We start from the raw sequence: 195159 nt of genomic DNA on the forward strand, positions 1-195159 counted from the left end.
CGGAGATGTGGGGCTCGAGAGCGGCGTAGTCGTACGGCAGATCGGGCAGCGTGTAAACGGTCATGACGTTGATCTTGCAACCTCGAGTGCACTCGAGGTCCAGGGCCCTGTGCGGGATGTCACGCCGGTGTGCCCGGCGCGGGTCGCCTAGTCTCGTTGCGTGTCCGGAAGCCCCCACGCCCACGATCCGCATGCGCCGCTGCCGGTCGAGATCCCCGTCACCGATTCCCTCGCCGACGAGTCCCTGGACCTCAAGACGCAGATCGTGCGCTTCGTGCTCACCGGTGGCCTGTCGGCGGTCGTCGACTTCGGGCTGTACCTGCTGCTGCTCGCCGTCGGGCTGCCGCTCAACCTCGCCAAGGCCATCAGTTTCATCGCCGGCACCACCACCGCGTACCTGATCAACCGGCGCTGGACGTTCAAGGCCGAGCCGAGCCGGGCTCGGTTCGTCGCCGTGGTCGTCCTGTACGCGCTCACGTTCGCCGTGCAGGTCGGACTCAACGGACTGATGGCCCACGTCTTCCCGGACGAGTGGTGGCGCATTCCGCTGGCCTTCGTAATCGCGCAGGGCACCGCGACAGTGATCAACTTCGTCGTCCAGCGTGCTGTGATCTTCAAGATTCGATAGCTGTCTGGACAGCTGTCTGTAGAGTCTTCCGATCCGGAGTGGAACCGGTTACATTTCCTGGTACCGACCACCCCGGAGGAGTCAGATCGTGCGCTACGGCATCAGCCTGTTCACCAGTGACCGAGGCATCACTCCCGCGACCGCCGCACAGGCCGTCGAAAAGTGCGGGTTCGACGCGTTCTACGTGCCCGAACACACCCACATTCCGGTCAACCGGGCGTCGAACCATCCCGGCACCGGCACCGACGCGCTGCCCGACGACCGCTACATGCGCACCCTCGACCCGTGGGTCGCGCTCGGCACCGCGGCGTCGGTGACGTCCCGGATCCGGCTGGGCACATCGGTCGCGCTGCCGCTCGAACACGACCCCATCACGCTCGCCAAGACCATCGCGTCGCTCGACCACCTGTCCGGCGGCCGCGTCACGTTCGGGGTCGGCTACGGCTGGAACGCCGAGGAACTCGCCGACCACGGCGTCGACCCCAAGAAGCGCCGCACCGCGCTGCGCGAGTACCTCGAGGCGATGCAGGCGCTGTGGACGCAGGAGGAAGCGTCCTACGACGGTCAGTTCGTGAAGTTCGGTCCCAGCTGGGCGTGGCCCAAGCCGGTCCAGCAACCCCGCCCGCCGGTCCTCGTCGGTGCGGGCGCGTCGGAGAAGACGTTCGGGTGGATCGCGCGCTCGGCGGACGGCTGGATCACCACCCCGATCGAGCAGGACATCGAGGACAACGTCACGTTGCTGCGCAAGATCTGGGCGGACGCCGGCCGCACCGGGCAGCCGGAGATCATCGTCCTGGCCGGCAAACCCGACGCCGACAAGCTCGCCCGCTGGCAGGACCTCGGCGTCAGCGAGGCACTGTTCGGCATGCCCGACGCCGACGAGGAACAGGTGCTCGCCTACCTGCAGCGCCTGGCGTCCAAACTGGGCATCGGCGGCTGATCAGCGCGGCGGACCTTCCGTCAGCACCATCGAGCCCGACCGCTGCGCGCCGGTGGCGTCGATCCACCCGACGTCGACGACGTCACCGGGGTGCAGCGCGATCATCCGGACCGTGAGGTCGGACGCCGTCCGGATCGGGACGCCGCCGAACTGCACGATCACGTCGCCGCGCGCCAGGCCCAGCCCGTCGGCGGGGGAGCGGTAACTCACCTGCACGATCTGCGCGCCGGCCGGAGTCCCCGTCTGTGGTTCGACGTGGTCGCGCACGCTCACGCCGAGCTGCGGGGTGGGGCCGATGTGCACCGAATCGGACGGGCGTCCCGCGAGGATCTGGTCGACCACCTCCAGCGCCGAGTCGATGGGGATCGCGTACGACTTCGGTGCGGGGGCCGACGGCTCGTCCCGCTGGACGGCGTTGCCCGCGCTGCTCACGCCGATCACCTCGCCGAACGCGTCGACCAATGGCCCACCGGAGTCGCCGGGCCGGACGTCGGCGTTCACCTCGATGAGCCCGGCCAGCTCGTTGCGGGAGCCGTCGACGGAGTTACGGGTGAGCACCGTGACCCCGAGCCGGGTGACCGCCCCCGGCGCCGATTGCGGGACACCACCGCCCTCTGCGTTTCCGATCGCGGTCACCGGATCGCCGACACCGGCGGTCCGCGACGACCCGAGCGCGGCGGGTGGTAGCGCCGCGCCGCCGGGCAGGCGCAGAACCGCCAGGTCGCGGGAGCTGTCGTAGCCGAGGACCTCGACCGGGTAGGGGGTGCCGTCGCGCATGCTCTCGGCCGTGATGTCCGTCCCGCCATCGATCACGTGGTGGTTGGTGAGCACGATGGCGGCAGGTCCCGCCGGACGCAGCACGATCCCGGTGCCCGCCGTCGTGCCCAGTCCCGTCCGCGTCGTGACGGTGACGATCGTCGGGACGACGCGCTCGGCGATCTGCTGCGGGGCGAGGGGGACGGGCGGCGGTGGGGGCGGTGGCGCGAGGGCCGTCGTCGCCTGCGCCTGCTTCGGGACGTCGAGTGTGCCGTGTTCGAGAGGAATTGCCAGGAGTGCGAGGCCCACTGCGGCGAGCACTGCGATCGCAGCGCTGACGCGGCGCACCCCGAAGGCACTCATCGGCTCACTCGTGGCCCTCCCGGTAGACGGGCAGCAGACCCGCGTCGCGAGCCTGCTGAAGGGTCGGCGCCGCCAGGTCCTTGTCCGACAGCGTCCACTGCAGTGAGCTGCCGTCGCGGCCGACGACCGGCCAATCGATACCGATGCCCGGATCCAGCGGGCTCACCTCGTGCTCGCGGTCCGGGGCGTAGCCCGTGGAGCACAGGTAGATCACCGTCGAATCGTCCGCGAGGGACAGGAACCCGTGGCCCAGCCCCTCGGAGATGAAGACGGCGCGGCGGTCGACGTCGTCGAGCAGCACCGAATCCCACTGTCCGAACGTCGGCGAGCCCACCCGCAGGTCGACGACGACGTCGAGGATCGCGCCCCGCACACACGTGACGTACTTGGCCTGGCCGGGCGGGACGTCGGCGAAGTGGATGCCGCGCAACACGCCGGCCGCCGACACCGAACAGTTGGCCTGAGCCAGATCGAGGGTGCGACCGACGTTCGCGGAGAAGCCGGGCTCCTTGAACCATTCGAGGAACACCCCGCGGTGATCGCCGAACTGTCGGGGCGTGATCTCCCACGCCCCCGGAACCTTCAACTCCCGATAATCCATGGTCACCATTCTCGGCCGCGGTCGAGCAACCCCAGCAGGTACGTGCCGTAACCGGACTTGACCAGCGGTTCGGCGCGCTCGCGCAGTTCGTCGTCGGAGATGAATCCGCGCCGCCACGCGACCTCTTCGGGCACACCGATCTTGAGGCCCTGCCGCTGCTCGATGGTCCGCACGTAGTTCGACGCGTCGAGCAGGGAGTCGAACGTGCCGGTGTCGAGCCAGGCCGTGCCGCGCGGGAGCACCTCCACCTGCAGCCGTCCGGCCTCGAGATACGTGCGATTGACGTCGGTGATCTCGTACTCGCCGCGCGCCGAGGGCGTCAACTCCCGCGCGATCGTGACGACGTCGTTGTCGTAGAAGTACAGCCCCGGCACGGCGTAGTTCGACCGCGGCACCGCCGGCTTCTCCTCCAACGAGACTGCGGCGCCGGTGTCGTCGAACTCGATGACGCCGTACGCGCCCGGATCGGACACCCAGTACCCGAACACCGCGCCGCCCTTGACGTCGTGGAAGCGGGTGAGCGTGGTGCCCAGGCCGGGACCGTAGAAGATGTTGTCGCCCAGGACGAGGGCCACCGAGTCGTCGCGGATGTGGTCGGCACCCAGCACGAACGCCTGCGCCAGACCGTTCGGCTCGCGCTGCACCTGGTAGCTCAGCGAGATGCCGAACCGGGAGCCGTCGCCCAGCAGATTGCGGAACTGTCCGGCGTCCTGCGGGGTGGTGATGATCAGGATGTCGCGGATTCCGGCAAGCATGAGCGTCGAGAGCGGGTAGTAGATCATCGGCTTGTCGTAGACGGGCACCAGCTGCTTGCTCACGCCCAGCGTGATCGGGTGCAGCCGGCTGCCGGTACCGCCAGCCAGAATGATTCCGCGCATGTAGAGCAGTGTTTCACGGGCGACGGTGGGAGATCGCGGGAGTGGCGAGGCCGGTCGGCTACGACGCGATTGTCGGGGTGCGTCGCTCCTCCGCGCGCGGGCCCGCCGCTCGTTGTGCCAAGCGGAGTCGGACATGTCCCGTTAGCGTCGAAAACGACCGATGAAGAAGGTCTGCCTACCGCAGACCCCACGTCTGAAGGGGCCCTACGCATGCAGGAATCGACGTACGGTCCCGCGCGCCAGAAGACTGGCGGCGCCACCGAACCGGGCGTTGACGTGGACCAGCGGACGCTACGCAAGGCGATCGCCGGCTCGGCTATGGGCAACGCGACCGAGTGGTTCGACTACGGCGTCTACGCCACGACGGCCACCTACCTGACCCAGAACTTCTTCCCGGGGCACCTCGGCTCGATCGGCACGATGCTCGGCTTCGCGGTCTCGTTCGTGCTCCGTCCGCTGGGCGGCATGATCTGGGGTCCGCTGGGCGACCGGCTCGGCCGCAAGGCTGTGCTGGCGACGACGATCCTGCTGATGTCCGGCGCGACCGCGTTGATCGCGGCGATCCCGTCGTACGCGTCGATCGGCATCGCGGCACCGATCCTGTTGATCCTGCTACGCGTGGTCCAGGGCTTTTCCACCGGCGGCGAGTACGGCGGCGCGGCCACGTTCATGGCCGAGTACGCGCCCGACGACAAGCGCGGCCGGTACGGCAGCTTCCTGGAGTTCGGCACCCTCGGCGGGTTCGCCGCCGGCACCGCCGTGGTGATGCTGTGCGAGCTGATGATCTCCGACGACGACATGGCGTCGTGGGGCTGGCGGATCCCGTTCCTGATCGCGCTGCCGCTCGGGTTGGTCGGCTGGTTCCTGCGCAGCAAGCTCGACGAGTCGCCGGTGTTCGACGAGGTGGACGCGCAGGGCGACAGCCAGAACTCGATCCTGGGTGGCCTCGCCGATCTGCTGAAGAACTACTGGCGCCCGATCCTGGTGCTGACCGGCATGGTCGTCGCCCTGAACGTGGTGAACTACACGCTGCTCACGTACCAGCCCACCTACCTGGAGTCGACGCTCGGCCTGAGCACGCAGTCGACGACGGTGATCATCCTGATCGGCGAACTGGTCATGATGGCGTGCATACCTTTCTTCGGGCGCTGGTCGGACACGCTCGGCCGCAAGCCCATGTGGTGGGGCTCGCTGATCGGCTTGCTGATCGCTGCCGTGCCGATGTACTGGCTGATGGCGCAGGGATTCGGGTGGGCACTGCTCGCGTTCGCGGTGCTCGGGCTGCTCTACCTGCCACAGCTGGCGACCATCTCCGCGACGTTCCCGGCCATGTTCCCCACCCAGGTCCGCTACGCCGGCTTCGCGATCGGCTACAACGTCTCGACGGCCGTCTTCGGCGGCACCGCCCCACTCGTCAACGACGCGGTCATCCACTCGACGGGCTGGAGCCTGTTCCCCGCGATCTACATGATGGGCGCGTGCGTCATCGGCCTCGTCTCGGTGGCCTTCCTCCGCGAGACCGCGGGTGTCTCCCTCCGCGGCACGTCGATCCCGGGCGAGGAGGAGCAGACGCCGGAACCGGTGCGGGCATGAGCGGTCCGCGACCGTCGGTAGTCTCCCCGGTATGAGGCTGCTCGTCACCGGTGGCGCCGGGTTCATCGGTGCCAATTTCGTCCACCAGACCGTCGCGGAACGGCCCGACGTCCGGGTCACGGTCCTCGACGCGCTGACGTACGCCGGCAACCGGGCCTCGCTCGACGCGGTCGCCGATCGGATCGACTTCGTGCACGGCGACATCGCCGACGCCGACACCGTCAACCGCCTGGTGGCCGATTCCGACGCCGTCGTGCATTTCGCGGCCGAGTCGCACAACGACAACTCGCTGGCCGACCCCTGGCCGTTCGTGCGGACCAACGTCGTGGGCACGTTCACGCTGCTGCAGGCCGTGCGGGACCACGACGTCCGCTACCACCACATCTCGACCGACGAGGTGTACGGCGACCTCGAGCTGGGCGATCCGGGGCGCTTCACCGAAGCCACCGCCTACAACCCGTCCAGTCCCTACTCGTCGACGAAGGCGTCGAGCGACATGCTGGTGCGGGCCTGGACGCGATCGTTCGGGATCCGGGCGACGCTGTCGAACTGCTCCAACAACTACGGCCCCTTCCAGCACGTGGAGAAGTTCATTCCGCGGCAGATCACGAACCTGCTCGACGGCGTCCGCCCCAAGCTCTACGGGCAGGGCCGCAATGTGCGCGACTGGATCCACGTCGACGACCACAACCGCGCCGTGTGGACCGTCCTCGAGAAGGGTCGGATCGGGGAGACGTACCTGATCGGTGCGGACGGCGAGGTCGACAACCGCACCGTCATCGCGATGCTGCTCGAGATCTTCGGGCGATCCGCCGACGACTTCGACTTCGTCCCGGACCGGCCCGGCCACGACCTGCGGTACGCGATCGATTCGACGCGGCTGCGCACCGAGCTGGGGTGGGAGCCGCGCTACCGGGACTTCCGCAGCGGTCTCGAGGCGACCGTGCAGTGGTACCGCGAGCACCCCGAGTGGTGGCGTCCGGCGAAGGCCGCGACCGAGGCCGGATACGCGCGCACCGGGCAGTAGCCGCAGCCTGCGCGAAGCCGTCGATCCGGCCACGGCGACGGACGTCACGCGGTAGCGTCACCAGCATTCGCGTCGGGATCTGTCGCTCAGGGGACGAACCGGAGGGGGCGCTCGTATGGGGGCCGGACCGAAGAACACTGCCGCACCGAACAGCACTGCCGCACCGAACAGCACTGCCGCACCGAACAGCACTGCCCGCCGGCGTCGTGCGTGCCGGGCACTCGTGGTCGCATCCGCGCTCGGGGCGGTGGCCCTGGGCTCCGCCGGCACCGCCGCCGCCGACCCGGTCGCGGGCGCGCCGGCCTGCGCGCCGTTCCGGGTGGAGGGACTGCTGGCCAACGCCACGGCCACCGTCGCGCCGGGCCTCGAACTTCCCGTGCCGTGCCAGGATGCGGTCGGCGTCGGCTACGTCGGACCCGCCGAGATCCAGGCCGGCGCCATCGGTTCGGCTGTCGCCGCCGGACTCGGCAGCCTGGGCCTGCTCGCCGCGAGCAGCATCGACTGGAACAACATCGGCCCCGACAACACCGGCTCCTTCAACCTCGGGTGGGCCAACACCGGGTCCAACAACGTCGGATCGGCGAACACCGGCTCCGGCAACGTCGGGTCCGCGAACACCGGCTCCGGCAACGTGGGGTCGGCGAACACCGGCTCGGGCAACCTCGGGTCCGCGAACACGGGGTCGTTCACCTACGGCTCCCTCAAGACCGGCATCGGGTCGATCGCCGCGGGTTCGCTCGGGATCGGCACGCTGAGCTGACATCGGGGCGCAGGGACCCGCGCGCGGTAACCCCCTAAGCTGGGGGTGCCCGGCGTACCTGCGGCGGCGGCCTCGCAGGGTGCGTGGGTTTATCGAGGAGATTGTCGAATGCTGTTGTCCGTCGTGGTGCCGTGCCACAACGAAGAGAGTGTTCTCGAGGAGCTCGTCCGGCAGGTTCTCGACACCCTCGAGGACGCGGACGTCGAGGCGGAACTCGTTCTCGTGGACGACGGCAGCCGGGACGACACCGTCCGGCTCATGCGCGAGATCAACGCGCGCGATCCCCGTTGCCGTTTCATCAGCTTCAGCCGCAATTTCGGCAAGGAAGCGGCGATGCTGGCCGGGCTCCGATACGCACGCGGCGACGCCGTCGTGATCATGGACGCCGATCTGCAGCATCCCCCGCATCTGCTGCTCGACATGCTGCGCCTGCACGGCGAGGGGTACGACCAGGTGATCGCCCGGCGCACCCGGGAAGGGGACGCGCTCGGCCGCACCCTGGTGTCGCGGCTGTACTACCGGCTCGTCAACTCGCTGGTCGACGTGAACATGGAGGACGGCGCCGGCGACTTCCGCTTGCTGAGCCGCCGCGCGGTCGACGCTCTGCTGCAGATGCGCGAGTACAACCGGTTCTCCAAGGGCATGTTCTCGTGGATCGGATTCCCCACTGCGACCGTGGACTACCACAACGTCGCACGTCAGGGCGGTGGCGAGAGCAAGTGGAGCTTCCGGAGACTGCTCAACTACGGCATCGACGGCATCATGTCGTTCAACAATGCGCCGCTGCGGCTCGCGGTCTACCTGGGCGCGGTCGTCACGGCGGTCTCGTTCGTGTACGTCGTCGCACTGGTCATCGCGGCCCTGGTGCACGGTGTCACCGCGCCCGGCTACGTCACGCTGATCGCCGCGATCACCGGTATGGGTGGTCTGCAACTGCTGTTCCTCGGCATCATCGGCGAGTACGTGGGGCGGATCTACTACGAGACCAAGCGGCGACCGCACTTCCTGGTCGCCGAGACCGAGCCGGGCGGCCGTGAGGTGGAGTCGCAGTGATGCGGCACATCCTGCGGTTCGGGGTGGTCGGGGTCGTCAACACCGGCGTCTACTACGCGCTGTATCTCGTGTTCAACACGGTGATGCCGTACCTGGCCGCGCACCTGCTCGCGATTGCGATCTCGATGGTCGGCTCGTTCTTCCTGAACTGCTACTGGACGTTCAGGACGCGGCCGACGTGGCGCAAGTTCGCGCTGTTCCCGCTGACCAACGCCACCAACTACATCGTGACGACGGTCGGCATGGTGCTGCTCGTGACGTTCCTCGGCGTGGACGACCGGATCGCCCCGCTCATCGCTGCGGTCGCGGCCATCCCGGTCACCTTCCTGCTGTCGCGCCGCATCCTCACGCATCAGCCGGCGTCGACGGTGACGGTGGTCGAGACAGCCGACGGTCCCGGCGCGAACTCGGCCGGAAGCCCGACCGAGCGCCACTGACGCGGTCCCCGACGATTCCGGAACCCGCTCGTCACTGACTTATGCTCGCCCGGATGTCTGTGAGGGGTACGAACCAGTGACGGCAGTGACGACGCAGAGGAGCACGGTGGACGGCGGGCGGGCGACGGGCCTTCGGCGGCTGAACGACCGCTTACCGGACTGGGCCGTCGCGATCGGGGTCGGACTCGTCACCGCGGTGGTCGCCTCCATCGCCCAGTGGCGGGGCAGCTTCTTCTTCTACGTCGGCGACCAGCACGAGCAGTTCGCGCCCATGTGGCACATGTTCGGCGAGAGCCTGCGCGACCGCCAGTGGCCGACGATGGACCCGTCCGGCTGGATGGGCGGCAACTACGCCGCCGAGGGGCTGGACGGTATCTGGAACCCGCTCAACTGGGCGAACTTCCTCCTCGTGTCGCGGTTCGACAACCTGTCTCTGGCCGCGTTCGTGGTGATGATCGAGATCCTCGCGATCCTGGCGGCCGGTGTCTTCCTGCTCGCACGCGAGTACGGCGCGCGTCGCAGCGCAGCGATCATGGTGGCCGTCGCCGTCCCGGTCTCCGGTTTCACCCTGTGGTACGAAGCGTCGGGGTGGCCGGCCGGGCTGATGGCGTTCACCTGGATCACGCACTTCTGGTGGGCGACCCGCCGCTTCTCGCGGGGCGGCACCAATCCGCTGGTGCCCTTCCTGTTCGGGTTCCTCGCGATGACCACCGGAAACCCGTACGCGACGCTGGGCGCGATCGTCGTGCTCGCCGCCGTCGGCATCGAACTGCTGCTCGCCCGGGGTTACGGGCGCCTGGTGCAGGTCGCGGTGATGGGCGCGTGTGTGGGTGCGACGGCGCTGCTGGTGTTCCTGCCGCTGCTCGGCAGTAGCGACGTCACGACCCGGGACTCCCTGGCGGCCATCGCGAACGACACCTTCCTGGTGCCGGACCTCGGTGACATCGCCGCGAGCAGTTCGCCCACCTACCTGCCCTCGATGTCGACGTGGGCCGGTGGCCGTCTCGAGGCCAACCCGACCACGTATTTCGTGTGGTTCGCGCTGCCCCTGCTGCCGTGGATCCGGTGGCGGGAGCTGCGGGCCCGCACGGTGGGCGCGGTCAGTGTCTTCGTCGTCGGCGGCTTCTATCTGGTGGCGACGCTCGCGCCGTCGAACGTGTGGTTGTTCCGCTGGCCGGTGCGGTTGGTCGAGTACCTCTATCTCGCGGGCGCGGTACTGCTGGCCCTCGGGCTCTCGTCGGGCCTGGCCCGTGACCACGTGCGACGCCGGGCCGTCACGACCGCGGTGATCGTCGCCGCGGGCGCGTACCTGTCCTGGGCCGTGCGTCCGGACGAAACCCCGACCCATCTGCTCGGACTGGCCGTCACGGCCCTGCTGGTCACGGCGCTGCTGGTCGCGTTCCGGCGGGCCGGCGCCGCAGCGGCGGCGTCCGTGGCCGTCGTCGGTACCGCCGCAGTCCTGTTCCTGCAGTCGAGTCTGCTGCCCGCACCGGCCCCGAAACCGGACCAGCCGCCGGCACCGGCGACGGCGGCGCCGGCCTTCCATCTCCCGCGGGTCACCGCGGGCACGTCCGGTTATCGCGGCACCGTGCTGCAACTGGCCGCGCTGGACCGCACCGGACCGGAGGACGCCCGCAACGGCGAGATCCTGTTCGGCAATCTGCCGCGCGCCGCGGGTGTCGAGGCGATCGCCAGCTACACCGGCATGGGGTTCGCCGAGTTCGCCGAAGAACTGTGCATGGACTATCGGGGCGCCACCTGCGCCGCGGCCTACGACCGGCTCTGGCAGTCGGCCGACGATCGGACGCCCGCCCCGTTGATCGACGTCATGGGCGTCTCGACTCTGGTGTTGCAGCGGGCGCTGCTTCCCGAGGTCGCGGCCGGTGACCCTCCGCCCGGCTGGCACGTCGCCTACGACACCCCGGTCCGGGTCGTGTGGGTCCGCGACGTCGTTCTGCCGGAGGCCGGGCGGGTCACGTGGGCGTCCCCGGGGGTCGAGGTGACCGCGGAGTCCTCGGCTCCGGCCCGCGCGGAGATCCGATTCTCCGCCGACGAGCCGGGACACATCGTGTTCGCGCGGCTGGCGTGGCCGGGGTACACCGCGGCCGTGGACGGCCGAAGTGTCGATCCGTCCGACGGCCCTGCCGGGTTGCTCGCGGTGGACGTGCCGGCGGGGGAGCACACCCTGGTCGTCGAGTACCGGTCGCCGGGACTGAGGTTCGGCGTCGCCGCAGCTCTGGGCGCGTTCGCCGTCGTGCTGGTGCAGACAATTCTCTGGTACGTACGTCCCCGGCGGCGGTCCGCGAGTCCGGAGCCGTCGGACGCCGCTTGATACCCTCGAGCGACGGAACGGCCGGGTCCGGACCGGAACAGTCGTGGGAATGTACATGTAGGAGCGGGATGAGCGAGTCGGCGTCGGTGGTACCTGTGGACGGGAGCACGGCAGCTGTTCGCAGCGCCCTCCACGAGCATCCGGCGTCGGGTCGACTGGTGGTGCAGCGAGGCGTCTTCACAGGACCGACGCCCCGGGTGAAGGACGAGCTCTACGCCTCCATCACGTCGGGGTCGGCGCATCGGGAGCGTTTCGAGCTGCGGCTGGACAAGGGTGCGGTCGTCGACACCGACACCTACTTCGGGCGTTTCGCGGCCAGCTACTACCAGCGATGGACCACGGTCACCGAGGTCGAGGTGTCGTTCGCGTACGACGCCGCCGGTGTCTCGCTGGCGTTGCTGCGGGGATCCGACTCGGGCGGCAACACCCGGACCATCGCGACCGTCGAGGTGGACGGGGCGGGAACGGCGCGTCTGTCCGCGAAGCTCGACATGTTCCTCGACGGTGGCTCGCTGTGGCTCGAATTCCGGGCGGTGGACGGTCCGCTGGGCGTCCGCGAGTGTGAGTGGACCGTGCCGGCGCCCGCCGTCATCCGGCCCGCCGCGATCGCCATCTGCACGTTCAATCGTGCGCAGGATTGCGCGGACACGGTTGCCGCCATCGCCGGCGACGAGCAGATGTGCGCCGGGATCGACGCCGTCTACGTCGTCGATCAGGGCACCGACCACGTGTCCGAGCGTGAGTCGTTCGCCGCCACGGCGGACAAGCTGGGCGACAAGCTCGTCTATCTCCGACAGCCCAATCTCGGTGGGGCGGGCGGCTTCACCCGCGGCATGTACGAGGTGACGGCCGTCAACGAACACGCCAACGTCATCCTGATGGACGACGACATCCTGTGCGAGCCGGAGACGGTGCTGCGGATGAATGCGTTCGCGAACGTGACGACGGAGCCGACCCTCGTCGGTGCCCAGATGCTCTACCTGATGAATCCGCAGAACCTGCACGTGAGCGCCGAGGAAGCGGATCTGGGGAAGCTGCGTGCCGGCCGCTGGGCCGCGAATTCGCTGCACGACGCCAACCTGATCAAGAAGCGTCAGGAGAAGCGCGTCGACGCCGGGTACAACGCGTGGTGGTCCTGCCTGATCCCCGCCGAGGTGGTCTCGCGCATCGGACTGCCGATTCCGATGTTCTTCCAGTGGGACGACATCGAGTACGGAATCCGCGCCCGCGCAGCAGGTTTCGTCACCGTGACCCTCCCGAACGCCGGTGTGTGGCATGCGGACTTCCACTGGAAGGATCGGGACGACTGGGCCAAGTACTTCAGTGTGCGCAACTCGCTCATCGTCGCGGCCCTGCACAGCGACTTCGACACGAAGTCCTTGAGCGTGACCCTCGGCCGGGAGATCAGCCAGTACCTGGTGTCGATGCAGTACGGCCTGGCGCACACCACGTTGCGCGGTATCGAGGACTTCCTCGCCGGCCCTGACGTGCTCCAGGACGGCGGGCAGGCGGTCCTCGGTGCGATCCGCAAGGAACGCGCCCGGTTCCCGGAGACGGTGAAGCACCCCGCGAACGACGTCCCCGGTATCCGGTCGTCGGATCTGGTGACCCGGGTGGCGGGCCCCGAACCCGATTCGGCCCGTGAGGACCTGGTGCTCGCGAAGCGCGTCGCGATGCAGTGGCTGGGGCGCACCCAGCACGGCATCGCGAACATCCCCGCCGCCGACGCGCACTGGTGGCACGTCTCGCTCTTCGACCACGCGGTCGTGACCGATGCTTCGCAGTCGGGGGTGCGTGTCCGTCGCCGCGACAAGGACCTCGCGAAGGAGATCACCGCCCGGATGGCGGCGCTGCTCAAGCAGTTCCGGGAGCAGGGTGCGACCGTCCAGCAGCGTTACCGCGACGCGTTGCCCGAACTGACCGCCCGGGAGAACTGGGCTCGGCTCTACGGAAAGTAGTTCGCCGCAGTCCTATTCGCGGATGCGGACCACGACCTGTTCGTGGTCCGCGGTGTAGGCGAGGTAGTCGAACGGGACGCCGGTGCGCTCGACGAACTCCGTCCACGCCCGGTGTTCGTGGTTCTGCCAGCCCGGGTAGTTGAAGTACTCGTCGAAGACGAGGACCGAACCGGGCACCAGCCGGTCCTCGAGGAGGTCGAGCACCGCCCGGGTCGACGAGTACAGGTCGGCGTCGAGGTGGGCGAACGCGACCGGCCCGGGATGCTCGTCGAGGAAACCGGGCAGGGTGTCCTCGAACAGTCCCGACACCAGTCGTGCGCCCGGCACCGTCGGCTGGGACTCCTGTGCGAACTCGCCGGCCGGGAAGCCGGTGCGCCACGCCTCGGGCAGGCCGGTCCACACGTCGAAGCCCCACACGTCGTGCCCCGTGGCGCGTAGGGACTCGCTGACGATCCGCAGCGTGGTGCCGCTCGCGACGCCGAACTCGAGCGCCAGGCCGTCGACCTTGACCAGCTCCAGCGCGTACCGGAGCGTGTCGTGCGGGTGCCAGAACACCGGTGCCGTCGGCATGTGGTCGAGCACGAACTGCGCGCTCTCCGCTGTCGCCCGGATGTCGAGAGCGTGCGTGATGTCGCGGCGGGCGCGCTGTTCCAGGACGTCGAGTCGTTCGCTGATCGCCGCTACCTGGCCGCGGGTCTGCGCGAGCTCGTCGAGGACCCGCCGGGTCTCCGCGTTGTGTGCGGTGAGCTCCGCGAGTATCTGGTCGTGTCTGTTCTCGTGCTCGATCCGCGCCTGGCGGTCGGACTCCCGCACCACCTCGGCGACCGCCCGCTGCATCTTGAGCCTGGCCGACTTCCGGAACCGATCGAACATGCGTGGGAACCCCTCTCGCGTGCGTACGTCGAGTTCGCACTCATGCTGCCAGGGTCGGACGGACCTTGCCGGGATGAATCTCGGGGTGAGTCGGGTCGCCGGCGGGTCAGGGGCGCTGGAACCGCTCCCGCCGGCCCAGCCCACGCAGGCGCATCCACTCGACGAAGCCCTTGGGGTCGCGCCGGTTCACCAGGAAGTACCAGCCGAATCGCGCGTACTCCTGGGGCAGCAGCCGGCGCATGCCCGGCTGGGACATGAGGTAGCCGCGGTTGCGGTACGTGAAGAAGCGTTTGGTCTCGTTGTCGGGGTACTGCGTGTGCATCCGGCCGCCGAGGATCGGCTTGAACTCGTCGGCGCCGTCGGGATGCACGTAGGCGGTCTGCAGGCACGTGCCGAACGGCAGCCCCGACCGGACCAGGCGGCGGTGCACCTCGACCTCGTCGCCGCGCACGAACAGGCGCAGGTCCGGGACACCGACGGTGTCGATCGCGGCGGCCGAGAACAGCGCGCCGTTGAACAGCGACGCGATGCCGGGCAGCAGATCGTCGTCGCCGAGTTCGGAACGCAGCCGCTTCCACTCGACGCCGCGGCGGAGCGGAAACGCCAGCCGGTCCGGGGCGTCGATGTCGCACACGACGGGGGAGACCTCCGCCAGGCCGTGCCGCTGCGCGCACGCGAACAGCGTCGCCAGGACGTCGGGGCCCTCGGGGCGACCGTCGTCGTCGGCGAGCCACACCCAGTCCGCACCCAGCGACAGCGCGTACAGGATGCCGAGCGCGAAACCGCCCGCCCCGCCGAGGTTGTGCTTGGAACCCAGGTACGTGGTGGGGACGTCGGCGCTCTCGACCAGTTCGCGGACGTCGGCCTCGTCGGCGTTGTCGACGACGACCAGGTGATCGAGGGGGCGCGTCTGCCCGGCCAGCACCTTCAGGGACTGGGCGAGCAGCTCGCGGCGCTTGTGCGTGACGACGACGCCGATGATGTTTTCGCTGTTCGTGTCACCGATCGTCTCGGTCACGACGCCCGCTCCTCGTCCTCTTCTCGCTTCATGTCCGCGATCACCTGGCGGACGTGGTCGGCGGCGTCGTCGCCCTCGTAGGCGCGGACGACGTCCTCGATCTCGCCGTGCTGGCGCACCTGGCCGTGGTCGATCCACATCGCGCTGTCGCACAACTGCGCCAGGAACTCGTTGGAGTGGCTGGCGAAGACGAGGATGCCGGAGCGTTCCACCAGCTTCTGCAGCCGGATCCGGGCCTTCTTCATGAACTCGGCGTCGACGGCGCCGATGCCCTCGTCGAGCAGCAGGATCTCGGGGTCGATGCTGGTGACCACGCCCATCGCGACGCGCACGCGCATACCCGTCGAGTAGGTGCGCAGCGGCATGCTGAGGTACTCGCCGAGTTCGGTGAAATCGGCGATCTCGTCCATCTTCGCGAGCATCTGCTTACGGGTCTGCCCCAGGAACAGGCCGCGGATGATGATGTTCTCGTAGCCGGAGATCTCCGGGTCCATGCCGACGCCGAGGTCGAACACCGGCGCGACGCGGCCGCGGACGCGGGCGCTGCCACGGGTGGGTTCGTAGATGCCGGACAGCAGCCGCAGCAGCGTCGACTTGCCGGCGCCGTTGTGGCCGACCAGTCCGACGCGGTCGCCCTCCTTGAGTGAGAGGGTGATGTCCTTGAGCGCCTCGACGACGATGACGTCGGAGTCGTTGCGGCCGATGGATCCGCCCGCCTTGCCGAGGAAAGCCTTCTTCAGCGAGCGCGACTTGGCGTCGAAGATCGGGAAGTCTACGCACGCATTCCGCGTCTCGATGCTCACGTTGCCGGTCATGTCAATTACTCCTCGGACCCCTAGACCCAGTAGGCCACGCGGGCCCGGTACTTGCGCAGCGCGAACAGCGCGATCGCCCAGCCGACGGCGGTGATGGCCAGCACGATGTACCAGTGGTAGGCCTGCTGGTCCTTCCCGAGCATGGGCGCGCGGACGATCTCGAGGAAGTGGAACAACGGGTTGAGCTCGGCGATCTTCGCGCGGTCGGCGACCTGCCCGCCCTGGGCCTTGAGGGCCTCGGTGGACCAGAAGATCGGGGTGAGCACGAACAGCAGCAGCGTCAGGCTGCCGAGGATCGGTGCGATGTCGCGGTAGCGGGTGGCGAAGATGCCGAACACGATCGACACCCACAGCGCATTGAGCACCAGCAATCCGAGAGCCGGGATCGCGGCCAGATCGGGCCAGGTCAGGTTCCGCCACACCCCGAACGCGACCAGCATGATCACGTAGATCAGCAGGTTGTGGGCGAAGAACAGGATCTGCCGCCACACCAGTCGGTAGACGTGCACACTCAGCGCCGACGGCAGCTGCTTGATCAGGCCCTCGTTGGCGATGAACACCTCGGAGCCCTCGAGGATCGACGCGCTGATCATGGCCCACACGATCAGGCCGACGGTGACGTACGGCAGGAACTCCTTGATCGACATCCCCAGCAGCGCCGAGTACAGGATGCCCATCGCGGTGGCCTGTACGCCGGTGGCGATCGTGATCCAGAACGGACCGATCACCGACCGGCGGTACCGCTGCTTGATGTCCTGCCAGCCCAGGTTCAGCCACAACTCGCGCTGCGCGAAGCCGTCCCGGAGGTCCTTGAACGCACGACGGAACGTCTGCGAATCGGACACGACGACGTCGGCGTCGGCGTCGGACGCCGGTTCGTGATCCAAGGCTGCTGCTGACACGAGTTCCGAGCCTACCGCTCGCGTCGGAAGAACCCGCGTGACCGTCGGGTCGGGTTACAGGTACTGACCGGTCCCTCCGGGAGCGGGACCGTCGTCCGGGACCTGCATCCGGTGCTGCGGACCCATGCTCATGCCGGGCGGTAGCGCACCCTGCCGCATCTGCTCGAGCTGTGCGCGCGCCGCCATCTGCTGCGCGAACAGGGCCGTCTGGATGCCGTGGAACAGCCCCTCGAGCCAGCCGACGAGCTGTGCCTGCGCGATCCGCAGCTCCGCATCGGTGGGCACCGAGTCGTCGGTGAACGGCAGCGTGAGCCGCTCGAGTTCCTCCCGCAACTCGGGTGCCAGACCCTGCTCGAGTTCCCGCACGGACGACTTGTGGATCTCCCGCAGCCGGGTGCGGCTGGCGTCGTCGAGAGGCGCCGCCCGCACCTCCTCGAGCAGTTGCTTGATCATGGTGCCGATTCGCATCACCTTCGCCGGCTGTTCCACCATGTCGGTGAGCGAGTCGCCGTCCGCTCCCTCGGGGGCGGCCGTCTGGGCGCTCCCGTCCTGGGTGGGCCCGGCAACGGGCACGGGGTGGCCGTCGGGGCCGATGACGAGCACACGTTCGTTCTCCGGTTGCGTCATGGCTCCATCTTGTACGGTTCCGTAGCGGATTGGCGAGGGCGGGTTGGTGGTGTCGAAAGTGTCGTGTGCTAGCACGCATTCCGAAAAGTCGGATCTGAATCACAGGGTGTTGACATCGGGTCCTAGAGTGTCGGGCATGGCTTTCGACGTTGCCCGGGTACGGGGACTGATCCCGTCGTTGGGCGACGGATGGGTCCACCTCGATCCACAGGCCGGCATGCAGATCCCCGACGCGGTGTCGCGCACCGTGTCGACGGCCTTCCGCGCATCCGCGTCGTCGGCCGGTGGGAGGCACGTGTCGTCCCGGCGCAGCGCGGCGATCGTCGCCGCCGCACGCGAGGCCGTCGCCGATCTGGTCGGCGGTGATCCCGCCGGTGTCGTGCTCGGGGCCGATCGGGCGGTGCTGCTGGCGTGGCTCGCGGAGTCGCTCAGTTCACGGTTGGGGCTGGGCACCGGACTGGTGCTGTCCCGGCTGGACGAGGAAGCCAACGTCGCCCCGTGGCTGCGGATCGCGAGCCGCTACGGCGCGCAGGTCCGTTGGGCCGAGGTGGAGATCGAGACGTGTGAGCTGCCGAGCTGGCAGTTCGCGGAACTGATCCAGCCGACGACCCGGCTGATGGCGCTCACCGCCGCATCGCCGATCGTCGGTTCGGCGCCCGCGGTCCGTGTCGCGGCCGACCGGATCCACGAGGTGGGGGGCCTGCTGGTGGTCGACGCCGTCGGCGCCGCGCCGTACGCGCACCTCGACATCAACGAACTGGGCGCCGACGTCATCGCGGTGAGCGCGCCGTCGTGGGGTGGCCCGCAGGTCGGTGCGCTGGTGTTCCGCGATCCGACGCTGCTCGACCGCATCCCGGCGGTCTCGCTCAACCCGTACGCCCGCGGCGCCGAGCGAATGGAGGTCGGCGGTCACCAGTTTGCGCTGCTGGCCGGGCTGACCACGTCGATCGACTTCCTCGCCGGGCTCGAGGAGACCGCGACCGGCAGCCGTCGGCAGCGCCTCGAGACGTCGATCAGTTCGCTGCAGGCCTACCACGACCAACTGTTCGACTATCTGTTGCGCTCGCTCGACGCGCTGCCGCAGGTGACCGTGATCGGCCGGTCGCCGCTCCGGGTGCCGACGCTGAGCTTCACCGTCGCCGGTGTACCCGCCGACAAGGTGGCGGCGCACCTCGCCGACAACCGGATCGCGACCGTGAGCGGTCCCCAGAACGGCGGCCGGCTGCTCGACGCGCTGGGCGTCAACGACGAGGGCGGCGCGATCACCGTAGGCCTCGCGCCGTACACCACCCGTTACGAGATCAACCAGCTCGTCAAGCACCTGTCGGCGCTGGGCTGAGCCGCCCCGTCAGTCCTCGCCGACGGTGAGGACCACCTTCCCGACGGTGTCGGGGGAATCGAGCAGCTCGTGCGCCGTCGGCGCCTCGGTGATCGGCAGTTCCGCCGACACCACGGGCACGACGATGCCGTCGCCCACCAGCGGCCACAGCTTGTCGCGCACCGCGGCGATCACGGCGGCCTTGCTCGACGGCCCGGTCTCCGGACGTCCCCGCAGGCCCGTCGCGAGCACGCGGGCACGCTTGCCGAGCAGCTTGCCGATGTCCAGTTCGCCCTTGCGGCCGCCCTGCATGCCGATGATCACCAGCTGGCCGTCGGGCGCGAGCGCGTCGATGTTGCGATCCAGGTACGACGCCCCCATGTTGTCGAGGATGATGTCGGCGCCGCGCCCACGGGTGGCTTCGCGCAGCACCTCGACGAAGTCGGCCTCGCGGTAGTTGATCAGGATTTCGGCGCCCAGTTCGGCGCAGCGCTCGAGCTTGTCGGCGGATCCGGCGGTGACGGCGACGCGAGCACCGAGCGCCTTACCGACCTGGATGGCGTGGGTGCCGATGCCCCCGCCGCCGCCGTGGACCAGCAGCACCTGGCCGGCGTGCAGACCGCACTCCATCACCAGGTTCGACCACACGGTGCACGCCACCTCCGGCAGCGACGCCGCGGCCCGCAGGTCCAGCCCCTCCGGCACGGGCAGCAGTTGAGTGGCGGGAACCGTGACCTTCTCGGCGTAACCGCCGCCGGCGAGGAGCGCGGCGACGCGGTCGCCCACCTTCCAGCCGTGCACGTCGGGGCCGATCTCGGCGATCACCCCCGAACACTCGAGGCCGATGATGTCGCTCGCGCCGGGCGGCGGCGGATAGAAGCCCTGTCGTTGCAGCAGATCGGCGCGGTTGACTGCGGTGGCGGCCACGTCGAGGAGGACCTCGCCGCGGCCGGGCGTCGGATCGGGAACCTCGGACCAGGACATCACGTCGGGTCCGCCGGGCTCGGAAACTGTGATCGCGTACATGTCCCCGACGCTAGTCCGGTCGCGCCGTCCCCACCGCGCGAGTGTTCCCCGCTCCGGCACGGCGCCCGACATGCGGTTCGATTCCGAACGGACAAACCGTGGTGGGCAAGGCAACTCGTCGTCCTGCCGCCCCGGCGCCCGAGGACCGAACCGGTCTCCTCTTTTCGTCCGAAAAGTGTTGTCCACGAACAGGAAGAATGCGCGCGTGTCGGGAATGTCGTTGGCGGAACAGGATCCGGAGAATGGGGTCGACCGGTTTGACAAACCTCACGAAACTCGCGCGAGTGTGCTGCACACTGTCGAACGACCGATAGCACTACGATGCATTCGTGACAGCAGATGCTCGAGTAACCACGGGTGCCGGGGTGGCGTGGCTCGGTGCCGAGGAAATGCGCGCGTGGCGCGGTTTCATCGACGGCAGTCAACAACTGATGGCGGTGCTGAACCGGGAGTTACAGTCCGCGCACGACATGTCGCTCGCCGAGTACCGGATCCTCGTGATGCTGTCGGAGTCGACGGACGGCGCGCTGCGCATGAGCGACCTCGCCGACGGTGTGCTGTCGTCGCGCAGCCGACTCACCCACCAGATCCGCCGGATGGAGACCGAGGGCATGGTCGAGCGCAGCCAATGCGTCGAGGACGGGCGCGGTGTGCTCGCGGTCATAACCGACGAGGGAAGGCGTCGTCTCTCCGAGGCTGCGCCGACGCATCTGGCCGGTGTCCGCCACTACCTGATCAACCTGCTCGACAAGCAGGAGATGCGGGTCCTGGCGAACGTCTTCGACAAGGTCGACAACGCCATCGGCGACCGCGCCGTCGGCTGAGCGGTTTCACGCGCCACCGTCCGTGCGGTTAGGATCCCCCACGGAAGCGTGGCAGAGCGGCCGAATGCACTCGCCTTGAAAGCGAGCGTGGCGTCAAACCCACCGGGGGTTCAAATCCCTCCGCTTCCGCCACTGGCCCCTCATCTGCACCGCAGGTGAGGGGCCTTCTTGTGGTGTGGAGAAGCGCTAGCCGGCGCATCCGATGCACGTGCGGGCGCCGGGCAGGGCGTCCAGCCGCGCCTCGCCGATCAGGTTTCCGCAGCGGGCGCAGACCCCGTAGGTGCCGTCCTCGATCCGTTGCACGGCCGCGTCGAGTTCCTCGAGTTCGCGGCGTGCGTCGGCGAGCAGGGCGGCCACCTGGGCGCGCTCGAACGCGATGGTCGAGCCTTCGGGGTCGTGTTCGTCGTCGTCGGTCGTGAATTCGGAACCCTCGACGATCGCGGTGAAGCGTGCCGAAAGGGACTCGATGCGTCGTTCGGTGTCGGCTCGTTCGGCGGCGATCCGGGCGCCGTGATCCGGAGCGGACATCGGTGAACCTCCAGCACGAGGACTGACAGGGAAGAAGAAGAGCGGACCGATGCGCTCGGTCGCCTCACGGCGAAAGGCGCAACGCGGCTCCAGCCGAACGGAACTCCGCGAAGGCAGATAATTGAGCCCGGGGGACACGGAGCGCATCGATCCGAACAGGTCAACGCCGTCCCCTGTGGGGGTATTCCAAACGTTCGGAGTGATGTAGGCCACCCGTCGGCCGTTGCCCGGCGGCGGCTCGGATCCGTACGTACCGTGGGTGTCCACCGATACCCAGGGGGAGGGCGGAGGAACGATGGGTCGAGCAGCAACGACGGTCGCGGGGGTCGTCCTCGCGCTGTCGATGTCCGGGCCGGCGGTCGTGGCACAGGCCGCGCCCGTCGAACAGACGCCGCCGGTGGCCGAGGCGGCCGCGCGCGTCGACCACGTGGTGAGGATCGACGACCGGCGCACCGCACTGTTCGTGTTCTCGCCGGCGATGGACAAGATCGTGCAGGTGCAGATCCTGCATCCGGACGGGAACGCCGAGCGGCCGTCGCTGTACCTGCTGGACGGCGTCAGCGCCGGATCCGAGTCCGACTACACCGAGAGCACCTGGACGCAGAAGACGGACGTCGTCGACTTCTTCGCCGACAAGAACGTCAACGTAGTGCTCCCGGTCGGTGGCACGGCGAGCTATTACACCGACTGGGAGAGAAACGATCCGGTGCTGGGCACGAATCGGTGGGAGACGTTTCTGACGAAGGAACTCCCGCCGATCGTCGACGGACGCTTCCACGGCAACGGGACCAACGCGATCGCGGGACTGTCGATGGGCGCACAGGGCGCGATGACGCTCGCCACCCGGAACCCCGATCTCTATCGCGGCGTCGCCGCGCTGAGCGGCTGCATGGACACCGGCCGCGTCGAATCGCAGGCGGCGGTGCGGGGCACCGTCGCGTCGAAGGGCGGCGACGCCGACAACATGTGGGGTCCGTCCGGCGACCCAGCGTGGCCCGCCCACGATCCGACGGTGAATGCGGAAACACTGCGCGGCAAGGACATCTTCGTCTCGACGGGCAACGGACTCGCGGGTCCGTACGAGCTGGGCGCGCCCGACGCCGTCGAGAAGGTCGTGGTGGGTGGACCGCTGGAGGCGGCCTCCAACTCGTGTACCCAACTGTTCGAGGCGCGCCTCTTGCAGCTCGGTATTCCGGCCACGTTCCTGTTCCGCCCGTACGGAACCCATTCGTGGCCGTACTGGCAGGACGACCTACACGAGGCCTGGCCGACTCTCTCGCGCGCGCTCGGCGCGTGAGCTCGTCGTCAACGAGGAGCGCGCACGTGTCGACAGAGCCGGGCGTATCGGTCTTCGCCGATTCGAAACGCTCGGTTGATCGTTCACCGTGACCTCGCCGGAACACTCCAATGCGTTCACTTCCTCACGCTCCAATGGCGGCGGGCGTTCGCCCTGTCACCACGGATCGTCGGGCACGTTCCTGCCCGTGAAAGGAAGTCCCATGGCTACCGTCACCTTCGATGGAATCACCCGCCGCTATCCCGGCGCCGACCGTCCCGCGGTCGACGCGCTCGACCTCGACCTCGACGACGGCGAATTCCTGGTTCTCGTAGGGCCTTCCGGCTGCGGAAAGACCACATCTCTACGCATGCTGGCAGGGCTCGAAGATGTCGACGACGGGCGGCTGCTCATCGGTGACCGGGACGTCACGGAGGTGGACGCGAAGGATCGGGACATCGCGATGGTGTTCCAGAACTACGCGCTCTATCCGCACATGACGGTCGCCGACAACATGGCGTTCGCCCTGAAGATCGCCGGAGTCTCCAAGGAAGAGCGCCACCGCCGGGTCGTCGAGGCAGCGAAAATGCTCGATCTCGAGCCGTACCTCGAGCGAAAGCCGAGGGCGCTCTCCGGCGGTCAGCGTCAGCGTGTCGCGATGGGCCGCGCTATCGTGCGGAGTCCGCTGGTCTTCCTGATGGACGAGCCGCTGTCGAACCTCGACGCGAAGCTGCGGGTCCAGACCCGCAACCAGATCGCGCAACTCACCCGTCGGCTCGGAGTCACCACGCTGTACGTCACCCACGACCAAGTCGAGGCGATGACGATGGGCGACCGGGTAGCCGTGCTCGACGGTGGCATCCTGCAGCAGGTGGACTCGCCCAGAAACCTGTACCAGCGGCCGGCGAACCGATTCGTCGCCGGGTTTATCGGCTCGCCGGCGATGAGCCTGCTGGACTTGCCGTTGACCGACGGCGGCGCGGACCTGGGCAGTGCGACGGTGCCGATTGCCCGCAGCGTCCTCGGCAGGACGGCGGCGCAGACGGTGACGGTGGGCGTGCGGCCCGAGGGTCTGCGCCTGTGCACCGACGGTGCCGGCGTGGAGATGGTCGTGGACGTCGTCGAAGAACTCGGCGCCGACGCCTTCGTCTACGGGCACGTCCAGGTCGATGACACGCGACACGACTTGACGGTGCGGACGGAGGGTGATCGCTCGGTGCCGATCGGTTCGACGGTTCGCGTCCTCCCGGAGCCCGACGCGCTGCACGTGTTCGACCATGACAGCGGGATGCGGCTGAGCGCGTGATCGCGGGAGTGGGGGACGGGACGTCCCCCACTCCCGTGCGGTCTACCGGGCAGTGACGAGTTCGTGTAGGTGTGCTGCTGTCCGGCCTGCCAGCGTGGGCCACACCGTGTGCCCCGAATCTGTCGGCAGCGGAACCATGTTGGGGACACCGAGAGTGACCACCCCCGATGCCTTCGCCGATGCCAGGCCCGGGAGCGAGTCCTCGATCGCGATCACACGCTCGTGTGTCACGCCGGCCCAGGTGCGCTGCAGCGTCTCGACGGCCAGCAGATACGGTTCGGGATGCGGTTTGCCCGACGTGACCATGTCGCCTGTGACCAGGAACTCGAACGTATCGGTTGGGAGCATGCGGGCGATCTCCGCTGCGAGTGGCCTCTCGCTCATCGTGACCATGGCGCATGGAATTCCCGCGGAGCGGACGTCGGCGAGCAACTCCCGCGCTCCGGGACGCCACGGCACCTCGGTGCGGACCTGCTTGATCACGGAATCGAGAAGGGTGTCGATGATCTCGCGGATCTCCAGCCGAACACCCGCCGCTTGGAGTGCGGCGGCGGAGTGCGGTAAAGCGCTGCCCACCAGTGCGGTCGCTTGCTCGGGACTCCATGGAACACCGTGTTGGGAAAGAAGTTCGGTCTCCGCCCGGAACCAATAGGGTTCGGTGTCCACAAGGGTCCCGTCCATGTCCCACAGCACCGCCTGCACGGCGGTGTCGAACTCGATCACTGTTTCTCCTCGTTCGTCTCGTTTGAATCGCGGTCTTCACCGTCGTCGGGGGAGACGACGGTGATCGACACCCCCCGTGCACGGAGGGCATCGACCAGTCCCTGTGGTGCAGCGGAATCGGTCACGACGTCGTCGATCGCGGACCAATCCGACACCAGGTGCAACGACGTTCCGTTCAGCTTGCTCGAGTCCATCAGAAGCACCCGCCGGCGTGCCGACCGGAGCATTTCCGCCTTTACCGCGACGATCGACTCCTCCTGATGGTAGGTGCCGTCGGCGTCCGCGCTCGATGTCGAGAAGAAGGCGGCGTCCACACGCAGTCCCCGAATTGCGGCCACCGCGGCGATGCCGAGGAACGACTCGTGTCCGGTGTCGTAGGTGCCGCCGATTGCGGTCAGCGAGGCTCGGCCGTCGGCGGCGATGCGGGAGAGCGAGGGCAGGTAGTTCGTTGCTACGTGTAGATCCTCGATTCCGAGCAGGTAATCGAGCATCGTTGCCGCCGTTGTGGAATCGTCGAGCAGTAGAGACTGCCCGGGTTCCACGAAGCCCGCCGCGGCCGCGGCGATGGCACGCTTCTGCGGTACCGCGACCAGGCGGCGAAGTGTTGCCGGGATCTCGTACGTGCTGGTCCGTTGGACGCTCACCCCGCCGCGGAACTTCCGGACTACACCCCGCCGCTGCAGCTCGTCGAGGTCCCGATGGATGGTCATGAGTGACACCTCGAAGTGAGCCGCGAGACGCTGGGCTGACGCATCCGGCTGTGCCAGTAAACATTCGAGGATCAACTCCAGTCGCTCCTGTCGGGACTCGCTGATCGATCGGGTCATGGTGTCACTCGCTTCCGTTCGGACTCGTCTCCGTTCCCTACATATCAACGTGAGTGTGATTAACGAGTTGTGAACTCGACGAGAAGCTTTGCCTGACTACGGTCGAACCCCGCCTGACACGGCATCGCGGGCCGACGTCCCGGTATCATCAAAAAGCCTGCACAGTAACAGTATTGATCGGATTTCAGCGGGTATACGGACGCCATGCAGTCGGTCGAGCGGCCTTTGACCTTCGCCGGATCGAGTGCCAATATCGGCCCTGGCCGAGCTCGGAGATAACAGCCGGGTGATATCCAGGAAAGGTCCGTGGCCGTGTCCCTGACAGTCCAGCGCCCCGCCCCGCCGGCGCCCGCGCCGCCGCCATCGACCCCGTCGCCGGAACGATCCGTGATATCGTCCCGACGCCGTAGCCGACGGCGCCGTCGCGAGCATCTGTTGTTCGCGATGTTCGCGTTTCCCAATCTCGCGCTCATCGCAGTGTTCGCCTACTGGCCCGTGATCGGCAACGCCTACCTGAGCCTGACCAGGTGGGACATGATCGCTCCGAGTCCGACCTTCGTCGGATTGGAAAACTACACGACGCTGTTCACCGATCCGTCGTTCCTGCGGGTGCTTCGGATCACCGGGGTGTGGGTGGTCTCGGTGGTGGGCGTGAGTCTCGCCGGCGGTCTGGCGTTGGCATTGCTGTTCGCAACGAAAGTGCCGGGAAGGAAGGCTGTTTCAGCGCTGGTTTTCTCACCGCACATTCTGTCCGGCGCCGCCGTCGCCGCAGTGTGGCTGTTCGTCTTCGACCCCAACTACGGACTCTCGCGGGTCGCCTTCTCGTTGTTCGGGATGGACTCGCCGCACTGGACGACATCGAGCAGCTGGGCGCTGCCGGCGCTCATCATCGTCGCGGTGTGGAAGGGTGTCGGTTTCGTCGCGATCGTCTATCTGGCGGCGCTGCAATCTCTCCCGGGCGACGTTCTGGAAGCGGCGCGGCTCGACGGGGCAGGAAGGTGGAAGACTTTTCGCCACATAATCTTCCCGTTGCTCTCACCCACCACCTTCTTCCTCACGGTCACGCAGATCATCGGCGCGTTCCAGTCTTTCGACCTGATCGCCATGATGACCGGTGGAGGCCCGGCGGAGGCGACGACGACACTCAGTTGGTTCATCTACTCGCAGGGCTTCATGCAGTTCAAGGCCGGTACCGCCGCGGCCGGCGCCATGATCATGTTCGTGCTGCTGCTGGTCGTCACGGTCGTCCAGATGCGCTACGTCGAGAAGAAGGTGCACTACTAATGTCCACCTCGACCCTGTCCGAACGTGATCGGTTTGCGCGTAGGGCCACGGCCCGGCGGATCGCGAAACTGCCGGCAGTACTGGCGATCCTCGTCGTCGGCCTACTGTTCCTGATCCCCTTCTTCTGGATGTTCAGCTCAGCGTTCAAGCCGGAGGACGAGATCTACCGATGGCCATTGCAGTGGATCCCCACCGAACTGGTCCTGGACCACTTCAGGCGAGCCTGGGATGCCGTCCCCTTCGGGCAGTTCTTCGCCAACTCGATGATCGTGACGGCCGTCGGCGCCCTACTCAAGGTAATCCTCGCGGTCTTCAGCGCCTACGCGTTCGCGTTCCTGCGCTTTCCCTTCAAGAAGGTGATCTTCCTGGCGGTGCTCGGTGCGCTGATGGTGCCCGGACACGTCACGCTACTGATCAACTACATCACCATCGGCAACCTCGGGCTGATCAATACGTATGCGGGTATCTTCCTACCCGGTCTGGCCAGTGCCTTCGGCACCTTTTTGCTGCGCCAGCACTTCCTGGCGCTTCCGAAGGAGGTGCTCGAAGCCGCGGAGCTGGACGGTTGCGGACATCTCCGGCGGCTCACCCACTTCGTCCTGCCGATGGCGAAACCTGCGGTCGTCACGGTCGCGCTCATCGCCGTGATCGACGAATGGAACGACTTCATCTGGCCGCTGTTGGTCACCAACTCGGTGCAGATGCGCACCCTCCCCATCGGCTTGATGTTCCTCAAGGAGACCGAGGGCGTCGACCAATGGGGCCCGATCATGGCGGGCACCGTGCTGGTGGTGCTGCCGATGCTCCTGCTGTTCCTGTTCGCCCAGCGCTACATCACCGCCGGCCTTGCCGGCGCCACCGTCAAGAACTGAATCCCTTACCCCCTAAGTCCCTGATCCGAGGAGATCCCTCATGTCCGTGTTCTCACGCGCGGGTGCGCCCACCACATCGTTGAGCCGCCGCCGTTTCCTCGCCCTGGCCGGGATGACGGCCGCGGCTGTACCGATCCTGTCGGCCTGCGGGTCGCCCAGTGGTGCGTCCGCCGGCGGCTTCTCCCAGCCTGACGTGGCGCCACCGGCACCGTTCAAAGGTCGCACCAATGTAGTGGTGTGGAGTCCCTGGTCGGGAACCAACCACGAGGCCTTCACCGGCCTGGTCACCCGTTTCAACGAGTCCCAGTCCGACGTCTACGCCGAGGTTCAGCAGTTCAAGGGCTATGACGGTGTGACGGAGAAGCTTTCGGCTGGTTTGCAGGCCAGGCAGATTCCGGAGATCGCGGTCTTCTCCGATGTCTCGTGGAACAAGTTCTTCCTCTCGGATATGGTCGAGCCCCTCGACGGGTACTTCACAGGCGACTGGAATGCCGACACCTATCACCAGCGGCTCTTCGCGGAGGGTGTGGTGCGTGGTTCGTCGTACTGGGTGCCGTTCGGGCGTTCGACACCGCTGTTCTACTACAACAAGCAGATCTTCGCGGATGCCGGGCTGCCGGATCGTGCTCCGCAGACGTGGGACGAGTTCCGGGAGTGGGGCCACAAGGTCTCGGGTCGGAATTACCGGGGCAACAAGGTGGCTATGCGCGCCTACACCGGCGCCGACGATTGGTACTTCCAAGGTTTGTTGTGGAACTACGGCGGTTCGATGTCGCAGGGGCTCGACGTGACGTTGGATGCCCCAGCCGCGATCGCGGCAGCGGAGTTCGACCGTGCGCTGATCAATGACGACAAGGTGGGCTATCTCGCGCAGGATTTCGTCACCGACTTCAGCAACGGTCTGGTCGCCACCATCACCAACTCGACCGGCGTGCTGACCGGGCTGACGAAGGGTGCCGACTTCGAAGTCGGGGCAGGATTTCTGCCGACCGCGAAGGACGTCGGCGTGCCCACCGGCGGTGCGGGGCTGTCCATCCTCAAGAACGCCGATCCCGAGCGAAAAGCCGCCGCAGCGAAGCTCATCGAGTTCTTGGCGCAGGACGTCCAAGCGGGTGACTGGGCCGTCGACACCGGATACCTGCCCGCAACACCCGGCGCGACCGCGTCGCCGGCGGTTACCAAGCGGATTGCCGAGAACCCCAGCTATGGCTTGGCAGTGCAACAACTCGACATCGCCCGTCAGCCGGACGCGGTGCGGCGCTATGTGTCTTCGACTATCACCGAGGTTCGCGGCGCCATGCAGAAGCTCTACACCGAGAACGCCGACCCGGCCACCGCGCTCGGGGCTGCGGCGAAGGTGATCCGCAAGGACACGGATGCCATTCGGGCCCAGTACGAGGAGAAGGTGGCCTGATGCCCGTACTGCACCTCCCGTATGCCCTTGTCGGACATCGCGGCGCGATGGCCGAATCGCCGGAGAACACATTGGCCTCGTTCCGGCTCGCTGAGAAGATCGGCGTCCACGAACTCGAGTTCGACATCCGACTATCGGCTGACGGCATCGCGATCGTCCTGCACGACGCCACACTCGACCGGACCGCGTCCGAGGAGAGCGGGCGCGGGCTCGGGCCCGTCGCCGAGCTGCCGTACGAGCGCATCGCTGCCGTCGATGTCGGTGTGGGGGAGAAGGTTCCCACGTTCGAGGAAGTGCTCGACGCGACCACCGTCACGCTGCAAGTGGAGATCAAGGCCGTCGACGCGGTTCCCGAGGTGGCGCGGATTGTTGCCAGCCGCCCCTACGATGCCCGCCGGATCCGATTCACGAGCTTCCTACCCGACGCGCTGCTCCGGTTGCGGCAACTGGCCCCCGACGTTCCGCGGGGGCTGATCACAGTCGGCTATCCCGATGCGGAGCGGCATACCGGGGGGATCGAAGAGGTTCTCGTCGAGACCGCCGCGTCCGCCCTCTACAGCGGCTGGGACGGACTCACCCGCGACGTGGTCCGCGGCTTGCAGGACACCGGCTACGAAGTGGGGGCGTGGCCGGTCCGCGGCGTCGACGACGTGCGGATCGGGCTCGCTTGGGGCCTGGTGAGCGGGACCGTCGACGATCCGCGGGCGGCGAGGGAGTGGTTGGCGGAGGCGAGGCAGGTGGTGTGACGACGCTCCGTTCCGGGGAGGAATCGGCGGCAGGGTCGACTGACACCTGCCAGCTGCTGCTGGTTCAGATCGACTGTGGGGTCGAGCGCCGCATCGAACGCTCGACCCACGGCCGGTGGCACCGAGCTCAGGCGCCGAGTGATCCGCTGAAGAAGTCGAGAGCGCCGAACAGATCGGAGAAGGCGCCGAAGAACTCGGACAGGTAGCTCAGGTCCATGGGAGAAAAACCTTTCGGTCGTAACGGGTTACGCGGTTGCGCACTGCCATGCTGCACACCCCGGCTGTGGGCCGGCTTGAATCCGTCTGGCAGTTCTCTGGCAAACCCGTGCCGCGCCGAGTGATGTCAGTTCGGGGCCGCGATCGCGATGCGTCCTGGTGCGGGCGGCGCGACGGGGGAGTGGGCTTCGAGGTACGAGGTGAGGGCTTCGAGATCGTTTCCGGCGGAGGCGGGTTCGGTTCCGCCACGCAGAGCGGTGAACCCGTCGCCGCCGTCGGCCAGGAACTTGTTGACCGCAACCCGGTAGCGGCCGTCCGGGACGACGGTGGTGCCGTCGACCCGCAGATCGGCGATGCGGGCGCCGACGGGCGCAGCGCGGTCGATGCGGTACGTCAACGACGCCGACGGCGCCAGGATCAGCTCCAGCGTCGAGCCGTCCGGTCTCGTCTGGAACTGTTGCTCCAGAACTTCTTTCAGCTGCGCGCCGGTGAGGGTGCGCACCTCGAGCGAGTTCACGAACGGCTGCACCTGGTAGGCGTCGCCGAACGTCACCGTCCCGTCGGCGCCGCGGAGCAGGTCGGTCCGCACGCCGCCGGGATTGGTGAGAGCGATCTGCGCGCCGCGGCCGCGCGCGGCCGCGAGTTGGGCGTCGGCGATGAGGTCGCCGAGCGGGCTCTCGCCGCCCGGTCCCGGCTCGCGGGTGATGTCGGCGGTGATCGCGCCGACGGGTCGCTGCGCCACCTCCGCCGACTGCACGCCGGCACGGGCCACCAGGTCGGCGACAGCGGGATCGGGCGGGATGTCCCGCGTGACTATCTGATTGAAAGCCTGGGTGCTCGGCCGGTCGACCTCGCCGGTGGCCCGGTCGAGCGTCATGTCGACCACCGAGACGATCCGGCCGTGGGAGGCCGCCTGCATCACCGGCCGTGGGTCGCCCGCCGGGTCGTCGACGCTGCAGTTGTACTGGGCGTGGCTGTCGGCGGTGAAGATCGCGTCCACCAGCGGCGTCGCGCGGGTCGCGATGGTGCGGACCGGGCCGTCGGCGAGGTCGCACGAGTTGGGCCCGCCGACCGTCGGCTCGTCCCCGCGGTGCAGCAGCACGACGACCGCGTGGACGCCGAGGAAGTCCAGTGTCGCGGCGGTCCGGTCGATGGTGGCGAGTTCGTCGCCGAACTCGAGTCCTGCGACACCGTCGACCGCCACCTTCGCCGGGGTGTCGGAGGGCATCACCCCGATCACGCCGACCGGGACGCCGTCGACGTAGTCCACCGTGAACGGGAGCGTCGCGGGGGTGCCGTCGGCGAGAGCCATGTTCGCCGCGAGAATGGGGAACTTCGCGCCCGCGAACTCGGGTTCGAACTGGCAGCCGTCGACGGTGTGGCAGCCGCCGGTCTGCATCCGCCGGAACTCGCCGAAGCCCTCGTCGAGTTCGTGGGTGCCGACCGAGGCGGCGTCCACGCCCATCGTGTTGAGCAGGTTGACGGCCGGTTCATCGTGAAACAGTGCGGATTCGATGGGGGAGGACCCCCAGTTGTCGCCCACCGAGTAGAGCAGCGAGTTCGGCGCCTGCCCGCGCAGCTGCCGAATGTACGCGGCGAGGTACGCGGCCCCGCCGGCGTCGACCGGTGGGCCGTCGGGACGCAGGATCTGTGCCCGCGCCCCCTGCGGCGGTTGCAGGCTGCCGTGCAGGTCGTTGATCGCCAGCAGGCGGACGGGCACCTTGTCGACGTCCGGCGGGCGCGCCTGCGCGGTGTGGATGCCGACGGTCAGCGACGTGCCGAGCGCGGCGGCGAGAACGATCGCGGGGCCGCGTCGGCGGCGTCCGGACAAATCGCTTCCTGGTCGGCACACCGGGACGAGTTTGCCAACGAATCGGTGGTGGCGGACCCGTCGACCGATAACGGTTGGATTACACCGTGGGCGACCCGGCCGGGATCCCGGCCAGTTCCTGCGCCGCCGGCGACGTCGCGAACGCGAGGAACGCGTCGTTCTCGTGGGGATCGCCGATCGTGATCCGCACCCCGTCGACGCCGTACGGGCGGATCAGCACGCCGGCCTCGGCGCTCGCCTCGCCGTACGCGGCGGAGCGGTCGGCCAACGGCAGCCAGACGAAGTTGGCCTGCGACTCCGGGACGTCGTAGCCGGCGGCCCGGAGCGCGTCGCGGACCCGGTCGCGCTCGGCGACGACGTCGTGCGTGCGGCGGAGCAGTTCGTCCCGCGCTCCCAGGCACGCGATCGCAGCGGACTGCGCCACCGCGTTGACGCTGAAGGTGATGTGGACCTTGGCCAGCGCGGCGATGATGGCCGGATCGGCAACCGCGTACCCGACGCGCAGCGCGGCCAGGCCGTACGCCTTGGAGAAGGTGCGCAGCACCACGACGTTGCGGCGGGTGCGGGCCAGGTCGATGCCGTCGACGCCGGACCGGTTGTACTCGAAGTACGCCTCGTCGAGCGCTACGACGACGCGGGCCGGGACGGCGTCGAGGAAGCGCTCGAGCTCCTCGCGGCCCAGCGCGGTGCCGGTGGGATTGTTGGGGTTGCACACGAAGATCAGACGGGTGCGGTCGGTGATCGCGGCCAGCATCGCATCCAGGTCGTGGCCGTGCTCGGGGGTGAGCGGCACCGGGACCGAGACCGCGCCGGCGACCTTGGTCACGACGGGGTACGCCTCGAACGAGCGCCACGCGTAGACGACCTCGTCGCCCTCGTTGCACGTCGCCTGGACCAGTTCCTGGCACAGCGCCACCGAGCCGCAGCCGGTCGCGATGTTCTCGGCCGGTACCCCGAGCGACTCGGACAGCGCGCGGATCAGCGCGGCCGACGTGTTGTCGGGGTAGCGGTTCGCGACGGACGCGGCGTCCGCGATGGCCTGCGCCACGCCGGGCAGCGGACCCTGGGTGGTCTCGTTGCTGGCCAGCTTGATGGCCCCGGGATAGCTGCGGCCCGGCACGTAGGTCGGGATGGATTCGAGGTCTGCGCGGGTCACGGGGGTCACGATGCGATTATGCGCCCCGCGATCGCGTGCACTGCCGCCGTGGTCGTGCCAAGGTTGATTCATGCCGGGGATCTTCCGGGACGACGCCCCCTTGCGCTCCGACGTCGACGCCCCCGTGGAGTCGGAGGAACGCGTGCCGCTCACCGCCGTCGAGCCGGATCGACCGGCCCGCGGCGGCATCGTGCTCCTGCACGAATCCCGAGACTTCGCTCCCGCGCTGCTCGATCTGATGCGCGCGCTCGCCGCGGAGGGCTGGGTGGTGGCGGCCCCGCACCTGTTCCACCACGAACCCGCGCACAGCGACAGCGAGGTGTTCGGCGAAACCCTGTTCGCGGCCTTCGACGCCACCTTCGACTGGCTGGTCGGACGCGGCATCTACCCGGACTGTGTGGGCGTCCTGGGCTTCGACGACGCTGGCACCGCCGCGTTGCTCGTCGCGACGAACCGCCCGGTCGGGGCCGCGGTCAGTGTGTCGGCGCACGGCATCGTGGCACCGCTCACCGACGACACCCCCGCGCTCGTCGACGCGGCGCCGGCGCTCCGGGCGCCCTGGCTGGGCCTGTACGGCGAGGACGATCCGCGAACCCCGCCCGAGCATGTCGAGCGACTGCGGGATGCCGTGGCGAGGTCGGACGCGCCCACCAACATCGTCAGCTACGTCGGACTCGCGCACCGCGCGGACGAGCCGCCCGTCCCGGAGCCGTCGGCGGACGACGACGATCCGCTCGTGGTCGCGATCCTCGACGCCCAACGCCGGATCTTCGACTGGTTCGACAGCAACCTGAGATAGGAGATGACGCTGACCAGGCGTTTTGCGTTTGCTGGCGAACTCTGTGTAATGTTTCGCCCGGCGGATCGGAAACGAGCCGGCCCCCAAGGAGGCGTGCCAGAGCGGCCGAATGGGACTCACTGCTAATGAGTTGTCCCCCTTAAAGGGGACCGGAGGTTCAAATCCTCTCGCCTCCGCCACACTGGTCCTTTCGCGGGTCCAGTACAACTGAAGATAGAACATGCGCCCGTAGCTCAACGGATAGAGCACTTGACTACGGATCAAGAGGTTAGGGGTTCGAATCCCTTCGGGCGCACATCAGAAAGACCCCCACCTGCAGTGATGCAGGGGGGGTCTTTCTCGTTCCCAGGAAGAGGGCATTTGCCGCCGTTTGGTGATGTGGGCGGGCTCACGCCTCGCCGTCGACGGTGCCCTCGAACCGATGTGCCGTGTAGGCGTCGGCTGCGGCGACTGCGCCACTGTTGATCCATCGAGGTCGCTCGCTCGCGCCTTCACGACCCGCCGACATCGCCTGCCAGAGGTCGCGTGCCAGTCGCTGGATCTCGTCCACTCCGACGTCGTTGCGTTCGACGACGTCGAAGGCGACGATTCGCATTGCCATGCCGTCGTCACCCCTGTCCGACGAGTTCGGCTGGAGAGTCGAGGAGCAGGGCCATCTGTCGGTATCCGTACGCGGTGTCTGCGCCCGGCTCGACGATGGCGATGTCGATACGACTTCCGTTGCGGCCGTCGACCCTCATGACTCGGCACGGCTGGCCGGGCTCGGGGCCGGTGACGTCCAACCCGTCGTCCGAGTCGATCTGGCGTTGCATCGCGCTGACCGCGTTCCAGTCGAAACGGATGCGCGCGACAGGGCCGAGTCTCGGGGTGAGAGCGACGACGAGGTCATGGAGTTCGATGCTCAGGTTCTGGGTGCGCGGCCACCACACCGCTTCCACCTCACCCAGGCTTCCGGTGCTGAACAGCAGCCTGGTGATGCGGGTCGGGGCAGAGAAGGGCTGGCCTCCGTCCCCCGGCGGAGATTCCAGGCGAAGGTCGAAATGGGCAGGAGTTTGCGTCATTCGAGACGCTCCTTAGCGTGGCCGCGAATCGGCCTTGATTTCCAAAAGCGGCCCGCACGGGAGTGCCGATGCGTGGATAGCTGCGATGACTCGACCGTACACGTCACGAGTCTGCTGAACGCCCGGGCTCGCGACCGGGCTGTTTCGTGCGCCCCGCTTCCTCGAGCCACCGCGCCGGGACGTGTGACGCGTAGGCTGAAGGTATCGACGTGCTAGGTCGCCGGCGGTTCTCGTACGGCAGTGCATCGGTCGGACAAGGATCGGTTTCGTCCTCCGATGAAGGAGCGGCAGGAGTCATGACACGACAACCGGATCTGGTCAACGGCCTTCTTTACGAGGTCGAGACCGCGGACGGCCTGCAGCCGTTCCCCGTCCCGACTCGTACTCCACGACTGGTCCTGCGTGGGCAGAAGTCGGGGTCCGGCCAGATCGCCGGTGCGTGGTGGCCGTGGACTTCGAACCTCACCGCTCAATTGCACGACCTGATCTCGGTGCTGGCACCGCGAACGGGGCCGATCGAGCGGATCGCATTCGATTGGGACATGCTCAGCATCAACCAACGTCGAATCGACAACACCGATGGGATCCGGTTCACCGAACCGCTGCCGGGGCAGCCCGCCGGGGTCATGTGCCTGATCGGCACGGATAGGCGCGGCACCCTCCTGGTGGTGATTCCACCGACGACCCAGCCGCAACGCGCTTACGACGACATGCGATCGATAGTCGACGACGGCTACCGGGTGGCATAGACACTCGGCGTCGAGGCGACCGGCTGATCAGGCGCACGCCGAGAGTTGTTCGTCTGCAGGTAGATTCATGCACCCTGCTCGGTCGGCGGCGGCGGGGTCTTACGCTGTTGCTCGGCGCGTGCGGTGTCGGCCCGGTGGATCTGGTCGAGTTCGTTTCGGGCGGCGCGCCCCCGTCGGGAGGACCGCCGGGCTCCGGCCAGAAGTAGCGCGAGGCCGGCCACGCCGACCGCGCCGACGACGACGCCGAAGAGGAAGAGCGTCCCGGTCGATCCGGTCACGTGGTAGCCCAGGATGGAGAAGTCATCCGTTATCGCGTGCTCACTACCGCCGTTGGTCAGGACTCCCGCGACCGCGATCACGATGGCTGCGATGAGGAGAATCAATCCGATGATCACAAGCATGTCGACTCCAGTCGGAAGTGGGTGTTCAGGGGCGTGGGACGTATACCCGTTCCTGGACCTCTTCACACCAATGCCGTGCCGTACGGTCGGACGATCCTGACGTTCCTCCGGATCCGACAGCCTCCTGAGTCATGCGCGAAGCGCGACAACACGATTGCGAGGTATTTCGTCGTTCCCATGTCTCTCTCGGGGGAGGACACTCGGAGAATGAGGCTCGGAATCCACTCCCCGCCGAATCACAGCAGGGGTGTCTGTTGCACTGCTGCGGTCCGCGTCGACGGCCGCGGCCGATGAACCCCGGGGACCGGGCCTGGGATCTCGGGTATGCGGCAGGTTGGCGGTTGGTGCGCGCCCTGCCGGAGCGGTCGGCGAGGCGACTGTTCGACTTCGCGGCTGATCGCGCGGCCCGGGGCGGCGGCCCGGACCAGCTTCGTCGCAATCTGGCCCGGGTGCTGTCCACGACGCCTGCGCAGGTGCCGGACGATCTCGTGCGGGCAAGCCTGCGTTCCTACGCCCGCTACTGGTGCGAAGCCTTCCGGCTCCCGACGATGGATCCGGTGCGGCTGGTCGAGGAGATCGAGTCGTCGGCCACGGGGCTCGGCAACATTCACGAGGCGGTCGAGCGCGGCAGGGGTGCGGTTCTGGCTCTGCATCACAGCGGAAACTGGGACATGGCCGGTGTATGGATCGCGCGACGCGTGGGTCCGCCGGTCGTCGTCGCCGAGCGCCTCCGGCCCGAATCGCTGTACCGCCGGTTCGTGCGATTCCGGGAGGGGCTCGGATTCGAGATCATCCCCCTCACCGGCTCCGCGCAACCACCGTTCGAACAACTGACCACGCATCTACGCCGCGGGCGGATCGTCGGGCTCCTCGCCGAACGCGACGTGACCGGCACGGGCGTGCCCGTCACGTTCTTCGGCGAACCGACTCGCATGCCGGCCGGGCCGGCGCGGCTGGCGCTCGACACCGGTGCGCCCCTGCTACCGGTCAACTGTTGGTTCACACCCGACGGCTGGGGGTTCCATGTCGGGCCGCCGATCGACACCAGCGGTGGACTGCAGCCGACGACTCAGGCGATGACCAGCCGGTTCGCGGCGGGGATCGCCGCACACCCGGCCGACTGGCACATGCTGCAACGGGTGTGGACCGCCGACATCCGGGTCGATCGGTAGCACGCGGTATGCACTGTGCGTCCACGTATTTCGTCGACGGCTACTCCGACTCCAACCACCGGTGCAGCGCGCTGCGTGACTGCGCGATCTTGTCGTCCCACGCTGCGCACTGCTCGCACTGTGGATAGGCGAGACCGTCCGGCCCTACCCCGGGCTCCCGGTCGGCCCGGGCGATCCGCATGCCCGCCGGGCAGTCCAGGAAGTTGTGGTACACCCGCGCCGCCCCTCGTCGAGTCGAGAAATACGGCAGGAACTTCCTCACACTTCTTCACCCCGGGATGCCGATCGAAATCCGATATGCCCTGACGATGCCGTCGGAGGTCCCCATTCGGATAGGGGACAACGCCCCGTCGCTCCAGGGGCTTTCGTCCTGGACGAACCCGAATGGAAACGCCGGACGCCCCCACCTGCGGTGTGCGGGTGAGGGCGTCCACGGGTGACGGAGGGTCTACGAGCCGAACGGCAACTCCAGCGAGCCGAAGGAGAAGCCGGACGAGCCGGCGGACGAGCCCGTCGATCGGCGCCACGGCCCGCGGATCGCGACGGTGATGCCGGGGCTCTGGATGTTGGCGTACAGCGTCTGGCCGTCGTGGCTGAACGCCGGACCGCAGAACTCGCTGTCGTTCAACTCGTTCCGGGCGACGGAGAACGGCTCGCCGCTCTCGGTCACGCCGATCAGGTGGCTGATGCCGTCGCCGTCCTCGGCGAGGATGAGACCACCGTGCGGCGAGACGGTGATGTTGTCGGGGCCGTCGTAGTTACCGGTGTCGACGGACGGGTCGGGGTTGACCCCGAACAGCGTCTTCAGTTCGACGGTCTGGGTGGCCGGGTCGTAGAACCACACCTGTCCGTCGTGCTCGGCGACGCTGCCGTCGCTGGTGCGGGCGAAGCTGGCGACGAAGTACGCGCCGCCGTCGCCCCACCACTGCCCCTCGAGCTTGCGGCTGCGGGTGACCTGGTCGTTGGTGAACTGCTTGCGCACCGAGGTGGTCTTGGCGTCGCGGTCGGGGACGTCGACCCACTGCACGGTGTACTTGACCCCCGGCGTCGCGGCCTGGGCGAGGTCGGGCACGTGGGTGCCGTCCTGGAAGCACTTCATCGCCTGCAGGCTGCCGGCGGTGTCCCCGCCCGGCGACTGTGCGAGCGCGTGGAACGCGCCCGGTCCGCCGACGAAGCCCTGCGGCGGCGTCCACCGGAAGAACAGGCCGTTGGGGCTGCCCGCGTCCTCGGTGAGGTAGACCGCGCTCGACGACGGGTCGACGGCCACCGCCTCGTGCGCGAACCGGCCGAGGAACTTCAGCGGGATCGGGCTCTTGCCGACGTTCGCAGCCTGGCTCGCCGGATCGACCTCGAAGACGTAGCCGTGGGCCTTGGTGAAACCGTTCGACCCGGCACGGGCCTCGGTCTCCTCGCACGTGAGCCAGGTGCCCCACGGGGTGATGCCGCCCGCGCAGTTGTTCACGGTGCCCGCGACACTGACGTACTGGGCCTGACGCGCGCCGCTGCGGTCGAGCGTCGTCGTGGTGGTGCCGCCGCGGGCGCCCGGGTCGTAGGTGAGGCCGTCGACGGCCGGGACACCGAACGGCTCGCTGCCACCCACCTCGTGGTTGGTGACGATCGTGGTGCCGTTGCCGGCCGCGAACACGCCGTTGGCGTCGGGATCGCTGGGGAACGGGACGCCGCCGTCGAGCAGCGTCTCACCCGAGCGGGAGACGATCGTGTACGAGAAACCCTTGGGCAGGGCGAGGATTCCGGCGGGATCGGCGACGAGCGGGCCGTAGCCGATCGCGGCACCGGGGGCGGCGCCCGCGACGGCGGGGCGGAACAGGGTGCCCACACTGCCGGCGAGCGTCACCCCGATTCCGGCGAGGGCGGTGCGCTCGAGAAACGTGCGGCGGTTGAGCGGTGACATGGGCACGATGCGGCCTCCCTGTTGATGATCAAGGTCGGGAGGAAGGTAGGACGGCAACCGCAACGACAGAATGCGGCCGGATGGCCGGCCGGTGAACCGGGCCGGAACTTCCGCGTACCGGCGCCGGATCGTAAGCCGCGCGTGTGATTGCGGGCCGCGCAAACGAAAGTCCCCCACCGGATTCGCCGGTGGAGGACTTCCCGTTGCGGAGGACCGCGGTGTACGCGCGGCCGCGCTTCGGGTCAGCTGAAGGAAGCCAGCGTTCCCAGCACACCGAGGATCGTGGCGACCGCGGTGAGTGCGCCGGCGATGCCGCTCACGACCGGCTTGACCTCGGCGACGGACGTGGCGAACTCGGAAGAACTCATGACTGCTTCCCATCCATTTGTTTGTTTGATTGCGCAGATCGCGCGCTCGCAAGTTACCCCAAGGTAAGGCCGGGGTGTGCACCCTCCCCGGAATTCACCCGTGGATTCAACCGGCCCGGTCGGCCGGGTCAGTGACTCCAGCTCGAGGGCAGGATTGCCGCGACGGCGCCGAGGGCGAGGCCGGTGAAGACGACGAGCCAGAAGATCGCGAAGAGGGACCGGCCGAGGGCGAAGGCGATGGCGCCGGGAATCAGCGACAGCAGCACGAATGTCACCGCCACCGCCAGCCGCGACGCGGCCGTGTGCGCATGCGCCCGACCGCGGTGCGGTCCGTTCGGAGAAGCACTCATGATCTCGCCCCGCTCGGAACACCCCTATCGACTGACCCTACGCCGGATTTCGTCGGCTCAGCCGTCGGGCGTTTCAGGTCTCGCGAATATTCGGCAGGTGGGGGAGCAGGTCGTCCGCGTGGATCGGCAGTTCCCGCACGCGTGTCCCGGTCGCGTTGCAGACGGCGTTGACCACGGCGGCAGCGCTGCCGACATTTCCGATCTCGCCGGCGCCGCGGGAACCCATCGGGGTGGCGCGCTCGTCGACGTCGTCGAGCCAGATCGCGTCGATGTCCCGGACGTCCGCGTTCGTGGGGAAGTGATATGTCGCGAGATCCTGCGTGACGACGTGCCCGAACCGCCCGTCGCGGACGCTCTCCTCGAACAGCGCCATCGAGATCCCGAACGTCATGCCGCCGAGTAGCTGCGAGCGGACGGTGCGCGGGTTGACGACCCGGCCGATGGAGAACACCCCGAGCATGCGGGGAACGGTGATCTCGCCGGTGTGGATGTCGACCCGAGCTTCGACGAAATGCGCTCCGTAGGAATTGATTCGATAGTCGTCGTGGGGTTCGGTGTCCGCTTCCGCGGTCACTTCGGCTCCTGGGAGGGGATCGTCGCCGAACTTGGCGCGGAACTCGCGTGCGGCCGTCAGGATCGCCCCACCCCACGACGACGTCCCGGACGATCCTCCCGCGACGGTTCCGTACGGCAACGCGGTGTCGCCGATCTCGAGTGCGATGCGTTCGGGGTCGCAACCCAGGGCGTCGGCGGCGATGAGCGTGAGCGTGGTCCACGTGCCGGTGCCGATGTCCACGGCGCCGATCTGCACGCCCAGCCGACCGTCCTCGCGCAGTCGGATCGTGGCCTTCGAACCCGGATTGATCATGTGTGGGTAGGTGGCGCTCGCCACGCCGAATCCGACGAGCGTGTTCCCCTCGCGCCGACTCCCGGCCGGCCGCGGCCGCGTCTCCCACCCGAATCGGTGGGCGCCCTCCCGCAGGCAGTCGACCAGTCGGCGCGACCCCCACGGTTTGCCGCTTTCGGGGTCGACGGGCGGATCGTTGCGGACCCGCAGCTCGATCGGATCGATCCCACAGGCGTCGGCGAGCTCGTCCATCGCGACCTCACCCGCATACATTCCGGGGGCCTCGCCCGGGGCGCGCATCCAGTACGGCACCGGGACGTCGAGTGCCACGGCTCGGTGCGAGGTGCGCCGATGCGGCGCCGTGTACATCGACCGCGACGGGACCGCCGTCTGCTCGACGAACTCCTTGGTGTGCGAACTCTGCGAGTACGCATCGTGCACCAGCGCGGTGATGCCGCCGTCGCGGTTCGCGGCGATCCGGATGTGCGACGCCGTCGGTGGGCGATAGCCGACGAAGACGAACATCTGCTGCCGCGTCACCGGGAACTTCACCGCTCGGCCGGGCAGTGTCATCGCGGCCAGGGCGGCGAGCACGTCGTGCGCGTGCGGGGCGCCCTTGGAGCCGAATCCGCCACCCACGTGCGGCGCGATCACCCGGATCTGTTCCGGGGACAACCCGAGTATCGGCCCGAGTGTGTCCGCGACGCCGTGCGGCCCCTGGGTGGAGTCGTACAGCGTCAGTTCCTGTGCGTCCTCGGCCCACAGCGCGACGGTGGTGTGCGGCTCCATCGGATTGTTGTGCTCTTCCGGGGTGGTGTACCAGCCGTCGACGATCACCCCGTCGGCGCGGGCGCGGGCGAACGCAGTGTCGGGATCACCTTCCTCCGTGGAGGTCTCGTAGCCGCCGTTGGCGGATTCGGGGAGGTACATGCCCGCTGCGTCCGTACGAAACGTTGTGTCGTGAGCCCGGACGTCGTACTCGACGCGCACGAGCGTCTGCGCGTGACGCGCCTGCTCCGGGGTCTCGGCGATCACGGCACCGATCGGTTGCCCGCGGAACGCCACCTCGAGGCCCTGCAGCAGGCGGTACTCACCGTCCGAGGTGTCCTCCAGGCGCGGCGCATTCCACGGTGTGAGCACCGCCAGCACGCCGTCGGATCGTTCGGCCGCGGTGCTGTCGATGTCCACGATGGAACCGCGTGCAATCGTCGAGGTGATCGGGTACAGGAACGCCGGGGCGGCGACCGAGTGCTCGTACGCGTACGGCGCCGTTCCGGTTACCTTGGCGGGGCCGTCGATGCGCGCGAGGGATGTGCCGATGGCATTCACTGTGTCGCCTCCCCGGCAAGCTCCCGCAGCACGGCAACGGTGGCGCGTTGCAGCAGTGGGACCTTGAATCGGTTGCCGTCCAGGGGATGTGCCGACGCCAGTTCGGCGTCGACCGCATCGGCGAACGCGTCGACGTCCGCGGTGCGCCCCCGCAATGCCGCCTCGGCGCGCGTGGCCCGCCACGGCTTGTGCGCCACGCCGCCGAAGGCGATGCGGACACGGGTGACGACTCCGGCGTCGAGTCCCAGTTCCGCGGCGACGGAGACCAGCGCAAACGCGTACGACGCGCGCTCGCGCACCTTCCGATACGTCGACACCGCACCGGGCGCCGGCGCCGGCAGTTCGACCGCGAGGATCATCTCGTCGGGTTCCAGCACGGTGTCGATGTCGGGGTCGCGTCCCGGAAGCCGGTGGAAGTCTGTCACCGGGATGCGGCGCTGACCATCGGGCCCCAGCGCCAGCACCTGGGCGTCGAGCATTGCGAGCGCCACCGCCATGTCCGACGGGTGGGTCGCGACGCAAGCGTCCGAGGCGCCCAGAATGGCGTGATGCCGGGTGAATCCGCCGACCGCCGAACACCCGGTGCCGGGCTGCCGCTTGTTGCACGGCGTCGACACGTCCTGGAAGTAGACGCAGCGCGTGCGTTGGAGCAGGTTTCCGCCCGTCGTGGCCAGATTGCGCAACTGTGGTGACGCGCCGGCGACAAGTGCGCGCGACAACGCCGGATACCGTTCGCGGACAACGTGGTGGGCGGCCAGATCGCTGTTGCGCACGTTGGTCCCGATCCGGAGTCCGCCGTCGTCGGTCGGCTCGACGGAATCGAGTGGAATACGCGAAATGTCCACGACGAGTTGGGGGGTGGCGATGCCGAGCTTGAGGTGATCGACCAGGTTGGTTCCGCCGGCCAGCAACTTCGCGCCCGGGTTCTCGTGCAGCAGCGCCACCGCCGCGGGCGCGTCGGCGGGTCGCTCGTAGCGGAACGGGATCACGTGTCCGCAGCCTGCTCGTGGGCGACCTGTCGGACCGCGGCGACGATGTTGGGGTAGGCGCCGCACCGGCACAGGTTGCCGCTCATCCGTTCGCGGATCTCGTCGTCGGTCAACTCCGGTGCGGAGGTGAGGTCCTCGGTCACGTGACTGGGTGCCCCGTCCGCGGCTTCGGTGAGCATCCCCACCGCCGAGCACACCTGGCCGGGCGTGCAGTAGCCGCATTGGAACGCGTCCTGATCGATGAACGCCTGCTGGACAGCGTGGAGGCCGGAGTCCGACAGTCCGGACACCGTGACGATGTCGGCGCCGTCCTGCGCCACGGCGAGCGACAGGCACGTGGTCACCCGTCGGCCGTCCAGCAGCACCGTGCAGGACCCGCATTGGCCGTGGTCGCAGCCCTTCTTGGGCGAGAAGACGCCGAGGCGGTCACGGAGTGCGTCGAGCAGCGTCGTGCGGGTATCGACGGTGCAGGTCCGTTCGGCGCCGTCCACACAGAGGGTCACACGCATCTCCATGCCCAGGGACTACCCCCGGATCGGCGGGCGGAAACACCCACCGTGCGGAACCGGGGCGCCACTCCCGGTTCCGCCTTCGCCGTGGTCAGGCCGCGGTGCCCGCGGAGGGCATCAGCCGCGCCAGGACGTCGGCGAGGGTGATCAGCCCGATCAACCGTCCGGCGTCGTCTCGCACGATCGCGATGTGGCTGCGGGTGTTCCGCATCGTCGCGAGCGCCTCGTAGACCGGTGTCGCAGCCTGGACGGTGAGCACGTCGCGCATCAGATCGCGGGCCCGGGTCTCGGGCGCCGCGCCCAGGCTGTCGCGGACGTGCAGGACGCCCACGACGTCGGTGCCGCTGCGGACCAGCAGGCGCAGGTGCCCACTGGCATCGGCGGTCTCGCGGATCCGTTCGACGGGCGCATCCGCGTCGACACTGCTCGGCCGGTCGTTGGGGCGGACGATGTCGCCGACGGTGAGCGACTCGAGTTCCAGCGCGCTGGTGAGATGCCCGTGGTAGCGCTCGTCGAGCGTGCCGACGGTCGCCGAGTGCTCGACGAGGTGCCGCAGGGCCTCGGGATCCTGGCCCGACGCCACCTGGTCCACCGGCTGCACGCCGACCTTGACCAGGCACCAGTTCGCGGCCCGGTTCAGGATCACGATCAACGGCCGTGTGAGCCACATGAATCCGCGCATCGGGATCGCGAGCAGGGTGGCCGACTTCTCCGGGTGGGCGATCGCCCACGACTTCGGCGCCATCTCGCCGACCACCAGGTGCAGGAACGTCACGATGAGCAACGCGAGCACGAAACCGGCGACATCGGCCAGCCACAGCGGGGCGCCCCAGTCCGCGAACGCCGGCGTGAGCCAATGGTGCACAGCCGGTTTCGTCACCGCGCCGAGCGCGAGGGTGCACACGGTGATGCCGAGCTGCGAGCCGGCGAGGAGCACCGACAGCTCGGACGCGCTGCGCAACGCGGCGCGGGCCGAACGGCTGTTCGGGGCGGCGTCCTCGAGACGGTGCCGGCGGGCGGCGATGAGTGCGAACTCCACCGCGACGAAGAACGCGCTCGCGGCGATCAGCAGGACCGTGACGGCCAGGACGATCCACGGGTTACTCATCGACGGCGTCCCTCCGGTCGGTGTGGACGGTCGCGAACAGCGCCGACGGCACGTGCTTGTCGACGGCCCGGACCTCGATGTCCAGATACGTCGGTGGCGGCGGTTCGTCGGCGACGAGGTCGGCCGGATCGGCGGGCAGCTGGACGGTCACGGTGTCGCCCACCCGCGGGAGCCCGCCGAACTCGGCGATCACGAGGCCCGCGAACGTCTCGTAGTCGTCGTCCTCGGGCAGGTGCTCGTCGAGCACGCGGGCGACCTCGTCGACGTGCACGCCGCCGGGGATCAGCCAGCCGCCGTCGACGGCCTGCACCTCGGTGTCCTCGTGGGCGGGGTCGTGCTCGTCGGCGATCTCGCCGACGAGTTCCTCCGCCATGTCCTCGACGGTGACGACGCCGGCGAACCCGCCGTACTCGTCGATCACCAGCGCCATCTCGTCCTTCGCGGCCGTCAGCTGCGCCAGGACGTCGGGCAGCGGCAGCGTCGTCGGGACGATCACCGCCGCTCGGGCATGGTCGCCGGCCGTGCCGACGGGGTCGGCGCCGAGCAGGTCGTGGAGGTGGACGACGCCCTGCAGGTCGTCGCTGGTGGCGCCGACGACCGGGTAGCGGGTGTGCCCGGCGCCCATGCGGGCCACGACATCGGCGATCGGTTCGTCCGCGCGGACCACGTCGACCCGCGCCCGCGGGATCATCGCGTGCTCGGCGGTGCGAGTGGGGAAGTCGAGGATGCGGTCGAGCAGCGTCGACAGCTCGCGCGGCAGCTCGCCGGCGTCGCGGGACTCGGCGACGATGTGCTCGAGGTCGCGAGGGGTCGCCGAGTGTTCGACGTCGTGCACGGGCTCGATCTTGAGCGCACGCAGCAACAGGTTCGACGACTGGTCGAAGAGCCAGATCAGCCAGCCGAACAGCTTGAGGTAGAGCGTCGTGGACAACGCGAGGCGTCGGGCGACGGGTTCGGGTCGGGCGATGGCGAGGTTCTTCGGGAACAGCTCGCCGAAGACCATCTGCACGACGGTGGAGAACAGCACCGCGAGGATCGCGCCGACGGCGATGCCGACGCCGGTGGGGATCCCGATCCCGCCCATCAGTTCGCCGAGCCCGCGGCCGATGAGCGGTTCGGCGACGTAGCCGACGAGCAGACCGGTGACGGTGATGCCGAGTTGGGCGCCGGACAGCATGAACGAGGTGCGGCGGGTGACGCCGAGGGCGCGGGCCGCGGCGCCGTCGCCGGATTGGGCGCGCGCCTTCAGGCGGGACCGGTCGACCGCCATGTAGGCGAATTCCTGCGCCACGAAGTAGCCGGTCAGCGCGGTGATCGCCAGGACGACGGCGACACCGGCGACGATTCCGAGCAGGGTCAGCACGTGGACACCTCCACAGTGGTGGTGTCAGTGATGATCACACGTCGGACGACGGGTCTTCGAGGTTTGCGGGGCCTGCGTTTCATAGCCTTCTTTCTCTGTCGGTGGACATGTCCTACGAAAATAGGACGAATCACCCATGGGGATGGTTCCCGAGGTCTGCGATCCGATGCGACGACGCCTAGCCTCGGACCGAGATCCGGACGCCCGGGTCGTGCCGTGTGAGGAGAATCCGTGACGACGACGCCGACGCCCATCGCGCTGGGGCCCGAGCCCGACGACCTGCTCGTGGACGCCGTCGTCCGCGGCGGCGGACGCGTCGTCGACGTGACAGACGCCGAGGCACTCGTGTGGGCCGGCGACGACACGACGCGCTTCCCGGCGGAGCTGCCCGACTCGATCCGCTGGGTGCAGCTGCACTCGGCCGGCGTGGAGCACTGGTTCGATGCCGGGGTGATCCAGCGGCACCCCGACCTGGTGTGGACGTCGGCGGCCGGCGCGTTCTCCGCGACCGTCGCCGAGCACGCGTTCACGCTGCTGTTGGCGGGGGTGCGGGCGCTGCCCGAGCACCTGGCCGCCACCACATGGCGGCAGCGGGAGTTCTTCGACAAGGTCGGCACGCTGCGCGGCGCCCGCGTCGCGATCATCGGGGCCGGCGGCATCGGGCGCGCGATGATCCCGATGCTCACCGCGGTGGGGGCGACGGTGATCGCGGTCAACCGTTCCGGCCGGCCGGTGCCCGGCGCCGACGAGGTCGTGACCGCCGACCGGGTCGACGAGGTGTTCGGACGCGTCGACCACGTCGTCGTCGCGGCTCCGGCCACCGCCGACACCCGGCACCTCGTCGGGGCTCCGCAGCTCGCGAAGCTGGGGCCCCGGTCGTGGGTGATCAACGTGGCGCGGGGTCCGCTGGTCGACACCGACGCGGTCGTGGACGCTTTGCGGGACGGTCGGATCGGCGGCGTGGGACTCGACGTGACCGACCCGGAACCCTTGCCCGACGGCCATCCGCTGTGGACGCTGCCCAACGCGATCATCACCCCGCACGACTCGAATCCGCCGTCGGTCCGGTCGGGCGCGTTCGCCGATCACGTCGCGGAAAACGTGCGACGCTTCGTCGGCGGCGACGAGTTGGCGGCGCAGATCGACCCGGCGGCCGGCTACTGACCCGTCTCATCGCGAATTTTCTAGTCGAAATATCTCGTTCAACGGTCATCCGCGGGATGCGACCGGCGCCGTCGATCTAGCTTCGGCCGCATGACGCAGACATCCAGCCAGACCTTGCCCCTGCACGGGAAGAGTGCACTGATCATCGGTGGTGCAGGGGGCATCGGCGGCGCCGGCGCCCGGGCACTGCTCGCCGACGGGGCATCGGTCACGATCATGAGCCGGGACGAGGCGCGCATCGCGGCGTTCGCGTCCGAACTCGCGGCGGTGGCGCCGGCCGGTGCATCCGTCCGGCACATCGCCGGAGACTCGTTGGTCGAGGACGACGTGGCCGCGGCCGTCGCGCACGCGAGTGGGGACATCGGCTTGGACATCTGCGTCAGCACCGTCGGTCGCGGCAGCACGACGCCGTTGTTGCTGGGCGACGCGGAGAGCTTCACGAACGAACTGCGGATCAACGTCACCAGCGCGTTCGTCGCGATCAAGGCGTGCGTCCCTGCAATGGCCGCGGCCGGCGGCGGGTCCATGGTGTTCACGTCGTCGGTGATCGCCGCCCAGAGCTTCCCGTACATGAGTGGCTACTGCGCCGGCAAGGCTGGTCTCGAAGCGCTCGTCCGCACGGCCGCAGACGAATTCGGGCACCTCGGGATTCGTGTCAACTGCATCAGGCCGGGGTTGGTGAACTCGCCCGACAACCCCAAGGTGGCCGCGAGCTTCGAGGGTGACAGGCCCGCCGCCTTCCTGGAACAGACGCCGCTCGGCCGCCTCGGGGTCCCGGCCGACATCGCCGGAGCTATCCGTTTCCTCGCCGGCCCGGAGTCGTCTTGGGCCACCGGCACTTTCGTCACCGTCGACGGCGGCGCCCACCTGCGCCGGGCCCCCGACGTGCAGCAGCGGCTGCGTCAGGAGCTCGGCGACGACGTGGTCGACACGATCCTCGCCGGACGAATCCCCGGACGGGACAGCTAGGCAACGGCTTTCGCTTCAAGGTGCGGTCACCGGCAGTACCGTGCCCTGGGCGACGGCGCACAAGCGGGGGCTGCCGTCGTCCGCGATCATCTCGAGGCTGCACGTGCACACTGCGCGGCGGCGCCCGGCATGGGTGACCCGCGCGGTGGCGCGCAGCATGCGGCCCTGCGCCGGGCGCACGTACTCGACCGTCATCCCTCCCGTGAGTACACCCGGCCCGAGGGCCGTCCCGGCCGCGTAGGTGAGCGCGTTGTCGGCGGCATAGGCGAGCACCCCGCCGTGCAGGAAACCGTTCTGCTGCAGCAGGTCCGGTCGGGCATCGACCTCGAGCACGGCGCCGTACTCGTCGAACGAGACCAGTCGGGCACCGAGCAGCACGCTGAACGGTTGTGACGCCAGGTGGGCGCGGGCCTCGTCGAGACCGAGCCGAGGGGCGGTCACGATCGCACCGCCTGCAGCGGCGACCAGTGGTCGAGCAGCGCGCTGAAGGTCTCGCACGCGGAATCGGAGAGTCCGTACGGCGCTTCCAGGTGCACGCTCAGCGGGAACCCGAGGTCGCCGACGCCGTCGAGGATCCGACGGTAGAGGTCCACGAGGTCGGTGCGGCGTCGCTGCGGTGACCTCGCGGCGAGGCGCGCGACGAATGCCTGCTCCGGTGCCACGTCGGCGTTGCCGTCGTCGTGGAGCAGCCAGTCGATGAGGCGAACCCGCGTCTCGACGCCGGGGACGAAGCCGAACGACAACAAAATCTCCGGGCGGTGTTCGGAGCGGGCGGCGAAGGCGCGGAGGAATCCGACGATCCGGTCGGAGTAGAGCATTTGGGTGAGCGCGAACGTCGCGCCGTGCGCGCACTTGGTCTCGAACCGATCGAGTTCGCCGCGGCGTGTGGGCATAAGCACCACACCGCGGTGCGCGACTTGGCCCCGGAAGCGGGTGAGCGCCTCCTGTGGTGTGGGCCCCGGCGTGTCGGCGACCGGGGACCCGTGCGGTTTGCCGACGAAGACGACACCGTCCATCCCGGCACCGACGAGTTTGCGGACCCGGTCGGCCAGCGCCGATTCGGTCTCGAAGACGGTGACCTGGGTGCACAGACCCGACACGGGCGCGAGCGCCGGCCGGAGCGCGGTCCAGACGTCCAGAATGTCCATTCGCGGGGTCAGCGGCACCGGGCGCGCCCCGTCCTCGGGGATGATGCCGGGAACCAGCACATGCCCGAGACGCTCGAGTAGTCCGTGCTCGTGACAACGTTCGGCCACGGCCCGTGCCGCCTCGACCGCCGACGCGGTCCGCTCCGGCGGGGCCAGTTCCAGGGCCACCGTGCGCAGGGCGCTCAAGTGCGTTCGGCCGTCGCGAGCCAGGCCGGCACGAGCAGCCGGCCACGGTCGTCGACCTGCATGTCCGCAGCGGCCGCGGCGACCGGGGAACCGGGCTGCGTCGTCATCTCGTCCTGAGTGAAGGCCGTGGTGTAGGTGGTCGGTTCGATGCGCTGCACCGTCCATCCCGCCGCGGTGAGAGTGTCCCGGAGATTGTCCTCGGTGATGCGGTACGGCCCGGGAAAGCCGTCCGGCACCCGGTCCGAGAAACAGACCACGTGCAGGCGGGCCTGCGGGCGGCACGCCCCGAACAACGACGCCGCGTAGCGGTGGCGCTGGTCCTCGGGGAAGCAGTGGTAGAGCGCGCTGTCGATGACCGACACGAATCGGTCGGCATAGTCGGACAGATCCGTCGCGTCGGCCACCTCGAACTCGACTCCACGCTCCATACCGCGCTGTCGGGCGCGTTCGCGGGCGATGTCGATCGCGGCGGGTGCGGCGTCCAGTCCCCACACCCGGTAGCCGCGCGAGGCGAGGAAGAGCGCGTTCTCGCCCGGTCCGCAACCGATGTCGAGCACCTCGCGGGCGAACTGGCCGCTCGACTCGAGCGCCCGCACCGCCGGTTGGGCCTCGCCGATGTCCCACGGCACCCGATCGAACGTGAATCCGGGAGCGGTCGGCTCGGCGTCGGCATTGACGGCGGCGAAGTCCCCGCGATAGAGCGCGTCGAAATCTCCGACCTTCGGCGGGGGAGTCGATTGGGGAACATCGGCATTCATGAAATGCTCCTTCCTGCTCTGGTCTCTCCCGATCGGGTCGGCGCAGAGCTTGCGCAGAGGCGGGCGAGTTGCCGGGCAGCGTGTCCGGATACCCGTCCGGCGGCGGCGCACGGGCGGACAGTCCGTTACCGATGGTACCGAGAAAGCCGACGATGCCTCCGCCGATTACTCGACGGAGGCATCGATTTCGCCTCGGCGGCCTACTTCTTCGCGGCCGGGGCAGGCAACTCCAGGCCGCGCTCGGTGAGGACGGTGCGCAGACGGTCCGGCCGGTCGGTGATGATTCCGTCCACCCCGAGGTCCATCAGCACGTGCATGGTCTCGGGGTCGTTGACGGTCCACGGGACGACATCGATGCCACGGGCATGTGCTGCTTCGACCATCTCCTTTGTCACGTACAGGGTGAAGCCGGGATCGGAGACTTTGCCGCCCTGCGGGTTTCCCTGCACGGGGGAGTATGCGGACGCCCCGAACGTGGCGATCGCCGCGATCGCATCGCCGCCGAAGTCGTCGATGTCGAGTCCGCCCAGCCAGGGCGAGGCGCCGTCCTTGCCGACCTGCAGGAAGTCACCGTTGGTGAGCGCGACGGTGGGTACCGACGGCTCGAGATCGCGGGTGAGCATCAATGCGCCCCAGTCGAAACTCTGGATCGTCACCCGATCGAGCATGCCGGCGTCGCGGATCGTGTCCAGGACGGTACGGACGAACTTCTCGCGGGGAGCGGTCTCGGACGGTGCGCCGGCCTCCACTTTGGTCTCGATGTTCATCTTCACGTCCGGAGCGTTGTACGACTCGACGAGGTCGAACACCGCGGCCAGCGTCTGGATCTTCGCGCCGGGGACGGTCTGCTGCTCGAGGTGGTCAGCCAGTTGCAGTGAACCGCAGTCCATGGTCTGGATCTGGGCGAGCGTGAGGTCCTTGATGAACTTGCCGACATACGGGAACTCGGGGTCGCCGGTCGTGACGGGCGCGGTGTCCTGGCACTTCTTGTTCGAGATCTTGCGGTCGTGGGTCACGACGGCGATCCCGTCCTCGGTGATCTGGGTATCGAGTTCGAGTGTGGTGACGCCCATTTCGAGCGCGTTGGCGAACGCTTCGAGGCTGCTCTCGGTGAACAGGCCCAGACCTCCGCGGTGAGCCTGGACGTCGAAGACTGCATCAGTCTGTGAACCGGTGCTGCCCAGCGAGCCGCTCCAATCGAGGCTGCCGGTGGCGGACGCGGTGGCCGGGGTCAACGCGGCGAGGGGCAGGGCGGTGAGGGAAGTGACGGCGATAGTGGACAGTGCCCGACGGATATTCATGCCGCGAAAACTATGCGCAGGCCGTGGCCGCCCGATGGTCGGAAGGTAAACGAAAGGTAATGATCTGAGCTATTTCGATCGCGCCACATCGTCTCTCGGTGCCCGTCCCGGGGTAGCGCACACGCCACCCCGAGACGGTCCTGTGGGCTACAGAGATTCGCGGCTGCACGCCGTGAAGTGGAGGCATGACAACTGCACCGCCCGTTCCGACATCGGTAACCGACCGTGACCGTTGCGTGCGCAGGCGCGGAGTCGGCTGGTTCCTCGCCCTCGCCTTCGGGGCGTCCTGGATTCCGTGGGCGATCGTCTGGGCGGCCGGATACTCCCTCGACGACCCGATCGTCCAACTGCTCACCGCGGCATTCGTGCCCGCGCTCGCCGCGATCGTCACGCGCCGCTGGATCACCCGTGAAGGGTTCGCGGACGCGGGGCTGAGGCCACGTCTGTCCGCTGCCTGGACCTCCTACGTGATCGCCGCGCTGCTGCCGATCGGGATCCTCGCGACCGCGTCGGCGTTGGCGGCGGCCACTGGGGTGTGGGACGTCGCCGCGTGGCAGTTCGGGCGGGACGATCTGCTGTTCGTGGGGTTCGCGCTGGTGGTGCCGGTGGTGGCTGCGCCGATCTTCTGGGGCGAAGAGTTCGGTTGGACCGCCTACCTGCGTGACCGGTTGGTGCCGGGCCGGCCGGTCGCGACGACGTTCGCGACCGGCCTGATCTGGGGGGTATGGCACTGGCCGCTGCCCTGGGTGGGGTACTTCGGGTCCGGCGGCACTGCGAGCGACGCCGTCGTCGCGATGCTGTTGTGGCTGCCGCTGTCGGTGCTCCTGGAATTCGTGATCGGTTGGCTGTGGAGCCGGAGCCGATCGGTGTGGCCGCCCGCGATCCTGCACGGCGGCAGCAACCTGGTGGTGGCCGTCGGCCTCGAGCGTTTCGTGGGCTCGGGTGGTCACGCGAGTGCCGCTACCCTCCTGATGTGCGCTGCGTACGTACCGGTCGTTCTCTGCATCGTGGCAGCGTCGATCATGCGTGAGCGTCGGAAGGCGGGGGTGGAGCAGTGACGGACAGTGTCGGGGCGGCCCTGCGCACCGGCCCGCGCTACCTCGGTACCCGGTGGCCGTGGCGGTCGCTCGCGTGCCTCGTCGTCGCGGGCATCCTCTCGTGCGCCACTGTGATCGGCATCGTCCCGGTTCTGCTGATGGGGCTCACGCGGCGACTGCGCACGGCGTTGTGGGAGCCGATGCTGCGAGCGCACTGCGCGCGGCTGCGGTTGATCGACCCGTCGGTCGCGGAACGTGCGGACGCGGAGGTGCGGACCTCCGCCGACGAGCAGCGGGTGCCGACCGTGCGGCACGTGGCCTATGTGCTGGCGGCGGCGGTCTCCGGCGGTGTCGCCGCTCTCCTGGCGGTGTTCGCCGTCGTGATCGTCGGGGTGCTCCTCGCGGCACCTCTCGTCGTGCGGGACGACCGCTTCGACCTCGGCGCATGGACCGTCGAAACCGTCTCGGGTGCTTGGGGACTGGCGTTGTGCGGCGTGGTGGTTCTCGCCCTCCTGGCGGTGGTCGCCGGTGGTTGGGCGGCTGCGGAGGCGCAACTGGCCCGACTGCTGCTCGGGTTCGATGCCGACCCGTGGCGTCTCGAGGCCGCCCGACTGGAGACGACGCGATCGGCGCTGCTCGACGCGGAGGGATCCGAGCGGGCGTTGCTCGAATCGGAACTGCACGACCGGGTCCAGCACCGGTTGGTCGCGCTGTCGATGAGCCTCGGGTTGGCGGAGGCCGCCGACGCGGACGGGCCCGCCGGCCGGCTCGCCGCCGACGCGCATCGTCAGGTGGACGAGACGCTCGCCGAACTGCGCGCCGTACTGCTCGGGTACTCCCCGCGGGCGCTGATCGAGCGGGGGCTCGCTCCCGCGCTCGCGGATCTGGTCGCGGACGTCCCGCTGGACGTCGACGTCCGACTCGACGGGCTGTCCGATCGGCGGCTGCCCGCGCCCGTCGAGCACATGTCGTACGTGCTGGTGTCCGAGGCCCTGACGAACGCGGTTCGGCACGCTCGGGCGCGGCACGTCACGGTCCGCGGAGGCCGCGTCGGCGGCACGTGGGTGTTGACCGTCGCCGACGACGGCGTCGGGGGCGCACAGCTCGCGGCCGGGCGCGGTCTCGACAGGCTGAGTGGTCGCGTCGGCGCCGTCGATGGAACCCTCGCCGTGACAAGCCCCGTCGGGGGACCGACGACGATCCGGATGGAGTGCCCGGTGTGACATCGACGGAACGGCCGCTGCGGATCGTGCTCGCCGAGGACAGCCCGCTGCTCAGAGCGGGCGTGGAGAGCGTGCTCGCCTCCGCCGGACACGACGTGTGCGCCGCCGTGGGGGACGCCCCGACGCTCCTGCACGCGTGGGAGGCGTACCGGCCGGACCTCGTCGTCACCGATGTCCGGATGCCGCCGACCAACACGGACGACGGGTTGCGGGCGGCCGCCGCGATCCGGAAGCGGGAGCCCGCACTGCCCATCGTCGTGCTGTCCCAGTACGTCTCGGTGGCGTATCTGGACGAGCTTCTCGACGACGACGCGGAGGGCGGTGTCGGGTACCTCCTCAAGGAGCGTGTCGGTCACGTCCGCCAGTTCCTCGACGCGGTGGCCCGGGTGGCGCGCGGCGAGGCGATCATCGATCCGGACGTCGTGCGGGCACTCGTGAAGGCGACCAGGAGTCGGGGTCCACTCGCGGCACTCACCCCGCGCGAGCGGGAGGTGCTCGCGCTGGTCGCCGAGGGGCACACCAACACCGGCATCGCGCAGCGGCTGACGGTGTCCGAGGCGGCGGTGCGCAAGCACATCGGATCCATCTTCTCCAAACTGCCGTTGGAGGACGGCGATCGGCGAGTGCAGGCCACGCTCGTCTACCTGCGCTCGCTCGGATGACCGCCGACGGTCGCCCGCAGCCCGCGTCAGCCCGACATCCCCATCCGCCACGACGGATACTTCGGCACCCAGCCGAGGTTGCGCGCCTTGACGTTCGACGCGCCGCGGCCCGCCCCCGGGCTCAGCCCGGTCGGGGTCTGTCCGCCCACCCAGCGGCAGAACACCGGCAGCCACTGGTCCGGACCGGCCGGTTCGTCGTCGACGACGTTGACGATGCCTGCGGGCCAGCCGAGTGCGGCGACGGTGGGAGCGACGGTGTCGGCGATGTGCAGGAAGCTCTCGATTCCGTTGCCGCTGAACACCCCGTCCCGGGCGGCACGGCCGAAATCGCCGTCCGGGGAGTACCACGTGCCGGGGCCGTACAGCTTGCCGTAGCGCAGGATCACGTGGTCCGGGATCTCCCTGGCCGTGTGCTCCATCGCGACCACGCCCTCGATGGTGCGCGCGCTGGGTCCGGTGGCCTCGCGCAGCGGCACCGTCTCGTCGGCCAGGCCGTCGCCGTCGGCGTAGAGCCACGCGATGCTCTGGGTGATCAGGCGTTGCACGCCGTATCGGCGCATCGCGTCGACGAGGTTGCGGGTGCCGACGATGCGCAGTTCGGCGTTGGCCTCGAGGTCGACGGCGGAGAGGTCGGTGAGCTGATGGATCACCGCGTCGGGGCGCGCCTCGGCGATCGCGTGCTCCACCGACGCGAGGTCGAAGGCGTCCATCCGGACGACGGTGGCACCGGCGTCGTGCAGTTCGGGACGGGAGTCCGGATTGCGCGAGGTGCCGATCACGGCGTGGCCCTGCGCGATCAGTTCCCGGGTCAGTGGCAGTCCGACGACGCCCCCGGCGCCGGCGACGAGGATCCTCATGTCGACGAGCCTAGGAAACTCGCGGCGTCCACACCGGTTTCGCGGCCGATTCGAGACCGACCGATCACGCGGCCCGCAGTGCCGCCTGCACCCGATCCGCCGCTTCCGTCGGGTCCTCGTGTTCCCAGATCCGCACCACCGTCCAGCCCGCGTCCGCGAGCCGGGTGTCGGTGTCGCGATCGCGAACGACGTTGGCGGCCAACTTGTCCGCCCACCATTGCGCGTTGTTCTTCGGGGAGGTGGCGTGCTGTGGGCAACTGTGCCAGAAGCAACCGTCGACGTAGACCGCGACGCGGCGGCGGGGGAACACCAGGTCGGCGCGCCGTCGCAACCCGCGTAGCGGCGCCCGATCGACGAAGAACCGGGCCCCGCGGCGGTGCAGTTCGCGGCGCAGTGCCACCTCCGGCGCGGTGTCGCGGCGGCGTTGCGCCCGCATCCGGGCGCTGGTCAGGGGATCGGTCGAGGGCATCGACACCATCCTCGCACCGCGATCAGGCAACCGCTTCGGGGTAGCCGCCCATCCGGTCGAGGTGGCTCTCGACGTCGTCGAGGAAACCGGGCACGAACCGCAGGCTGCCGGTGCGGGCGCGCTTGAGGAACCCGGCCGTCGCGCGCGCGGACAGCAGCTGCGAGTGCTCGAGGAAACCGCTGAGGTCCTCGTACGGTTCCTGCACCGGCCAGTGCGACTCGTGCACCCGGAACGCCTGCCGGTTGCGGCCCCACGCCGCGCTGGGCCACGCGTCGCCCGGCTTCAGCGGGGTCTCGTGGTCCGGGCTGTACGCGATGCGGTCGACGAGGCGTCCGCCCACCCACTCGGCCATCCGCACGCTCACCGCGTTGCCGACCAGGCGCCAGCGGTGCCCGTTGCGGATGCCCTTCAGTTCGGTGGCCGGGGCCGTCCAGTCGGGGTCGAAGCCCTGCAGGCGTTCGGCGTCGATCAGGCCGGGCGTCACGATCTCACCCGACGGCAGCCGTACCGCCGGGGGAGAGGCGATTCCCACCGTCGACCCGCCCTTGAGCGTGGGCACCGCGTTGACGGCCCAGCCGAGCCCGCGGATGCCCTCGGTCCAGTAGAAGCCGCACGGGAACTGCGACGGGTCGCCCTCGTCGGGCAGGCCCGCATCCTGCCCGAACAGCACCTCGCGGGGGTCGTCGGTCCGCGAGGCCAACATCAGCACCCGCTGGCGGCGCTGCGGCAGCCCGAACGCCCGGGCATCCACCACCCGGTACGCCCACGTGTAGCCGAGGTCCTCGAGCGCGTCGGTGATGTGCCGCATCGCGGCACCGCGGGAGAGGTTGAGCATGAACGGGACGTTCTCGATCAGCAGCCAGCGCGGCCCTTTCTTGCGCTTGACCAGACGGAACACCTCGTCGACCAGGCCGGAGCGGGCGCCGGTGATGCCGGCCGTCCTGCCGGCCTGGGACAGGTCCTGGCACGGGAAACCCGCGGCGACCAATTCCGTGCGCTGCGGCAGCGAGCGCAGCCGGGTGACGTCACCGTGCAACTCGACGTCCGCGAACCGGGTACGCAGAACCTGCTGGGCGCCCGGGTCGATCTCGCACAGCAGCTCGGTCTCCCAGCCGTGGCTGCGCAGCCCCAACTCCACCCCGCCGATGCCGGCGAACAGCCCCACCATGTTCCCCGTCGACGTCACGGCACCCTTCCTCACGCACAGATACAGGAGCACGTTACTCGAGTCCTCCGAGGTGGCTGCGTCACGCCGCCTGCCCGCTCGGTTCGGTGTCGCCGCTGCGCATTTGCCTGACTATAGTCAGGCAAATGCGAGACTTACCGAAGGACTCTGCGGCACTGCGCTCGTTCAACATGAACATCACCGAGCAGTTGGGTGTGCTGCACGATCGCTACCTGGATCTCCCCCGCCCGTACTCGCAGGCGCGAATCCTGTGGGAGGTGGGCCACGACACCGTCCGGGTGCGCGATCTGCGTGCGCGTTTCGACCTCGATTCCGGTTACGCCAGTCGCCTCCTCTCGGCTCTCGCCGACGACGGGGTACTGCGCATCGAGCCCGATCCGCACGACGGGCGCGGACGGGTGGTCACGCTCACCGCCGGCGGCCGGAGGGAATACGACGCCCTCGAGAAGGCGTCGCAGGACCGAGCCGAGCGGATCATCGGGGCACTGCCGGACCGTCAGCGCGCCGAACTGCTGGCCGCGATGGGCACCGTGACGCGCCTGCTCGACGCCGCTGCCGTCGAGATCGCAGTCGCCGATCCCGACTCGGAGGCGGTCCGCTTCTGCTTCGGCCGCTACTTCGACGAACTGGACGAGCGGCTCGACCTGGGTTTCGACCCGGCCGCGAGTACGCCCGCCGACGGCGACGAACTGCGCGCCCCCAACGGCGCCGTCCTGATCGCAGACCTACGTGGGGCACCGATCGGTTGTGGCGCCGTCAAACTGCACGACGGTGTCGCGGAGATCAAACGCATGTGGGTGTCCCCGGACGCGCGCGGTCTCGGCCTCTCGCGCCGACTGCTCGGCAACCTCGAGGCCCGCGCCGCCGATCACGGCGCACGCCTGGTCCGTCTCGACACCAATGCCGCACTCACGCAGGCCGTCACGCTGTACGAGCGCTCCGGCTACCGGCGTATTCCGCCGTACAACGACAATGCCTACGCCACCCACTGGTTCGAGAAGGACCTCCTGCCCGCGCCCGCGCCCGAGTAGGTCCGTGCGCCCGCGGCCGACTGATCGCTCACCTCGGACGCACGGATCACCGTCAGGTCTCCGACGACGCCTTCTCCGGTTCGGTCGGCAACGAGCCCTCACCCAGCGCCGGCTTGAGTAGATTGCCGGCATCCATCGCACCCTCGCCGCCCGCTCCGGCGCCGACGATGGTGTGCAGCTCGTCGATGAACAGCACCAGTTCGTCCGAGTGCGCCTTGACCTCGTCGAGAATCTTCGTCAACCGCTCCTCGAATTCACCGCGGTACTTGGTGCCCGCGACGAGCGAGCCGACGTCGAGCGCCACGACGCGTCGGTCGGTGAGCGTCGACGGCACGTCGCCGTTGACGATGCGCTGCGCGAGACCTTCCACGATCGCGGTCTTGCCGACACCGGGATCGCCGATGAGGACCGGATTGTTCTTACGGCGGCGGGACAGGATCTCGATGGTCTGCTCCACCTCCTTGGCGCGCCCCACCACGGGGTCGACGTTGCCGGCGCGGGCCTCGGCGGTGAGGTCGCGGCCGTACTCGTCGAGCGTCGGCGTGGAACTCGGCGGCGCCGACGACTTCTCGCCTTCGATGGTGGCGCCGAGCAGCGCCTTGCCGGCGGGGCTCTCGGAGTTCGCGGCGATGCCGATCAGGATGTGCTCGGGGCCGATGTAGCTGCTGCCGGATTCGCTGGCCTGCTGCTGCGCCGTCCGGAGTGCGAGCTTGGCCGCCGGACTGAGGCTGGGTGCACCGGGTGTCGTCTTCGGCGTGCCGTGCTTGTCCAGGTGCGCGGCCATCTTCGACGCCAACTCGTCCGGGTCCAGATTGATGCTGCTGAGCACGCCACGCGTCGGATCGTTCTGCGCCGCCGCGTACAGCAGATGCTCGGGGGTGATCTCACTGTTCCCCCATTCGCTCGCCGCGTCGCGCGCGGTGGCGATGAGGCGCCGGGCGTCGTCGTTGAGCAACCGCCCGAGATCGACGCGCTGCACCGGGGGCTGGGACGACAGTCCCGATCCGAAGAACCTCGCGAAAATGTCGTCGAAGGGACTGTCCATGCGTCCCCAACCTTCGGTCATGTCCTATCCTCCAAATCTCTGCACACAGCTATCTGGTTCGGACTCGTCCGCACTCTCGGTGGACTCACCCTCAACCTTGCGGCCACCGTGAGGGAATGTAAAGAGTCTTCGTACCCCGTCGCCGGCGCCGGCCGTCGACGACGACCGAAAGGGTTTGCGCCGCATGGCGACAATCAGCACGCCACCCGAACGGGCGTCCAGGGTTCGGAATCCGAGACTGTTGCGTGATGCCCAGGCCGGTGCGTTGGTCGAGGCGTTCGTCGTCATCGGGATCCTCACGATCCTCGTCACACGCGCCTACCTGCACGCGACGGGGTACCCCCAGATCGGTGGTTCCACGCTGCACATCGCGCACGCGCTGTGGGGCGGCCTCGGCATGGTCGTCGCGCTCGTGGTGGTCTTCTCGTTCCTGGGCGCGCTGCCGCGGATGGTCGCGGTGGTGGCCGGCGGCATCGGTTTCGGGCTGTTCCTCGACGAGGTCGGCAAATTCGTCACCCAGACCAACGACTACTTCTTCCAGCCCTCCGTCGCGATCATGTACGTCGTCGTCGTGGCGCTGCTGTTGGTCAACCGCTGGATCCACGACAACCGCACGCAGTCCGCCGCGGAAGACCTCGTCAATGCCGCCGGCACCGCGGCGGACGGCCTGATCCACGGCCTCACCCCGGAGCGTCTCGCGCGGGCGCGGCGGCAGTTGCGGCGGGCTGCGGCGGCGGGCGTCGACCCGGGCGCGATCGCGGGCGTCGAGGACCTGCTGTCGCGGTGCGCGCCGCGCCGCAACGGGCGGCTCGGCGCCACCGGAACGTGGCTGCGCGTGCACCTCTCCCGAGTGTCCGACGGCCCGCGCGCGGTGTGGGTCGCGGCGGTCGCTCTCGCCCTGTTCTCCACGGCCGGCGTGGTCAATGCGATCGTCACGCTCGCCGAGGATCTCGAGGGCGGTACCGGCACCGACATCACCACGATCGGTCAGATGTGCGGGTCGACCGTCGCGTTCGTGCTGTGCTGGGTCGCGATCGCCCGACTGCGCGGCGGCCGGATCTGGCCGGTGCGGATGCTCCGGATCGCGGCGCTCGTGACGATCCTGCTGACGGAGATCTTCAACTTCGTCGCCGAGGAGTTCGGCGCGCTCATCAACGTCGCGGTGGGCCTGAGCGCGCTGGTGGTGTTCTCGCGCCGCATCTCGGTCCTCGAACGCGAACAGGTCGAATTGTCCGAATGACGACGCGGGCGAACCAATCTCACCCGCCGTCCCCGCCTGGACGGCCGTCGTCGCCTAACGTAGAAGCCGTGAGCAATCCGAGTCCTGCGTCGCACTGGCCTGCCGTTCTGACGTGGCGTGCCCACTCCGCGCCCCGCATGGAGTCCGTGCGCGTGCAGATGAGCGGGAACCGGATCAAGGCCACGGGCCGCATCGTCGGTGGCGCGTGCCCCGAACATCCCGCGTTCAGCGCGTCCTACGACCTGGTGACCGACGAGAACGGGGTCACCCGCCGACTGTCGCTGCACACGGCCCTCGCCGCGGGGGAGCGGCACATGTCGATCAGCCGCGACGAGGAGGGCGTCTGGATGGTCGAGACCGGCACCACGCACCTGCGGTCCGGATTCGCCGGAGCCAAGGACGTCGACGTCGTGCTGAGCCCGTTCTTCAACACCCTTCCCATCCGCCGCTTCGGCCTGCAGCACGAGTCCGAGGACATCCAGGTCCCCGTCGTGTACGTCAATCTGCCCGACCTCGCGGTGCAGGAGGCCTCGCTCACCTACAGCAGCGGCGCCGACGGCATCCATGTGCTCTCGCCGGTGTCGTCGTCGTCCATCAAGGTCGACGCGGACGGTTTCGTGCTCGACTACCCGGGACTGGCCGAACGGATCTGACGGGTCACCCCGCCGCGGCACAGTCGCTTTCCGTCGGAATCACACACGGGTTCCCCGGTTCACACATGTGTTCGCTGCCGAGAGCGTGTGTGAACCCTGCAAAGGGGGTGTGATCCGCCTGACGGGCGAGAGGTCAGCCCACCGCGAGCGCGCAGGCCAGGGCCGCGGACTCCGCGGGGTGCGACCCGTGCCCGCCGGCCGTGGTCGGCAGCCCGATCACCTGGATGCCGATCGGATCGCCCTCCACCCCCGGTGCCGGTACCGAGATGGCCGGAATGCCGAGCGCGTTGAACGGGATGCACATGCGCAGCAACGGGGTTCGGGCCACCGCCGGATCCGCCGAGAGCGCCTGCTCCTGGGAGACCGCACGCAGAGGGGTGGTCGCGGTGACCAGTGCGTCCAGCCCCAGCTCGCCGCGAAGCCGGGAAAGCGCTTGGCGGCGAAGGCGTTCGATGGTGCGGGCGGCGTGCAGGTACTCGACGGCGGGGCGATCCTTCTGTGCGTCAAGCAGCGCGGCGGTGGCCGGTTGATACCGCTCGGGTGCGTGCTCGAACCACTGCCGGTGCGTCTCGTACGCCTCCGAACCCGTGATGATCGGGTACGCCGCGAGGAACTGCTCGGTCTCGGGCAGTTCGACGTCCAGTACCTCGGCGCCCGCGTCCACCAGCGCCCGGCAGGCGGCGTCGACGGCGGCCGCGATCGCCGGATCCGCCACGTCCCAGTTGGCGCCCCGCAGTCGGCCCACCCGCAAACCGGCGACCGGGGTACGCACGTGCGCGATGCCGGGCAGTGCACCCCACGCGAGCGAGACGTCCAGCACGTCGGCGGCCAGCAGACCGATGTGGTCGAACGTCGTCGACAGCGGGAACGCCCCCGACGTGGGGAGCGCGTCGAAGCTCGGCTTCATCCCGACGACGCCGCACAGCGACGCGGGAGTTCTTGTGCTGCAGCCGGTGTCGGTGCCGATCGCGACCGGGACGACGCCCTTGGCGACCAGTGCCGCCGACCCCGACGACGAGCCGCCCGGGACGAGGTTCGGGTCGTGCGGGTGCGCGGCCGGACCGGAAGCGTTGATCGCGCCCGTCGGGCCGTACGCGAACTCGTGCAGGTGCGTCTTGGCGACGACGATCGCGCCCGCTTCCCGCAGGCGCGCGACGATCCGGGCGTCGTTCGCGGCCGGCGGGGCGCCGGCGAGTACCGCGCTACCGCAGCGCGTGGGCATCCCGGCGACGTCGATGTTGTCCTTCACGGCCACCGCGATGCCGTGCAGCGGGCCGATCCAGTCGCCGGCGGCGATCGCCTCGTCCGCCCGCGCGGCGGCGGCGAGCGCGGCGTCGTCGTTGCGGGCCGCGACAAGGTTCTCCCACGGCGTGCCGAGCAGCCCGTCGAGGGCGTCGAGCGTCGCGCGGACGTGTTCGGTGGCGGACATCTCGTTCTTGGCGAGAAACTGGGCGACGCCCCGCAACGTCGGCATGCTCACGGCCGCAACACCCCGCCGCGGCGTCCGGCGTCGCGCAGTCGCTCGCGCCAGTTCTCGGAGCCGGGGTCGATGCCGGTGATCGTCCAGCGTTCGCGGTCCTCGTAGCGGCGACGGGCCTCGAAGCCGGGCTCGACGAGCCCGGCCAGGGTGCCGTGATCGGCCAGTTCGGTGCGCGCCCGGGCGAGGACGTCCAGCGTCTCGTCCAGCGCGGTCAGCAACGCGTCCCGGTTGCCCTCGCACATCGCCCGCACCAGGGCCGGCGCGCTGCCGGCCACGCGGGTGCCATCGCGGAACGACCCGGCGGCCAGTCCCAGCGCCAGATCGCCCCCGGCCGCGCCGGACAGCGCGAGCGCCTCGGCCAGCACGTGCGGCAGGTGCGAGATCCGCGCGGCCGCGGCGTCGTGCTCGACGGACCCGGCGGGCACCACCACCGACCCGCAGTCCAGCGCCAGCCGCACCACCTGCGACCACACCTGCGGGTCCACCCCGTCGTCGGCGCTCACCACCCACACCGCGTCGCGGAACAGTTCGGCGTCGCCGGCCTCCCATCCGGACTCGCTGGTTCCGGCCATCGGATGCCCGCCGACGAACCGGTCCTGCAGACCGTGCCGGGCGACCGCCGTGGCCACCTCGGCCTTGACGCTGACGACGTCGGTGACCGGACAGTCTGGGGCGTGCTCGGCGATGGCCGCGAGCGTCGCGTCGACGGCCGGCATCGGCACCGCGACCACGATCAGGGCGCGCGCGGCCCGGGCTCGGCGCAGCACCGCAGTCAGGTCGGTGTCGGCGTCGAACCCGTCGGCGCGTGCGGCGCCGACGGTGGGTGCGGACCGGTTCCAGCCCCAGCCGTCGCGGCCGGCGGCGACGGCCGCGCGGAGCAGCGATCCCCCGATCAAACCCAGGCCGAGAATGCAGACGGGCGGTGCGGAGACGGCATCAGACACCACATCAGGTTGGCACATTCGTCGCTGGACTTCTGTTACCGGCACCGCGCGGGCTACCGTTGCGCGCATGGGTGCACAGCGCGCGAACAACAACAGCGCCTCCGCAGGCTCGATGGAGGATCTGGACGGCTTCGGTATCGCCGTCGTCCGTGAGGAAGGCCGGTGGAAGTGCACCCCTTTGACGGGCGATGCGCTCACCAGTCTGCGGGTCGCGGAGAAGGAACTGCTCGAGCTTCGCAGCTCCGGTGCCGTGTTCGGTCTGCTCGACGTCGACGAGGAGTTCTTCGTCATCGTCCGGCCCGCGCCCGCGGGCACTCGGCTGCTCATCTCCGACGCGACGGCGGCCATCGACTACGACGTCGCGGCTGATGTCCTCGATGCCCTCAACGTCGAGATCCCGGACATCGACCCGGACGAGCTCGACGACGTCGAGCCGTGGGAGGAGGGCGACCTCGGCCTGCTCTCCGACCTGGGCCTGCCCGACGCGGTGCTCGGTGTGATTCTCGCCGAGACCGACCTGTACCCGGACGAGCAGTTGACGATGATCGCGCAGCGCTGCGGTTTCGAGTCGGAGTTGTCGGCGGCGCTCGACAAGCTCCCCCGCTGACCGCCCGGCGTCCGGCGTGACCCTGCAAGACGACGAGCGGATGATCCGCGCCGCCCTGTCCGCGGCGGCCGCGGCCTCGGATGTCGACGTGCCGGTGGGCGCCGTGGTGTTCGACGCGGACGGAGTCGAACTCGCGCGTGCCGCGAACGCGCGGGAAGCCACGGGCGACCCGACGGCGCACGCCGAGATCCTGGCCCTGCGCGCGGCGGCCCGCGTGCACGGCGACGGCTGGCGTCTCGAGGGCGCGACCCTGGCGGTGACGTTGGAGCCGTGCACCATGTGCGCGGGTGCGCTGGTGCTCGCCCGCGTGGAGCGGGTGGTGTTCGGGGCATGGGAACCCAAGACCGGCGCGGTCGGTTCGCTGTGGGACGTAGTGCGCGACCGCCGGCTCACCCATCGCCCCCAGGTGCGCGGCGGGGTGCTCGAGGGCGAGTGTGCGGGCATTCTCGAAAGTTTCTTTCAGGGCCAGCGTTGATGTCCTGACCAGGTGTAATGGCTGTTTTTCGGCGTTCGGCGGACGAAGTTCCCCGGCACGATTGCGCAGATCGTGGTGTCGTGGAGGTAGGTGCTCGTGTGGCACCGGGACCGCATGGTCATTCACAGATTCACGGAGGTGACTCGTGGGAATCGGAGACAAGGCCCAGAACAAGGCTCAGGACCTCGGTGGCAAGGCCAAGGAGGCTGCCGGCAAGGCAACCGACGACGAGGATCTGAAGAACGAAGGCAAGGGCGATCAGGTGCAGTCCGCCGTCAAGGACGCGGGCGAAAAGGTCAAGGACGCCGCCTCGACGGTCAAGGACAAACTCACCGGAAAGTAGCGCTGACCAGCCGATTTCTTGCTGAACGCTGACTCCGGTACAGTTCTCGGCGGTGGCGTGTCCGAGCGGCCGAAGGTGCAGCACTCGAAATGCTGTGTACGGTAACCCCGTACCGAGGGTTCAAATCCCTCCGCCACCGCCAAAGAGCCTCCCATCTGCTTGCAGATGGGAGGCTTCTTTTGTTTGCGGTCGTCTGTCGACCCGTCACCTGGCCGGTGGGCACATTTTGGGCACACTTCGTGGTGAGAACTGTGCATCCAGAACCATCGCTACGGCGTCCAAGTCGCCGTCGAACAGGTTCGCATAGGTATCCAGGGTGACCTGGGGACGGATACCGACCGTGTACGCCGACTCTTGGTCCGACCAACTGCATGGTCCACGCCGAGCTGCACGGCATTGTCGTGGACAACTCAGCCGTCTCCGTAGGAATTCCACGTCCCGTACCCGTAGCGCGACCGCCTCACCCCATCGGATGCCCGTGTAGGCGTGCGTTAGAACCAGTGGCCGGTGCGGGCCGGACTCATCGGCCACCCGTGCGGCGTCCTCGGCAGACAGATAGACGTGTCGTTCGGATGTCTTGCGAGGCAGATTCTCGACGCCGCGCGCAGGATTACTTGCCAGCCGACGCGACTTCACAGCGTCATCGAGGATGCCAGCCAGAACGCCGTACGCCCTGATGACGGTCGTTTGCCCGCTGCCGTCGTGCTGCATCTGCGCGATCCATCGCTCGACCTGGGCCGTCTCGATGTCCTGGAGTCGCGCTCGACCCCATTGAGGATCGACGTGGATCCCCCAGGCAGATTCCAGGGTGCGGTAGTTGGAGGGCGCCACATCCGCCTTCTTACGATCGAGCCATACCGGAGCAAGCTCGGCCACCGTGATCCGGCCGAGGGACGGTTGGATGTAAGAGCCCGTCATCTTCTCTACCTCGACCGTGGAGGCGAACGCCTCAGCGTCCCGCTTCGTTTTGAAGCCGCGCTTCTTGGTCTGTTTGCGGTCCGGAGTGCGGTACCGGACCTGGTACCTCATTCCGGATGCCGTTGAGTACCGCTCAATCGTCGCCATGACTCCGGTCCATGCTCGAGTGGTCGAGGAGCTTCATCTCCTGGTGCTCTTGGACCATCATGCGACAGCCGGCCGATCGTCAGTTCGCTGCCTCGCCTGGGCATCCACCCAGTCGTACACGTCCTGCCAGTCGTAGAGGACACGACTGCCTATCTTCCTGAATTGTGGCCCGGTGCCGCGGTATCGCAGTTGTGCAAGAGAGCTGGGGGCAGTGCGAAGGAAGTCCGCAACTTCGTTGGGAGTAGCCAGAGCCGGGCGGGATTGGGGCATGCTGCTGATCCTCTGTCGGGCGACGCATCGGTGCGCCGCGTTGATGGAGAGAACCTTGGCAGGGATCGAGGCCAGTTATTTTTGGTAATTGGTAATCATGGTTTGAACAGGGATTTTGTTCCAGAAGCAGGAACGATCAGGCCTTTGCTATTGCTGCTCCCACCCCACTCGAGGTCCCCCTTCGCCATCGAGGCCCACAGCGCCGAGATATATGCGTTGAGCGGCACTCCTACGTCCAGCAACGAGGCTCCTAAATGGTGGCGCTCGCGGAGGTCGGCCTGGGAACATCTGACGGGCAGGGCCGCAAGGCGCAGGCACGCATGGACTTTCACGAGAACGGAAACATCCTATGAGCAGCGACGACTTTGATTTCTTCAAGAAGATTCTCCGCGACAACCCTGCGATGATGAGGACCGCCTATGACGCCATGAACGACCCAGCGTTTCAGCAGACGCTCCGTGACGCGACCGCCCCGTCGACGCAGAAGATCCTCAACCAAACGGCGACGCATGCCGATACGACCTGGATCGCGAAGATTACCGAGGATCTGCGGAAGCTGACCTCCCCAGCTGCACAGGTGGCCATCCAGGCAATTGCCAGCCAGAACCCGGCCACAATCACGAAGCTCCTCGACAACGCCAAGGTCTTCTCGAACCCCGCCCTACAGAAGGTGATCCGGGACCAGCAGCGCGGTTGGTTCGATCAGATCAGAGTGGCGACGTCGCCGGTGTCTGCCAAAGAAGATGATCTCGCCCCTATCGCAGAACTCTTCGAGGATCAGTACGGGTTCGTCCCAGACCTGCCGACTGACGAGGGCCTGGTGCAGATCGATGAGCGGATTGAGTCAGGTGAACTGCCGGTCGATGACGTCGAACAGTTCGGCCGAGAGTTCTACAAGGGCGAGAAAGCAGCTAGAGCCCTCGCTGCTGCGATCGAGCGACTCGTCAAGGAGAAGCTCCTCACCCGCAATCAGGCCAGAAGGGCGATCTACGGTGCGACGCTCGTCGCTGTGACGGGGCTGCTCTTCGTGGTCGCGACCACCGCTCCGGAGGTTGTGGGTGAGGTTCTCGCTTGGACAGGGGTTGCCGGTGGCCATACGGCAGGCGATTTCGCGGCGAAGATGTTCGACAAGAAGTTCCCGCCGGAGGCCGCGGAGGGAGAGGACGCGCTACCCGACGGAGCGAAGGAGAGCACTGACGACGATCCTGAAGCGTCCTGACCGCGACCGATCAGTATCCATCTGTCTCAAACTCGTAGAACGGATCCACGTGGACCCCTTGAACCCTGACCCGCTCGGACTGCAGAAGATGCCCCTCAACAGCATCGGCGCGATGGTCCAGAAGCACCAGCTCAGTCCGTTCGCAACCAAGGCGATCGCCCCGTCGTACATGTCCTTGGTCGGGGCAACCGCCGACGGGTCCTCCCGCGTTCAGGACATCCTGAAGCTGCAGAACAGCGCCACCCCGCCGCTGGTGAAGTCCATGACAACACTGGGCGGATCCTCGGCGATCGCAGACACGATGAAAAGCCTCGGCAGTTCGGGAGCGATCTCGGAGACGATGAAATCGCTGGGTGGAACCCCGACTTTGTCGGAGGCGATGAAATCGCTCAGCGTGGCCAACCCGTCTCAGCTGGCCAGCGTGACCGACCTTCTCTCCAAAACGGGAAGAGCGCCATCGGTGAGGAGTCTGCTCGCAGAGACCACGAGCCAGAACGGTGCCGGGATCGCCTCGATGCTGGCCGGCACGAAGGCACTCTCGAACAGCCGACTGAGCGAGCTGATCCACGGCAGCCAGCGAGACCTTTTCAGGCAGTACGGCATTAGGACAGCGCACGAGGTGAAGCCCCGTCCTGCGTTCCGGCCGCTTTCGGACTTGCTCGAACGCGAGTACGGCCTTGATGTCGAGCTGCCCACCGACGAGGGGCTGGACCGCCTTGACGAGCAGATCGAGTCTGGTGAGCTGCCGTTGGACCAGCTCGAGGAGTTCGACGCAGCCCTGTCGGAGAATCCGGCCTGGGACGAAGCCGTCGACAAGGTCGCAGAACAGATTGCGAAGAAGCGATTCTGGACCCGGCGGCGGGCCCGGAACACGGTGGTTGGGATCGTGTTCATCGCGGTGACCGGGTCCGTTCTCGTGATCTCGATGATGGCACCCGCGTTCCTTGCCCAGTTCCTCGCGGCGACCGGCTTTGCGGGAGGTGGACCTATTGCGGAGTTCGCGGGAGGGCAGTTCGACAAGCGATGGCCTCCGGGCAGCGATTCCGACGAGACCTCCGCTGATGTGAGCAGCGCCGAACCAAGCTAAGGCGCTTCCGCACTGACTTCTCCATACGCTCGGTGCAGAAGACGGAACTGAAGATTGATTGAGAGGTGGGGGCTGATGACTCGACATGCCGATTGGGTACAGGCGGCTGACACGGGCCGGCGTCAGATGCGCGGTGGCCGACAGACGCATCTTTTGGTGGTCGCGATTCGCCGGGACCTCAGCAAGATGGGGCTCCTGGGTCGCCGCGGTGAGCGTGGTCAGAAGGTTCCCCGCGGATCCGTTTCGACGAAGCTGAGGAGACGAACAGATTCCACTCGGATACCAACGGCCATATCGCCGCCATCGGGTTCACGAAGTACAGATCCGGAAGTAGACCAACCACGACCGCCCCTGCAGACACTCGGTGGGACGTGCGATACTACCTGGTCAAAACGCTGAAAGGCTCCCACACCCGATACTGAGCCCACTCGCTTCCGTGCGCGGCACGATCGACGAACACGTCCCCAACTGCGACCGGGACGGATAGATGTGTCGGTAGCGGTCGACTTCCGTGCCCACGGCGTCGCCGTCGCCGATGATCCCGCGGTCCGAACCAGGTGAGTGGAGGCCGGCTCGCCCTACCGGCCCACAGGCCGGCGTCTATGGACCGGTAGACGGCTGCGACGCCAAGTGTGCATGGGCCGGAGGCGGAAGTGGCGGCGATGACGACCTGCCGGTCCACAAACGAACCCCGCAACAACATCGGAGTGGCTAGAGACCGCCGGCCCGAACCCTCATCGGCAGCTTGTCTGCTCGGTAGGCGTCGTCGGTGGGTATGGCGAGATCGAGGCGCACCGAGACTTCCTGCGGAGGGTCTACCTCGAGGCGCGCCCTCGGCTCGAAATCTTCTTGCCGGCGTTCGAACACATATTCGATTATGGTCTATTCTGTCTGTACGGCACCAGGGGGGGTGAGGGAAGCGCCGCCCTGGTGCCAGTCCCTTCTGGCCGGCCGGAAGAGGGCCTCCGATAGCTCTGTGACCTCGATCTTTCCGTAGCATTGATCGGAGTTCATGGTGAAAGGTGCAGAATGCAGATCGGCGGTCGTGTTCGCATACGCCTTGGTGGGGCATCGGTTTTCACCATCGTCGAGGTGGGTGAGGATGACCGCTTCTTGATCGAGGCGGTCGAGGAGGCTCCCGGTCGGTATCCCTTCTCGATGAAGTCTGAGGACCTGGTTCCCGCGGAGTAGCCGATCGCTTCGGTCCGCCTTATGAGGCATTGGCCAGGCCTCAGGAGCTACACTGAATCATGTACGAGAAAAGTGATTCAAGAAGTGGGGGTGAAGGTCATGAGTACAACCGTCGAGCGGATAGAGCAGGCGATGCTCACTGCCGGACTCAGTGGGCGCGCGCTGGCTGAGAAGGCAGGCATTTCACAGCCCACCTTCTCGCGCATCATCTCGGGCTTGCGGGAGGCGAAGGCGAACGAGTTGGTGGCGATCGCGGCTGCGACCGGCTGCACCCTTGCCCAGCTGACCGGGACTTCTACTGTCGCTGACCGTGTTCAGTGTGCGGCCCGATCCACCAATGGCGCGGACATGGACAAGATGCGCCAGCAGCTGCTGCACTTCCTCGAGCTGGACGCATACCTTGAGGACCAGGGCATCGGGCTGACTGCGTGAGCGCTGAGGCAGAGGCACGATACGCAGCCGCTGAGTTCCGTCAGACACACCACCTCGGTACGCAGCCGCTGGGCGATCTCGTGGCCCTCATCGAGCAAACGACCGGAAACGATGTCGCGATTCTCGATGTCGGGGCAGACGAACACGGCTTCACCATGCGGGACCAGGCGCGAGGTGCGGTGTTCATTGCGGTTGCCCGCACAAAGAACCCCATGCGGCAGCGGAGCTCCCTGGCCCACGAATTGGCGCATGTGGTGTTCGAGGATTGGGCCGATGACCCACATACGAGTGCCGACGAGCGCCCTCATCACGAAGTCCGTGCGGACGCGTTCGCACGGCACCTTCTCGTCCCCGTGGAGGGGGTGAAGGAGGTTATCGGCGAGCATCCGGCCTCGCTGGAGGAGTTGTCGCGGATCGTCCAGCTGTTCGAGGTGTCCCCGCCGATCGCAGCGATTGCGATGGAGCAGGCCGGGTGCATCGACGCTGGGGTGAAATCCGACTGGATGTCGATGAATACGGCTCACTTGGCCGCCCGTTACGGATGGGGCGATCAGTACGAGGCTTTGAGGGCTCAATCCGATAGACGTCGTGCCCCGCAGAAGCTGCTGAAGAAGGCGATCGACGGGTACATGGAGCACCTCGTCTCGGCAGAAACCCTCGCCACGCTTCGCGGCGTCGATGTCGATGAAGTTGTTCGCGGCCTCAGCGAAGAGGGAATCACTCCACGCGCCTGCGAGGTGGAATGGGCCGCGGCAGATGATCTTCCCGCCGTAGAGGTCGATTTCAGTGATTGGGAAGACGACGCCGAGGACGAGGACTTGGGCGAGTGACGCCGCGGCCGATCATCGACGCTGGCCCGGCACTGAACTTCTTCTCCATCAACAAGGAGCGACTGCTTCTTTCGGTGACGGGGCCGATCAGCACCCCCGAGACAGTCCATGCGGAGATCCTCGGGAAGTCGAAAAGCGATCAGCGGTTCGAGGCTGCTGAGAAGGTCTTGAAGAAGGTCCCGGCGAGACTCCTTGAGGTTCTTCCCGATGATCCGACCCCGGAACTCATCTCCGCTCTGGAGCGCATCAGCCAGCAGCCGTGGGGCCAGCGCCTCGCCACCGCCAAGGATCTCGGCGAAACGATGGTGATCGCTCACGCGGTCGTCAAAGCCGAAGAAGGGCATCCGGTCATCGTGATCATCGATGACGGCGGTGGTGCCCAGTTGGCGATGAACGAGATCAGACGACTCGATCGCCTGCGGAGCCCAGACAAGCCGCTCGGGTCGATCAGGTTGGTGAACACCCCGACGATCCTGGAGAGGGCTGCGGGGGGCATCCACCTCTCCGACAAGATTGCGATGCGGGAGACATACGAAAGGCTCAGAGCTCACGACGACGGGCTGATTCCGATCGAACAGACACGGCTGCTGTCGAATGACCTTTGGAATTGATACCTGGACCCTGGTCCCCGGACGTTCGCCCTCTAGTCGTGGACGGACCGACCCGGTCTGCCAGCCAGATCGGGCCCCCTCGCGATGCCTCAGAGGTCCTCGTCCAGGCCGTCCTTCAGCGACCCGGAGAACCACTTGGCCTCCTCCTGAAGGTCACGCTGAGCTTCCGGGGTACCCATCGTTCGCTCAACCGCGGCCCAAAAATGTTGGATCTCTTCGTCCTTCTCATCGCTCGATCCCATGACTCGAGTATCGCCCCTGACCTTCCGTAAAGTCACTGTCGTCGGCTGATCAACCAGGAGGAATGCACGTTGCGCAGAAGGTCGTAGTCCAACTCATCGATGACCTCGACGGGGATCCGATCGACATCGGCGGCGAGACGGTCAACTTCGCGGTGAACGGCGTCGAGTACAGCATCGACCTCAACGACAAGAACGCCACCGAGTTCCACCGGAAGATGGACTACTACATCAAGTACGCCACTCGAGTCGGCGGACGGAAAACGGCCCGGCCGGCTAGGCGGACTTCGAATGGTGCCAGCACTCAGCAGATCCGAGAGTGGGCCAACGCGAACGGGTACACGGTCTCCGCTCGTGGACAGATCGCTGCGGACATCATGGAGGCCTACGCGGCTGCGAACTGACAACGGCAGCGCTGTCGGCCATCCGTGCAGGTGGCGTGATTTCTGCCGGCAGATAGGCTCCCCGACGAAGTTCGTACAGCTCGGGGCCCGCAACCCCTACCTCGACTAATCGGGCTAGCTGAGCAAGTCGGGATAGCTCAGTTAGGCAGGCTGTTTCTCCCCGTAACGCAATCCTTGCTGCTGGCGACAAGCATGTTCAGGCGCGGGCAAAAGGGGGAGACATGTCGACATACAGGACAGCTGAGGGGTCCATCCAGATTGAGGATGACGCGGTGATTCTCACATTCGAGGGCGCTAAGAAGCTGAACAATCCACGCAGGCTTCCTTTCTCGGCGATGATCGCGGCCACGTTGGTGGAGCCTGTGGACGGCAAGCCTGGATACGTGCGGTTCATGATGCAGGAATCGGAATGGGGGCCGTCGGCTAGCTGGGATCCCAAGTACGATCCGAACGTCGTGCTCCTCGAACCAGGTGAGACGTTCGCTAGCGCACAGGAATACATCAGCGTGCTTCGGGAGCGAAAGGCCGGTGGCCGGGCAAGATTCCATCCTGATGTGCGTATCAAGCACGTGCCGAGTCCGCCGATTGCGCCGGCATCCCCTCCGACACACAAGCCGGTCGAGGCGGTATCTCGCCAGCCAACGCGAGCGTGGGATGAGCTACCGCTCGTGAAGGTCCCCCTACTCGTCTTCTCAGTGTTCATGCTGGGTTTCTCCGGCTTCCAGCTCTTCGGTTTGATCAGGGATATAGGCGGTGATGAAACACCAAGCAACAAATACGCATTCGATGCGGTCTACGTCCCAACCGAGATGGGTAACGCGACGCCCGAGGCGCGGTTCATTGACGACGCGGTCAGTATGGGCTTCGAACATAGCGCCGGAGCTTCCGGTTTCCCCAAGCTGGGACGATCGATCTGCAGCGACATACGGACTGGTCATCTGAGTGACAAGGAAGCATCCGAGATCGTCGCCGACGAGATCGGTACCAGCCTGGCAAAGGCGCACTGGCTGGTCCTCAGCGCCAGGTACAACTTCTGTCGCTAGGGCTACAACAACAAGTACGCCCAGGACGCCGCACGTCAGACCAGCTTCAGTTCTGGTCGGGTATCGCCCTGGCCAAGGAGAAGTCGCAGCCTGGGCAGCGTGATCCGGAGCTCAGCGGCGAGCTCCTTGAAGGAAAGCCCGTTCTGCTCCGCCATCTCGAAGGCTGATCGGAGCAGGGCCGGTATCTCACCCGGGTACCCCTGGACTGATTCGCGGATGAACAGGCCGGACGACCGGAGGTTGGCGAGGCGCTGGTGGGCCCGTCGGTATGTGGCGTCCGATACCGCGCCGACTTCCTTGCATCGACGTAGGAGAGAGTCCACGGAGACGCCCCATTGAGTGCTCAGTTCGCCCAGCTTCTTGAAGTCCAGGCGTGGCGGCAGCAGCGGCGTGATCTCAGCTTGGGGAGTGAGGAACTCGGCGGCGAACTGGTCGGCCTCTCGTTCCTGCTGGGTATCTCCCGGTACGCAGTCGCTGTGCAGCAGGAGGTGTCCTAGCTCGTGCGCGGCAGTAAACCGATGCCGGTATACGTCAGCTTCTGCGCGGTCGGGCGTGAGTACGACGATGGGTCGCGGCAACTTGGATGTGGAGAAGGCGTCGACCGTCGCCGTCGCCGATCCCGCGAACTGCACCAGGGTGACGATGATTCCGTGCTGCTCCATCGTGCGGACCACTCGAGGGATCCGGCCCGTGCCCAGTCCCCAGTGACGTCGCAGAGCCTGAGCTGCCCCAACCGGATCGGTGGGGAAGTCGGTCTGCTGAACCTCTCCGGCTGAGAAGCCAGGGAGGTCGACTGCCGGGAATCTGACCCGCTTCTCCAGCGCGTATGTCAGCTCCCAGACCTGCTCAGTGAAGGAAATCGCCCTGTCCCTCTGACTCACTGGGGTACGTCGCAGACTGCGGAAGTGCGCGTCGGCGGCATCGAGACGTGCGTATGGCCGGCCAGCCGCGAGGAAGGCGACCGGGACGTCGAGGACACGAGCGAGAGCGTCGATGTTGTCCGGCCGCGGGTTCGCCGTGCCTGCCTCCCACTGGCCGACCGCGACGGCAGACACGCCGATCTCGTCCGCGACTGCCTTCTTCGTCATCCCAGCGAGACGGCGTGCCTGCGACAGCCGCGCCGAATCAAATGCGCCCCCGCTTAGTTCATCTCCTGCCAGATCGGTATCCGGCAAGAGATGAAGCTGCCCCGACTCGCGCTTGCTCAACTGTCCTCGCTACCCGTGATCTGCTGGTTGAAATCCTGCTGGTCCTCTGAGGAGACGTGCTCCTGCGGTTCACGCATCGACAGGCCGAATCCGGCGTCCTGCTCGGCGTCCGAGTCGAAGCGGTCGACGGGCTTGTCCTCGCGGCCGACCACCTTCAGCGTCGGGGTGACCGGGACGGCGTTCTTCAGTGAGTGTGGACCCCTGGCCCACACCAGCTCGCCGGTCTCGGCGTTTGACAGTTCCGCGTCGCCCCATCCGAAATCGAATAGGCCATCCGGGGAGGCTGACACCCAGAGTGTCACCGTTCGGCCGCTGGCTTCAGACATCTGCTGGCTGAAGTGCTCGGAGTCAGCGAAGTGCTGCGCCAGTTCCTCTTCGGTCATCGCCGCGTGCTCGAGGGTCATCTGAGGCTCAACCGCGGTTGGGGTGAGGGTCATCAGGTGTTCCTGCAAGCGTGAGGGCTTCCGCAGTCGAGCGTCAGCCACGGGGACCTTGCCGTCACCCGGCACACGCCACCAGTACAGCGCGACGCCGGTCTGGTCGATGATGGGAAGTTCGTACTCGGCGTGATGGCCATCCGGCTTAGCCGTGGAGATGCCCGGCGTACCGCGAAGCCGCCTGAGGAGTCCCGAGTTCAGGTGGCCTCGCGCAGACGTCCCGTAGGGCCTTCGATCGGGGAGTCCATGTTCAGCGTGTACGCGCAGAGCTGCCTCCTGCGCTTCGTGCACCGTCTCAATCACCGCGTTCTGCACGACGCCGGCAAGGTCGCCGAACCGCTCGACTGCGTAATCGGAAAGCTCGGAACTGTCCAAGATGCATCCCCCGTAGACTCAGTTGATCGACTCCATTAGTCGATTCCGCTTTACTTTAGCACACGATTCGGTCACCCTGGCGAAACTTCGGGGAGCGGCTCGGCGTGCAGCTCGGTGACCTCAGCTTTTGTCCGCGTCCCAACCTAGGATCCCGGTATGACAGCCCCGCGTCCGTGCGTTCGTTGCCGTGAGACCTCCGACTGGGGCCTCGAGCTGTGCCGAATCTGCTACAAGGCCACGAGGGCTGAGCGGAAGGCCAGCCTCCCAGCTCGTCTGGCCGCGACCGAGAAGTCGCTCAAGGCCCTCGGTGTTCGTCGGCCGCAGCCCCAGGCTCAGGAGGAGGAGCGGAAGGAGAAGAAACGGAAGCTCACCCCTCGCGTGCGGAGCGCGAAGTCCGTCGCATGGAGGTCCGGGCAGTTGACTCGTGCCGTTCTTGCAGGGCTGGGCGAACCGGGTTCCCGTGCGTCGATCCGGGAGATGCGAGAGCGGGTTCCTCGAATCGTGGACCAGTATGAGTCAGGCCTGTCTTCGTCGAACATCGCGACGTTGCGCAAGGAGTTGGCCGGCCAAGGTTTCGTAGGGAGCGATGCCCTCATGAAGTTCGGTCAGAATGTCGTCAGCGACGTCTCCCGGGCGAGGCAGGCGTCCTTCCGTGGCGTCACTGGTGGAGGGCTCCCCGGCACTCGTCGCTAAAGCGGTTCGCGGAGGGTTCATTCCGACGCCCCTCCGTCGACGAGGGGCGCCTATCGAGGTCTGCCTGGATCGGGAACTTATCGAGTCGAGACCAGCGGACGCTCAAAATCGCGATCGGCTCTCCGCTCGTGAACAGGGGATGAAAGGTACTCGGCGAGCTTGTCGGCCACGTGCTCGAAATCTCGCTGCGCCCCGGAAAGAACCCGCTGTCCAGACGATTTCCACGTCGTTGAGCACTCGGGCCCCGGCTCAGAGCGCGGTCATCGTGCTTTACATGCTGGCGGTCGTGGGGCCTGGGCGACCGCCAGCATGTCAGTGAGCGAATCTAGCTCCCGCTACTGCCAAACCCTGGCGTCGGAGTCGGCGTGGGTTCCGGCGTCGGAGTGGAGACGGGATTCGGGGTGAGGCGCACGACTCTGCTCGCGGAGTTCGTGCTGCTGCCTTCGAGGTAAGAGACGGTAACTGCGCCATCTTGATTCGCCGCGACACCGGTCGGCCAAACGAGCCCGCTGAACGGGAGAACGGTCTGCGTTCCATCAGCGCTCAATCGAACCACTCGCACAGCTGTCTCCGTGACGCCAGCCACGACGGGATTGCCATCCGCACCGATAGCGACACCATGCGGGAATATCCCTGCGAGGGGAATCTCGGTCTTCGACCCGTCGCGCGCCACCTTTGCGACGCTGCTGTTGCCGTCTCCGTACCGTGCTTCACCGACGAAGATGTTGCCTGCATTATCCAGCGCGATGCCCCGCGGCTGGACGAACCCGTTTACCCACTGGGAGGCGCTGCCACCCGGTATGTCGGCCCGCACCACCTGTCCGTCTTCGTTGCCGGTGCCGCAATCGAGCACAGCGATCTCAGTTCCCTTTGCGGTCACGTCGCAGGGGTTGCGCATGCCGTAGAGGATCGAGAAGGTGTTGCCCTCCGGTGTTATCTGAAGTACCGAACCAGATGCGACGGTGCCGCCCGCAAGATAGCTACCGAACGTGAGGAAGGTGTTTCCTTCGCTGTCTATCGCAAGGCTTCCAGCCGAGCTGCGCTGTCCCGTGATGGGTACGCTCGTTTGCTGTCCTTCCTTGCTGATCTTCACCACTCGGGTGCCGCCCCCGGACGGTGACGACACCAGGATGGCTGTGTTTCCGTAATCGTCTACGGCCACATCGTTCGCCCACTCGCCACCTCGCAGGGCCAGTACGGTGGACTGCGTGTAGGTCGTTGCCGGCGGATCCACGGCGTATGCCGGTGCCGCGGCACCGAGTACGACCGCGGTTGCTGCAGCGGTGGATAGCAGAAGCTTGGTTAGGCCGTGTGAGGCCATGAAGCCCTCCCCTTGAGTTTGTGCGCCACGAGTTGAGGGCTCTGTGCCCTGCATCTTGGTCGGTGAAGTATTCCCCCGGTTCGGCGCAGATTCTAGACGTTGAGGACTTGGTTCGATCGCGAGTTGGCCAAGCAACAGCAGTTCGGTCGGAACACCGTCGATCAGGGCCGCTCGGAGCTTGTCCCATTGCCGATTGTTGGGTTGTGTCTGAAACACCCAAATCTGTCGTAGCGGTAGGTCAGAATGCCGTGGTGACAGATTTCCTCAACGACCCTGCGGCGCCTACAGATCCCGATGAGCAGAAGGCTGGACACGACTTGGGTTGAAGTTGCCTTTCTGGATTGTCCTCGGGATCTGGATCGGAAATCTGCTGTACATAGGAACGCGGTGGCCAACTGCATCCTGCAGGTAGCCGCGATCTGGATTCCGATCTTCGTGCTCAAGCGCCAACTAGGGCTCGACCTGATGAGGCCGACCGCTGCGATCGGATTTGCTCGCAACATGGGCAGTGGTCTGATTCAGAAGTTCAGTGGCGACAGGTTCCCACCTTTCGATCCTTGGGCCACCCTGGGACGCAAGAAGCCCGGCTGCGACATCACCACGGATGCTGATCGGAACATGTCGGCGAAGAAGATGCTTGAGGACGACCGAGTGAACTTGCAGATGGGTGACGACCCTAAGACCGGCAAGAGGAAGAAGGCGTCGGACTTCCTTCGAGAAGGGGCTGATCGAGCGAGGATCGGAAGCATGGACGGCGGTCCGATGGCACCACTCTTGGCAGGTACAGCGGTCGTAGCTGGCGGTGCCGCTGCGGTCACCGATGGACTCATCAATATGAAGCAGGCCACCGCGGATTCGTTCAAGAACTTCGGGCTCCGGGACCTCATGACCCTCGGTCCGAGCGGCCGCAAACCCGTCGACCGGAATCTGCTCAAGCAGCAGTCCGAGATGATGAAGGAGCTGATGCTCGCGGACCCGAACACCTCCGTGGCGGATATGTACTCGGCCGGTGTCCCACTGGAGGTCATCAAGGATCTTCGGTTCACCAATGCCGATGGGGCGTTCATGGGTCACCCGTCCGACATCGTCGCTGATCGAATGAACAGGATGTGGGAGAACATCCAGACATCTCAGCCGGCATGGGTGTCTATCCGTCTCCGAGCGCGAACGGCGTTGCGGCGACCCCGCTTCAGGGTGCGAACATCGATCAGTTCATCAGGGAGAGCATGGCCGCGGCCGAGCGTGAGTTCGCACAGATGGCGGACTCGCCGCCTCTCGAACGGGACGCTTCGTTGGCAATGAACCTCGATCCGAGTCAACTTGGAGGGTCGATCGATGTCTCGTCGATCATGCAGGACTTCGATCCGACTCGGTTGAACGTGAGCGGCTTCTACGGCGAAGTCATTCAGCGCTCCACCGAGCTTCGTCGTGAACAGGCACAGCGAGTGGCAGAGGAGTTCGGTGCTCACGTTGGGCGGGAAGTTCGCGCCCAGATGGAGGAGATCTCCCAGGCCGCGACAGCCGCCACCGCTCGGGCTGAACAACTCCTCGTTGCAGAGACCGAATCGGCATTTCAGCAGGTCAGGTCGGTGTGTCAAGAGATGGGCGACGAGCAGTCCCGTAGGTTCAACGAGGTGCTCGACGGGTACCGCTGATCTGTCGTAACAAGGCAACCGGACCGGGGCCGATCCAGCGAGTTGGATCGACCCCGGTCCCGTTCATCGACTGCGTCGTTCAGTCGAATCGGGTTACGTGCCGAGCACTCCTGAATGCCTCGCAGTGCCGACCCTGCGCGCACCCCGTGATGACCATCATTCCGGTGGCGCGTGACATCCCTCGACAACGAAAGGCTCTGGCCGACCGGCAGCAGCGGCAGCTGATCTAGCTGCATGAATCGAATCGGCCTGCACCACGCTGGGTGCAGGCCGATTCGGCAGTTCAAGAACCGCGACGGAACATTCCGCAAGGGTCCACGCGCCCGGTCGTGGGTCGGTGAACGCAGTCAGTCCAACCTGCCGTGTGGTAGGAATCTGCAGGACAGTGGGCATCTGGATCCGCTACAGGGGGGCTCAAGTTGAAGAAGGTTCTGTTGGCGATCGCCTGCGTGCTTACCGTCGCGGGGTGCAGTTCCGGGGAGGAAGCCCCTGCGAAGCCGGAGGTGACATGGGAGTCGCTCCAAGCTGACTACCTGACGAAACTGCAGCAGAACTCGTCCAGCAAGCTGATCTGCGGATTTCAGAGCGGTGTGGCGGATTGCTTGGACCGTGTCCGGGCCGATCTGAAGGACCTCGACAGCGCTGCGACGGAACACCTCGGCGATCAGGCCGGCACTCTGTCCACGAAGGTGTCCGCGTTCAACGATGCTCATTCCGCCTACGTGCAGGGCAGGTGCGCCAGTGCAGGCGGCACCCTGAGCTGCTCGACGAACCTGCTCAAAGCAGAGAACGCTGCGAAGGACGTTCGGGAGCTGCTGTCCTCAAGGGCATCTGGCAGCTGACAGAAGGCCGCTGCGCACCGATTCGACGAGCCAGACATCTCGTCGAATCGGTCCGACAGTCAGCGACCTCCGGAATGGGGGCGCACAACGGCCTTCGATCGGCACTATCCGCCGAGACCGGCATCCAGAGCTGCATCGATGGCGGCCTCGATGTGGTCGTCCTCTGTGTAGAAGAACTGCGGCATCGCCTCGCCGGTCTTCGCGAGGGCTACAAGGAGCTGTGGCAGTCTGAGATCTGGGTTCTCGTGCCAGATCTGGCCCAGCTTGGTCAGGATCGGATCGATCCTCTCTGGATCCCGCATCGTGCCTCCTCGTGTTGGCGGCCCGCTCAAGGACCCTGTCCTGTCTATCGGAGCGTGGCCGGTAGCTTTCTGTCCAGCGGATTCCTCTCACCGAGTCATCAGCGCCTGATACTCGCCGAGCAGCTTCATGCAGTCCGACTTCGGAACCGCGACAGCGATGGCCGTTTGATCGAGTGTCAAGTCATCGTCCAGGCAAACCTCGATCCTGGGGCCAGACAACCGCACGTCGTGATCTCGGTACTGCGCGGATTGGTCGGTCGTCCACCCTTCACGGCGCTCGTACTCTTCGATGGCGCGCTGCCTGACGTAGTGGAGGACGGTGAACGGTAGCTGGTCCTCGTCGAAACGCTCTGGTGGAATCGCAGGGAGAAGATGCCGATGTTCGCTGATCTCTCGGACAGTCCGCCAACGTGGTTGTCGCCCATATCCATTGATCAGGTCGGACTGCGCGGCAGGGGAGAGTTGTGCCCAGAGGCTGTCGAAGGCGGTCATAAGTCCGCTCTGACGAGCCACACTGTCCCACTCGCTCCAGTCTGGAAGGAAGACATCGATGCTGTTGTCGCAGTAGTCCTCTCGAATGATGACCGCGGAAGTGCGGACATATGAACCAGCAGCATTGAACCCCCGAACGATTGGATGCCAGAACTCAGCGAAGCCACGCCCTAGGTATCCGAGCCGCGTGCCGTCCAGTTCGACACAGACGGCCGTCGAATCGAACGGATTCTGTGGTTCCGGGACCAACTCAACTGCCACTTCAGACCCCCAACGCAAATGATCTAGTGCGCGGCAGTAGAAGTTGGTGCCGGAGAGATTGTGCCGAACGCTGCCACGTTGAAGCATGACGCGGCGCTTCGGTCGGACATAGTCTCCCGGCGCCCGGCGCCAACTCTCTTCCCCGTAGCCGTGGTCGGGGTCACAAGTTGGATCTGGTCCCATCCAGCGTTCGTCCTGCTGGCGATTGGACCGGCGATTGAACAAGCTCACCCGAGGGTTATATCAACCGGAGTCGACAGCCGAAGGCGGTGTTCCCGCCTGCCGTTGCACTTGCGCTCGAACCACCCCGATAGCCTTCTGTCCAGCGGATTTTCGATCAGCAGGGCAATCATGACGGGGAACGAGTCACCGTCCAAGTTTCGACCAGGACAGGCTCGTGCCCCGAGGCGGCCCAAGTGGGAACACTCCGGGTACCGCTTGAGGCCGAACTGATGCGGCAGGTCAGACAGAAGTCACTGGACACCGGAATCCCGGTCAACGCCTACATCGAGGCAGCGTTGCGGGCATGGGTTGAGGACGCTGAGATCGGCACCGTCAAGCCAGGCCGCCGTAGAGACCTCGGGCCTGGCGGCAAGGCGCGAGCGAAGGCCTAGCTCCTTTCAAACTTTCCACGTGTATACAGGTAAACACGTAATTACCAATTACCACATGAAACCGATCTCGATCCTTGCCAAGGTTCTCTCCATCAACGCGGCGCACCGATGCGTCGCCCGAACGCGAGGCCAAGGAGAACGGCCACTTCATCGTCAGCGTCGCGGTGAAGGACTGCGTGATTCGGGTGTCTTGACCTGTCGGCCGGGCGCGTCAACCCCACCCTTCGGGCCTGGATGTGATCCAGGCCACGAATGAGTCCCGGTGGCTGGGAGTGCTTCCCGGCACCGAATGTGATCGGCGTTACTTTCCGGACCGAATTGCCGGCTTCGCGGGAGGAGCGTCATGTCAGGACGGGTAGCTGGGAAGGTCGCGTTCGTCACCGGCGCGGCGCGCGGTCAGGGACGCAGTCACGCGCTCCGACTGGCGGAGGAGGGCGCCGACATCATCGCCCTGGACATCGCGGACGGCATCGACACCGTCAGGCCGTTCTATCCGCCCGCCACCGCCGAGGATCTTGCCGAGACGGTGCGTGGGGTCGAGGCGCTCGGACGCCGGATCGTCGCCGAGAAGGCCGACGTCCGCGATTTCGACGCCGTGCGCGCGGTGGTCGACCGCGGTGTCGCGGAGCTGGGCCGCATCGACGTCGTGGTGGCGAACGCCGGCATCTTCATCAGCGGCGAACCCGCGCACCGGATCACCGAGGCCGAGTGGGACGACGTCCTCGACGTCAACCTGAAGGGCGTCTGGCACACGTGCAAGGCCGCCATCCCGCACCTGATCGAGCAGGGTGACGGCGGATCGATCGTCATCACCAGTTCCACCGCCGGGCTCAAGGGTGCGGCTCGTACCGCCGCCTACGGGGCCAGCAAGCACGCCGTCGTCGGACTGATGCGCACCCTCGTCGGCGAACTCGGCGGGCACCGTATCCGGGTCAACACCGTCCACCCGGGCGCGACGGACACCGACATGATCATCAACGACCGCTGCTTCGGGCTCTTCCTGCCCGGCGTCGAACACCCCTCCAAGGAACAGGTGGCCCCGTTGTTCGCGGGCGCCAACGCGATCCCCGTGCCGTGGGTGGAGCCGGTGGACGTCTCTCATGCCGTGCTGTTCCTGGCCTCCGAGGAGGCGCGGTACGTCACCGGCACCGAACTGAAGGTCGACGCCGGATTCACCACCCGCTGAAAGTGAAGGAGTCTCGATGACAATGCAATTGGAGTCTCCGGAGCTGGACGACGCCGCCATCGCAGCGGTGGCGCAGCAATGGCTGACCGGGTTCGCGGAGTTGCTCCGTGCGGGTACGGGAGCCGAGGAGGTTCTGCACACCGATCTGTGGTGGCGCGACCTGCTGGCCTTCACCGGCGACCTGCGCAGCCTGCACGGCGCCGAGAGGATCGGCGCCGTGCTCGACGTCGGCCGCGCACAACAGGTCTCCGGCGAGCGGCTGGATCCGGCCGCGCCACCGGTCCTGCTCCCCGGCGCGGCCGGTGCCGGTTCGATCCAACTGTTGTTCCGCTTCGACACCCGGCTCGGGCACGTGCGTGGCGTCGCACGCCTGGTGGTCGACGGCGGCGCGTGGCAGGCCCGGAACCTGCTCACCGCGCTCGACTCGCTGGCCGGGCGCGAGGCGGCGATCGGCGCTCGACGGCCGGAGGGCACCGAGATGCCCGCCGATCGGGTCGAGTACTGGTCGGCGCGCCGCGAGCGTGAACTCGACTGTCGCGACGGCGATCCCGACGTTCTGGTGATCGGCGCGGGACACTCGGGGCTGGCCCTCGCTGCTCAGCTCGGCGTGCTGGGGGTGCGGACGCTGCTGGTCGACCGGGCCGATCGGGTCGGTGACAACTGGCGCGGCCGGTACGACTCGCTGGTGCTGCACGACGCGGTCTGGTCGAACCACCTCCCGCTGCTGCCGTTCCCGGCGAACTGGCCGGTGTTCACGCCCAAGGACAAGATGGGGGACTGGCTCGAGATCTACTCCCGGGCGATGGAACTCGACGTCTGGAACCGCACCAAGGTCGTGGAATCGACATTCGACCCGGACCGTCGGCGGTGGACCGTCGTCGTGGACCGCGACGGGACCCGGCGCACCCTGCACCCGCAGCACGTGGTGCTGGCCACCGGGCTCAGCGGCACCGAACCGGTGATGCCCGCGTTCACCGGTGCCGACGATTTCGCCGGGGAACTGCTGCATTCGAGCGCGTACCGAACCGATCCGGCGCGACGCGGTACCCGGGTGGTCGTGATCGGTACCGGCAACAGCGGCCACGACATCGCCCAGGACCTCCAGGAGGCAGGGGCCGAGGTCACGCTGGTCCAGCGCGGTCCCACGCACGTGGTCAGCGGGCAGGCGCTGGCGGAGCGGGGCCGGCTGCGCTACGGGGAGGAGACGTCGACGGAGGTCGCGGATCTGCTCGACGCCGCCACTGCCCGGCTGGATCCGCAGTTCGTCGCCGGACTGCGGATGGGTGTGGGCATGCTCGCCGAGCACGATCGCGAATTGTTGGACGGGCTCACCGCCTGCGGCTTCACGCACGACGGCGGACCGGACGGGACCGGCGTGATGATGCTGTTCCTCACCCGCAACGGCGGCTACTACATCGACGTGGGTGCCTCGCCGATGATCGTGGACGGCCGGATCGGGCTGGTCTCCGGGACGATCGAGCGGCTCGATGCGGACGGACTGGTGATGTCGGACGGCACCCGCGTCCCGGCCGACACCATCGTGTGCGCCACCGGGTTCCGCGGCATCCTCGACACCGCGCGCCGGGTGCTCGGTGACGCGGTCGCGGACGCCTGCGGACCGGTCTGGGGGCTCGACGACGAGGGCGAGCTGCGTTCGGTGTGGCGGCGCTCCGGCCACGACCGGTTCTGGATCCACGGCGGCAATTTCATGCTGGTGCGCAATTACAGCAAGTACCTGGCGCTGCAGATCCAGGCGGACCTGGCGGGCGTCGACCTGCCCGCGCTCGGCCGTCGTGTTTGATCGAGGTTCGACGGGATTGAAGTGGGAGGAGGTTCGATGACAGGCAAGCAGGCACGGCTCGATCTGGAGACCGCGAGGCGCGCGGCGGACGCGGCGATCGCGGCGGCCCGGGAGGGCGGCAACCGGGTGAGTGTCGCCGTCGTGGACACCCGTGGCCACGACCTGCTGGTGGTTCGCGACGACGGCGCCGCGTGGTTCACCGCCGGGGTGGCGCGGGCCAAGGCCGCCACGTCCGCGTTGATCGGCATCCCCACCACCGCCTACTCGGGGCTCGCCGACGCACATCCCGCGCTCGCCGACCTGATCGACAGCCAGGCCGCGCAGTCCCTGACGACCCTGCCCGGTGGCCTGCCCTTCGTAGTGGACGGTGACGTGGTCGGCGGCATCGGCGTCAGCGGCGCCCAGCCCGACGAGGACGTCAGCTACGCGAAAGCGGGCCTGGCCGCAGGCTGATCCGGCTGCCCGCCCTCGGTTCAGCGTCCGGTCGCGCCGTCGATCAGTTCGCGGAGGATGTCGGCGTGGCCGGCGTGCCGGCCGGTCTCCTCGATCATGTGGGTCAACGCCCAGCGGACACTCGGGGCGTGGTCGTTGGGCGTCGGTCGCGGGACCGGCGCCCCGAGGTCGGTGCATTCGTCCAAGACGAGGTTCGCTTCCCGGGCGGCATCGCGGTAGCGGGTGGCGACGTCGGCCACGGCGGCGGTGGGCGGCACGTGAAACGTCTTCTTCCAATTGGTGACTCGTTCGCCCAGGAAGACCGAGCGTTCGACGAACGTCAGATGGTTCAGCAGACCGAGCAGATTCGTGTCCGACGGCACCGCGGCGGTCCGGACCTGTGGTTCGGGCGCACTCTCGACCTTGGTGAGCACGGACGCCCGAAGGTAGTCGAGGAAGGCGCGCAGGGTCTCGGACTCGCTGTTCCCGGCGTGTGGGGGCGGGGTGTCGGCGCGTCGCGCGATGCGTGAGGTCGGCATGGTGGTCTCTCCCTTCGGTCGCGGACTCGGTCGCCCAGTCTCGCCGCGCACTGGACGGTTCGGCACGAGAACTTGCGGTTCTGGCAACCTGATCGGATGGACCCCGTAACGGAGGACGTACTCGGCGCGGTCGGGCCCCGGCTGCGTGCGCTGCGGCGTCAGCGCGCCATCACGCTCGCCGAGCTCGCCGCGGAGACCGGCGTGTCGGAGAGCACCCTGTCCCGCTTGGAGAGCGGGCAACGCCGGGCCACACTGGAGTTGCTGCTCCCTCTGGCCCGCACCTACGACGTGCCGTTGGACGATCTCGTGGGCGCGCCGCGCACGGGAGACCCGCGGATCCACCTGAAACCGATCACCCGATCCGGGATGGTGTTCGTCCCGCTCTCCCGACGGCCCGGTGGGGTGCAGGCCTTCAAGATGATGATCCCGGCGCAGCCGTCGCCGCCCGTGCCCGCGCCGAAGCGGCACGAAGGATTCGAGTGGCTCTACGTCCTCGACGGACGCCTGAGGCTGGTGGTCGGCGACCGGGACGTGACGTTGCCGGCCGGCGAGGCGGCCGAATTCGACACCGCCCTGCCGCACTGGCTGGGCAGTGCCGACGGCGGCGCGGTCGAGTTGCTCATCCTGTTCGGGATGCACGGAGTGCGGGCCCATGTTCGCTCCGATCGGCTCGGGCCGACCCGCGGGGCGCCGACACCGAGAAATCCGGAAGGGTAGGAACGTCCGGTTTCCGGATGCGCCGGATGCGAGTGCGAATCGCGGTGCAGCGCGGCAACGGCCCGTTGCCGATAGCCTTGGACGGCATGGACAGGCCTACGCGACCGCTGCTGCAGTTGCGTCTGGCCGCCGCCGGGTACCGCTTTCGGGAAAGCCTGTTCGCGCTGCCGACGGTGCTCGTTGCGGTGGGGGTGGCGCTCGCGGAAGCCACCGCCTATCTCGATCGCGCCCTGGACGACGACGGCCCCGTCGGATGGGGCGTGCAGATGAACAGCAACGGCGCGACATGGTTGCTCAGCACCGTGGCGGGCGCAACGATCACCACGGCCGGCGTGGTCTTCTCCCTGACCGTCGTCAGTCTCCAACTGGCCAGCAGTCAGTTCTCGCCCCGCGTGATGCGTTCGTTCATCCGTGATCGGGTGAGCCAGACGGTCATCGGAATGTTGGTGGCCACGTTCGTCTTCTGTGTGCTCACGTTGCGGCACATCAGCGGCAACGCGACCGATCCCGCACCGCGGATTCCGCTGACCACAGCGCTGATCCTCACGGTGGGCACCGTCGTGCTCATCATTGCGTACCTCGGGCGGCTCGCCCGGGGGCTGCAGGTCGGCGAGGTCGTGCGCACCATCGCCGCCGAGGCGGACGGCGTGATCGGCGCCGCCTCCCACGCCGCCCAGAGGGAGACCACGGGTGCGACGGTCCCGGACATTCCGGAAGGAAAGCCGCAGTTGATCGTTCGAGCGGTTCGCGACGGATGGGTCACGCAGGTACCCACCGAGCAGATCCTTGCCGCGGTCCCCGCCGCAACCGTGGTGCGACTGGAGACGCGGACCGGCGCGTACATCCACCGCGGCGAGGTGCTGCTGCGCGTGTCGCCGATCCCGCGACGAGACGACCGGGTGCGGCGGCGGCTCGAGTCTGCGGTCGATATCGCCGACAGCCGCACCATGCAGCAGGACGTCGACTTCGCGCTGCGTCAACTGGTCGACATCGCGCTACGCGCTCTGAGTGCGGCGATCAACGACCCGACCACTGCCACAGAAGTGGTGCTGCGGCTGGGCAGTCTGCTGCGGACGCTTCTGGTCACGGACATGCCGCCGGTCGCGGTGTCGGGCCGGGACGGCCGCACGCTCCTGCGACCGTGGTTGCTGTCCCCGCCTGAGTACGTCGACCACGCCTTCGACCAGATACGGCAGGCGTGTCCGCGTCAGCTGCACGTCGCCGACGCGCTCGCCCCGGTGCCGCGCATGCTGATCGACCACGTCACCGAATGCGGTCGCCGCGAACATGTCCCGTCTCTGCATCGGCAGCTGCGGTTGCTGGTGGACGGGGTGAGCGCGGAACCGGGGCTCCACCCGGAGGATCTGCAGCGGTTCCTCGCTGTGGCCGAGTCGACCGTCGACCCGGCCGAACACGACCCATCGAACTGAGGAGTGCGAATCCGATGTCCAACCTGCCAGCTGCGGTGCTCTTCGATATCGACGGCACCCTGGTCGACTCGAACTACCTTCACGCGGACGCGTGGCACCGTGCATTCGTGGACGCGGGACTGACCGTGCCCACGTGGCGGATCCACCGCGCCATCGGCATGGACGGCTCCACCCTGATCCGTGACCTGTGCCCCGGTATCGACGATGCCACCGCAGATCGTGTGGACGAACTGCACTCGCGTTTCTACAAGAACGAGGCGGATCAGTTGCGCCTGCTGCCGGGGGCGCGGGAAATCCTCGAGCAGTTGCACGACAGTGGCCTGCGAGTGGTGTTGGCAACGTCCGCGCCGGCTGACGAGTTGGCCATCCTGCGTCGGCTGCTCGACAGTGAATCCGTGCTGTACGCGGTCACGAGTGGAGAGGACGTCGACACGGCGAAGCCCGACCCCACCATCGTGAAGATCGCCCTCGAACGTGCCGGAACCGAATCCGGCAGAGCAGTTTTCGTGGGCGACAGTGTCTGGGACATGCGTGCGTGCCAGGCTCTGGGGGTGCCCACCGTGGGTGTGTTGAGCGGCGGGATCTCGCGCGGGGAACTGACCGAGGCGGGCGCCGATCACTGCTGCGACGACGTCGACGCGCTGCGCCGCGAACTCGACCGCAGTCCGCTGGGCCGCCTGCTCTGACGTGGCGCCACGAGCCAGAGGTCTGTTGCCAAGCGGGACCTCCCCGGGTCCGGTATACGGGAAGTATGACGTCTGCACATTCGCTGTCGGTCATCGTGCCCACCTTCAACGAGGAGAACTACATCGGCGCATGCTTGGAGGCGCTGCTCCGGTCCGAGGACGATCTTCACGAGGTTCTGGTCGTCGACAACAACTCCACCGACCGCACCGTCGAGATCGTCGAGCGGATCGCCGCGTCCCACCCCGTAGTCAAGTTGGTCCGTGAGGCCACTCCTGGCGCGGTGCACGCCCGCAACACCGGCTTCGACGCCGCCACCGGCGACATCCTCGGCCGCATCGACGCAGACACCCGCGTCGGCGAAGGGTGGGCGCGGATTGTTCTCGACTACTTCGGTCGACCCGACACCCAGGCGGTGGGTGCCGTGACCGGGCTGAGTAATTCGTACGACTCGCCGTACCGGGGGCTCAAAGGTTGGTACCTGCGTCGCCTCGTGTCGAAGGGTGTGCTCGGCAACGAGCAACGGATTCGGAATCTGCACGGCGCCAACATGGCTCTGCGCCGCACCACCTGGAAACAAGTGAAGTCGGCGACGAGCGTCGATCCCGACGTCCACGAGGATGCCGACCTGGCGCTGTGCATCTGCGACGCCGGCGTCGAGATCGCCCAGCTGTCGGAGCTGTGTGCGGATCTCTCACCCCGCCGGGCACTGACCCCGCCCCGCGAGTTCTCGGACTATCTGCGGGCCGGTATCAAAACCCTCGAACGGCACGACGCCATGACGCCCCAGCACCGCCGGCTCCTGCGCCTGCACTGGTTCACCCACCTCGGTGCCTACCTGGCATACCGTCCATACGATCCGGATCGGCAACGGTTCACTCTGCGCCGCTTGATCTTCGGCGGGCCGCCTCGCACGATGCCGGTCTCCGCCGCCGTGGCGTAGCCCCGGGCGGTTTACCCGTCGGCGCCGTCGGGTAACTCCCGAAGATGACAGCTCGCGACGACCGACAAGCCGCGCGCCCGACCGGGCGTGCGGCAGAAGAGGTGGTCGAGCCGGAATCACCGGACGACCTCACCAAGCGTTCCTGGATGTACGTGTTGCGCAAGACGGCGCGCGAGTTCGGCACCGACCAGTGCACGGACCTCGCCGCAGCGCTCACCTACTACGCCGTTCTGGCGCTGTTTCCGGCGCTGCTCGTGATCGTGTCGCTACTCGGTGTCTTCGGCCAGGGGCAGCGCACGGTGGACGCGGTGATGGAGATGGTCGGGCAACTCGGCCCCACCAATGCCGTGGACACGCTGCGGGAGCCCGTCGAGCAACTGGTCGCGGCCCCCTCCGCCGGGATCGCGTTGGTCATCGGTGTCCTCGGTGCGCTGTGGTCGGCCTCCGGCTACGTGGGCGCCTTCGCCCGGGCGATGAACCGCATCTACGAGATCGAAGAGGGCCGGCCGATCTGGAAGCTTCGCCCGCTCATGTTCGTGGTGACTGCGTTCTGCCTCGTGGCTGTCGGCGCGTCCGGCTTGATGCTGGTGATCAGCGGACCGGTCGCCCGCTCCGTCGGGGACGTTCTCGGACTGGGTGACGCGGCCGTGACGGCATGGGACATCGCCAAGTGGCCGGTGCTGCTCCTCGTCGTCGGCGTCCTCGTGGCGGTGCTGTACTACGTGACGCCCAACGTGTCCCAGCCGAAGTTCCGCTGGATCAGCCCCGGCGCGGCCATTGCGATCGTCGTCTGGATCGGGGCGTCGGCGCTGTTCGCCGTGTACGTGTCGAACTTCGCCAGCTACAACAAGACGTACGGTTCGCTGGCCGGTGCGGTGGTGTTCCTGCTGTGGCTGTGGATCACCAATCTCGCGCTGCTCTTCGGGGCCGAATTCGACGCAGAGCTCGAGCGTGGCCGGGAACTGCAGGCGGGACTTCCCGCGGAGAAGTCCATCCAACTGCCGCCCCGCGATACGCGCGACATCGAGAAGCGCGAGAAACAGCGCAGCAAGGACGTCGAGGACGGTCGCCGCCTTCGGCTCTCCCACTCCGCGGCCTCGCCGACACAAGGGAAGGAAAGTGACGATGCCTGACGCGATGGGTCCTGGAGAAGCCGACCCGCACGAATTGTCCACAGCCCAGCTGACCGAGCGCCTCGCCGGCCAGGTCTCGACGCTGGTCCGCACGGAAGTCGCCAGCGCCGTCGAAGAGGTGAAGGCCAAGGGCACCCGGATGGGAATCGGTGTCGGGATATCCGGTGCCGGCCTGATGTTGATCTATCTCGGTGTCGGGGCGCTCATCGCCACCGCCATCCTGGGGTTGGCGACTGCGGTCGCCCCCTGGCTGGCGGCGTTGATCGTCTCCCTGGTGGTGCTGGCCGTCGGGGGAATTCTCGCCGCAGTGGGCGCTGCGCGCGCCAAGAACGCCGCACCCCCCGTGCCCGCCGACACCGTCGACAGCGTCCGCCGCGACGTACAAGCTGTGAAAGGAACAGTGCGATGACCGGACCCGGAGACAGCGACGAATCGCAGATCGACGTCGAACGGCAGCGCGCCGAACTCGCCGAGACGTTCGAGGAACTCACCCACCGGGTGGATGTGCCGGCACGGACCAAGGTAGCGGTCCACGAGAAGTCCGACGCCGCGGTCGAACTCGCCCGCCGGAGAGCACCCGCCCTGGCCGTCGTCGCCGGTGTGGGCGTCGTGCTGATCTTCCTGGGCGCTGTGGGCAGGAGACGCCGACGGCGGCACTGAACCGGCCGTACAGCTGGGCCCCCGGCGATCTCGCCGGGGGCCCAGTGCCGTGAATCCGAGGTCGGAAGCTTAGACCGGGTTCTCCACGGAGGTGTTCAGCTGGAAGCCGGCGGAGCCGACGCGCAGACCCAGGTTGAGGATGACGGCGAAGAGATCGTTGACACTCAGCATTTCGATACTCCCTGTATGACAGTGGAACTGAACCGAATGGACGGCTCGAAACTTATCAACCTTTTGGTTCGGTTTCACGGCGGGGTTCCATCGGCGATGGTCTCGGCCACGGAAGGCGACGTCTCCCTCGCATTCGATTTCGGTCATTCCCCAGTCCGGGCGCAGTTCGCGGTGATATTCGTCCGTCGTGAGCGACGGTGCGGATGTGGTGGTGACGAGGTGGCGGCGGTACGGGCACGATCGCCTGTATGTGCGCGCCCCCGACGGCACCGACCTCGGGTGGTGGGACCTCGACGCCGGGCGGGCCCACGCTCGGACCTCGCAAAGTGAGGACACGGTGACGGCTGCGGCCGCCGTCTGGCGGGCCGCACAGCACGAGGTTCTGAGCCCTCGAGAGGTCGAAACTGCAACCGTCGCAACAGCGGCCGTCGAACCGGTGCGATCCGTCCAGGACCTCGCCGACTCGAGGCCGGGTGCCGCGGCTCGCCCGGGTGGTGCGGAAGGACCCGCGGTGGCGCGTGCTCCACGCCATTCCCGTCGGAGTCCGGGGTAGCGACATCGACCACCTCGTGGTGGGGCCCGGCGGTGTTTTCACCGTCAACGCAAAGCATCATCCACGCGCGGATATCTGGGTGGCCGACAGTACCTTCCTGGTGAACGGCACGAGGCAGCCGTACATCCGGAACAGTCGTCACGAAGCGGCGCGGGCCGCGAAACTGCTCACCGCGGCCTGCGGGTTCGATGTTGCCGCCGAACCGGTCATCGTCACCGTCAATGCCCGGGCCGTCACCGTGAAGAGCCCGCCTGACGGGGTCCACGTCGTGCCGCGGATGCACGTCGCTCGTTGGCTCCTCCGGCAGCGGGACATCCACCCGCCGGAGACTGTCGAGGCTCTCTACGAAGCCGCGCGGCGGTCCACGACCTGGCAACCGTGATCCGCGTCGGATTGTGTGCCGGGTTGTCCCGTAGGCTTCCGATGCAGCTTGGTTGGTGAACCTCGGGAGTAACACGTGGCACAGAAGGTAATTGTCGAGCTCATCGATGATCTTGATGGTGAGCCCATCGATACCGGCGGCGAAACGATCAGCTTCGCGGTCAACGGCGTCGAGTACACCATCGACCTCAACGACAAGAACGCCACCGAGTTCCATCGCAAGATGGACTACTACATCCGGCACGCGAGCAAGGTCGGCGGTCGTCAGAAGCCCCGCGCCGCCGCCACCCCCTCGACCGACGGTGCGAGCACCCAGGAGATCCGCGAGTGGGCGTCCCGCAACGGCTTCGCCGTGTCCACCCGCGGACGCATCTCGCGTGAGATCGCCGAGGCGTTTGCGGCCGCGCACTGACCCATGACCACCGTCAGTGACAACGAGGCGGCGAACGCGGCCGCTCCGGATGCCGATCCGCAGACGATCGAACCCGCGCCCACCGCGCCGGCGGCCGACGACGCCGCCGATCAGGCCTCCGACTACTCGCACGGCGACCCGATCCGGGTGTTCCTCTACGACATCCCGAACGACGGCGGCGAGTGGACCGCCCGCTACGAGCAGGGCATCACGCGGATCCGCGCCAAGAAGGTGAGCCCCGGGGTCTACCTGGACCTGCTGCACCGGGTGTTCCCCAAGCACGAGGTGCTCGTCAAGGGCGAACTGCTCAGCGTCAAGAACCGGCCGCACCCCGACGACCCGAAGGTCCTCACCGAGGTCACCCTCCTCGTGTACCTCGCGACCGAGGTTGCGCTGTTCAAGGCTTTCCTCGCCTGGGCCGGCGGCGATGTGGCGCCGATCCGGATCACACCCGACAAGCTCGACGACGTGGCCCGCAAGATCCACAACGACGTCTACCGCATCCACCTGTTCAAGCAGCGCCTCGTGACCGCGGGGATCGAGGATCCGGCGGAACTCGACGAGGACGTCGCGCGCCCGCTCGAGGTCATCAAGAGCGAGATCGACGCCATCCAGGATCTGCGGATCTCGGTCAAGCGGTATCGCGACCGGGTGGTCCAGGCCAAGCGCGAACGCGTCGTGAAGGAGAGCCAGAACCTCGTCGGCAACATCGAGATGGCCACGTGGGACTCGGTGCAGCGTCGCGAGGAGATGGTCGTGATGCGTGAGTGGGTGGACAACCAGCAGCGCGTCCTGCCGATCGGCAAGGCCGTCAAGCTGACCTGATCCCCGTACGTAAGCCGCGCAGGGCCGCTCCGATCTCGATCGGGAGCGGCCCTGCTTCGTTGGGGCCGGGGGGGGTCGGCTGCAGGGGTGCGCGATCACCACCCTCGGGTGTATGCTTGCCGACAAGCAAGTAAATTGGAGGGTGGCTGTGACAAGCCTGTTCGACGACGACGAAGTGTCCCGGCTGCGGGTCGCGCTCGGTCGCATCTCGCGGCAGGTCGATCGCCAGACGTCGGCCGGTGAACTGACCAAGACGCAGTTCTCGATCCTGACGACGGCGGTGCGGCGAGGGCCTATCCGGGCCAGTGAGATGGCCGAGATCGAGACCCTCAACCCGACGATGCTCTCGCGCATGATCGGCAAGATGGAGGCCGCCGGGCTGCTGATGCGTTCGGCGCACCCCGACGACGGTCGCGCCGTGGTGGTGGCCGCCACCGCGGAGGGGATCGCCCTGCATGCCGAGTTGCGTGACAAGCGGACCCGGCTGTTCGCCGAGTACCTCGGCCAGCTTCCCGAGACGGAGACCCGTAACCTGCTCGACGCCCTACCCGCCCTCGAGGCCCTCGGCGAACGGATGTGTCAGGCCCGGGCCACGGCCCGCTCATGACGGCGGCCGCGAAACTCGGGCGCCAGACCTTCGCCGCGCTGGCCAATCGCAACTACCGGCGTTTCATCGGCGGGCAGGGCATCTCGCTCGTCGGCACCTGGATGCAGACCGTCGCGCAGTCCTGGCTGGTCCTCGAGCTCACCGGATCCGGTACCGCGATCGGTGTCGTCGTCGCGCTGCAGACCCTGCCGATCCTGCTCCTCGGCCCGTACGGTGGCGTCATTGCCGACCGGACGGACAAGCGCCGCTTGATGATCGGGCTGCAGTCCATCATGGGTGTGCAGGCGCTGCTGCTCGGCATCCTCACGATCACCGGCACCGTGCAGTTGTGGCACGTCTACGTGCTGGCGCTGCTGCTCGGGCTGAATCAGTGCTTCGAAAACCCTGCGCGGCAGTCCTTCCTGCTCGAAATGGTGGGCCCGGAGGATCTGCGCAACGCGGTCAGCCTCAATTCGACCCTCGTCAGTGTGTCCCGCATCGTCGGGCCCGCGGTGGCCGGTGTGACCATCGCGGCGGGCGGCCTGGGCGTGTGCTTCCTGATCAACGCCGCCAGCTTCGTCGCGGTGGTCAGTTCGCTGTTGCGGTTGGATACTTCGGCGCTGCATCGGTCCGCTCCGGCGGAGCGGGCCCGTGGTCAGCTGCGAGAGGGGCTGCGCTACGTGCGCGGTAACCGGAACCTCGCGGTGCCGCTGCTGATGATGGCGTTCATCGGCTGCCTCGCGTTCGAGTTCCAGGTGGTGCTCCCGATCGTCGCCGACCAGACCTTCGGTGCGGGTTCGCAGGCCTACGGTTTCATGACGGCCGCGATGGGCATCGGCTCGGTGTGCGGCGGTCTGCTCGTCGCGACCTGGGGGAGGACCGGAACGCGGGTACTGATCGTGGCCGCAGCCGCCTTCGGGTTCGCGCTCGTCGCGGCCGCCGCGGCTCCGACGCTCGCCCTGGAACTGGTCGCGCTGGCGCTCGTCGGTGCGGTGAGCATCGCGTTCAACTCGACCACCAACAGCACGCTCCAGCTCGAGGCCGACCCGCAGATGCGGGGCCGGGTCATGGCGCTGTGGTCCACCGCGTTCATGGGGTCGACCGCGATCGGGGGTCCGATCGCCGGTTGGGTCAGCCAGCAGTGGGGTGGGCGCGCCGGTCTGCTGCTCGGCGCGATCACCTGCCTCGTCGTGGCGCTGGTCGCGTGGATCGTGATCGGCCGCGGCAAGGACGTGACTGCCCGGACCGAGCCGATCACCGAGGACCCGGAGGAACACACCGTCGAGAACCCGGTGGTCTCCGAGGACCCGACACTGACGGACGCCGAGGCACGACGCCGGGCGGCTTGACCTTCGACCTGCTCGAAACTTCATGATGTCCGGGTGAGTGCATCCGGGCCAGACGACCTCGTCACCATCGGTGTCTTCGCGCGGGCCTGCGGGCTGACCCCGAGCGCGCTGCGGTTCTACGACGACAGCGGACTGCTCTCGCCCGCGCACATCGACCCGGTGACGGGCTACCGGTACTACAGCACGACCCAGCGCGACCGCGCCGCGACCATTCGACGGTTGCGGGAGATCGACGTCCCGCTCGAGGCCGTGACACGGATCCTCTCGGCCGATCGGGTCGAGGCCGCCCGCGTGCTCGACGAGCACGTCCGCCTTCTGCACGAGCGCGCCGCCACGGCCGCCGCCGTTGCCGCGGAGCTGAAGGCCTCGCTGCCGGTGCAGGATCGTGGGAGTGCCGTGACCCTGTCGGCGCGTCTGCTCGCGGAGGCCGTCCGGCAGGTGCGGCGTGCCGCGGCCGCCGAGGCGGAGTTCCCGATCCTCACGGGGATCCTGATCGAGGTCGGCGACGGCGCCGTCGTGCTGACGGCCACCGACCGCTACCGGCTGTCCACCCGGAGCCTGCCGGCTCACACGCCCGACCGTGCGTGGACGGGCGTGGTGTCCGCGTCCGAACTCGACGCGATCGGCGCAGCCCTGAGCCCCGACGCTGCGGCGATCCTGCGTCCCGATTCCGGTGCCGTGGACATCGCCACCCCCGGCCTCTCTGCCCGGTTCGCTGTGCTGGAGGGCGAGTACCCCGACTACCGGACGATGTTCGACGCGTTGCCTCCGGCCCGTACCCGGGTGGTCACCCGCCGCGACGAGTTGTTCGCTGTCGCCGAAGGCCCGGTGGACGACACCGTCCGCCTCGTCGGCGCGTCCGGACAACTGACGGCGAGTGTGCGGGACGGTCCGCCGCAGGCGGTGGCGGCCCGTGTCGACGGACCCGACGTGACCCTGACCTTCCGTCGTGGAAACCTGCTGGCCGCGTTGGAGACTGCCGTCGGCCCGGATGTCATGCTCGACATCTCCGCCCCGGACCTGCCCGTCGTGTTCCGCTCCGCGACCGACGGCGACCTCACGACCCTTGCGATGCCGACCGCGTCGGACATCTAGAGCGACAGGACGATTCCCATGACCGCACCCGACCCGACGATGGACGCCATCACCCGAGCGGTGACCGTCGGCCGCGACGGCGACGGCGACGCTGCGAGGTCGGCGCTGGTGGCGCTGTGGGCCGAGATCACCCCGATCGGGGATCCCTTCCACCGGTGCACGCTCGCGCACTACCTCGCCGATCTGCACGACGATCCGGCGCAGGCGCTGGTGTGGGACGTCCGCGCGCTCGACGCGGCCGATGCCCTCACCGACGACCGCGCCCGGCAGCACCACGCGAGCCTGGAGGTGCGTGGGTTCTACCCGTCGCTGCACCTCAACCTGGCCGACAACTTCCGCCGTCTCGGCTCCTTCGATGCCGCGCGGGCGCACCTCGATGCCGCCGCCGGGTACCTCGATGCGCTCGGCGCCGACGCGTACGGGGCGATGATCCGGGGGGCACTCGACGAGGTCGCCGCCGACATCGGCCGCGGATCCACCGCCCGCCGGGCGTCGGCGCAGGGATCGTAACTGTGGCGCATCCACCGCCCCGCTCATAGTCTGTGCCCGTGAAGAAGTGGTGGATCATCGGTGGGGCGGTCGTCGTGGTACTCCTGGGGGTTCTCGCCGGCCCCTGGATCTACGGCAAGTTCATCGCCGAGGACGACGCCCCGGCCGCCTCGGTGTCGACCGAGGGCGCGCAGGCCGCGTCGGGGTCGGTGGACGGGCAGTGGGAGGTGGGTCCGGGGGAGGGCCCCAACAAGACCGCCGCGGGTTACACCGTATCCGAGATCCTCAACGGCGCCCGGGTCACCGTCGTCGGCACCACCGACCAGGTCAACGGGAATGCCACCGTCGCCGACCAGAAGTTGACCTCCGCCGAGGTCGTCGTGCAGGTCGCCGGCATCGCCACCGACAACGCACGGCGGGACGGCCAGTTCCGCGGCAACGTGATGGACACCGAGAACTTCCCGACCGCCGTGTTCAGGCTCACGACGCCGGTCGACCTCGCGACGCTGCCCACCGACGGCACCGCCGCCACGGTGAAGGCGGACGGAACGCTCACACTCAAGGACCAGACCCGGCCGGTGAGCGTCGACGTGAAGGTGCTGCACACCGGCGACACGCTGGTCGCGTCCGGCGCGGTGCCGGTCACGTGGTCGGACTACGGAATCACGCCGCCGTCACTGGGATTCGTGACCGTCGACGACAACGGCACGGTCGACTTCCTGGTGAGCCTGGCCCGCGCCTGACGGCGCCCATCCGGGCGGCCCGAAGACGTAGCCGAGGCGGTCGCGCCACGACTGCGCGGCCCGGACGTCGCGTCCGATCGCGGCGTACTCGTGCGTCTGCAACTTCCAGATGTCGTAGGTGCCCACCGGCTTCGTCAACCCGTAGGTGGGGCGTTGCTGCTCGGCGCGGAACGTGCCGAACATCCGGTCCCAGACGATGAGGATGCCGCCGTAGTTGCGGTCCAGGTACTCGGGATCGCAGCCGTGGTGGACGCGGTGGTGCGACGGGGTGTTGAACACGTACTCGATCGGCCGGGGCAGCCGGTCGACCCGTTCGGTGTGCACGAAGAACTGGTAGACCAGGCTCACCGAGAAACCCACGAAGATCATCCACGGCGGAATGCCGATCAGCGGCAACGGAATCCACATGAGAATCTCGCCACTGTTGTTCCACTTCTGGCGCAGTGCCGTCGCGAAGTTGAAGTACTCGCTCGAGTGGTGCGCCTGATGTGTCGCCCAGATCAGCCGGATGCGGTGCGCCATGCGGTGATACGTGTAGTAGAGCAGGTCGATGCCGACCAGCAGCAGCACCCAGGTGTACCAGGCGTTCGCGGGCAGGTGCCACGGGGCGAGGTACACCCAGATCGCGGAGTAGCCGATGAGCGCCAGGAACTTCCAGAACGCGGTGGTCGCAATCGACACGAGTCCCATCGAGATCGATGCCCTCGCATCCCGGAACTCGTAACCGGCCGTCGGCGGATAGGCGCGCCCGTCGCGGATCTCGGTCTCCTCGAGCTTGCGGGCGGCGAACCACTCGAGCCCGAGGAACACGACGAACGCCGGGATCGCGAGGGTGACCGGGTCCCCGAGCGGTTCGAGCAGCGATCCCCACGCCGTGGTGAGGGTCTCCCACATGTTGCCTCCGAGCTGTCATGCGTACCTGCCTGGAAATCTACGCTGCCCGGTGACCTGGGTCACCAGGGTCGCGAACCTGGGTAACGTCTGTGCCGAGTCGAATCGGATCAGGAGGACGGGTGCACATCTCGGCACGGGTGGACTGCGCGGTGCGTGCCCTCGTCGACCTCGCGGCGGCGGAGGCCCCGGCGCTGGTGAAGGCCGACGCGCTGTCCGCATCGCAGTCGGTCGCACCCAAGTTCCTCGAGGCCGTGCTCGCCGACCTGCGCCGCGGCGGACTGGTCGACAGTAGGCGCGGCCCCGACGGCGGCTACCGGCTCACCCGACCGGCCACCGACGTCACGATCGCCGACGTGATCCGCACCGTCGAAGGACCGCTCGCGTCGGTGCGCGGGGAGCGGCCCGAGGACGTCACGTACGACGGCGCGGCCGAATCGCTGCAACAGGTGTGGATCGCCGTTCGCGTCAATCTGCGCACGGTGCTCGAGGGCGTCACCATCGCCGACGTCGCCGCGGGCGCGCTGCCCGCCTTCGTCGACGAGCTCACCGCCGACCCGGGAGCCTGGCGCCGGCGCTAGTGATGCACCCGCAGGTCGGCGCGCATCTGGGTGAACAGGAACAGTCCGGCCCGCCCCGACACCTCCTCGTACGCGCGAACCCAGTCGTCGAGGAAGTGCGGCCGGTCCTCGGGCGCCAGGCGTCCGGTCCACGCGTCGGCGCCGTTGCTGCACCACGCGGCGAACGCGTCGTGCGTGCCGAAGTCCCACGTGACGTCCTGCACCGACAGATCGGTCACGCGTAGGCCTGCCGCCGCCGCGAGGTCGGGATAGCCGTCGGGGTCGACGTGGACGAACGGGGGAGCGAATCCGGCGAACCGGTCCACCCAGCGGGGCGAACCGGCCACCTCCATCGCGACGGTCTCGAGACTGGGCCGGTCACCGGCGCACACCACCTGGATCAGGACGCGGGCGTCGGGCCGGGCCGCCGCCGCGATCGATCCCAGTGCGCGCTGCTGTTCCACCACCCAGTGCAGGGCGTTGAACGACACCACGACGTCGAACTCGGCGCGGAACGGCAGGTCGCGGGCGTCGGCCAGCACGAACTGCACATTCGACGACGCCGTGTCGGCCTTCGCGATCATCCGCGGCGACGCGTCGACGCCCACCGCGCGGCCCTCGGGCAGGCGTTCGGCGAGCAGCCTGGTGACGAAGCCGTCGCCGCAGCCGACGTCGAGCAGGCGGTCGTCCGGTTCCAGGTCGAGGCCGGCGACCGCGCGGGTGGCCATCGCCCGCTGCAGATCGCTGGTCTGCGCATACTGCTCGCCGTCCCAATCGGGCATTCTCGCCGCCGTTCCGTGGTCCGCCGGGTGTGCGATCAGCGTATGCCGAAGGGTGCCGGGCTGTGGCCCCGATCACCCACATCGAAACAGTGTGCCGAATGCCACAAAGGTGCACTTGGCTGCAACATTGCAGAGGTCTGCAATTTCGGTACCTTCGATGGAGTGGGAGAAGAACTCGGACTCCGGGACCGCAAGAAGGCGGCAACACGGATCGCTCTCAGTGAGGCCGCAGCACGCCTCGCGATGGAGCGCGGGATCGAACTCGTCACCGCGGACATGATCGCGTCCGAGGCCGGCGTTTCCGTCCGCACGTTCCACAACTATTTCTCCTGCAAGGAAGAGGCTGTTCTGCACCACCTCGAGGCCGACGTCCTCGAGTGGGCCGACTGGCTGCGTGAGCGGCCCGGCGACGAACCGATCCTCGATTCGCTCGAGCACATCGTGCGGAGGGCTCTGCTCGAGTCCGACCACGAACTCGAGAAGATGCAGGCGCTCGCCGACCTCATCGACTCGAGCCCCACTCTTCTGGCCAAGAAGATGGAGATGCACGTGCGCCTGACCCCGATGCTCGACGAGGTGATCGCCGAGCGCACCGGCGCCACGGGCCTGTATCCGAGTCTGCTGCAGACCGTGGTCGGTGCCGCCGTCAAGGCATCCCTCGACCTGTGGATGAGCGGTCGGTCGTCGGCCGCCGGCCCCGAGCAACTCGTCCACGAGGCGTTCGACCACCTGCGCTCCGGCCTCGCCGTACCCGCCAGCTAGACCCGCACCCGATCAGAAGGAGCCTTCCATGGCCACCTACCTATATCGGATCGGCCGCTTCGCCTACCGGCGAAAAGGCACGGTCCTGTCCATCTGGCTGGCCATCCTCGTTCTGATGGGGGTCGGCGCCGCGACGCTGTCGGGTCCGACGAAGGACTCGTTCTCCATTCCGGGCACTCCGGCTCAGGAGGCGCAGGACTTGATGTCCGAGCGCTTCGGCGACCAGAAGAGCGCGATGGACGCGCTGTCGGCGCGGTTCGTGATCGCTGCACCGGCCGGGCAGACGCTCGACACCCCGGAGAACCAGGCCGCGATGGACGAGATGCTCGCGGACATCCGTGGCATCGAGAAGGTCAGCGCGCCGGCCAAGGCCGACCCGGCTTCCGGAACGCCCGGCGCTCTGGTCAATCCGGTCACCGCGGATGCCGCGCTCGCGGAGATGGCCAAGGCCTCCGCGGAGGAGCAGGGCGTCCCCGAGGACGTCGCTCTCGCGAACGCACGCGCGCTGTCGTCGCTGAGCGAGGACCGCGCCGTCGGCTACATCGAGGTCCCGTTCGACGGCGACTTCAGCGACGTCGACCAGTCGATGCGCGACCAGATCCAGGCGGCTGCCGACATCGGCCGCGACGCCGGGCTGAACGTCCAGATCAGCGGTTCGGCAGCGACCGAGGCAGAGATGCCGGGCGGTGTCACCGAACTCATCGGCATCGCCGTTGCGGCGATCGTCCTCGTCATCACGTTCGGCTCGCTCGTCGCCGCAGGACTGCCGCTGATCACCGCGATCATCGGCATCATGATCGGCAGCCTCGGCATCACCGTCGCGACCGGATTCATGGACCTCAGCTCGATGACCCCGACGCTCGCAATCATGATCGGCCTGGCCGTCGCGATCGACTACTCGCTGTTCATCGTCTCCCGCTTCAAGCACGAGCTCTCACTCACCGACGACCGGTCCGAGGCCGCGGGCCGCGCGGTCGGCACCGCCGGTTCCGCCGTCGTGTTCGCCGGCCTGACGGTGATCATCGCCCTCGTCGCGCTGCGCGTCGTCGGCATCCCGTTCCTGTCCGATATGGGTGCGGCCGCGGCGTCGACGGTGTTCATCGCCGTCCTCATCGCACTCACGCTGCTGCCCGCGATCCTCGGACTGTTCGGCCGCAAGGCCTTCGCCGGTCGCATCCCGGGGCTGAGCCAGCGCGACGCCGAGGGCGACGACGGCAAGAAGACGTTCTCGCAGCGCTATGGCCGCGCGGTGGTCCGCCGTCCGGCGGTCGGCCTGATCCTCGGTGTGGTGCTGCTCGGTGCGCTCGCGATCCCCGCGGCCAAGCTCGAGCTGGCGCTGCCGAACGAGGGCAGCGGTGATCCGGCGACCAGTGCCCGCCAGGCGTATGACCTGGTGAACGAGGGCTTCGGCCCCGGCCGGAACGGCCCACTCCTCGTCGTCGTCGACGCGCAGGACGCGACCGTCCCCGCTGGCGAGGCGTTCGGCGCCGTCGTCGCGAAGATCTCTGAGCAGCCCGACGTCCTCAACGCGCAGGTGATCGGTGCCAACCAGGCAGGCGACACCGCGCAGATCCTGGTGACCCCGCGCAGCGGCCCGAGCGATCCGTCGACGATGGACCTCGTCGCCGACATCCGCAGCGCCGAGTCGGACCTGAACGATCAGATCGGCGTCAACTACGGCGTCACCGGTCAGACCGCCCTCGAGGGTGACGTCTCCGAGCGCCTGCAGGACGCGCTGGTGCCGTACCTCGCGGTGGTCGTCGGCCTCGCCTTCGTGCTGCTGATGCTGGTGTTCCGCTCGGTCCTGGTGCCGCTGACGGCGACCCTGGGCTTCCTGCTCAGCGTCCTGGCGACCTTCGGTGCCACCGTCGCGGTGTTCCAGGAGGGCTGGGGCGGGATCGCCGCCAACCCGCAGCCGATCGTCAGCTTCATGCCGATCTTCCTCATCGGCGTGGTGTTCGGTCTGGCGATGGACTACCAGGTGTTCCTGGTGACCCGCATGCGCGAGGAGTACGTCCACGGCGCGTCCGCGAAGGACGCGGTCGCGGTCGGCTTCAACCACGGCGCCCGCGTCGTGACCGCGGCGGCGATCATCATGATCTCCGTGTTCGCGGCGTTCATCGCGGAACCGAACTCGTTCATCAAGTCGATGGGCTTCGCGCTCGCGGCGGCGGTCTTCTTCGACGCCTTCATCGTTCGCATGGTGATCATCCCGTCGGTGATGGCGCTCATGGGCGACAAGGCGTGGTGGCTGCCCAAGTGGCTCGACAAGATCCTGCCGAACGTCGACATCGAGGGCGAGAAGCTGGCCCGCGCGCTACCGCGGGACAAGCAAGAACTCGAAGACGCCCCGGTCTCCTGAAAGAGACTGTGAACATTCGATGAAGAGGGAGGGATCGGGCCCCGAGAAATGGGCCTGATCTCTCCTTTTTCGTCCTGCAGATTGGTAACCTTCGCAAACCATGCTGATCAGACTCCTCGGCACCTATCTGGGGCCCTACAAGCGCGACCTCGCCGGCGTCATCCTCCTCCAACTCGTCGCCACCGGCGCTGCGCTGTATCTCCCCAGCGTCAATGCCGACCTGATCGACAACGGAGTGGCGGCCGGCGACACCGGCTACATCATGACGGCGGGCGGCAAGATGCTGCTCGTGACGCTGGTGCAGATCATCTGCTCCATCGGGTCCGTCTTCTTCGGTGCCCGCGCCGCGATGGGCTTCGGCCGCGACGTGCGCGCCTCGATCGTCAGCCGCGCCCGGTCGTTCTCCTCCCGCGAGTTCGGACGATTCGGCGCGCCGTCGCTCATCACCCGCAGCACCAACGACGTGCAGCAGGTGCAGATGATGGTGGTGCTGAGCGCGACCATCCTGGTGATGGCACCGATCATGTGCGTCGGCGGCATCATCATGGCGATCCGCGAGGACGCCGGATTGTCGTGGATTCTCGCGGTGAGCGTTCCCCTGCTCGCGCTCACCATGATCGTCATGATCACCAAGTTGGTGCCGTCGTTCCGCACCATGCAGACGCGGATCGACGCGGTGAATCGCGTTCTGCGCGAGCAGATCACCGGCATCCGGGTGGTGCGGGCGTTCGTGCGCGAACGCTCCGAGGCCGAACGCTTCGACGAGGCCAACGGCGCTCTCACCCAGACCGCACTGCGCGTCGGCCGGATGACGGCGCTGATGATCCCGCTCGTGATGATGATCGCGAACCTCACCAGTGTCGCGGTGATCTGGTTCGGCGGCCACGAGATCGACAACGGCAGCATGGGCATCGGCTCGCTGACCGCGATGCTCAGCTACATCATGCAGATCCTCATGGCCGTGATGATGGCGTCGATGATCGCGATGCTCGCCCCCCGCGCCGCGGTGTGTGCCGAGCGCATCACCGAGGTCCTCGACACCGAGCCGTCGGTGCTCGCGCCGTCGAACCCGGTCACGGTCATGGACCGTCCCGCGCTCGTGGAACTGCGCGACGCCGAGTTCAAGTACCCCGGCGCCGACGAATCGGTGCTGCGCGGCATCAGCTTCACCGCCGAACCGGGCAAGACCACCGCGATCATCGGTGCCACCGGCTCCGGCAAGACCACGCTGCTCGGCCTGATCCCGCGGCTGATCGACGTCACGTCGGGCGCGGTCACCGTGTCGGGCACCGATGTCCGTGAGCTCGATCCAGGGCTGCTGCGCTCCCACATCGGCCTCGTGCCGCAGAAGGCGTTCCTGTTCTCCGGCACCGTCGCGAGCAACCTGCGTTACGGCAAACCCGACGCCACCGACGACGAGTTGTGGCGGGCACTCGAGATCGCCCAGGCCGCCGACTTCGTGCGCGCCATGCCCGAGGGACTGGAAACCCCGATCTCCCAGGGCGGCACCACCGTCTCCGGCGGACAGCGACAGCGCCTGGCGATCGCCCGCGCCCTCGTGCGACGGCCGTCGATCTACCTGTTCGACGATTCGTTCTCGGCGCTCGACCTCAGCACCGACGCCCGCCTGCGTGCGGCGCTGCGACCCGAAACCGAGGATGCCTGCGTGATCATCGTGGCCCAGCGCGTGTCGACGATCGCCGACGCCGACCAGATCGTCGTCCTCGAGGAGGGCACGACCGTCGGTATCGGCACGCACGAGCAGCTGCTCGAGACGTGCGCGACGTACGTCGAGATCGTCGAGTCCCAGCGTTCGGTTCAGGAGGCGCTGTGAGCACCGCGACCCAATCCTCGCCCCCCATGCCCGGTGCCCCGGGGGCGCCCGCCGCGAAGGCGGAGAACTTCGGCGCATCGATGAAGCGTCTGCTCGGGCGGCTCGGTCCGCAGCGGGTGGCGGTCATGTTCGTTCTGATCCTCGCGGTGTCGAGCGTCGTGCTGTCGGTGATCGGTCCGCGCCTGATGGGCCATGCCACCAACATCATCTTCGACGGCGTCATCGGCCGGCAGTTGCCCGAGGGCCTGACGAAGGACCAGGCCGTCGAGGGACTGCGGGCGGCCGGGCAGAACCAGTTCGCGGACATGGTTTCCGGCATGGACGTGGTGCCCGGTGTCGGCATCGACTTCACCGAGGTCGGCCAGGTGCTCGCGCTGGTGCTGGCCCTGTACCTCGGGTCGGCGCTCGTGTCGTGGGCGGCCGCCTACCTGCTCAACAACATCGTGCAGGGCGTGGTCCGGCAGCTGCGCAACGATGTCGAGCGCAAGATCAACCGGCTTCCGCTGCGCTACTTCGACTCCACGTCGCGCGGTGATCTGCTCAGCCGCGTCACCAACGACATCGACAACGTCTCGCAGAGCCTGCAACAGACGCTGAGCCAGCTGGTGATCGCGGTTCTGAGCGTCATCGGCATCCTCGCGATGATGATCGTCATCTCGCCGCTGCTGGCCCTGATCGCGGTGCTCACCGTGCCGCTGTCGGCGATCGTCGCCGCCAAGATCGCGAAGCGGTCCAAGCCGCACTTCGCGGCGGTGTGGAAGACCACCGGTGAGCTCAACGGACAGATCGAGGAGTCCCTCACCGGACACGAGCTCGTCACCGCGTACGGCCGCGGCCGCGAGGTGCAGGCCGCGTTCCAGGAGAAGAACGAGCAGCTGTACCAGTCCGGGTTCAAGGCGCAGTTCATCTCCGGCATGGTGATGCCCGCAATCATGTTCCTGGGCAACCTGAACTACGTCGCGATCGCCGTGATCGGCGGCATGCGCGTCGCGTCGGGCACCATGAGCCTCGGTGACGTGCAGGCGTTCATCCAGTACTCGCGCCAGTTCACGCAGCCGCTCACCCAGATCGGTTCCATGGTCAACCTGCTGCAGTCGGGTATCGCATCTGCGGAGCGGGTGTTCGCCGTCCTCGACGAGGAGGAGGAGTCCGACGATCCGGACCCCGCCGCGACCCCGGCGCAGGCCCGCGGCCGCGTGCAGTTCGAGGACGTCCGCTTCGGCTACGACCCGGAGACCCCGCTCATCGAGGGACTCTCGCTCACCGCCGAGCCGGGCCAGATGGTCGCGATCGTCGGCCCCACGGGTGCCGGCAAGACGACACTGGTGAACCTCATCATGCGGTTCTACGAGCTCGACGGCGGCCGGATCACCCTCGACGGCACCGACATCGCGCAGATGACGCGCGACGACCTGCGGTCGCGGATCGGCATGGTCCTGCAGGACACCTGGCTGTTCGGCGGCACCATCCGCGACAACATCGCGTACGGTCATCCGAACGCGACGGACGAGCAGGTCCGCGAGGCGGCCCGGATGAGCTACGTCGACCGCTTCGTGCACATGCTGCCCGACGGCTACGACACGGTCATCGACGAAGAGGGCAGCAACGTCAGCGCCGGTGAGAAGCAGCTCATCACGATCGCGCGGGCGTTCATTGCGCAGCCGTCGATCCTGATCCTCGACGAGGCCACCAGTTCGGTCGACACCCGCACCGAGCTGCTGGTGCAGCAGGCGACCGCGCAGTTGCGCAGCGACCGGACCAGTTTCGTGATCGCGCACCGGCTGTCCACGATCCGCGACGCCGACCTGATCGTCGTCATGGAGGACGGCCACATCGTCGAACAGGGCGGCCACAGCGAGCTGCTCGAGCGGCGCGGGGCGTACTACGACCTGTACAACAGCCAATTCGTGGGAGCGGTGGACTGACATGACGATGAAGCCGCTGGACCTGTTCGGGATCGACGCCCTCCTCTCCGACGAGGAGCGCGACATCCAGGCCACGGTCCGGCGGCTCGTCGACGAGCGGCTGCGCCCGCAACTGCCCGAATGGTTCGAATCGGGAACGTTGCCGAAGGAGATCGCACGCGAGCTCGGCGGCCTCGGACTGTTCGGCATGCACCTGCAGGGCTACGGGTGCGCGGGCACCAACGCCGTCAGCTACGGACTGGCGTGCCTCGAGCTCGAGGCCGGCGACAGCGGACTACGCAGCTTCGTCTCGGTGCAGGGCTCGCTGTCGATGTTCTCCATCCACCGCTACGGCTCGGAGGAACAGAAGCAGGAGTGGTTGCCGCGGCTGGCGTCCGGTGAGGCGCTCGGCTGCTTCGGGCTCACCGAGCCCGACTTCGGCTCCAACCCCGCGGGCATGCGCACCCGTGCCCGCCGCGACGGTGCCGACTGGATCCTCGACGGAACCAAGATGTGGATCACCAACGGCAGCCTCGCCGACGTCGCGACCGTGTGGGCGCAGACCGACGACGGGGTGCGCGGCTTCGTCGTCCCCACGAATACACCCGGTTTCACGGCGAACACCGTGCACGGCAAACTGTCGATGCGGGCGTCGGTGACGTCCGAACTGGTGCTCGACGGCGTCCGCCTGCCGGTGTCGGCGATGCTGCCCGAGGCGCGGGGGCTGGGTGCACCGCTGTCGTGCCTCAACGAGGCCCGCTTCGGCATCGTGTTCGGCGCTCTCGGCGCGGCGCGGGACAGTCTCGAGACGGCCATCGCCTATGCCGGGACGCGCGAGGTGTTCGACCGCCCGCTCGCCGGCTACCAGCTGACGCAGGAGAAGCTGGCGGACATGACCCTCGAACTCGGCAAGGGCATGCTGCTGGCAATCCAGTTGGGCCGCATGAAGGATCGTGGCGAGATCAGCCCCGACCAGATCAGCGTCGGCAAGCTCAACAACGTCCGCGAGGCCATCGCGATCGCCCGCGAGTGCCGGACCATACTCGGCGCCAACGGGATCACGCTCGAATACTCGCCGCTGCGGCACGCCAACAATCTCGAGTCGGTCCTCACCTACGAGGGCACCAGCGAGATGCATCTGCTGTCGATCGGGCGGGCACTCACGGGGCACGCGGCGTTTCGTTGACGCCGACTCTGGCTAGGCTGGAGGCGCACCCGGACCGAGTCGATCAGGAGAGTGCGTCATGGCCGTCGCCACCGCCGAAAGCGTCACCCGCGAGCAGTTGCTCGAGTTCGTCCGCCCCCGCCATCGTGCTGTGCTCATAACGCACAAAAGGTCCGGGGGACTGCAGATTTCGCCCGTCACCTCCGGTGTCGACGAGGAGGGTCGGATCGTGATCTCGACCTACCCGCAGCGGGCGAAGGCCACGAACGTGCGCCGGGATCCGAGCGTGAGTGTGTGCGTGCTCTCGGACGACTTCAACGGCGCGTACGTGCAGATCGACGGGACCGCCGAGGTCCTCGACATGCCCGATGCGCTCGAGCCGCTCGTCGAGTACTTCCGGTGCATCTCGGGTGAACACCCGGATTGGGACGAGTACCGCGAGGCGATGCGCAAGCAGGACAAGAGCCTGATCCGGATCACCGTCGACGAGTGGGGGCCGATCGCGACCGGCGGCTTCCCGCCGCAGCTCACACGGGACTAGCCCGGTCGGTCGTCAGCTGGCGGGGTCGTAGTGGAACGCGCGCACTTCCTGCGCGCACCGGCAGGCGTCCGCGAGTTTCGCGGCCCAGTCCAGAGCCGCCTCGCGGGACGGCACCTCCAGCACCGTGAAGCCGCCGTCCAGTCGGCTCGTCTGCTGGTACGTATCCTCGGTCACGGTGCCGTCCGCGGTGACCCGCACCGGTGGGACGGTCTCGTCGATTCCGCCACCGAACACCCACACGCCGGCCGCCTTCGCCTCCTCCACCACTGCGTGCGCCGCGTCCGCCGACGCCTGCAGGTCTTCGGCCGAAAGGTTCATGGCGGCGCTGGGGAACGAGATCAGATACTTCGTCATCGTCTGCATTCCTTCGTTTCGGGGGTTTCGGGACGGGGTCGAAACTATCCTTGCCGATATGGGCGCTGCTGTGACGAAAACCGTTTACCGCCTGGCTCTCTGCGCGGGAATCGCCGGGTGTTCGGTACTCGCGTCCGCGGCGGTCGCCTCCGCCGCGGTGACCGTTCCGTTCCAGATCGCCCCGGCGCCGTACGGGAATCCGAACGGCAGCTTCGATGCGCCCGCGGTGCGCTGTGTGGCCGTGGTCGGTGAACAGTCCGGCGCGGCGACGATCACCGGCGGCAACTCGGGCGGGTGGGGATGCCTGCTCTCGTCCGAGGTGCACTGGCTGAATCTGTCCACCGGGGCGTCGGGCTCGGCTCGACTGTCGGACGGGCTCAACGGGATCCCTGCGGCAGTAACCCTGCAGACCGGACCCGGACAGATCGCCGTGGCGGTCCTGTCCGCGACACCCGGGCCGATCACCCCGGGCGTCGCGACCTTCCACGTGCCGTAGGAGGCGACAGGGGGATTCGCTCCGGTCGCCGCCGGAGGTGATTCACATCCGCCCGTAGCGCGCCAGGACGAAGCAGTACGCGCCGTAGGCGATGACTCCGAGCCCGGCCGCGACGAGGAGGACCTGGCCGAACGGGGCCGCGCCGAGCGTCTTGACGGCGCCGTCCAACCCGGACGCCTTCGAGGGGTCTGTCGTGAACGTCGCGACGACAACGAGGACGCCGGCGCCGACGATGGCCAGTCCCTTCGCGATGTAGCCGACCACGCCGAGGGGTGTGGCCAGTCGCGGAAGCCCGCCCCGGTGCAGGTCGTCGAGGAACTTCTTCTTGGCGCCCTTGTAGACGTGGTAGGCCCCGATGCCGATGATCACCAGGCCGGCGACCACGAGAACGGTCTTGCCGCCGGCGGACTGCATCAGCCGGGCGCTGAGGCTGATGTTCTGCTCGGTGCTCGACTTTCCGCCGCCGCGAGCGAACTGGAACGCCGTGAACGCCAAGGCGAGGTAAGCCACCGCGACGCCCGCGGTCTTCGCCCGGTCGAGCGCGGACGGCTCCTCCACGTCGGATCGCTTCCCGACGAACGCCTCCACCGCCCGCCACGCGGCCAGGGCGGCCAGGGTCACGGCCGCCACCCACAGCGCCACGCGTCCGCCCGGTTGCGAGGCGAGAGCCGTCAGGGCGCCCGACTGATCGGCGGTACCACTGTCGCCGAACGCCAGCCTGATGACGATGTAGCCGATGAGTAGGTGCACGACGCCGCTCGCGGCCTGGCCGACCCGGGCGATCTTCTCGAAGGCGGGATGCTGGGCGGAATTCGCGGTTCCAGCCTTGGTGCGTGGTGTCACGCGCAGGCCTCCCTCTTGTGCGGTGGTCCTTGACTTCGTGCGCTGGTCGCTGACTCGAAAAAGCGTATCGCCGCGGCGCACCCCCCGCCCGGGACCACCGGAACCGCACGTCACAGGCGTGCGGGGTGGCGAAATCGTTCCCCCGGGGTGGGTTGTCGGGCCCGGGTCCTCGGCGCACGCTCGAACCATGAGCGAATCACTTGTAGCCAGAGAAGCCGATCGAGCCCTCAAGACCAAACATCGGGCGGTGTGGGCGTCGGGCGACTACGCGGCCGTCGCGGAGGACGTCATCCCGGATCTCGGTGCGGTCCTCGTCCGGGCGTCCGGTGTCCACGACGGGCAGCGGGTGCTCGACGTCGGCGCCGGCACCGGCAACGCCGCGATCCCCGCCGCCCTCACCGGGGCCGACGTGGTGGCGTCGGATCTCACTCCCGAACTCTTCGACCGCGGCCGCGAACTCGCCGCCAAGCGCGGTGCGCACCTCGACTGGCGGGAGGCGGACGCCGAGGCGCTGCCGTTCGCCGACGACGAATTCGACGTTGTTCTCTCGTGTGTGGGGGTGATGTTCGCGCCGCACCACCAAGCCGGCGCCGACGAGATGGTCCGGGTGTGCAAGCCGGGCGGCACGATCGGTCTGCTCAGTTGGACGCCGGACGGGTTCATCGGCCGGATGTTCGCCGCGATGAAGCCGTACGCGCCGCCGCCCCCGCCCGGGGCGCAGCCTCCACCGCGCTGGGGCGACGAAGCTCACGTGCGCGAACTCCTGGGCGACCGGGTCACCGACGTCACCGCGCAGCGCGACACCGTCCGCGTCGACCACTTCGACGGACCCGACGCGTTCCGTGACTACTTCAAGGCCAACTACGGGCCGACGATCGCGGTGTACAAGGCGATATCCGGCGATCCGGACAAGGTTGCGGCGCTCGATCGCGACCTCGCTGACCTGGCCCGAGAGTTCGACGTCGGTGACGGCTCGTTCGCGATGGACTGGGAGTACCTGCTGCTCACCGCGCACGAGCGCGCCTGACCCGGAGGCGCGGTGTCGCGCCTCGCCTGTGACACCATGGCCAGGTGAGTGATGTTGTGCCGACCCCGCCCGACCCGTTCTTCACGGTGGGCACCCGCCTGCCCGACCGGTTGGGCCGCACCGGCACCATCCATACCCCGCACGGGGACATCCGGACGCCCGCGTTCATCGCGGTCGGCACCAAGGCGACCGTCAAGGCGGTGCTGCCGGAGTCGATGAAGGACCTCGGCACGCAGGCCGTGCTCGCCAACGCGTACCACCTGTACCTGCAGCCGGGACCCGACATCGTCGACGAGGCCGGCGGTCTCGGCAAGTTCATGAACTGGGACGGCCCCACCTTCACCGACAGCGGCGGCTTCCAGGTGATGTCGCTCGGCGTCGGGTTCAAGAAGGTGCTCGCGATGGAGGCAGTGGGCGTGCAGTCCGACGACGTCATCGCCGAAGGCAAGCAGCGCCTCGCGCACGTCGACGACGACGGCGTCACGTTCAAGTCGCATCTCGACGGCTCGCCACACCGGTTCACCCCCGAGGTGTCGATGCAGATCCAGCATCAGCTGGGCGCCGACATCATGTTCGCGTTCGACGAGCTGACCACGTTGCTCAACACCCGCGGCTACCAGGAGCAGTCGGTCGAGCGGACGCAGGCGTGGGCCGTGCGCTGCATCGCCGAGCACGAGAAGCTCACCGCCGAGCGTGCGCACCGCCCGTACCAGGCGCTGTTCGGTGTGGTGCAGGGCGCACAGTACGAGGACCTGCGCCGGCAGGCGGCCCGCGGACTCGAGTCCATCACCGGCGTCAGCGGGCGCGGCTTCGACGGCTACGGCATCGGCGGCGCGCTCGAGAAGCAGAATCTCGGCACCATCGTGCGCTGGGTCAACGAGGAACTACCCGAGCACAAGCCGCGGCACATGCTCGGCATCAGCGAGCCCGACGACATGTTCGTCGCGATCGAGAACGGTGCCGACACGTTCGACTGCGTGAATCCGTCCCGGGTGGCCCGCAACGCGGCGATCTACCACCCGGACGGTCGGTTCAACATCAACACCGCGCGCTTCCGCCGGGACTTCACACCCATCGACGACGAGTGTGACTGCTACACGTGCGCCCATTACACGCGCGCGTACATCCACCACCTGTTCAAGGCGAAGGAGATGCTCGCCTCAACGCTCTGCACCATCCACAACGAGCGGTTCACCGTGCGTCTGGTGGACCGGATCCGGGAGAGCATCGAGGGCGGCTACTTCGACGAGTACAAGGCGGAGGTGCTGGGCCGGTTCTACGGCAGCAAGCCGTCCTCGACCGGCGCATAGCTCGGTTCGCGCTTCTTGACGTACGCGATCACCCGGTACGTCACCGGCATCACCAGGATCTCGACGAGGGTCTTCCAGACGAAGCCGACGATCAAGTAGTTGATGAAGTCTTCCCACGTCGAGATTCCGATCGCGCCGGCGGCGATCGAGCAGAAGATCAGGGTGTCGGCGAACTCGCCCACCACGGTGGAGCCGATCAGGCGCGCCCACAGGTACTTCTCGCGGGTGCGCTCCTTGATGAGCACCAGCACCGCCGAGTTGAGCAACTGGCCGACGAGGTAGCCGGCGAGACCGGCGATCAGCAGCCGCGGCACCACGCCGACGACGGCGTCGAACGCGGCCTCGTTCTCGTAGAAGTCGGCCGAGGGCAGTTGCTGGGTCAGCCAGAAGCTGATCGCCGCCAGCAGCAGCGAGCCGAAACCGATGTAGATCGCGCGGCGGGTGGCCTTGAAGCCGTACACCTCGCTGAGGACGTCGCCGACGACGTACGCGAGCGGGAAGAGGAAGAAGCCGCCGTCGGTGATGATCGGCAGGATCTGGAACGGGCCGACCGAGACGTCCTGGTCGACGAGGAACGCCACCCCCTTGGTGGCGCAGATATTGGAGATCAGCAGAGTCGCCGTGAACAGGGCCACCAGGGTGGCGTAGTAGCCGCGGTGGACGGGGGCGAAGGACGCCGGATCGGACGCGTGGGGCGGGGACTGTACTGGCTCTGTCACCGCGCAATCCAAGCATCCGCGGTGGTGTGACGCCGATTCGCACCCCACCCTCGCCCGTTTTGCGCACTTGTCGCGATTCCGGGGGGCTCCCCGGTCGCGACAAGTGCGCAAAACGCGGGAACTACGGGGCGACGGGCCCGCGAACGGTGACGCGGTACGCGTAGGTGGACGCGATGATCGAGACCGGGATGGTCACGAGCAGGCCGACCACGCACAGCAGCACACCCAGGACGTTCAGGAAGAACAACGTGATCGCCAGGAGCAGCAGCGTGCCCCAGTTGGACGAGATCGCGCGGAAGCTGGACTTGATCGCGGTGATCGCATCCTGATCCTGGTCGACGACGAACTCGAGCGTCCACCAGGTCAGGAACATGAGGATCAGACCCGGGATGACGAGCAGGACGAAACCGACCGCGGTCATCAGACCCACGAGGAAGCTCGCGATGATGATCGCGCCCACGTTCTTGAACTCGAAGAACGACCCGAAGGCGGGCGGACGGCCGTCGACCTCGTGCAGCGCGCCGCGGATGAGAGCGGCCGAGATCAGGTAGCCGACGATCGCGGTGACGACATTGCCGATGATCTGCCACACGCTGAACGACGACGTCGCCAGATCACTCCAGTCCTCGATGTCTCGGTTGCTGCCGAAGCTGAACGGCAGCGACACCAGGACGGAGATCAGGAAGGCGACCGCGAGGATGCCGATCCAGACGCCGGGATTGGCCTTGTACCGGTTCCAGCCGTACGACAGCGCATCGCCGACCGTCACCTGGCTGGGCGGCGGCCCGGCCGGGCGCTGACCGTAGCCGGAGTCGAACGCCGGCGGCGGCGGAGGGTAGTTCCCCGGCGGGGGCGGGAAGCCGCCTTGCGGAGGCGGATATCCGCCGCCCTGACCCGGAGGCGGGTAGTTCCCCGGCGGCGGGTAGCCACCACCCGGCCCGGGCGGAGGCGGATAGCTGCCCGGCGGAGGCGGGTAACTGCCGGGCGGAGGCGGGTAGCTGCCGGGCGGAGGCGGGTAGCTGCCGGGCGGCGTGGCGCCGGGCGGGGGTGGGTAGTTGCCGGGCGGGGGCGTGCCACCCTGTTGCGGCTCGTTGCCGCCCTCGGGATTCTGGTTCGGATCCTGTCCACCACTGGTCATGTGTGTACCTGGTTCTCGTCGTCGGGGTATTGCTCACGGCGATGATGAATCTTTCGTCGTGACCCTACGTCGCGAATGGTCTGTTTTGTATATGCGCCGGCGGAGATTCACACGACGTAAACCCACGGGTCCAGGGGGAGCGCCTTCGGATCCCAGCGATCGAGGAGTTGCGGCAGCGTCACGGCCTCGCGGGCGCCGGCCATGTGCAGCGACCGCGCGAGCATGCTCAGTACGTCCTCCGGGGTGTGCCGCAGCGCGGCCTGGTCGGCCAACGTGACCGCACCGTCACGCTTGGCGAGCCGTTTGCCTTCGGCGTTGAGGGCGAGTGGCACGTGCGCGTACGTGGGCGCGGGCAGCCCCAGGAGCCCCGCGAGGTACGCCTGACGCGGCGCCGACGACAGTAGATCGTCGCCACGCACCACCTGGTCGATGCCCTGCGCCGCGTCGTCGACGACGACGGCGAGGTTGTAGGCGGGGATGCCGTCACCGCGGCGGAGGACCAGGTCGTCGACCGCGCCGGTGTAGTCGCCGTGCAGGACGTCGTGCACGGTGAATCGATCGGTGCCCGCCCGCAGCCGGACGGCCGGAGGGCGCCCGCTCGCCCGACGCTCGGCTCGCGCGTCCTCCGAAAGGTTGCGGCACGTGCCCGGGTAGGCGCCCGCCGGGGCGTGCGGCGCCGACGCCGCCTTCAGGATCTCCCGCCGGGTGCAGAAGCACTCGTAGGTCAGACCGGCGCGCTGCAGGCGGGCGATCGCCGCGTCGTACAGCGGCAGTCGCGTCGACTGGTACTCGACGTCCTCGTCCCAGTCGAGTCCGAGCGCGGCGAGGTCGGCGAGCTGACGTTCCGCCGCGCCGGGCCGCACCCGGTCGAGGTCCTCCACGCGGACGAGGAAGCGGCGCCCGGTGGATCGGGCGAACAGCCACGCGAGCAGGGCGGTGCGCAGGTTGCCGAGGTGCAGGTCGCCGGACGGGCTGGGGGCGAATCGTCCCGCTTGCGACGATGGGTCGACCTCTTTCGGCATTGCTGCAGCTTATCGAGGGCGTGGCGGCCCCTTTGCGCCCGGTGGAGGTGGACGAATCCCGTAGCCAACGATGGGCCGGAGGCGTAGCGTCCACAGTGCTGAGCTTGTGCCGGTTGCCGTGTCGAAGCGTCGAGCAGGCCGCGACCGGTCACGTCTCGACGAGGGAGCGCGCCCGGAGTGCGGGGCGTGCGGTCAGGAGGACCGGTGGCCACCGTCGCATCCGAACCCGTTGCCGTTCGCCCGTATCCGGCGAGGTTCGCCCGTAAGGGCAGTCTGATCTACCGGGTGATCACGACGACGGATCCCAAGGTGCTCGGGATCATGTACCTGATCACGTCGTTCGCCTTCTTCATGTTCGGTGGTCTGCTCGCGCTGCTGATGCGCGCCGAACTCGCGGTGCCGGGGATGCAGTTCCTCTCGAACGAGCAGTACAACCAGCTCTTCACGATGCACGGCACGATCATGCTGCTGCTGTACGCGACGCCCATCGTCTTCGGTTTCGCGAACTACATTCTCCCGCTGCAGATCGGCGCGCCGGACGTGGCGTTCCCGCGGCTCAACGCCTTCAGCTACTGGGCCTATCTGTTCGGTGCCCTCATCGCGTCGGCGGGCTTCATCACTCCGGGCGGTGCCGCAGACTTCGGGTGGACCGCCTACACGCCGCTGAGCGACGTCCTCCACTCGCCGGGCATGGGCGCCAACCTGTGGATCATGGGCCTGGCCCTCAGTGGCCTCGGCACGATCCTCGGCGGCGTCAACATGATCACCACGGTCATCTGTCTGCGGGCACCTGGCATGACGATGTTCCGGATGCCGATCTTCACGTGGAACATCTTCATCACCAGCATCCTGATCCTGGTGGCGTTCCCGATCCTCACCGCGGGACTCATGGGCCTGTTCGCCGACCGGGTGGTGGGCGCCAACGTCTACGACCCGGCCACGGGCGGAGTCCTGTTGTGGCAGCATCTGTTCTGGTTCTTCGGACATCCCGAGGTGTACATCGTGGCGTTGCCGTTCTTCGGCATCGTCTCGGAGATCTTCCCGGTGTTCTCCCGTAAGCCGATCTTCGGTTACACGGGCCTGGTATACGCGACGATCGCGATCTCCGCGCTGTCGGTGGCGGTGTGGGCGCACCACATGTACGCGACCGGCGCGGTGTTGCTGCCGTTCTTCTCCTTCATGACGTTCCTCATCGCGGTCCCGACCGGTGTGAAGTTCTTCAACTGGATCGGCACGATGTGGAAGGGGCAGTTGACGTTCGAGGCGCCGATGTTGTTCGCGGTCGGGTTCCTCGTCACGTTCCTGTTCGGCGGACTCTCGGGTGTCATCCTCGCGAGCCCGCCGCTCGACTGGCACGTCACGGACTCCTACTTCGTCGTCGCGCACTTCCACTACGTGCTGTTCGGAACGATCGTGTTCGCCACCTATGCGGGCATCTACTTCTGGTTCCCCAAGATGACGGGACGGTTCCTCGACGAGCGGCTGGGCAAGTGGCACTTCTGGCTCACGTTCATCGGCTTCCACAGCACATTCCTGGTGCAGCACTGGCTCGGTGCCGAGGGCATGCCGCGCCGGTACGCCGACTACCTGCCCAGCGACGGTTTCACCGTGCTCAACTCGGTGTCCACCGTCGGCTCCTTCATCCTCGGCGCGTCGACCCTGCCCTTCCTGTGGAACGTCTTCAAGAGCTTCCGCTACGGCACGGTCGTCACGGTCGACGACCCGTGGGGTTACGGCAATTCGCTGGAATGGGCCACCACGTGTCCGCCACCGCGGCACAACTTCACCGAACTACCGCGAATCCGTTCGGAGCGGCCCGCTTTCGAGCTGCACTACCCGCACATGATCGAGCGGATGCGGGCCGAGGCACACATCGGCCCGGGGGTGGCCAAGCAACAACTGACGGAAGTGCCCGAGAGCAGCGACCGGGAGGCGGACAGCGATCGCCGACCGCCACCGGAGGAGGAACGGCGTCGGACGCACCGACGCAGCGACGACACATGACGTCGCCGCCGCGCGTGGCGCGGTCAGGACGAGCGCCCCAGCGTGGCGAGGATGCGTGTCTGCCGATCGGCGTCCACGGGCACGTCGAGGGCGGGCCCGCACACGCCGTCCATACGGAGCGAATCGCCCAACTGCGCGACGACGGCGTCGAGCAGGTCGAGATCGACGTCCGGGATCGTCTCGTCGAGCCCCGCTGCCCGGGCGATGTCCCAGCCGTGAACGACGAGGTCGAAGCAGTAGAAGGTGCGCATCGTGGCGGCCAGATCGGTGCGCCCGAAATGCCCGTCGTACTCGAGCGAGGCCTTCGCGGGGTCGTCCAGGATCGCCTGCACGGCGTCCCGGGTGTGCCGCCACGCCGCAGCCGGATCGTGTGCTGGGGAGGGGCCGTCGGGGATGGACAGTCCGACGACGCCGACCATGTGCGACTGCGTCTCCACGACGTGGGTGAGGACGTCGCGGGCGGTCCAGCCCTCGCACGGCGACGCGGCCTCCCAGCGGTCGGCGGGCACCGCGTCGACGCGGTCGGTGAAGGCGGCGGCCAGCCGCCGGTACAGGTCCGGGGTGGATTCGGTGGTGATCATGCGGCCGATTCTCCGTCCGTCGCGGCGGTGCGGTCTTGTACGGATCGGACTCCGGCGTCGAGCACCGACGCGTCGCCGTGCCAGTCGGGGGCCTCGCTGTCGAGTAGTGCGGTCGGTGTCAGTGATGCGATTCGCCGGCACTCCCGCGACAGGTGGGCCTGGTCGCTGAAACCGGCTTCGGCGGCGAGGGACGCGAGGCCGCGGTGGCGGCCGGCGCGTGCCGACGCCATGAAGCGCTGCAGGCGCAGGATCGACCGCAACGTCGACGGCCCGTACCCGAACGCCTCGTTGCAGCGTCGGTGCAGTTGCCGACTGGTCATCGACGACGCGTCCGCCAGGCTCTCCACGGTCCACGAGCGGACGGCGAGCGCCGACGTGATCCGGGCCGCCAGCGGGTCCGGCTCGTGCCGCGCCGCCAGCCAGCTCCGGCCGGTGTCCTGCAGGATCGTCAACCGTTCCGAGGTGTCGTGCGCGTGCTCGAGCCGGTCCACGAGCATCCGTTCGGCCGCGGCACCGAGCACATCCGCGAGCGAGACGCGGATGTCACGGATCTGTGCCGCCGACGTCCGCAGTACGTGCGGCGCCGCGCCCGGGCGGAACCGGATGCCGAACGACTCACTGCCCGGCGGCAGGGTGAACGACCACGCCGACGTCTCCGGGCCGCAGACCCGGACGCCGACACCCGCTATCCACAGCACGTCGACGCAGCCGTCCGGCACCAGCAGGTGCCGCCCCTCGGCGTTCGCGGACCATGCGCACACGAGTGCCTCGGACAGGTCCGGTGCGACGGTCGTCGGCGTGTACCACCCCATGACGCTCAGGGTAGGAGCCGCCACCGACAACCCGGGCCCGAATCGGGCCGGGCAGGACACACGGACGGGAGTAACGGCATGAGAAGAATCCTGGTGATCTCGCTCTCCGCGGTCGCGGTGGGGGCCGCGCTCGTCGGCTGCTCCGACAACGACGATTCCGGCCCCGTCCCCTCGACGACGACGATGCCGTCCACCGTGCCGGCCGCGGGGCCGGTGCTGACGACGGGGGAATCGAGCATCGGTCAGGTCGTGGTGAACGTCGACAACATGACCGTCTACGCCTACGACCGGGACGAACCCGGCACCAACGCGAGCGCGTGCGATGCGGTGTGCCTGCAGATGTGGCCGCCCGTGACCACGGACGAGTCCCGGCCCGAGATCGCGGGCGTCTCCGGCGTGATCGGCACCATCCCGGGCCCGCAGGGCGGCAAGCAGGTGACGGTCAACGGGATGCCGCTGTACCTGTTCGCCGGCGATCCACGCCCCGGATCCGTTGCGGGACAGGGCATGGACAATCTGTGGTGGGCGCTCAACCCGGCAGGGGAGAAGATCACCGACGCCCCGGGTGGGTGACGCCGGAACTCACTGCGATCGTCGGGGTTTCGCGAGGAACTTGTGAGCGGCGGCCTTGACGGATCCCGGCAGGACCGCCCCCGCCGCGGCGAGAGCCTTGGACTTCCAGGAGGCGGCCACCACCTTCCGCCGTCCCTCCTGCATCGCGTCGTAGCCCTGCCGGGCGACGTCGGCGGGATCGTCCTTCGGCATGCGCCCCATCACCGAATCCTCCAGTCGCGCTCGACGAAAGAAGTTCGTGGCGGTGGCGCCGGGCATCAACGACGTGACGGTGATGCCGCTGTCCTTCAGTTCGGACTGCAGCCCGGCGGTGAAGGACTGCAGGAACGCTTTCGAGGCGTTGTACACCGTCTGGTACGGCCCGGGCAGCGTCGCCGCGACGGACGAGGTGACGAGCACCTTGCCCGCGCGGGCCGAGGCCATCGCGTCGAGCACGATCTTGGCGAGGTGGACGGTACCGCGCACGTCGAGGTCGACCACGTCGAGTAGCTCGGTCACGTCGGTGTCGAGGAAGGTGCCGCCGCGGCCGATGCCCGCGTTGAGTGCCGCGGCGGCCGGCGGACGTCCGTCCGCGGCGAGCGCCTTGCCGACCGTCTCCACGCCCGCCTCCGTGCGGAGGTCGGCGACGACGGCGTGCACCGTGCCGGGCCCGGCGGACAAGCCGGCGGCAACCGCCTCGAGGTCGGGATCCTCGGCGACGGCGACGACGTCGTAGCCGTCGGCGACGAAGAGCTTCGCCAGTTCCAGTCCGATACCGCTCGAGGCCCCGGTGACCAGGGCGAGCGGTGCGCGAGTAGTCATCGGAACGTCTCCTCTGCTGTGGCCGTCGGAGGCACTACGGCGACGGCATGCCACCGTTGACGTGAAGGGTGGATCCCGTGACGTAGCTCGACTCCGGTGAGGCGAGGTAGACGTACGCGGGGGCGAGTTCCGTCGGCTGCCCCGCGCGTCCCATCGGGGTGCTGTGCCCGAACTCCGGCAGCGCCTCCTTCGGCTGCCCGTCGCTCGGTTGCAGCGGCGTCCAGATCGGTCCCGGCGCCACGGCGTTGACGCGAATTCCCTTGTCGGCGAGCTGGTTGGCGAGCCCCTTGGTGAAGTTGTTGATGGCGGCCTTCGTCGACGCGTAGTCGAGCAGCGTCGGCGCCGGCATGTACGCCTCGACCGACGTGGTGTTGATGATCGAGCTGCCGGCCGGGAGATGGGCGAGGGCGGCGCGCGTGGTGCGGAACATCGCCAGGATGTTCGTCTGGTACGTCTGCTCGACCTGCTCGTCGGACAGCTCACCCAACGTGTCGGCGACGATCTGCTTGCCCGCGTTGTTGACCAGGATGTCCAGGCCCCCCAGCCGCTCGGCCGCCTCGTCGACCATCCGTCGGCAGAACTCCGCGTCGGTGAGGTCACCGCTCACGGTCACCGCCGTTCGGCCGCTCTCGGTGACGATGCGGGCGACATTCTGCGCGTCGTCCTCCTCGGCGGGCAGGTGAGCGATCGCGACGTCGGCGCCCTCCCGCGCGAACGCGATCGCCACGGCCGCGCCGATGCCCGAGTCGCCGCCGGTCACCAGCGCTTTACGCCCTTCCAGACGCCCGGTGCCGCGGTACGAGAACTCGCCGATGTCGGCCCGGGGCTGCAGCTCGCTGTCCAACCCCGGCTCGGGCTGATGCTGCTTGGGAGGTTCGATCACCGGGTACCGGGTCACCGGGTTCTGGAAGACAAGCTGATCGGTTCGTATGGTGTCGGCATCGGCGTCGCCCACCGGATCTCCTTCCGTCGTGCGGCCGCGGCGGCCGCGTCTCGCTTCCTCGACCGAATGCCCAGATCGCGGCTGCGGCAAACGCCGGACGACGGGCTCCGGCACGACTGCGACGGAGGTCACGGCAAGACGGAGGTGACGGCAAAAGGAAAAAGCCCCCGGTGACATGTCACCGGGGGCTTCCCGTGGCGGAGGATAGGGGATTTGAACCCCTGAGGGCGTTAACCCAACCCGCGTTCCAGGCGAGCGCCATAGGCCACTAGGCGAATCCTCCGTGGGGGAGCCTACCTGTTGGAGGGGTGGGAATGCCAAACGGGGTCTGCGGGAGGGGTGGATCACCGCGATTCCCGATCGTCCGGTTACACTCGTAGGCGGATCCCGCGCGGCGCGCATCCTGTGAACTCCCCCAGGGCCGGAAGGCAGCAAGGGTCAACGGGCTCTGCCGGGTGCGCGGGGTCCCCTATCTCTTCCCGTCCCCGACCGGTCGTGTCGGTGAAAGGCCGCCCAGATGCCTGTGCAAACCCAAATCGGGTTGATGAGCCATGAAGAACTTCGCGCCGAACTCGAGCGTCAGACCGCGAAGTACGAGCAGCTCAAGGCGGAGAAGCTGAAGCTGGACCTCACTCGTGGCAAGCCGGCACCGGAACAGTTGGATCTGTCGAACGGTCTGCTCGCGCTTCCGGGTGAGGACAATTTCCGGGACGGCGACGGTACCGACTGCCGCAACTACGGCGGCCTGACGGGTCTGCCCGAGCTGCGCGCGATCTTCGGCGAGCTGCTCGGTATTCCGACGGCGAACCTGATGGCCGGCAACAACGCGAGCCTCGAGATCATGCACGACACCATCGTGTTCTCGCTGCTACACGGCACCCCGGACTCCGCGCGGCCGTGGGCGCAGGAGTCGGTTGTCAAATTTCTGTGCCCGGCGCCCGGCTACGACCGGCACTTCGCGATCACCGAGTCGTACGGCATCGAGATGATCGCGATCCCGATGCGCGACGACGGCCCGGACATGGCGAGGGTCACCGAGCTGGTGGCGTCCGATCCGCAGATCAAGGGCATCTGGTGTGTGCCGACGTACTCCAATCCGACGGGTGCGGTGTACTCCGAGGACGTCGCCCGGGCCCTGGCGTCGATCCCGGCCGCGGCCCCCGACTTCCGCATCTACTGGGACAACGCGTACGCGGTGCATCCGCTGGTCGCGGACTGCGCGCCCGCGCACGACATCCTCGGCATGGCCGCCGCGGCCGGTAACCCCAACCGTCCGCTGGTGTTCGCGTCCACGTCGAAGATCACGTTCGCCGGTGCGGGTGTGAGCTTCTTCGGCAGCTCCGAGGCCAACCTGGCGTGGTACCAGCAGCATCTGGGCAAGAAGAGCATCGGTCCCGACAAGGTCAACCAGCTGCGTCACCTGCGCTTCTTCGGCGACGCCGCCGGTGTCCGCGCGCACATGGACAAGCATCGCGAGATCCTGGCTCCCAAGTTCGCCAAGGTGCTCGAGATCCTCGAGGACCGTCTCGGTGACACGAAGGTCGCGTCGTGGACCGAGCCCAAGGGTGGCTACTTCATCAGCCTCGACGTCGTGGACGGCACCGCGAAGCGCGTCATCGAGCTCGCGAAGGAGGCCGGCATCGCGCTCACCGCGGCCGGTTCCGCCTTCCCGTACAAGCAGGATCCCGAGGACAAGAACATCCGCCTCGCCCCGAGCTTCCCGTCGATGGACGAGCTCGCCAAGGCGATGGACGGCGTCGCGACCTGCGTGCTGCTCGCCGCGGCGGAGCACGCGCTCACCAAGCAGTAGCCCGTCGAACGCCACAGTGGCCGGTCACCTCGCGGTGACCGGCCACTGTGCATTTCCCCCCGGGTGGCGTTACTACGACAGCGCCGCGACGATCCGGTCGACGACGTTGTTCGCGCTGTAGAAGTCCAGGCGGAAGCTGTCGAAGTCGAGCGGAAAGACTGCGCCGCGCTGCACCGACGGCACGGCGGCGAGCGTCGGATCGGCCTTCAGTCTGTCGGCGCCCGGCTGCTGCGCGTTGATCACGAACGTCGTCGCGCCGGTGAGCGCGCGGGGCAGGTTCTCCATGTTCACGCTGACGATGTCCGAACGTCCGGCAGCCGCGCCGCTACCTGCGATCTCGGCGGGCAGTTCGCCGACGGTGAGGCCGAGTCGGGAGATCAAGCGGCCCTGTGCCGATTCGGCGGTGAAGATCTTCGAATCGTCCGGCGAGTTGTACGTGAGGATGTTCACCGGGGCCGCGCCGTTCTGCAGTGCCGGTGCGATCGCCCTCTTGGCCTCGTCGATCCTCGCGTCGAACTCGGCGAGCAGCTCGGTCGCCCGATCCTCCTTGCCGACCGCGGCGGCCAGTTGGGTGGTCAGGTCCTGCCACGACTTGTCGGAGTAGTCGAACAGCAACGTCGGTGCGATCTGCGACAGCGTGGCGACCTGCTGTGCGGCCGAGTCGGCGCCGCTGGTGGAGACGACGATGAGGTCGGGGGCGGCCGCAGTGATCTTCTCGACGTTCGGCTGGCCCTGGTAGAGCACCTCGACGTCACGTTCGGCGGCGACGTCGGCCCACTGGGTGAACAGTCCCTGATCGTTGGTGACCGTGCTCTTCGGCTGTGCACCCGTGCCGATCAGCGGTGCGTCGAGGGACAGCAGCGACCCGGTGAGCGTGACGCTCGTGGAGACGATGCGCTGCGGCTGGGCGTCGAGCGTGACCGGGCCCGTGGCGGTGTCGACGGTGCGCGGCCACTCGCCGGACTGGGTGGTGGTCGCTGCCGCGGCGTCCGCGGAATCGCCGTCCGACGAGCACGCCGCCGTCGACATGCCGATCGCGAGGGCGCCGAGGGTGACCGCGATCCGGGTGCCGACCGAGCGCCGACGAAGGGTTGTGGATAGCAAGGGGGGTCCTCCTGAGGGGTAGGTGGCCCGACCTTACTATTAGGAAAGCGTCACCTAAGTAAGGGGTACCTATGTTCGATGTCGAAGCGGTAGACGACCTGCAGCGTCGCCTGCAGGTGGAGGGTGGCCCGTTGATCGATCCCGGGCCGCCGGGGTTCGCGACCGTGACGTTCGTGTGGCGGGCGCCGGCGGGGTCACCCGTGCGGCACGTGTATCTCGAGGCGAACGGCGTCACCGACCGCCGAGATCCGGACGCGAACGCGCTGCGGCGGTTGCCGGGCAGTGATCTGTGGGTGTTGTCGCGGCAGGTGCCCGAGGCGTGGCGCGGCGGCTACGGATTCCTGCCTCGCGTCGACCCGATCACCGAACCCGCTGCCGGACAGACGGAATGGGAGTGGTGGCGCGGCGTGCTCGCCGGTCTCGTCACCGACGAACTGAACCCGCTCCCGGTTGTGGCGTCGATGGGGTTGCCCGCGCGCTCGGAGGCGGTGATGCCGGGGGCGCCCGCGCAACGGTGGTGGGTTCACGGGGTACTGCCACGCGGGCACATGACCGAGGAAACGTGCTCGCTTGCCGGCGTGGAACGGAGCATCTGGCTCTACGAGCCGCCGGGGATCGCCGACCGGGACCGTCCGGTGCTGGTCGTCTTCGACGGCCGGGTGGCTGCGGTCGAGATTCCGCTGTCGTCCGCGCTCGACCGGTTGGGAGCTCGTGGCTACCGGGTGCCGCTGGTGGTGATGATCGACAGCATCGAACCGGGGCTGCGATCACGTGAACTACCCTGCAGTCCAGACTTTCTCGACGCACTCACCGGCGACCTACTGCCGCATCTGCGTGAGCGCTGGGGCGCCACCGGTGATCCCTCGTCGGTGCTGGCCGGCGGGTCCAGCTACGGCGGGCTCGCCGCCACGTACGCGGCGTTGCAGGCCCCCGAGCATGTCGGCGGAGCGGTGAGCCTGTCGGGATCGTTCTGGTGGCCGCGGCCCCCGATGGCGGGACGGTCCATCCAGGATCGGCTCGCGGAGCTCGAGGTGGGTGGATCGCGCTTCTGGATGGCCGCCGGGCTGCTCGAGCCCCGACTGATCGAGGAGAATCGCGAGGTACGGGACCTACTGCGGGCCAGAGGGTTCGATGTGACCTACCGCGAGTTCTGCGGCGGCCACGACTACATCCAGTGGCGCGATCTGCTGGTCGAGGGGGCGTCGGCGCTGCTGGGTCGTTCCGACGTCTGATCGGGGTTCCCGTTCCGGCGGAAAGCTGACATACTCCGGCCAGGGTCGCCGCGCCGGTCGCGGTGGGTTCGAAAGTGGTGAGTGTCTTGGCCACCCCGGCCGTTGTCGAGGGGCGTGGACTACCGACGGCGTCGTCGCGTCCAGCGGGCTGCCTCGACGTCTTCCTTCTGGCACTGAACATTCCGGACATGCCGGACGACTCGGCCGAGCGTTCGGAGCTGCCGGGAGGCTGCGGGTCCGGGCCGTTCCTGCCCGCGTCGAATCCCGACCCGGTGAGCGTGTCGCTGCCGGTGAACCTGCTCGCCGTACGGGAGTGCGTCGAGTTCACGGCAGACCCGCTGGTGTTCGGAAACGGCTCGGCCCCGATCCATGTCGGACCACCGGCGCACTGCCTGTCGCTGTGGGTGGTTCCCGGTCACGGGGTGGTGCTCGCGTGCGAGGACTGGACCGCCGATCCGGTCGAGGGGCTCGCGGACTGGCGTGCGAGCGGCGTCGACGGCGCGGTCGACCGCTTGCTCGCGCCCTTCGGGTTCACCACCGACACGCGTCTGCGTGACGTCTTCCCGGACGCGCACGCTGTGCTGCCGAATGTCCGGCTGGCCGATCTGGTCGCGGGTACCGGGCACGAACGCGCGTCGGCCGGACTGGTCGTCGAGGTGCGCGGCGACGGCGGTGACCGCGTCCGGCAGGGCGTGGGTGGGCGCGGAACCGATGTCGCCGGGTGGCGGTGGGACCGCGTGGCCCTCGCCGAACGGCCCGCGCGGGAGGGCGCCGTCGTCGCCGTCCGGGAGGACGCGGGCGCGATCCTGCTCGACCTCGAGGCGGTCGCCGCAGATCACGATCACGCCGTGTTCGGGGTGAGCGAGATGATCCGGGCCCTGGTCCCGTGGGTCGCCGTCCGGGCGCGGCACGCCGCCGACTACCGGTTGGTGCTCGATCATCTGCGCGATCACGCGGCACTCGAGGATTCGCGCCTGCTGGCGGCCCTCGACGACGTCGCGGCCGTGCAGGCGCGGCGCATGGAGCGAGTGCTGCTGGTCGCCGAGGCGCGGCACGACGGAGCGGCACTGGCCAGGATGGGGCCCGCACAGCTGCGGACGATGCTGGTCCGGCGGCTGTCGACGGAGATGGCAGCGCTCGACGCCGAACTGGGGGAGGCGACGCGAGTGATCGAGCGGGCGTTGCTGCGCAGTGCCGAACGTCGCGGACACCGGCACTCGAGGATCGCGCAGGCGTGGTCGGTCGCGGCCGGTGTCATCGCGGTGGTTGCGGTGTTCGCTGCGCTTGCGGCAGTGCCGGCGGTGGATCAGCCGACGCTGTTCGGGCACTGGCTCGAGGCGCTGGCCGCGACGATCGCCATCACCGCGGGCGTCATAGTCGTCGTGGTCGCCTGGCGGCGACCGCCCGGCCGGTGACGGCGATGGTCGTCTGCGGAACCCGCCCGGATGGCAGGATCGGGGTATGGCCCTCACCTTGAACCTCGTCGGTGACCCCGAAGCGGACGCCCTGCTGGCGTCGGATCCGCTCGCGCTGCTGATCGGCATGCTGCTCGATCAGCAGGTGCCGATGGAGACCGCCTTCGCCGGACCGAAGAAGCTCGACGACCGTCTCGGGGGCCTCGACGTCCACAAGATCGCCGAGATGAGCCCGGACGACTTCATCGCGGTGTGTGCGCAGCCGCCCGCGGTGCACCGGTTCCCGAAGTCGATGGGGGAGCGCATCCAGTCGCTGTGCGGCTACATCGTGGAGCACTACGACGGCGACACCGCCGCGATCTGGACGTCGGGCCGGCCGAGCGGCAAGGAAGTGCTGAAGCGGCTCAAGGCGCTGCCCGGGTACGGCGACCAGAAGGCTCGAATTTTCCTGGCGCTGTTGGGTAAGCAGATCGGCGTACAGCCGGAGGGCTGGCGTGAGGCGGCCGGAGCCTACGGTGACGAGGGCTCTCGTCGGTCGATCGCCGACGTCGTCGACAGGCAGACACTGCTCGAGGTGCGCGAATTCAAGCAGGCCGCCAAGGCTGCCGCGAAGGCGGCGAAGGAGAAGTAGGCGGTCGGCACCTCGGTACAGGTGAGGGAGCTGCCCGGGGCGGTCCCGACCGGCGACGGCGGTGAAAATGGCTGTCTCCGAGCATCGGTCGTGTGGTACACACCGGTGACCGTGAACTGCCGAGAGGATCCGTCATGCACATCGCCGATGCCATTGCCGCCAACCGTGCGAACTGGAACGAGCGGGCGGACGTTCACGCATCCTCACAGATGTACGACGTCAACGGGTTTCTCGCCGACCCGGAGAGGATCTCGACTGTCGTCCGCAACGACCTGTCGGTCCTGGAACCGCACCTTTCGGGGACGGGCATACGAGGTCGAAGTCTCCTCCATCTGCAGTGTCATATCGGGACCGACACGATCTCGTGGGCACGACTGGGAGCGGTGGACGTGCACGGAGTGGATCTGTCGCCCAACTCGTTGAGGCATGCGAGCCGGATCGCCGACGCGGACGGCCGTGAAATCCGTTGGTTAGAGGGCGATGTGCGTTTCGCATCGAGCCTCGTGGACCGTAGCTTCGACGTCGTCGTCACGAGTGTGGGAACGATCGCGTGGTTGCCGGAACTGGGTGACTGGGCGCGATCGATTCACGATCTCCTGGTTCCGGGCGGGGTGTTCATGATCCGCGACGATCACCCCATCCTGGGGGCGATGGACCACGAACCGTGGTCGATCTGCGACGACTATCTCGGCGGTGACGGGTACCGCAGCTACGACGATTCGGGCTCCTACACCGAGAACTCTGCCGGTCGGATCAGTCAGGTCACGAACTACGAATGGCGGCACGATCTCGGCGAGGTCGTCGGCGCGCTGCTCGACGCGGGGCTCGTGATAGAGGCTCTGGCCGAGCTGCCGTACATGGATTGGCCGGCGTTCGAGGATCTGGTGCCCTGTCCACGAGGCTGGGAGTTGCGGCAGGGCGCGCCCCGGATTCCGCTCAGCTTCGCTGTCGTGGCGCGGCGGCCGGCGGCGTGAGGCTGGACGACGGGCGCAGGATGGATGCCATGGCACACGTGAAACGTTTCGACCATGTCGGCATCACCGTCGCGGACCTCGACACGGCGACGGCGTTCTTCGTCGGTCTCGGACTCGAGGTGGAGGGCACCGGATCCGTGGAGGGGGAGTTCGTCGAGACGGTGTGCGGCATCCCCGGCGCGCACTGCAACATCGTGATGCTGCGGCCGCCCGGCGCGGGGGCCCGGCTGGAACTGTCGTCGTTCGTCACACCCGAGCACGCGTCGGGGTCGCCGATGGCGATGGCGAACGAGCTCGGGCTGCGCAACGTTTCCTTCGAGGTCGGCGACCTCCAGGCGGCCGTCGATGCGGTCGCCGCGGACGGGTACGGGCTCGTCGGTGGCATCGGCGAGTACGAGAGCAGCGTGCGCATGGCGTATGTGCGTGGGCCCGAAGGGATCATCGTGTCCCTGTTCGAGCAGCTCGGCTGACGTCCCCGCGCCCCTGTCGTCGCGTGTGACCGATGCGGTCCGCGGCGCGCTCGGTGGTGCGCCGGTACACGGCTCGGGCGGTCGCCGGCCGCGTGGGGCGTCCGAACACCACCTGCATCCAGCGTCCACCGCCGTCGTGCAGCGAGACGACAGCCTCGGGTTCGCGTAGTGCGGCGTGGGCGATGAATCCGAAGATCATCATCGTGGTGATCATCGAGGTGCCGCCCGCGGAGATCAACGGCAGCTGAAGTCCCGTGACCGGTATGAGGCCGACGACGTAGGCGACGTTGATGAACGCCTGCAGCACAATCCACGTGGTGGACGCTGCCGCGAGAAGACGCAGGAAGGGATCGGTCGAGCGCTGAGCGATCCGCATGCCGGTCAGGAGCACTACCACGAACAGCCCGATGAGCATGGCCGCGCCGACGAAGCCCAGTTCCTCACCGATGACCGCGAAGATGAAGTCGTTGTGGGACTGCGGCAGGTAGCTCCACTTCGCGTCCGACTGCCCCAGGCCCTTGCCGAACAACCCACCGTTGGCGAGGGCGTACTTGGCCTGGATGGTCTGGTAGTTCAACCCCTGCGGGTCGAGGTCGGGATTCATGAAGGCCTTGATCCGGTCCGAGCGGTAGCCCGCGGTCAGGCCGAGGACCACCGACGTCGAGACGGCGGCGACGGTGATCGTGGCGACCGTGCGGGTGCGGAATCCGCCGAACCACAGCATCGACATCAAGATGATGCCGATCGTGATCATGGTGCCGAGATCGCGCTGGAGCACGACGAGCGCCATGACCGTCACGCTCACCACGGCCAGCGGTTTGAGTGCGGTGTTCACGTCGGCACCCGCCGACTGGTAGTTGGCGATCAGATGCGCACACCAGAGCACCAGCGCGACCTTCGCGAACTCCGATGGCTGAAAGGAGATTCCGCCGACGACGAACCAGCTACGGGCGCCCATCTGCTCGACACCGATTCCGGGAACGAGGACGAGGACGAGGAGCACCCCGGCCATTCCGAGGAGCCACGGCGCCCACGTGCGCAGCGTCCTGGTGTCGATGCGCACGATGGCGACGAAGGCGACGGCTCCGATGGCCGCATACATCGACTGGGGAAGGAATCGCGCATAGGGCGATCCGGAGGTCACGAACGACTCGACGCTCGACGACGACAGCACCATGGTCAGCCCGACGGTCACCAACAGGGCTGTCACGCTGAGGATTACGTGGAAATCGAACAACGGGCGCGCAAGCCACACGCCGAGCCGAGTTCTCGGCACCGGCCCGGTCTCCCCGGTTCTCGGTGTCGTCTTCGTCTTGTCGCGGCGGGTGGAACTGGGGACGTTCCGCGAACGGGATCGAGCCCGATTTCCCGCCCGATCCATCTCCGGCTGTGCTCTCACGCCTCGATGCTCTCATGAACCTCCTGAATCTCATCAATCACAGAAGGTGGCGTCCGAGACCCGGGCACGCGCAATTCGACTCGGAAGCAGTCGGGTTCAGCCGGGTGGTGCGAAGAACTCGAGCGCGATGTTGTCGGGATCGCGAAAGGACAGGCCCGAGCCGTAGGCGGCGGTCCGGATGCCGCCGTGGGCGATGCCGAGTTCGTCGAGGCGGGACTTCCAGAAGTCGAGTTCTTTTGTGGTGCAAGTGAAGGCGACGTGATCGAGACCGATGTTCCGTTCGTCGAAAGCGGTGTCCGGGTTCGACCCGGTGTGGGTGTGCAGGCCGAACATCGTCCCGCCGCCGAGCGCGAACACGGCGTGATGAAAGGCGCCGGATTCCTCGTCCTCGTCGAGTACCGGCGGCGCCCCGAACAGACGGGTGTACCACTCGGTGCTGACGGCCATGTCGGACACGGTGACGGCGATGTGGGTGAGGGCTGGGAATGGTGCCACGAGAGACCCCTTCCTCGGGAATCGCTGACGCCGCCAAGCCTATCGCCGCAGGGCTCCGACCGGGGCGGTGTTGGTCCGGCCGACACCCTCGAGTTAGGTTAGCGTCAGTTAACCTCTTGGGAAGGTCTTTGCTGTGACTGTTCGTCGGCGTTCGCTCGCGCTCTCCCTCGTCGCCCTGGCCGGGACGTTCTCTCTGGTCGCGTGCAGTTCCGACGCCGCGACCGATGACGGTGCCGCGTCCTCGGGGGACGGGGCGTTCCCGGTGACCATCGAGCACGCGTACGGCTCCACGACCGTGGAGGAAGCGCCCTCACGCATCGTCACGGTCGGATTCAACGATCTCGATTTCGTGCTGGCGCTCGGTGAGACGCCTGTGGCGACCCGCGCCTACTCCGGGTATGCCTACAAGGATCGGCCGTGGGCGGCGGGCTATGCCCGCGACATCCCCGAGGTCGGCGAGATGGATCTGCAGTACGAGAAGATCGCGGAGGCGAATCCGGATCTCATCGTCGGCACGTACTCGCTGACGGAGAAGTCGGGCTACGACACTCTGGCGGCGCTCGCCCCGACGATCGGGGACCTGAAGGGGGCGAGCGGTGGCTCCGGCTCGTGGCAGGATCAGCTCGCCACGATCGGCCGGGCGCTCGGCAAGGAGAGCGAGGCTCGCGAACTGCAGCAGTCCGTCGAGTCGGACTTTTCAGACGCGAAGACGTCGAACCCGCGGTTCCAGGGCCGCACCGCCGCGGTCGCGATGTACATGGACGGCGATTTCTACATCTTCGAGGCCGGCGATCCGCGTGGCGACTTCTTCACCAACCTCGGATTCTCGACGCCTGCGCAGACCGGTTCGATCAGCGCCGAACAGCTGGCCTTGCTCGACCAGGATAACCTGATCGTCCTCGGCGCCACCAAGGAACAGCTCGCGTCGAATCCGGTGTTCGCGCAGCTCGGTGTCGTGAAGGAGGACCGTACCGTCTACCTCGGCGAGTTCGGCACGGACGTGCCCGCCGCGCTCGGGTTCGCGAGCCCGCTGAGCTTGCCGTACCTGATCGACGCCACCGTTCCGGCGCTGGCCGCCGCGTCCGACGACGATCCGGCGACCTCCGTTCCCACTGTCGGCTAGGCGCGTCCCGTGTCCGCGATCTCGACAGTTGCCGAGCTGGAGGCGATCTACGGCGAGCAGCCGCCGCTCACGCTCGAGAAGTCGATCTCGGTGCTCGACGAGCACTGTGTCGCCTTCCTGTCGTTCGCGCCGTTCGCCGTAGTGGGAGTGCAGGGGCGTTCGGGCGCACAGCATTCGGTGGTCGTCGGCGGCGATCCCGGGATCCTGACGGCGGAGCATGCGACGGCGCTGCGCGTCGACGTGGCCGGAGGCGTCGTGCCGCCGGACGTCGAAGACGGCGCGCCCGCAGGGCTGGTGGCGCTGGTACCCGGGTACGGCGAGACGCTGCGAGTGAACGGGCGGGTGCGGCGCGACGGCGAGTCGGTAGTCCTCGACGTCGAGGAGGCGTTCCTCCACTGCGCGAGGTGCGTCACCCGCTCGAAACTGTGGCGCGACCACCAGCCGTCCGAACTTGCTCCGATCACCATGGAGGACAGCGGGTTCGATGACCCGCATGTGCTGGCGTTCCTGGGAGCGACTTCGTTCCTGACGCTGTCGAGCACCGACGCCGGTGGTCACGGCGACGTCAGCCCCAAGGGCGACGACCGCGGCTTCCTCGTGCCTCTGGACTCCCACCGGATCGCGTTGCCGGACCGACCCGGGAACCGGCGCACCGACACCTTCCGAAACCTCCTCGCCAATCCCGCCGTGTCGCTACTCGCCCTCGTCCCCGGAGACGACCGCGTCCTCGAGGTGCGCGGTACGGCCCACGTGACCACCGACCCCGCCGTGCGCGCACGGGTGCAGGGCGGCGGCGCGCTTCCCGAACTGGCGCTCGTGATCGACGCCGAACGGGTCGACCTCCGGCACGAGGACTCCCTGCAGGCGTCGGGTCTGTGGCGTCCGGACCGTCGGATACCGAAGGGCGCCCTGCCGGCAGCGGGTGCGATCTGGACCGCCCACGTCGGCGCCTCCTGAACCCTCGCGCGACGTCGGTGGTCGCCCGGTCGAGCCGTCGTGTCGGTGGTTCAGCGGGACGTCGCCGGGCTCGACAGATGGGACTCGAGCAGCCGAATCATCGAGTCCCGCAGGGCGACGCGGCTCACCGGATCGCCCGGCCGGGCGATCTCGTGCAGCGTGAAACCGTCTATCAGGGCCACGAACTGGCGTGCGGGTAGCGCGGGGTTCTCCACCCCGAACATCTCCAGGGCGCGTTCGGTGGCCTCTTCGATTGCGCCCATGATGCGATGGACCGCCTCCGCGAGTTCGGGTCGCCGTCGCGCCGCGAGATATGCCTCGAACTGTGCGACGGAATCGTCGTTGTCCTGCCCCGTGACGAGTTCCACCAGGGCCTCGGCCAGTTCGTCCCGGCCGACCGTCTCGGACCGAGCCGCGGTGAGCAGCGTGGCCACCTTGTCGGTGACCGCGTCCGCGATCTGTGTGATGGCCGCGTCGATCACGTCGGGGACCGAGTCGAAGAAGTAGCTGGTGGTGGAGGCCGGGAACCCGGCCCGGTCGGCGACGGCTCGGAATGTGACGCGCTCGAGCCCCTTCTCGGCGATCACCGCAATTGCCGCGGCGACGAGCTCCGTGCGTCGTTCGCGTCCGCGTGCGTAGTGCGAGCGACGTGAGGGGTTCATGGGACGAGAATACTTATCGAGCAAAGTCTGGCCATTTGGCCAAACTTTGCCTAACGTGTCTCCCGCGACCGTCGGTCGGTGCGGCCGTCGGATCGGTTCGACGGCCGGCGCGGACTGAGCCGAGAGTTGTTCGCAGCCGAGGAGTGGGGGAGGTGACCGTGGCATCGACAACCGATGTGATCGTGGTCGGTGCCGGATTGGCGGGGCTGACGGCAGCCCGTCGACTCGTGGACGCCGGACTGGCCGTGCAGGTCGTCGAGGCGCGTGACCGGGTCGGTGGACGCACGCTCAATCATGACCTGGGCGACGGCCGGATCGTCGACTCCGGTGGCCAGTTCGTGGGCCCGACCCAGGACCGGGTCCGGGCACTGGCCAAGGAGCTGGGGGTCGAGACCTTCTCGACCTTTGATCAGGGGCTCAGTACCTACGTCAAGAACGGCACGGCCCGGACGTTCACCGGTGACGTTCCGCCGGACCCCGCCGCGCTGGCCGACGTGGGCGCGCTGATCCTCCGGGTGAACCGGGCCGCCAGGTCGATCCCGGTCGACGAGCCGTGGAACGCGCGTGGGGCACGCTCTCTCGACTCGCAGTCGCTGACGAGTTGGATCCGGCGCGGCGCGGTCACCGACGGCGGACTGGACCTGCTCAACGTCCTGCTGGGTTCGGCGTTCGGTGGGTCCGCCACCGACGCGTCCGCGCTGTTCGGTCTGTGGTACGTCGCCGGTGCGGGCAACGAATACACCGCCGGTACCGTCGAGCGGATGATCGGAGTGCTTGGGGCAGCGCAGGATTCGCGTTTCCACGGCGGTGCCCAGATGCTCTCGCTGCGGCTCGCCGACGAGCTCGGGGATGCGGTGGCGCTCGGCGAGCCGGTGCGGAGGGTCGAGCAGGATGGACGTGGCGTACGGGTGTTCAGCGACAACCGTGAATGGTCCGCGAGCCGGGTGGTCGTCGCTGTGCCTCCCGTGCTGGCCAGCCGAATCGCCTGGGATCCGCTGCTCCCGGCCCAGCAGGACGCACTCTTCTCACGCATGGCACTCGGCACGCTCTGCAAGATCGAGGCCGTCTATCCGGAACCGTTCTGGCGCAGGGACGGACTGTCGGGTCGAGGGGTCTTCCGGGATCCCACCTCGCCGGTGTGCTCCATGTTCGACAACTCCCCACCGGACGGCGGCCCCGGCATTCTGATGGGCTTCGTCGGCGGCGCCCAGTGGCGGCGATGGGTGTCGCTCCCGGCCGGTCAGCGCCGAGGAGCGGTGCTCCGGGCCTTCGCCACGGTCGTCGGGAAGCAGGCGCTCACACCCGTCGAGTGGATCGAACAGGACTGGACCAAGGAAGAGTGGACGCGCGGCGGCCCGACGTCGGTGCTCGCGCCCGGCGTGGTCACCGAACTGGGGATGTGGCGGGACGTGCCTTTCCAGCGAGTGCACTGGGCCGGTGCGGAGCACTCGCCGTACTGGAACGGGTACCTCGACGGTGCCGTCCGTTCCGGTGAATCATCTGCAGCCGAAGTCATTGCGGCCGAAGGGAAGATGTGATCATGCCCAATCGCTTCGTGATCAGCGCGCAGCGCGTTCTCGCCGCCACGCTCGACGAGGTGTGGGAGCTGACGTCGGACACCGGGCGCTACGGCGACTGGGTGGTGAGTGTCCGGGAGGTGACCGCCCACCACGGTCCCGCGACCGTCGGCAAGTCGTATCGTGAACGTGTCACGTCGGTGGGTCCGCTGACGTCGCGCGCCGAGTGGACCGTTCGCACCCTCGAACCGAAGACGCTGCGAATCGATTCCGGTGTGGGCCTTGCGCCGCTGCGCGACGTCGTCAACATCTTCCGGTTCGCGCCGGTCGGCGACGCCGCCACCTCGATGACCTATGAATTCCACTTCACGCTCGGGCCGGCCCCGCTCGGCGCCCTCGTCCACAAGATCCTCCGCTCCTCGATGGCCGCCGCGTTCGACGAATCGATGCGCGCACTCGAGACGGTGATCCTCTCCGAACGTCCGACACAGCAGGAACTCCGGGAAGGGAACGAAGTCCGGTGACGACAACGAATGCGGCAGATTCCGTGCGGGCGATGATGTTGGGCGTGCATGTGCTCGACACACTGGTCCGGCCGGTGGAGAGCATTCCCGAGGGCCAGGGCGGTGCCCTCGTCGAACAGATCGCGATCTCGCCGGCCGGAACGGCGGGTGGGACGGGCCTCGTCCTGTCACGTCTGGGAGTGCAGGTGCGCGCCGCCGGGGCAATCGGCGACGACGTGGTGGGCGAGATGCTCACCATGCTCCTCGAACGCGAGGGCATCGATACCTCACTGCTGCACCGGATCACCGGTGCGCAGACGTCGGCCTCGGTACTCCCCATCCGCCCGGACGGCTCACGTCCCGCACTGCACGTGGTGGGTGCGAATCAGTTCCTCGGCGAGCATGTTCCGTGGGAGGACCTGGCGGGTGCCGACTTCGTGCACCTGGGGGCGGTGGAGTTCTACGGCGGCGACCTCGGTGCACAGATCCTCGAGCGGGCACACCAGCACGGTGCGATCACGTCGGCGGACAGCCTGGCGCAGGGCCTGCCCGGGGTCCTCGACTACATCCGGGCGGCGTTGCCGCACATCGACTACCTGCTGCCCAACGACGAGCAGGTGATCGGCTGGACCGAGGCGTCGTCGTTGCGTGAGGGCTGCGAACGCCTGCTGGAACTGGGCGCCCGGTGCGTCGTCGCCACGGCAGGAGCGGAGCCGACGGTGGTCGCCACCGCGGACGGCATCACCGAGGTGAAGGCGTTCCCGGTCGACGTCGTCGACACCAGCGGGTGCGGTGACGCGTTCTCGGCCGGGTTCCTGCGCGGCATCTCCCTCGGACTCGACGTCGTCGGCGCCGCCGAGTTCGGCAACGCCACCGCCGCGCACACCGCGCAGGGGCTCGGCAGCGCCTACGGGACGTACGACGCGGACACGGTGCGCGCCTTCATCGCGGCACGGAGCCCGGCCGAGGATCTCGGATGACGAGCCCCGGTGCGTTCACCGAGCTGCGCGCGTCGGTCGCCGACACCGCCCGGCAGGTCGCGGCGCGCGGACTGGTGCTCGGGAGCGCCGGCAACGTCAGTGTCCGCGACGGCGACGCGGTCGCGGTCACCGCGAGCGGGGTGCACCTGATCGACGCGACCGTCGACGACGTCACCGTCGTGCACCTGGACGGCCACGTGATCGAGGGCGGGTTGCGCCCGACCACCGAACTCGAAATGCACCTTGGCATCTACCGGTCGACCTCGAATAGCAGTGTGGTGCATGCGCACTCGACGTCGACCGTTGCGCTGTCGTTGGTGACCGACGAGCTGCCCCCGGTGCACTATCAGCAGCTGCTGCTCGGTGGTGCCATTCCGGTGGTGCCGTTCGCGGCGTTCGGGAGTGAGCAACTCGCCACGTCGACGGTCGAGGCGCTGGCGCACCACAACGCGGCGATCCTGGCGCACCACGGCTCCGTGGCGGTGGGCCAGTCGCCGACCGAAGCGCTCGACCGAATCGTGCTGCTGGAGTGGCTGTGCGAGGTCTACCTCCGCGCCGCGGCGGTGCGCCGGCCCCGCGCGCTCACGCCCGACGACCTACAGGCCGTGATCGAGATGGCGATCGCGACGCAGTACGGGGAGAAGCGCCACGTGTGAGCAGCGGGCGCGTCAGCCGGGCGGTGCGAAGAACTCGAGTGCGATGTCGTCCGGGTCGCCGAAGGGCAACCCGACGCGAAGCTCGTCACCCTCATCGGCGCCCGCGGTTGTTCCGCGGGGCACGCAGTCGTACACATTGCTGCTCCAGTTCGCTTCGGTCAACCGCGCAGTGGCAGAATGGAACCCATGTCCCTCACCCTCGATGCGGCCTTCTGGCGCCGCGTGTATGCGGATCGGCAGCGGGTGGAGGACGAGCGGGCGAGGGTGACCAGGACGGGGCGCCGCCGACCGGTCGGGGATGATGCAGTGCGGGCGGTCCCACTCAGTCACACCGCTGCGATGAAGTCCGCGCGGGCAGAGTTGACCAGGGTGGCGCGTGCTGCGGAGAACTTGCACGGGGTCGTTCACCCATAAGCAGTAGCTCCGCGCCGAACGGGTCCGCGTCGGGATGGTGACCCGGCGTGTGTACGAAACACGTCGGGGCTCGCCCCCTTGCATAGGAGGGGCGAGCCCCGACGTGGCCTCACATCCCCGCGAGGGGGACGAGCGGGGATGGATCAGATGACGGTGATACCGGTCGCCTGGGGGCCCTTGGCGCCCTGGCCGATCTCGAACCGCACGTGCTGGTTCTCTTCGAGGCTGCGGAACCCGCCGCTCTGGATCTCCGAGTAGTGAACGAAAAGGTCAGCGGAACCGTCCGAAGGTGCGATGAAGCCGAACCCCTTCTCCGAGTTGAACCACTTCACGGTGCCTTCTGCCATGTGTATTTCCTTTTCTCCTGCTGTACGGCTCTGCCGAAAACGGGCAGAGTCCGGCCGATATCGCATGACGAGAAGATTTTCCAGGACAGGAGATCCAACCGCACGCAACAGAGAATTTGCGAGCGCGGTAAACGCGAACAAAGACTACGACCAAGCACAGTCAACCACAGATCCGATGGAAAGTCCCGCACCCGAACCCGCGATCCAACGTGGGGACGCGTTCGGGAACCTCGGAAACGTTGTCGCAGTGGACTATCGAGTGCTGAAGAGTTCGCGACTTATCTCCTCGCTGCTTCTCGGCATGGGGAGAGAAGCGGCAGGGATGCGGTCGGTGAGTGCTTCGGCCGCAGTGCGGTTGATCCCGCAATCGCCGTCTGCTGTGTCCCACGGGTCGTAGAAGAGTCGTCCGTTGACCGGATCATGCGTGCTGTTCACAAAGTGTCCTTCTGTCTGTCGGCACAGCGCGGAGGGACCGATTCCAGGTCGGTCGGGATGCCGCGCCGCGAAAATGTCGTTGGTCCGTACCCGCGACGTCTGATGTGGCGCGGCGGACTCGGGTATTCGGTCACCCAGTGGTGGCCTGGGTGCGAAGAGATCGTCGGGGCAGAGAAGGGGCCCCGGGCACCGTCCCCACTGTACGGCTCGCCCGAGGTATCGGCAGCCCGGCCGGCTTCCTTCGCCTTCCGCGCATGAACCTGCGCGCTTCGACGCGGGCCTCCGCCTGTGCACGCAGAGCCGACAGCAGCCCGCGCCGGCGCCCGGTGGTGGCGTCGATTCGCAGCGCCCCCGCGATTCGCGAACCATTCGTGTGGAATTTGCGTTCCGACGAGGTCTCGGGAGCGTCGTCGGAGGTGCGCTCGAGGAAGCGGTCTGGCAACGCCAGCTTGTGGATCGTCCGCAGCGTCAGCAGGTATTGCCTGGTCAAGGGTCCCGTCGTATATGGCAGGTCGTATCGGGTGCACAGCGCCCGCACCCGCTCGGCGATCTCGGAGTACCGGTTCGACGGCAGGTCCGGGAACAGGTGGTGCTCGATCTGGTAGCTGAGATTTCCGGTGAGGAATCCCATGATCGGGCCGCCGTCGATGTTGGCACTGCCGAGCATCTGGCGCAGGTACCACTGCCCGCGTGTCTCGGTCTCGAACTGCTCGGCGGTGAACTTCTCTGCGCCGTCCGGGAAGTGCCCGCAGAAGATCACCGCGTATGCCCACAGATTCCGCACGAGATTCGCGGTCGCGTTCGCGGTCAGCGTGTGCTTCCACGCCCGGCCCGTGAGGGCCGGAAACAGCACAAAATCCTTGCCGACCTGTCGGACGATCTTGACCGCGAACTGTTTGTTGGGCGCCGAGTTCCACTGCATGGGGTCGACGCCCTCACGCTTTTGCTGCGCTTCGAGGTCGTGCAGGGCGATGCCCCACTCGAAGGTGGCGGCGAGGATCACGTTCGCAATCGGCTGCAGTAGGTTGATCGGACGCCATTCCTCGTCGCGGGTCATCCGCAAGATCCCGAATCCGACGTCGTCGTCCATACCGACGATGTTGGTGAAGGTGTGGTGGGCGTAGTTGTGCGCACGCTTCCAGTGCTCCGACGGCCCGGTCTGATCCCATTCCCATGTGGTGGAGTGGATCTCCGGATCGTTCATCCAGTCCCACTGCCCGTGCATCACATTGTGCCCGAGCTCCATGTTCTCGATGATCTTCGCCAGTGAGAGCATTGCGGTCCCGACCGCCCACGCCGGCCGGCGGCGGCTGCCGAACAACACCGCCCTCGCGCCCAATTCGAGGGCCCGCTGGAGGCCGATGACTCGCCGAATGTAGCGGGCATCGCGAATGCCACGAGACTCCTCGACGTCGCGCCGAATCTCGTCCAGTTCCCGCCCGAGGGCGTCGATGTCGTCGGCGGTGAGATGAGCGAACTCGTTTATGTCGGTGATGGCCACCAGGGGTCCTCCGTTGGACTCGATAGGTTCGCCGGCGTCAACTGGCGACGCAGTTCACCAGGCGCAGGGATACGAGACACCGCGCCTCGGCTGCGTAGGGCGTCGGGTGGAAGCGCTCGCAGCGAGGTAGCGAGTCCTTGTTCTCGGCGAATTTTCGTTAGAAGTAGTTGCTGCACAAAAGAATTGGGCGCAGTCATTCGATCATCGAACCAGCGGCGAGCGGCTGCGTCGAGCTCGGCCGGGTTCTGGGGAGAATGAAGAACTCCGTTCGGAGAAATCGATTGGTGCGGTAATGGTGAGCAGGCCGCCTGAGTCCACAATAGCCTTTTCGGACTGAGAGATCGCTGAGTGTGTTCGATCAGGCACCTTGCGTAAGCAGGTGTGGGATACCGTCACATGTCGAGGTTCGCTCGCGGGAGCCCCTGACTGCCTGCCGAGGCGCGCACTGGACCCGGCCTGATCCGCGTGTGCCTCGGTCCGCTCGGGATAGATACGTTCAGCGGGAACAGTGCAGGGTCAAATTCGTTCAGGCTTCTCCGAAGTTCGTCAGACTGCGTCGGACTCCGGCTCCGGCCGCGGCCGCTCGTGCTCGCGCCCGAACAGCCCGGTGGGCGCGCCGTGGGCGAGGACCGCGTGCTCGTAGGCCGACTCGGCGTGCAGCGCGAGGTCGATGCCGGACGTCTCCTGTTCGGCGCTGACGCGGAATCCGACGACCCGGTCGATCAGCTTGCCCACGCCGTACGTGACCCCGAACGCGTAGAGGCCGACGACGGCGACCGCGAGCACCTGCTTGCCGAGTTGGGCGAATCCGCCGCCGTAGAAGAGGCCCTCGACTCCGCCGGTCATGACCTCCGACGCCAGCAGTCCGATGAGCACGGTGCCGACGACGCCGCCGACCAGGTGCACGCCCACGACGTCGAGCGAGTCGTCGTAGCCGAAGCGGAACTTCCAGCCCACAGCGAACGAGCAGACGGCACCGGCGACGACACCGATGACGGCGGCGCCGACCATGCCGACCCACCCGCACGACGGGGTGATCGCGACGAGACCGGCGACGACGCCCGACGCGGCGCCGAACGTGGTGGGGTGGCCGTCGCGTTTCTGCTCGACGAACAGCCAGCCCAGCAGGCCGGTGCAGCCGGCGACCAGGGTGTTGAGGAACACCGCGGCGGCGGTGCCGTCGGCGGCCATCGCGGAGCCGGCATTGAACCCGAACCAGCCGAACCACAGCAGGCCGACGCCGAGCAGCACCATCGGCAGGTTGTGCGGGCGCATCGGCTCGTTGCGGAACCCGATCCGCGGGCCGAGCACCAGTGCCAGAGCCAGGGCGGACGCGCCGGAGACGATCTCGACGACCAGGCCGCCCGCGTAGTCGAGCACACCGAGCTTCGAGATCCAACCGTCCGGCCCCCACACCCAGTGCGCGACCGGCACGTACACCAGCAGTGCCCACACCGGCACGAAGAACATCCACGACGAGAACTTTGCGCGGTCGGCGATTGCGCCGCTGATCAGTGCGGCGGTGAGGATTGCGAACGTCAGCTGGAAGGTCGCGAACAGGAACTCGGGAACGCCGGAGCGCGCGGTGTCCGGGGTGATGCCGGCCATGCCGAGGTGTTCGAGTCCGCCGATGAGTCCGCCGCCGAGGTCGTCGCCGAAGGCCAGGCTGTAGCCGGCGACCAGCCACACCACCGTGACCAGCGCGATCGAGATGAAACTCATCATGATCATGTTGAGGACGCCCTTGGAGCGGACCATGCCGCCGTAGAAGAGGGCCAGGCCGGGCGTCATCAGCAGAACCAGCGCGGTGCTGATCAGCAGCCACGCGGTCGTCGCGGGATCGATCGTCTCGAGCATGTGAACTTCTCCTCACCGGCGGGGTGTCACCGCACGCGAGAAATGACGATCGCGTCCTGCAGTTTCGACGACGGGACGCTCGTGTTGCTTCTGTGTTTCGGAAATCTCTCGGCGCCCGCCGGCCGGGATCGGCGCGGGTCGTCACTCCGGCGACCGACTGTCGCCGGTCGCCGGTAGTCTTTCGCCGTGGCCCTGTACCGGAAATATCGACCAGCTTCGTTCGCGGAGGTGGTGGGTCAGGAGCACGTCACCGAGCCCCTGAGCACCGCACTCGACGCCGGACGCATCAACCACGCTTATCTCTTCTCGGGCCCGCGCGGCTGCGGCAAGACGTCGTCGGCCCGCATCCTGGCGCGCTCGCTCAACTGCGTGCAGGGGCCCACGTCCACGCCGTGCGGTGAGTGCGCGTCGTGCATCGCGCTCGGCCCGGGCGGCGCCGGCAACCTCGACGTGATCGAACTCGACGCCGCCAGTCACGGCGGTGTGGAGGACACCCGCGAGCTGCGCGATCGCGCTTTCTACGCGCCGGCCGAGTCGCGGTACCGGGTGTTCATCGTCGACGAGGCCCACATGGTCACGACGGCGGGGTTCAACGCGCTCCTCAAGATCGTCGAGGAGCCGCCGGAGCACCTCATCTTCATCTTCGCGACCACCGAGCCGGAGAAGGTGCTGCCGACCATCCGGTCTCGCACGCACCACTACCCGTTCCGGCTGCTCGCGCCGTCGACCATGCGCGGGCTGCTCGAGAAGATCTGCGCGCAGGAGCACGTCCCGGTGGAGGACGCGGTGTACCCGCTCGTCATCCGCGCCGGTGGCGGCTCGCCGCGTGACTCGCTCAGCGTGCTCGACCAGCTCCTTGCCGGCGCCGGCGAGGAGGGCGTCACCTACGCGCGGGCGCTGGCACTGCTCGGCGTCACCGACGTCGCGCTCATCGACGAGGCCGTCGATGCGCTTGCCGCGAACGACGGCGCCGCGCTGTTCGGGACTGTCGACAAGGTGATGGACGCCGGGCACGATCCCCGGCGCTTCGCCGTCGACCTGCTCGAGCGGTTGCGCGACCTGATCCTCATGCGGGCCGTCCCGGACGCCGCCGAACGCGGGCTGGTCGACGCACCCGGCGACGTGCTGGACCGCATGCGTGAGGAGGCCGAGCGAATCGGCCCCGCCACCCTGGCCCGGTACGCGGAGCTGGTGCACGACGGTCTCGGCGAGATGCGCGGTGCCACGGCGCCGCGCCTGCTGCTCGAGGTGATGTGTGCTCGGATGCTGCTGCCGTCGGCGACGGACGCGGAATCGGCTGTACTGCAGCGACTCGAGCGGATCGAGCAGGGCGTCGTGATCGCGCCGACGTCCGGCGGTGCGCCCGCGGGTGCACCCGCTGCGGCGCCGCGCCCGGCCGCCACCGAGCCGCCGCCGTCCGGGCCCGTCTACCAGCGCCCCTCGCAGCGTCGCGAGACCGAGTCTGCCCCGCCCGCTCAGCCGGAACCACAGCGGCAGCCGGAACCACAGCGGCAGCCGGAACCACAGCGGCAGCCGGAACCACAGCCCGAACCGGTGGCGGAGCGCCCCGCGGTCGAGGTTCCGCCGCCGCCGGCAGCGCCGGAGCCGACCCCGCCCCAGGCGCCGCCGCAACAGGTGGCTCCCGAACCGGTCCGGCAGGCCCCGGCGCCTGCACCGGTCCCGCCCGCCCCGGAACCGGAGCCTGTGGCCGCTGTCGAGCCGGAACCCGTTCCGGCGGCGCCGGTTGCGTCCGGCCGCCCGGATGCTGCCGCAGTCCGCGCGGTGTGGTCCGAGGTGCGCGCCAAGGTGCGGGAACGGAGCCGCACCGTCGAGGTGATGCTGTCCGGTGCCACGGTGCGCGGCATCGACGGTGATCGGCTGGTCCTCGCACACGACTCCGTCCCGCTGGTCAAGCGGCTCGCCGAACCGCGCAATACCGAGGTGATCCGTGCGGCGATGCACGACGTTTTCGGCGGCGAATGGGACGTTACGTGCGAGCACGGTTCCGCGCCCGTGCAGCAGGCGCCCACTCAGGCGGCTCCGCAGGCGAAAGCTCCTGCAGCACCCAAGTTCTCGCGTCCCAGTCAGGGGCGGGCGCCGGCCGCTGCGCCGCAGCGACCGGCGGCTCCCCGCGACGACGACATCCCGCCGCCCGAGGCTCCGGACTACCCGGACGATCCGGGGCCGCCGCCTGCGGACTACGACTACGACGCGCCGCCTCCCCCCACCACGCCGGAGGACGAGGCGGAGATGATGGCGGAGGCCGCGGTGCCCGTCGATCAGGCGAGCCGACGCGACCCCGAGGAGATGGCGGGCGAGATGCTCGTCGAGGTGCTCGGGGCCCGGAAGCTCGACTGATCGCTGGGGCGGCGGCTACGGGCCCGGGAGAGATCGGCGTCGGTGGGCGGGGCCGGTGGGCGCAGTGTGCCGGCGAAGACCTTGCGGAGAGTCAATCCCCGGGGTCCGAGGAAGCCTGCCCCCCCGGTTGCCGTCGACTCAGATCCACTGCCCGCTCTGGATGGCGAGCAGTCGGTCCATCGCCTCGGCCGACCACGTGGCGGCGGGCGGGCTCGCTGCTCGCCGTGCCCGGCGCGGCTGCCCGAGTTCGGGGTGAAGGGTGCGGGAGACCTCGCGCGCCGCGTCCGCCACCAGCGGTGCCACGCGCTCGAGTGGTGCCGTACGCGCCTCGCCGCACAGCGAGATGGCGGCGACCGGGCCCGCGTGTCCACGGACGGCGACGCCGACGCAGGCCACTCCGCGAACTGACTCGCCGCTCTCGAATGCCATGCCGCGCCGCTGCCGGATGCGGTTGAGTTCCTGGTGCAGCGTCGAGAGGCCGGAGATGGTTCGGTCGGTGCAGGGGGCCAGCCGCTGCTCGTACAGGCTGTCGACCCGCTCGGGGTCGAGCCACGCCAACATCGACTTGCCGCCCGCCGTCGAGTACGCGGGGGCGCGTCCGCCGACTCGCGACGGAAGGGTCGAGGCGAAGCGACCGCCGATCTTGTCGAGGTAGACGCTTTCGGCTCCGTCGAGGACGGCCAGGTGCACCACCATGCCGGTCTGCATGTGCAGTTCGTGCAACAACAGGGCTGCGGCAGCACGGATTTCGCTGTGGCCGCCGTCGCCGCCGGCGAGTCCGAGCGCTCGGCGGCCGAGGCAGTAGCCGAAAGAAGCGTGCTCGACCCAGTTCAACCGCACCAGCTGCAGGAGGATGCGGTGCACCGTCGAGCGCGGAAGCTGCGCTCGGTACGTCACCTCCTCCAGCGTCAGGCGCGAGGTCCGACTGTCGAATGCGCTGAGGACCAGGGTCATGCGCTCGATCATCGACGGTGGCAGATCTCGGCGCGGGGTTGCGACGGCATCGCCGGACTCGACGACTGTCATCGACACCTCCAAACAACTTCCGCACCCCTGGTCGGACCGGCGGAGGCGGGAAAACTGTGATCAAGTCCGACACGCTAGCAGGTGTGTCCCGCTGAACGGGAGGCTTCCCAACAAATGTTTGTCTGAATTGGGCGTCGCCACCATACGTGGGTCCCACGCGACTATGCACCCGGTCGGATGCGTCCCCCGATCCGCCGCTACCAGGAAGTCGAGCGAGTCATCCTCGCGGCGTCTCGACCATCGAGAAACGCAGCAGGTTGGATTCGCGCGGGACGAATCCGAGCTTCAGGTAGAGCCGGTTCGCGGCGACGCGCGAGTCGCGGGACGTCAGATCGACTGTGCGGGCGCCGAGTTCGTCGGCGCGGGCGAGGGCGGCTCGGGTGAGTGCGGCTCCTACCCGGCGTCCTTGCGCGGCGGCGTCGACCACGACGTCCTCGATCCAGGCCCGATTGCCGGTAGGGATGGGGAACACGACCAGGGTCAGCGTTCCGACGATGCAGCCGTCCAGCCTGGCGACGAAGAGGGTATTGGTGGGGCAGCCCACGACCTGCTCGAGGTACGCCGCGGTGATCGGCGGTGCCGACGTCGACAGTTGCGGTATGAGCATCGTGCACGCCTGTACCAGCTCGTCGGTGACCTCGGAGGCCTCGTGGATCGTGACCGTCATGTACTGCTCCTCGGGCGTGGGGTACCGAGTCAGCGTACGCAGGACGGCGGTGCCGAAGGGCGGATCAGCGAACCTCGACCGCAGGACGACACGGCTCGATTGTGAGCGCGAAATCGTAGACCGCCCTGTCGATCCCGTCAACGCCCGGACGGGGGTCGAGGATCGCGGACTCGGGTGCGTCGTGCCGGATCCACGCGTCCCGTCGGAAGTACAGCCTGGCTGTCGCGGTGCGCGTGTGCGGAGACCGCACCGTGACGTGGAGGTGCGCCGGCCGCCACGGACTCCACTTCTCGTTCACGATGAACCACCCGGTAGGGCCGTCCGTCGGAATCTGGTAGGGCACAGGAGTGATCGTCGAGATCGCGTAACGGCCGTCGGTGTCGGTCGTCACCCGGGCCACCGTCGAACCGGCGTGCGCACCGCCGGATCCGTCGCTGCGGCGGACCTGGACCGTGGCACCGGGGACCGGCCGTCCGTCATCGTCGACGACGCGGCCGGTCAGAATCAGTGGGCCGCCGGGGTCCGGGGAGGCAGGGGGAGCGGCGGCGGGCACACGGGTGGTGAAGCGGGACACGACGATCACGATGATTCCTTCGGGTGGGCGGATCAGGAACTGCGGAGCGCCGCGGAGGGCGACGTGCCGAAACGGGTGCGATAGGCCGCGGCGAAGCGGCCCGAATGGGCGAACCCCCACCGCAGCGCGACGGCGGCGACGGTGTCACCGGGTCCGGCCGCGTGCAGGTCGTCGCGGGCCCGGACCAGACGGATGTCGGTGAGGTACTCGGTGGGACTGCGGTCCACGTACTGCCGGAAACCCTCCTGCAGTCGCCGCACGCTCACCCCCGCCTTCTCGGCCATCTCCGCGGCGGTCCAAGCGTGGGCCGGGTCGTCGTGCAGGGCGTCGATCACCCGCTTGACGATCCGCGGCCGCGTCGCGGCGGTTCCCTCCGCGTCGTCAGGCACGGCCGCGAGGACGAACGCGGTGGTGACAGCGCTCAGGATCTGGCTCGCCACCAGATCGTTGTGCAACAGGCACCGCGGTCCGTCCATCTGATCGGACAGCGATTCCACGAATCGAAGCCACGTCGTCCCGGCGGACGTGGACAGGTTCACCTGGCTCGGCAGCGGCCGACCGGCACGCCCCAGGATGCGGTGCATCTCGCGTTGCAGGTACTCGTGATCGAAACGGACGCCGATGATTTCACACGACGACGTCCAGTGCGGCATCAGCGTCGTGACATCCGGCGGGCACACGGTCGCAGTGCCCGGCAGCGACGACACCTTCTTGCCGCCCACCACCGAGTCCAGCCGACCGGTGAGCGGTATGTTCACGCCGTAGGCACCAGGGTGCTCGGACTGCACCGACACGTCGGCGCCCCACGCGAGGCGGGCGATGCGGACGGGACCGGTTCCGGTTTTGCGTAGCGAGACGTTCGCCGCGGGGAAGCGGGTACTGGGCGTGAGGGTGTGCGGGAAGTAGGCGTCCGCGACCGCCTGGGAGACCTCGTCCCAGTCTCTCGACGCGAGTCCGTCGGCCGGCTTCGACATCGCTGCTACCTCCAAACCCGTGGTCGAAAGGGCGTGTCACGGGTGTATGAGCCAATTGAACGCCGCCGGCAGGCGCGTGGAAAGGGCCGGCCGCCGGTCGGCGGTGGTTTTCCGCGCGATGTGGATCGAACTCGCGTTCTCCGGATCTTGTGTTCGGTCCTCTAATCTCGTCGTCATGCTTGTTGTGACGACTAACGACATTCCCGGCTGGGAGATCCAGCGGGTGATCGGCGAGGTGTTCGGACTGACCGTCCGGTCCCGGAACATCGGGTCGCAGATCGGCGCGGGCCTCAAATCCCTCGTCGGCGGCGAATTGCAGGGAATGACCAAGAACCTCACCGAGAGTCGGAACGAGGCGATGAGCCGTCTCGTCGCCGAGGCAGCCCAGCGGGGCGGGAACGTCATCGTCGCGATGCGCTTCGAAACCTCCGACCTGGGAGGCAACTGGTCCGAGATCTGTGCCTACGGGACGGCCGCGTACGCGGTGCCGGTCACGGACGCCGCCCGGCAGACCGCAGCGGAACTGGGGTACGGCCCGCGCTGACTGCTGTCCCGGGTACTCGGGACAGCAGTCCCTGGTGCCCGGGATGCCGGGCGTCGGAGCCTGACTGGCGAACGCGGTGACCGTGTTCCGGTGACGTCGCCCGACCGGGTGGGCGCACCGCGACCCGCAGGAGCAGCCCGTGAGTGCAGTCGAGATATCGGAGTTGTCGCCCGCCGGGGAACCGGCCGCTGCCGGACACCGGCCCCGGACGTGGGCGTACGTCGGCGTGGTGGCCGGGCTTGCCGGTGTGATCGGTATCCAGGCCAGCGGATTCATCGACGCGGCCTACGCGGAGGGCGTGGCCGGTGACGCGGTGGCGATCGCGAACCGCCTGGCCGACCAGCGCACCGCCGTCGTCGTGATGCACGTGTCGTTGATGATCGCGGCGCTGTTGATGCTGGTGTTCGCCGCCGGACTGGCGCGCCGGCTGTCCGATCGTCTGCCCGAGGGCACGCTGCTGCCCGCGGTAGCCGGGGGCGGGCTGGTCCTCACCAGTGCCGCGTGTCTGCTCGGGACCGGTTTCACCACCGAACTGATCTTCGGACTCGGTCACCTCGACGAGGTGGTTCCCGAGTACGCGGTCGTCGGGGCGCACTGGATGGGCACCATCCCGTGGCTGTGGGCGGGTGTCGGTGTCAGTGCGCTCGCGGTGGCATCGGGGATGCTGCGCCACGGCGCGGGACCGCGCTGGATCGGCTGGACGTCGCTGGTGCTCGGCGGGCTCACCGCGCTGTTCGGCGTGTCTCCGCTGCAGTACATGGCCGGCTTCACGGGGCCGGTGTGGGTGCTGGTCGTGGCGATCGGATTCGCGTTCGGTGACCGGGTGCGGGGCTAGCGGTCCATACTCGCTAGCGATTCACATGCCGGGCGGATCGGACGACACGGGAGGGTGCATGGTCGAGCGGATCGCGGGAGTCGGTGCGCCGGTCGCGGCCGCCGCGGTGGCGGTGACCTGCTGGACGCTCGTTGTGCTGTCGCTCGTGACCTTCCTCGTCGCCGACCCCGGCATCGACTCGAACCAACTGTTCTTCCTCGTCGACGTCGTCGGCTCGGCCGTCTACGGCACGGTCGCCGGAGTGGTGCTGGCCCGGCGCGTGCACCCCGTCCCGATCATTCTGGGGGCGGCGGCGATCGGCATCGGACTCGCCGCCCTCGGCTACGCCTACTCGCAGTGGGCGGCGGTGCGGCCGGACCTGCCGTGGGTGGACGTCCTGTCGCCGCTGCAGAACACCGCGTGGATTCCGGGGACGCTGGCGCTGTTCCTCGTGATCCCGTGGCTGGTGCGCGACCACCGGTTGGACGACGCGGCGCGAGTGGGACTCGTCGCCGGCACACTGGTGACCGCGTGGTTCTTCCTGGCGCGCACCTTCACCGACGTCTCGGAGGTGCCGTTGCTCGCGCCCGTCGTGGCCGTCGGATTCGTGGCCGCCGCCGACGTCGCCCGGCGGTGGCGGTCCGGCCCGGTCGACGAGCGGGTCGGACTGGGTTGGCTCGCGCTGGGGACTGCACTCATGGCGCTGTCCTTCGTGCCGCTGATGCTGCCGGCGACGGTGCCGGGATTGTGGATGATCACCCCCGTCGCGCATCTGGTGGTGCAGCCCTTCTTCCTCGGTGCGATCTTCGTCTCGATACTGCGGCAACGCATGTGGGGCTTGGATCTGGCGGTGAGCCGGGCCGTGCTGGCGGGCAGTCTCACCGCGCTGTTGATCGGGCTGTACGTCGTGGTGGCCACCGTGCTGGCGGGCCTGCTGCCCGACGGAGGTTCCACCGGCGCGCAGTTCGTCGCCGCGGCCGTTGTGGCAGTCGCGGTACAGCCGTCCCGAATGTGGCTGCAGCACAGGGTGCACCGGTTGGTCTACGGATCGGGGAGCGAACCAGGGCACGCGGTGCGGGAACTCGGTCGGCACTTCGGGAGCGCCGAGTCCCCGACCGAACTGCTCGAAGGCCTGGCCGCGGGGGTCGGTCTGGGACTGCGGCTCGAATCGGTGACCGTGCATCGCGCCGACGGCGCCGAGTCGGTGTGCTGGGGGAGGGCCACCGGTCCGGCCGAAACGGTGGACCTGGTGCATCGCGGCGCCCGCGTCGGAAGCCTCGCGGTGACCGCACCACCCGGCGAGTCGCTCGGCCTCCGCTCGCGGAAATCCCTGTCCGAGTTGGCCTCTGTGGTGACGGCTGGTCTCGTCGTCGTCCAGTCCGCCGAGGACCTCGCGACCGCACGACGTCGACTGGCCTCGGTGCGGGCAGAGGAACGCCGGGTGATCCGACGTGAATTGCACGACGGGCTGGGCCCGTCGCTCGCGGGTATTCGGCTGGGACTGCAAGGCGTCCGCAACCTGCTCGTCGCCGACCCGCAGGCCGCCGCGAAGTTGCTGGACTCGCTGCAGGAGCAGCTCGACCACCAGGTCGACGGCGTGCGCTCGCTCTCGCGCAACCTCTTCCCGCCGGTCCTCGACGAACTCGGTCTCGGCGCTGCGCTCGAGGAACTCGCGACCGGATACGCCCGCAGCGGATTCGATCTCGACGTGGTGGCCGACGTGCCCGCCGACATCGGTGGGCAGGCCGGTGCGGCGGCCTACGGCATCGCGATCGAGGCGGTCACCAACGCGCGACGGCACAGCGGCGCACCCGGATGCCGGGTCGAGGCGTCCTGCGGCACGGACGGTGCCGGACTGCCGGTCCTCACCCTGGTGGTGCGTGACGCCGGCCGGGGATGCGACCCGTCCGCGCCCGCCGGCATCGGGACGCGGTCCATGCGCGAGCGGGCGGACGAGCTCGGGGGCACCGTCACCATCGAAACCGGTTGCCCCAGAGGTACCGTCGTCACGGCACGGCTTCCACTGGTGGCGTCGTGAGCGGGATCGCCGTCGCCGTCGTCGACGATCACCCGGTGTTCCGACTGGGCATGGTCGCACTGCTGTCGACCCTCGACGGCATCGAGGTGGTGGCCGAGGCCAGTTCGGCCGCGGAGGCGCTCGACGTGGTCACCGCGGACGTCGACGTCGTGCTGATGGACCTGGAGCTGGGGGACGGATCGGGGGTCGACGCCACGCGGGCGCTGTGCGCCCGGTACCCGCACCTGCGGGTGCTGGTGGTGACGATGCACGAGGACGAGGATTCCCTGCTGGCATCGCTGCGTGCCGGGGCGCGTGGCTACCTCGTCAAGGGCGCCGACCCGGCCGAGGTGGAGCGGGCGATCCGCGCGGTCGCGAACGGCGACATGATCGTCGGCGCCGCGGTCGCGGCCAAGGCGATGACCGCGGTCGCCGCACCGCGGGCCCGGTCGAGTGTGTTCCGTGAACTCACCGAACGCGAGCACGAGGTGCTCGAGCTGATCGCCCGCGGCCACGACAACGCGACCATTTCCCGACGACTGGTGCTCAGCCCCAAGACCGTTCGCAACCACGTGTCGAACGTCCTGACCAAACTGGGCGTGCCGGACCGATCGACCGCGATCGTCCGGGCACGGGAGGCCGGTATGGGGCTCTGACGACGCTCGATCAGACCGGAGCGGTCGCCGTCGTCGGCAGGAAATGGAATCCGAAGCCGACGTTGTCGGTGTTGGTCGGATCCGGTCCGGGTCCGGGAGTGGTCGCCTGCACTCGCGGGATGTCGCGCGGTGCCGGGGGAATCGTGGGCGCCGCCTGCCAGTCGGGGCGGGCCGCCTGCAGTTCCAGCGCGATCTCGATGAGTCCCTTCTCGTCCCACGGGCGTCCGCCGATCTGGACACCGAAGGGCAGACCGGTGGCCGAGGACCGTCCGGCGGGCGTGCAGACCACCGGCGTACCGGTGAGGTTGGCCCACCGCACGTCGCCCGTGGTGCCCCCGAACACCGAGACACCGGCGATCTCGATGCGCTTGGCCCCGTCCATCTTGGAGCCCGGCACCAGGACGGCGTCGAGGTCGTTGTCGGCGAACATCCGGTTGTAGTCGTGCTGGTACACCATCCGGTTCCGGGCGGACGTCATGTAGTCGATCGAGGGGACCGCCAGCGCTGCGAGCGTGCCGGCGACCGTCGCCCCGTTGTCGAGGCGGTAGTCGCCGAGTCGGTCGGAGAACTGCCGGTGGTAGCTGCCCATCTCGGCGGAGTCGCCGGTCAGCAGGTCGGGGGCAGCGATCGGCAGGGAGACGTCGAGGACGGTGCCGCCGAGACGGCGCACGAGATCGAGGAACTCGCCGAACAGCGTGCCGAGCGTCGCGGGCAGGGCGTCGGCGCTGCGGCGGGCCACGCCGAAACGCTTGCCGGCCAAAGGCTGTGCCCCGCCCGTAGCGGCGAGGGGATAACCCTCCGCGGGAACGGCGGGGGCGGCGTACGTGGCGGGGAAATTGGGATCGGCGCCCGCCATGTGACCGAGCAGGAGTGAGGCGTCGGCGATGCTGCGGGCCATCGGACCCGGATGATCGCGCGTCCACGTCAACGGGATGACGCCGTACGCGCTGCACCGGCCGAACGTCGGTTTGATCGAGGTGATGCCGCACGCGCTCGCGGGCAGCCGGAGGGATCCGCCGGTGTCGGTGCCGGTGGCGAGCGGGACGAACCGTGCCGCGAGCAGCGCGGCGCTGCCGCCGGACGAGCCACCCGGCGAGAACTCGGTGTTCCACGGGTTGCCCACCTGTTCGGTCGCGACGCCGATCGCGAACTCGTCGGTGTGGGCGTGGCCCATCAGCACCATGCCCGCGTCCCGCAGCTGCCGCCACACCGTCGAGTCACCCGCCGCGATGTTGCCGGCGAGCACCCGGCTCGACGCGGTCAGGGGCAGTCCGGAGACGGCGAACAGGTCCTTGAGAGCCAACGGGATTCCGCAGACCAGGGGCGCGTCGCCGTTGGTGCTGCGGCTCTTCGCAGACAGTCGTTGCGCCGCGGCATCCGCGGCCTCGTAGGCCATCTCGGGATAGATCCGGATCCAGCCGCCGATTTCCCCGTCGAGGGCGGCGCTTCGGGACAGGCAGGCGTCGAGCAGTTCCCGGGGGTGCAGGCGGCCGGAACGGAGCAGGCTCGCGGCCTCGACCGCGCCGAGCAGCGCGGGATCGGTGACCGTGACGGAATCGGGCGACGGCAGAGTGTGCGAGGCGGCTGCGGTGTGACGGATTGCCGATCGGGCCGCAGCGGTGCCGGTGGTCCCCAGCGTCGCGGCTCCGGCGGCGCCGAGCGCGGCCGCGCCCAGGAACCCTCGTCGTGACAGACCGGTTCTCCGCTCGATCGCGGGTTCACCCATCGAAACGCCCCCTCTCGAGCATGACTCTCCCGTGGAGAGGTTAGCGGTCGACCGCCGGGAGCAGCGTGGGCAGGGCGGGTTTCGGCGGGTACCGGTGATCGCCTCGGTCACAGACGGGGATCGCTTCGGTCCTTCCCGCTAACTGGAACACGTTCTAAGGTGGGGGCAGCCGAGGTGTGTGCCGTGTATAGGCAGGTTTGCCGCGCGGCACGCAGACGTGAACAGGAAGGAACACCGTGACCACAGAGGCATTCATCTATGAAGCCATCCGGACCCCGCGTGGCCGGGGCAAGCAGAGCGGATCGTTGCACTCGGTCAAGCCGATCTCACTGGTCACCGGCCTGATCGACGAGCTGCGCACCCGCTTCCCGGACCTCGACGAGGACCGCATCTCCGACCTGATCCTCGGCGTGGTCAGCCCGCTCGGCGACCAGGGCATGGACATCGCGCGTATCGCGGCCACCGACGCCGGCCTGCCCGACACCGTCGGCGGCGTGCAGATCAACCGTTTCTGCGCGTCGGGCCTCGAGGCCGTGAACATGGCCGCGCAGAAGGTCCGTTCGGGCTGGGACGAGATGGTCATCGCCGGCGGCGTCGAGTCGATGTCGCGCGTGAAGATGGGCTCGGACGGCGGCCCGTGGGTCAACGACCCGGCCACCAACTACGACAACTACGTGGTGCCGCAGGGCATCGGCGCCGACCTCATCGCGTCGATCGAGGGCTTCAGCCGTGACGACGTCGACGCGTACGCGGTGCGCTCCCAGGACCTGGCCGCCAAGGCGTGGGCCGGTGGCTACTTCGCCAAGTCCGTCGTCCCGGTCAAGGACATCAACGGCATCACGATCCTCGACAACGACGAGCACATGCGTCCCGGCACCACGGCCGAGAGTCTTGCGGGCCTGGCGCCGGCGTTCGCGATGGTCGGCGACATGGGCGGCTTCGACGCCGTCGCGCTGCAGAAGTACCACTGGGTCGAGAAGATCAACCACGTCCACCACGGCGGCAACAGCTCCGGCATCGTCGACGGTGCCGCGCTGCTGCTCGTCGGCAGCGAGGACGCCGGCAAGGCGATGGGTCTGACCCCGCGCGCCCGCGTCGTCGCGACCGCAACCTCGGGTGCCGACTCGACGATCATGCTGACCGGTCCGACGCCCGCGACGAAGAAGGTCCTCGCGCAGGCCGGTCTGACGATCGACGACATCGACCTGTTCGAGATCAACGAGGCGTTCGCGTCCGTGGTGCTGAAGTTCCAGAAGGACCTGAACATTCCGGACGAGAAGCTCAACGTCAACGGTGGCGCCATCGCGATGGGCCACCCGCTCGGCGCGACCGGCGCCATGATCACCGGAACCATGGTCGACGAGCTCGAGCGCCGCGGCGCCAAGCGGGCCCTCGTCACGCTGTGCATCGGCGGCGGCATGGGTGTGGCCACCATCATCGAGCGCGTCTGACGCTCACGAATCAACCAGGAGAGACGAAACAGTGAGCGATCAGAACATCATCAACTGGGAGCAGGACGCGGACGGCATCGTCGTGCTCACCATCGACGACCCGAACCAGGGCGCGAACACCATGAACGACCGCTACATCTCGTCGATGCGGGACACCGTCGACCGGCTGTACGCGGAGAAGGACTCGATCACCGGCGTCGTGCTGACGTCGGGGAAGAAGACGTTCTTCGCCGGTGGCGACCTCAAGAACCTGATCAAGGTCGGCCCCGAGGACGCCGAGCAGATCTTCGAGCACTCGCTCAACCTCAAGGCGGACCTGCGTCGCCTCGAAACTCTCGGTAAGCCCGTCGTCACGTGCATCAACGGTGCCGCTCTCGGCGGCGGCCTCGAGATCGCGCTCGCGACGCACCACCGCATCGCGGCCGACGTCAAGGGCGTCAAGATCGGTCTGCCCGAGTCCACGCTGGGTCTGCTTCCGGGTGGCGGCGGCATCGTCCGCACCGTCCGCATGTTCGGCATCATGACGGCACTGACCCAGTTCCTGCTCCAGGGCCAGCAGCGTGGTCCGCAGCAGGCCAAGGAGGTCGGGCTCATCGACGAGGTGGTCTCCTCCGTCGAGGAGCTGGTCCCCGCCGCGAAGGCGTGGATCAAGGACAACCCGGAGTCCGGTGTGCAGCCGTGGGATGTCAAGGGCTACAAGATCCCCGGTGGCACCCCCGCCACCCCGGCGTTCGCCGCGAACCTGCCGGCCTTCCCGGCGAACCTGCGCAAGCAGCTCAAGGGCGCGCCGATGGAGGCTCCCCGCGCGATCATGGCCGCGGCGGTCGAGGGCAGCCAGGTCGACGTCGACAACGCGCTGCTGATCGAGTCGCGCTACTTCACGAAGCTGGTCACCGGCCGCGTCGCGAAGAACATGATCCAGGCGTTCTTCTTCGACATGCAGGCCATCGGGTCCGGTGCCTCGCGGCCGAAGGACATCCCCAAGCGTGAGATCAAGAAGGTCGGTGTCCTCGGTGCCGGCATGATGGGCGCGGGCATCGCGTACGTGTGCGCCAAGGCCGGAATCCCGGTGGTGCTCAAGGACGTCACGATCGAGGCGGCGGAGAAGGGCAAGGCGTACTCCGAGAAGATCGAGGCCAAGGCGCTCTCGCGGGGCAAGACCACCGAGGAGAAGTCGAAGGCACTGCTGTCGCTGATCACGCCGTCCGCGGATGCGGCCGACTTTGCCGGCGTCGACTTCGTGGTCGAGGCGGTCTTCGAGTCTCCCGACCTGAAGAAGAAGGTGTTCCAGGAGATCGAGGACATCGTCGAGCCCGACGCGCTGCTCGGCTCGAACACCTCGACGCTGCCGATCACCGACCTCGCGACCGGCGTCAAGCGGTCCGAGGACTTCATCGGCATCCACTTCTTCTCGCCGGTCGACAAGATGCCGCTGGTCGAGATCATCCGCGGGGAGAAGACGTCCGACGAGACCCTCGCCCGCGTCTTCGATTTCGTCCAGGCGATCCGCAAGACCCCGATCGTCGTCAACGACTCGCGCGGCTTCTTCACCTCGCGTGTCATCGGCACGTTCGTCAACGAGGCCATCGGCATGGTCTCCGAAGGCATCGAGCCGGCCACCATCGAGCAGGCGGGCATGCAGGCCGGCTACCCGGCCGCGCCGCTGCAGCTCTCGGACGAGCTGAACCTGACGCTCATGCAGAAGATCCGCGCCGAGTCGAAGGCCGCCGCGTTGGCCGAGGGCAAGGAACTTCCGGCCGACCCTGCGGGCGACGTCATCAACTACCTCGTCGAGGGCAACGATCGTAAGGGCCGCCTCGGCGGTGCCGGGTTCTACGACTACGCGGACGGCAAGCGCACCGGCCTGTGGCAGGGGCTGCGCGACCACTTCAAGTCCGGCTCGGCCACCCCGCCGCTGCAGGACCTGATCGACCGCATGCTGTTCATCGAGGCCATCGAGACCCAGAAGTGCTTCGACGAGGGTGTCATCACGTCCACCGCCGACGCCAACATCGGCTCGATCATGGGCATCGGCTACCCGGCCTGGACCGGTGGCGTCAGCCAGTTCGTCGCCGGATACCCGGGCGGCAAGGCCGGATTCGTCGCTCGCGCCGAGGAGCTCGCCGCCAAGTACGGCGAGCGCTTCACCCCGCCGGCGTCGCTGAAGGGCTAGTCACACAGCTCCACCCACGGCACCCCCGCCCGGCCCCGGGCGGGGGTGCCGTTGCGTTCGGGACATCCGGGTTTCGAACCGCGCACGCAGATCGGGGCTCACACAGCGGGAAGACTGCAGACGGAACGCCTTCGCCCGGCCTAGATTCGCAGTGACGCAGACCACAGAAGGGTGAGGGCATCTTGGCGAACTGGACGCACCACCGCGCACGAATCAACGGGCTCGACATGCATTACGTGACAGAGGGGGAGGGCCCGCTCGTCGTCCTTCTGCACGGCTTCCCACACACGTGGTTCAGTTGGCGTCATCAGATCGGTGTGCTGGCCGACGCGGGATACCGGGTCGTGGCACCGGATCTGCGCGGCATGGGGCAGACCGATGTTCCCGATCGCCTCGAGGACTACCGCGTCGACAACGTCGTCGCCGACATCTGCGGGCTGCTCGACCACCTCGGTCACGACAGCGCCGTGTTCTCGGGTTTGGACTACGGACAGTTCATCGCCTACGACGTCGCGATCGAGCACCCGGAGCGGGTGCGGGGCGTGATCGGTCTACAGAATCCGTTCTACGCGTCCTACGACCGACTTCCCAGCGAGATCGAAAGGGAGCGCGGGCGAGAGCATTTCAACCACATGTCGTACTACCTCGACGACCCGGAAGGGGCCCGCCTCGATCTCGACGGGAATCCACGCGAGATCCTCAAGAAGATCTTCCACGTCCTCTCCGGCGACGGTGACTTCGCACAGGTGTGGCAGTATCCGCCGGGCACCACATATCGACAGGCGTTGCCGCAGCCGCCGGCCCTGCCGTGGTCGTGGCTGTCGGAATGGGAGTTGGAAACCTACGTCTCGGAGTACTCACGCAGCGGTTTCGCCGGCGGGATCAACTGGTACCTCGCCGCGGACATGAACTGGACGTACCGCAGGTCCCGCCCCCGACAACATCACCCGACCGCCCTTCTACTTCCTGTGCAGCGCGTCGGACGTCGACCTCCTGAACTGGCACGGTGACGACCCGATCGACAAGCTGAAAGAGCATCACGCCGACGTTCGTGCGGTCCGCACAGTCCCGGGCGGCGGGCATCTGCTCGCAATGGAGAACCCGACCGAGGTGAACAAGGTGCTGCTCGATTTCCTCGCGGACCTCGACAGGTCGCCGTCGACCTGACGATGACGACCTGTCGAGATCGCCACGGGCACTAGCCGAGAAGTCGTTCGGTGTAGGCCGCTGCCCGCTCCTCGAGTTGTGTCACACGCTGGGCCGGTGTCACTCGCGTGGTCTCGGCCGGGAGCGCCGCATCGAGATCGGCGAGGTCGACGAGGCGGGCGGACCGTACCGTACGTGATAGTTCGACGTCTGCAGGGACCGACTGCCAGCGGATCGCGTACATCCCTCCGTCGATCCCGTTCGTGTCCAACCAGTTCCAGACTCCCGGATCCTCGGCGGAAATGACGTAGGTGATCGTCCCGTCCGGGTTGGGCCGGGCCTGGGCCTGGTTGAGGCTCCCTGGCCGATCGACGTACTCGCGCGCGACGCCCCACGGATCGGTCAGCTGGAATCCGAGGTAGCGCGCACCGACCGGATCGAGCGTCACGACCAGCGCCTGATCGGGGCCGAGCGCGAAGTGCCCGCTGGTCGCGAATCCGAAGCCCGAACCGCGGACTGCAGGAGCCTGAACGTCGTTGGCCGCCTTGGAATAAATGAACGTGTTGTCCCAGTCGAGCCAGTACCGGCCGATCGTGCGGAGCAGATCTGCGGTTTGTTTCGCCAACTGTTCGGGGGTGCGGGAGGTGTGGGCCGTGGGGCCGGCCGTGCGCTCGATCTCGAGCCGCGACGGCTGCTCCTCGGCCCAGTTGTTCAGCGAGTCCCGTGCGATGAGGAGTCTGGCCGCGGCGGTGGTGCGGATGTGGTTGGGGCGTCCGTCCGCGGGCTTAGAGTCGACGGTGATCGTGAACGATCCGTCTGGATCGATCTGCATCCGATCGGAGGTGAGCGAGCCCAGGACGGGCGCGCCCTCCTTCGTCACCGCTCCGGTTCCGGGGAGCTGGCCGTAGAGGACGAAGGACAGCTGAGCGGGGCGCCGTTCCGGCATGCGACCGTGAATGACGAACGACGACTGGCCGTCGACGGCTGTGTGGCGATACACGTTGTCGGGGTTGTCGATTCCGTAGCCGGAACGGTGCACCTCGAATCCGTGCCAGCAGTGCGGAGCCGTCACCATCCACGAGAACCTGGGGTGACTCGGATCGTCGGTGACCACTGTTTGCGCCCCGGCCCGGGCGATCGAGTCGACGGCCTCTTCCAGGGTGGCCTGGCCGGCGCGGGTGGTGCCCTGTGGGTCGGCGCGGTACATCGCTGCGACGTCGGCCTTCGCTGCACGCACCAGCGGATGCGCCGCCACCTCCTCGACCGTTCTCTCGAATGCGAGCTGACCGGGGGTGTCGAGCGCGGCGCCGGGCGCGAAGCTCCGGTCACATCCGCCGTCGGAGCTTCCACCGGCAGAACTGCCGGTCGAAAGGCTGCCGGTCGGTGAGGAACCGAGTGGACCGGCGCCCGACATCGTGGGCAGGAGGACAGTGACGGCCGCTGCCATCAGTCCCGCGGTCAGGATGCGTCTGTGTACTGGCATGGAATCTCCTCGTTCATCGCTTCCCCGTGTCGAGGGTCGCGGCTTCGGGGTGCCTGCGAGCGATACCCCGGAAGTGGGGAACAGGCTGTGTACGAACTGGTTCGGGCCTCCTGGGCGGTTCTGCAGCCAGTGGCGGTCCGGACGCGGGATCTGCGCCGTGCTGTGGTTGATTTCACAGTAGACGACCGTCTACTGTCAAGGGGTGAGCGAAGGCGAGGTGGCCGACAAGGCCTGGGGCAGAGACGAAGTGCGCAGAGCGGTACGAATGGCGGCTCGCAGGCTGCTCGCCGCGAAAGGGCTGTCCTTCAGCATGCGTGAGCTCGCGGCCGACGCCGGCGTCAACCTCGGGTTGATCCACAAACACGTCGGGAACAAGGACGACGTCGTTCGGGCGGTGCTCGCGCGAAGTCACGAGAAGTCGGCGGCGATCGTCGCGGGGGTCGACTCGCTCCCCGAGGCCGTGCGTGCATTGTTCATGGTGGGAGTCGCCGACCCCGAGTACGTGCGAATCGTCGCGTGGTTGAACCTGCACGGACGTTCGGATCTCGTTCCGAACGAGGACATGGACGCCTTCGAGGCGCTCACCCGGTCCTCGGACGTCTCCGTCGACGATCGGGTTCGGCAGATGGCAGTGCTGGCTGCGATCTCCGGCTGGTCGTTGTTCGGGAGCGGGATCTTGCAGTCGTCGGAGATTCCCGACGCCGAACGGGAGATCTACGAGGCGCGGATCGCCGATCTTCTGGCGACGATCGCGAAAGGGGATGCACCGCCGAGCGGCGCCTGAGGTGCACGAACTGGTCCCGTTGAAGCGCTGGGGCAAGCCCGCCGACATCGGTTCGGCGGCCGTGTTCCTCGCCTCGGAGCAGGCCAACTATATTACGGGGCAGCAAATCTCGGTGTCAGGTGGATTCGGTGTCTGACCTGCTGCCCTAGCAGAGAGGACGCGGCCGTGTCAGATGACCGTGAACAGGCTCCGGCCACGTCGATGCTCGACCGGATCGAACTGGTGCTCGAGGCACTCGACGACAACGGTTACCTGACGCTGAGCGAGACCACCCGGCTCACGGGAATCCCCAGCTCGTCCGCGCACCGTCTCCTGGAGAAGATGGTGTCGATGCGGTGGCTCAACCGGGTCGGCTCCCGCTACGAGCTGGGGATCCGCCTGTTCGAACTGGGCTCGCGGGCCATCCGCAACCACTGGTTCCACCGCGTTTCGCTGCCGATCATGCAGGACCTGCACCGCACGACCGGCGCTGTCGTCCACCTCGCGTTCCTCGACGGCGCCGACGGCGTCTACTGGGAGAAGCTGTCGGGATCGTTCGGGGCCAACGTGCCGTCCCGGATCGGCGGACGCTACCCGGCGCACCGCTCGGCGGTCGGCAAGGCGCTGCTCACCCAACTGCCGCCCGAGGCGCTGGACGGTCCGGTGTTCGATCATCTCGAGACCGGTATCGTCGGCGGCCGCCGTGCGCTGCGCGAGGAACTCGACCGCGCGGTCTCCGAGGGTGTCACGTACGACAGGGGCACGTTGTCGCCGTCGCTGGGGTGCGTCGGGGCGGCCGTGTCGAAGGGGATCCCCAAGCCGGCGGCGATCTCGATCTGCGGTCCGGTGGACCGGATCACGACGGACCGGCGCATGATCGAGGCCGTCCAGCGGGCGGCTGCGGCGATCGAGAAGGCAGCGCGTCAGGTCGACGTCGCCTCTCGCACCACGTGACGGAGGGCCGCCGTCCGAGTGGACGACGGCCCTCCGGGTCTCGGTCGGGTCAGCCCTTCCACCACGGGCGCAGCGGCACGTCCGCCTCGCCGTTCGGGCCGAGCTTGACGGCCAGCACCTGGTGGAGCTGAACGACGTTGCGCTCGAAGCCCAGTCGCGAACCTGCCATGTACAGGCCCCACACCTTCGCGGTGCCCTCGCCGACCTCGGCGACGCACTTGTCCCAGTTGTCCACCAGGTTCCGGCACCAGGCCGCCAGGGTGAGCGCGTAGTGCTCGCGCAGGTTCTCCTCGTGGCGCACCTCGAGCCCCATGTTCTGGATCTCACTGATGATCCGGCCGGAGCCGGTGAGCTCGCCGTCCGGGAAGATGTAGCGGTCGATGAAGTAGCCGGCTTTCGCGCCGCCGCGGTTGCCGGGGCGGGTGATGCAGTGGTTGAGCATCCGGCCGCCGACCCGCAGCTTGTCCTTCATGAACCCGAAGTACGACGGGTAGTTGTGCACACCGATGTGCTCGGTGAGACCGATCGAGGAGATGGCGTCGAACCCGGTCTCCGGCACGTCGCGGTAGTCGGAGAAGCGGACCTCTGCCAGATCTTCCAGGCCCTCCTCGCGGATCGCCGCCTGCGCCCACTCGGCCTGCTCGCGGGACAGCGTCGCTCCGATGACCTTGACGCCTCGACGGGCCGCGTAGCGGACCATGCCGCCCCAGCCGCAGCCGATGTCGAGGAGGCGATCGCCCTCCTTCAGCCCCAGCTTGTCGAACACCAGGCGGTACTTGTTCTCCTGCGCGTCCTCGAGGCTCTGGTCCTCGGACTCGTAGGCGGCACACGTGTAGGTCATCGACGGGCCGAGGACGTACTCGTAGAAGGTGTTGGAGACGTCGTAGTGGTGGTGGATCACCTCGGCGTCGCGAGTCTTGGAGTGCCGCAGGCCTTCCGCGAAGCGGCGCCAGCGGGGCAGGTGTTCCTGCGGCGGCGGCGCGATGGGGCGCAGGTTGTCCCATCCGATCGAGCGGGTGATGGCCGCGAGTTCCTTCGCCGACGGGCGGTGGAAGTGCAGGTCGGTCATCGCCTTGAGGATCTCGTAGGGATCACCGGGGTGGACACCGATGGCCTCGAGTTCCCCGGAGACGTAGGCGCGGGCCATGCCGAGGTCGCCCGGTGCGGTGGCCAGGTAGGTGGTACCGCGGGTCGAGTTCAGGTGCAGGCCGTACGGCGCGTCCTCCGGGCCCGTCGCGCTGCCGTCGTAGGCGGTGAAGCGCAGCGGAATCCGGCCGTCGGAGACGGTATCGACGATCTCCGCGATCGTGAGCCTGTGCGGGTCGGATTTCGTCCTGAGGGTCGTCACTTTCGTTGCACCGCCTTCGAATAGAGGTCCAGTAGACGTGAATCGGGGTCGTAGCGCTTCTTGATCTGGGTGTAGTGGTCGCCGCCGTACAGCAGCGCGAAGTCGTCCTCGGTGTAGAACGACTCGGAGTAGAGGGACTTGTGGCCGTCGAGCTCGCTGACCTTCTCCTCGATCCGCCGGTTGGCGGCGCCGACGGGCTCGCCGGGCACGATCGGCACCGAGGACCAGAAGCCCACGTTGACGTAGGTGCGTCCGGGGTCGAGGGGATACAGGGGCCACGGCCGCGGTACGGCCTCGTGCTTCGGCCGCGGTGCGGCCTCGTGATCGGTCCGATCGGTGGTGGATGCGGGTTGTGCGGGTTCGCGGAGCCGCAACGGGCACAACCACAGCGGTTCGATCGGGATCTCGTCGAGGAACCAGCTGAGGAACTGCTCGCAGCGGTCGATCGGCACCTCGATGTCCTGCACGACCCGTTCGCGCGGGGGCCGACCCTTCCGCGCCTCGAGCCGGTCGCCGATGTCGTACTTCTGGTCGAGTCCGATGAGCTTCCAGTAGAAGCTGCTGCGCAGGTACCGCTTCGGCCAGAATCGGCGGATCTTCGGGTTCTGGGTCCCGAAGGCGCGCGAGCACCAGAACCAGTCGGTGTCCCAGCGCCAGAGGTAGTCGCGGATGGTCAACCGGTCGGTCTTGGGGTGGTTGATCGATTCGTGCTGGATGGACCGGTAGTAGATGTCCATGTCGGTGTAGTCGCTGACCGGGCCCGGCTCGTCGGTCTGCGCGCCGAGCGTCAGATAGGCCTCGGTGGCGGTGAAGACCGTGCCGTCGAGGTAGTCGACGTCGACGCCGTCCCATGTGCGGTCGGTGACGATGCGCGCCATCGTCTCCTCGAGCTGCTTCAGGTCCGTGAAACGCAGATGCCGCAGCGAGACGAACCGCTTCACCGGTTCGAGCTCGATGCGGATGCGCGTCGAGTAGCCGAGAGTGCCATACGAATTGGGGAACGCGTGGAACAGGTCCGCGTACTCGTTGTCGGGGGTTGCGGTGACGATCTCGCCGTTGCCGGTGAGGATGTCGATCTCGAGGACCGATTCGTGCGGGAGACCGTTGCGGAACGACGTCGACTCGATGCCGAGACCGGTCACGGCGCCGCCGAGAGTGATGGTCTTGAGCTGCGGCACCACCAGCGGCGCCAGCCCGTACGGAAGTGTCGCGTCGACGAGGTCCTCGTACGTGCACATCCCCTGCACGTCGGCGGTGCGCGCGTCCGGGTCCACCGAGATGACGCCGCTCAGACCGGACACGTCGAGGCCCGGGGCGGTGCTTTTCGCCCGCGCGCGGAACAGGTTGGACGTCTTCTTCGCCAGGCGCACGTTCGCGCTCGGCGGGATCGCCCGGTAACTGGACAGCAGGCGTCGGACCCCCGCACTGTGCGCGGCAAGCCCGATTTCGCGGATACCACTCTTTGAGTCGGCCACGCACTGACGCTATCGCTAGTCGGATCGGTCGGCCATCGATATCCCGGTGAGTCAAAAATATATAGCTATGCTAACGACCGCGCGGGGCGTCCCGGAGCACCCGGGACGCCCCGCGTCGATCACTGTCCGACCCAGGCCTGGTCGAGCAGCATGATGTTGTCCGCGTTGCGCTTGACGCCGTGGACGTTGCTGTCCCACGCGGTCAGCACCTTGCTCGGACCCCACACCGCGTACGGGATCGTCTCGTTCGCGCGCGTCTGCACCTTGGCGATGGCGGCCTTCTTGGCGTCGTCGGTGGTCGCGGTCTTCACCTCGACGAGCAGTGCGTCCATCTGCGGGTCGGCATAGCCGGCCGCGTTGTTGCGCGAATCGCTGCCCATGCCGCCGTACAGGCGCAGGTAGGGCGCCTCGTCCATGAAGGCGAACGCCGCACGGGTCAGGTCGAAGTCGTGCTCGACATACAGCTTGCGCACCAGGTCGGTCGTGCTGTTGACGTACTCGATCTGAACGTCGAAGCCCACCGAGTTGAGCGATGCCTGGGCTGCCAGTGCGGCGGCCTCGGCGCTCTTCTCGCTGGTCGCCAGGTACTTCAGCTTGCCGTCGTAGCCGTCGGCCTTGGCCTCGGCCAGGAGTTGCTTCGCCTTGTCGGGGTCGAACGCCACGCCCTCGGCGCCCGACGACCAGCGGGAGCTGTCCGGCACGAGCGTCGAGGCGGCGATGCCCAGACCGTCGTTGGCGCGCTGATTGATCGCCTGCGGGTCGACGCCGTACGCGACCGCCTGCCGCACGCGCACGTCGGCGCCCGGGCGGCCTTCGCGGGCGTTGATCATGCCGAGTGCGCCGAGTCCCTGGATGTCGAGGTACCCACTGAAGCCGGCGTTCACGGCATCCCGGATCGTCGCCTCGTCACGCAGGATGTAGGCCATGTCCAGCTGGCCGCTCTGCAGCGACTCGAACTGTCCGCGAGCGCCGTTCGTCGGAACGAACCGGAGCTTGTCGAGGTTGGGGCGACCGTTCCAGTAGTCCTCGCGCGGGCTGAGCACGATCTCCTCGTTGGGCGCGAAACGCGTCAACGTGAACGGACCCGCGCCGATCGGGGTGAATTTCCCGTCCGCCTCGGAGTTCTTCGAGACGACCATGCCCGGGCCCATCGCCAACAGCACGGGGAAGTCGTTCCACGGCGCGTTGAGCGTGAAGGTCACGGTCTTCGCGTCCGGGGTGGCGATCGAGGTCACCGAGTTGGCCCACACCTGCGAGACGTCGGCGCGTGCGGCGACGAAACGGTCGATGCTCCACTTGACGGCGTCGGCGTCGACCGGCGAGCCGTCGCTGAACGTCGCGCCCTCGCGCAGCTTCACGGTGAACTGGGTGTAGTCGGCGTTGTGCTCGAGGGACTCGGCGAGCTGCGGCTCGAAGGTGCCGGATTCGGCGTCGGTGCGGATCAGGGTGTCGTAGATCGCGGCCATCTCGGTGCCGCCGGTGGAGCCCGCCGCCTGGGTCTTCGTCGGATCGAGCGCGTTCGGGAACGAATACGAACCGAACGTCACGGTGCCGCCGCGGACCGGATCTCCGGCGTCCTGGGCGACGTTGACCGGGCCGGTCGTGACGGCCGATCCCTCGTTCGACTGGCCGTCGGCGGACGCGCATCCGGCCACGAGCACGGCTGCCGCCGCACCGAGCGCGGCCAGTCGGATGCCCGACCGGAACCACAAGTTCTTCAAAGCTCACCTCGCTGTTTCGTTGTTTCGAGGCGGAGATTAGGACAAATGCCCCATGTCTGTGGCGTAGGTCTCAGTGAGTGAAAACGGTGCGTTGGGTCACTCCGCGGGGCCTGGAAGCGGGGCCGGTCGAGCAGGCAGGATGGAGGAAACCCCGAGCAAGGAGACGTATCAGTGGCACAGGTCAGCGCGAGCAGTTCGATCACCCTCACCGCGACGCCGGAGCAGGCGCTCGGTGCGCTCACGGACTACGAGACGATGCGCCCGAGGATCCTGCCCCAGCAGTACCGCGACTACCAGGTCCTCGAGGGCGGCCAGGGGGAGGGGACCGTCGCGCAGTGGACGTTGCAGGCCACTGAGAAGCGGTCGCGCAACGTCAAGGCGACCGTGACGGTCTCCGGCAACACGATCACCGAGCGCGACGCGAACTCGTCGCTCGTCACCACCTGGACCGTCGCTCCGTCCGGCGCCGGGTCCACGGTCACCACCTCCACCGAGTGGAAGGGCGCCGGCGGTATCGGCGGCTTCTTCGAGCGCACCTTCGCTCCGCTGGGGCTGCGCCGGATCCAGGAGGCCACCCTCGCGAATCTGCAGCGCGAGCTGGCCTAGGGCCGACGGACTAGGCTGGCGAACCGACCCGAAGAAAGGACCAGTCCCGTGCAACCAGGTGGACAGCCCGACATGCAGCAGCTCCTCGCGCAGGCGCAGCAGATGCAGCAGCAGTTGATGGCGGCGCAGGCCGAGATGTCGCAGGCCGAGGTGACTGGCCAGGCGGGTGGCGGTCTGGTGACCGCGACGGTCAAGGGCACCGGTGAGGTCGTCGGTCTCACGATCGATCCCAAGGTCGTCGACCCGGAGGACATCGAGACGCTGCAGGATCTCGTGATCGGTGCGATCGCCGACGCGTCGAACAAGGCTCAGGAGATCGCGGCGAGCAAGCTCGGCCCGCTCGCCGGCGGCCTGCCCGGACTCCCCTTCTAGAGGCGCGCCTTGTACGAAGGTCCCGTCCAGGACTTGATCGACGAGCTCGGCAAGCTGCCCGGCATCGGACCCAAGAGCGCCCAGCGCATCGCGTTCCATCTCCTCTCGGTCGAGCCGCCGGAGATCGACCGGCTCCAGGCGGTTCTGCAGAAGGTGCGTGACGGCGTCCAGTTCTGCGTGGTGTGCGGCACGGTCTCCGAGGAGGAGAAGTGCCGCATCTGTTCCGACCCGCGCCGGGACCGGACGATGGTGTGCGTCGTGGAGGAGCCCAAGGACGTCCAGGCGATCGAGCGCACGCGCGAGTTCAAGGGGCGCTATCACGTGCTGGGCGGTGCACTCGACCCGCTCAGCGGTATCGGCCCGGACCAGTTGCGGATCCGGGAGCTGTTGGCGCGCATCGGAAACCAGGAGGACGGCGTCGACGTCAGCGAGGTGATCATCGCGACCGATCCCAATACCGAGGGCGAGGCGACGGCGACCTACCTGGTGCGGATGCTCCGCGACTTCCCGGGACTGACGGTGTCCCGGCTGGCGTCGGGCCTGCCGATGGGCGGCGACCTCGAGTTCGCCGACGAGCTCACCCTCGGCCGCGCGCTCTCGGGGCGACGGACGCTGTAGCTACCGCTCTTCCGGTGTGCCCCTGATCTGCTGCGGCGGATTCAGGGGCACACTGCTGTCCGCGGTCACGGTGTGGCGCAGCGACTGCACGAGGCTGGCCAGTCCGGGCGACGACGCCGCACCGCTGCGGACGATGCCGCTCACCGGCACCCGCAAGCGGTTGTTGCGCTCTCGCATCACGCACAGGCCGGTCCCCGGGACCTCGGCGACCGTGCTCGCGTACAGCACCGTCCACGCGCGCGGGTTCGTGATCACGTCGAGGATCGCGGTGTGGTCGCGGGCGAGCGGCGGGCCCAACTGGACCCGTCGCCCGACGTCGACGAACGCGTTCTCGACCACGGTGTGGATCAGGATCTGGCTGTGCCGGGGCGGCAGCAGCAGCGGGTAGGGGGCCAGTTCGCTCAGTTCGACGGTGGAGAACGCCGACACCGGGTGGTGATTGGACGTCGCGATCATCAGGTCCTCGACGCCCAGTTCGACGGTCTCGAGCCCGGGCCGGTCCACCTCGCCGCGGATCAGTGCGATGTCCGCGTCACCGGCCGACACCGCGTCGATGCGGTCGGTGAAGTTCTTGATCACGAACTCGATGTCCAGGCCGGGGTGTTTCTCCCGGACGTCGGCGATCGCGGCGAGGCTCTGCGGCGCGAAGCTCATGCTGGCGGTGATCCTGATGCGGTTACGGGGCTCCTTCGCGACCGCGAACGCCCTCGTCTCGAGGGCCAACACCTCCTGCGCGATGGGCACGAGCCGGGAGCCGGCCGGGCTCAGCTTCACCACCCGGGTCGAACGTTCGAACAGCGGCGCACCGAGTTCCTGTTCGAGCTTGTTGATCTGGTGGCTGATGGCAGATTGCGAAATGAAGCAGCGTTCCGCCGCCCTGCTGAAGCTGAGTTCCTCGCTCACCGCAAGGAAGTAGCGCAGCTGACGAAAGTCCATGACGCCATCCTACTTATGAGCGATCCAGATAACTGTTCTCGGAATATCCCTGATTACTGGCGTAAATGTCCTTAGCGCTCCTACGGTGTCTCTCATACATCTCGACAAGGTCTCTCGAAAATCTCGAGAAGGAGGCAACCGTGAGCGAAGCAGTTATCGATCGGACCGAAGTTGTGATCGTCGGTTCCGGATTCGGTGCCCTCGCCACGGCGAAGAAGCTGGCCAAGGCCGGCAAGCGGTTCGTCCTCATCTCGGAGACCACCGAACATCTCTTCCAGCCGCTGCTGTACCAGGTGGCCACGGGTGTTCTCGCCGCCGGTGAGATCGCCCCCTCGGTGCGCGCGATCCTCGCGAAGTACCCCAACGCCGACGTCCGCCTCGGCCGCGTCGTCGACGTGCACCCCGAGGAGAAGGAACTCGTCTACGAGGCCGCCGGCGAGCGTCACACGATCGGCTACGACTCGCTCGTCGCCGCCACCGGTGCCCGGCAGAGCTACTTCGGGCGCGACGAGTTCGCGAAGGTCACCTACGCGCTCAAGACCGTCGAGGACGCCGAACGCCTGCGCGCCCAGATCGTGCGCTGCTTCGAGGAGGCCCACACCACCACCGACCTCGAGCGACGCAAGAACCTGCTGAGCTTCATCGTCATCGGTGCCGGCGCCACGGGCGTCGAGCTCGCCGGTCAGATCAAGGAGCTCGCGGGCCGCTACTTCGAGCAGTCGATCCGCGGCATCACCGCCGACGACGTCACCGTCACCCTCGTCGAGGGCGCGGGTGTCGCGATGCCGGCGTACGGCGGCAAGCTCAGCGAGTACACCAAGGAGTCGCTCGAGAAGTCGGGTGTCGAGGTCGTCCTCAACACGCTCGTCACCGACATCGACGAGCACGGCGCCACCCTCAAGGCCCACGGTAGCGAGACCGGTGAGCGTCGCACCGCCGAGACCGTCATCTGGTCGGCCGGCGTGCAGGCCAACGACTTCGCGGCGGCGCTCGCCGAGCGCACCGGCTGCGAGACCGACCGCGCCGGCCGTCTGCTCGTCAACCCCGACCTCACCGTCGGTGGCCGCGCCGACATCTTCGCGGTCGGCGACATGACGTCGCTGAACAAACTGCCCGGCCAGTCGCCCGTCGCGATGCAGGGCGGCCGCCACGTCGCCGCCACCATCCTCGGAAAGACCAAGCGCGGCACGCCTTTCAAGTTCCGCGACAAGGGCTCGATGGCGATCATCAATCGCTTCCGCGCGGTCACCAAGGTCAAGAGCATCGAGCTCACCGGCTTCGTCGCGTGGGTGCTGTGGCTCGCCGTCCACATGGTCTACCTGGTGGGCTTCCGCAACCGCTACGTCGCGGTGATGTCGTGGTTCGGTTCATTCCTCGGCCATCGGCGTCCGCACTTCTACTACGCACAGGAGATCGGGCCGATCCAGGCGCCCGACGCGCGCGTGACCGACGACGACCAGCCTGCGAAGGTCGCCGCCTAGCTTCACCGACGACGGGCGGTTACTGCGCCATCGGCCGAGAGCCGAACGCAGTAACCGCCCGTTTCGGCTATGCGAGAGCGCGCAGTGCGGCGTCGCGCAGGTCGTGCTTCTTGACCTTGCCGGTGGCCAGCCGCGGCAGGTGGTCGCAGAACTCGATCGTCTTCGGCACCTTGTACTTGGCGAGGTGTTCGAGGACGTACGCCCGCAGCGTCTCCGCGGTGTCGTCGTCGCCGGGCACCCCGGGATCGAGTTCGACGACGGCGTGCACGTACTCGCCCATCTCCGGGTCGGGCAGGCCGAACACCGCGACGTCGGCGACGTCGGGGTGCGCCGCGAGACACGACTCGATCTCGGCCGGGTAGATGTTGACGCCGCCGGAGATGATCATGAACGACTTGCGGTCGGTCAGGAACAGGTAGCCGTCCTCGTCGACGTAGCCGACGTCGCCGACCGTGGACAGGCGTGGATTGCTCGGGTGCCGGGAGTCGGCGGTCTTGTCGGCGTCGTTGTGGTACTCGAACGGCACGACGTCGCGCTCGAAGTACACGGCGCCGATCTGACCGGCGGGCAGCGGCCGCCCCTCCTCGTCGCACACCACGGGGGTGCCGAGCACCGGGCGGCCGACGGATCCGGGGCGCTCGAGCCACTCGTCGGCGGTCAGGAATGTCATGCCCATTCCCTCTGTGCCCGAGTACAATTCGCTGACGATCGGACCCAGCCAGTCGATGGTCGCCTGCTTGACGGCGGGCGGGCACGGCGCCGCGGAGTGCAGGAAGTCCTGCAGCGACGAGACGTCGAACGAGGTGCGCTCGTCGTCGGGCAGCTTGAGCAGCCGGACCATCATCGTCGGCACGACCTGGGTGTGGGTGACCGAGTACTTCTCGATGTTCGCGAGGAACTCGCGGGCGTCGAAGCGGTCCATCAGCACCACGGTGGCGCCGAGGCTCTGTGCGCCGGCGGACCACTGCAGGGCCGCCGAGTGGTACATCGGAGCCGGGACGAGATACGTCGACTCGTCACTCATGCCCAGCAGCGTCTTCGCGAAGTGCCCGACGTTCATCCCGCGCGGGTCGTCGATCGTGATGCCGGTGAGCGGGCGTCGGATGCCCTTGGGGCGTCCGGTGGTTCCCGACGAGTACAGCATCATGTCGCCGCGGGGCTGCTCGGCGAGCGGCACCGGGGCGAACTCGGCCATCGACTCCTCGTACGACTCGAAGCCGACGACGACACCGTCCATCATGAACACGTGCGGCCGCTCCGTCAGTTCGTCCACGACCGCGGACGCGAGGTCCGCGAGGCGGAAGGTGGTGACGAGAAGCTTTGCCTGGCAATCGGTGACGATGTAGGCCGCCTCGTCTGCCGTGAGATGCCAGTTGACGGCCGTGATGTACAGGCCGGACCGCACGGCGGCCCAGTACACCTCCAGGAATCGTGGATGGTTCTCCGCGAGGATCGCCACGTGGTCACCTTTGCGGAGACCGAGCGCGAACCATTGTTGGGCAAGCTGGTTGGAGCGGTCCTCCAGCTCGCGGTAGGTCACCACCTCGCCGGTGGGTGTGAAGACGACCGCCGGTCGCTCGGGCGCGGTTGCCGCGTGGATGCCCGGGTACATCTCGAGAAGCCTCCTGGGTGTCTGAGTCGTGGTGCAGGGATGCACGGTGACACTCGACGCGTGTCCGGTGTCACAGTGGACGGGACCTCGCGCCGATGGAACGAGAATCTCGTTCAGCGGGACCGGTCGGGCCGCGACGCGACGTACCACGCGGTGGCGACGACGGTCGCGCAGCCGACGAGCTGCAGGGTCGACGGGCGTTCGCCGAGCAGCGCCATCGCGGCCGCGATCGCGAGCACCGGTTGCAGGAGCAGCAGCGTGGCGCCTACCTCCGGCGCGAGTCGGGGGAGCGACCGGCCGAGCAGCATCCAGCCGAGGACCTGCGCCGACACGGCGAGGGCTGCGAGCCAGCCGAACGCGGCCCATCCGGGCGCCAGGTCGACGGTGCCCCACACGGACCCCAGGGCGGAGCCGACCACACCCGCGGCCGCGGTGGAGACCAGGACCTGGGTGCCGGCAGTGGCAGCCGTGCCGCGCCCGCCGACGACGAAGATGTAGCCCGCGTACGCCACCCCGGACAGGAGGGCCAGAAGCGTCCCCCACAACAGGTCCGGACTGGTCGCACCGTCGTCGACGACGCCCGCCGTGAGTGCGATGCCGGCGAACAGCACCGGGATCGTCGCGACGAAGCGGGCCGGAATCCTGGTGCCCAGGAACAGGAACGACAGCAGCGGCACCACCGCCACCTGAATGTTGACGAGCACCGTGGAGATGCCCGCCCCGACGAGCATGATGGCCTGCGACCACAACGCGAAGTCGACACCGAGCAGCGCCCCGGCGACGGCGAACCGCACCGCGTCCGCGCGGCTCGTCCGACGGCTGCGCCGGTGCTCTCGCCACGCGAGCACGGCCAGCGGCGGCAGCGCCAGCGCGCAGCGGAAGAACACCGACGTCGCGGGGGAGACGTCGGCGAGGCGGATGAACACCGCGGTCAGGGAGATGCAGGCCGCTCCCGCCACGGCCAGCGCGCGCGCGTCGGTGACGCGGCCGGCGGCGAGGGGAACGCTGCGAACTTCGACGATCTGCACGGGCTCAATTGTTGGGTCTACCTGCACAAACAACAACTAAGAAGTATTTCTCGAGATTCGGTAGTGTTGCTTCCGTGTTGAACCTCGACCGCGTCCGGGCATTGTGTGCGGTGGCCCGCTCCGGGTCCGTCGCGGCGGCTGCGCGGGTTCTGCACGTGACGCCGTCGGGCGTGTCGCAGCAGTTGGCGAAACTCGAGCGTGAAGTCGGGGTCGCACTGCTCGAACCGGCGGGGCGCGGGGTGCGTCTGACGCCCGCGGGAGAACTACTGGCGCGCCGCGGCGGCGAGCTGTTGGCCCGCGCGTCCGGCGTGGAGGCGGAGATAGCCGCGATGGCCAGCGAGGTGGTGGGCCCGCTGCGGTTCGGTGCCTTCGTGACCGCGTCGCGGCTGGTGCTCCCGTCGGCGGTGGGGACGCTTCTGTCCCGGTATCCGCTGCACGTGACGGTGACCGAGGCCGAGACCGAGGTGACCCTCGAGTCCGTCGCCCGCGGCCGTATCGATGTGGGTGTCGTCGACAGTTGGGAATCGGCGCCGGTCGATGTTCCGGCGCACCTGGAGTCGCGACTGATCCACCGCGACACCGCCGATCTCGCGCTGTCCGTCGATCATCCGTGTGCGCGGGACGCCGAGGTGCGGTTGTCGAGTCTCGCCGACATGCCGTGGGTGGCCTGGGGGTCCGGCACCGCATTCCACGAGTGGCTGGTGGTCACCCTGCGTCGGCAGGGTTTCGAGCCGCGCGTCGATTTCGAGGCGTCGGACGTCTCGACACACCTCGCGTTCGCGGCGGCAGGACTCGCGGCCGCGCTGGTTCCCCGGCTGGCAATGGACCGCACGCCAGAGGGGGTGGCGCTGGTGGCGACCGAACCGCGCCTGCACCGCGACATCTACGCGGTGTGGCGGGCCGACAACGCCGGCCCGGCCGTGCGCGCGGGTATCGACGCGGTGGAGGACGCGTTCGGGCGTAGGAGAACGGCGTAGGAGAACTCAGTTCGCCCGTTGCGGGTGATCGTGCTCGACACCCAGGTCGCGGGGGCAGTAACCCACCGGATAACCGGGATAGGTGCGATTGTCCGGGTCGGTTGCCGCCGACGAAGTCCGACGTTTGGGTAGCAGGCGCACCACCGCGGACCGCGCACGCAGGCCCGCCTCGGCCACCGCTCGCACCCTGGGCGACCCCTTCGGGAACCCGAAAGCGAGCGACATGCGTTCGTCGATCAACGCGTACACGGCTGTGGCGACGGGTCTGGCGAGGAAGCCGGGGTACCACGACTGGAACAGCTCGAGCGTGTACGTGCCGATCCGATGATTGTCGTCGCTGTAGACGAACTTCTCCCGCTCGTAGTCCATCTTGAACCGATGGAATTCCTGGTAGGAGTCGGGGATGTGCTTGATCCCCATGCGAATTCCCACCTGACGGTAGAAGTGGAACGAGGCGAGCCGCTCGTGTGGGTGCAGTCTGCGCCAGCCGTAGCGGTCGATCCAGTCGATCGGGTCGTACACGAACGTCGACAGCACGTACAACATGTCGTCGTTCGAGATCGTGTAGCGGCCGTGCATGCGGTTGATGTTGCGCAGGGACTCCCGGCCGCGGGGCGAGTCGTAGCCGTGCTCGACCAGTTCGCTCATCAGGAGGGCGGTGTCGTCGTAGCGCTTCTGCGGTCGCTTCTCGAACTCGCCCGTGCGGGCCAGGAGTTCGGAGATCGACGGCACGCAGTAGGTGCGGAACAGGGCGAACTCGAGCGATCGTTGGTAGTCCCACGGGAACTCGTACCCCGAGGTGATCCGCAGGATGTCCTGGTGCCGGGTCACCGGATCGAGGCCCTCGACGACCTTCACCCACCCCCGCCGCCCCGGTCGTGGTCGCGGATCGCGGTCCGGGCCGGGGAAGCTTCCCGCGCGGCGTCCGTTCGTCAGGGTCATCGCCGTCACCGCCCGTGCCGAGCCTTGAGCATCCACGCGGAGATCTTCATGTCTCGCGCCGATCGCTCGAGCGTCAGCAGATTCAGTGGCGCCGAGAACTTCTGGACGGTCACGGCCTTGGGCCGGCTGAACTCGCGCAAGCCGTCGGCGCCGTGGATGCGCCCGAACCCGGACTCACCGATGCCACCGAACGGCAACGACGGGATTCCGGCGAAACCGAGAACCGAGTTCACCGACACCATGCCGGTGCGCAGACGGTCCGCTATGTCCCTGCCGCGACTGCGGTTCGACGTGAAGACGGATGCTCCGAGGCCGTACGAGGTGGCGTTCGCGCGCTCGATGCCCTCCTCGATGTCGCGCACCCGGTTGACCACGACGGTCGGACCGAACGTCTCCTCGCACACCGCCGACGACGATTCCGGGACGTCGGTGAGGATCACCGGCTCGACGAAACGCTCGTGCACCGAGTCGATTCCGCCGGTCACTGCGCGAGCGCCCTTCTCCAGAGCGTCGGCGATGTGGTTGCGGACGACGTCCACCTGGCGCGGCAGCGTCATCGGTCCGTAGGTGTCGGCGTCGGACCCGCCCGGTCGGACCCGCTCGACCGCGGCCGTGAACTTGTCGAGGAACTGGCGGTACACCGGTTCGGCGACGTAGATGCGTTCGACACCGGCACATGTCTGGCCGGCGTTGCCGAACGCGCCGAACGCGGCGAACTCGACCGCCTTGTCGAGGTCGGCGTCCTCCGCGACCAGCATCGCGTCCTTGCCGCCGCATTCCGCAACGAGGGGAGTGAGGGTTTCGGCGCAGACCGCCATGACCTTGCGGGCCGTGGGGCCGGATCCGGTGAACGCGATCTTGTCGACGCCGGCGCGACACAGGTCTGCACCGGTTGCGCCGAGGCCCGTGATCACCTGGAGCACGGGTTGGGTGGGGGCGAGCGAGTTCCACTTGGCCTCGAGCCACTTTCCGACACCCGGGGTGAGCTCACTGGGCTTGAAGACGATCGCGTTGCCGGCGGCGAGGGCGTACGAGATCGATCCCATCGGGGTGTACACGGGGTAGTTCCACGGTCCGATGACCCCGACCACCCCGAGCGGCTTGTAGCCGAGGGTGGCCGATTGGTTGGCGCTCACCAGTCCGGACGAGACCCGGCGCGGTTTGAGTACCTTCTTCGCGTTGCGGGCGGCCCAGTCCAGATGCTCGACGGCGAGCATCACCTCGAGCAGGGCGTCGTCGTGCGGCTTGCCGGTCTCGGCCGAGATCACCCGTGCCAGGTCGTCGCCGTCCGAGGCGATCGCCTTCTTGAATTCGAGCAGCCAGTCGCGACGGCCGCGGAAGCCCTGGGCGTCCCACCAGCGCGCCGCGCCGCGCGCCCGCTCGACGGCCGCTCGGACGTCGGCGGCGGTGGCGACCGGGTATTCGGCAAGCGTTTGCCCCGTCCGCGGATCCAGGCTCGCGAAGGTCGTCGCCGCGTCCTGCGCGGCGGGTTCGACGGTTGATCCGGGTGCAGCGTCGCTCGAAGACAGTTCTCGGGTCATGTCGGGCTTCCTTCGTGCCGGGGATCGCATCACATATATGTGATGTGATTTACTGTGTTGACGCTCACACTATTGGTCCCGGCAGACGGGGACAACCCCACGCGCGGTATCCGCGGCCGATCGTGGCGTTCGAGCCCTCGCTTCACTCGACTCTTCGCAGGCAGGAGCACATCAGGTGACGATCGACTTCACCGCCGAGCAGCAGGCCTTCGCGCAGGCCGTGGCGGCGTTCTGCCGCAAGGAGTGCGGCACTCGCGAGCAGCGTGACGCCCTCACCGGTCGCGGCGAACACAACCACAACCAAGACCTCTACCTGAAGATGGCCGACCTGGGCTGGCTGGGCATCACGGTGCCCGAGGAGTACGGCGGTTCTGCCGGCACCGCAGTCGACATGTGCATTCTGCTGGAACAGGCGGCGCGGGGGATGGCGCCGATCGGCGGGGTTGGCCCCACGCTCATCACCGGCGCAGCGTACGCCAAGTTCGGCACCGACGCCCAGAAGGAGACCGTGCTCGGTGGCATCGTCCGGGGTGCATCCGAGTCGATCTCGATGTCCGAACCCGAGGCGGGCTCCGATGTGGGGAATCTCAGCTGCAAGGCCGAGAAGGTGTCCGGCGGCTGGCTGATCAACGGACAGAAGACGTGGTGTTCCAACGCGCATTTCGCCGAGAACATCCTGTTGGTGGCCCGAACCGATCGCACCGGATCGAAGCACGAGGGGTTGACGATGTTCCATCTGCCGGCCGACACGCCGGGACTGAAGATCAGCGGCATCGCAACGATGGGTGGCAAGGAGGTCAACGACCTCTATCTCACTGACGTGCTGCTCCCCGAGGACGCGGTGGTCGGCGAGGTGGGACAGGGATGGACGCAACTGATGACCGGCCTCAACATCGAACGCCTGATCCTGGGCGCCATGATGCTCGGCACGGCCCAGCGGGCATTCGACGACGCGCTCGAATTCGTCACGCAGCGAAAGCAGTTCGGACGGCCGGTCGGAACCTTCCAGGCGCTGCGGCACCGTATCGCCGACCTCGCGACCGAGATCGAGTGCACCCGGCTACTGGTGTACAACACCGCGCGACTGGTCGACGACAACCCGACGAAGATGTTCCCGCGCGAGGCGTCCATGGTGAAGCTCAAGGCCACGGAGACCGCGAAGAAGGTGGCCCTCGAGGGAATGCAGATGATGGGCGGGTACGGCTACGCCACCGAATTCGACATGGAGGGCCACGTCCGCAAGACCCTGGTCGCGTCGATCTACGGTGGTACCAACGAGATCCAGCGCGACATCATCGGCAAGACGTACGGGCTGTAGGGGGTGCCATGGCTGCGCCGGTTCGGCCCACGCGGCCCCTCCGCCGGACCCAACTCTCCGACGACGTGGCGGCGCACCTGCGTGGTGCCGTCATGTCGGGCCGGCTGCGGACCGGCGCATTCGTCCGCCTCGACGAGACCGCGGCCGAACTCGGGGTGAGCGTCACCCCGGTGCGGGAGGCGTTGCTGACGCTCCGGGGAGAGGGGATGGTCGAATCGGTCCCCAACCGTGGATACGTCGTCTCGCCGCTGGATCGAGACGACGTGTACGACATCTTCTGGCTGCAGGGCCGGATCACGGTGGAACTGGCGGTGCGTGCCTCCGGTTCGGCGGACGCCGACGACCTGGCGCGGCTCACCGATCTCAACGCGGTTCTCCACGACGCGGTCGGCGCGACCGATGCGGAGCGGATTGCCGAGGCCGAGTACGAGTTCCATCGCGAACTGTGCCGTATCGCGGGCGGCCCCAAGCTTGCCTGGTTCCTGGCCGGCGCGGCCCGGTACACGCCGCATCAGCTGTACGCGGCCGACCCGGAGTGGGGTGCCCTCGCCGTGCGCGCCCACGCGGATCTGATCGCGGCGATCGCGGCCCGCGATGGTGCCGCGGTCGTGCGGCACACTCGGATCCAGTTCGACGACGCGGCCGACCGGCTCGTGGCGCACCTCGAGCGGAGCGGGATCTGGCAATGACCGACCACCGTCCATCACCCGACGAAAGCGACGACCGATGACGATCGATGCCACCACGCGGCCGCGCCGCGCGCTCCCGGACTCCCTGGACCCGCCCGCCGGATCACTGGACCTCGCCGATTTCGTGGGCGAGTCCATGCTGTTGATCGGCGCCGGAGCCACCGTGTTGTTGCAGTTGGCGCTGCCGGGCGTCGGCCGTGGAGTCGCCGAGCACAGCTCGACCCTCGAGCGTCCCCTGGACCGGTTGCGGACGACCATGACGTACGTGTACGCCGTCACCCTCGGCACTCCCGAGGAGAAGCAGGCGGTGGTGCGGCTGGTCAACAAGGCGCACGTCCCGGTGCGGTCGGAGCGGTACAACGCATTCGATCCCGAACTGCAGCTGTGGGTAGCGGCAACGTTGTACCGCAACGGTTCCGACATGTACCGCCGATTCTTCGGTGAACTCGCTGACGCCGACGCGGATCGGCTGTACCGACAGTCCGCGGTGTACGGGACGGCGCTGCAGGTCAGGGACGACATGTGGCCGGCCACCCGTGCCGAGTTCGACGCCTACTGGGACCGGATGATCGAGAGCGCGGAGGTCGACGACCAGGTGCGCGCGTACGTGCGCGGACTGCTCTCCGGCGGTAAGGCCCCGCTACCTGTCCGCTTGACGATGCCGCTGCAGCGCTTCTTCACGATCGGCCTGCTGCCGCCCCGGGTGCGGGACCAGTTCGCCCTGCCGTGGAGCCCGCGCGATCAACGGCGATTCGATCGGCTCATGACCGTCCTGCCCGTCGTCTACCGGCGGGTGCCGCGACCGATACGGCAGGTGACAGCGACGTTCTACCTGTGGGATATGCGCCGGCGCCTTGCGGCACACCGGCATCTGATCTGAGCATCGCCGTCGCGCACGGACGCTGCGGTGTCAGAGTGCGACGTCTCGCTCCAGCCCGAACCAGAAGTGTTCGCCGCCGTCGAACACCAACGTGCCCTTGCCGTTCATGACGCCGATGACGGTGTCGTCGTCGACCTTCTTGAAGTGGTCGGACACCGGCATGCCGTCGTAGACCATCGTCGCGGTCACCTCCCCGCGGAACACGACCTCCCACAGGCTGGCCTCGCCGTGCCCGGTTCCGATGTCGGAGAACAGCTGTCCGTCCTCGCTGCGGCACAGCAGAGGCTGCACGTCGGACTCGCTGGCGAATGCCTTGCCGTACCAATGCGCTCGACGGAGGAGCCCACTCGTGCGATGTCCGGTGTCGAAGTCGAAACCCCGCCAGCGGTACCCGATCAGATCCACGGGCCGACACGGGGCCAAGCGGTCCCAGATCGAATCGAGTTCCCGCGGATCGATCCGGTCGGTGCGCGCCCGCAGCGCGGCGACCTCGTCTCGTACGTTCATGCTCGTCCTCCGGTGTCGTTGTCCGCGAACGTGAGTACCGCCTTGACCACCTCTCCGGACCGTGTCGCGGCGATCGCGTCGTCGATCCGGTCGATCGGGAACGTTCGTACCAGCTTCTCGACCGGAAAGCGACCCTGACGCCACAGGTCGACGAGCATCGGCAGGAACGTCAGTGGATCGGCATCGCCCTCGATGACGCCGGTGAGGGTGCGCCCGTTCAGGAGATGGCTCTGGTCGATCGTGATGGGATTACGTCCGGGCAGTAACCCCAGTGTCGCGCAGACTCCGGGCGGGCGTAGCGAGGACAGTGCATGACGGACAACCTGTTCGGTTCCCACGGATTCCACTGCGAAATCCACACCGCCACCGGACTCGCGGCGAACCGCCCGCCCGACGTCGTCGACGTCGACGGGCGACAGCGCCGCCGTCGCCCCCAGTTCCAGCGCCAGGGTTCGGCGGGCCGAGATCGGGTCCACGGCGATGACGTTCCCGCACCCGGCTACCCGCGCGGCCATGATCGCCGCCATCCCCACGGCGCCGAGCCCGAACACCGCGATCGCCGATCCGGGATCCGGGCGCAGGACGTTGAAGACGGTCCCGGCCCCGGTCTGGAGTCCGCAGCCGAGCGGACCGGCGAGCGCGACCGGCACGTCTGGGGGAAGGCGTACCGCGTTGCGGGCAGAGGCCACCGCGTGTGACGCCATCGAGGATTGACCGAACCAGTTGCCGTGTAGCGCAGTACCGTCGGTGCCGGTCAGCGTGGTGGTCCCGTCGAGCCGGGTTCCACCGTGGTTCAGGGCGGTTGCGTTCTCGCAGTAGGCCGCCCGCCCCCGGCCGCAGTTGCGGCAGGATCGGCACGAGTCGAAGCCGAGGACCACGGGGTCTCCCGGCGTGAGTCCGGCGACACCGACGCCGACGGCCTCGACGATCCCGGCACCCTCGTGGCCCAGAACCGCCGGAAGAGGGAACGGGACACCACCGTCTGCGGCCGTCAGGTCGGTGTGGCAGATGCCCACTCCCTGGATGCGCACCAGAATCTCGTCGTCGCGTATCTCGGGTACCCGGATGGGTTCGAGGCGGAGTGGTCCGCCGTGGGCGCGTAGCACCACTGCGGCCGCTCCGCTCATGCGTCGCTCGTCTCACCGAACAACGTCGCGAGCATCAGCTGCCGGACCCGGGCTTCATTGGCTGCGGTTGACTCGAAGTGCATCACCCGCCCGACGTCGAGTACCAGGCTGAGCGCCGCGTGGACGAGGAAGCGACATTCCGCGACGGACAGATCGGGCCGAGCCTCGCCGAGTAGCAGAGCCCATTCTTCGACATTGAGGCGCTGCGTGTTTCGCAGCGAGGTGCGCTCGGGCGCCGGCAGGCTCCCGATCTCCGCGAAGTACACGCTCATGAGCTCGGACTGGGCGAACGACAGACGCACGTAGACCTCGACCAGCGACTCGAGAGCCTGTCGGGGGGTGTCGGAATTGCCCAGTGCGGTGCTCACCGCGACGGCGAGTCGCTCCGCCGCGCGATGAAAGGTCGCTGCCAGCAGATCCGACTTGCTCGAGAAGTAGCGATACACCCCGGAGGCGTTGATACCCGCGGCCTGGCCGATGTCCTCGATGCTCACCTCGTGGTAGCCGCGCGCCTCGAAAAGCAGGATGGCCTCGTTGAGCACGACTTCGCGCTTGTTGGCCAACGGGATTCCGGCGTTCCTCGGGTGGACTCCGGTGGATGGCGTCTCCGCGGGGAGTTCGGCGCGAGCGATCGATCGGCACGCGCCGAGCAGGAGTCGCTCGAGTCGCCGCGCCGGCAAGGCGGCCCGATGAACGGTGATGCTTCCGATCGCTCCGAGGATCGCGACGCAGATCTGTACCGAGTCCCGGTGGGTGATGTCGGGCCTGATGTCCTCGAGCGTCGCGCCGATGCGACGGTTGACCGCTTCGACGGCTCCCCGGACCGCCGCCCTGTCCGGCGGTTCGAGATAGCGGCTCTCCCACCTATAGAGCCCGGCCGTGCGGCGATGGGCGACGGTGGTCCTGACCGCCGCGAGGATCTGGTGATCGAGCCGATCGACGGGGTCGCCGACCACGTCGGCGTCGTCCTGTGCGACGGCATTCTCCAGGGCTTCGGCGAGATCGGTCGCGGCCTGCGAGAACAGTGCGTACTTGTTCGGGAAATGGCGGTACAGGGCAGGACCCGAGATACCGACGGCCGCGGCGATCTCGTCGATACTGACGCCGTGATAGCCGCGCTCGGTGAAGGCCTCGGCGGCCACCGCGGCGATCTGGGCCTTCCGGTTCTTCGGCCGGCGTCGAATCTCGCTGGTGGGCAGATGCTGCACGTCGATGCGAACGCGCCCAGTGCGGGATCCGGTCTTCGTCCGCTCCGTCACCGAACCTCCTGACGTGTAAGGACTGGTACCGGAAGCATAGCCGAGAGGTGAGTGCCGGTGTCTCCGGTTTCGCTTCCGGATTCGACCGGCGGTCAAATCAATTCGCCTGTAGGTAAGGGGTTGACAAACGAGTCGATCGACACAAAAGTTAACGCCGATTCTCGTACTGATCCGGCCCGATCGCGTTGCCGGACGCTTCACCCCTCGGCTGTTCTCCGGCCACAGCACTGCACCAGGCTCTCGAGGCTCTTGTACCTGTTCCAGGGATCCGAGGAGGTCCATGTGAGAACCCGCTTCACCGAGATGTTCGGAGTGCGCCACCCCATAGTCCAGGGCGGAATGATGTGGGTGGGTCGTGCCGAGTTGGTAGCGGCGGTGGCCGAGGCCGGTGCGCTCGGGTTCCTCACCGCGCTCACCCAGCCCACGCCGGACGCCCTCGCGAAAGAGATCGAGCGCACGAGGCGTCTCACCGACGAGCCGTTCGGTGTCAATCTCACTCTTCTGCCGTCGATCTCGCCGCCGCCGTACGCGGAGTACCGGCAGGTGATCATCGACGCCGGGATCGGGATCGTGGAGACGGCCGGGTCCAACCCCGTGGAGCACCTACCGCATTTCGAGGACGCGGGCGTCAAGGTCATCCACAAGTGCACCAGTGTGCGGCACGCACTCAGAGCCGAGCAGATCGGCGTGGACGCGGTCATCGACGGCTTCGAGTGCGCCGGCCATCCCGGTGAGGACGATGTACCCGGGTTGGTGCTCATCCCTGCCGCCACCCGCAGGCTGAGTATCCCGGTCATCGCGTCCGGAGGTATCGCGGACGCGCGGGGTCTGGTCGCGGCACTCGCGCTCGGCGCCGACGGCGTCAACATGGGTACCCGCTTCATGTGCACAGCGGAATCGCCGGTCGCCCAAGAGGTCAAGGAACGGATCGTCGCCAACAGTGAGCTGGAAACGCGATTGATCTTCCGGACACTCGGGAACACGGCTCGGGTCGCGGCGAACACGGTGAGCGCCGAGGTGATCGACATCGAATCCCGCGGTTGCGAATTCGGCGACATCGCGGATCTGGTCGCCGGAGCGCGGGGCAGGCGGGTGTTCGAGCGGGGTGAGCTGGACGCGGGCATCTGGACCGCAGGCCAGAGTCAGGGATTGATCGAGGACATTCCCAGTTGTGACGACCTGGTTCGGCGGATGATCGGAGAGGCCGAGGCGATCATCCGCGACCGCCTCGCCGGTGCGATCGAGGAAGGGGTTCGGGTATGACCACGACGACGGGCGACGTGCGGCGGGAATTGAAGGACTCCGTTCTCGAGCTGACGATCTCACGACCGGAACGGATGAATGCCGTCGACATGTCGACGATGCGGGAGCTCGGTGCCGCGATCCGTGAGGCAGGGTGCGACCCGAGCGTGCGATCCATCCTGATCACCGGGACGGGGCCGGCGTTCTGCACGGGCGCCGACCTGGCTGCCGGTGCCGTGAATCCCGCCGATCCCACGGTCGTCATGGACGTCGCCAACGAAGTGATCCGCGCGATCGTCGAGGTGCCGGTCCCGGTTGTTGCGGCGGTGAACGGTCCGGCCGCCGGGGTCGGGGTGTCGATCGCGCTCGCGGCCGATCTCACGTACGCGGCCGAAAGTGCGTACTTCCTGCTCGCGTTCGTCGGTGTCGGCCTCATGCCGGACGGTGGGTCGAGCGTGTTGGTGTCGGCATCGATCGGACGGGCGAAGGCAGCAGAGCTGGCGCTGCTCGGGGAGCGGCTGTCCGCTGCCGAGGCGGATAGCTCAGGCCTGGTCTCGAGGACGCTGCCGGACGGCGACTTGCTCGATCATGCTCGGGACGTGGCCGGCAGGCTTGCCGCGGGCCCGCGTCGCGCACTGGAACTGACCAAGCGGGCGCTCGCGGCCGCAACGCTGGCGGCACTCGACGACGCGCTCGAGCGAGAGAAGATCGGCCAGGCGGAGCTCCTCGCTTCTCCGGACTTCGCGGAAGGTGCCGCAGCGATGCTGCAGAAGCGGAAGCCGCGATACAGCGGCTAGCGGAATTCGCATCCACTTCCGCCGCCCCTGGACCGGCCGCTACGTCGCGGAGACGAGGCTACTCGCGCGTGCGAAAAGCGCAGGAAGCGAACCGAGTCGGAGTGAACCTGGGGTTCCGGTCGCCACATCGCCGGCACGGTCGACCGCACGAGAATCGCAATTAACAAAACGAGCCTCGAAACCACTCAAACCATGTAATCTGCATCACATCGAACCATGGGTCCGGTCAGGTCGGGAGGACCCGCCACGCACGAGAGGAACCCTCGATGGTCACTTCCGCTGCTGTGCCTGCCGCCTTGCTCGAGGCGCAGCGATCGCGTCGAACCAACTGGAACAACCAGGTGGCCCGGCACGCTCGCATGATCCCGGATCGTCCGGCGCTGCGTTTCCAGGGCGCGTCGATCACGTGGTCGACGCTGCACGAGCGGGTCGAACGGCTCGCCGACGCGCTTTCCCGCCGGGGCGTCGAGTTCGGCGACCGGGTGCTGATCCTGATGTTGAACCGTCCCGAGTACCTCGAGGCCGTGCTGGCGGCCAACGCTCTCGGTGCGATCGCGGTCCCTGTGAACTTCCGCATGACCGTTCCCGAGGTGGCGTTCCTGGTGCGCGACAGCGGCGCCCGTGCTGTCGTCGCCGATACGACGCTGGCCCCGCTCGCCGCGGCCGTCCGGGCCGAGACCGGCAGTCTGGAGCTGTCCGTCACGGTCGGAGGGGAGACGACCGGCGACACCCTCGGGTACGAGGAGCTGATCTCGGAGGTTGGCACTCCCCGCGTGCCCCTGGATGTTCCGGACGACACGCCGGCGCTCGTCATGTACACCTCCGGCACCACCGGTCGACCCAAGGGTGCGGTGCTCACCCACAGCAACATGGAGGCGCAGGCGCTCACCTGTATCCGTGCGTTCCAGCTCAACCGCTCCGACGACATCGGGTTCTGCGCGTCGCCGATGTTCCACATCGCGGCGCTGGGGTCGATGGCCCCGAGCCTCATGCTGGGTCTCACCACCGTCATCTACCCAGTCGGCGCGTTCGATCCCGGCGCACTCCTCGACGTTCTCGAGGAGGAGCAGGTCACCACGCTGTTCCTCGTCCCGGTGCAGTGGCAGGCGGTATGCGCGGTGCAGCAGGCGCAACCGCGAAAGCTGAAGTTGCGCGGCATCTCCTGGGGTGCGGCGCCCGCCTCGGACACCGTGCTTCGGGCGATGGCCGAGACGTTCCCCGACGCGTCCAACGTCGCGGTGTTCGGGCAGACCGAGATGTCGCCGATCACCTGCGTGCTCGACGGTGACGACGCGCTGCGCAAGCTGGGTTCGGTCGGTCGGGTGATTCCGACCGTCCAGGCCCGGGTCGTGGACGACGACATGAACGACGTCGCCCCGGGCGCGGTGGGTGAGATCGTCTATCGCGGCCCGACGATGATGCTCGAATACTGGCAGAACCCCGCCGCGACCGCGGATGCGTTCCACGGCGGATGGTTCCACTCCGGAGATCTGGTTCGAGTGGACGACGAGGGGTTCGTCTACGTGGTCGACCGCAAGAAGGACATGATCATCTCCGGTGGTGAGAACATCTACTGCGCCGAAGTGGAGAACGCGCTCTTCGCGCACCCGAAGATTCTCGAGGCGGCCGTGATCGGGCGCCCCGACCCCAAGTGGGGCGAGATCCCGGTGGCCGTCGTGGCACTTCGGCCGGATGCGGGTGGCGAACTCACTCTCGAGGAGTTGCAGCCGTTCCTGGACGAGCAACTGGCCCGGTACAAGCATCCCAAGGCTGTTGTCTGTGTGGAAGCGTTGCCGCGCAACGCGAGTGGAAAGGTCGTCAAGGGCGATCTGCGGGGCGGGGCGTCGCCCGTCGTCCAGGGCTGAGTGCGGGGTCCGGCGCCGCGCGGCAGGGGCGCGTCGTCAGGTCGAGGGTCGAAACGGAACTGGGGAGGGCCGGCGCATGACCTACGAACTACCCCCCGCGAAGGGGCCGGTGCAGGACGTCGCGCTCCAGGGCGGGTACCTCATCGGCTTTTCCGTGCAGGCGATGGTGTCGTTGGCCAGAGCTCTCCTTCGCGGTCGGCTGTCGCTCGAGGAGACCGTGAAGCAGACCCTGTTCATCGGCAGGGTCAGCACCGGTCCTTCTCTGCTGCTGATGGTGCCGATCGGTGTGTTCGTCGCGGTGTCGGTCGGTGAGCTCGCCGGGCGGATCGGTGCCGGCGGCTATTCCGGTGCGGTGGTGGCGTTCATCATCGTCGGGCAGGCCTCCGCGCTGGTCTGCGCGCTGATGATGGCGGGGGTGGCCGGCTCGGCGATCTGCACGGATCTGGGCTCACGGAAGATCCGTGAGGAGATCGACGCCATGGAAGTCATGGGTATCGACGTGGTCGAACGGCTCGTCGCCCCGCGACTGCTGGCTGCCGTGGTGGTCTCGGTGGCGCTGTGTGCGATGGTGACCTTCGGTGGCGTGATGGCGTGCTACCTGTACCACATCTACGTCCAGCACCTGCCCGCCGGAACGTTCCTGGCGACATTCGGTCAATACGGCCGGACAGCGGATTTCGTGATGGCGCTCGTGAAAGCCGCGATCTTCGCTCTCACCTCTACGCTCGTCGCGACGTTCAAGGGGTTGCACGCGAAGGGTGGTCCGCGCGGTGTCGCCGACGCCGTCAACGAGGCCGTCGTGATCGCCTTCGCGCTCGTGTTCGTCGTGAACACCGCGTTGTCCGCGCTGTACACCGTGATCGTCCCGGCCGTGGGAGCGTATTGATGGTTGCCTTCGACACCCGGGTGCGCCTGCGCCGGGCGATGCGGCCGGCGTCCGCCGTGGTCGACGGACTCGCCGACGTCGGCCGGCACGTCACGTTCTTCTTCCGCACCCTGGTTTCGCTGCCCTACGCGGCGACGCGGTATCGCAAGCACGTGTTGGCGCAGATCAGCGAGGTCAGCTTCGGAACCAACTCTGTGCTCTCCGGCGGCGGAACCATCGGGATCGTGTTCGCGATGTCACTCGCCGCCGCGATGATGCTCGGAGTCGAGACGCAGCGCGGACTCGAACTGGTAGGCATGACAACCCTTTCCGGGATGTTGTCGGCCATCGCCAACACGCGGGAACTCGCGCCGGTGGTGGTCGCGATCGCGCTCGCCGCGAAGGTGGGCACCGGGTTCACCGCGCAACTCGGGGCGATGAGGATCTCCGACGAGATCGACGCACTCGACTCGATGGGGGTGCGGTCGATCCCGTTCCTGGCCGGCACACGGGTGCTGGCGGCAATGGTGTGTGTGCTCCCGATCTTCATGATCGGACTGCTCGCCAGCTATCTGTCGACCCGTCTGGTGATCGTGGTGTGGGGTGGCGCCTCGGCGGGCACCTACGACTACTTCTTCCACCTTGCGCTGTCGCCGGTGGACCTCGTCTACGCCGCGATCAAGGCCATCGTGTTCGCGGGAGTTGTTGCACTGGTGCACTGTTCGTACGGATACTTCGCCTCGGGTGGACCGGCCGGTGTGGGTCAGGCGGCGGGACGGGCGCTGCGTACCGCGATTCTCGCGATCGGGGTGTTGGACGTGCTCATGACGTTCGCGCTGTGGGGGCTGGTCCCGACGATCCCCGGGATGGGGGTCTGAGATGGACGTCTACTCGCGGCGTCGAACCGCCTTCGTTCTGCGGGGCGCCGTGGCCGTGCTGGTCGCGGTGGTGGCGGGAACGGCGATGGTGCTGCGGGGAACCGGCCAACTACATCGGGACCCGGAGGTGCTCGTCGCGATACCGGCCTCCGCGGGGCTCGTCAACGGCGAGGCGCCGGTCCGTTACAGCGGCGTCGATGTCGGTCGCATCGCCGGGATCGACTCGGGGACCGAATCGTCGGTTGTCCGACTTCGGATCGACTCGGATTCGATCGACCTGATCCCCGCCGCCGTACTGGCGCGAGTCGTTCCCCGTACCTTCTTCGGGGACATTTACATCCAGCTCGTCGACGATCCCGTGGGACAGCCGCAAGGGAGCCTGGCCGACGGCGACGAGGTGCGGGCCGACACCGGTCCGGACGCGGTGGCCCTGTACGCGGTCTACACCCGTCTGGTCGACATCCTCGACCGGATGCAGCCCCAGAACATCCAGGTCGCGCTGTCCGCGATCTCCCATGCGCTGGACGGTCGCGGAGCCATGGTCGGCCGGATCGTCGATCGACTCGACGGGGCGTCGCAGACGTTGGCCCCCGCGGTGCGGACGTTCCTCGACTCGACTCCCGACTTCCGATCCGTGCTGCAGACGTTGCACACCGCCAGCCCCGACGTGCTCGCGACGCTGTCGTCGTCGACGAACGTGTCGCAGAGCATGGTCGACAATCGGCAGGCGCTCGACGAAACCATCGAATCCGCAGCGCGTTTCGCGCCGGTGTTCACGGGATTCGTCGGTGAGCAGCGCGACCGCGTGGTGACAGTGGTCGATTCGGCCGGCACGATTCTGGCCACTACCGCGGCGAACCCCGCCGGCCTGGTCGACACGCTCGAGGGCGCGCGCACCTTCGGTGCCGCGGGTGCCCGTGTGTTCGCCACCGGTCACTTCGACATCACCGCCGTCCCGACGTTTGCCGACCCCATGCCGTACACCGCCGCCGACTGCCCCGCCTACGGCGGGCAACCTGGCGACTGCGGTCCCCCGTCCGTCGCCGGGGGAGCGGACGAGCAGGAGGCCTTCCGGCTGCTGGAGGAACGCTTGCTCGGGGACACTGCCGTGGCAGCACGGAATCCGGCCTCCACCTTCATGCTGGGTCCGCTCGTCCGGGGAACCGAGGTGCGGATCCGATGAAGCTCGGGTGGGTTCCGATCGCGAAGGTGCTCGGCTTCTGTGCAGTGGGAGCGGCGTGCGCGTCGCTGGTCGCCAACACCCTCTCGGTTCCCGTACGTGGGGACAGCGAGCGGTACACGGTCGAGTTCACCGACGTCGAGGGCCTGCACGAGGGAAACCCGGTGACGATGGCCGGGGTCCGGGTGGGCCGCGTCGATTCCATCGCCTTCGCCGATGCGGGCGGCGGGACCAGCAAGGCGGTCGTGGGGATCGAGGTGTCGTCCGACCACTCGCTCGACCGGAACACCACTGCGGCCGTGCGCTACGGCGACATGCTCGGTGCCCGGTACGTAGCCCTCAGCCCTCCCGACGATGTCGCCCTGCAACCGGACGCCGGCGTCGCGTCGGACACCCTCGAGCCCGGGGGTGTGATCCCCCTCGACCGCACCACTCCGCCGGTCGACCTCACCGCACTGATGAACGGATTCGCGCCGCTGTTCGACGCGTTGGAGCCGGCCGAGGTCAACACGCTGACCCGAAGTTTCGTCGAAACCTTCGACGGGCAGGGCGCCACCGTGGCGGCCCTGCTCGACCGGATCGCCACCCTCTCCGGTGATCTCGCGGACCGGAGCGGAGTGTACGAGCAACTCCTCACGAACATGAACGCCCTGATGACTTCCGTCGACCGGCGGCAACCGGAACTCGAGCAGCTCGTCACCGGTCTGCGCGACCTGAGCACGTCGGTGGTCGGCAGCAACGACAGGCTGGCCGTCCTGCTCGACGACGGCAATCGTGCCGTCGCCTCCCTCGCCGCGGCGTTGACCCGCTCGCAGGGTGCCTTCGGGGCATCGGTCACCGATCTGAAGTCCGTGACCGACACCTGGATCGCCGACACTCCCGCCTTCGAGCAGTTCGTCGCGAAGATGCCGCAGTTCGCGGACGGGGTGAACAGCATCAGCGCCTACGGCGGCTTCGTGAGTCTCTATCTGTGCAATTTCGTCCTGAAGGCCGGCGACGTCGAAGCGAACATCTTCGGCGGCACCCACTCGGAGGTGTGCCGATGATGTTCGTGGTCAAAGTGATCGACGTCGTCGTCGGCGCGTGGCTGTTCCTGTTCCGTGGCGAGCGTCGCCCCGGATCCTGCGCCCCGCTCGCACTCGGAACCGTCGGCATCGTGTTGCTCGTGGCCGGTCTCGCTGCGGCGATCGGAATCCCGAAGCTCTGGTACCTGTCCCGAACCAGTCCGTACTCGGCCGAATTGGCGAACGCCAGTGGGCTGTCCGACGGCGACCCCGTCTACGTCGCCGGTGTCCCCGCTGGTCGGGTCGAGGGAATCGACATCGCGGGGGACCACGTGCGGGTGGACTTCCGGCTCGACGACGGGCAGCCCCTCGGTAACCGGACCACCGCCTCGGTGCGTCTCGAAACCGTGCTCGGCAAGCGCTACCTCGAGGTGGTCCCGGCCGGCGTCGTCACCGCCGAGAATGCCGATGCGACCGCGGCGAACGTCATTCCGCTCGCGCGTACCACGGTGCCCTACAGTCTCGACGACATCAGCCGTGATGCGACCGACGCGGCCACCGAGATCGACACCGCATCGCTGGAAGCGATGATGAGGACGCTGTCGGAGGTGATGCCGGACGACCCCGAGCAGCTCGGCCGGGTTCTCGCCGGTGTCAGTGGGGCGTCTGCCGTGGTCTCCCGGAACGCCGAGCAGATCGACCAGCTCCTGGAGATGTCCAGATCGGTGTCGGATCTGGCTGTTCGACAGGGAGATTCGCTGTCGACTACGGTCGCCAACGCGCAGACGATCGTCCGCACGCTCGCGGTGCGCAGGGAAGTCCTCACCGAACTGGTCGAGAATCTGCGGTCGGTGCTGTCGACCCTCGCGTCCACCTACACCGAGCACGAGGAGGAGTTCGGGCAGATGACGACGAACCTCGTCGACGTGACGGACACGTTGCAGCGCAACGCCGATCACATCGGACAGATACTCGACCGGCTCCCTCGGGCCCTGCGAGCGGCTACCGACGCGACGGGCAACGGGGCGTGGACGGACGTCACCGCCCCGGCGGCGGTCGTGCCGGACAACCTGCTGTGCGCACTCGGTGTCATGCAGGGGTGCCGATGACCGCCCCGAGGACTCCCCGCAGAATCGGTAGAACCGTCCTGGCGTTCGTCCTGGTGGCGGCAGTCGCGGCGGGTGCCTGGTACGTCTTCGCTCGAACAGACCGCACCACGAACGTCCGGGTCGACTTCGCCTACGTCAACGGCCTCTACGCCGGCAGCAATGTGACGGTGCTCGGCGTCCCGGTCGGCACCGTGGAGAAGGTGGAACCGATGGGCACGTTCGTGCGCGTGACCGCGTCGGTGCCTGCGTCGGTGGAGCTACCGGCGGACGTGCACGCGTATGTGCTCAACCCGTCCGTGATCAGCGACCGGCACCTCGAGTTCGGCCCGGCGTACCAGGGCGGTCCGAGGCTGCAGGACGGAGACGTCGTCCCGCTCGACCGCAGTCACGCTCCGATCGACTTCGACGGCCTCATGGGCAGCCTCGCCACCCTCGCCGAGGCGCTGGGACCGGAAGGCGGGAACGCCGGCGACCTGCTGTCGCGCGCCGCGTCCGGCCTGCAAGGGCGCGGCGACGACTTCAATCGCGCCGTACGTGACCTCGGTGCCGCGACCGGTGTCGTGGGAGCGCGGAGCGAGGACATCGGTGCCGTCGTCGAGAACCTGAACACCCTGATGGCGCAGCTCGACGACCGCCAGGTCAGCCTCGACGCGCTCGTGTCCGATCTTGCTGCGCTCGGCGACGAGTGGTCCACACAGGATCTCGATCTGTCCGAGCCGCTGCAGGACCTGGCGACGGTCTTCGACCAGATCGACCGGTTCACCGCGGAACACGGGGACGATGTGGGGGCCGTCGCGCAGAACCTGACGGCACTCGGCGGCACACTCGTCGCGAACCGGTCGGGCCTCGCCGAGTTCATGGATCTGGTGCCGCTGTTGATGCAGAACCTGTCGCAGACCGTCGGGCCGGACGATCGCGGTCGCATCCGGCTCAACGTCTCCACTGCGCTCACGCAGTTCGCGGTGGCTCAGCCCCTGTGCGAGCAGTACCCGATGCCGCTGTGTACGGGCGCCGGATTCACCAACCCGATCTCCTTCCCGATCAGTGCCTCCGACCCGCTCGGGTTGGCGACGCTGCTCTCGGGTGGGATGGCCCCGGCCGGAGGGAACTGATGCGCGCGACGGTGGTCGTCGGGGGAGCGTTGGTCGGCGCGGCGCTGGTCGCGGGGTGCGGTGCGGGGATCCAGGACCTGCCACTGGGTCGCTCCGTGCCGGGGGACACCTACACGGTCCACGTGCAACTCGCGCACGCGGACGGCCTGCTGACGGGTGCCGACGTGCGGAACGGTCAACGCGTCGTCGGACGGGTCTCCGACCTGTCGACCGACACTGTCGGTGCAATCGTGGATCTGAATCTGTCGTCGTCGGTCGCACTTCCGGAGAACGTCGAGGTGGCGGTCGAACTCCCGTCGGCTCTCGGAAGTCCGTTCATCCGCCTGCGTGCGCCCGAGCAGCCGTCCACCGAGATGCTCGCCGACGGCGACGTGATCGCCGAGTCGCGCACCGAGGTCGGGCCACAGATCGAGAGCGCGCTCGCGGCACTCGGCACGATCCTCACCGGCAGCGGCTTCGATCAGTTGCAGACCGTGCTGGACGAGCTGAACGTCGCGTTCGCCGGCCGTCCCCGACAGGTGCGGGACCTCCTCGGCACCGTCACCACGCTCACGGGGACTGCGATGTCACATCGGCAGGAATACGACACCGCGATGGAGTTGGCTGCGGACATCTCACGCCGATTCGCGGCCCTGCAGCAGACGATCGACCAGTTCCTCGACATCGCGCCGGAGGTGACGAACGTGCTTGTGGGGCAGCGGGAGCGAATCTCGACTCTGCTCGACTCGAGTGCGGCGCTCGCCGGTCACCTCGACTTCGTGCTGTCACAGGCGTCGACGGGGCTGGACGCGATGCTCGGCGACACCGCCACGGTGTTGGCGTCGCTGAGTTCGTTCAACGCGAGTATCGGCGAAACCCTCACCACCATGAACGGTTTCCTCGACAACTTCGGCGGGGCCGTCGAGGGTGACTACCTGATGTTCGACGGCACCCTCGACATCCCCGGTTCCATCGAGAACCTGCTGACGGGCGGTACGGCGCCCCTGCCGGCCGAGGCCGGGTCGCTGGAGTCCCTGCTGTCGGGAGGAATCCGATGAGGCGAGTCGTCCTGGTCCAGTTGGTGCTCTTCGCGATCACCGCCGCCGTGGTCGTGCCCTTCGGCATCGCCTACGTCGCGGGCCCGGGCGCATTCCGGGATCCGATCCGGTTGCACGCGAACATGTCCAATGCTCTCGGGCTCACCGCGGGAACCAGCGTCACCTATCGCGGCGTACAGGTGGGGAAAGTGGCCTCGGTGGTGCTGGTGCCCGATCGGGGCGGCGCCCGGATCGAGTTCGATCTCGATGCGGGTACCCGGATTCCGCGGGACAGCATCGCGAAGGTCGGAATGGGGACCGTCGCCGGCATCCAGAGCGTGGACATCTTCCCGAACACCGACACCGGACCGTTTCTCGCGGACGGCGACGAACTCGCGGCGCCGCAGGATCTGCAGCCGGTCCAGATGGACCGATTGATGGGCGATGCCGCGAAGCTGCTCGACGGCATCGCCCCCGACGCGGTCGGCACGCTGGGCACCGAGCTGGGTGCGTCGTTCGAGGGTCTCGGCCCGACCCTCTCCGGATTGATCGAGGACGGAGACCGGATCAGCACGCTGCTGGGCGAGCAGGCCCCACAGTTGCGGTCGCTGCTCGTACGCAGTGCGAACCTGCTGGGCACGATGTCCGCCACCGGGGATTCGTTCGTGCGCGGGACCGGCGCGGCCCGCACGTTCACCGAACAGCTGGACACCAGCGGTCCGGTGCTGGTCTACCTCCTCGACCAGTCGCCCGCCGCGCTGAACCGGACCCGGGACCTGTTCGATCGCTATCACGATTCCTTCGGTGCGCTGCTCGCGAACCTCGCCACGGTCACTCCGGTCATATCCGACCGAAGTAACGCTCTCGCGGCCGGACTCGACGAGATCCCTGAGGGACTCGGCAAACTCGAGTCGATCGTCAAGGGGGATCGTGCGCAGTTCGCGCTCGTCGCGACGCAGGGACCGGTGTGCAACTACGACACCGCCCGGCGTGCGGTAGGCGACCTCACTCCCGCCGAGCCGAACCTCACGTTGTACTGCCCGCCCGGAGAGAACATCGCCCAGCGCGGATCGCGAACGGCTCCGCGCCCCGACGATCTCGGGTTGCAGAACGCGACCACTCCGGGAACGGTCATCGGTCCGCCGATGGTTGCGGACCCGATCCTCGTTCCCACCGGGGCCGAGGCGCTCGACCAATGGAATCACCTCCTGGAGGAGCTCGGAAGATGAGGGAACAGAAACGGGACGACGACGCCGCCAACGCCGCCGCACCGGTCACCACGCTGCCGGAACCCGCGCCGGAAGGCGTTGCCACGGAACCGCGCGAAAAGCGACCTGCAGCGAAGACCGCCCGAAGCTTCGGCCCGGTGCCGGTTGCAGTGCTCTGCGTGCTCGCCGTCGTGCTCGGCGCACTCGCCGGCTGGCAGTGGTGGGCGCAGCGGCAGCTCGACACGCTGCGCGACCAGGCCGTCGAGACCACCCGCGACTACGCGCAGACCGTGGCGTCGTTCGACTACCAGAACCTCGATGCCAACCGCGACAAGATCGCCGGGATGTCCACCTCCGAGTTCACCGGCCAGTACAACAAGATGGTCGACGCGCTGCGGAGCCTTGTCACCGACGGGCAGGGGCAGGCGACGGCAACCGTCTCGAACATCGGTGTCGAGAGCGTGGACGAATCCAGTGCGGTCGTCCTGGCCTTCGTCGACCAGGAGGCGAAGAATGTGGTTGCCCCCGAAGGTAAGTCGCAGAAGTACCGAATGGTCGTCACCCTCGAACGAGACGGTGACCGTTGGATCGTCGACAACGTCGAGACCAAGTGACCGCGGACGATGGAGGGGATTCATGCCGACCCGCTACCTCGACCTCCCCGGCGCCGAACCGCGCTTGACGAACGAGCGCACCCGGATCCGCATCGCGACCACTCCTCGCCGCGGCGGACGGCCGGCGCACATCGCCGACGCGCTCGACTTCTGGTCGTTCGCGGGCGGCGCGGCGAACGTGGTGATGCAACTGTCGTGGCCGGAGGTGGGCCACGGCGTAGCGGAGAGCAAGGTCGAGTCCGGCAGCCTGGCCAAGCATCCATGGAAGCGTGCTCGCACCACGTTCACCTACCTGTCGGTGGCGATTCTCGGCTCGGACGACGAACGCCGGGCATACCGGGAGGCGGTCAACGGAGCCCACCGGCACGTCCGGTCCGACGAGAACAGCCCGGTGTCCTACAACGCGTTCAACCGAGAGTTGCAGTTGTGGGTGGCGGCGTGCCTGTTCATCGGGTTCGAGGACACACACCAGCTGCTGCACGGCAGGATGACACCCGAGCAGGCCGAGGAGTTCTACCGGTCGTCGTCGACGCTCGGCACGACATTGCAGGTCACCGAGGACATGTGGCCGGCGACGCGAGCCGATTTCGACCGGTACTGGAACATCGCCTGCGAGCGCGTCGCGATCGACGAGACCGTCCGGGACTACCTGAACGATCTGCTCGCGTTGCGCATGGTTCGCCCGCCTCTGCGTCTCGTGTTCGGTGACCTGCTGAGGTTCCTCACCACAGGCTTCCTGCCGCCGCTGTTCCGCGAGCAACTCGGGATGGAGTGGAACGAGGACGATCGCCGCCGCTTCGAGCACCTCTTCGTCTTCGTGTCTTTCGTGAACCGGTTCGTGCCCCGATTCGTCCGGCACTTGCCGAGTCGGGTGCTCATGCGGGATCTGCAACGCCGGATCCGCTCCGAGAAGCGGCTCGTGTAACGCACAGGACGCGAAATCCGGGGCGCGGTCACAACTCGGAAAACTGGCGCCGGAAGCATTGCAGGGCGCTACCGGCGGGCGTAGTTTCAGTAGTGCGGATCGAGTAAGTAATCGGAAACGGTGAAAGTCTCGTGAAACAGAGATGCGGCCGAGGATGTGAAAGCATTCCCGGCCACACCCCTGTTCGGGGCACTTTCGCTCCCGGCTCGTAGCGCGGCACCTCGGTGGCTGCGCCGGCCCGACCGACAGTCCGCCCTGCTAGTGGTCTTCCTCCCCGATCCGGTGCACGTGGATCAGGTTGGTCGAGCCTAC

Annotated in this window: 192 protein-coding genes, 5 tRNA genes, 1 other RNA gene and 2 pseudogenes; 120 read left to right on the top strand and 80 right to left on the bottom strand. The window is 67.9% G+C overall.

From position 1 onward, the window contains the following. Window positions 1-160: 160 nt before the first annotated feature. Together A6I89_RS19420 and A6I89_RS19425 are read left to right on the top strand one after the other, a co-directional pair. A complete protein-coding gene (locus A6I89_RS19420) occupies window positions 161-628 on the top strand; it encodes a GtrA family protein (protein WP_013414539.1) in 468 nt (155 codons plus the stop codon). 88 nt (window positions 629-716) lie between these two features. Further along, window positions 717-1568 (top strand): LLM class F420-dependent oxidoreductase, encoded by an 852-nt coding sequence (locus A6I89_RS19425; RefSeq protein ID WP_013414540.1) that lies wholly within the window; start codon window positions 717-719, stop codon window positions 1566-1568. Here the strand turns inward: A6I89_RS19425 and A6I89_RS19430 are convergent, their stop codons facing one another. The 3 genes from A6I89_RS19430 to rfbA are packed head-to-tail and all read right to left on the bottom strand — an operon-like array spanning window position 1569 to window position 4166. Continuing rightward, complete coding sequence (locus A6I89_RS19430) at window positions 1569-2687, bottom strand: S1C family serine protease (protein WP_022593428.1); 1119 nt, start codon at window positions 2685-2687, stop codon at window positions 1569-1571. A gap of 4 nt (window positions 2688-2691) precedes the next feature. After that, window positions 2692-3288, bottom strand: a complete 597-nt coding sequence (locus A6I89_RS19435; protein ID WP_022593430.1) for a dTDP-4-dehydrorhamnose 3,5-epimerase family protein — start codon at window positions 3286-3288, stop codon at window positions 2692-2694. Between the two features lie 2 nt (window positions 3289-3290). Further along, on the bottom strand, window positions 3291-4166 hold the full coding sequence (gene rfbA, locus A6I89_RS19440; protein ID WP_005516267.1) for a glucose-1-phosphate thymidylyltransferase RfbA: 876 nt from the start codon (window positions 4164-4166) through the stop codon (window positions 3291-3293). A gap of 210 nt (window positions 4167-4376) precedes the next feature. Between rfbA and A6I89_RS19445 the strand changes: the two genes are divergently transcribed. The 7 genes from A6I89_RS19445 (at window position 4377) to A6I89_RS19475 (ending at window position 13326) form a co-directional block, all read left to right on the top strand. After that, on the top strand, window positions 4377-5759 hold the full coding sequence (locus A6I89_RS19445) for an MFS transporter (protein WP_022593432.1): 1383 nt from the start codon (window positions 4377-4379) through the stop codon (window positions 5757-5759). Window positions 5760-5790: 31 nt separating this feature from the next. Then, window positions 5791-6786, top strand: coding sequence for a dTDP-glucose 4,6-dehydratase (gene rfbB, locus A6I89_RS19450; protein ID WP_005516265.1), 996 nt, complete (start codon window positions 5791-5793; stop codon window positions 6784-6786). Between the two features lie 115 nt (window positions 6787-6901). Continuing rightward, window positions 6902-7546 (top strand): pentapeptide repeat-containing protein, encoded by a 645-nt coding sequence (locus tag A6I89_RS19455; RefSeq protein ID WP_022593434.1) that lies wholly within the window; start codon window positions 6902-6904, stop codon window positions 7544-7546. A 108-nt stretch (window positions 7547-7654) separates the two neighbouring features. After that, window positions 7655-8599 (top strand): glycosyltransferase family 2 protein, encoded by a 945-nt coding sequence (locus A6I89_RS19460; RefSeq protein WP_022593436.1) that lies wholly within the window; start codon window positions 7655-7657, stop codon window positions 8597-8599. Beyond that, window positions 8599-9036, top strand: a complete 438-nt coding sequence (locus tag A6I89_RS19465) for a GtrA family protein (protein ID WP_022593438.1) — start codon at window positions 8599-8601, stop codon at window positions 9034-9036. The genes A6I89_RS19460 and A6I89_RS19465 overlap by 1 nt, the downstream gene beginning before the upstream one ends. A gap of 85 nt (window positions 9037-9121) precedes the next feature. Further along, the gene (locus A6I89_RS19470) at window positions 9122-11368 is read left to right on the top strand and encodes a hypothetical protein (RefSeq protein WP_049909930.1); all 2247 of its coding nucleotides are present in this window, start codon (window positions 9122-9124) and stop codon (window positions 11366-11368) included. A 68-nt stretch (window positions 11369-11436) separates the two neighbouring features. Further along, window positions 11437-13326, top strand: a complete 1890-nt coding sequence (locus A6I89_RS19475; protein ID WP_022593442.1) for a glycosyltransferase — start codon at window positions 11437-11439, stop codon at window positions 13324-13326. Between the two features lie 12 nt (window positions 13327-13338). On the opposite strand, the gene A6I89_RS19480 is transcribed toward A6I89_RS19475, so the two are convergent. From A6I89_RS19480 to A6I89_RS19500, 5 genes are all read right to left on the bottom strand, one after another. Next, window positions 13339-14199 carry a class I SAM-dependent methyltransferase gene (locus tag A6I89_RS19480; RefSeq protein WP_005516257.1) on the bottom strand — a complete coding sequence of 287 codons (861 nt, stop codon included), beginning with the start codon at window positions 14197-14199 and terminating at the stop codon, window positions 13339-13341. A 106-nt stretch (window positions 14200-14305) separates the two neighbouring features. Continuing rightward, window positions 14306-15217, bottom strand: coding sequence for a galactofuranosyltransferase GlfT1 (glfT1, locus tag A6I89_RS19485; RefSeq protein ID WP_022593444.1), 912 nt, complete (start codon window positions 15215-15217; stop codon window positions 14306-14308). Continuing rightward, window positions 15214-16032 (bottom strand): galactan export ABC transporter ATP-binding subunit Wzt/RfbE, encoded by an 819-nt coding sequence (gene wzt / locus A6I89_RS19490; RefSeq protein ID WP_005516255.1) that lies wholly within the window; start codon window positions 16030-16032, stop codon window positions 15214-15216. Before wzt ends, glfT1 begins: the two co-directional genes overlap by 4 nt. Window positions 16033-16052: 20 nt before the next feature. Next, complete coding sequence (gene wzm, locus A6I89_RS19495) at window positions 16053-16934, bottom strand: galactan export ABC transporter permease subunit Wzm/RfbD (RefSeq protein ID WP_044990301.1); 882 nt, start codon at window positions 16932-16934, stop codon at window positions 16053-16055. A gap of 54 nt (window positions 16935-16988) precedes the next feature. Continuing rightward, window positions 16989-17561, bottom strand: a complete 573-nt coding sequence (locus A6I89_RS19500) for a bacterial proteasome activator family protein (protein ID WP_005516251.1) — start codon at window positions 17559-17561, stop codon at window positions 16989-16991. A 136-nt stretch (window positions 17562-17697) separates the two neighbouring features. Between A6I89_RS19500 and A6I89_RS19505 the strand changes: the two genes are divergently transcribed. Then, complete coding sequence (locus A6I89_RS19505) at window positions 17698-18900, top strand: cysteine desulfurase-like protein (RefSeq protein ID WP_013414548.1); 1203 nt, start codon at window positions 17698-17700, stop codon at window positions 18898-18900. 9 nt (window positions 18901-18909) lie between these two features. Here the strand turns inward: A6I89_RS19505 and A6I89_RS19510 are convergent, their stop codons facing one another. Further along, window positions 18910-19905, bottom strand: a complete 996-nt coding sequence (locus tag A6I89_RS19510) for an NAD(P)H-quinone oxidoreductase (protein ID WP_022593448.1) — start codon at window positions 19903-19905, stop codon at window positions 18910-18912. Window positions 19906-20294: 389 nt separating this feature from the next. Here A6I89_RS19510 and A6I89_RS19515 point away from each other — a divergent pair, with 389 nt between their 5' ends. Continuing rightward, entirely contained in the window at window positions 20295-20729 is a 435-nt protein-coding gene (locus A6I89_RS19515; protein WP_044990345.1) for a MarR family winged helix-turn-helix transcriptional regulator, read from the top strand. A 42-nt stretch (window positions 20730-20771) separates the two neighbouring features. Further along, window positions 20772-20861, top strand: a tRNA-Ser gene (locus A6I89_RS19520). A 54-nt stretch (window positions 20862-20915) separates the two neighbouring features. On the opposite strand, the gene A6I89_RS19525 is transcribed toward A6I89_RS19520, so the two are convergent. Beyond that, window positions 20916-21257 (bottom strand): TraR/DksA family transcriptional regulator, encoded by a 342-nt coding sequence (locus A6I89_RS19525; protein WP_022593450.1) that lies wholly within the window; start codon window positions 21255-21257, stop codon window positions 20916-20918. Between the two features lie 295 nt (window positions 21258-21552). Between A6I89_RS19525 and A6I89_RS19530 the strand changes: the two genes are divergently transcribed. Both A6I89_RS19530 and A6I89_RS19535 read left to right on the top strand, forming a co-directional pair. Continuing rightward, window positions 21553-22554 (top strand): alpha/beta hydrolase, encoded by a 1002-nt coding sequence (locus A6I89_RS19530; protein ID WP_022593452.1) that lies wholly within the window; start codon window positions 21553-21555, stop codon window positions 22552-22554. A gap of 202 nt (window positions 22555-22756) precedes the next feature. Next, complete coding sequence (locus tag A6I89_RS19535; protein WP_022593454.1) at window positions 22757-23839, top strand: ABC transporter ATP-binding protein; 1083 nt, start codon at window positions 22757-22759, stop codon at window positions 23837-23839. Between the two features lie 42 nt (window positions 23840-23881). Here A6I89_RS19535 and A6I89_RS19540 read toward each other — a convergent pair whose 3' ends face one another. Both A6I89_RS19540 and A6I89_RS19545 read right to left on the bottom strand, forming a co-directional pair. Further along, window positions 23882-24562, bottom strand: a complete 681-nt coding sequence (locus A6I89_RS19540; protein WP_022593456.1) for an HAD family hydrolase — start codon at window positions 24560-24562, stop codon at window positions 23882-23884. After that, window positions 24559-25389, bottom strand: coding sequence for a DeoR/GlpR family DNA-binding transcription regulator (locus tag A6I89_RS19545; RefSeq protein ID WP_022593457.1), 831 nt, complete (start codon window positions 25387-25389; stop codon window positions 24559-24561). The genes A6I89_RS19540 and A6I89_RS19545 overlap by 4 nt, the downstream gene beginning before the upstream one ends. Window positions 25390-25833: 444 nt before the next feature. Between A6I89_RS19545 and A6I89_RS19550 the strand changes: the two genes are divergently transcribed. Genes A6I89_RS19550 through A6I89_RS19565 form a run of 4 tightly spaced genes read left to right on the top strand, consistent with a single transcriptional unit; the run spans window position 25834 to window position 29705 of the window. After that, complete coding sequence (locus tag A6I89_RS19550) at window positions 25834-26673, top strand: carbohydrate ABC transporter permease (RefSeq protein ID WP_175271608.1); 840 nt, start codon at window positions 25834-25836, stop codon at window positions 26671-26673. Continuing rightward, entirely contained in the window at window positions 26673-27545 is an 873-nt protein-coding gene (locus A6I89_RS19555; protein WP_005516240.1) for a carbohydrate ABC transporter permease, read from the top strand. The genes A6I89_RS19550 and A6I89_RS19555 overlap by 1 nt, the downstream gene beginning before the upstream one ends. 40 nt (window positions 27546-27585) lie before the next feature. Continuing rightward, window positions 27586-28959 carry an ABC transporter substrate-binding protein gene (locus A6I89_RS19560; protein ID WP_005516239.1) on the top strand — a complete coding sequence of 458 codons (1374 nt, stop codon included), beginning with the start codon at window positions 27586-27588 and terminating at the stop codon, window positions 28957-28959. Next, on the top strand, window positions 28959-29705 hold the full coding sequence (locus A6I89_RS19565; RefSeq protein WP_005516238.1) for a glycerophosphodiester phosphodiesterase: 747 nt from the start codon (window positions 28959-28961) through the stop codon (window positions 29703-29705). Before A6I89_RS19560 ends, A6I89_RS19565 begins: the two co-directional genes overlap by 1 nt. Before the next feature lie 343 nt (window positions 29706-30048). Here A6I89_RS19565 and A6I89_RS19570 read toward each other — a convergent pair whose 3' ends face one another. Both A6I89_RS19570 and hisC read right to left on the bottom strand, forming a co-directional pair. Beyond that, window positions 30049-31752, bottom strand: a complete 1704-nt coding sequence (locus tag A6I89_RS19570; protein WP_022593462.1) for a bifunctional metallophosphatase/5'-nucleotidase — start codon at window positions 31750-31752, stop codon at window positions 30049-30051. A gap of 79 nt (window positions 31753-31831) precedes the next feature. Then, window positions 31832-32917: a histidinol-phosphate transaminase gene (hisC, locus tag A6I89_RS19575; RefSeq protein WP_044990306.1), complete on the bottom strand. Its 1086-nt coding sequence runs from the start codon at window positions 32915-32917 to the stop codon at window positions 31832-31834. Window positions 32918-32978: 61 nt separating this feature from the next. On the opposite strand from hisC, the gene A6I89_RS19580 reads away from it, so the two are divergent. From A6I89_RS19580 to A6I89_RS19590, 3 genes are all read left to right on the top strand, one after another. Continuing rightward, window positions 32979-33707 carry a dienelactone hydrolase family protein gene (locus tag A6I89_RS19580; protein WP_022593466.1) on the top strand — a complete coding sequence of 243 codons (729 nt, stop codon included), beginning with the start codon at window positions 32979-32981 and terminating at the stop codon, window positions 33705-33707. An 87-nt stretch (window positions 33708-33794) separates the two neighbouring features. Beyond that, a tRNA-Ser gene (locus A6I89_RS19585) sits at window positions 33795-33886 on the top strand. 43 nt (window positions 33887-33929) lie between these two features. Next, window positions 33930-34002 (top strand) — tRNA-Arg (locus tag A6I89_RS19590). A 93-nt stretch (window positions 34003-34095) separates the two neighbouring features. On the opposite strand, the gene A6I89_RS19595 is transcribed toward A6I89_RS19590, so the two are convergent. Together A6I89_RS19595 and A6I89_RS19600 are read right to left on the bottom strand one after the other, a co-directional pair. After that, window positions 34096-34308, bottom strand: a complete 213-nt coding sequence (locus A6I89_RS19595; protein WP_139791980.1) for a hypothetical protein — start codon at window positions 34306-34308, stop codon at window positions 34096-34098. A 7-nt stretch (window positions 34309-34315) separates the two neighbouring features. After that, window positions 34316-34768 carry a DUF5994 family protein gene (locus tag A6I89_RS19600; RefSeq protein WP_022593469.1) on the bottom strand — a complete coding sequence of 151 codons (453 nt, stop codon included), beginning with the start codon at window positions 34766-34768 and terminating at the stop codon, window positions 34316-34318. Window positions 34769-35064: 296 nt separating this feature from the next. Here A6I89_RS19600 and A6I89_RS19605 point away from each other — a divergent pair, with 296 nt between their 5' ends. Further along, entirely contained in the window at window positions 35065-35517 is a 453-nt protein-coding gene (locus A6I89_RS19605; protein WP_022593471.1) for a DUF5994 family protein, read from the top strand. A 65-nt stretch (window positions 35518-35582) separates the two neighbouring features. On the opposite strand, the gene A6I89_RS19610 is transcribed toward A6I89_RS19605, so the two are convergent. Next, window positions 35583-35918: a hypothetical protein gene (locus A6I89_RS19610; RefSeq protein ID WP_022593473.1), complete on the bottom strand. Its 336-nt coding sequence runs from the start codon at window positions 35916-35918 to the stop codon at window positions 35583-35585. 290 nt (window positions 35919-36208) lie between these two features. On the opposite strand from A6I89_RS19610, the gene A6I89_RS19615 reads away from it, so the two are divergent. Beyond that, entirely contained in the window at window positions 36209-37090 is an 882-nt protein-coding gene (locus A6I89_RS19615; protein WP_044990308.1) for a phosphatidylinositol mannoside acyltransferase, read from the top strand. A 40-nt stretch (window positions 37091-37130) separates the two neighbouring features. Here A6I89_RS19615 and A6I89_RS19620 read toward each other — a convergent pair whose 3' ends face one another. From A6I89_RS19620 to A6I89_RS19655, 9 genes are all read right to left on the bottom strand, one after another. Beyond that, window positions 37131-37352, bottom strand: a complete 222-nt coding sequence (locus A6I89_RS19620) for a hypothetical protein (RefSeq protein ID WP_037084727.1) — start codon at window positions 37350-37352, stop codon at window positions 37131-37133. A 186-nt stretch (window positions 37353-37538) separates the two neighbouring features. Then, window positions 37539-39008 carry an alkaline phosphatase PhoX gene (locus A6I89_RS19625; RefSeq protein ID WP_087576482.1) on the bottom strand — a complete coding sequence of 490 codons (1470 nt, stop codon included), beginning with the start codon at window positions 39006-39008 and terminating at the stop codon, window positions 37539-37541. 236 nt (window positions 39009-39244) lie between these two features. Next, window positions 39245-39370 (bottom strand): hypothetical protein, encoded by a 126-nt coding sequence (locus A6I89_RS24975; protein ID WP_005516225.1) that lies wholly within the window; start codon window positions 39368-39370, stop codon window positions 39245-39247. Between the two features lie 128 nt (window positions 39371-39498). Further along, entirely contained in the window at window positions 39499-39720 is a 222-nt protein-coding gene (locus A6I89_RS19630; protein WP_022593479.1) for a hypothetical protein, read from the bottom strand. A 73-nt stretch (window positions 39721-39793) separates the two neighbouring features. Further along, window positions 39794-41896, bottom strand: a complete 2103-nt coding sequence (locus tag A6I89_RS19635; protein ID WP_022593481.1) for a xanthine dehydrogenase family protein molybdopterin-binding subunit — start codon at window positions 41894-41896, stop codon at window positions 39794-39796. Continuing rightward, window positions 41893-42885 (bottom strand): FAD binding domain-containing protein, encoded by a 993-nt coding sequence (locus tag A6I89_RS19640; RefSeq protein ID WP_022593483.1) that lies wholly within the window; start codon window positions 42883-42885, stop codon window positions 41893-41895. Before A6I89_RS19640 ends, A6I89_RS19635 begins: the two co-directional genes overlap by 4 nt. Beyond that, window positions 42882-43400: a 2Fe-2S iron-sulfur cluster-binding protein gene (locus tag A6I89_RS19645; protein ID WP_022593484.1), complete on the bottom strand. Its 519-nt coding sequence runs from the start codon at window positions 43398-43400 to the stop codon at window positions 42882-42884. The genes A6I89_RS19640 and A6I89_RS19645 overlap by 4 nt, the downstream gene beginning before the upstream one ends. A gap of 85 nt (window positions 43401-43485) precedes the next feature. Continuing rightward, the gene (locus A6I89_RS19650; protein WP_022593486.1) at window positions 43486-44502 is read right to left on the bottom strand and encodes a hemolysin family protein; all 1017 of its coding nucleotides are present in this window, start codon (window positions 44500-44502) and stop codon (window positions 43486-43488) included. Beyond that, entirely contained in the window at window positions 44495-45865 is a 1371-nt protein-coding gene (locus A6I89_RS19655) for a hemolysin family protein (RefSeq protein ID WP_022593488.1), read from the bottom strand. Before A6I89_RS19655 ends, A6I89_RS19650 begins: the two co-directional genes overlap by 8 nt. A gap of 231 nt (window positions 45866-46096) precedes the next feature. On the opposite strand from A6I89_RS19655, the gene A6I89_RS19660 reads away from it, so the two are divergent. Continuing rightward, window positions 46097-47029, top strand: coding sequence for a D-isomer specific 2-hydroxyacid dehydrogenase family protein (locus tag A6I89_RS19660; RefSeq protein WP_022593490.1), 933 nt, complete (start codon window positions 46097-46099; stop codon window positions 47027-47029). A gap of 90 nt (window positions 47030-47119) precedes the next feature. Continuing rightward, window positions 47120-47998: an SDR family NAD(P)-dependent oxidoreductase gene (locus A6I89_RS19665; protein WP_022593492.1), complete on the top strand. Its 879-nt coding sequence runs from the start codon at window positions 47120-47122 to the stop codon at window positions 47996-47998. 15 nt (window positions 47999-48013) lie between these two features. Here A6I89_RS19665 and A6I89_RS19670 read toward each other — a convergent pair whose 3' ends face one another. The 4 genes from A6I89_RS19670 to A6I89_RS19685 all read right to left on the bottom strand — a co-directional run bounded on the left by A6I89_RS19670 (window position 48014) and on the right by A6I89_RS19685 (window position 51391). Then, on the bottom strand, window positions 48014-48439 hold the full coding sequence (locus A6I89_RS19670; protein WP_022593494.1) for a PaaI family thioesterase: 426 nt from the start codon (window positions 48437-48439) through the stop codon (window positions 48014-48016). Further along, a complete protein-coding gene (locus A6I89_RS19675) occupies window positions 48436-49332 on the bottom strand; it encodes a mycobacterial-type methylenetetrahydrofolate reductase (RefSeq protein WP_022593496.1) in 897 nt (298 codons plus the stop codon). The genes A6I89_RS19670 and A6I89_RS19675 overlap by 4 nt, the downstream gene beginning before the upstream one ends. Next, complete coding sequence (locus tag A6I89_RS19680) at window positions 49329-50090, bottom strand: SAM-dependent methyltransferase (protein ID WP_060934567.1); 762 nt, start codon at window positions 50088-50090, stop codon at window positions 49329-49331. The genes A6I89_RS19675 and A6I89_RS19680 overlap by 4 nt, the downstream gene beginning before the upstream one ends. 200 nt (window positions 50091-50290) lie before the next feature. Next, window positions 50291-51391 carry a glycerophosphodiester phosphodiesterase family protein gene (locus A6I89_RS19685; RefSeq protein ID WP_022593498.1) on the bottom strand — a complete coding sequence of 367 codons (1101 nt, stop codon included), beginning with the start codon at window positions 51389-51391 and terminating at the stop codon, window positions 50291-50293. 236 nt (window positions 51392-51627) lie between these two features. On the opposite strand from A6I89_RS19685, the gene A6I89_RS19690 reads away from it, so the two are divergent. Genes A6I89_RS19690 through A6I89_RS19700 form a run of 3 tightly spaced genes read left to right on the top strand, consistent with a single transcriptional unit; the run spans window position 51628 to window position 54313 of the window. Continuing rightward, window positions 51628-52449 carry a CPBP family intramembrane glutamic endopeptidase gene (locus A6I89_RS19690; protein ID WP_231814147.1) on the top strand — a complete coding sequence of 274 codons (822 nt, stop codon included), beginning with the start codon at window positions 51628-51630 and terminating at the stop codon, window positions 52447-52449. Continuing rightward, complete coding sequence (locus A6I89_RS19695) at window positions 52446-53651, top strand: sensor histidine kinase (RefSeq protein ID WP_022593500.1); 1206 nt, start codon at window positions 52446-52448, stop codon at window positions 53649-53651. The genes A6I89_RS19690 and A6I89_RS19695 overlap by 4 nt, the downstream gene beginning before the upstream one ends. After that, entirely contained in the window at window positions 53648-54313 is a 666-nt protein-coding gene (locus tag A6I89_RS19700) for a response regulator transcription factor (protein WP_005516204.1), read from the top strand. The genes A6I89_RS19695 and A6I89_RS19700 overlap by 4 nt, the downstream gene beginning before the upstream one ends. 26 nt (window positions 54314-54339) lie before the next feature. Here the strand turns inward: A6I89_RS19700 and A6I89_RS19705 are convergent, their stop codons facing one another. The 3 genes from A6I89_RS19705 to A6I89_RS19715 all read right to left on the bottom strand — a co-directional run bounded on the left by A6I89_RS19705 (window position 54340) and on the right by A6I89_RS19715 (window position 56825). After that, window positions 54340-55170 carry an NAD-dependent epimerase/dehydratase family protein gene (locus A6I89_RS19705; protein WP_005516203.1) on the bottom strand — a complete coding sequence of 277 codons (831 nt, stop codon included), beginning with the start codon at window positions 55168-55170 and terminating at the stop codon, window positions 54340-54342. Between the two features lie 64 nt (window positions 55171-55234). Next, window positions 55235-55639 (bottom strand): very short patch repair endonuclease, encoded by a 405-nt coding sequence (locus A6I89_RS19710; RefSeq protein WP_022593502.1) that lies wholly within the window; start codon window positions 55637-55639, stop codon window positions 55235-55237. A gap of 22 nt (window positions 55640-55661) precedes the next feature. Beyond that, the gene (locus A6I89_RS19715; protein WP_013414575.1) at window positions 55662-56825 is read right to left on the bottom strand and encodes a DNA cytosine methyltransferase; all 1164 of its coding nucleotides are present in this window, start codon (window positions 56823-56825) and stop codon (window positions 55662-55664) included. A 125-nt stretch (window positions 56826-56950) separates the two neighbouring features. On the opposite strand from A6I89_RS19715, the gene A6I89_RS19720 reads away from it, so the two are divergent. Continuing rightward, entirely contained in the window at window positions 56951-57856 is a 906-nt protein-coding gene (locus A6I89_RS19720) for a helix-turn-helix domain-containing GNAT family N-acetyltransferase (RefSeq protein ID WP_022593503.1), read from the top strand. Window positions 57857-57944: 88 nt separating this feature from the next. Here A6I89_RS19720 and A6I89_RS19725 read toward each other — a convergent pair. Beyond that, window positions 57945-58922: pseudogene (locus tag A6I89_RS19725) on the bottom strand (Clp protease N-terminal domain-containing protein); the annotation flags it as partial. Between the two features lie 163 nt (window positions 58923-59085). Here A6I89_RS19725 and A6I89_RS19730 point away from each other — a divergent pair. Beyond that, window positions 59086-60141 carry a hypothetical protein gene (locus A6I89_RS19730; protein WP_044990311.1) on the top strand — a complete coding sequence of 352 codons (1056 nt, stop codon included), beginning with the start codon at window positions 59086-59088 and terminating at the stop codon, window positions 60139-60141. 68 nt (window positions 60142-60209) lie between these two features. Then, window positions 60210-60794, top strand: coding sequence for a putative glycolipid-binding domain-containing protein (locus A6I89_RS19735; RefSeq protein WP_080559291.1), 585 nt, complete (start codon window positions 60210-60212; stop codon window positions 60792-60794). A gap of 133 nt (window positions 60795-60927) precedes the next feature. Here A6I89_RS19735 and A6I89_RS19740 read toward each other — a convergent pair whose 3' ends face one another. Both A6I89_RS19740 and A6I89_RS19745 read right to left on the bottom strand, forming a co-directional pair. Continuing rightward, window positions 60928-62274 (bottom strand): amidase, encoded by a 1347-nt coding sequence (locus A6I89_RS19740; RefSeq protein WP_022593506.1) that lies wholly within the window; start codon window positions 62272-62274, stop codon window positions 60928-60930. Then, window positions 62271-63236, bottom strand: coding sequence for a prephenate dehydrogenase (locus A6I89_RS19745; RefSeq protein ID WP_044990315.1), 966 nt, complete (start codon window positions 63234-63236; stop codon window positions 62271-62273). The genes A6I89_RS19740 and A6I89_RS19745 overlap by 4 nt, the downstream gene beginning before the upstream one ends. A 49-nt stretch (window positions 63237-63285) precedes the next feature. Here A6I89_RS19745 and A6I89_RS19750 point away from each other — a divergent pair, with 49 nt between their 5' ends. The 4 genes from A6I89_RS19750 (at window position 63286) to A6I89_RS19765 (ending at window position 64785) form a co-directional block, all read left to right on the top strand. After that, a complete protein-coding gene (locus A6I89_RS19750) occupies window positions 63286-63825 on the top strand; it encodes a tRNA adenosine deaminase-associated protein (RefSeq protein WP_005516190.1) in 540 nt (179 codons plus the stop codon). A 16-nt stretch (window positions 63826-63841) separates the two neighbouring features. After that, the gene (locus A6I89_RS19755) at window positions 63842-64300 is read left to right on the top strand and encodes a nucleoside deaminase (protein ID WP_005516189.1); all 459 of its coding nucleotides are present in this window, start codon (window positions 63842-63844) and stop codon (window positions 64298-64300) included. Window positions 64301-64445: 145 nt separating this feature from the next. After that, window positions 64446-64643, top strand: coding sequence for a CsbD family protein (locus tag A6I89_RS19760; RefSeq protein ID WP_005516188.1), 198 nt, complete (start codon window positions 64446-64448; stop codon window positions 64641-64643). A gap of 51 nt (window positions 64644-64694) precedes the next feature. Then, window positions 64695-64785 (top strand) — tRNA-Ser (locus A6I89_RS19765). A gap of 178 nt (window positions 64786-64963) precedes the next feature. On the opposite strand, the pseudogene A6I89_RS19770 reads toward A6I89_RS19765, so the two are convergent. After that, a pseudogene (locus A6I89_RS19770) lies at window positions 64964-65708 on the bottom strand (Arm DNA-binding domain-containing protein); the annotation flags it as partial. Between the two features lie 619 nt (window positions 65709-66327). On the opposite strand from A6I89_RS19770, the gene A6I89_RS19780 reads away from it, so the two are divergent. The 7 genes from A6I89_RS19780 to A6I89_RS19810 all read left to right on the top strand — a co-directional run bounded on the left by A6I89_RS19780 (window position 66328) and on the right by A6I89_RS19810 (window position 73034). Further along, the gene (locus tag A6I89_RS19780; RefSeq protein WP_022593515.1) at window positions 66328-67197 is read left to right on the top strand and encodes a hypothetical protein; all 870 of its coding nucleotides are present in this window, start codon (window positions 66328-66330) and stop codon (window positions 67195-67197) included. A 49-nt stretch (window positions 67198-67246) separates the two neighbouring features. Beyond that, entirely contained in the window at window positions 67247-68284 is a 1038-nt protein-coding gene (locus A6I89_RS19785) for a hypothetical protein (RefSeq protein ID WP_022593517.1), read from the top strand. Between the two features lie 1290 nt (window positions 68285-69574). Next, window positions 69575-69907 carry a helix-turn-helix domain-containing protein gene (locus tag A6I89_RS19790; RefSeq protein ID WP_044990347.1) on the top strand — a complete coding sequence of 111 codons (333 nt, stop codon included), beginning with the start codon at window positions 69575-69577 and terminating at the stop codon, window positions 69905-69907. 80 nt (window positions 69908-69987) lie between these two features. After that, window positions 69988-70737, top strand: a complete 750-nt coding sequence (locus A6I89_RS19795) for an ImmA/IrrE family metallo-endopeptidase (RefSeq protein ID WP_201790357.1) — start codon at window positions 69988-69990, stop codon at window positions 70735-70737. Further along, complete coding sequence (locus tag A6I89_RS19800; protein ID WP_022593523.1) at window positions 70734-71348, top strand: PIN domain-containing protein; 615 nt, start codon at window positions 70734-70736, stop codon at window positions 71346-71348. Before A6I89_RS19795 ends, A6I89_RS19800 begins: the two co-directional genes overlap by 4 nt. Window positions 71349-71652: 304 nt before the next feature. Further along, window positions 71653-71991, top strand: coding sequence for a histone-like nucleoid-structuring protein Lsr2 (locus tag A6I89_RS19805; RefSeq protein WP_022593525.1), 339 nt, complete (start codon window positions 71653-71655; stop codon window positions 71989-71991). Window positions 71992-72212: 221 nt separating this feature from the next. Then, a complete protein-coding gene (locus A6I89_RS19810; RefSeq protein WP_022593527.1) occupies window positions 72213-73034 on the top strand; it encodes a hypothetical protein in 822 nt (273 codons plus the stop codon). Between the two features lie 35 nt (window positions 73035-73069). Here the strand turns inward: A6I89_RS19810 and A6I89_RS19815 are convergent, their stop codons facing one another. The 3 genes from A6I89_RS19815 to A6I89_RS24460 all read right to left on the bottom strand — a co-directional run bounded on the left by A6I89_RS19815 (window position 73070) and on the right by A6I89_RS24460 (window position 77068). After that, window positions 73070-74242, bottom strand: a complete 1173-nt coding sequence (locus A6I89_RS19815; RefSeq protein WP_232244851.1) for a helix-turn-helix domain-containing protein — start codon at window positions 74240-74242, stop codon at window positions 73070-73072. Beyond that, the gene (locus tag A6I89_RS19820) at window positions 74239-75054 is read right to left on the bottom strand and encodes a hypothetical protein (protein ID WP_022593530.1); all 816 of its coding nucleotides are present in this window, start codon (window positions 75052-75054) and stop codon (window positions 74239-74241) included. The genes A6I89_RS19815 and A6I89_RS19820 overlap by 4 nt, the downstream gene beginning before the upstream one ends. Before the next feature lie 1018 nt (window positions 75055-76072). After that, window positions 76073-77068 (bottom strand): NHL repeat-containing protein, encoded by a 996-nt coding sequence (locus tag A6I89_RS24460; RefSeq protein ID WP_139792074.1) that lies wholly within the window; start codon window positions 77066-77068, stop codon window positions 76073-76075. A gap of 387 nt (window positions 77069-77455) precedes the next feature. On the opposite strand from A6I89_RS24460, the gene A6I89_RS19830 reads away from it, so the two are divergent. The 3 genes from A6I89_RS19830 (at window position 77456) to A6I89_RS19840 (ending at window position 79565) form a co-directional block, all read left to right on the top strand. Then, window positions 77456-78370 (top strand): hypothetical protein, encoded by a 915-nt coding sequence (locus A6I89_RS19830; RefSeq protein WP_022593534.1) that lies wholly within the window; start codon window positions 77456-77458, stop codon window positions 78368-78370. Beyond that, complete coding sequence (locus A6I89_RS19835; RefSeq protein WP_044990320.1) at window positions 78367-78723, top strand: hypothetical protein; 357 nt, start codon at window positions 78367-78369, stop codon at window positions 78721-78723. Before A6I89_RS19830 ends, A6I89_RS19835 begins: the two co-directional genes overlap by 4 nt. Before the next feature lie 419 nt (window positions 78724-79142). Further along, the gene (locus A6I89_RS19840) at window positions 79143-79565 is read left to right on the top strand and encodes a hypothetical protein (protein WP_060934566.1); all 423 of its coding nucleotides are present in this window, start codon (window positions 79143-79145) and stop codon (window positions 79563-79565) included. A 104-nt stretch (window positions 79566-79669) separates the two neighbouring features. Here the strand turns inward: A6I89_RS19840 and A6I89_RS19845 are convergent, their stop codons facing one another. Next, complete coding sequence (locus A6I89_RS19845; protein WP_022593540.1) at window positions 79670-79867, bottom strand: hypothetical protein; 198 nt, start codon at window positions 79865-79867, stop codon at window positions 79670-79672. A gap of 87 nt (window positions 79868-79954) precedes the next feature. Beyond that, the gene (locus tag A6I89_RS24465) at window positions 79955-80851 is read right to left on the bottom strand and encodes a hypothetical protein (RefSeq protein ID WP_139792073.1); all 897 of its coding nucleotides are present in this window, start codon (window positions 80849-80851) and stop codon (window positions 79955-79957) included. A gap of 726 nt (window positions 80852-81577) precedes the next feature. Between A6I89_RS24465 and A6I89_RS19860 the strand changes: the two genes are divergently transcribed. The 3 genes from A6I89_RS19860 to A6I89_RS19870 are packed head-to-tail and all read left to right on the top strand — an operon-like array spanning window position 81578 to window position 84674. Further along, a complete protein-coding gene (locus tag A6I89_RS19860; RefSeq protein ID WP_022593544.1) occupies window positions 81578-82420 on the top strand; it encodes a mycofactocin-coupled SDR family oxidoreductase in 843 nt (280 codons plus the stop codon). A gap of 16 nt (window positions 82421-82436) precedes the next feature. Further along, on the top strand, window positions 82437-84221 hold the full coding sequence (locus A6I89_RS19865) for a flavin-containing monooxygenase (protein WP_044990327.1): 1785 nt from the start codon (window positions 82437-82439) through the stop codon (window positions 84219-84221). A 36-nt stretch (window positions 84222-84257) separates the two neighbouring features. Continuing rightward, window positions 84258-84674: a GlcG/HbpS family heme-binding protein gene (locus A6I89_RS19870; RefSeq protein ID WP_005516182.1), complete on the top strand. Its 417-nt coding sequence runs from the start codon at window positions 84258-84260 to the stop codon at window positions 84672-84674. A gap of 20 nt (window positions 84675-84694) precedes the next feature. Here A6I89_RS19870 and A6I89_RS19875 read toward each other — a convergent pair whose 3' ends face one another. After that, window positions 84695-85192 carry a DinB family protein gene (locus tag A6I89_RS19875; RefSeq protein ID WP_022593548.1) on the bottom strand — a complete coding sequence of 166 codons (498 nt, stop codon included), beginning with the start codon at window positions 85190-85192 and terminating at the stop codon, window positions 84695-84697. A 96-nt stretch (window positions 85193-85288) separates the two neighbouring features. On the opposite strand from A6I89_RS19875, the gene A6I89_RS19880 reads away from it, so the two are divergent. The 15 genes from A6I89_RS19880 to A6I89_RS19950 all read left to right on the top strand — a co-directional run bounded on the left by A6I89_RS19880 (window position 85289) and on the right by A6I89_RS19950 (window position 97363). Beyond that, a complete protein-coding gene (locus tag A6I89_RS19880; RefSeq protein ID WP_022593549.1) occupies window positions 85289-85909 on the top strand; it encodes a helix-turn-helix domain-containing protein in 621 nt (206 codons plus the stop codon). 86 nt (window positions 85910-85995) lie between these two features. Next, the gene (locus A6I89_RS19885) at window positions 85996-87339 is read left to right on the top strand and encodes a DUF2254 domain-containing protein (RefSeq protein WP_172504552.1); all 1344 of its coding nucleotides are present in this window, start codon (window positions 85996-85998) and stop codon (window positions 87337-87339) included. Window positions 87340-87353: 14 nt separating this feature from the next. Further along, window positions 87354-88025 (top strand): HAD family hydrolase, encoded by a 672-nt coding sequence (locus tag A6I89_RS19890; RefSeq protein ID WP_022593553.1) that lies wholly within the window; start codon window positions 87354-87356, stop codon window positions 88023-88025. 65 nt (window positions 88026-88090) lie between these two features. Continuing rightward, complete coding sequence (locus A6I89_RS19895) at window positions 88091-88966, top strand: glycosyltransferase family 2 protein (RefSeq protein ID WP_022593555.1); 876 nt, start codon at window positions 88091-88093, stop codon at window positions 88964-88966. Between the two features lie 44 nt (window positions 88967-89010). Beyond that, window positions 89011-90099 (top strand): YihY/virulence factor BrkB family protein, encoded by a 1089-nt coding sequence (locus tag A6I89_RS19900; RefSeq protein ID WP_013414587.1) that lies wholly within the window; start codon window positions 89011-89013, stop codon window positions 90097-90099. After that, window positions 90092-90508 carry a phage holin family protein gene (locus A6I89_RS19905; protein WP_013414588.1) on the top strand — a complete coding sequence of 139 codons (417 nt, stop codon included), beginning with the start codon at window positions 90092-90094 and terminating at the stop codon, window positions 90506-90508. Before A6I89_RS19900 ends, A6I89_RS19905 begins: the two co-directional genes overlap by 8 nt. Continuing rightward, complete coding sequence (locus A6I89_RS19910) at window positions 90505-90759, top strand: DUF3618 domain-containing protein (RefSeq protein WP_022593559.1); 255 nt, start codon at window positions 90505-90507, stop codon at window positions 90757-90759. Before A6I89_RS19905 ends, A6I89_RS19910 begins: the two co-directional genes overlap by 4 nt. 665 nt (window positions 90760-91424) lie before the next feature. Beyond that, window positions 91425-91865 (top strand): nuclease-related domain-containing protein, encoded by a 441-nt coding sequence (locus A6I89_RS19915; protein WP_255221282.1) that lies wholly within the window; start codon window positions 91425-91427, stop codon window positions 91863-91865. A gap of 75 nt (window positions 91866-91940) precedes the next feature. Next, window positions 91941-92276 (top strand): histone-like nucleoid-structuring protein Lsr2, encoded by a 336-nt coding sequence (locus A6I89_RS19920; protein ID WP_022593565.1) that lies wholly within the window; start codon window positions 91941-91943, stop codon window positions 92274-92276. Window positions 92277-92279: 3 nt separating this feature from the next. After that, entirely contained in the window at window positions 92280-93101 is an 822-nt protein-coding gene (locus A6I89_RS19925; protein WP_005516167.1) for a hypothetical protein, read from the top strand. A gap of 148 nt (window positions 93102-93249) precedes the next feature. After that, complete coding sequence (locus A6I89_RS19930; protein ID WP_022593567.1) at window positions 93250-93708, top strand: MarR family winged helix-turn-helix transcriptional regulator; 459 nt, start codon at window positions 93250-93252, stop codon at window positions 93706-93708. Beyond that, window positions 93705-95036: an MFS transporter gene (locus tag A6I89_RS19935; protein WP_005516165.1), complete on the top strand. Its 1332-nt coding sequence runs from the start codon at window positions 93705-93707 to the stop codon at window positions 95034-95036. The genes A6I89_RS19930 and A6I89_RS19935 overlap by 4 nt, the downstream gene beginning before the upstream one ends. 33 nt (window positions 95037-95069) lie before the next feature. Continuing rightward, complete coding sequence (locus tag A6I89_RS19940) at window positions 95070-96131, top strand: DNA polymerase III subunit beta family protein (protein ID WP_022593569.1); 1062 nt, start codon at window positions 95070-95072, stop codon at window positions 96129-96131. Between the two features lie 18 nt (window positions 96132-96149). Beyond that, complete coding sequence (locus A6I89_RS19945) at window positions 96150-96641, top strand: hypothetical protein (RefSeq protein WP_022593571.1); 492 nt, start codon at window positions 96150-96152, stop codon at window positions 96639-96641. Window positions 96642-96679: 38 nt separating this feature from the next. After that, window positions 96680-97363 carry a YceI family protein gene (locus A6I89_RS19950; protein WP_022593573.1) on the top strand — a complete coding sequence of 228 codons (684 nt, stop codon included), beginning with the start codon at window positions 96680-96682 and terminating at the stop codon, window positions 97361-97363. On the opposite strand, the gene A6I89_RS19955 is transcribed toward A6I89_RS19950, so the two are convergent. Beyond that, entirely contained in the window at window positions 97295-98257 is a 963-nt protein-coding gene (locus A6I89_RS19955) for a sterol desaturase family protein (RefSeq protein ID WP_022593575.1), read from the bottom strand. The two genes, A6I89_RS19950 and A6I89_RS19955, sit on opposite strands and share 69 nt — an antisense overlap. A gap of 119 nt (window positions 98258-98376) precedes the next feature. On the opposite strand from A6I89_RS19955, the gene A6I89_RS19960 reads away from it, so the two are divergent. Next, a complete protein-coding gene (locus A6I89_RS19960; protein ID WP_022593577.1) occupies window positions 98377-98835 on the top strand; it encodes an RrF2 family transcriptional regulator in 459 nt (152 codons plus the stop codon). Here A6I89_RS19960 and A6I89_RS19965 read toward each other — a convergent pair. Continuing rightward, a complete protein-coding gene (locus A6I89_RS19965) occupies window positions 98832-99596 on the bottom strand; it encodes a class I SAM-dependent methyltransferase (protein ID WP_022593579.1) in 765 nt (254 codons plus the stop codon). The genes A6I89_RS19960 and A6I89_RS19965 overlap by 4 nt on opposite strands. A gap of 162 nt (window positions 99597-99758) precedes the next feature. Between A6I89_RS19965 and A6I89_RS19970 the strand changes: the two genes are divergently transcribed. The 6 genes from A6I89_RS19970 (at window position 99759) to A6I89_RS19995 (ending at window position 108164) form a co-directional block, all read left to right on the top strand. Then, a complete protein-coding gene (locus A6I89_RS19970) occupies window positions 99759-100358 on the top strand; it encodes a TetR/AcrR family transcriptional regulator (RefSeq protein ID WP_005516157.1) in 600 nt (199 codons plus the stop codon). A gap of 28 nt (window positions 100359-100386) precedes the next feature. Then, the gene (locus A6I89_RS19975) at window positions 100387-102720 is read left to right on the top strand and encodes an MMPL family transporter (protein ID WP_022593581.1); all 2334 of its coding nucleotides are present in this window, start codon (window positions 100387-100389) and stop codon (window positions 102718-102720) included. 100 nt (window positions 102721-102820) lie between these two features. Continuing rightward, a complete protein-coding gene (locus tag A6I89_RS19980; RefSeq protein ID WP_005516155.1) occupies window positions 102821-104554 on the top strand; it encodes an ABC transporter ATP-binding protein in 1734 nt (577 codons plus the stop codon). A 26-nt stretch (window positions 104555-104580) separates the two neighbouring features. Next, window positions 104581-106479: an ABC transporter ATP-binding protein gene (locus A6I89_RS19985; protein ID WP_005516154.1), complete on the top strand. Its 1899-nt coding sequence runs from the start codon at window positions 104581-104583 to the stop codon at window positions 106477-106479. A gap of 1 nt (window position 106480) precedes the next feature. Beyond that, a complete protein-coding gene (locus tag A6I89_RS19990) occupies window positions 106481-107644 on the top strand; it encodes an acyl-CoA dehydrogenase family protein (RefSeq protein WP_044990331.1) in 1164 nt (387 codons plus the stop codon). Window positions 107645-107702: 58 nt separating this feature from the next. Next, on the top strand, window positions 107703-108164 hold the full coding sequence (locus A6I89_RS19995) for a PPOX class F420-dependent oxidoreductase (protein ID WP_022593586.1): 462 nt from the start codon (window positions 107703-107705) through the stop codon (window positions 108162-108164). Between the two features lie 12 nt (window positions 108165-108176). On the opposite strand, the gene A6I89_RS20000 is transcribed toward A6I89_RS19995, so the two are convergent. Continuing rightward, window positions 108177-108518 (bottom strand): YciI family protein, encoded by a 342-nt coding sequence (locus tag A6I89_RS20000; RefSeq protein ID WP_037085788.1) that lies wholly within the window; start codon window positions 108516-108518, stop codon window positions 108177-108179. A gap of 58 nt (window positions 108519-108576) precedes the next feature. Between A6I89_RS20000 and A6I89_RS20005 the strand changes: the two genes are divergently transcribed. Further along, window positions 108577-109014 carry a hypothetical protein gene (locus A6I89_RS20005; RefSeq protein ID WP_022593588.1) on the top strand — a complete coding sequence of 146 codons (438 nt, stop codon included), beginning with the start codon at window positions 108577-108579 and terminating at the stop codon, window positions 109012-109014. A gap of 42 nt (window positions 109015-109056) precedes the next feature. On the opposite strand, the gene A6I89_RS20010 is transcribed toward A6I89_RS20005, so the two are convergent. Beyond that, complete coding sequence (locus A6I89_RS20010; protein WP_022593590.1) at window positions 109057-109857, bottom strand: DUF1206 domain-containing protein; 801 nt, start codon at window positions 109855-109857, stop codon at window positions 109057-109059. Between the two features lie 187 nt (window positions 109858-110044). On the opposite strand from A6I89_RS20010, the gene A6I89_RS20015 reads away from it, so the two are divergent. Together A6I89_RS20015 and tgt are read left to right on the top strand one after the other, a co-directional pair. Further along, complete coding sequence (locus A6I89_RS20015) at window positions 110045-110884, top strand: class I SAM-dependent methyltransferase (protein WP_022593592.1); 840 nt, start codon at window positions 110045-110047, stop codon at window positions 110882-110884. Between the two features lie 44 nt (window positions 110885-110928). Continuing rightward, complete coding sequence (gene tgt, locus A6I89_RS20020) at window positions 110929-112194, top strand: tRNA guanosine(34) transglycosylase Tgt (protein ID WP_080559290.1); 1266 nt, start codon at window positions 110929-110931, stop codon at window positions 112192-112194. Here the strand turns inward: tgt and A6I89_RS20025 are convergent. From A6I89_RS20025 to gluQRS, 3 genes are all read right to left on the bottom strand, one after another. Next, window positions 112161-112913, bottom strand: a complete 753-nt coding sequence (locus tag A6I89_RS20025) for a queuosine precursor transporter (RefSeq protein ID WP_022593594.1) — start codon at window positions 112911-112913, stop codon at window positions 112161-112163. The two genes, tgt and A6I89_RS20025, sit on opposite strands and share 34 nt — an antisense overlap. 121 nt (window positions 112914-113034) lie before the next feature. Then, window positions 113035-114051 carry a DUF2189 domain-containing protein gene (locus A6I89_RS20030; protein WP_080668348.1) on the bottom strand — a complete coding sequence of 339 codons (1017 nt, stop codon included), beginning with the start codon at window positions 114049-114051 and terminating at the stop codon, window positions 113035-113037. Between the two features lie 107 nt (window positions 114052-114158). Then, window positions 114159-115073, bottom strand: coding sequence for a tRNA glutamyl-Q(34) synthetase GluQRS (gene gluQRS / locus A6I89_RS20035; protein WP_022593596.1), 915 nt, complete (start codon window positions 115071-115073; stop codon window positions 114159-114161). A 204-nt stretch (window positions 115074-115277) separates the two neighbouring features. Here gluQRS and ctaD point away from each other — a divergent pair, with 204 nt between their 5' ends. After that, entirely contained in the window at window positions 115278-117077 is a 1800-nt protein-coding gene (gene ctaD / locus A6I89_RS20040; RefSeq protein ID WP_022593598.1) for an aa3-type cytochrome oxidase subunit I, read from the top strand. Between the two features lie 23 nt (window positions 117078-117100). Here the strand turns inward: ctaD and A6I89_RS20045 are convergent, their stop codons facing one another. Continuing rightward, entirely contained in the window at window positions 117101-117658 is a 558-nt protein-coding gene (locus A6I89_RS20045) for a TIGR03086 family metal-binding protein (RefSeq protein WP_022593600.1), read from the bottom strand. Further along, on the bottom strand, window positions 117655-118470 hold the full coding sequence (locus tag A6I89_RS20050; protein ID WP_022593601.1) for a helix-turn-helix domain-containing protein: 816 nt from the start codon (window positions 118468-118470) through the stop codon (window positions 117655-117657). Before A6I89_RS20050 ends, A6I89_RS20045 begins: the two co-directional genes overlap by 4 nt. A gap of 78 nt (window positions 118471-118548) precedes the next feature. On the opposite strand from A6I89_RS20050, the gene A6I89_RS20055 reads away from it, so the two are divergent. Further along, the gene (locus tag A6I89_RS20055) at window positions 118549-119043 is read left to right on the top strand and encodes a COG4315 family predicted lipoprotein (RefSeq protein WP_044990334.1); all 495 of its coding nucleotides are present in this window, start codon (window positions 118549-118551) and stop codon (window positions 119041-119043) included. Window positions 119044-119052: 9 nt separating this feature from the next. On the opposite strand, the gene A6I89_RS20060 is transcribed toward A6I89_RS20055, so the two are convergent. From A6I89_RS20060 to A6I89_RS20070, 3 genes are all read right to left on the bottom strand, one after another. Beyond that, window positions 119053-119844, bottom strand: a complete 792-nt coding sequence (locus A6I89_RS20060; protein WP_022593604.1) for an SDR family NAD(P)-dependent oxidoreductase — start codon at window positions 119842-119844, stop codon at window positions 119053-119055. 34 nt (window positions 119845-119878) lie between these two features. Then, window positions 119879-120799: a glucose 1-dehydrogenase gene (locus tag A6I89_RS20065; protein WP_022593606.1), complete on the bottom strand. Its 921-nt coding sequence runs from the start codon at window positions 120797-120799 to the stop codon at window positions 119879-119881. A gap of 183 nt (window positions 120800-120982) precedes the next feature. Beyond that, a tRNA-Ser gene (locus tag A6I89_RS20070) sits at window positions 120983-121070 on the bottom strand. Window positions 121071-121166: 96 nt separating this feature from the next. Between A6I89_RS20070 and ffs the strand changes: the two genes are divergently transcribed. Then, an RNA gene (gene ffs / locus A6I89_RS20075) (signal recognition particle sRNA small type) lies at window positions 121167-121261 on the top strand. A gap of 43 nt (window positions 121262-121304) precedes the next feature. Next, window positions 121305-122597, top strand: a complete 1293-nt coding sequence (locus A6I89_RS20080; protein ID WP_044990336.1) for an aspartate aminotransferase type Ic — start codon at window positions 121305-121307, stop codon at window positions 122595-122597. A 72-nt stretch (window positions 122598-122669) separates the two neighbouring features. On the opposite strand, the gene fepB is transcribed toward A6I89_RS20080, so the two are convergent. Beyond that, the gene (gene fepB / locus A6I89_RS20085; RefSeq protein ID WP_022593609.1) at window positions 122670-123701 is read right to left on the bottom strand and encodes a Fe2+-enterobactin ABC transporter substrate-binding protein; all 1032 of its coding nucleotides are present in this window, start codon (window positions 123699-123701) and stop codon (window positions 122670-122672) included. Between the two features lie 71 nt (window positions 123702-123772). Here fepB and fes point away from each other — a divergent pair, with 71 nt between their 5' ends. The 5 genes from fes (at window position 123773) to A6I89_RS20110 (ending at window position 128423) form a co-directional block, all read left to right on the top strand. After that, a complete protein-coding gene (gene fes, locus A6I89_RS20090; RefSeq protein ID WP_022593611.1) occupies window positions 123773-124933 on the top strand; it encodes an enterochelin esterase in 1161 nt (386 codons plus the stop codon). 77 nt (window positions 124934-125010) lie between these two features. After that, entirely contained in the window at window positions 125011-126348 is a 1338-nt protein-coding gene (locus tag A6I89_RS20095) for a hypothetical protein (protein WP_232244856.1), read from the top strand. A 46-nt stretch (window positions 126349-126394) separates the two neighbouring features. Continuing rightward, window positions 126395-126979, top strand: coding sequence for an HhH-GPD-type base excision DNA repair protein (locus A6I89_RS20100; protein ID WP_013414620.1), 585 nt, complete (start codon window positions 126395-126397; stop codon window positions 126977-126979). A gap of 134 nt (window positions 126980-127113) precedes the next feature. Continuing rightward, window positions 127114-127953 (top strand): class I SAM-dependent methyltransferase, encoded by an 840-nt coding sequence (locus A6I89_RS20105; RefSeq protein WP_022593614.1) that lies wholly within the window; start codon window positions 127114-127116, stop codon window positions 127951-127953. Between the two features lie 29 nt (window positions 127954-127982). Further along, the gene (locus A6I89_RS20110) at window positions 127983-128423 is read left to right on the top strand and encodes a VOC family protein (RefSeq protein WP_022593615.1); all 441 of its coding nucleotides are present in this window, start codon (window positions 127983-127985) and stop codon (window positions 128421-128423) included. Here the strand turns inward: A6I89_RS20110 and ftsW are convergent. Together ftsW and A6I89_RS20120 are read right to left on the bottom strand one after the other, a co-directional pair. After that, on the bottom strand, window positions 128392-129804 hold the full coding sequence (gene ftsW / locus A6I89_RS20115) for a putative lipid II flippase FtsW (RefSeq protein WP_044990339.1): 1413 nt from the start codon (window positions 129802-129804) through the stop codon (window positions 128392-128394). The two genes, A6I89_RS20110 and ftsW, sit on opposite strands and share 32 nt — an antisense overlap. A gap of 114 nt (window positions 129805-129918) precedes the next feature. Beyond that, a complete protein-coding gene (locus tag A6I89_RS20120) occupies window positions 129919-130317 on the bottom strand; it encodes a VOC family protein (protein WP_022593617.1) in 399 nt (132 codons plus the stop codon). A gap of 133 nt (window positions 130318-130450) precedes the next feature. Between A6I89_RS20120 and A6I89_RS20125 the strand changes: the two genes are divergently transcribed. Further along, complete coding sequence (locus A6I89_RS20125) at window positions 130451-131440, top strand: ABC transporter substrate-binding protein (protein WP_022593618.1); 990 nt, start codon at window positions 130451-130453, stop codon at window positions 131438-131440. Window positions 131441-131449: 9 nt separating this feature from the next. Beyond that, the gene (locus A6I89_RS20130) at window positions 131450-132397 is read left to right on the top strand and encodes a pyridoxamine 5'-phosphate oxidase family protein (RefSeq protein WP_022593619.1); all 948 of its coding nucleotides are present in this window, start codon (window positions 131450-131452) and stop codon (window positions 132395-132397) included. Between the two features lie 50 nt (window positions 132398-132447). On the opposite strand, the gene A6I89_RS20135 is transcribed toward A6I89_RS20130, so the two are convergent. Then, entirely contained in the window at window positions 132448-133059 is a 612-nt protein-coding gene (locus A6I89_RS20135) for a TetR/AcrR family transcriptional regulator (RefSeq protein ID WP_013414627.1), read from the bottom strand. 158 nt (window positions 133060-133217) lie between these two features. Between A6I89_RS20135 and A6I89_RS20140 the strand changes: the two genes are divergently transcribed. Genes A6I89_RS20140 through A6I89_RS20155 form a run of 4 tightly spaced genes read left to right on the top strand, consistent with a single transcriptional unit; the run spans window position 133218 to window position 136715 of the window. Then, on the top strand, window positions 133218-134597 hold the full coding sequence (locus A6I89_RS20140) for a flavin monoamine oxidase family protein (RefSeq protein WP_044990351.1): 1380 nt from the start codon (window positions 133218-133220) through the stop codon (window positions 134595-134597). A 2-nt stretch (window positions 134598-134599) separates the two neighbouring features. Beyond that, entirely contained in the window at window positions 134600-135100 is a 501-nt protein-coding gene (locus A6I89_RS20145) for an SRPBCC family protein (RefSeq protein ID WP_044990352.1), read from the top strand. Window positions 135101-135132: 32 nt separating this feature from the next. Then, the gene (locus A6I89_RS20150) at window positions 135133-136059 is read left to right on the top strand and encodes a carbohydrate kinase family protein (protein ID WP_044990340.1); all 927 of its coding nucleotides are present in this window, start codon (window positions 135133-135135) and stop codon (window positions 136057-136059) included. Then, window positions 136056-136715, top strand: a complete 660-nt coding sequence (locus A6I89_RS20155) for a class II aldolase/adducin family protein (RefSeq protein WP_022593623.1) — start codon at window positions 136056-136058, stop codon at window positions 136713-136715. The genes A6I89_RS20150 and A6I89_RS20155 overlap by 4 nt, the downstream gene beginning before the upstream one ends. 12 nt (window positions 136716-136727) lie before the next feature. On the opposite strand, the gene A6I89_RS24720 is transcribed toward A6I89_RS20155, so the two are convergent. From A6I89_RS24720 to A6I89_RS20175, 4 genes are all read right to left on the bottom strand, one after another. After that, a complete protein-coding gene (locus tag A6I89_RS24720; protein WP_157349020.1) occupies window positions 136728-136877 on the bottom strand; it encodes a hypothetical protein in 150 nt (49 codons plus the stop codon). Between the two features lie 395 nt (window positions 136878-137272). Further along, window positions 137273-137476, bottom strand: a complete 204-nt coding sequence (locus A6I89_RS20165) for a cold-shock protein (protein ID WP_005516111.1) — start codon at window positions 137474-137476, stop codon at window positions 137273-137275. A 565-nt stretch (window positions 137477-138041) separates the two neighbouring features. Continuing rightward, window positions 138042-139412, bottom strand: coding sequence for a fatty acid desaturase family protein (locus A6I89_RS20170; RefSeq protein ID WP_022593626.1), 1371 nt, complete (start codon window positions 139410-139412; stop codon window positions 138042-138044). A gap of 546 nt (window positions 139413-139958) precedes the next feature. Continuing rightward, complete coding sequence (locus tag A6I89_RS20175) at window positions 139959-141269, bottom strand: ammonium transporter (protein WP_005516109.1); 1311 nt, start codon at window positions 141267-141269, stop codon at window positions 139959-139961. Between the two features lie 186 nt (window positions 141270-141455). Between A6I89_RS20175 and A6I89_RS20180 the strand changes: the two genes are divergently transcribed. Next, a complete protein-coding gene (locus tag A6I89_RS20180) occupies window positions 141456-143627 on the top strand; it encodes a DNA polymerase III subunit gamma and tau (protein ID WP_013414635.1) in 2172 nt (723 codons plus the stop codon). A 138-nt stretch (window positions 143628-143765) separates the two neighbouring features. Here the strand turns inward: A6I89_RS20180 and A6I89_RS20185 are convergent, their stop codons facing one another. From A6I89_RS20185 to A6I89_RS20200, 4 genes are all read right to left on the bottom strand, one after another. Continuing rightward, window positions 143766-144653: an IclR family transcriptional regulator gene (locus A6I89_RS20185; RefSeq protein WP_044990353.1), complete on the bottom strand. Its 888-nt coding sequence runs from the start codon at window positions 144651-144653 to the stop codon at window positions 143766-143768. Window positions 144654-144870: 217 nt separating this feature from the next. Then, on the bottom strand, window positions 144871-145320 hold the full coding sequence (locus A6I89_RS20190; protein ID WP_022593631.1) for a GNAT family N-acetyltransferase: 450 nt from the start codon (window positions 145318-145320) through the stop codon (window positions 144871-144873). Between the two features lie 64 nt (window positions 145321-145384). After that, the gene (locus A6I89_RS20195; protein WP_013414638.1) at window positions 145385-145903 is read right to left on the bottom strand and encodes a dioxygenase family protein; all 519 of its coding nucleotides are present in this window, start codon (window positions 145901-145903) and stop codon (window positions 145385-145387) included. 23 nt (window positions 145904-145926) lie between these two features. Continuing rightward, complete coding sequence (locus tag A6I89_RS20200; RefSeq protein ID WP_022593633.1) at window positions 145927-146868, bottom strand: AraC family transcriptional regulator; 942 nt, start codon at window positions 146866-146868, stop codon at window positions 145927-145929. A gap of 175 nt (window positions 146869-147043) precedes the next feature. On the opposite strand from A6I89_RS20200, the gene A6I89_RS20205 reads away from it, so the two are divergent. From A6I89_RS20205 to A6I89_RS20220, 4 genes are all read left to right on the top strand, one after another. Beyond that, window positions 147044-147412, top strand: coding sequence for a YbjQ family protein (locus A6I89_RS20205; RefSeq protein WP_037084711.1), 369 nt, complete (start codon window positions 147044-147046; stop codon window positions 147410-147412). 139 nt (window positions 147413-147551) lie between these two features. Continuing rightward, window positions 147552-148247: a hypothetical protein gene (locus A6I89_RS20210; RefSeq protein WP_022593638.1), complete on the top strand. Its 696-nt coding sequence runs from the start codon at window positions 147552-147554 to the stop codon at window positions 148245-148247. Window positions 148248-148305: 58 nt separating this feature from the next. After that, window positions 148306-150264: a sensor histidine kinase gene (locus A6I89_RS20215; RefSeq protein WP_022593640.1), complete on the top strand. Its 1959-nt coding sequence runs from the start codon at window positions 148306-148308 to the stop codon at window positions 150262-150264. Next, complete coding sequence (locus tag A6I89_RS20220; protein ID WP_022593641.1) at window positions 150261-150899, top strand: response regulator; 639 nt, start codon at window positions 150261-150263, stop codon at window positions 150897-150899. Before A6I89_RS20215 ends, A6I89_RS20220 begins: the two co-directional genes overlap by 4 nt. Before the next feature lie 10 nt (window positions 150900-150909). On the opposite strand, the gene A6I89_RS20225 is transcribed toward A6I89_RS20220, so the two are convergent. Further along, a complete protein-coding gene (locus A6I89_RS20225) occupies window positions 150910-152625 on the bottom strand; it encodes an amidase (protein WP_022593643.1) in 1716 nt (571 codons plus the stop codon). 236 nt (window positions 152626-152861) lie between these two features. Here A6I89_RS20225 and A6I89_RS20230 point away from each other — a divergent pair, with 236 nt between their 5' ends. From A6I89_RS20230 to A6I89_RS20240, 3 genes are all read left to right on the top strand, one after another. Beyond that, a complete protein-coding gene (locus A6I89_RS20230; RefSeq protein ID WP_022593645.1) occupies window positions 152862-154076 on the top strand; it encodes an acetyl-CoA C-acetyltransferase in 1215 nt (404 codons plus the stop codon). Between the two features lie 31 nt (window positions 154077-154107). After that, window positions 154108-156249: a 3-hydroxyacyl-CoA dehydrogenase NAD-binding domain-containing protein gene (locus tag A6I89_RS20235; RefSeq protein ID WP_013414645.1), complete on the top strand. Its 2142-nt coding sequence runs from the start codon at window positions 154108-154110 to the stop codon at window positions 156247-156249. Between the two features lie 227 nt (window positions 156250-156476). After that, entirely contained in the window at window positions 156477-157259 is a 783-nt protein-coding gene (locus tag A6I89_RS20240) for an alpha/beta fold hydrolase (RefSeq protein WP_232244861.1), read from the top strand. 188 nt (window positions 157260-157447) lie between these two features. Here the strand turns inward: A6I89_RS20240 and A6I89_RS20245 are convergent, their stop codons facing one another. After that, window positions 157448-158878: a hypothetical protein gene (locus A6I89_RS20245; RefSeq protein ID WP_022593651.1), complete on the bottom strand. Its 1431-nt coding sequence runs from the start codon at window positions 158876-158878 to the stop codon at window positions 157448-157450. A gap of 202 nt (window positions 158879-159080) precedes the next feature. On the opposite strand from A6I89_RS20245, the gene A6I89_RS20250 reads away from it, so the two are divergent. From A6I89_RS20250 to A6I89_RS20260, 3 genes are read left to right on the top strand one after another with little or no spacing between them, the layout of a single operon-like run. Further along, a complete protein-coding gene (locus A6I89_RS20250; RefSeq protein ID WP_232244864.1) occupies window positions 159081-159662 on the top strand; it encodes a TetR/AcrR family transcriptional regulator in 582 nt (193 codons plus the stop codon). Further along, window positions 159640-159798 (top strand): SDR family oxidoreductase, encoded by a 159-nt coding sequence (locus A6I89_RS20255; protein ID WP_022593655.1) that lies wholly within the window; start codon window positions 159640-159642, stop codon window positions 159796-159798. The genes A6I89_RS20250 and A6I89_RS20255 overlap by 23 nt, the downstream gene beginning before the upstream one ends. Before the next feature lie 29 nt (window positions 159799-159827). Further along, the gene (locus A6I89_RS20260; protein ID WP_022593657.1) at window positions 159828-160595 is read left to right on the top strand and encodes an IclR family transcriptional regulator; all 768 of its coding nucleotides are present in this window, start codon (window positions 159828-159830) and stop codon (window positions 160593-160595) included. A gap of 49 nt (window positions 160596-160644) precedes the next feature. On the opposite strand, the gene A6I89_RS20265 is transcribed toward A6I89_RS20260, so the two are convergent. From A6I89_RS20265 to A6I89_RS20275, 3 genes are all read right to left on the bottom strand, one after another. Continuing rightward, complete coding sequence (locus tag A6I89_RS20265; RefSeq protein ID WP_022593659.1) at window positions 160645-161943, bottom strand: class I SAM-dependent methyltransferase; 1299 nt, start codon at window positions 161941-161943, stop codon at window positions 160645-160647. Further along, window positions 161940-163418: an FAD-binding oxidoreductase gene (locus A6I89_RS20270; RefSeq protein ID WP_044990342.1), complete on the bottom strand. Its 1479-nt coding sequence runs from the start codon at window positions 163416-163418 to the stop codon at window positions 161940-161942. Before A6I89_RS20270 ends, A6I89_RS20265 begins: the two co-directional genes overlap by 4 nt. Window positions 163419-163537: 119 nt before the next feature. Beyond that, window positions 163538-165139 carry an ABC transporter substrate-binding protein gene (locus A6I89_RS20275; protein WP_022593662.1) on the bottom strand — a complete coding sequence of 534 codons (1602 nt, stop codon included), beginning with the start codon at window positions 165137-165139 and terminating at the stop codon, window positions 163538-163540. A gap of 171 nt (window positions 165140-165310) precedes the next feature. On the opposite strand from A6I89_RS20275, the gene A6I89_RS20280 reads away from it, so the two are divergent. Genes A6I89_RS20280 through recR form a run of 3 tightly spaced genes read left to right on the top strand, consistent with a single transcriptional unit; the run spans window position 165311 to window position 166735 of the window. Next, window positions 165311-165745: an SRPBCC family protein gene (locus A6I89_RS20280; RefSeq protein ID WP_005516074.1), complete on the top strand. Its 435-nt coding sequence runs from the start codon at window positions 165311-165313 to the stop codon at window positions 165743-165745. A 48-nt stretch (window positions 165746-165793) separates the two neighbouring features. Next, window positions 165794-166117, top strand: a complete 324-nt coding sequence (locus A6I89_RS20285) for a YbaB/EbfC family nucleoid-associated protein (RefSeq protein ID WP_005516073.1) — start codon at window positions 165794-165796, stop codon at window positions 166115-166117. A 9-nt stretch (window positions 166118-166126) separates the two neighbouring features. Then, the gene (gene recR / locus A6I89_RS20290) at window positions 166127-166735 is read left to right on the top strand and encodes a recombination mediator RecR (RefSeq protein WP_005516072.1); all 609 of its coding nucleotides are present in this window, start codon (window positions 166127-166129) and stop codon (window positions 166733-166735) included. On the opposite strand, the gene A6I89_RS20295 is transcribed toward recR, so the two are convergent. Next, complete coding sequence (locus tag A6I89_RS20295; protein ID WP_005516071.1) at window positions 166736-167671, bottom strand: LysR family transcriptional regulator; 936 nt, start codon at window positions 167669-167671, stop codon at window positions 166736-166738. Window positions 167672-167826: 155 nt separating this feature from the next. Between A6I89_RS20295 and A6I89_RS20300 the strand changes: the two genes are divergently transcribed. Beyond that, window positions 167827-169152 (top strand): NAD(P)/FAD-dependent oxidoreductase, encoded by a 1326-nt coding sequence (locus tag A6I89_RS20300; protein ID WP_041674534.1) that lies wholly within the window; start codon window positions 167827-167829, stop codon window positions 169150-169152. A 67-nt stretch (window positions 169153-169219) separates the two neighbouring features. On the opposite strand, the gene A6I89_RS20305 is transcribed toward A6I89_RS20300, so the two are convergent. Next, window positions 169220-170764: an acyl-CoA synthetase gene (locus A6I89_RS20305; RefSeq protein ID WP_022593664.1), complete on the bottom strand. Its 1545-nt coding sequence runs from the start codon at window positions 170762-170764 to the stop codon at window positions 169220-169222. A 113-nt stretch (window positions 170765-170877) separates the two neighbouring features. Next, complete coding sequence (locus A6I89_RS20310; protein WP_022593665.1) at window positions 170878-171792, bottom strand: DMT family transporter; 915 nt, start codon at window positions 171790-171792, stop codon at window positions 170878-170880. A 74-nt stretch (window positions 171793-171866) separates the two neighbouring features. Between A6I89_RS20310 and A6I89_RS20315 the strand changes: the two genes are divergently transcribed. Further along, window positions 171867-172769 (top strand): LysR family transcriptional regulator, encoded by a 903-nt coding sequence (locus tag A6I89_RS20315; protein WP_022593666.1) that lies wholly within the window; start codon window positions 171867-171869, stop codon window positions 172767-172769. Window positions 172770-172775: 6 nt separating this feature from the next. Here A6I89_RS20315 and A6I89_RS20320 read toward each other — a convergent pair whose 3' ends face one another. Further along, window positions 172776-173711, bottom strand: coding sequence for an oxygenase MpaB family protein (locus A6I89_RS20320; RefSeq protein ID WP_044990355.1), 936 nt, complete (start codon window positions 173709-173711; stop codon window positions 172776-172778). Window positions 173712-173716: 5 nt separating this feature from the next. Next, window positions 173717-175252, bottom strand: coding sequence for an aldehyde dehydrogenase family protein (locus A6I89_RS20325; RefSeq protein WP_022593668.1), 1536 nt, complete (start codon window positions 175250-175252; stop codon window positions 173717-173719). Between the two features lie 175 nt (window positions 175253-175427). Between A6I89_RS20325 and A6I89_RS20330 the strand changes: the two genes are divergently transcribed. The 3 genes from A6I89_RS20330 to A6I89_RS20340 are packed head-to-tail and all read left to right on the top strand — an operon-like array spanning window position 175428 to window position 178139. Then, complete coding sequence (locus tag A6I89_RS20330; RefSeq protein ID WP_013414655.1) at window positions 175428-176570, top strand: acyl-CoA dehydrogenase family protein; 1143 nt, start codon at window positions 175428-175430, stop codon at window positions 176568-176570. An 8-nt stretch (window positions 176571-176578) separates the two neighbouring features. Then, window positions 176579-177259, top strand: coding sequence for a GntR family transcriptional regulator (locus A6I89_RS20335; protein ID WP_022593669.1), 681 nt, complete (start codon window positions 176579-176581; stop codon window positions 177257-177259). A 37-nt stretch (window positions 177260-177296) separates the two neighbouring features. Continuing rightward, window positions 177297-178139 carry an oxygenase MpaB family protein gene (locus A6I89_RS20340; RefSeq protein ID WP_022593670.1) on the top strand — a complete coding sequence of 281 codons (843 nt, stop codon included), beginning with the start codon at window positions 177297-177299 and terminating at the stop codon, window positions 178137-178139. 30 nt (window positions 178140-178169) lie between these two features. On the opposite strand, the gene A6I89_RS20345 is transcribed toward A6I89_RS20340, so the two are convergent. The 3 genes from A6I89_RS20345 to A6I89_RS20355 are packed head-to-tail and all read right to left on the bottom strand — an operon-like array spanning window position 178170 to window position 181032. After that, window positions 178170-178646 (bottom strand): DUF4334 domain-containing protein, encoded by a 477-nt coding sequence (locus A6I89_RS20345; protein ID WP_022593671.1) that lies wholly within the window; start codon window positions 178644-178646, stop codon window positions 178170-178172. After that, window positions 178643-179773, bottom strand: a complete 1131-nt coding sequence (locus tag A6I89_RS20350; protein WP_022593672.1) for an NAD(P)-dependent alcohol dehydrogenase — start codon at window positions 179771-179773, stop codon at window positions 178643-178645. The genes A6I89_RS20345 and A6I89_RS20350 overlap by 4 nt, the downstream gene beginning before the upstream one ends. After that, window positions 179770-181032 carry a TetR/AcrR family transcriptional regulator gene (locus A6I89_RS20355; RefSeq protein WP_022593674.1) on the bottom strand — a complete coding sequence of 421 codons (1263 nt, stop codon included), beginning with the start codon at window positions 181030-181032 and terminating at the stop codon, window positions 179770-179772. The genes A6I89_RS20350 and A6I89_RS20355 overlap by 4 nt, the downstream gene beginning before the upstream one ends. A 282-nt stretch (window positions 181033-181314) precedes the next feature. Between A6I89_RS20355 and A6I89_RS20360 the strand changes: the two genes are divergently transcribed. From A6I89_RS20360 to A6I89_RS20420, 13 genes are all read left to right on the top strand, one after another. Further along, window positions 181315-182295, top strand: a complete 981-nt coding sequence (locus A6I89_RS20360; protein ID WP_022593676.1) for an NAD(P)H-dependent flavin oxidoreductase — start codon at window positions 181315-181317, stop codon at window positions 182293-182295. Beyond that, on the top strand, window positions 182292-183071 hold the full coding sequence (locus tag A6I89_RS20365; protein ID WP_022593677.1) for an enoyl-CoA hydratase: 780 nt from the start codon (window positions 182292-182294) through the stop codon (window positions 183069-183071). Before A6I89_RS20360 ends, A6I89_RS20365 begins: the two co-directional genes overlap by 4 nt. A 266-nt stretch (window positions 183072-183337) precedes the next feature. Beyond that, entirely contained in the window at window positions 183338-184936 is a 1599-nt protein-coding gene (gene fadD5, locus A6I89_RS20370) for a fatty-acid--CoA ligase FadD5 (protein WP_005516049.1), read from the top strand. 76 nt (window positions 184937-185012) lie between these two features. Next, entirely contained in the window at window positions 185013-185822 is an 810-nt protein-coding gene (locus A6I89_RS20375; RefSeq protein WP_005516048.1) for an MlaE family ABC transporter permease, read from the top strand. Then, entirely contained in the window at window positions 185822-186679 is an 858-nt protein-coding gene (locus A6I89_RS20380) for an MlaE family ABC transporter permease (RefSeq protein WP_005516047.1), read from the top strand. Before A6I89_RS20375 ends, A6I89_RS20380 begins: the two co-directional genes overlap by 1 nt. Window position 186680: 1 nt before the next feature. Beyond that, window positions 186681-187862, top strand: coding sequence for an MCE family protein (locus tag A6I89_RS20385; RefSeq protein WP_022593679.1), 1182 nt, complete (start codon window positions 186681-186683; stop codon window positions 187860-187862). After that, the gene (locus A6I89_RS20390; protein ID WP_022593681.1) at window positions 187859-188905 is read left to right on the top strand and encodes an MCE family protein; all 1047 of its coding nucleotides are present in this window, start codon (window positions 187859-187861) and stop codon (window positions 188903-188905) included. Before A6I89_RS20385 ends, A6I89_RS20390 begins: the two co-directional genes overlap by 4 nt. Further along, on the top strand, window positions 188902-189972 hold the full coding sequence (locus A6I89_RS20395; RefSeq protein ID WP_172504553.1) for an MCE family protein: 1071 nt from the start codon (window positions 188902-188904) through the stop codon (window positions 189970-189972). The genes A6I89_RS20390 and A6I89_RS20395 overlap by 4 nt, the downstream gene beginning before the upstream one ends. Next, complete coding sequence (locus A6I89_RS20400) at window positions 189969-191084, top strand: MCE family protein (protein WP_044990358.1); 1116 nt, start codon at window positions 189969-189971, stop codon at window positions 191082-191084. The genes A6I89_RS20395 and A6I89_RS20400 overlap by 4 nt, the downstream gene beginning before the upstream one ends. Further along, window positions 191084-192121, top strand: coding sequence for an MCE family protein (locus A6I89_RS20405; protein WP_022593687.1), 1038 nt, complete (start codon window positions 191084-191086; stop codon window positions 192119-192121). The genes A6I89_RS20400 and A6I89_RS20405 overlap by 1 nt, the downstream gene beginning before the upstream one ends. Further along, complete coding sequence (locus tag A6I89_RS20410; RefSeq protein ID WP_022593689.1) at window positions 192118-193329, top strand: MlaD family protein; 1212 nt, start codon at window positions 192118-192120, stop codon at window positions 193327-193329. Before A6I89_RS20405 ends, A6I89_RS20410 begins: the two co-directional genes overlap by 4 nt. Then, on the top strand, window positions 193326-193922 hold the full coding sequence (locus A6I89_RS20415) for a hypothetical protein (protein ID WP_022593692.1): 597 nt from the start codon (window positions 193326-193328) through the stop codon (window positions 193920-193922). The genes A6I89_RS20410 and A6I89_RS20415 overlap by 4 nt, the downstream gene beginning before the upstream one ends. A gap of 22 nt (window positions 193923-193944) precedes the next feature. After that, window positions 193945-194847 (top strand): oxygenase MpaB family protein, encoded by a 903-nt coding sequence (locus A6I89_RS20420; protein ID WP_022593693.1) that lies wholly within the window; start codon window positions 193945-193947, stop codon window positions 194845-194847. Window positions 194848-195159 lie beyond the last annotated feature (312 nt).

Source organism: Prescottella equi (genome assembly GCF_002094305.1).
Classification (GTDB): domain Bacteria; phylum Actinomycetota; class Actinomycetes; order Mycobacteriales; family Mycobacteriaceae; genus Prescottella; species Prescottella equi.

Coding starts and splice junctions, on each gene's coding strand:
- A6I89_RS19935 (WP_005516165.1), top strand. CDS start 93,705: ATGACGGCGGCCGCGAAACTCGGGCGCCAGACCTTCGCCGCGCTGGCC.
- A6I89_RS20200 (WP_022593633.1), bottom strand. CDS start 146,868: ATGTCGAAGCCGGCCGACGGACTCGCGTCGAGAGACTGGGACGAGGTC.
- A6I89_RS19480 (WP_005516257.1), bottom strand. CDS start 14,199: ATGTTCGATCGGTTCCGGAAGTCGGCCAGGCTCAAGATGCAGCGGGCG.
- A6I89_RS19810 (WP_022593527.1), top strand. CDS start 72,213: ATGTCGACATACAGGACAGCTGAGGGGTCCATCCAGATTGAGGATGAC.
- A6I89_RS19435 (WP_022593430.1), bottom strand. CDS start 3,288: ATGGATTATCGGGAGTTGAAGGTTCCGGGGGCGTGGGAGATCACGCCC.
- A6I89_RS19835 (WP_044990320.1), top strand. CDS start 78,367: ATGAACCTCGATCCGAGTCAACTTGGAGGGTCGATCGATGTCTCGTCG.
- A6I89_RS20000 (WP_037085788.1), bottom strand. CDS start 108,518: ATGACGAAGTATCTGATCTCGTTCCCCAGCGCCGCCATGAACCTTTCG.
- A6I89_RS24975 (WP_005516225.1), bottom strand. CDS start 39,370: ATGAGTTCTTCCGAGTTCGCCACGTCCGTCGCCGAGGTCAAGCCGGTC.
- A6I89_RS19945 (WP_022593571.1), top strand. CDS start 96,150: ATGACCGCACCCGACCCGACGATGGACGCCATCACCCGAGCGGTGACC.
- A6I89_RS19460 (WP_022593436.1), top strand. CDS start 7,655: ATGCTGTTGTCCGTCGTGGTGCCGTGCCACAACGAAGAGAGTGTTCTC.
- A6I89_RS20135 (WP_013414627.1), bottom strand. CDS start 133,059: ATGAACCCCTCACGTCGCTCGCACTACGCACGCGGACGCGAACGACGC.
- A6I89_RS19880 (WP_022593549.1), top strand. CDS start 85,289: ATGGACCCCGTAACGGAGGACGTACTCGGCGCGGTCGGGCCCCGGCTG.
- A6I89_RS19465 (WP_022593438.1), top strand. CDS start 8,599: ATGCGGCACATCCTGCGGTTCGGGGTGGTCGGGGTCGTCAACACCGGC.
- A6I89_RS20420 (WP_022593693.1), top strand. CDS start 193,945: ATGCCGACCCGCTACCTCGACCTCCCCGGCGCCGAACCGCGCTTGACG.
- A6I89_RS19510 (WP_022593448.1), bottom strand. CDS start 19,905: ATGTACGCGATCACAGTTTCCGAGCCCGGCGGACCCGACGTGATGTCC.
- A6I89_RS19745 (WP_044990315.1), bottom strand. CDS start 63,236: ATGTGCCAACCTGATGTGGTGTCTGATGCCGTCTCCGCACCGCCCGTC.
- A6I89_RS20045 (WP_022593600.1), bottom strand. CDS start 117,658: ATGATCACCACCGAATCCACCCCGGACCTGTACCGGCGGCTGGCCGCC.
- A6I89_RS24460 (WP_139792074.1), bottom strand. CDS start 77,068: ATGGCCTCACACGGCCTAACCAAGCTTCTGCTATCCACCGCTGCAGCA.
- A6I89_RS20030 (WP_080668348.1), bottom strand. CDS start 114,051: ATGACCAGTGGTGGACAGGATCCGAACCAGAATCCCGAGGGCGGCAAC.
- A6I89_RS19910 (WP_022593559.1), top strand. CDS start 90,505: ATGACCGGACCCGGAGACAGCGACGAATCGCAGATCGACGTCGAACGG.
- A6I89_RS20400 (WP_044990358.1), top strand. CDS start 189,969: ATGACCGCCCCGAGGACTCCCCGCAGAATCGGTAGAACCGTCCTGGCG.
- A6I89_RS20255 (WP_022593655.1), top strand. CDS start 159,640: ATGCACCGCCGAGCGGCGCCTGAGGTGCACGAACTGGTCCCGTTGAAG.
- A6I89_RS19645 (WP_022593484.1), bottom strand. CDS start 43,400: ATGGAGATGCGTGTGACCCTCTGTGTGGACGGCGCCGAACGGACCTGC.
- A6I89_RS20410 (WP_022593689.1), top strand. CDS start 192,118: ATGAGGCGAGTCGTCCTGGTCCAGTTGGTGCTCTTCGCGATCACCGCC.
- A6I89_RS19595 (WP_139791980.1), bottom strand. CDS start 34,308: ATGGCAATGCGAATCGTCGCCTTCGACGTCGTCGAACGCAACGACGTC.
- rfbB (WP_005516265.1), top strand. CDS start 5,791: ATGAGGCTGCTCGTCACCGGTGGCGCCGGGTTCATCGGTGCCAATTTC.
- A6I89_RS19900 (WP_013414587.1), top strand. CDS start 89,011: ATGACAGCTCGCGACGACCGACAAGCCGCGCGCCCGACCGGGCGTGCG.
- A6I89_RS19500 (WP_005516251.1), bottom strand. CDS start 17,561: ATGACGCAACCGGAGAACGAACGTGTGCTCGTCATCGGCCCCGACGGC.
- A6I89_RS19455 (WP_022593434.1), top strand. CDS start 6,902: ATGGGGGCCGGACCGAAGAACACTGCCGCACCGAACAGCACTGCCGCA.
- A6I89_RS19980 (WP_005516155.1), top strand. CDS start 102,821: ATGCTGATCAGACTCCTCGGCACCTATCTGGGGCCCTACAAGCGCGAC.
- A6I89_RS20050 (WP_022593601.1), bottom strand. CDS start 118,470: ATGGGGTGGTACACGCCGACGACCGTCGCACCGGACCTGTCCGAGGCA.
- A6I89_RS19985 (WP_005516154.1), top strand. CDS start 104,581: ATGCCCGGTGCCCCGGGGGCGCCCGCCGCGAAGGCGGAGAACTTCGGC.
- A6I89_RS20080 (WP_044990336.1), top strand. CDS start 121,305: ATGCCTGTGCAAACCCAAATCGGGTTGATGAGCCATGAAGAACTTCGC.
- A6I89_RS20345 (WP_022593671.1), bottom strand. CDS start 178,646: ATGAACGTACGAGACGAGGTCGCCGCGCTGCGGGCGCGCACCGACCGG.
- ftsW (WP_044990339.1), bottom strand. CDS start 129,804: ATGGATCGGGCGGGAAATCGGGCTCGATCCCGTTCGCGGAACGTCCCC.
- A6I89_RS19650 (WP_022593486.1), bottom strand. CDS start 44,502: ATGAGTAACCCGTGGATCGTCCTGGCCGTCACGGTCCTGCTGATCGCC.
- A6I89_RS20385 (WP_022593679.1), top strand. CDS start 186,681: ATGGACGTCTACTCGCGGCGTCGAACCGCCTTCGTTCTGCGGGGCGCC.
- A6I89_RS19975 (WP_022593581.1), top strand. CDS start 100,387: ATGGCCACCTACCTATATCGGATCGGCCGCTTCGCCTACCGGCGAAAA.
- A6I89_RS19730 (WP_044990311.1), top strand. CDS start 59,086: ATGGCGACAATCAGCACGCCACCCGAACGGGCGTCCAGGGTTCGGAAT.
- A6I89_RS19580 (WP_022593466.1), top strand. CDS start 32,979: ATGCCGGGGATCTTCCGGGACGACGCCCCCTTGCGCTCCGACGTCGAC.
- A6I89_RS19990 (WP_044990331.1), top strand. CDS start 106,481: ATGACGATGAAGCCGCTGGACCTGTTCGGGATCGACGCCCTCCTCTCC.
- A6I89_RS20205 (WP_037084711.1), top strand. CDS start 147,044: ATGCTTGTTGTGACGACTAACGACATTCCCGGCTGGGAGATCCAGCGG.
- A6I89_RS19965 (WP_022593579.1), bottom strand. CDS start 99,596: ATGCCCGATTGGGACGGCGAGCAGTATGCGCAGACCAGCGATCTGCAG.
- A6I89_RS19445 (WP_022593432.1), top strand. CDS start 4,377: ATGCAGGAATCGACGTACGGTCCCGCGCGCCAGAAGACTGGCGGCGCC.
- A6I89_RS20185 (WP_044990353.1), bottom strand. CDS start 144,653: ATGACAGTCGTCGAGTCCGGCGATGCCGTCGCAACCCCGCGCCGAGAT.
- A6I89_RS19685 (WP_022593498.1), bottom strand. CDS start 51,391: ATGAATATCCGTCGGGCACTGTCCACTATCGCCGTCACTTCCCTCACC.
- A6I89_RS19680 (WP_060934567.1), bottom strand. CDS start 50,090: ATGAATGCCGATGTTCCCCAATCGACTCCCCCGCCGAAGGTCGGAGAT.
- A6I89_RS20175 (WP_005516109.1), bottom strand. CDS start 141,269: ATGCTCGAGACGATCGATCCCGCGACGACCGCGTGGCTGCTGATCAGC.
- A6I89_RS19860 (WP_022593544.1), top strand. CDS start 81,578: ATGTCAGGACGGGTAGCTGGGAAGGTCGCGTTCGTCACCGGCGCGGCG.
- A6I89_RS19610 (WP_022593473.1), bottom strand. CDS start 35,918: ATGCTTGTGATCATCGGATTGATTCTCCTCATCGCAGCCATCGTGATC.
- A6I89_RS19545 (WP_022593457.1), bottom strand. CDS start 25,389: ATGACCCGATCGATCAGCGAGTCCCGACAGGAGCGACTGGAGTTGATC.
- A6I89_RS20245 (WP_022593651.1), bottom strand. CDS start 158,878: ATGCCAGTACACAGACGCATCCTGACCGCGGGACTGATGGCAGCGGCC.
- A6I89_RS19535 (WP_022593454.1), top strand. CDS start 22,757: ATGGCTACCGTCACCTTCGATGGAATCACCCGCCGCTATCCCGGCGCC.
- A6I89_RS19615 (WP_044990308.1), top strand. CDS start 36,209: ATGAACCCCGGGGACCGGGCCTGGGATCTCGGGTATGCGGCAGGTTGG.
- A6I89_RS20165 (WP_005516111.1), bottom strand. CDS start 137,476: ATGGCAGAAGGCACCGTGAAGTGGTTCAACTCGGAGAAGGGGTTCGGC.
- A6I89_RS19955 (WP_022593575.1), bottom strand. CDS start 98,257: ATGTGGGAGACCCTCACCACGGCGTGGGGATCGCTGCTCGAACCGCTC.
- A6I89_RS20380 (WP_005516047.1), top strand. CDS start 185,822: ATGGTTGCCTTCGACACCCGGGTGCGCCTGCGCCGGGCGATGCGGCCG.
- A6I89_RS19790 (WP_044990347.1), top strand. CDS start 69,575: ATGAGTACAACCGTCGAGCGGATAGAGCAGGCGATGCTCACTGCCGGA.
- fadD5 (WP_005516049.1), top strand. CDS start 183,338: ATGGTCACTTCCGCTGCTGTGCCTGCCGCCTTGCTCGAGGCGCAGCGA.
- A6I89_RS19515 (WP_044990345.1), top strand. CDS start 20,295: ATGCGCGCGTGGCGCGGTTTCATCGACGGCAGTCAACAACTGATGGCG.
- A6I89_RS19565 (WP_005516238.1), top strand. CDS start 28,959: ATGCCCGTACTGCACCTCCCGTATGCCCTTGTCGGACATCGCGGCGCG.
- A6I89_RS20015 (WP_022593592.1), top strand. CDS start 110,045: ATGAGCGAATCACTTGTAGCCAGAGAAGCCGATCGAGCCCTCAAGACC.
- A6I89_RS19605 (WP_022593471.1), top strand. CDS start 35,065: ATGACACGACAACCGGATCTGGTCAACGGCCTTCTTTACGAGGTCGAG.
- A6I89_RS20415 (WP_022593692.1), top strand. CDS start 193,326: ATGAGGGAACAGAAACGGGACGACGACGCCGCCAACGCCGCCGCACCG.
- A6I89_RS19750 (WP_005516190.1), top strand. CDS start 63,286: ATGGGTGCACAGCGCGCGAACAACAACAGCGCCTCCGCAGGCTCGATG.
- A6I89_RS19890 (WP_022593553.1), top strand. CDS start 87,354: ATGTCCAACCTGCCAGCTGCGGTGCTCTTCGATATCGACGGCACCCTG.
- A6I89_RS20305 (WP_022593664.1), bottom strand. CDS start 170,764: ATGTACCCGGGCATCCACGCGGCAACCGCGCCCGAGCGACCGGCGGTC.
- A6I89_RS19805 (WP_022593525.1), top strand. CDS start 71,653: ATGCACGTTGCGCAGAAGGTCGTAGTCCAACTCATCGATGACCTCGAC.
- A6I89_RS19505 (WP_013414548.1), top strand. CDS start 17,698: ATGGCTTTCGACGTTGCCCGGGTACGGGGACTGATCCCGTCGTTGGGC.
- A6I89_RS20335 (WP_022593669.1), top strand. CDS start 176,579: ATGGCTGCGCCGGTTCGGCCCACGCGGCCCCTCCGCCGGACCCAACTC.
- A6I89_RS20055 (WP_044990334.1), top strand. CDS start 118,549: ATGAGAAGAATCCTGGTGATCTCGCTCTCCGCGGTCGCGGTGGGGGCC.
- wzt (WP_005516255.1), bottom strand. CDS start 16,032: ATGACCGGCAACGTGAGCATCGAGACGCGGAATGCGTGCGTAGACTTC.
- A6I89_RS20225 (WP_022593643.1), bottom strand. CDS start 152,625: ATGGGTGAACCCGCGATCGAGCGGAGAACCGGTCTGTCACGACGAGGG.
- A6I89_RS20325 (WP_022593668.1), bottom strand. CDS start 175,252: ATGACCCGAGAACTGTCTTCGAGCGACGCTGCACCCGGATCAACCGTC.
- A6I89_RS20350 (WP_022593672.1), bottom strand. CDS start 179,773: ATGAGCGGAGCGGCCGCAGTGGTGCTACGCGCCCACGGCGGACCACTC.
- A6I89_RS20340 (WP_022593670.1), top strand. CDS start 177,297: ATGACGATCGATGCCACCACGCGGCCGCGCCGCGCGCTCCCGGACTCC.
- A6I89_RS19905 (WP_013414588.1), top strand. CDS start 90,092: ATGCCTGACGCGATGGGTCCTGGAGAAGCCGACCCGCACGAATTGTCC.
- A6I89_RS20110 (WP_022593615.1), top strand. CDS start 127,983: ATGGCACACGTGAAACGTTTCGACCATGTCGGCATCACCGTCGCGGAC.
- rfbA (WP_005516267.1), bottom strand. CDS start 4,166: ATGCGCGGAATCATTCTGGCTGGCGGTACCGGCAGCCGGCTGCACCCG.
- A6I89_RS19555 (WP_005516240.1), top strand. CDS start 26,673: ATGTCCACCTCGACCCTGTCCGAACGTGATCGGTTTGCGCGTAGGGCC.
- A6I89_RS20405 (WP_022593687.1), top strand. CDS start 191,084: ATGCGCGCGACGGTGGTCGTCGGGGGAGCGTTGGTCGGCGCGGCGCTG.
- A6I89_RS20155 (WP_022593623.1), top strand. CDS start 136,056: ATGACGAGCCCCGGTGCGTTCACCGAGCTGCGCGCGTCGGTCGCCGAC.
- A6I89_RS19845 (WP_022593540.1), bottom strand. CDS start 79,867: ATGCGGGATCCAGAGAGGATCGATCCGATCCTGACCAAGCTGGGCCAG.
- A6I89_RS20105 (WP_022593614.1), top strand. CDS start 127,114: ATGCACATCGCCGATGCCATTGCCGCCAACCGTGCGAACTGGAACGAG.
- gluQRS (WP_022593596.1), bottom strand. CDS start 115,073: ATGCCGAAAGAGGTCGACCCATCGTCGCAAGCGGGACGATTCGCCCCC.
- A6I89_RS20150 (WP_044990340.1), top strand. CDS start 135,133: ATGATGTTGGGCGTGCATGTGCTCGACACACTGGTCCGGCCGGTGGAG.
- A6I89_RS20320 (WP_044990355.1), bottom strand. CDS start 173,711: ATGACCCTGACGAACGGACGCCGCGCGGGAAGCTTCCCCGGCCCGGAC.
- A6I89_RS19925 (WP_005516167.1), top strand. CDS start 92,280: ATGACCACCGTCAGTGACAACGAGGCGGCGAACGCGGCCGCTCCGGAT.
- A6I89_RS19525 (WP_022593450.1), bottom strand. CDS start 21,257: ATGTCCGCTCCGGATCACGGCGCCCGGATCGCCGCCGAACGAGCCGAC.
- A6I89_RS19875 (WP_022593548.1), bottom strand. CDS start 85,192: ATGCCGACCTCACGCATCGCGCGACGCGCCGACACCCCGCCCCCACAC.
- A6I89_RS20395 (WP_172504553.1), top strand. CDS start 188,902: ATGATGTTCGTGGTCAAAGTGATCGACGTCGTCGTCGGCGCGTGGCTG.
- A6I89_RS20145 (WP_044990352.1), top strand. CDS start 134,600: ATGCCCAATCGCTTCGTGATCAGCGCGCAGCGCGTTCTCGCCGCCACG.
- A6I89_RS20390 (WP_022593681.1), top strand. CDS start 187,859: ATGAAGCTCGGGTGGGTTCCGATCGCGAAGGTGCTCGGCTTCTGTGCA.
- A6I89_RS19895 (WP_022593555.1), top strand. CDS start 88,091: ATGACGTCTGCACATTCGCTGTCGGTCATCGTGCCCACCTTCAACGAG.
- A6I89_RS19710 (WP_022593502.1), bottom strand. CDS start 55,639: ATGCCCTCGACCGATCCCCTGACCAGCGCCCGGATGCGGGCGCAACGC.
- A6I89_RS19705 (WP_005516203.1), bottom strand. CDS start 55,170: ATGAGGATCCTCGTCGCCGGCGCCGGGGGCGTCGTCGGACTGCCACTG.
- A6I89_RS20375 (WP_005516048.1), top strand. CDS start 185,013: ATGACCTACGAACTACCCCCCGCGAAGGGGCCGGTGCAGGACGTCGCG.
- A6I89_RS19780 (WP_022593515.1), top strand. CDS start 66,328: ATGAGCAGCGACGACTTTGATTTCTTCAAGAAGATTCTCCGCGACAAC.
- A6I89_RS20190 (WP_022593631.1), bottom strand. CDS start 145,320: ATGACGGTCACGATCCACGAGGCCTCCGAGGTCACCGACGAGCTGGTA.
- fes (WP_022593611.1), top strand. CDS start 123,773: ATGTTCGATGTCGAAGCGGTAGACGACCTGCAGCGTCGCCTGCAGGTG.
- A6I89_RS20060 (WP_022593604.1), bottom strand. CDS start 119,844: ATGACTACTCGCGCACCGCTCGCCCTGGTCACCGGGGCCTCGAGCGGT.
- A6I89_RS19600 (WP_022593469.1), bottom strand. CDS start 34,768: ATGACGCAAACTCCTGCCCATTTCGACCTTCGCCTGGAATCTCCGCCG.
- A6I89_RS20215 (WP_022593640.1), top strand. CDS start 148,306: ATGGTCGAGCGGATCGCGGGAGTCGGTGCGCCGGTCGCGGCCGCCGCG.
- A6I89_RS20240 (WP_232244861.1), top strand. CDS start 156,477: ATGCATTACGTGACAGAGGGGGAGGGCCCGCTCGTCGTCCTTCTGCAC.
- A6I89_RS19995 (WP_022593586.1), top strand. CDS start 107,703: ATGGCCGTCGCCACCGCCGAAAGCGTCACCCGCGAGCAGTTGCTCGAG.
- A6I89_RS19560 (WP_005516239.1), top strand. CDS start 27,586: ATGTCCGTGTTCTCACGCGCGGGTGCGCCCACCACATCGTTGAGCCGC.
- A6I89_RS20295 (WP_005516071.1), bottom strand. CDS start 167,671: ATGGACTTTCGTCAGCTGCGCTACTTCCTTGCGGTGAGCGAGGAACTC.
- A6I89_RS19885 (WP_172504552.1), top strand. CDS start 85,996: ATGGACAGGCCTACGCGACCGCTGCTGCAGTTGCGTCTGGCCGCCGCC.
- A6I89_RS19475 (WP_022593442.1), top strand. CDS start 11,437: ATGAGCGAGTCGGCGTCGGTGGTACCTGTGGACGGGAGCACGGCAGCT.
- A6I89_RS20365 (WP_022593677.1), top strand. CDS start 182,292: ATGACCACGACGACGGGCGACGTGCGGCGGGAATTGAAGGACTCCGTT.
- A6I89_RS19865 (WP_044990327.1), top strand. CDS start 82,437: ATGACAATGCAATTGGAGTCTCCGGAGCTGGACGACGCCGCCATCGCA.
- A6I89_RS19530 (WP_022593452.1), top strand. CDS start 21,553: ATGGGTCGAGCAGCAACGACGGTCGCGGGGGTCGTCCTCGCGCTGTCG.
- A6I89_RS19430 (WP_022593428.1), bottom strand. CDS start 2,687: ATGAGTGCCTTCGGGGTGCGCCGCGTCAGCGCTGCGATCGCAGTGCTC.
- A6I89_RS19630 (WP_022593479.1), bottom strand. CDS start 39,720: ATGAGTGCTTCTCCGAACGGACCGCACCGCGGTCGGGCGCATGCGCAC.
- A6I89_RS19870 (WP_005516182.1), top strand. CDS start 84,258: ATGACAGGCAAGCAGGCACGGCTCGATCTGGAGACCGCGAGGCGCGCG.
- A6I89_RS20005 (WP_022593588.1), top strand. CDS start 108,577: ATGGGCGCTGCTGTGACGAAAACCGTTTACCGCCTGGCTCTCTGCGCG.
- A6I89_RS19665 (WP_022593492.1), top strand. CDS start 47,120: ATGACGCAGACATCCAGCCAGACCTTGCCCCTGCACGGGAAGAGTGCA.
- A6I89_RS19550 (WP_175271608.1), top strand. CDS start 25,834: ATGTTCGCGTTTCCCAATCTCGCGCTCATCGCAGTGTTCGCCTACTGG.
- A6I89_RS20100 (WP_013414620.1), top strand. CDS start 126,395: ATGGCCCTCACCTTGAACCTCGTCGGTGACCCCGAAGCGGACGCCCTG.
- A6I89_RS19720 (WP_022593503.1), top strand. CDS start 56,951: ATGCGAGACTTACCGAAGGACTCTGCGGCACTGCGCTCGTTCAACATG.